We start from the raw sequence: 230,686 nt of genomic DNA on the forward strand, positions 1-230,686 counted from the left end.
TTATCATTTGTAAAAAGTCATTGAATAGTAATGAACTCTCGATAGGTCCTGGATTCGCCTCTGGGTGGTACTGCGTAGTGAAGATTGGCAAGTCTTCATGCATGAGCCCCTCAACCGTGTTATCATTCACATTTCTGAATCTTACTTGCAGTGATGTTCCTTGCAGGCTCGGTTCATCAACCTCATAACTATGATTCTGCGAACTCATATACACCTTTTTCGTTTTCAAATCGACCACGGGCTGATTCGCACCGCGATGTCCAAACAGCATTTTTTTTGTATTTCCGCCTAAGGCAAGGGCCGTTAATTGATGACCGAGGCAGATGCCCATCGTTGGAAAATTCGTAATGATCTTTTTAATGTTTCCTAAGAGGTATTCAAGCTGTTTTGGATCCCCAGGCCCATTTGAAAGCAAAATACCATCTGGCTTCATGTCCTTGATTTGCTCGAATTCCGTATCGAATGGTACGACAGAGACTCGGCAGCCTTGCTCGACCAATGAATCCAATATGGATTTTTTATAGCCGAAATCCATCATCACAACGTGCTTGTCGCCTTCCCCAAAGCTCTCGACAACCTTTGTGGATACCTCAGCTACATGGGCTGATAAACCATTCAGGCCGGGTACGACAGTGTATTTTTCTTCTGCTGTGATGACTGCCTGCATGGAACCTTCCTGTCTTATATTCTTAACGACCGCTCTTGTGTCAACATGGCTTAAAAGAGGGATGTTCCACTTGTCTAAATATTCACCAAGTGAATATTCAGCCTGATAATGGGAATGGCTCATATTACCTTCATATACAATCACACCGGCAACATGCGGCTTCTTACTTTCAAAATCGTGTTCATTGATTCCGTAATTTCCGATCAACGGGTATGTGAAGATGACAATCTGGTCCTTATATGAAGGATCTGTCAACACTTCTTGATATCCGGTCATTCCTGTGAAAAAGACAATCTCTCCAGTGATTGTTTTTTCATTCGATTTAGTCAGCAGTTCCCCTTCAAAGACGGAACCATTCTCTAAATATAGATAGCTTTTCATGATCTTCACCTCTTTAGATGATGTATATTTATATATACAATAGCATAATTATTCATTTTGTTCTATAAAAATTCAATAAATTTAGACAGTTTGTTTTATTGCCAATACTTTTTTAATTTTACTTACCGCCCTATCGATCTCCGATTCGGTAACTGTCAGGGATGGGAGTAAACGAAGTACTTTAGGACCTGCACTCAATACTAGTAAGCCCTCTTCTTGCAGTTCCATTAAAAACATCTGAACATCTTGTTTACACTCAATTCCGACCATCATTCCCAGACCGCGAATCTCTTTCACTTCATCCATGCCCTTCAATGCTTTTGCCAATTCGCTCTCAAGGTATTCAGCCTTTTTAACGGTTTCTTTTAAAAACCCCGAATGGAATATTTCCTTTAACACGGCTTCGGCTGCTGAGACACTGACGGGATTGCCTCCAAAAGTGGATCCATGACTTCCAGGGTTAAAGAACTCAGACAGCGCTTCCTTCCCAATCATCGCCCCGATTGGCAGGCCATTTCCCAGCCCTTTTGCAGAAGTGATGATGTCCGGTTGAATATTGAAATGCTGGAATGCGAATGGTTTCCCTGTACGCCCTATCCCAGTCTGAATTTCATCTATGATAAGGAGAACTCCGTGTTCTTGGCATTTAGTTTGAATTGCGTCCAAATATGATTGCTGTACAACATGGATGCCGCCTTCTCCTTGAACAATTTCAATCATTACAGCTGCAGTATTTTTATCGATGGCTGCTGTCATGGCCTCATTATCATTAAATGGAACGTATTCGAACGAAGCTAGCATCGGTCCGAAACCAGTCTTGATTTTTTCCTGCCCGGTGGCAGCCATCGTTGCAAACGTACGGCCATGAAAAGACTGCTGACATGTAACAATTTTGCTTTTCCCGGTAGCTTTACGTGCTAGTTTGATAGCTGCCTCATTCGCCTCGGCGCCGCTGTTGGCAAAGAACACCTGACTTAAACCAGAGGCATCAGCCAGCATTTTTGCTGTCCGTTCCTGTATGGAACTTTGAAACATATTCGATACATGCCAATATTTATCAAGCTGTTCCGTAACGGCCATTTTTACCTGCTCATGACAATGTCCAAGATTCAGTACCCCGATTCCGGATGTGAAATCCAAATACTCTTTACCTGTTACACTCGTAATCTTCAACCCTGACGCTGTTCTTGGCTCAATGTTCCACCTTGCATACGTTGGAAATAAAGAACTCATTGTAATACCCCTTCCTCCTGAAGAAATTTCGTACCGATGAATTGTCCGCCTTGATAAAAATGATCTTTCCCACTAACGATCATCACTTCTTCAATCCCTTTATTCAGCACTGACAACGCTGTATGGACCTTCGGAATCATTCCCCCATGGATACTTCCATCCATGATCATATTTTTCGTTTCCGTTTCATTCAATTTTTCAATGATCTGCCCATTCTTCAAGACCCCTTTAACATCTGTCACAAATAAACACATATCAGCCGATAGCGCCTTCGCTACAGACCCGGCAGCCATATCGGCATTCACATTTAATTTAGTACCTTCTTCGGTAGTTGAAATGGGCGTCAATACCGGACAATAACCTTTTTCGAATAAAAATCCGAATAATTCCGTATTGACTCGTTGTATTTCACCAACAGCTCCAAGTTTCTGTTCATCGATATAATCACCTGTGAGAATACCGCCGTCTGAGCCATTTAAACCGACTGCCTTGATGCCATGAGCTTCCAATTTATGCACGAGGCTGCGGTTTGATTTGCCTGCCAGCATAAGTTCCACAATTTCCAACACTTCAGTGGTCGTTTTTCTTAACCCATCTTCAAATACAGGTTCAATTTCAAATTTTTCAAGCATTGAATTTATATCAGGGCCGCCTCCATGCACAAAGACGATATGGTAGCCGCGGTTTTGTAACTCTTTTACACTATTGAAAAACGACTCCGATAACTCGTTAATAATGCTGCCGCCGCACTTAATGACTAATATGTTCATACTTTTCACCTCTACGAACGATAGCTTCCGTTTATTTTCACATAATCATAGGTTAAATCGCAGCCCCATGCCGTGCCTGATTCATTGCCATCTTTCAAATAAACATGAATGATGATGCTTTCATTTTCCAAGTATGCTTTGGCATCTTCCTCAGAAAACATGATTGGCTCACCATCTTTAAGTACGACAATGTCACCAAAAACGATCGTTGTTTGATCCGGATTGAATACCACTCCGCTTCTTCCCATCGCAGCAATGATTCGTCCCCAGTTTGCATCCGCTCCAAAAGCTGCCGTTTTCACTAGATTAGACCCAACGATCGTCTTCGCCATCATCTGTGAATCTTGCTTCGTATTCATGCCATGAACATTCACTTCTATCAGTTTTGTGGCACCTTCACCGTCTTTCGCAATTTGTTTGGCGAGATTTTCCGAAGTTTGCTTTAATAATTCCAGGAAGATGGACCATTCCGGATGGTCAGGTGTCAAAGGTTCATTGTTCGCTTCTCCATTCGCGAGCACCAACACCATGTCGTTCGTTGAACAGTCGCCATCAACCGTGATTTGATTGAATGTATCATTTGTAATCGAGGATAGTGCTTGCTGTAAATCAGCCGGTTCAATTACTGCATCCGTCGTAATGAAGCCGAGCATTGTGGCCATGTTTGGATGAATCATTCCCGAGCCCTTTGCAGCACCGCCCATTTTCACGCTTTTACCGTCAATGATTGTTTCATACCCGCAGCTCTTCGTTACGATATCCGTTGTTAAAATGGCTGTACCAAAAGCTTCAGCAGCTTCAGGTGTATTTTCTGGCTGCAATGACGCTATGCCTTTCCTTACCTTTTCCATTTCCATGAATTCCCCTATGACTCCCGTTGAAGCCACCGCAAATGAATGGTCCTCCAAACCGAACTTTTGAGCGGCAAGCTTCCTCATTTCATTTGCATCTTTTAAACCCTGTTCACCTGTACAAGCATTCGCACAAGCACTATTCACTACAATGCCGTGTAGTTTCCCAGTAACGGCAATGCTGTCTTTCGTTACATTGATTGGAGCTGCCTGAACTATATTTTGAGTATAAACGGCCGCAGCTGATGCTGGAACATCGGTGAAAATGATACCAACGTCCTTTTTAGAATAGCGTAATCCTGCATGGACACCTGACGCTTTGAACCCTTGGGGCATTAAAATGTTTCCTTCTTGAATATGTTTGATTTCTTCAACTGGCTGTAGTGTATTCATTATTTCCCTCCAAAGTTTACGGATATAGCGGACTGTTCCATAGTCCTGCCGTTTCTTCTAGTCCCATTAACATATTTGCATTTTGAATGGCCTGCCCTGCAGCACCCTTCACTAAATTATCAATTACCGAAACCACCGTGACCTTACCTGTCCTTACATCATAATCGACGCCAATGTCGCAAAAGTTCGATCCATATACCTGTTTCGTGGATGGAAAGCGATCAAGGGGCTGTACCCGGACAAATGGGTGGTTCTCGTATACGGTTTCGTATAAATCCTGTAATTCAGCATTTGAGATTTCCCGATTTACCTTAATATACATCGTAGCCATAATCCCTCTCGTCATTGGAACAAGATGTGTATTAAAGGTAATAGGCTGTAAACCTGATGACCATCGCCCAAGCTGTTGTTCGATTTCAGGTATGTGTTGATGTTGATTTACCTTATATATCTTAAAGTTCTCATTCATTTCACTATAATGGGTAACTGCCGAAGGTGATTTGCCCGCCCCTGAAACCCCGGATTTTGCATCGATGATCACATCGGCAGCTGCTCCCGCCAATCCTTCAGTGAATAAAGGGGCAAGACCTAATAGTGAAGCGGTTGGGTAGCACCCAGGATTTGCAATTATCCTCGCATTTTTTATTGCTTCAGTATTCCATTCAGCCAATCCGTATACGGCCTCTTCAATAATAGGCTGAGGCGCGGCCGGCTTTTTATACCAGTGCTCGTATTCACCTGGAGTTTGAAGCCTGAGGTCTCCTGATAGGTCGATCACTTTAATGTCAAGGTCAGAAAATTCCGAAATCAATTGCGAGGAAACACCGGAAGGAGTTGCAAGAAATACAATATCGGATTTTTTTGCAATCGCCTCCGGGTCAATTTCTTCTAATTTGTCCTTCATATGCATTAAATGTGCATTTTCTTCAGATAAACTTCGGCCAAATTGCGAAGAAGTATGCAATGATTTTATTTTAAATTGCGGATGATTATTCAAAAATCTTATTAGTTCCATTCCTCCATAACCAGTTGCACCTACTATTGATACGTTCATAAAACCATCTCCTATAATTTCAGGTCCCTGTCATTCTTTGATTCTATTATTATATGACTGAATAAAAATAAAATCAAATGTATTTTTATAAAATTTAAAACATAAATTTCGTATGAAAAATTATCCAACAAATTTCCTAGAATTATCCAAACTTGTTGACTGCTAGGGTTTTTTCCGTTTAAATCAAAGGTAGTTATTGAGTAATGACGCTATCTGAAAGGTGGTCATATGCATGAATGAATTATCGTTATCTAATCGGATGCATGCAATTTTAGATAATAAACAACAAGTTAAACATCTGGAAAAAGGGCGCTACCTTTTTCAAGAGAGCACCCCAGCAAGTGATTTGTATTACATTATTAAAGGGAAAGTGGAAGTAAGCAAGGTTGTTCCCGACGGTCGGGAATTAACTATACGCATTAGTTCGGAGAATGATTTGGTTGGGGAAACAGTCTTGTTTTCTCAAAATCCTAAATATATGATGAATGCAAAAATGATGGAAGATGGAAGTGTTGCGGTTATCTCCAAAGAAGCATTGGAAGAAAAAATCGCCTCGGATAGCCATCTTGCAGTCGAGATGATGACATGGTTATCCGCTCAAAACCGTAAAAATCAGGCTAAATTCCGCGATATGCTCCTGCACGGTAAGAAAGGTGCGTTTTACTCCACACTCATCCGTTTATCAAATAGCTATGGCACTGAAGCAGAAGACGGTAAAGTTATCAATCTTCCCTTTACAAACCAAGAACTCGCCAATTTTTGCGGCACTTCCCGCGAGGTGGTCAATCGAATGCTTGCTCAATTAAGGAGAAACAATGTCATCTCCATTAAAAAGGGACGCATTACCATTCTAAATTTTGATTATTTGAAACAAGAAATCGACTGTGAAAACTGTCCAATAGAAATCTGTACAATCGATTGAATCCCTCCCCAAAAAAAAGCAGCAATACATAAAGCATTATTGATCTTAGAATGATTGGAGTTTATTTTTGGCTACATCCATCCCTAGGACCATTGAAGTATTTTCATTGCCTTGTGTCCTATATAAAAATGCATAAAAATAGTATAAAAATCGATTTCGCCCATGACGAACATCAGTTCCTGACAACTATACAAAAAAAGGGATGGCAGCGCTGCCATCCCTTTTTTACTCATTCGGACGGATTACCCGCCAATGAATGACATTTCGATTTTTTCCTGTTTCTTAACCGTTCCCGCTGCCCGCTCATCCGAATAGCGGTCGTCCCTTCGGTTCCAAAGCGAAATGATGAACCTAGTCAATTCTTCATCTGTCATGTCAGAACGGAGCAATGACTTCAAGTCATGTCCCTTTCCATTAAACAGGCATGTATATAAACTTCCATTAGCAGAAAGACGTGCACGTGTACAACTTGAACAAAAAGACTCGGATACCGAGGTTATGAAGCCCACTTCTGCATTAGTGCCTTTATAACGGTAGCGCTTTGCCACCTCTCCAAAATAATCTTCTTCAACCGGTTCAAGATCGAATTCGGCTTGGAGCATTGCAAGCAGTTCTTTTTTCGTAATGACATTCTTCAACTGCCAGCCATTTGTATGTCCGACATCCATGAATTCTATATAGCGTAATTGAATGCCCTCATCTTTACAAAATCGGGCCATCGGCAGGATTTGAGATTCATTGGTTTCTTTTTTCACAACCATATTCACTTTAACGCCAAGCCCTGCTTCCTTGGCAGCAGCGATGCCTTCAATAACGGGCTTTATGCCGATATCCCTGCCGTTCATCTTCTTGAAAAGTTCGTCATCGAGGCTGTCTAAGCTGATATTCACCCTCTGCAAACCAGCTTCCCTCAAATTCGCGGCATGCTTTTTCAAGAAGACACCATTCGTGGTCAATCCAATATCCTCAATACCTTCAATTTTAACGAGACTTGAAATCAGAGTGGTAAGATCTCTCCGGAGTAATGGTTCCCCGCCAGTCAACCTTAGTTTTTTTACCCCTAAGCCTGCGAATATTTTAGAAAGCCTTACAATTTCCTCATAAGATAATAGCTCACTTTTAGGCAGAAACTGAAAATTCTCATGAAAAATTTCAGCAGGCATGCAATACTGGCAGCGAAAGTTACAGCGATCTATGACTGAAATCCTTAAATCCCTCAGTGGCCTGTCCAATGAATCTTTAATTTGACTGTTCAATTAACCACTCCTAGCCGAAAGTATTAGAAAAAAACCAGACCATAAAAAGTGGCTCCTAGAGTGGATTCACTTTTTTTGACTGGCTTTTCATTTCTATTACAGAGTTATTATTTGATACCTAATGCAATTTTAGCATATCTGGACATTTTGTCTTTCGTCCATGGCGGACTCCAGACAATCTTCACATCCGTTTCCTTGACCTCGGGGATATCTTCCAGAACCAATTTAACTTGATCGACGATCGTCCCAGCCATCGGACAGCCCATTGCTGTCAATGTCATCGTAACGGTAGTCAGACCTTCCTCATCCATATCCACATCATATACCAAGCCTAAATTAACGATATCTATACCAAGCTCAGGGTCAATGACCTGCTCCAAAGCTCCAAGAATAATGTCTTTTGTATCTTGATCCACTTCGATCACTCCTTTTATGGATAATCTCTTCGTTTTAGATTATCGGTTTCATCATTATGTCCGTATAAGCATCATAACAGATTTTGAGTGAGTACTTAAGCATTTTGCACAGCTGACAGTAAATGTTTCGCGAACCAGTCTGCTGTTTTAAGCACTCCTTCTCTGCTGACCTTATGTCCAGCCTTGGGGTCAAGGATAAAATCAATTTTTTCATCTGCCTCATCATACCCTGCTTTGACCCCTTCATAAAAACGGTATGCATGTTGATAAGGCACAACCGGATCTTTGGCACCATGCCAAAAAAGAAGCGGACGGTTGGAAAGTTTATCCTGATTAAGGCTCAAATCAAATGGCTTGAGCTGTTCAATCACCTTGGCAACTTCCTCATCAGTGGCTGGGAAATTAACTTTCCTTTTCTTAATCTCCGCCATTTGGAGCTCTGCATACGCGACATATGATGGGTTACCCATTAAACTGACTCCGGCGGAAATCCATTCATAAGCAGCCAGGGCCCCATTAGTCACTATCCCCCCCATGGAGGTACCTGCTACGCCAATTCTGCCGGGATCAATTAATTTTCGGGATAATAAATCATCCTTCAGCAAAGGTAAATCCTGGATTGTCTGTAAAACCATTTCCCAAAAAAGGGGCATCATTTGAGAATCACTTAAACCGGCTTCCCTTTCCCCATGATGAAGCACATCGGGCAGCAGCACACGAAACCCCTTTTCAGCCAATAAATAAGCATAGTGTAGATTGTGTTCTTTTGCACTTTGAAAACCATGTATAAAAATAATAAGCGGCAATTCCTGTTTGAAGGTGGTTTCTTCACCTAGGTGCAATACAGGAATATGTCCCATTAGTTCTTTTTCAATTATTATCAAGTTAACCCCTCCGAATAATTTGTTCCGGTCTTTCAATACCATTATCAAAATGGCATCCATCATTTCATTCCTTTAAACCTGAGCTTCGCTTTAATTATCATAATCCTGGATATAGTAATATCATACAGGAATGCATAAAGAATGAAAAAGATTTACATTTACTTTAAAATAGGCTTAACAATATTCGCATATAATGAAATCAAAAAGAACAGAAGGTGTGTACATGGCTGAGAAACATTTGATCGTATTGGATCTTGATGGTACCTTACTTACAGATAACAAAACAATTTCTTCAAGGACTAAAAAAACACTCCTGAAACTAAAAGAAGATGGACACGAAATTATGATCGCCACCGGGCGTCCCTTTCGCTCAAGTGAACTTTATTACCGGGAATTGGGGTTGACTACACCAATCGTTAATTTCAATGGTGCTTTCGTCCATCACCCATTACATACAAATTGGGGGGTATACCACTCTCCACTGGATATAAATGTTGCGAAAGATATTGTCGAAGCGTGTGATCAGTTTAAATATCACAACATCATCGCCGAAGTCCGGGATGAAGTTTATGTCCATTATCATGATGAAAAGTTAATGAACATGTTCAATGTAGGAAATCCGATCATGAAGACAGGTGACTTGCGCAATTACCTTCAGGATTCCCCAACATCGATGCTAATTCACACAGATAGTGAATTCGTAGGACAGATTCGCCAGCATCTATCCGATGTTCATGCAGAATTGGTCGATCATCGCCGCTGGGCAGAGCCTTTTCATATCATCGAAATAATAAAAAGCGGGTTAAGTAAAGCCGTAGGGCTAAAACGTGTATCCAACTATCTGGAAATTCCTCAAAACAGGATCATCGCTTTCGGTGATGAAGATAATGATTTGGAAATGCTCGAATACGCGGGAACAGGGGTTGCCATGGGAAATGCGATCTCACCAGTAAAAACGGTAGCAAATACGACTACATTGACAAATGAAGAAGATGGTATAGCCGTCTTCCTCGAAGAAAAATTCAATATAAAAGCCTAATACGTCATTTTTTACCTTCATAATATCGACCTTTCAAGCCAAACTAAAAAGGACAACAGATTGATTCCGTTGTCAACAACGCTCAGAATCGGAGGAGATAAGAATGGGTAAAAGCAGTAAATCTAAACGATTTGTACAGCAGGGCAAAGAAAGTGTTGCCAGGCATGCCGAAAAAATCCCTTATCACACTACGTTTGAAGAAGCTGAAAAAGACAGGTTAAGAATTATGTCTGAACAAAGCTATGGTGGCTTCTAATGGGAAACAAATTATTCCAGAAGGCTAGGGAATTTGTTGAAGAAGCTCTCCACTCTGAGCATGACGGTGACCAGCAAAAGACAGAGGAAATCGCTAAAAACGCTCTTTCATCAGCCTTTGCCAATACGAACGAGGCCGAAAAAGAACAACTGCGGGAACTCCAGGAAGAGCTGGAAAACCACTCTAAATAACGTGAAAGCCTCCAGGTTTCCTGGAGGCTTTCGCTATGTTTTCATCAATTGTTATTGCGTGCCTTACCGCCTTTTTCACCGATTTCTTTATAAAAGTCTTTACCGTGGGAATCAGCAGTGGCTTCTCCGCCCTTTTGTCCAATTTCTTGATAGAATTCCTTATCATGATTATCCGATGTGGCTTCTCCGCCCTTTTGCCCAATTTCCCGATAAAAATCCTTGTCGTGATTTTTAGAAGTGGCTTCCCCGCCTTTACGGCCTGCTTCCTGTCTGCTCATTTTTTCATCGTTAGCCATTTTCATCACTCCTTCATAAGATTTTAAATTGGCGCTACAATATAAGAATTAGCCGTTTTGTACAGGCAATAAACTTAAAACGCCCAAATACTATCTTTTGTAATAGAAGTGTAATGGCCTTGATTTTTTGTTAATATCATTCCCTGCGGAAAGTTCCAACAATGCCTGACGTTTCTATGATGTTTGTGAAAGCGTGCGGATCCACTTCCTTGATGATCCGTTCAAGGTCATATAGTTCATACCTTGTAATGACAATCAACAACATTTCCTTAGTTTCGTTGGTGAACGCCCCTTTTGCGGGAACCCTTGTAATTCCGCGAACTAACTTAGCATGGATTGCCTGTTTAAGTTCTTCGCTTTTCTTTGTAATGATCATGGCCGTAAGCTTTTCATGACGCGTATGTATCGCGTCTACGACACGGGTCGATGTATAAAGGGTAACAAGTGTATACAAAGCTTTTTCCGGTCCATAAACAGCACCTGCCGTTACAATGATCACGCCATTCAGCAGAAATAAATAAGTACCTACAGGTTTATCTTTCTTCCGTGAAAGAAGCATGGCGATAATATCCATTCCTCCAGTCGATGCACCGTATTTCAATGTGATCCCAACACCTACTGCAGCAATGACTCCGCCAAATACCGCATTCAATAATATGTCAGGTGACCAGCGTGTAATCGGAATGATTTCCATAAAGAAGGACATCAAGGCAACACTGAGGAAACTATAAAAAGTGAAAGACTTTCCTACCTTTCGCCAAGCAATGATCGTTACCGGAATGTTCAATAAAAGCAATAGAATACCCGTCGATACATTAAAAGGAGCAAAAGAACCAATCATCCTCGATAGAAGCTGGGCCACTCCCGTAAAGCCGCTTGCATATACGTTTGCCGGTATTAGAAAAAAGTTCATTGCGACGGCATTCAGCAATGCTCCGACCACAACTATGATAATTTTCTTCATTTCACCACTGTACATCCTAAAAACCTCCATTTCACCCTTATTCTATTATCTTTTTACCCTTAATTATTTATTCTATTTACGTAGAGATTGAATTTTCACCGTTACGTGCTACACTAAAAAGGAGAGTGACCACTCATTTTCTAAAAATTGTAAAAAGAAAGCAGGTGTATTATGGCTATCACAATTCTTGCAGATAGTGCATGTGATTTGCCGTTGTCTTTCTATAAAGAAAACAATGTTTCATTAATCCCTTTACAAGTCCATCTTGACGGGGAAAATTATGAAGATTTACTTACTATTAATTCTCACGAAGTCTATCAGGCGATGCTTGAAGGAAAAGCTCCGAAAACATCGCAAGCTTCCCCAGAATGCTTTATAGAACTTTTCACACAATTTGCCAAGGAGAAAAAACAAGGGATATATATAGCCTTTTCCTCTGAGTTATCAGGAACATATCAAACGGCAGTGATGATTCTTAATCAGGTTAAGGAAGAGTACCCTGACCTTGACATTGAAATCGTCAATACGAAATGCGCTTCAATGGGCGTCGGATTAATTGTAAAGAAAGCAGCCGATTTAGCAGCAAACGGTGCCACTAAAGAAGAAATCCTGGCTGCAATCGAATTCCAAACCCGGCATATGGAGCATTTATTCACTGTAGATAACCTTGAATATCTGGCCCGTGGCGGCCGCATCTCCAAGACTTCTGCCCTTGTTGGCGGTTTATTAAACATTAAACCGTTATTGCATGTTGAAGATGGGAAGCTTGTTCCGCTTGAAAAGATACGCGGCAAAAAGAAATTGATTAAACGTGTAATCGAATTAATGCACGAAAGAGGCAAAAACTTAACAACCCAAACGATTGCCATCAGTCATGGCGATGATGAAGCAACGGCCCTGGAATGGAAGGAAGCCATCCAAAATGAATTCGGGACAACCGACTTCATGATCCATACAATTGGCTCTGTCATCGGTGCACATGCTGGTCCTGGCACAATTGCCCTCTTCTTCTTAAACGATACCCCTGAGAAATCATAAACATACATACTCCCTTCCATAATTGTGAACAATATATATTGATCAGATAATGGAAGGGAGTTTTCACTATGTCCAAAACAACCGATGACAATAAAAGGCCAAAAGATAACCAAGCGAGAAATGCTGAAAAAAATATCGCTTATCAGGAAAACCTTACTGCAGGTAAGCATTCCTATTCGAAGAAAACAGACCATAAATGAAGCGCGGGGCTTGTCCCCTCGCTTTTTTAATATCGTTTATATAGTTGTCTTCCTATCACACTTTCTCTATAATAAAGGAAATAAACCCTGCTGGAGGTAAGTGATGGCAAAGGAAAATTCATTTGATATTGTTTCGAAAGTAGACTTTTCAGAGGTAACGAATGCAGTTACCATGGCTATGAAGGAAATACAGACTCGCTATGATTTTAAAGGGAGCATTAGCAGCATCACAATTGAAAAAGAAGACCTGGTTCTAGTATCCGACGATGAATATAAGCTCGAACAACTGAAGGATGTTCTCATCAGTAAGCTTATTAAACGTGACGTACCAGTCAAGAACCTGGATTATGGCAAATTAGAAGGAGCTTCTGGCGGAACCGTTCGCCAACGGGCTAAGTTAATTCAAGGCATCGATAAGGAGCAAGCAAAAAAAATCAATACCATCATTAAAAATAGCGGTCTTAAAGTGAAAAGCCAAATCCAGGATGATCAAATCCGGGTTACCGGTAAGAACCGGGATGATTTACAAGGAATCATTTCGGCTATTCGAGGCGCTGATCTGTCCATTGATGTACAATTCCTAAATTACCGCTAAGTATGAAGGCCTCACCTGCTTTAGGTGGGTCTTTTTTTATTTGTTGCAACTGCCTCCATCAACGGTCATCCCCCCTTTTCCTTCAAATGAATTGCCTTCATGGAACATGGAAAGACTAGTCATGTTCCCTTCAGTTAAAACATTAAACATGAATTAATTTGGGCATTTTTTCCATGTTTTCTTTTTCCTAAAAGAAGGAATAGAAAAAGCGTAGATAATTAATTGGGAGGCGTTTATATCTTGACTACTCAAAACCAAAATCAGAACAAACAAGGATTTCCACCTCAACATCAGCAGCATCAACCTGGATTGGAAACAAAAATGGAACCGAACCCAGATTCAGTTAAAGCTGCCTACAAAGGAAGCGGCAAATTGAAAGGTAAAACGGCAATCATAACAGGAGGAGACAGCGGAATCGGTAAATCGGTTGCCATTTACTACGCTAAAGAAGGAGCGAATGTGACAGTTGCATACTTGGATGAACACGAGGATGCCAAAGCGACAAAAGAATTGATTGAAAAAGAAGGCCAGAAATGTTTACTCATTTCCGGTGATATCGGTGATGAAACCTTCTGCCAGGAAGTCGTCAAAAAAACGGTTGATGAATTTGGCGGTTTGGACATTCTAGTAAACAACGCCGGAGAACAGCATGTGCAGACAAGTATCCTTGACATTTCAGCTGAACAATTGGAAAAAACGTTCCGCACGAATATTTTCTCGATGTTCCACTTAACTAAAGCTGCATTGAAGCACCTCAAAAAAGGAAGCAGCATCATTAATACAACCTCTATCACAGCGTATCAGGGCAACCCAAAACTAATTGATTACTCTTCAACAAAAGGTGCAATACTTGCATTTACAAGAGCCCTGTCGAACTCCATTTCAAAAGATGGCATCAGAGTGAACGGTGTGGCTCCAGGCCCGATCTGGACACCGCTGATTCCTGCCTCATTCGGCGAAGAGGATGTTGCAAAATTTGGACAGGATACTCCAATGGGCCGTGCAGGACAGCCAGAGGAATTGGCACCAGCCTATGTATATTTGGCAAGTGATGATTCATCCTATGTCAGCGGACAAGTCATCCATGTAAACGGCGGGACCGTTGTAAACGGATAAGCCTTACCTTTTCAAAAGCAGTGGATTTCACAAATCCACTGCTTTTACTCTTTCAAGCAGGATATTTCCGGTTAAAGCGGAATATATGAATGGGAAGGAGTGGGGGCATTTTTGAAAAATATTGTAGATCCATGGTTCACCGTTCAGGAATTGGACTCAAAAACGTTTGCAATCAGTGAATATGGTCATTGGGAGAAAGTTCATTCCTTTTTATTACTTGGGGAGACCCGGGCTGCGTTAATCGACACAGGGTTAGGCATCGGTTCGATTAAGAAGATTACAGACCAGCTTACCGATCTTCCTGTTATCGTCCTGACCACACACGTTCATGTGGATCATATTGGCGGTCACGGTGATTATGATACCATTTATGTTCATGGTGATGATGCCAATTGGCTGATCAACGGTATTGAAGGTTTGTCCTTGGAACAAATAAGAAAGAACATGGCCCGGGATATCACTATACCCGTACCGGAATCATTCGATCCTTTTACATACAAGCCATATCAGGGGCACCCTGATAGGCTCTTATCGGATGGAGACACGATCGATCTCGGGAACCGTAGTTTAATCATTTATCACACGCCTGGACATTCACCTGGCCATATCTCAATTTTGGATAAGGAAAAAGGTTATTTATTCACTGGCGACCTGCTTTATTCAGATACTCCCGTTTATGCATTTTATCCCTCGACGAGCCCTGAAGACCTTGTTAATTCGTTAGAAAAAATCGCAAAGATCAAGGCCATCTCCAAAATCTATGGCGGACACAACCAACTCGGCCTCGAACCAAGGATTCTTGAGGAAGTTCTTGCAGCCGTTCAATATCTTAAAGAGAATAAATTAGTCAGACACGGAACGGGTGTACATGCATTCAAAAGTTTCAGCGTACATTTCTAGCAAAAAAAAGGCATTGCTCTGCAATGCCCTTTTCGTCAATAAGTCATGGCCATTGCACCTTGCTTGATCGATCTGCAGGAATGCCTTTCCACGAAATGATGTGGAATGATGGTCCCGGCAGGAGCATCCCCAGTCTGCAGCATGTGAATGATGCCCTTGGCGGCCTGATATCCCAAATCAAAAATATTAATATCTACGGAAGTCAGGGCTGGTAATGACAGCTCAGAGAAAAGAACGTTATTGAAGCTGACGATTGACATTTCTTCAGGAGTGCGCACGCCCATCTCGCGAAGTGAATGCACGATGCCAAGTGCCATGAGATCATCACTGACTACCAAAGCGGTAGGTGGTTCATTGATGGATAATAACCTTTTGGCAGCGGCTTGTCCCCCTTCATGCAAAAAATCTTCATGCAGGGTATATTCCATCCTTCGATCGATTCCTGCCCTCTCCAAGGCCCGTTCATATCCTGATAAGCGATCAAGGGTCATTACAAGGGTTACATCACCTCCGATGAATCCAACCCTTTCATGCCCTAGCTGTATGAGGTAATCCGTTGCCTGTTCGGCTGCCAAGACATTATCATTATCAACATATGTTATCTCCTCGGTGTAATCATAGGGCTTCCCAATGATTACAAATGGAAAAGCCCTTTCTCTCAAATAGGTCAGAATGTGATCATTCATCCTTGAATACATCAGGATTATTCCATCCACCATCCCCCCCTGCACCATATTCACTACTCCTTCGTAGAGTTCATCTTCAGTTTTTCCTGTGCTTAGCAACAGGGAATAGTGGTTTTCCTGGGCTCCCTCACTTAGACCTTGGAGGATCGTCGGAAAAAAGGGATTTTGATAATAATCATTTGACGAACTTGGCATTACCAAACCAATGATCCTGGTTGATTGATTGGCAAGACTACGTGCAATGAAGTTTGGATGGTATCCTAATTTAGTCATCGCCTTCCGTACCCGTACCTTTGTTTTTTCACTTATCCGAGGATTGTTTGCAATCACTCGAGAAACTGTTGAAGGAGCAACATTCGCTAGCTGTGCCACATCTTTTATTGTGATGGCCATGCATTTCCCCTCTCCTCTCTTAGCCTTTATTGACTTCATTTTTAAAAAAGGTGAATACCAATAAACACTTCTTTAATATTTGTTTTATATTTATACATTTTGTATGTATTCATAATACACTCAGTTCAATAGTTATATCCATACTTTTTTTAATGTTTGTTCAATTTTTCAGAAAATACTTACTTTTCCGTTATTTTCATCTGTGTTTTGAAATTCAAAAAGAAGCTGATGTATGATCAGCTCCTTAAAAAACGACAGGTGTATTGGAAAATAAGAAGTCAGACGACTAACTACATAGGTTTTAAGCTAATTTCCAATCAAGTCCATCGCAATCAATAACGATAAATCCTCGTTTCATATGGACGTAAATCAATAAGGGACACCTCAGGGCAATCGTCATAATTAGCTAGTAAAAGTTCCATTTTCCCCCAATAAGAAAGGTCGATTTGATGGTGATTCATACTAAAGTTACATACTACCATGACTGAATTATCATTCATATTCCTTGTATAAATATAAAGTTCAGGGTGATCTTCCCATAACAATTCATATTCCCCATAAACGAGGACCTGATGTTTTTTTCGAAGTTCAATCATCTTTTTATAAAAATGATAAATGGATGACGGGTCATTTTTCTGCAGTTCTACATTAATGGCGCGATAATTTGGATTAACCCTCATCCAAGGTGTTCCATTTGTGAATCCGCCATTTTCAATATCGTTCCATTGCATCGGTGTTCGTGAATTATCACGGCCGCTATGCCATATAATGTTCATGATTTCATCATGAGGACGACCTTTCGAGGTCTCTATCCGGTAAAAGTTTTTCATTCCGACATCATCATAATCATCAATCGAATCAAATTGGACATTCGTCATGCCAATTTCCTGACCTTGATAAATAAAAGGTGTCCCTTGCATGAAAAAGTATAGGGCCCCTATCATTTTTGCGCTTTCCAACCAATATTGATGATCATTTCCCCAGGTGGATACACTTCTCGGCTGGTCATGATTTTCAAAAAACAAAGCATTCCACCCTTTATTTTTCAGCCCCTTTTGCCATTTGGTCATTGTACGCTTTAACCCTTGAACATCAACATCGTGATTCTGTCCCCTATTCCAAAGCCCAAGATGTTCAAATTGAAAGATCATATTGAACTTCCCATTCGATTCTCCGACCCATTCTTCCGCCTGCTCAATCCTGACGCCATTGGCCTCACCGACCGTCATAATATCATACTTAGAGAAAGTCTCTTCTTTCAACTCCTGAAGGTAATCCAGAATCCCGTCCTGATTAGTATGCATTTCAAACGCTGGTACATACTGATGCCAATAAGGATTGGGCATATCCGGAAGGCCTTCACGCTTATGAATATGCGTGATTGCATCAATCCGGAAGCCATCGATTCCCTTATCGAGCCACCAATTGACCATTTCATATAACGCCTTTCGCACATCAGTATTTTTCCAGTTTAAGTCTGGCTGCTTTTCGGCGAATAAATGTAAGAAGTATTGATTGGTCCTTTCATCGAATTTCCAGGCACTTCCTGAAAAGATGCTTTCCCAATTATTAGGCTCACGGCCGTCCTGCCCATCCCTCCATATATACCAATCCCGTTTCGGATTATCGCGGGAAGAACGTGACTCGACAAACCAGGGGTGCTCATCACTTGTATGATTCAAAACAAGATCGAGTATCACCTTCATCCCACGTCCGTGAACATCTTTCAATAACAGATCAATATCTTCGATTGAACCGAATTCATCGGAAACTGCTTGATAATCACTAATATCATAGCCATTATCCGCATTGGGCGATTTATAAAATGGACAAATCCAAATAACATCTATTCCCAAATCCTGCAAGTAGTCAAGCTTAGAAATCAATCCTTTTATATCCCCGATTCCATCACCATTACTATCCATGAAACTGCGCGGGTATATTTGATAGCAAACCGCTTCTTTCCACCAGGTCTTATTCATGCTGTAACCTCCCGATCCTGTTTTCCACAAAGCCTTAGGGACAATGTTTGGCGGCTACCGACAATCGAGAGGCATATGATTATTTTGGCTGGTTCCGTTTTGAACGCTTAATAACCAAAGCAATGAATATACCAAATATAAGAAGAACCAATCCTATAACTAACAGGTAAGGAATATTAATAATCGACTTAGGTGACAGCGTGTAGACTTCTGTCGTCTCCCTGTCGATTACGATAGAGTAACTGTTGTCCTTACTGCGGACCAGATCCCCATTCAGCATACCTCTCAACTCTTTATTGCTTTCAAGTTCCTTATCAGTAAGGTTTATCGTTTGAGTTTCAGTCGTATTGTTCATGGCGACGACAACCGTTTCTTCACCATATACACGCTTGAATACCGAAGCTCCCCCTTTTTCATATAAAAGCTCCATATCCCCTTTTTTCAATGCTGGGTACATGTCTCTGAGGTCAGAAAGCTTTGTTATATATTCCACCAATTCCTGCTCTGTCTTAAAATTCATCAACTTATGATTATCCGGGGCAATATCGCCGTTCAAGGCAATTTCCGATCCATAAAATACGATTGGCACCCCTGGCATCGTATATAGATACGACAGCGCCATTCTCCATCTGGAACCTGGGTTTTCGTTATGGTCGGCTGCATCCTTTGTAAACCGAGGCATTCCCTGCGTATCCATGAACAAAGCCTGATGGGCATTGCCCCCTAATTCATCTTCGCTTTTCGCAAACGCATCAAAAACAGGTTTCAATTCTTTATCGGGTGCAGCAAATGCTTCCCGTAGCTCTGAATTTTGCGGATAAGCCATAAAAGCATCGATACCCGTCTCCTTGTAGCTAGAGATCAATTCGGCATCACCTTGTACATCGCCGATTGTATAGAAATTTGATTTTTCAGATTTAACTACTTCCACAAATTCCTTCCAAAAATCCTTCGCTACGTATTGGACTTTATTTATACGGTATCCATCAATGTCCGTTTCCGTTATCCACCATTTGGCAGCATCCAGTAAATATTTTCTTGTTTCCTCATTTTCTTGATTCAAATCGGGAAGACCGTCGATCCAGCCTGTTTCCAAATCCGGTTGGCTATCGTCCTTGGAAATCTTTTTTTCTTCATGGAACCAATCTTGTTTTTTTGGATCGGTCAGCCAAGTGGAGTCAGGACCCACATTATTTGCTTGAAAATCAATGATCACCTTCATATCGCGTTTATGTGCCTCATTCACGAGTTTTTTAAACTCTTTCATTGTCCCATAGTGTTTATCCGTTTTATAAAAATCGGCCACCCAATCGCCATGATAGCCATTTTCATCATTAGCGAAAATCGGTGAAAGGATGATAGCGGTATAACCCATATCTTTTAAATAATTAAGTTTCTTCGTCACACCTTCGAAATCCCCCCCATTAAACGCGGAAGGGTCATTCACGTTCGCATCTCCATTATTTTGAGTATTCCCATCGAAAAATCTGTCGACCAATAATGAATATACGATTTCATCCTTCCAAGTTCGTTGTTCTTTTTCAGCTGCTCCTACTGGAATGGCGTAAAAAAGAAGCAACGGAATTAAAGCGAGTGATAACACTCTTTTTCTCATAACCGCTCTCCTCCTAGCTATCTCTTTACGCCTTTAAGATTAGCCTTTTGCCCCCTTAACGTCAAATCCAATTTATAAAAAACTTTACACTAAAGGGACAAATTGGGGATACTGGTTATGGTTTCTGAATTGGAAAAAGGCAGAAAATGATTAACGTTCTTTTTTTATCGTCTTGACCGCTTTATCCAAGGCCTTTTTTGGTTTTGCTTTTTGAGTGGTCATTTCATCCATGGCTGAATCCATCGGCCCCCATACCTTATTCATTTCCGGAATATTCGGTACTGGTTCTGCGTATTGTAATTGTATGCTTAAGGCTTGTGCCCTTTCATTTTCATTGATTGCGGCATTATGTTTGATTGATTTATTCGGAGGGATTTCCCCTGTTAAATCATAACGCTGCATTGCATGATCATCATTAGTCAAATATTCAACTAACTTCGTAGACCAATAAGGATGTTTTGTGAATGCTGTTACATGCCAGCCTTTGATTTTCATGAACGTTCTCATTGGCTTGCCATTGGGCAATTCGGGCATGGGGGCGATTCCTGTATCCTTCCGCTCGGTAAATGAGTTCCCGTCACTCATGATAGAAGCCAAATTCCCTTGTATGAACAACTTTTCGATCGCTGCCTTGTCGCCTTTGGGTATCAAACCAGCCCTATACCACTTTTGGATGTATGCAGCCCCTTTTATGGCACCCTTATTATTCAAACCAATGTCGGAAGGGACTAGTTTTCCATTCTTATCTTTAAATATATAACCTCCCATTCCAGCGATCACTCCATACGAATCATGGAAATCATTCCATTTGGCGTAGTAACCATGAACGTTACCCTTTCTTAAGTCCTTCGCCATTTTATAAAGGCCATTCATCGTCTCAGGAGCCTTAGCCATCAATTTTTTATTATAAAATAAAACGGATGTGTTTACGGATTTCGGCAAGCCAAATACCTTATCCTGATACATTTCTCCCCTAATTGAAGGTTCAATGAAGGCATTCAATACTTCATCTTTCACCTTCACTTCCTGAATTAAGCCTTCCTTCACGATTTGCCCGACTCTTTCATGAGAAAAGGTTACGACATCCGGAGCCTTTCCGTTTCCGATTGGCCCATCACGACGTAGCCGCTCATACATCTCGGTAGTTATTTCAAGCTCTTCATGCTCAACGTTGATTCCATATTCTTTTTCAAAAGCTTCAATCACCGGCTTTAGGGCCTTCGCTTTACCTTTTTCCTCCCAAATGATCAATTTTTCCGGCTTCGCTTCATTGCTGGCTTCGTCTTCTTTTTTCTTATTTTCTTTCACTGCTTTATTTTCCAAATCTGAACTGGAACCACAAGCACTTACACTAACGATCAAAAACATGGACATGAACAAATGAAAAATCAGCTTCTTCACTTTGATTCTCCTTTTTAAAATGTTTATTCTATCATGTCCAAAAGTACCAAATAATACTGTTTTTTCAATTAGTGCTTCAAATAAAGCCACTTAATGAAAGCGATGCCAAAGCTATTGTTATCATTATATGAACGGCTTTGATTTTTACAACATTTTCCTTGGCGTATTTATTTCCTTGTAGTGTTGAAAACTTTTTGTTATTTTTTAGTTAATAAGTGCTTCTTTCAATTGAAATAGGGTATATAACCATATTGAAAAAGCACTTAACCTGGCTAGTGCAGCTTCATCGAGATCCCCCTCATAAACAGCTGGTAGTTTCCTTTTTCACATCCTCAAATACTTATAGAATTGGAGTGGTTTTAAATGGAATTTTCATCCATACACCATAGACCTAATGACAATTACGGCTATCCCATCAACACTGAAACCCTACATATCCGCCTACGTACGAAAAAACAAGATATCTCCTCAGTTGGATTGATTTTTGGTGATCCATACATATCAGATAATGGTCAATGGCAGTACGAGGAACTTCCTTTGAATTTATCAGGCAGCGATAACCGTTATGATTACTGGCATATTTATGTGAAACCTCCTTACCGAAGAATTCGATATGGGTTCAAGGTAACCTCGGAAGAAGAAAGTGCATTTTACACTGAAAAAGGCTTCTTTAAAGAAGCCCCCCGAGATCCCGGATGCTATTTCGCGATTCCCTATCTACATCAAAATGAAGTGTTCGGGGCACCGGAATGGGTCAAGGATACAATTTGGTACCAAATTTTCCCTGAACGTTTTGCGAACGGAAACCCCGACAACGATCCGGAAGGTGTGAAGCCCTGGGGAAGTGAAGACCCGGCGGTGGATAATTTTTTTGGCGGGGACTTTGAAGGAATCATTGAACATTTGGATTACCTAGAGAATCTCGGCATCAACGGAATCTATTTCACACCAATCTTCCATGCCCACTCCAATCATAAATACGATACGATTGATTATCGGAGTATCGATCCGCAATTCGGAACGAAGGAAACATTGAAAACGCTCATAACCGAATGCCACAAACGGAATATCCGGGTCATGCTGGATGCCGTTTTTAACCATAGCGGCTACTATTTCCCCCCTTTTCAGGATTTACTCAAAAAAGGAGAGAAATCGAAATATAAGGATTGGTTCCACCCACACAGCTTCCCACTTAAGGGAGGGGAAAGGCCCAATTATGAAACATTCGGTTTTTTTGAATCGATGCCAAAATTGAATACGGCAAATCCGGAGGTGAAAGAATATCTTCTCGAAGTCTCGGCTTATTGGATCAAGGAGTTCGATATAGACGCCTGGCGGCTCGATGTGGCAAATGAAGTCGACCAACCATTCTGGCGGGAATTTCGAACAACGGTGAAAAATATAAAGCCTGACCTTTATGTTCTTGGGGAAATTTGGCATGACTCAATGCCATGGCTTCGCGGCGATCAGTTCGATGCGGTCATGAATTACCCTTTTACCAACCAAGTTTTTCGCTTGGTCGCTTCACAAACCATCAATGCACGCGAGTTCACAGAAGAAATGACAGCCATTTATCACAGTTATCCGACCAATGTTTTTGACGTGACATTCAATCTTCTTGGAAGCCATGATACACCGCGGATTTTCACGGATTGCGGGGAAGATCTAGCTCGAGCCAAGCTCATCCATGCAATCCTGCTGACATTCAATGGCAGCCCTTGTATATACTATGGCGATGAAATCGGCTTAACCGGTGGCATGGATCCAGGGTGCCGAAAATGCATGGTCTGGGAAGAAGAAAAACAAAACACCGAGCTGCTCAATGAAATTAAGGCATTGATCTCCTTGCGAAAAGAAGAACGATTGCTTGCCAATGACGGGAAGTTCAAATTCCTTGATACAGCCGGAAACGAAAATATCGTGGCCTACCAAAAGTATAATGAAAAACGTACTGTCGTGATCCTCATCAATCCGACGGATGACCAGCAAACCTTCACTCTTCCTTTTGATTTGGAAGGACGTACACTAACGGATTTAAGAACAAAAGAAACCACACAAGTTGGCAAATTTGAATTGAGCGGTTATCAATATAAAATTCTCGCAATCAATCATTGAGGCAATGAAAACGGGGCAATGAAAATCATCCGCCCCGTTTTTTTCATTCGATTATTTGGATATCATATTCTTTGAACCATACATGGGTTTGTGCCAAGTGAGCGAGCAGCTGTGGACCTGACATCAATTGCCCGAACCATGGCACTTTAAAAGCGGCACCCTTGGAATCTACTATATCGGTTAGCTTCTGCTTATCGAAAAACTCATGCAGCACCGAATTTTTATCCTTCAGTAAGTCTTTCAACCATGCCTGCACACGGTCTGTATATATAGGGTTATGGGTTTTTGGATATGGACTTTTTTTACGATACAATACTTCATCCGGTAAGAGCCCCTCCAAAGCCTTCCTTAGAATACCCTTTTCACGGTTGCCTTCCATTTTCATTTCCCAAGGAATGTTCCATGCATATTCAACAAGGCGATGATCGGCAAATGGCACGCGCACCTCTAGACTTGCCCCCATACTCATCCGGTCCTTCCGGTCAAGAAGGGTCGTCATGAACCATAATAAATTCACATAGAAAAGCTCTCTCCGCTTTGCTGCTACACCGCTTTCCCCTTCCAATTTAGGCGTTTCGGCAAGGGTGGTCAAATAAGCTTCCTGCGCATATTCCTCAAGCTTCAATTTCTCGCGCCATCCCTTTTTCAATAAAGATACCCGCTCCCCTGTCGATCTCATCCATGGAAAACCAGCACGATTCAAATCATCCTCACGATGAAACCAAGGATAACCGCCAAAAATTTCGTCTGCACATTCACCGGATAGGCCTACGACAAAATCCCGCTTGATTTCCTTACAAAACCAAAGTAAGGAAGAATCGACATCCGCCATGCCTGGGAGGTCCCTTACAAGGACAGCTTCCGTTAAATAATTTGTCAACTGCTCTTGAGTGATGATCGATGAATGGTGAACCGTGTTAAAACTATCCGACATCTTTTTAATCCAATACCCATCAGAGTTAGGCTGGAAATCATTTGCTTTAAAATAGCGCTCATTATCCTCATAATCAATGGAATACGTATGCAGCGACCCTTTCCCTTCTTTCTGATAGGCGTTTGCAGCAATGGCTGTTATCGCGCTTGAGTCAAGCCCTCCTGATAAGAAGGTACAAAGCGGAACATCTGATACAAGTTGCCTTGTCACTGCATCTTCGACAAGATATCGAACCTTCTCGGCCGTCTCATCAAGAGTATCCCGGTGTTCTTCACTTTTCACATTCCAGTATCTCCAAATCCGGAGGCCTTTCCTTGATAAGGTAAGCGCATGGGCAGGCCTTAATTCCTGGATATTATGAAAGACACCTGAACCTGGCTTTCGGGATGGACCAACACCAAAAACCTCAGACAGCCCTTCGCGGTCAATCTCCGTTTTAACATCCGGATGGGCCAGAATCGCCTTCAGCTCCGATCCAAAAATGAACCCGCCGTCCCTTTCCGCATAAAAGAATGGTTTTACCCCCATGCGATCTCTTCCAACGAATAATTTCTGTTCCTTTTCATCCCAAATCGCAAACGCAAAAATCCCATTGAACAAGTCAATGCATTCTTCTTTCCATTCTATATAAGAAGTTAGCAAAACTTCTGTATCAGAATGACCGTTAAATGAATATCCTTTTAATAATAGCTGTTTACGAATATCCTCGGTGTTATATAGCTCACCATTATAACAAAGCGTATATCTGCCGTTTTCGTGATTTTTCGTCATCGGCTGTTTTCCGCCTTCCGCATCGACAACCGTTAACCGTTTATGACCAAAGGCAACATGGGCTTCGCTCCAAACATTTTCTTCGTCTGGCCCCCGCTTTGCCAACGTTTTTGTCATGTTTTCCAGCGTTTTCGTTTCTGTCCGTAAATCTTTTTGAAAATGCACCCAGCCTGTTATCCCACACATTTTACACTTCATCCTTTCTATCCGGACTATCAAAAATATATTGGCTCCCTGTCTTAAAAAGATTTACAGTCCCTAAGTATCGCTCAGCATCATTCCGTAGGACCCCCTGCCAACAACGCCCGGCGTTGTTAATGAATTGTTGAGCAAAGCATCCCGTGTTTAAACATAGCCTATGCAAAGACGGAAAGATGGTTATTTGTCCATAATATTTTAAAATATACAGTTATATTTTCATTGGATTTTGACTAAAAAGTAGGTGAGGATTCCACTATTGGAGGTATATGTATGAGTCAGCAACAACGAACGAAGTTAATGAACAGGCAAACAAGAGCTTTTACCGAAGGAACAGTGGAAAATATCAATCAACAATGGATTTTTTTCGATGATGAAACAGATGAGGCCTGCTCCATTGAAGACCACGTTGACAGCATCATTGAAGTGTACAGGGGTGGGCGCTGGCAGCAAGGAGTAATTGAAGAAGAGGGAAAAATCCTGCTTCACCGGGAAATCACCTTCTTAAGGGAAAATGAGCCCATTCGGATACGCAAAAAACTGCTTTACTCTTTTGAACGTTTATTGGAAGAATTGAACGACGATTCTTTTTTCCAATTTGTAACGACATTGAATTCACTTGATTTTTCTATTTATGATTGTATATATAGCTATAACCAGCTCACCTTTTTAAGGGCCGTCCCAAACCAGTCCGGCGTGAATTTCTTCACCTTTGATAACGAGAGCCAAATTTGTCTCGTTCAGCATCACTTTTCTTACGGGAAAAAGGATCATGATCGTTTTGAATTCACCCTGAACACCGGAAAAAGGATCGTCATTGAGAAAGTGAATTCTCAATAACGGGTAAAAGAAAACGGGTAAATGAGATTCCCTCATTTACCCGTTTTTAATTCTTTATTAAAAAAAGTCCATTCCTTGTGGCAGCGAAAGTCCTAAATAAAGGACGAATACAAGCGCTACGATAAACAATGTCCACATGGCACTTGTGCTTTTTCCTTTTTTCGTACGGACCAGCACCATTTCCATCGCCGCAATCACGATGATTCCGACAATCATTTTCACTGCGTAAGCACCAAAATCAGTGATCAGCATGCCCCCAGTAAGGAAAATCAATAGATAGAACAACCGTGTTATCATATGTAGCATTTTCGCTTTCGGGTTTTCACCTTTAAGCATCGAATATGTGACAAAGAAAAGAATGATTCCGATAACCCAAGCTGTAATATGCATATGTGTCATTTTTTTTGCCCCCTCGTTCAGTTTCCATTTCATCATATCATAGGCTTTTACAAAAAAACAAAACTAAGGATCCACCTGAATAGGTAAAACCAACAATTTAATGAACATCATTTACATTTCTTCTTAACTGGTCCCTACTTGCGCATAACCGGCTTTTTACCATATGTAAAAAAACGCCATATATATTCTACCGGCCCGTAATTAAACAGACCCATCCACAATAAGGAAAGCAGAATTTGCAGGCAAAACAGGGCTATTAGGAAAACAAATCCTGTCGTATAAGAAACTGATCCATATAAACCAAGCCCATATGAATAAAATATGGCCGTACATACCATCGATTGGAACAAGTAATTGCTCATCGACAACCTTCCGATATACGAAAACGGGTGTAATAGGCGGGAAGCACCTGCCCGCTCCGCCAAAAGTGCGATTGCCGTGATATAAAAAATCGTAAGTAACGGTCCTCCCAAATAATCCTGCACGAATATCGTACCAAAATGGTATACCGTCACATATGGCAGAATCTTAATGGACATGCCCAATAACAAACTTACAATCGATATCATTTTCAATTGTCGTTTATATTGGGTTGGATTTTGGAGAAAGCCTTGTTTGGCAACGCCTGCTCCCATTAAAAAAAACGGAAAAATCGATAAAAAAAGGATAATGGCATTAAAGGGGTTGTTCACCATATACCAATCCAGCGCCCTTTGACTCATTATTTCCGTAAATGTACCAGATTGATAAACTTCCAATGACTGTTTCATCATCTCCGAATCAGTCGTGATTGCCACCGCATCCCCTTCAAAAATGCCCATTATAAGAAATAGTGAACCCAATATCGCAAAAGGCAGGACATAACATACCGAGCCTAGCAGAATTAAATTCCTGCCCTTCATCTTATAAAAAAACAAAAAGGCAAACCCAAATACAGCATAATTAATGAGGATGTCCCCATGCCAGATGAAAAAAGCATGAATGCATCCAAGTGCCAGGAGGAAACTTAGCCTTTTCATATATAGCAAAGGAAATGAAGTACCCTTTTCTTCACTCCTTACAGCCAGTATGATTGCCCCGAAACCGAACAGAAAGGCAAATAACGGATAAAAGCTGGCCTGTGCGACAATATCACTGAATATATACAAAATCCTGTCCCATCCTCCAGTCCACCGCTCGGCACCATCTATGTACAAGAGCGGCGAGTGGAAAGAAGGCATATTCACTAAAAAAATCCCTAAAATGGCTAATCCACGTAAAATATCGATGCTTACGATCCTCTTACTTTCCTGCATTGGTGCCATCCTGCCATTCATAGGTACACCCTCTTTCATCCATAGAGATTTTTCTATAACTCCATTGCACCATCTTTAACTTCCGTGACCGCTTTTTGCTTTTTTATCAGTATGACAAACAAGCTGCCCAATAAGCAAAAGATTCCTGCAAGGAAGAATGCCCATGTATAGGAGTTGAATATTTTGAAGATAAGCCCTCCACCGTACGCCGCCACTGCTGCACCGACCTGATGGGCCGCGAATATCCACCCGTATACGATCCCGCTTTTCTCCATGCCAAAGACTTGCCTTGAAATGCTTATGGTCGGAGGAACGGTGGCAATCCAATCCAATCCATAAAAAACGGAAAAGATGATCAATAGGCCGATTGAGCCTTCATTTAGCGCAAAAGGAAGTAATACGAGGGAAGCACCCCTTAGAGCGTAATACCAAAACAACAGCCAACGGTTATCAAAACGATCTGATAACCACCCGGATACAGTCGTACCAATCAAATCAAAGATTCCCATGAAAGATAGCAGTGATGCTGCCGTCACAACCGGTAAACCAAAACTAATGCAGTAAGAAATGAAATGTGTACCGATCAAACCGCTCGTTGAAAGTCCGCATATAAAAAAGCTTCCTGCCAATAACCAGAACTCCTTCACCCTCACTGCTTCAATCAACGACTGAAAGGCCATGGCGATGGGATTTTTCTTTTGGACTGTAACAGCCTCCTGATTTTCCTCTTCTAATCCATATGGAAGAGTGCCCACTTCCTTCGGATGGTTTTTCATGAACAAAAGGATGATTGCCAGCATGAGCAAGCTAAGGACCAAAATTAATCCAATCGCCCATCTCCACGAGTAATTCTCAATGATGATGGCTAAAACCGGAAGTAAAATGAGCTGACCTGTGGCCGTACTTGCCGTGAGTATCCCGACTGCCAGTCCCCGCCTCTTCTCGAACCAACGATTTGCCACATATGGGCTCAATACCGTTAAAAACACTCCAGAACCCAATCCAATGATAATTCCCCAAATTAATATGAGCTGCCATTCATGCTCCATGAAAAAAGTGAGGAAAATCCCTGCCAATAAAGTGGACATGGCCAATACCATCATTTTCTTCAATCCAAGCACTTCAATTAGAGCGGCCATGAATGGACCCGATAATCCATAAAGAAACAAACTTATCGCGAAGGCTAAAGAAATGACGGACCGGTCCCACCCGAACTCATTTTCAAATGGAACGATGAATACTCCCGATGATGACCTAACGATTCCGGCTACAATAATCGAGAAGAATGTTATGATTAAAATAACCCAGCTATAATGTATACGTTTCAATGCTCTCCCCCACAATCCAAGACTCTTGCAATAAACAGGATGAAAAAATGAAAATTATAATAATTTCAAATATTTTATTATAGTAACACTTTGTCATTAAACAGGAAGCTTTTTATCGAAACAAATTCCAATTCTCTTGAATGACATTCTTCAGCAATGGCATGAGTCACTGCGGCTTTTTTACGAATGGAAAAATATCGCCCCGCAATCTTCATTTATCAGGTCCGATATCTTCATAGCTTAATATGAAACCCCTCGAACGGGCAAACAAAAAAAAACGCTGATCATTTCTGAACAGCGTTAGCGAGCTTCAATTGACGAATCTGCCTGCTTTCCCCTTAGATTCCCAGTAATCATTACGGAGATGGATTTTTTGTATTTTCCCCGATGCCGTTTTCGGAAGCACATCGACGAACGACACACTGGTAACTGATTTGAAGTGAGCTAGTTTTTCCCGTGTGAAGATCCTTATATCATCCTCCGTTAATTCCACGCCTCTTTTTGGCACAATGAAGGCATGCGGCGTCTCCCCCCACTTTTCATGGGGAACGGCAATGACTGCCGCTTCAAGAATGTCCGGATGTTCGTAGAGTATTCCTTCCACTTCTATGGAAGAAATATTTTCTCCGCCACTAATGATTATATCCTTTTTGCGGTCAACGATATCCACATTCCCATTTTCATCGATCGTGGCCATATCCCCTGTATGCAGCCACCCATTTATCAATGTTTGACTGGTCGCTTCTTCATTTTTCCAATAACCTAACATCACTCCATGGCTGCGGACGATAAGCTCGCCGATATCCACGCCATCATGGGCAACTTCCTCACCATTGTCATGGATAACCTTTACCTCACTGCCTATGATGGGATATCCGGCTTTCGCCTTCATTCTGTATTTTTCTTTTTCCGGAAGATCATCGAATTCAGAACGAATCAGCGATATCAGACTAACCGGTGTCGATTCAGTCATTCCGTATATTTGAATGAATTCCCAGCCTAACTCTTTTTCCACCCTTGTAACGAATGCAGGAGGCGGGGCGGAGCCCGCAACGACGATTCGGATATCCTGCTCGATATTCGGAACATTCCGTTCATAATATTGAAACAAGGAATTCAGAACCGTTGGTGCCATATGCATGATGGAAACCTTATGTTTTTGCAGTGCATCAAATATCATTTCGGGGCTGGTTTTCCTCAAGCAAACTTGAGTGGCACCATTAGCCGTATAATAAAATGGGGCACCCCACCCATTTACATGGAACATCGGCAGTACATGCAAATATGTATCGCGGTCATTAACCCTGAAATGATGCATCGCACCCAGGGCATGTAAATAGTTGTTGCGGTGAGTCAGCATCACCCCTTTGGGATTTCCTGTGGTCCCGCTAGTATAAAGGAGGCTCGAAACATCATTTTCATCCACGGTTTCCCGGTTAAAGCACTTGTTATCATAGCGTTCCAGCCAATGGTTGTAATCGATTTCATTTATCTCTTCATCTTTATAATGAACGATAATGTGCTCGACCGATTCGAGTTCATCCATGACAGGGGAAATTAGATGATACAATTCCTGATCTACGAAAAGTACCTTGGACTCGCTATGGTTCAAAATGAATACATAATCTGCAGGCTTCAAACGGATATTCAAGGGAACGATTACTGCCCCAAGCTGAAAGACCCCATAAAAGCCTTCAAGCATTTCAATTGAGTTAGGTGCCAAATATGCCACCTTATCACCCTTTTTGACTCCAATGTCCCTTAAACCATTCGAAAGCTGGTTTACACGACCGTCCAGCTCTGAGTATGTTAAAACTTTGTCATCTCCAATGATGGCTTTCTTATCGCCATATAGTAAGGCTGCTCGATCTAAGAAATGCGATAATACTAATGGTACATTCATTTCCTCACCCCTTTTTTTACTTGAAAATTCTGAATTAGTATTATATTACCATATCTGTTTATAACATTTCAATAATATCCGTCAGTGTTATATAACAATATATTGATAGGCAGATGAATCACATCAATCATCAGTCAACATACAATACATTGAAACTCCCTTCAATGATAGGCTCATGGCCTTAGATTCAAGGGAAAAACCAGAATAAAAAAAGGGTGATTTTCTTGCCGGCCATCGTAGGAGTCGTTCAAGTCATCAACGTCGGTAGCAGTGGAATTGTCCATATTGGTGACGTCTTTAAAATAAGTCCATTTTCCACCTCAAAAACTTTTGCAGGTGCTGGCTCTTTTAATACAGGTGAGTCCATATCCCTCTATAATGCCTACAGCACCACAAATACAAATGATACAGATGGTGTCGATCAGCCACTGGTCTTAAATCTCTAATGGTTTTAAGAAAGGAGTCAGCATGAACTTCAATATTCACCAGACCATACAAATCAATATGATAAAAATTGAAAGCATCGCCAATTCCTCGGTTTTTCAAATAGGGAGTGCCGGGGTAATTAAACCATATTCCACATTAGCCAATACCGGTGGATTCACAGAGCCTGCTCCCGAAATTGAAGCTGATGTAATCCCATTAACCAGTTTCGTCCCGTTTACACCTTCCTAGTTCATAGGCATTCACCTACCTCCAACTTTTTCATATACTGTCATATATGATATTAACTAATGTGAGGGTGGGGTGTTGAATCGTGAATCAGGATCTTTATTCATATTCCATACAAATGCAGCGTTTTCTTGAAGCCCAGGATAAACGGATCATGAAACTTGAACACGAACTCAAACGCCTGACAGATGAACTAGCCGAGCTGAAAAATAAACCGCCAATCCATGTTGATAAAATTGAATATAAATTCGATCAGTTAAAGGTCGAATCTCTAGATGGAACATTGAATATCGGTTTAAATCCAACTGATCTTAACAACATTGACGAATTTGCCGTCAACAACCAACCTGTTCAACCTGCTCCTAACCTATTTCCAGGCAGGGAAATCGTCGTCCAGGAAATTCACAACGATATACTTTCAGACTTGGAAAATATGATTAACGATGCGGAAAACCAGCTGAAAATATCATTGGAACCCTCTTATCATGACTTCATTAAGCAGGACGTCGAACGCCAGCTGCATCAACGAATCAATATGTATTTCGATAATCTTTCGTACGCGGAACGTGCTCCGCAGCAAAGGGATAATATCAAGGAAAAGATCAGGGAAAAGGTGAAATCCGATATTCAAACCGCACTATTTCAATTCATTACCCATTCACAAGCCGAGACAGGAGGAAATCCTAATGGAGTTTAATGTAACCAATCACCAGCTTTGCGTAGGAGATATTAAAATTACCGGTGTAGCAAGTTCTGCTTTATTTCTCATAGGGGATGTACAAACGGTCCAGCTATCCTCAGCTTTCGATACCCCACCGGAGTCCCTTATCATCGGGCCACTCGTGCCGCTTACTCCCGAAGGATAAATAACATGTTTTCTAGAATATCAAAAGTAAAATCTTTATTATCCGACACAACGTCATTCAGCTCCACCCTGCAAATCGGGGATACCTCTTATATAGACGGTAATTCCCAGGCTTTAGCGGTCCAAAAGAGAAGTGAAACTTTCCAGTCAGTCGATATTCATTTCGAAGATTATGAAATTTTTAAGAGACCATTGTATATTCCGAGATTGAATGAACCAGTCATATCAAATTTCTCAAATCCGAATCCCTTCATACGGGTTGGCAATATCAATATAATCGGGATATCAGCCTCATCTGTAGTTGGTGTGGGGAACGTAGGCCATGCACGTATGGAATCAAGAGTGAAACATATACGAGAAGTTCCTAAAAACGAAGTGACGCCATGAGGATTCAACCACAACAGTTAAACTTTTAAAGGAGGGGTTCATATGCCCGCCATCGTCGGTCCAGTTCAAGTATTTAATGTCGCGCAAGGAAACCTGTTATTCGGGGATTGCGCCGTCATTTCCCCTAAGTCTTCCTCCAAATCGGTTTCCGGATCCGGTTCAGGAAACACAGCTGCAATCGTGTTTACGGCCAATGGCCTGAACGGTAGCAATGTCCTTGATGTCAATGGGGTCGACCAGCCCATTACAGGGAATAATTAGTCATAGAAAAAGCCTCCCATTTCCAGGGAGGCTTTTAAATTCGGCCTATTTTTCTAACATGTTAAATACTTGCTCGACATCTTTGTCTCCCCTGCCTGATAAATTAACGATCAGTATATCATCTCTTGTTAATTCTTTGGCGATCTTCATGGCGTGACCTAAAGCATGTGAGCTTTCGAGAGCTGGAATGATTCCCTCTGTTTTGGATAATACCTGAAAAGCCTCAAGAGCTTCTTCCCCTTTTACCGTCACATACTCCGCTCGTCCGCTTTCTTTCAAAAAACTATGCTCGGGTCCCACGCTCGGGTAATCCAAACCGGCAGCTATGGAGAATGTCGGTTTTGGTTCTCCTTGTTCGTCCACTAATGTCAAACTTTTGAATCCGTGCAATACTGCCGGGACACCTTGCGAAATACTTGGGGCTTCAATTGGTTCTACACCAATTAAACGGACATCGTCTTCATCAATATAATGAGCAAAAGCACCGATCGCATTACTTCCCCCTCCTGCACAAGCAATGATGGCAGTTGGCAGTTTTCCTTCCTTTTCAAGAATCTGGCGCTTTGATTCTTCACTTATGATTGATTGGAAATGTTTAACGATCGTTGGATATGGGTGTGGTCCCACTGCTGAACCAAGCAAGTAAAAAGTATTTTCATAGTTTTGCACCAAATCATTCAATGCCTCATCAACGGCATCCTTCAATCGGCCCTGTCCCTTTTCGACCGCTACGACTTTTGCCCCCAGCAATTCCATCCGAAAGACATTCAATGCCTGCCTCTCCGTATCCAGCTTACCCATATAAATCACACACTCCATGCCAAACATCGCACATGCAGTCGCAGTCGCCACACCATGCTGTCCAGCGCCAGTTTCTGCGATGATTCGTTTTGCACCCATCCGTTTAGCGAGCAGGATTTGTCCGATCGCATTATTAATTTTGTGAGCACCTGTATGATTCAGGTCTTCACGCTTCAAGTATATTTTTGCCCCGCCAACCTTTTTCGTTAAATTCTTTGCAAGTGTTAACGGGTTTTCGCGTCCGACATATTCTTTCAGATAATATTGAAACTCCTCAATGAATTCTGGATCATCCTTATATTTCAGGAATTCCGTTTCTAAAATATCCATAACTTCCTGAAGTTCACCCGGTACAAAGCTTCCGCCGAACTCACCAAAATATCCCTTGCTCTTGATCTCACTCGCCATACTCTTCTCTACTCCTTTAAAAAGGTATTTTTCTCCACTAGTATATAGTAAGCATTTATACTTTTTCAAACTATTCTGTTTATTCAACCAAAAAGAAGCGTCCCACATCAATGGGACACTCCCTCTCTTTTATACTTCCAATAAATGCGAGCCGTCAAAGAAAAACAAGTAACGGCCGGTTACCTTCTTATTCATGATCCCTTCAACAGCCCGCGTATAAAGCTGAAGCTGCATCCGGTATCGCTCGGCAAGAATCTCTTTAGCCCCTTCATACCCGCTGGCAAAACGGCCGGTGATTGTATCCGTTTTATAATCGAGAAGCACAAGACCTTGTTCATCCTCAAAGATACAATCAATTACACCTTGGATTAAGATCTCTTCATCTCCAGCTGCCCAATCGCTGTAAGCCTCCTTTGCAGGCAGCGACATCGTAAATGGCACTTCACGGCGAAGGGTCACGGCCCCTAGCATTCTTTGCCCGATTTCACTGTCAAAGAAATCGACGATCGTCTCAGGGTCCACAGCTTCTTTCTGTTCCTCCGTCAAGAGCTCACGTTGAATCAAGTCAACCATCAGTTCCTGGATCGACTGAATGGTAATCTCTTTAGATAGATCAATATGCTGCATGACTAAATGTGTAATCGTACCCCTTTCAGCAGGAGTCAGTGACTTTTCTTGCATGAAAGTCGGCCGCTTCGTGATAGGCCGCTTAAATTTACGCAACAGCTCTGTGGAGCTTTGCTCGTCCTTTAGTTCATATTGACGTTTTAGTTCAGAAACGGATTGCTTGGAACGATACACCGTCGCCTCATGCTCGGGGTACTCCCACTCAAGCTGTTCCTTGATATCATCATAAAACTCGGAAGCGATACCGACCTTCTCCGATTTCTGGACATGTTCCAGCATTTGCTCTTGAACGAGTGCCTCTTCCTCATCCAGAACAGCAAGCTCTTCACTTGGTATGACGGAAATGGACCAATTCGATGGGTGCAACTCCATTTCCAAGCCAAGACCTGCAGCCCCAGGAGAATCCCGATGGCGGACAAGGGATGGACCAATCCAATCAAGATAACTTTTTGCACCTGCCCGTACATAGTCCTTCAATAGCCAATCTCCATGTGCCGCATTACTTTCCCAGTTCTGCTGCGTTTTTTCTGCATCATTGATACTGGCAATCAAATAAAGCTTTTCCTTGGCCCTCGTTAGAGCCACGTAAAGGACACGCATCTCCTCGGCAATTAATTCAAGCTGCTTTTTTTTCTTAAAAGCCAATTGAGGGAGGGAGGGATAAGTTATCCGTAATTCGGAATTCACATACTTTGCCGCAAAGCCATAATCCTTATCCAATAAATAGGGCTTGCGTAAATCCATCATATTGAATTGCTTGGAAAGACCGGCAATGAACACGATAGGGAACTCAAGCCCCTTTGACGAGTGAATCGTCATCAGCCGGACTACATCTTCCTGTTCCCCTAAAGCCCGAGCTGCCCCTAAATCATCTCCACGTTCTTGCATCCTTTCTATGAAACGCAAGAAACGGAACAGACCGCGGAAAGAACTTGCTTCATATTGCCTTGCCCTGTCATACAGCGCTCTTAAATTGGCCTGACGCTGTTTACCGCCCGGCATCCCACCCGCAAAATCATAAAACTGCGTTTCGCGGTATAGCAGCCAGATCAAGTCTGATAATGCCTCCTGCCTGGCAAGCCTCCTCCACTTCACTAGTTTTTTATAAAAAGCAGTGGCCTTTTCATAAAGCACCGGATGTTCTTCCGGGTCACTCTTTCTGTAAAAATCAGCAAGCGCTTCGTAGTAGCTCCCTGTATGGAATAAACGCACCTGTGACATCTCTTCTTCATCCAGCCCGACGATGGGTGAACGGAGAACGGATGCCAATGGGATATCCTGTTGCGGATTATCAATCACCTTCAATAAGGAAATCATGATGGCCACTTCGGTCGCTTCAAAATACCCTGTCGATAAATTGGCATAGACTGGAATCCCTTGTTTTTTAAATTCCTCCATGATTTGCGGTGCCCATGGCATCGAACGAAGAAGAATGACCATGTCCCGATAGGTGGCAGATCGGTACTTTTGGGTTTTCGTATCATATATCCGATGCTTTTCGCTTATAGCCTTTTTAATGAGCTTTGCCATCTGCCTTGCTTCGAGCTGCGCTTTTTCAAGCTCCTCGGCCTCAAACCCGCTATCCGATCCTTCCATTTCCGAATGAGCTTCCGGATCGGCTGTTCCGTCAATTAGATGGAGTTCGATCGGGTTTAGATCGTCTTCGGGATATGGGGCGCCTTTTTTCAATTGGGCATCTTCATCATAATCAATCTCACCGACAGTAATGCCCATCAACTGTTGAAACAAGAAATTGGTCCCATCGAGAACTTCCTTTCGGCTCCGGAAATTGCGGTTTAAATCAATTTTCAGTCCGGAATCAACACCATCATGGGTAAAACGTGTGTATTTTCCAAGGAAGAGATTCGGTTCCGCAAGCCTGAACCGGTAAATGGATTGCTTGACATCGCCTACCATGAAAAGATTCCCATCATATTCGCCGTCGGCCGTCACAAGTTTTAAAATGGATTCCTGAACCAGATTAGTATCCTGATACTCATCCACCAGCACCTCTTTGAACTGGTTCCTGTATTCGATGGCTGCCGCCGAAGGTTTTCGTTCACCATCCACCGTTTCCCCTGTCAAAATTTGAAGACAATAATGTTCTAAATCAGCGAAATCCACCAAGTTCTTTTCTGCTTTTGCAGCAAAGAATCTTTCGTCAAACCGTTTAACAAGCATTACAAGTGTATCGACATATCCCTTGAGCTCCCTTATATCCCGCAAGTAGCTTTCCGGTTTACGGGAAAATAACTCTTCCTGTAACGATTTGATGATCTTCTTCGCCTTATCCCGGTACTTGGTAGCCTCATCTGTAATTTCTTTGATAAACTCCGCACCAGAAAGGCGTTTTGCCGTCCCAAATTTCACGTTTTGGATTTCTTCATAAAGAGCATTCCAAGATTGGTTCTTCACCTCTGAAAGTTTAGCAACCATGGCAAGATCGGCTATATAGTTTTCAGCCCTTGGTGCCGGCCCCCCAGGGATTTTTGTTAACGCAAGCGAGCGTTCCAATAAATCCCTGGAGGTGTCCAATTGTAAACCAATATCGAACTTCAATGAATCGATAAACGAGAGATCATCAATCCCATCATCATCTCCCAGCTCATACATGCTGGCGGCACCATCAAGCCAACGGTCCGGGTCTGGATTCGATTGCGAAAAATCATGCAGCGATCGAACGATATTCTGAAGTGCATCATCGTTTCGATCGCTAGTGAAAGCATCAACCAAATTAAAGAACTCTTCATTATCACTTTGCCCATACTGGTCCTCGAAAAGCTCTTCCATCACTTCATCACGAAGCAGCTGAATCTCGGTAGAATCTGCAATCCTGAAGCCCGGGTCGATATCCGTCAGATAATAATACTTCCTGATCACCTCTAAACAAAAGGAATGAAGTGTAGAAATCGAAGCACGATTAATCAAGCTCAACTGCTTACGCAAATGCTGTGAATGCGGATTATCATTGATCGCTTTTTCTAATGCCTCACTTATCCGATGACGCATCTCGGCAGCCGAGGCATTGGTGAATGTAACGACGAGCAGTTCATCAACATCGATTGGATCTTCTTCTGAAATGACTTTTTGAATGATCCTGTTGACCAGCACCGCTGTTTTCCCTGAGCCTGCTGCGGCCGCAACCAGAATATCCTGATCCTTAGCCCATATCGCCTTCCATTGATCTTCCGTCCAAGTCACGTCTCCTGGCAGAGCAGGAATTTTCGTTTTACTCATCGCTCTTCCCCTCCCCCCTTAATAGCTCAAGAACGTCATTTTGTTTTTTCTGTGCCAAATTCCTGAATTGGTTCTCCTCCAGTGACTGGTCGAATTGGCATACAGATTTAAAGGAACAGAAGGTACACGGCGTTTTTTCCTTTAATTTGTATGGCGTTATATCCACATCACCATCGACCATTCGATCACCAGCCTCCTGATAAATACGGCGCACATGATGATTCAGAAGCGAAAACTCTTCCCTGCTGGCAACTTTGGAAGCCGCAAGGAGCGATCCGTCCTTTTTAAATCCAGCTGGAATGATATCCGACTTACCAGGATTTTCAATATCAAGTGAGGTATCCATCATTTGAATGACATTTGAATGATCCAGTACAAGTCCATTCATTTTAAAACTTTTATAAATTTCTTCTTCAATTTTATCCAAGCTGAGCATTCCCTTTGATTTGACAACGGGATTATGCACATGAAAATATAAAACCCCGGCAGGGATCGCTTCTTTTCCAATAAGCGACTTGGAATGCGTGACGACGATATCTAGGTATGTCAACATCTGCAGCGCGAGTCCATAATATACTTCACTCATGTTCAGTTCCTTTTCACTCGACTTATAATCGAGCACACGTAAATAGACACCTTCATCTTCTTCGGCTTTATCCACACGGTCAATCCGCCCGATCAATTCCATCTTCGTACCATTTTTCAATGTGAAAGAAAGTGGCGGCAGCTCGCCATTTTTTCCGAATCCGAGTTCTAGTCCGATTGGAGCAAAACCGCTCACCTTTGCATGTTCACTTAATACGATCGAGGCCCGTCCAATCACATGTTCCAGTTTCCTGCGTAAATAGTGATGGCGGTTCGTACTTAACAAAATTTGATTTTGGAGTTTAGGAGCAAGTCTCTCCACAGCAATCCTGGCCAGCTCCAAGCATTGTTCCGCAGTCAATGTAGACCAAGGAATATCATGTTCCTTTAAGTAATCGGAAATCATTTTCAACGCTCCATGGAACATCTCGCCTATATCCGGTGCATCCAAACGGAAAATTTGCCGTTCCCTCAATTTCAAGCCATGAGCCGCATAGTGGGAAAACGGGCAGCTATTGAACATTTCCATCCTGGATACACTCGTAAGAATGCTCTCACCGTATAATTGCTTACTTGTTTCCTCAGATAATTTCTTTGTCCTATTTTGATAAAAAAGGCTCGATAAAACCTTAGTTGCTGAAGGACCGGCCTTTTCATCATCAATAATGGCATTATATACATCCCACCATAGTGAATGGATTGGATAGTTCCTTTTTTTCAGCTGCAATTGGGCAGCCAGGTACGATAGGGCCACATCATGATTCACAGCATATTTCACCTGTTCCTCAGCAGGCAGATCGGACGGATCGTTCATATAATACACTTCGGAAAGGTTAGGCAATACGTCCCTTACCCGTTTTAAATAGGATGACGGTAAAAGTGCCTTTCCTTCCTCATCGGCAAGCGGATATGATAGATAAAGGGCCTCAGCAGGCGTAGTAAATGCTTTGTAGGCTGTAAACTCCTCATCCAGCAGGCGCACTTTTGAACTTGGGGCAACATCAAGTCCGCCAGCCAGCAGCACATCACGATCACTATCTGAAAATATTCCATCAGATACAGCTTTTCCTGGCAGAACCCCTTCGTTCAGGCCGATAACAAAAGCTGTCTTTACATCATCCAGGCGGGATAAATCTAGATTAGCGACCAATACTTGGTCAATTGCCGGCGGTACCAAAGAAAATTCAAGAGATTCCAGACCAGCTTCAATGATTACCGCAAACTGTTTCATGGAAAGCTCTTCCCCGCTCAGCAGTTCAACGAATTGATCCAATAGGTCGACAACCGCATTCCATGTTTGCTCATGCTCTCTTGCCGATACCAAATCACCCGCTTCTTCTGCCTCTAGTTTCAGCTTTTCCAATTTTTCCGGTACATGCAATTCTTCAAGATATAGATAAAGGGCTTCACACAATTCCCTGCCATTAGCAGCCTTTTTAACACGTTTTGACAGCTTCAAGATGGGCTCGGTAAATAATTGCTTCATCTCATTCAACTCTTGCTCAAGCTTCATTTCCTTATCCGTTTGGTTCCGGTCCTCGAGTTCCAGCCCGCGGAAGCGCCGATATGTCCAACGATCTTTGGACGTCCACCTGCTTCCTTTAATGCCGCGGGCCAGCACATAGTTCTCCAGCTTATCTACCTGTTCGCGCATCCTATCGTGGTTTTTTTGCAGCGGAAATAGAAGCTCCGTCTTGATTGCACGAAATACCGGCTCATATCGCCAATAACCATTGATGATCTCCAAAGTGGAACGAATCAGTTCAATCAGAGGATGATTCAGCATCGTCCGTTTGGAATCGACGAACAAGGGAATTTGATAATCCCGAAAAACGGTTTGTAAAATATCTGCATATGCTTCCCCATTACGAACTAAAATCGCAATATCACGGAAACGGTGCTGTTTCTGTCTGACCAGCGACAAGATATCCCGGGCAACTCCTTCAATCTCAGCTCTGCGGTTAACTGCCTGGGCGATCGTTACATCAGGTGACTGCTCAAACGTTTGTGCAGGGCGAGTGGCAAAATAAGTTTCCAGATGATTCAGCCCCGGACTCTTACCAAACCTTTCCGTCCCTTTTAAGATTCGATCTTCTGAAATCGGTATGCCATTCCTCAATCCAGCTTGATAAAGGTGATGATAAAGATTTCCCGTTTGCCTGAACAGCTGCAAATCATCCGGGGCATATTGCCTGTAGGGCTGATCTAACGTCAGTGAAATCGTTACACTCCTGCACAGCTTCATCATTTCTTCCACAATCAATAATTCCTGTGGAGTCAAACTATAAAAACCATCGATGTATATATCCGCATTCCTTATATAAGAAGACTCTTGCATTTTCTCGATCAGCAAAGTGAAATAGTCTTCGGAATCTAAATATTTGTTAACCATTTCATCCTCAAAAGCCTGATAGACCAATTCAAGATCATGCAGTTTATCCTGAATGCCACTGCAGGCCTGTGAGGTTTCTGACAAATAGTTTTGAATGTCATCAGGTTGGATGCAATACTGCTTGAACTCAGCCAGCATTAGCTCCATCTGTGCAATGAACCCCTGCTTATCAGCAGATCGACGAAACATCTTTAACTCTTCCTTTTTATCATCCATGATCTTCCGTATCAACATATTGACACCTACACTGTCCAAATGCAGCCGGCTCATCCCCCCGGTTTCCTGAAGGACGCGCCATGCAAGCCTGCTAAAACTGAAAACCTGTGTCCGGATCATTCCGGCAAGGCCTGGTGTTTTAATTAATTTATATTCAGATAGAAACGTCATCTGATCAGGAACGAGGTAGATAATTGGATTTCCTTCGGGATCTTCTGCCAATTTGGAGCGAATTTCGTCCAATATATTCGAAGTTTTCCCTGCACCCGATCTTCCCAGTAAAAAACGGAGTGACATCTCTTTTTCCCCCTTACAACATAATATCTAGACCCATCATACCAGAAATACTTTCGACTTTATGACTAGGTTTCTGTTTCCAATTAGATTTACTTTCTATTATTTTACCGTTTCCCTTTAAAAAACACCAATCGTACGTTCGTGTTTTCCCCAAAAAGAAAAAGCCCACATAATTTTGGGGCTTCCACATCATTCACCTGTAAATTTAAAATTGAAATCATTGACCGGCCAATATCGAACATCCACTTTACCGACCACATTTTCAACCGGTATATAACCAAAATGACGGCTGTCAGCACTTTCAAGACGGTTATCACCCATAACAAAAAGCTTACCCTCCGGAACTTCGGTCATGTCCGTCAATTCTTTTAATGTAAAATCACCCGTAAAATCCTGTTCCGGGAAGCCTTCCTTGAATTTCTCAAGATAAGGCTCATCCACTTTCTCACCATTTACGTAAAGCCAATCATCTTTATAACGAATTCGGTCACCTGCAATCCCTATAACTCGCTTAACATAATCTTCTTGTGAATTCGCATGAAAAACAATAATGTCAAAACGATTGATATCATGAATCCGGTAATTGATTTTATTCACGACAAGTTTATTTCCATCTTCAAGGGTCGGCTGCATCGACTTCCCTTCAACATCATAGCTTGAAAAGAGAAATGTACGGATTAAGATGTAAATAACAAAAGCTATCATCGCTGGTTTTATCCAATCGGATAAAGAATTCTTGTTTGTTTTTTCCATCTAGTTCAACCCCTACTGCATTTATATATTAATTTATTGTCCTTCTTCTCTCTTCATGCTTTTATTTAACCTGACTTCCAATCTTTTCCCCACATACCATAGGATAAAGATGACGATTCCGATAATGATCGTTCGCACAGGTTTATGAATTAAGGATACTAAATCGTAACCTACGAAGCTGATCGTAAAAATCATCACCGCTTTCCCACCCACTACTGCAAGTCCATATTGCAGGGTACTGACTTTTGAAAGTCCTGCCACAATATTAACGATAGCCGAAGGTGTAAAAGGGAAGCAGAGTAATATGAACAAAGGACCGAATCCATGGTTCTCAACCCAAACCATCAACCTCTGCACCTGTTTATGCCTTTGCAAAAATCGAAAAAACCTCATTTGACCATATCTTCTAATAATCCAAAAGATCAAAAAAGACCCCGCTACCGCACCAATCCAAGAAAATAAAAATCCCCACCAGAGACCAAAAGCCGTTGCATTAGCAAGCACGAACACCACTAAGGGCAAAAAAGGCAAAAAAGCTTCCAGCATCGGCAGCAAGATCCCAGGAATTGGACCGAATGAGCGATATTGCTGAATAAGTGCCGATATATGATCAAGTGTAAACCACTCACGTATAGTATCCAAATCCATAATTATCTCCCTCGACATGCTGCCATCATTGCAGCATAAACTTATTAAAAACTGTTTATTTTAGATATATCACTTTCCCCTGAAATTGCAAGAATTATTATCCATATATCTTCATACTTTCCCTATCTCCGGAAAACATAATCTTGTTAACGAATATTTCTTGATTTATCAAAACTGCTTGCATATACACGGAAAATACATTAGGATAAAAATAGGAACACACGTTCTTGTTTTGCGGAATATACATACTATTATTAAAAACGCGCTATTTTAGAAAGGGGCGGTCATGATGACCCGCATTCCAGAAGATGACCGAAATATGATTGAAAAAGCCATCTACCTACCTATGGTTATTACAGTCTTAAACCGGGATCTCAAGGTCATCGAAATTAGTCCGTTTAAATTAAAAAGGCCCTATTCGGAGCTAGTCGAACATATTTTAAAAGTGGTTCAAGACGAACTTGCCGAGGTACGGCGCTATTTGCGCAAGGAGAATATTAAGGTTAGTGAAATCAAACGCGATGAATCCTTCACGATGTATTGTTTTTTATATAAAGGATACGAGGAACATCATAATTATTTCAATCCCCGCCTTCGCAACAAAACCGAAGACTTATTATGTTATTACTTTTTCGAAAAAAATCACCGTTCAAGGAATTAGCGGGTACAGGCAGCCTCCGTAAATGCTTAGTCCGTGTATGTGGATGTTTGGAATATCCCTAAAAGAGAAGGTTAAGCTTAATCAGTCAATATAGGCATTATCGTAACGGAATGTTTCGGTTAATAATAAGCTGATAATGTTTTTTATTTAAAACTTCATCAGCTTATTATATTCCATCGAATCAATTTCATTTTCTGTTTGAACTATACTCTGTAAATGCTTCTTGATTAGCTAAACGTATTTAATTATATCCAATCCTAGCAACATTTTACTAATATATAGTGTGCAATCTATTAGATCTAATTGAATAGCAGATAGTATTTTGTATTAACACAGTATATTGCACCAATTTTCAGTTTGAAAACTTTTGTTAAAGAGATTTATCCAGAAGAAACACATAACAAAGAAGACGGAAAGTACAGACCTCCCGAAGAATTAGCGGAAAGAGATACTAAGGGTCATAGAGTCAGAAATTATACATATAAATCTTTATACCCTTATATTGATTTACGGCATGCCGCTTTAAATAATGCTAACGGGTGCTCATGAAGTGCAATCCAAATAAAGACGAGGAAATTATGAAAAAGAGTAGCCTTATAATGAATTCTCTACTTGGATATATTGCAATAGGAGTATTCGTTATTGGTTATATTAGAAGTATACCGGTATATAACTATACAATTCTAGGTACATAAAAAAAGAAATTTAAAGATTTAATGGATGAGTTATTTGAAGATTAATGCTGATGCCCTTCTCATTGAGAAGGGCTTTTGGTTGTGACATTTGCTAAAGTAAACATTGATATGATTGATCGTATGAAAGAATCATTCCACTATCCGCCTGTAGAATATCATCTCTCCATATTAATAACTCAGGTACATTCCCCTACTTCACCAGCGACAATCCCTCATAAATACCCAGGATCATTTTACCTAACCACGATTCTGGCGCCAGCTCCCTTTTAATCACAAAGAAAATTATGTCCAAATCCCCATTTTTCGAATTTCACATGGTAAATTATTATTAGGAGGGGAAAAATGAAGAAAATAAATATTCTACTGGTTGCTGTTCTTGTTTTGTCTTTATTCACTGGACTTAAAACAACTGAGGCAGCCTCAAATGTGAAGGTACATTTCATCAATGTTGGACAAGGAGATGCCATCCTTATTCAAACCGGTAACGAAAACGTTTTAATTGATGGCGGCGGTAAAGGAAAGGGCGACGAAGTTGTAGCCTACTTAAAAAAACAAAAGGTGAAAACACTTAATGCAGTAGTATCCACTCACCCAGATGCGGATCATGTGGGCGGTCTGGCTTATGTGATTAAATCGCTTAATGTAAAATCTGTGTATGCCCCTAAAGTTTCACATACTACCCAGGCATACAAAGACTTTTTAACGGCTGTTAAGCAGAAGAAGCTTACAATAAAAAAAGCGCAGACTGGCGTGGAAATCAACACGAAAGCTAAGGATAATTCCCTTAAATTCATTGCACCTGTTAAAGAATATGCCAAGTCTGACTTAAATAATTGGAGTGCAGTCCTTTTACTTAAACACGGCAAAAAAGCATTCTTGTTTACAGGTGATGCTGAAGAAAAATCAGAGACAGATATGCTGGCTAAAAAACTGGTACCAAGTGTGGATGTGCTTAAAGTCGGCCATCATGGTGCAAAAACATCAACTAGTTCAGCATTCATTAACAAAACAAAACCGAAATACGCTGTAATCAGTGTAGGAAAAAATGGCTATGGGCATCCTACTTCCACTGTTGTAAAACGATTGAATTCAGTGAAGGCCAAAACTTATCGCACAGATAAATCAGGTAACATTATTTTTACTTCTACAGGTCAGAAAATTACTGTAAAGACGGTGAAATAAATGGTACAAGGAATTATTGACCGCTTCGAAGGAAGGATCGCTGTCGTTGAAATCGATGGTGGTGACATGAAGGATTTTCCTAAAAGCGCTCTCCCCAAGGGAGCAAAAGTAGGAGATATGCTGATTATCGATGGTGATACCATCACCATTTCCAAAGAGGGCACTGAGAAGTTAAAAAAAGAAATTGACGATCTAATGGATGAATTATTTGAAGATTAATTCCTGGGCCCTTCTTTAATAAGAAGGGCTTGTCTTAATTTTGAATGTTTAACGCCGTATATACTTTGACATTACCTCTGAAGCTTTGACCCCATTTGCTTCGGTGAACATATAGAATGATTTCCTCTTTGTTTCCTCAATCCTCTGAATCAATTTCGTTTTTAAAAAAGAAGTCCGGTGCAGCTGGTTTTCGAAAGAACTGCATGATACGGCTATATCGATGGTTTGTCTATTCCTGAATGTGATGGTAGTATGTTTGGAATCCAGGCGATCATAGGATACCACATGCTCATGTGATAACCAGATGCATTGAGGACGCAACGGAGATGTAGTGGGAAAGAAGAAAATCGAACTGGTCGGATCGATGGCAATAGGCGCTTTATGTGTGATGTTTATAAGCTGTTTTGTGCCTTGCTTGCGTCCTTCATAACTTGATCCGAAAAACTCACAGCTTTTCTTTATTATTTCCAAAGGTTTAAACGGGGATATGAACTCGTCCTCCATTTCAACGATACGGGCATATATTTTACTGCCGTAATTGATTGGCGAAACCATTATTGTATGTGGCGTGATTTCATATTCCTCTATGATTCCCTGATTGTTTTCCTTCATCTTTAATCCACCTCTTCCTCATTGCTAAACACCGCTTTTACTTTACCAAAGCTTATGCCCTTAATTGCTTGTACCCTTCCATTCCCCATTGCCGAAGAAAAGTGAATGGAGATAGTAAATGTTTGTTAAATTACTCACTATAATAGCACAACCCTTGAACATAAAATGTAAGTTCACAAAAAATTAAAAATTCTTTTATATAGTGGCTTTTTCTTCATCTAAACGACACATTCTCTATTAATATTTAAATTTTTTAAATTTTCAGTTGATTTTATCCGCTCAAATCCATATAATAATAAAAAGGGTCAGGGGTGGTAACTTTGAAAAATGAAAAATCTTATTCAGAGTCAGTGAAGTCCTTATCAATGAGCGAAATGAAAAACGATGCCGTGGTTCAGGAAATGTTAATTGATATGATTATTCAGGAAGCCGTCCTTACTACCAAAAAGAATATCCTTGCAAAACAGATCGATGAAGCCTTGGATAAGAAAAACAAACCTTTATTCTTAAAACTAAGTTCTGAAATGAACGTTTTACTAAAACAGTTTGGAAATTAAAATGCATGATTTAAAAACAGCCTAATGATCAAAAAAGCCTCCCATAATGCTGGGAGGCTTTTCTGATTATCATCACTCTTTATGAAACATCCCCATGACCTCGGATGTTTCGGTTATATTGACAAAAGCATTCGGATCAACTTCTTTTATCATCGTTTTTACATCAGTTAACTGATAACGTGTAATGACTGTCATCATTACTTTACTCTTTTCGCCTGAATATGCACCTTCACCATCCATGACGGTAATACCACGATATAGGTTGGTCAGGAGCTTCGTTTTCATTTCGTCACTCTTTTTGGTCACGATCATCAATGTTAATTTAATGTGATTGGAATGGATCGTATCGATCACCTTTCCTGCTGCATAAATGGAAATCAGCGTATATAATGCGGCGTCCCAACCGAAGATGAAGCCTGAGATTACCACCACAACTGCATTCATCACCGAAAGCAATGTACCAAGTGGGAAGTCGCTCTTCTTAGCCAATAGCATGGCAATGATATCAAAGCCACCCGAAGACCCCGAAGCACGAAAGATGATGCCTATACCGAATCCCGATATGATTCCGCCAAATAAAGAGGACAAAATCGGTTCAGTGGATATTCCGTGAACTGGAATGAGATATAAACTGACGGAAATCACGACAACTGATAATATCGTATAGGTGATAAAACGTCTCCCTAACTTCAGGTATCCAAGAATCAGCAATGGCAGGTTCATCAGAAAATTCAATATCCCTGTGTTGACTGGGGTGATGATTCCGAACATAATCGCAAGTCCACTAAGTCCGCTGCTTAAAATTAAATGTGGTATCAAAAATAAGTTGTAGGCTACTGCCACAAGCACTGAGCCTAAAGTAATGAAAAGTACATTATACATATTCGATCTCCTTAAAACGAACTGGGAATTTAACTTATTATAGTAGAGAACCTAAGAATTTTAAAAATAATAGTTTTTTCTGAAAACAACTGCAAACTTCCACTTTCCGAAGAAAAAAAGCCAGCTGGTTTTCAGCTGGCTTTCAATCACCCTTTGTATCTGCATTTTCAACCGTTGAAATCCGTTCGAGCATGGTCGGATGGGAATACCTCAGCCATTTAACCAGGAATGGCGGGTTGACCTGGCTCAAACCCGACCTCGTGAGTTCCTGGAAAGTCGTGATTGCCGATTCTTTATCCCCGGTCATTTCAATGGCATAACGGTCAGCCCTTGTTTCTTGATATCTGGAAACATAATTGGACAGCGGACTCGAAGCAAATAGCAGCACTGATGTTATTAAGAGAAATAATGGAAGCGATGAAATGCTGTCAACCGAACGAACCTTTAACAGCTGGCCCCAGCGCCCAATGATAAAATTCATGATTTTTGATGTCAGCCACAAACCGATTAAAGTCAGTCCTAAATAACCCGCAATCCCTATATAAATGTGCTTTTCCACATAATGAGCCATTTCATGTGCCATGATAAAAAGGATTTCATCTTCCTTCAGTTTGTTCAGGGTCGTATCCCAAAGAACTATTCTTGAGTTGGAACCTATGCCGGTCACGTATGCATTCAAGGCATTTGTCTTTTCCGCCATATTGACTTCATACACGTGTTCAGCCGGAATTTCAGCCTGTGAGGCAAGTGCCAATATTTCCGTTTCCAGCTCTTTATTTTTGAGCGGATAGAATTCATTGTACAGCGGATCAATCACTACAGGCTGAACAAACATCAGGAACAAGGTAAATGGAATGGACAACATCCAGGCATAGAGCCACCACTTCTTCACACTTTTCTTCATTAACCAATATAAAACGGAAACGATGATGAACATCATCCCAAAATTCACCCAGAATTCGATGACTCCATCCTTCATCCACGAGGTGAAACTTTGTGTACTTATATGGTAACTTTTGCTCATCCGATATCCAATGAAACTGATTGGAAACAGCGCCAGGTAAGAAATAATGGAAAGCCAAAATAAGTAAATGCCCGTTCTGATCGCTTTCCGCCTCGAGACTGCCTTTGACGACTTTTCAAATGCTTTTGATAAACCAAATAGTAAAATGAAGAAATACAACAGCCATTCATATGGCGTGGATACGAAAAAAATGAAATTCCGCAGTCCTGAATATTCTTCGCTAAGCTTTAGCTCCCTTGCATTCAGGAATGTTGCAGGATCTGCTGCAGTTCCACGCAAAGCTTCGGGAATTGAGGTATCAGCTCCATAAAAAATATACCAATACATCGCTGCTGCATAAAGGATATATAATAGAATCGCTCTGCCAGCCCATTTTCTGACCATGATGCCCCTCCTTAAACGAATCTCCCTCTTAATAGTTTAATCCAAAATGGACAGGTTAGAACCGCATTTCACTTCTATATATTTATTCCTTTCAATCTCCAACATTTTTTTATTTGGCTGTTTTCGTATACTTTGTTGCTATTTACCAAGTAAAGCGGTGTGGTTGATTGCCCCTCCAGATGCTCGCTTTCCGCGGGGCGGGCGGTGAGCCTCCTCGGCGTAAACGCCTGTGGGGTCTCACCTGTCCCGCTGCTCCCGCAGGAGTCTCGCACTTCCGCTCCAATCAACCTTAAATCGTTTCGTTTTAAAAACAACAATCTTTACGAAAAGAGCATTTTATTTTTACGCAGAGATATAAAAAAAACGGAGGACTGGGAGGTTTAAGGCAACGACGAATTTATCCCTTTGCCGCCACCTAATTGCTTTAATGTAATTCGTTCATCAATTTTTATGGATTGTGAACTCGATACAAAAGCCGGCTAACGGAACGGCGGGCAAGAGTATTCATCCCTTCATCCCTCTATTTTGAAAGCTATACAAAAGTGCCATAAGCTCTGGTCGATTATTAACATTCAGTTTTCTGTAAATCCGGCTTATATAGTTTTTTACCGTGCCAATGGATAGAAAAAGTTTTTTTGAAATTTGCTGATTCGTTTCCCCTTGGGTTAGCAGGATAAGCAGTTCATACTCGCGTTTGGAAAACGCCCCCAATTTTTCGATTGCCTTATCCAAAGTTACTGGTGATTTTTCACCATCCTGCTGCAGCTTCTTCATTAATAATGATTTTATTGAGGCAGGGTAGACTATTTGACCATTGGCACATTGACGGATTGCCGACAGCACTTGTTTCATTCCGCCGCCCTGTAACACATAACCAGCTGCACCATGGCATATCGCTTCGATAAGATAATGATCTTCTGAATAGGCAGTAAAAATGACAAAAGGAGTAAATGGGTGTTTTTCCTTTAGAATTGGCATGACTTCCTGTCCATACTTCCCTGATGACCGTGCATCAATAAGAATGGCATCTGGCATGACTGATGGTCTATGATCGGAATCAAGAAGGTCCATTTCATTTCCAGTGATCCCTATGACCTTAATGTCAGCTTCTTTTTCAAGGATTCCATCAAGTCCTCCTTGACCACCATATATCATTAGCTTAATCGACTTCATAACTTCACCTGTTCTTTTTCATTATTTGTTATTAATCCGATAGTTTTTATAATTCCCCGTCACGATATAGTTCTAATGGTCTATATTTTACATCATTATTTCACCTGATAACAAATTTAAACTGTAAAAATACTTTAATAAATGTGCTTACCCTGACAGTAAAAAGGCTATCATCCCGTTTGCCTTCAGGATGATAGCCTTTTTCTTTGTTCTTCATCTATGAGCGTATCAAGTTTCATGATGCTCTCCTTTGCCCGTGGAAAATCAATTTTGCGATAATGGTGTTTTCCACCTTCTTCTTCATCTTTTTCGTCGGCCCATTTGACGACTTGCTGAAGCGGTGTACGAATAATATCATTTGAAGGTAAGAACGAATCGGTATGAAATAAAATGGCGAGGGAAATGGTTTTTGCCTTTATCGGGTTTTCTCCCAAGCGGATTAACAGTTTATGTGCTCGTTCTGCACCTTTGATGGGGTGAATATCATTTTGTTTATATAGATCATAATCCCATTTACCATTGCGATACCAGGTGAAATGACCCATATCATGCAAAAGTCCAGCTTTGGCAGCAATATCAGGGTCGACATTATATTCGTTTGCTAAGTGAAACGCATGGTATGCTACCGCAATCGCATGTGCCAGACCTGAACGGTTCAAGTATTTTTGAGCAATGGGATGTGTAAATATATCCAAAAGTTTTACATCTCTCATCTAACCCCTCCTTACAATTATGTGGAAATTTTTAATGACTATCATAACTCTTTTCGAAACAAGAATCAAGGTTTTAAGATTCTCCCATATATTTTATGCAGTATGATACACTTTGGTTGTACAAAAAAAGGACCATTGCCGGTTATAGGCAATGATCTCCTTATGATCAATGAAATTCAGTTTTGCAGTACATGGTTTTTCAAGGAGCGGCGTAAAATCTTACCTGTCGCGTTTTTTGGAAGTTCATCCAAAAACTCAATTTTTGCCGGTACCTTATATTTGGCCAAGTGTTCCATGCAATAGGAAAGCAGCTCTTCCTCGGTCAATGCATTGTTTTTCTTTACCACAAAGCATTTAACCACTTCCCCCTGATTGGGATCGGGAACGCCTATGGCTGCCGCCTCAACTACTTCAGGATGAGCATACAGAACCTCCTCCACTTCACGAGGATAGACATTATAGCCACCGACGATAATAAGCTCCTTTTTACGATCTACAATGAAAAAATATCCTTCATCATCCATCCTGGCTAAATCGCCTGTATATAACCAGCCATCTTTCAAGACAGCGGCTGATTCTTCAGGCATTTTATAATACCCCTTCATTACATTCGGACCTCTGACAATCAATTCCCCTACCCCATTGATCGGCACTTCTTCTCCAAGCTCATTGACCACTTTATTTTCCACCCTAAGGATCGAGGTTCCGATGGATCCCGCCTTCCTTGGACGATCCAAAGGATTGAAGCAGGTAACAGGAGAAGCTTCGGATAAGCCATATCCTTCTGAAACCCGGACATTAAATTTCCGCTCGAATGATTCAAGCAAGGACACTGGCATGGCGGAACCGCCCGATATGCATATGCGTAACGAATTTAAATCATCTTCTTCCGCTTCCTGATATTGAAAAAGAAAGTTATACATCGTAGGCACTCCAGCAAAAACGGTGGCATCATATTTTTTGATTTGCCTGAATATTTCCTTTGGACTGAATTGCGGGACAATTAAAAGCGTACCTCCGCTTATCAATGGGGCATTCACAACTACCGTTAAACTGAAAACATGGAACATTGGCAATGTCGTAATGACACGGTCACTTTCCGTGATTCTTAAATATTCCCCAATATCATGTGCATTGGAGTAGATATTGGTATGTGTGAGCATGGCTCCCTTTGGTTTTCCCGTTGTTCCCGAAGTATAGAGTATGATTGCCGTATCTTCAGGATCCAGTTCTGGACCTTTAAAGCCTTCATTCCCCGATTCGATCATTTTTGTAAACGATTTCATTTTTGGGTAGATGTTAAATTTGCTAATATCCCCACTATCACGCTGCGTTTCACAAATCACATATTGTTCTACGCTTGAGAGGATCGGGTTCATTTTCTCTAGTAAGGGTAAAAGCTTATCTAATGCCACAACAACCTTTACATCGCCATTATTCAGGATATAACCAATCTCGTCAGGTGTGTAAATTGGATTGACGGGAATTACGGTCGCCCCTGCTCGCATAGCTCCATACAATGAAATGATGAAATGTGGAGAGTTGCCTAATAACAGCGCAATGTTATCACCTTTTGAAACACCAAGCCTATGTAATTCGTCTGCGAATTTCGTAACGGCTTTATCCAATTCCCCATATGAAGTGGATTGATCCATAAAGTAATATGCTGGCTTATCCGCCTTTTTTAAAGCCATTTGATGAAGCTGTTCAGATAAATTCATCTTTCTCCCTCCCCTGCAAATAACATGAATGAATAGTCATTCATTTTTATGGTGAACTAAATACATTTTTATTATATTAAAAGAATGCGATCACAGCAACAATTTTATCCATATTCAAGCAATTACTGTCATTATTAGACACAAAAGCCGTCCTATTAAATCGGGACGGCTTTTCAGGCTTAATATATTAAAGCCAATATTTCTTCTTTCGTTACATTGCCAAAATAATGACGAACATCAATCTCATCTAGTACCCTGCTGATTGCTTCCTTTTCATAACGTATTCCAGTAAGCTTTTGTTCAATATCCGCAACCTCTCCGACCCCGAAGAAATCGCCGTAGATTTTACAATTTTCAATGATTCCCCTGTTCACTTCAAGGCGGATATCAACAGATCCCACAGGGAATCTATGTGAGTTTTTCAAGTTGAATTTAGGTGATTTTCCGTAATTCCACTCCCAGTTTTGATATCTTTCTTCCGAAATTTCGTGAATTTTCTCCCAATCCGTATCGGTTAAAACATACTCTGTTACCTTTCCGCTATCTTTGAAAATATTTTGCAGAAGGAATGAACGGAATTCTTCAACAGACATCGGTTCTTTTAGGAAATCGGCAATATTACCGACACGGCTTCTTATCGATTTAATCCCTTTGGACTCGATCTTATCTTTTTTCACTTTTAAAGCGGATACAATGTGATCCATTTCTGATTGAAACAGCAATGTCCCATGACTGAACATCCTGCCCTTCGTTGAGAACATCGCGTTTCCTGAAATCTTCTTTCCTTCAGCCAGAATATCGTTACGACCGCTCAATTCAGCATGTATTCCTAGCTTCTCGAGCGTTTCCACAACAGGCTGGGTGAATTTCTTGAAGTTATGAAAGCTATCGCCATCATCTCTCGTGATGAAACTGAAATTGAGATTCCCTAGGTCATGATAAACCGCTCCACCCCCGGAAAGGCGGCGAACAACTGTAATGCCATTTCCATCTACATAATCGGAATTGATTTCTTCAATCGTATTTTGATTCCTTCCTATGATGATTGAAGGACGATTAATGTAAAATAGAAGATAGGTTTCATCTATATTTAAATGTTTAAGCGCATATTCTTCGATGGCCAGGTTAATTCTTGGATCTGTAATTCCCTTATTATCAATAAAAAGCACAGTTGTTCCTCCTTGTAGACTTCATATCCCCTATGTTTCATTTATAGTTGGAATTCAAGATTGGATTTGGCTACAGCTATTTCTCTTTTGAATACCTCGGATGCTTCTTTTTTCAGTTGATCAAGATTCCCATAATGCGGGAGGTGAGTTAACAGCAAAAGCTGGACGTCAGCCTTATCTGCCAGCATGCCCGCTTCCCTTGCAGTCATATGCCCTGCCTTTGAACCATCCATATCACTGTAAAAGTTACTTTCACATAATAAAACATTTGCGTCTTTAGCGAAATCTGCAAGCTCATCCATATATGAACTGTCACCTGTGTAAACGATCGAATGATTTTCAGCTTCAATCCTCATTGCAAAACAAGGGACTGGATGTTTTGTTTTCATGAACGTAAATTTACACGGTCCAATGGTTAAGGGTTGATCAACAGAGAAGGCTATCCCCTTTGTCACGTCTTTATAAGTTAATTTACCAAATTCGACTTCGTCTAAATCATGACCATAAATAGGAATGGTCCTTTTTTCGCTGCCCAATATCTGCTGTATGAACGCAGCGTGCTGCAGGACACCAATATCCGCTACATGATCCGGATGATAGTGAGATAATACAACAGCACCAAGATCCTCCGGCTTCATATGGTTTTGCAGCTGTGATAGAACACCGCTGCCACAATCAAGCAGAATGCGAAAATCTTCATATTCAAGCAAATAGCCGGAACTTGCCTCATTTTTAGCTGGATAACCGCCCCAGCAGCCAATTACGGTGATTTTCATGCTTAGGCACTCCTTTTTTTCTCTCAATGACTTCCCCATTAATATAAACTATTCTTGCCCTTATTTCACCTTTTTTACTTATGTTATAAAACATTCATTGACATTCTAAAACTGTTATAATACAATAAAACTATAGAAAAGCGAATAATAAAAAAATTCAGGAGATGATGTTCATGATTCAAAGTAGCATTGAGTTCTTTAAAAACCTGCCACCGAAACAATGCACGGAATGCGGAAAAAAAATTGAAGAACAGCACGAATGTTATGGAAACCACTGTGATCATTGCCTTTCTGGAGAGTAGTTGTCTTGTGTTTCACCATCCGCTTCCCAAATAGCGGGATGAATCCATATATGGTTCGGTTTCGCAGCTGAAAACCCCAAATAAAAAGAAGAGGTACCGAACGGTATCTCTTCTTTTTATTTGGGATTCATTGCATTTGAGCAAAAAAATAGAATTATCACGTAACGGATAATCCTTTGAATAAATATATTTTAAATAGTTCAGCAATTTCCTCTTTCTCTAATGGGGCATGGTTCCTTTCCCAATCAAAAATGAGGGCAAGGTACATTTTTAGCATCAGGAAAGCAGTTATCTCTGGATCGCAAGGCTGTATATAGCCCTTATCAATCGCTATTTTTAGTTTTTCCTTAATGTAGGAGACAATGGCTTCTTCCATTTCATTAACCATTTCCTGAACGGCCGGAGTACCAATTTCGCGCTCTTCCTGAAGAAGTTTCAAAGATAATTGATGTTCCTGCCTGAACTCCAGAATTCGATAAACGGCCCGATGCAGGTTTTCAAAAAAGGAGAGTTGGTCATCCAAAGATTGTTCCGCCTCATATTTCATTTCCTCTATCAACCGCTGAACGATTTCTTTAAACAGCTCTTCCTTATTTTTATAAAAGGTATAAATGGTCCCTTTTCCCACATTGGCAATTTTAGCGACTTGATCCATCGTCGTTGCCTTATATCCAAAAAGTGAAAACGACTTGGTCGCAGCTTCTAAAATTAATTTTTTACGATCAACAGACATTTCCCACCTCAATCCTGACCAAACGGACAAAACAGTCATTATGTTCAACGATATCATACCAAAAATTTTCAGTCTTTTCAATTATATTTTCAATTTCTTATAGAAACAATGGCCATCCTCATTACTGGACAGCCACTTTTTCGAGTATTCATTTAAATCACAAAGGTCAAGTAAAAAGAAAGCGTCGCTTTTCCGGTTTACAACATCTTTCAACTTCACATGAAAATATGTAGAGCATATTGCAAGCATGGTTAAACTACTTTCTCCTATTGACTGATCACTTTTCCTGTAATCTGTTTAAAATGATTGTGGCCAAAGCATCGATGAATTCAGGTTTAACATTGGGCATATCCGGCCTATAGTAGCCTGCACCAATCTCTTCCGTAACAACCTTACATTCATAATCGTTATCATATAGGACTTCAAGGTGCTCGGCAACAAAGCCGACAGGAATATAAATGAAAGCTTTATAACCTTTTGCTTGATGAAGATCTCTGGTTAAATCCTGTACATCAGGTCCCAACCATGGTTCAGGTGTTTGTCCAGCGCTTTGCCAGCCTACTGCATAATTGCTAACCCCTGCGCCTTTTGCAATCATGTCTGCCGTTTCTTTCAATTGATTTGGATACGGATCTCCCGATTGCAGGATTTTTTCCGGGAGGCTATGCGCCGACACAATCAAAGCGAAATTATCGCGTTCTTCCGAGGTCATTTTCCCGATTGCTTCTTTTACCTGGTCTACCCAATATTGGATGAATTTTGGCTCATCATACCAGCTTTCAACGGAAGTGATGGTCAGGTCACCCAATTTAGCGGCTTCATCCTGGGCACGTCCATTATAAGACTTCACGCTGAATGTTGAAAAATGCGGTGCCAATACTATACTGACCGCTTCTTTGATTCCATCTTCATGCATTTGTTTCACTGCGTCTTCAACAAAAGGTTCAATATGTTTCAGTCCAAGATATGCCTTGAACTCAACTTCCTCCTGAACGGAATTCAATTTCTTTTCAAGCGCTTCAGCTTGTCCTGCCGTTATTTTTGCAAGCGGGGATAATCCACCGATCGCTTCATATCTGCCTTTTAGATCGGCAATTAGTTCGTCACTTGGCCGTCTCCCATGACGAATATGCGTATAATATCTTTCAATATCCTCTTCAGTGTATGGAGTACCATAAGCCATGACTAAAAGGCCCATTTTTTTTCTTGACATGAAGTTACACCTCTTTTAAAGATTTCGTTCTATTATTGTGCATCCATTTAAGTATTTTTAGCAAATGGTTCGCTCAACTTATTTCATTTTTGATGAATATTCATGAATGAAAGCGGTCAGCCTCTTCAGTGTTTCCGGGTTTACGGAAGGGAAAACCCCATGTCCAAGATTAAAGATGTAGCCGTCCTGTTCCATGCCCTGATCCAGGATCCTTTTCGTCCGTTCTTCTATAACATCCCATGATGACAATAGCAGGGCAGGATCAAGATTACCTTGTACCGTTTTCTGGATTCCCATTTGTCTCGCTTCTGTAATTGGCAGTCTCCAATCGAGCCCGACTACATCAATCGGAAGATCATTCCACTCAAGTGCCAAGTGACTTGCGCCGACCCCGAACATGATTAGCGGTACATTTTCTTCCCGCAATGAAGAAAAGATACGAGTCATGATCGGCTTGATGAATATGCGGTAATCTTCAACGTTCAAAGCACCCACCCATGAATCAAAGATTTGGACGGCTTTAACGCCAGCTTTGATTTGTGACTTGACATAGATGATGATCATATCCGCTAGCTTATCCATTAATGCAAACCAGGCCTTTGGCTCTGTATACATGAAAGCTTTCGTCTTATTGTAGTTTTTGGAGGGGCCGCCTTCAATCATGTATGAAGCAATGGTGAACGGTGCCCCGGAGAAACCGATCAAAGGCACGGATAATTGCTCCGTAGTCAATAATTTAATCGTGTCCAACACATATGGGATGTCTTTCTCTGGGTTCAATTCACCTAATTTTTCAACATCTGTCACCGATTGGATCGGATTGGATATGACCGGGCCGATTCCGGACTTAATCTCAACATCGACACCAATGGCTGGTAGCGGTGTCATTATATCTTTATATAAAATCGCAGCGTCTACGTCATATTGCTCGACTGGCAATCTAGTTACATAAGCGCATAATTCCGGCTGATGAGTAATTTCAAAAAGCGAGTACTTCTCTTTCAATTTACGGTATTCCGGCTGTGAACGGCCGGCCTGACGCATATACCAAACAGGCACATGATCCGTTTTCTCTCCTCTCGCAGCTTTTAAGAATGTATCATTCGTAATTTCCTTAGACATTAATATCCACCTTTCAAGCAATCACGTTTCTATTTTTATTCATTACCTACATAGAATATCAGAAGGATGTTGAATTTCAAATCGAATCTCCTTCAACTATAGCTTTTTCTATAATAGAAGTATAGCCAACCTATATATTTGTCAGAAAATCGACGTTTTTATAAGTATTTTACCGGTCTACAAGCCTAATGGTTAGTTTGGAAATGGTAAAAGCATTATTCATTGGGTAAAATGGGTATACAGGTACTATATAGAAATTGGAGGGGAATTTATGAATGTATTCATCACATCAGGCACTTACGATTTTTTAAAAATCAAAAAAGATAAGCACCCCAATGAAAAAATATTACTTATGCAAAATCCTGACACTGCAGTACTTTTACATGAAACAACAGGTAAAACGATCTTCAGCTCTCCACGTAAGTATGAAGTAGTTGATGGGAAAGGAAACCTTCAGGATCATGGGTATGTAGTCATGAATAATATCCCTGTAAGTGAAGAAGGAAGGCCGGTATTCGAACATCGTTTTAAAAACAGGGCAGGATTCATTGAAAATGAACCAGGTTTCGTCGCACTACGTGTACTGCGGCCAATCAACTCTGAAACTTATGTAATTTTAACGATTTGGGAGAAACAAGCTGATTTCCTGAACTGGAAGAATTCCGGTTCCTTTAAGATGGCGCATAACAGCGACTCCAAAGCTCCCGTTACGAATTCCAGCCAGAAGATGTTTTCAGGTGAAGCCTATGTAACTCAATATACATTGGTGAAAGATTCCGAAGAATGATCCATACTTGCTCAGTAAAAGGCCCATCGCCTCAAGGATGGGCCTCTTCAAAGTAATGCAGATCATTATTTGGACGTTAAAAAATCATAAAAACCTATAACAATCCGACAAATTCCTTCTTTATTTCCGGGGAAATGCAACGGATATTTACATATATTTTATCTGAATCCTTTTTTCAAAGTACTCTAGGCCCGAGGAATTTATACAATTTAAACAAGGTTAAACTATATGCGGCTCCTAATGCAAAACCTGCAATAATATCAGTTGGAAAATGAACTTTCATAGCAATCCTGCTGACACCAATTAGCAGAATGAGGCAAACGAAACCGATTCCCATTGCCCATTTCAATGAGTTTCCTTTAGTTTCTTTCATGATTAAATAAGCAACCATACTGAAGAAAATAAGGCCCACCATTGCGTGGCCACTTGGAAAGCTGAAGCCTGCGGTCTCCATCAAATGATTTTCAGGGCGCACTCTTTTAACATGATTTTTTATCCACCCGTTTAACACATCTCCCCCAGCAATTCCGATAGAGAATACGGCCATGGTCCAATAATCCTTCTTTATCATCTACAAATATAGAATACATAATAAGCTTCCAAAACCAATGAACTTGGATTTCCCAAGATAGGTAATGGACTTGAAGAAAGTGAACGAAAAAGTATTTTCACCTACGGAAAAAAGTTCCGTAATATATGTATCTAACGCTAAAGGCTCCTCACTTTGGACTTCTTGCATCAAAAAAAAGAATAGCAACATACAAAGCAAAACCAAAGCAATCCAGGAATATTTAATCATGATATCTCTCTCCTTGAGGTATTTAATACACTTTGGATTATTCAAAATATGATATACTATTTACAATTAATCCAATCATTGGGAGGTGCAAAATGATACAGCATTTACACGATCTTCTAGATGACTCATATGAAGAAATGGTTTCCATCAGGCGCTATCTTCATCAACACCCCGAGCTTTCTTTTCAAGAAACCCAAACAGCGGCCTTCATCGCTGGATATTATGAAAAACTTGGAATTGAACACCGGACGAATGTAGGCGGTAATGGTGTTATTGCCAAGGTCACAGGCAGTAAGCCTGGTAAAACCATAGCATTGCGCGCTGATTTCGACGCCTTACCCATTCAAGATGAAAAAGAAGTTCCCTATAAATCTTCCGTGCCGGGGGTAATGCATGCGTGTGGACACGATGGCCATACAGCGACACTCCTTGTCCTTGCAAAAAATCTGAATGAACTGAAGGATGAGCTTGAAGGTGAATATATATTTATCCACCAGCATGCTGAAGAATATGCTCCAGGGGGTGCAAAACCGATGATTGAGGCTGGCTGCCTTGATGGAGTGGATGTAATTTTCGGCACCCATTTATGGGCAACGGCCCCAACCGGAACAGTCCAATACGCTTATGGACCCCTCATGGCCGCTGCTGACCGTTTTGAAATCACCATTCAAGGGCAGGGCGGACATGGAGCCCAGCCGCATAAAACCCGTGATGCAATCGTAGTCGGCTCTCAGCTCGTCATGGCCCTGCAGCAAATCGTAAGCCGCCGCCTAAACCCAATAGATTCTGCAGTCATTACCGTCGGTTCCTTTGTAGCAGATAATGCCTTTAACGTCATTGCAGATAAGGCTAAAATAATCGGGACCGTCCGTACATTCAAGGAAGATGTCCGTTCATTCATTAGCGAAGAAATGGAGCGGATTGTTAAAGGGACCTGCCTAGCTGCGGACTGCACCTATGAATATCAATACTTTCAAGGTTATCCAGCTGTTATTCCACATGTCGAGGAAACTAAATTCCTCATCGAAAGCACTGAGTCCGTCAAGGAAGTTTTGATTACAGAGGAAATTGACCCGGATATGACAGGTGAAGATTTTTCTTATTATTTACAAAATGTAAAAGGTACATTCTTCTTTACAGGGGCCAGGCCAAAAAATGAACATACATTTCCGCATCATCATCCTTTGTTTGACTTTGATGAAAAAGCGATGCTCATTGCTGCCAAAATATTAGGCACTGCAGCGGTAACCTATCACAATAAGAAACAGTCATCCCAAATGGTGGATGAATCTTTATTGCGGTAAAGGTAAAGGGACGGGTTATCCCCGTCCCTTACTCTTTAAGAAGTCTAATTCGGTAACAATTGATAGCCGTTTCCCCAAGATGTTCCAACAAATGATGGTTGGCATATCCACCGACAGCTGCCCCAATGCCTGGAACGAGCTGGAACATTTTGATGACATCGATGTGATCGCGATATTCCTGCTGAAATTCTTGCCAGTCTATTTCCGGCCATTTCCCTGAATCCCATTCCTCTATTACCTGTAATGTTTCCAATTTCTTCTCCTCGCTTGAAAATGCCATCTGGAAGATATGGAGAATGAATAATCGTTCCTCATATTTATTTGGATCGAAACCGTATATACGGGATAGTTCGAATAATAATTTCATCTTGATGCTAAGCAGTAATGGGAAATCAGCCAATCCAATTAAAAGCCCTGCCGCTCCGGTTCCCACACCTTCTATAACGGCCGTTTTCCGATATGCCGTGACAGTTTCCGCAACCCACTCTTCTTTTTGCTGCAAAGATAGTAGCACCACATTTTTTTCTTTAGACATATATTTAGAACCTGATAATACGGCCTCTATCATCCCTTTAATACTATCAGTAATCATTTTGTGCACTCGGTCTGGAATATAACTATTCAATTTGATTTGCGCCTTTTTAGACATCCGCTCAAGCCTGCCGGATTTCTTGGCTACTTTCTTTTTCCATGATACTAGTTCCGATAATGCCTTTTGTTCATATTCATCCATCATTAAACACCTCCATTAAATATGTATATACCCCCTACGAGACTTTTATTTTCTATTTTCATTTCTTAAAAGAAAAAGCTGATTTTATAAAAAATCAGCTTTTTCTTTATTAATTGTTACAGTTGATTTCAGAAATCCGCTCCCTTTCCGCCGACTGTCTGCCAAGCCTCCTCGGCGCAAGCACCTGTGGGGTCTCGGCTAGCCAGTTTTTCGGCAGGAGTCTCGCAAATTTCTTCAATCTAAAAGCTGATTTTATGAAAAATCAGCTTCAGCTTAAAAGTTTTTTATTTTCTTTGCAGCATAAATTTTAAATCCGAATATGAAAACAAGCCCCATTGCCAAGGCGGCTAAAGCGGAGATCCATTCCCCTTTCACTAGCAGGACCAAACTGAAGACAAGGTCCTCAAATAATAGGAAATAGGAAATTAGTTTTATGACCGCAGATTCTCTCATTTTCGCTGGCAATGGATACAATGAGACCCATACCTTCCATTCATGTGCCTTCCAAACCGGCAGCAGTTGCAGGGCTGTCATGAATAGGAACATGAACGTTACAATCAAATGTGCCCATATGTTAGTGAATACACTTAAAATCACGGATCCAATGATCGTTAAACGAAAACAAAGTCCCACATAATCATTGGATCGCAGCAGGGTACGGGCGTAAAGATAGGTATAAGTTGATTTATCACCATACGGAATGAGTGATAATAGCCAGTCCATCCATTTCCTTCTCGCTACCTTCCCTTTCAAATGAGGAACATCAGTAAACATGTTCGCTATTCGATAGAAGGAATTCATCCGTTTGTTTTCCAGTTCCACCAGCCGTTGCCACTTTAGCACAAAACCTTTAGTTGCGCTTCGGTAATACATGTAAAGTCCTAACAATAATAAGAAGGTTATAAGTGCAAACAGTATATTTGCCCTTGAACAGATGAAATAAAGAATCACTCCATTAAGTAAAAAGCGGATGAGAGAGTCCCAATGGCTCACTGATGTATCCTGATATTTCAATACCAGCCAGCGCATGGTTAAATTCAAAAATTTTAATATAAGCAAAACGACCAGGATGATCCCAAGGTCCTTACCTCCTGCACCCGTAACCTTCGAATACATCGGTATCGATGCAATCAGGACAACCAGAAGAATAAAGCCTTGCATGACCCAGCTTAATATCAGTGAATTCTTGAAATAGCTTCTCAACTTCGTTTCAAGGGGAAGCAGGAATACCGTATCGGGTTCTTTCAAGAAAGTGTTTATCGGACTTCTGGTTACAATGATCGATAAAACTAAGGCCATGATCAATTCAGCAGGGAAATCACTGTTTAACGTCTTCACCCAATCACTGTAATAATAAGCCAAACCACCAAGAGCCAATACCATGACGAAAACAAGATGGCCATTAAAAATATAGCGAAGATATTTTTGCGTTTCATTTATATAGCCTAAATATCTTTCCTTCCAGAGATTTTGACTATTCATGACCGATTTCTTCTTTCGTCAATTGGATATATAAATCGTCCAGAGTTGCCCCTGGCATGGAAAATTGTTCACGAAGCTGCTCAAGATTGCCTTTTGCCCGAATCTCTCCATTATGCAATATGATGAAAGAATCACAATACCTCTCAGCTGTCGCCAATATATGTGTAGACATTAAAATTCCCGCACCGCTCTCTTTCATCTTCCTCATCAAGTCAAGCAGGGACTGAATGCCTAATGGATCAAGACCCACGAATGGTTCGTCGACGATATATAAGGACGGCTGCACTAAAAAGGCGCACATGATCATGACCTTTTGCTTCATTCCCTTTGAAAAATGTGCCGGGAACCATTTAAGCCTTTTCTCCATATGGAATTCCTTTAACAGAACGTCCATCCTTTCTTTATAAGTGGCTTCCGCCAAACCATGTGCCATGGCCGTTAGCTTTAAATGCTCCTCAAGTGTAAGCTCATCATACAAGATTGGCGTTTCTGGAACATAAGTGAATTGTTTACGATATGTATCCGGGTCCTGGGCAAGTGTTTTACCATGAATCGAGACACTTCCGCCTTTCGGCTCCATGAGTCCGATGATATGTTTAATTGTCGTACTTTTCCCAGCACCGTTGAGTCCAATTAACCCTACTAACTCGTTTGGCTGAATGTCAAAACTTATTCCTTTTAAAACGGGCGTTTTCGTGTATCCGCCCACTAATTGCTTTATTTCCAATAAGGACATATAAACAATCCTTTCTATATAGAGGTTCTTATTTCCATTTTATCAAATTCTCCTGCTTTTATATAGTCGAGTGTTCCTCGAACTAAATTTCCATAAATAACTAATTATATTTTCCCTCCTTGGTGGTCATCATAATTAAGGAAGAAGGGGTTAGTCATTACGTGTGATTCACATCATATTGTAAATGAGGTGTCAGTTAAAGACGTATTACACTGAAATACCCATAAGATTTATTACAAATGATTCACATCATATTGTAAATGAGGTGTCAGTTAAAGACGTATAACTGAATTAAACCAGAAGCTTCATAAAAAAATCGTTTCGAGCAAGGAGATGGTTCTCTTGCACGTAAAAGCAGAAAAATCATTCAATAATTATCAATTATGCTTTGAAAGTTGATGAAACTTTAAAGATATAGGAGATGGTTGCTTTGAATGGAAAATCTCTAATCAGATAATAACCGTATTTTACTAAAATGTAGATGAGGTGTTTGTCGCAGAGAATTTATGCTAATGCGAATTTTGAAGCCAAACCCCCTTTTTCGACAGGCAGGGTGCAACTTGATGTTGCATCCTGTTTTTATGATTTTTCCTTTTCTCAAGGATTCAAGCTATGGTACGATTAACCAAATACATTAACTTTTAAAGGAGCGTTTTTTAATGAGTGATTGCATTTTTTGCAAAATAATCGACGGGGAAATACCAAGCAGTAAAGTTTTCGAAAATGAACATGTATTGGCCTTTCTCGATATCAGTCAAGTAACAAAAGGCCATACACTGGTAATACCTAAAGTACATAAGGAAAACCTTTATGAGTTGACACCTGAGATTGCCAAGAATCTTTTTGAAGTGGTACCCGAAATTGCCCGCGCCATGAAACAAGAGTTCCAACCTGTAGGCCTGAACCTATTAAATAATAACGGAGAAGCTGCAGGACAATCCGTTTTCCATTTTCACATGCATTTAATTCCACGGCATGGTGAAGGTGACGGCTTTGGGGCAGTTTGGAAAACGAATACCAGCGACTATACACCAGATGACCTAAAACAAATCGCTGACTCCATTGCACAGCATTTAAAATGAACGGCTGACACATGAAGATTTCTTCTTAATATCTTTTTAAAAGAATTAACTTAAGCACGCTGATTTCTTGAAAAAACAATGATCCCGATTTGGTCCTCACTCAAAGTGGAGGACCTTTTTGCATTGGCTCATCATTAAAACGAAATGTCACCTAAAATTCTAAATTTTCCTCCTATTGAATTTAGTTTTCTGGTAGGATATATGAATAGTCTCAAATACTTTATCACATAGTCGCATAGGAGGAAAAAAATTGAAACGTGCACGCAATTTTAACGCTGGGCCAGCCGCCCTTCCCTTAGAAGTTTTACAAAGAGCCCAAAACGAATGGTTGAATATTGAGGATTCCGGTATGTCCGTCATGGAATTAAGCCATAGAAGTTCGGAATTCGAAAAAATTCATAACCATGCCATCCAATCATTAAAAGATCTTATGGAAATTCCTGAAAATTATGAAGTACTCCTGCTGCAAGGAGGAGCAAGTCTCCAATTCTCCATGATTCCCATGAACATTTTGAATGATGGAAAAAGGGCAGATTATGTCCTTACTGGTTCTTGGTCGGAAAAAGCATTAAAAGAAGCCAAAAAGGTTGGTGAAACGGCCGTAGTCGCTTCATCCAAAGATGAAAAATATACATTCATCCCTAAAGTCGAAGATATCAAATTGAATGATGATGCTGCATATCTTCATATCACAAGCAATAATACGATTTACGGAACACAATGGAAGGATTTCCCGGAAACAGGCAACATTCCTTTAGTAGCCGATATGTCAAGTGATATTCTCAGCAAAAAGATTGATATTAGTAAATTCGGCATCATCTATGCAGGTGCACAAAAGAATCTAGGTCCATCTGGAATCACAGTCGTTATCATTCGCAAAGATTTAATAACGGATAATGACAAAATCCCATCCATGATGAACTATTCTATCCATTCAAAAAATAATTCTTTATACAACACTCCTCCGACATTGGCCATTTACTTATTGTCACTTGTGTTGGATTGGGCAAAAGAACAGGGCGGCGTGGAAAAGATTGCTGAGATCAATGAAGAAAAAGCAAAAGTCATTTACGATGCCATCGACGGCAGTGATGGTTTTTATAAAGGACATGCCCTACCGGACAGCCGTTCATTAATGAATGTAACGTTCACGCTTCCGTCTGAAGAAGCTGAAGTACAATTCCTTAAAGAAGTGAAGCAAGCTGGATTCGTAGGACTGAACGGTCACCGTTCCATCGGCGGCTGCAGAGCATCCATCTATAATGCGGTCCCTCTAGCCCATTGCCAGGACCTTGCTGATTTCATGAAGAAATTCCAGGAATCGTATAAAGCGAAGGAAGCTCAAACCCTTTAATTCAAACAAATATAACTTCTAAAAAAATAGGTCTTATGATATACTATTTTAAACTTCTTGCAACAGGCAATAGTGCATTGTTGAAGAAAAGATGTTAGTTGAGATGAGAATAGGAGAGATGAGTAAATGAAAACGAAAACCCTTGTGTCACTGTCCCTATTAATCGGGATTGGGGCTGCCCTGCATTTTATCGTACCTGGATTCTTCCTTGGAATGAAACCGGATATGATGCTGTTGATGATGTTTTTGGCGATTACCCTGTTTCCCGCGAAGAAGAATGTATTCATTGTCGCCCTGGCAGCTGGAGCCATCTCTGCCATGACAACTACATTTCCTGGAGGACAGATTCCAAATATCATAGACAAATTGGCAACAGCCTTTCTGTTTTACCTTTTATTCATCAGTCTTAAGAAGTTTTCAACATCCGTTGTCACCGTTAGTATCTTGACTGCCGTAGGAACAATGATTTCCGGCGCTGTCTTCCTTGGTTCGGCTTATTATATCGTTTCCCTTCCAGGACCTTTCGTGGCACTTTTCGGCGCAGTTGTACTTCCTGCCGTACTGTTAAATACAGTTGCGATGGTCATCATTTATCCAATTGTGAACGGCATCGTAAGAAAATCAAATATACCCATTAATGCTTAAGCAGCAGGATCATCATACCTAAAAAAGCACCGGAATGTCCGGTGCTTTTTTTCCAATCTTATGAATCTGGAATTCTAGTCCCAATCATCCTCCAATGATCAATGAATCAATATCCACATAAACCAAATGAAAAGCAGTAAAACCCCAGGGAGACCCATAGCGAAGGCTCTGGCCTGGAGTACCCTCTTGGGCGGATAGATGCCAGGAGTTTTTGCTTGCCTTAGAAAATACCCCATTCCGCACAGGCATACCAGGCCTAATAAAAAGATGATTTTCATTATTAACCCACCAGTGCCATCCATGTTCCGACAGCTTGTTTTTATTATCTATATGCTGCTCTTCCCTTTATATGTAGCATTATTAATAAAGCTTCAAGTTATTTTTAAATATTATATATTTACTCTATAAGTTTAAAAAAATATTTTTGTGATATAAAGATAAAATGGTCGATTCTCTTCCATAAGGATGAAAATTATGGTATTTTGATATCAATAGTATTTCTCTCCCTATTTATCATAATTTCCAATTGATCCAGCAGGGATTCAGACCATGGAAAGCGAAAACATATTATAAAATGAGGTGATCCTAATGAAAGCAAAATCATTACTAATTGGCTTTTTGACCGGAACAGTAGTAGCTGGTGCGGCAACCTTACTTTCAACACCAAGTTCAGGTAAAGACCTACGGACCCGCATCAAAACGAATACCGACGAAATTAAGAATACAATTGATGAGTTAAAGGTAAAAATGCTAAATATTAAAGATGACACGATGGAAGCTTCACAAATCAGCAAAGAAACGGTAAAAACGTTCATTTCGGATGTTCAGGTCGTCATCGAGAACTGGAAGCGGGAAATCGAACCCAATAAGGATGAATTATTGAAGAACGTTCAGGAAATTGAAAATTCATTGAAGGAATTGGAAGCGGCAGCACCTACTTCTAAAAATTAATAGCTGGCATCGTCACACAAGCTTGATTCTCCATTTTTCCCAATAAATTACATGGTTTGTTGGTGAAGAATGGAGAATTCATTAAAAAAACTAAAATTTTCTAAAAATTTTGCAAATATTTATCTTTATTAATTTTTATTTTATTGTCATAATAAATATATAGAATCTTATAAGTAGGTGAGCCCATAATATGCAGAATAAAAATTATTCTATGAAAGAAGCAATGATTTTTAGTCAACGAATTGCACAATTAAGCAAAGCATTATGGAAATCAATTGAAAAAGATTGGCAGCAATGGATCAAGCCCTATGATTTAAATATCAATGAGCACCATATCCTTTGGATTGCCTACCATCTTAATGGCTCTTCCATTTCAGATGTTGCAAAATTTGGGGTCATGCATGTTTCTACGGCATTTAATTTTTCAAAAAAATTAGAGGAACGCGGGTACTTAACATTTTCAAAAAAAGAAAATGACAAAAGGAATACCTATATAGAGATCACAGCGGAAGGTGAAAAAATCCTACTTGATTTAATGGAGACATATGACCCAAGTAAGAACTCTGCTTTCTCGGGTGCACTTCCACTGCGTGAGCTTTATGGCAAGTTTCCGGATATGATTGAAATGATGGCCATCATCCGAAATATATACGGTGAAGACTTCATGCAAATCTTTGAACGATCCTTCGATAATATCGATCAGGAGTTTACTGATGTGGAGGGTAAAATCACAAAAAAAAAGATAGAGAAAGAAACTGAGCCAGTTTAATCTCATACTCTATCCATTTCCTTCATGAATGATACATATAACCCCTGTGCGAGGCATGCATCAATGCATTCCTTTGTGGTTATTTTTGGATTAACCTTTCTTTCAAATTGAATAAAAAGCGGTCGAAAGTTCATATACCCTTCCGCTTTTTCTATTTCATAGCGTTTGCTCAAGATATCACATGCTTCCAATAATTCTTCCGCTTCCTTCTTCGTGAAATTTTTTTCCACAAATAGATAGTCCAACTTGGCCTCCGGATTGCGTATAAGGTTTAATAAAAGCCGTTGATGAAAACGGAGAACTTCTATTTCTTCATTTATATTTTTCATACATCACTAATCCCCAATCGATCCTTCAATTTAACATAAAAGGTTTGTAACCAATTTTTGATTTTTCACACTCAGTAATCCTTCTTATCCCTGGTTCAAAACCTGGCCTTAATTGGCCCTTAGCCATGCTTACACACTAAAGAGATTTTATCTTAATTTTAATCCAAGAATTTCATTGCTTTTTCCACCCATTCATCGTAATGTATGTAAGTAAATTCAACAGCTTTGGAGGGCTGATTTCGAAATGAATTCGTGGAAAACAATTGACGTGGCAAAACAATATGGGAATTGCCGTCTGCTCTTTTTTTCAGTTTTTACTATATTGATGTCTTTTGTTCTGATCTATACATTATTAAGTGTCTTTTCAACCCATGTTATTTTGTATGGCGATCAAACAATGGTATTTTTTAGCCTATTGCTCTTATTATATCCTGTTCACAAACTATTACACTATTTACCTTTACGATTATTATGTAAAAAAGTAAAAACTTCTTGGTCCTTGAAGTGGAACCTTGTGCTTACATGCAGAGTCAATGTGCATGATCCGATTCGAAAGCATCTTTATCTCATTACCCTTGTGTTGCCTTTCTTCATTATGTCTGTCATATTGATTGGTTGTGCCCTTAGTTTTCCGCATTACATCCATTATTTCACTATTTTATTATCCCTGCACACCGGATTATGCGTATCGGATTTTATTTATATAAAAAACCTGGTTGGTTCCCCAAGGAATTCCTTCATCGAAGAACATCTCGAAGGATACGATATACTTATTCAAAAGTGATTTCTTATTTATTCATAAAGATGCCTAATAAGATTTTTAGGTATCTTTTTTCATTATAATTTGGTATCGTATTTATACATGATGTTTTGCAAGGAGGGATTTTAGGTTTTGATCTCGTTCTGGTTTATTATTTTTGCTATTTTGATCCTTTATAATATTAATAGAATGACAAACTCTTTATGCATTCAAAAGGAAATTGCTGAAGACCGGCAGCCTAAAGTATTCAGGACCATTAATGTATTAATTACTATTATGTTATTATCCTCCTATATTGAAATTTTGTATACGTAGAGATGAGCAACAAATGATGGCCATCATTTGTTACATACATTGGTGATACCCGGAGCATTATCCACATAAAGAAAAAGGGCGAAGCACGCAGCTTCGCCTTTTGTTTATGAGTTTATAACCAAGATGCTCCAATAATGATTAACAGGATGAAAAGAACGACAATTAGAGCAAAGCCTCCACCTATTCCTCCAGACATTGATCTTCCTCCTTTCCATTCTTAAGTAATTGTAATTTCATGCACACCCTTAAATCCGCCAAAAGGAATCCATTCCTTTCTGAGCTTGATAATCACTTCGTCTTTTTGTTGAGCGGCTACCCTATCCTATTCAACTCCATGGCAAAAGGAGTGGGCTCTTTTCATTATTAATTTTGCAGCCGATTAGCAACAGGCTGATCCTACAATTATTAATAATATGAATAACACCACTAACAAAGCGAAGCCTCCGTTAAATCCATTACCCATTATGCTACCTCCTTTTGTTGTCCTCGATTTATCATATGTAATGGATTAATATCTGGGTAGGCGTACACCCATTTTTCAAAAAAATCTTATTCATACACCAATATATTATTTTTTGTAAAGTAACCAGAATATGTTATAGTTAATTTTGTGGAAATACGAAAAAATAGCAAACAAGAAACTTATAACTAGGAGTTGTTTTTATGAAGAAGTGGGCATTATCGATTGCTGTTACTGCAGGGCTGATCGGACTTACAGCATGCAACAGCGACAAGGAAGCAGTCGTGGAAACTAAAGCGGGGGATATAACTAAAGAAGAATTTTACAATGTAATGAAAGACCGTTATGGTGAAACCGTTCTTCAAGAACTTGTTTATGAAAAAGTTCTTTCTGAAAAATATACAGTAACGGATAAAGAAGTTAAAGCTAAAACGGACGAGCTTAAAGAGCAAATGGGTGAAAATTTCGAAACGGCCCTTGCCTCTTCCGGATATAAGAGCGAAGATGATCTTAAACGTGCACTTAAAATCGGCATGCTTCAAGAAAAGGCAGCCGTTGCCGATATAAAAGTTAAAGAAGCTGATGTGAAAAAAGCTTATGAAGACTATAAACCACAAATCAAAGCGAGACATATTCTAGTGGAAGATCAAAAAACAGCCAACGAAGTTAAAGCTAAATTGGACAAAGGCGAAGACTTCGCTAAACTTGCAAAAGAATATTCAACAGACACAGGCACAGCTGAAAAAGGCGGGGAGCTAGGCTGGTTCGGACAAGGTGAAATGGTTCCTGCATTTGAAGAGCAAGCTTATAAAATGAAGAAAGATGAAGTCAGCAAGCCGATTAAATCCGATTATGGCTACCACATCATTCAACTTCTTGATACTAAAGAAAAAGAATCATACGAAGATATGAAAAAAGATCTTGAATATGATTTGAAAGTCGCTCAAATTGACCAAACTAAAGTTCAGGACATTTTGAATTCAGAAGTCAAAAAAGCGGACGTGAAGATTAAAGACGAAGATCTAAAAGATGCCATCACTTCCGGTGACGCAGCCAATGCTGAAAAATAATTGAATAGTAAAAAGCGACAGGACTTTGCCTGTCGCTTTTTTTTCGTGGTTCGAGCTATGCTCCCTGATTTATATCCTTTTTACGCCTCTCGCGCTCTTCTTCCATGCGTTCAATGTACTTCTGACCTTCCTTCTCTATCCAAGCATCATCTATGAGGCGTTCCTGCCTAGCTGTCCAAATTGACATGACTGCACTGACTATTATTCCAATAAACACGAACCAGATCCAAATTGGCATGTCCATTCCCTCCCAAAAAATCTACTATTCATTTACTAGAGAATATGCGCGAACAAAAAAAATATGCTTCTTTCTCCATCGAGAAAGAAGCATATTTCATTAAAATGTTGGTTTATAGAATGAACGATTATCGAGCGCGAAAACTCTTTCCGTAAATTCACCCGGTTTCACTTTTTCCAAGGCCCGGTCCATCATATTTATCTTAGCATCCATATTATCTATATAATGCAGCACTTCCGCTTCCCTAACCATTGGCGGCTTGGGACTGCCCCACTCAGCTTTACCATGGTGACTTAGTATCAGGTGCTTGAGAATCATGACTTCCTCCGCTTCAATGCCCAATTCCTCTGCAGCTTTACCGACTTCATTCACCATGATGGTGATATGCCCCAATAAGTTCCCTTCCACTGTATAAACAGTCGAAACAGGTCCAGATAGCTCATGTACCTTTCCAAGGTCATGCAGAATGACTCCTGCATACAAAAGATCCTTATTGAGCGAAGGATATAGTGTTGAAATGGCCTTAGCCAGCCCTAGCATCGATACAACGTGATAGGCCAGTCCCGACATATACTCATGATGGTTCTTGGTGGCAGCAGGAAACGTCAGGAATTCACTCTGATATTTTTTAATGAGGTGCCTAGTCACCCTTTGGATATTCGGATTCCTCATTTCAAAAATGAATTGAGTGATGGTTTCCATCATTTCTTCCTGACTTAAAGGCGCCGTTTGTATTAAATCGGCTTTCGTGACCCCATCAGTATCTGAAGTAATTCTAATGTTACGGATTTTCAATTGGCTGCGTCCTCGATAATTCTGGACTTCCCCTTGAACTTTCACCGTAGCTTCCGCACTGTATGTTTTCTCATCAGCCTCGGAAACATCCCATAGCTTTGCCTCGATCTCCCCGGTTTTATCGCACAAAATCAATGTTAAAAACGGCTTTCCATTACTTGCCACCGCTTTTGTACTCGTTTTAATGTACATATATATATCTACTACTTCACCAATTCCGTAGTGTATGATCCCATTTCCCATGCGACTGCCTCCGTTCAATTAAATATCAACATTATAACATACCAACCTCGTTAATGCGTTTAGTTTTCGTTATTAAGTGATGGACAATGGACAGGAAAAGCCTAGGCTGACCGTCTCTCATATCAATCCACAAGAAAACCAGGCTTGACCCCAAGCCTGGCTCTCCAATCAAATCTATTTCAACAGTTTTTGTTTGGACAATACGCGCACTTTTCCTGGCCCTCAATTCGGTAATATAAACAGCATGTCACCCGTTTATAAGGATTCATGGACGCCGGAACACTTTTTTCCCCAATGAATCGTTTAAAGGGGGATCGTGTTTCAATATTCAGCCATACTTCATCTTCAAGCAGCATTTCAATGTCCTTTTCAACTCGCGTCTTTATATCAGTCTGCTTCAATAACTCACTATACATCCATACCGTATAGCTCCAAATATTTTCCCAGAGTACTAGTTTCGATATTTTAGCAGTTCCGGAAAAGAAGCGAATGGCATCAGCACCAAAGCTGCTCAATATGGAATGGAGGGCAGATGGGCTTTCCTTTTCCGAGACATTGCTCCAACTGTTAGTTTTCAGCAAAAAATTCGGAAGCCACTGTTCATCTTCCGGATCATCCAAAACACCAATGTCCTGAAGTGTGCCTTTCCAGATAAGCCGATGTTTGCTTAACATGTAAAATTGTGCCGTGACAAAAAAAGCATAGCGTCTGAACCACATTGAAATGGCTATCCCTGACGATTCCGCCCCAGTCCGGGCTTGTGCATACTGAATAAGTTCATCAGCATGATTGAAGGTTTTGGAAACTTTGGCTTCATCTCCGAAGGATATGCGATATCCTTGCAGCTCTTTTTCCATGGATGGTGTGAGGTTATGCATTGGCCAGCGCTTTTACCTGACTTTGGGCGTAGCGGCCTTTACCAAACGGGACGCACATGGGACTGCCGAAAATTGGATCAAAGGATATTTGGCAGTCCATGCTGAATACATGCTGTACCAATTCAGGCGTGATGATATCCTCTGGCCGGCCTTGAGCATGTATCGACCCATCTTTAAGTGCCACCAGATTATCCGCATAACGGCAAGCTAAATTCAAATCATGAAGCACCATCACGATCGTTCTGTTCTCAAACTCATTCAAGTCGAACAATAAGTCCAAAATCTCGATTTGATGGGTCATATCAAGATATGTAGTCGGTTCATCCAATAAAATGATGTCAGTATCCTGAGCCAGCGTCATTGCTATCCATGCCCGTTGCTTCTGGCCTCCCGATAATTCATCGACTGCCTGATCCTTTAAATCGGTCAGGTTCGTTGCTTCAATCGCCTTTTGAACTTTTTCTTCATCCACGGAACTCCATTGTTTCAACCAACTTTGATAAGGATATCTTCCTTGTTTAACAAGCTGATATACTGTAAGCCCTTCAGGAGCAACCGGGGATTGCGGAAGAATCGCCATCTTTCTTGCTACATCCTTCGATGACATGGTCGAGATTGCTTTGCCTTCGAGCAAAACTGAGCCGGATTGAGGTTTTAACAATCGGGCAACAGACCTTAGAAGTGTTGATTTTCCACATCCATTAGCACCGATGAATACGGTGATCTCCCCTTTGGGTATTTCTATATTCATATCATTTATAATTAATTTATCACCATAACCGAGCGATAAAGACTGAGTGTTAATAGCTGGTCGCATTAAAATACTCCCCTTTTAGTCTAATAATACCAGTTTAATGAAAATGATTCTCACTGTCAATCTTAAAAAAGAATATAAACCAAAAACTCCATGTCCCAATCCTGCTATGATTCATTAAATTGAATGCTCCTTTAAAGATATGAAGCTTCCTTTGGAAACATTAATGCCATTTTCCCATACGGAGCATGTAGCTTCCCGATTCATAAGTGCGTGCCTCCCCGCCCGGCTAGCCTCGTCTCCATTTATGGAAAAAAGCCCTCCATATGGAGAGCTTTTTAACCGACCAGCAGCCGATTTGTACAATGAGCCAAGGATTCATCCCTAATGAAGGTAAATAAATCCTGATCGATAAAAGGAATTAATCCTTCTGCAATATTCCATGCATTGACCTCTATTTGATAAAGGATTTCTGATTTTCCTGTACTGTGCAGCTCCTCACTAAGCACAGCAAGATCGGGGTCTGATGCGTGCCCCATCTCATGCGTGAGGATCACCCATGTATATTCCTCAAGCCTTGCAAGCGAGCCTAGGGAGCGTTCACACTGAATTTCGATGTCTCTCTCATATAACGTGATGCTATGTCCTTTGGCAGAATATTTTCCCCCAACACATCGTTTACCAGGAAACTCCTTTTCGATGATTAGCTTCAAAGAAGAATCATGGTGGCCTACAAACTCATTCATATTCAATGACTTCACTCTCTTTATCTATAGTTTAAAACCCATTATATTTCAGGGATGATCAAATCATTCATATCCTGCCGCAATACAGGACCGGATAGACGAATCACTTGATTTTCGCTAAAGTACTCCATTATATATCGGTGACAGGTAAAAAATAAAATTTGCCGCTTTTCCGAAACTTTTTTCAATAATTCGAGCATCCGTTTTGTCCTTTCCGCATCAAAATTGACGAAACTATCATCAATGATGAGAGGGAATGAATCATTTTCAAAAGTATGATCAGCAAGTGCGAGCCTTAGGGAAACATAAATTTGTTCTGCTGTCCCGCGGCTGACCTCTTCAACCCTGAAACTCAAACCATCATTGCGCTGTACCCAAATTCCTTCTCCCGACTGATCAAGTATGATTTTACGATAGCTCCCATTCGTTAAAAAGGAAAAGTGCCGCTCGGCATCAGCGATGACCTTCGGTAGGCGTTCCCTTTTATATCGGTCCAATGTTTTATTCAATAAGCTTTTGGCTATTGCCAATTTCGCCCATTCCTTCGCCTCTTCGTTAAAAGCAGCTTTTTCTTCATAAAAACGATAAAGTAAGTCATCATATACCCCTGAAACTTCGAGCTGTTTTATCTTATGCTTCGCATCCGCCTGCTTCTCTAATAAAAGGGATTTCACCTTTACAAAATCCGTCCGTTTCCTTTCTATATTTTCAACTGTATAAGTACTGATCCCCTGTTTTAAGTAAGTTTGGATTTGATCAGGCAGCATTCTGGATTGGCCAATTTGAATGGTAATCAAATCAAGCTGTTTTTGTAAAGTGATTTTCTTTTCGGACAATGCAGCGTCATGCCTGAATTCTTCCTCGTCCTTGACCTTCGCTAACTTAAAAAGCATTTCCATTTCTGCATCAAGATAGCCATTTTCCATCGTCAGCTGCTCGATTTCGTTCGTCAAACGACTTCTTTCCTGCATCCATTGCGTTAGTTGAACGGAGAATTCAACCGCTTTATTCAATTCCCGTTTCAAGAGGCCAATCGCTTCCCGCCATGTGGATGGTTCAAAATCAAGGCTGTGTGCAAAATGAAATAAAGCATTTGATTTACCCTCAAATTCTGCCTGCAGAAAATTATGCCTCTTGATTGTTTCATACTTCCTATCAACGGCTTCCTTCCATTTCACAAGAAGTTCAAATACGGATTCAAGATTGATTTCCATTCCGGAATAAGACAGACCCCAACCGCTGAAGATGCTCCTCAGATCTTTATCCAACCGGTCCCTTCTAGCTTCCCAATCGGCATATTCCTGAATGGTCGATTCAAACGCTTCCTCCCTTTCTTCATATTTGAAACTTTCACTTTCAATACGCCTTTGGAGACGTTGGTCCAGTTCAAGCAGCCGACCCATCGACTCACCTTCACTCTCCCTATTGACCTCACTCCCAATTGCTGCCCTTTTCCTTTTCAACTCATCCAATTGCCTCGTATACCCGGACAATATATCTTCACCTTTAAAAAGATACCTGGAAACCGTAAACAGAACAGCCACGGCTAGAAGTATCATCCCCAACAAAATCTGTTCACTGAAATAGCTTCCGATCGCACCTAAACAAAGAAGTACTATTAAACTGCCATTCATGATATGTGAACGTTTGCGATTATCCGCTTCCTTCTTCCTTTGTAATGCCAATTGCTTTTCAAGTTCAAGTATTTGTTCATCAAGAATAAGCGATTGTGCTGCTTCAAATTCGATGTTATTCTGCTTGTTGTATAAGGACTCCAGCTCGATTCTTTTTTCATCTGGCATTAACTGGGCCTTTAACTCCTTCAAGCGGGCTTCTGTCGTTTCCAGACTTCCCTTTTGCAGTTCATATTTCTCATCAAGCTGCTTTTTATCATTTTGGAGTTGATGCTTTTCCCTCTCGGCCCTTTTCACCTTTTCCTTCATGAATGTACTGATATCCAGTTTTCTTATTTCATCATCAGAGACATCCAAGAATAATTCCTGCTTCACCTTTTCGATATTTTTTTCTTCCAACAGCCTTTCGTGTTCCGCTTTTCTCATATCCAGCTCGAGCTTCTCCAGCAATGTTCCTTGATCGATTGCATGTTCAATTTGCTCTTTATGCTCCTTGATGAACGGATTGATTTCGATTTCCGTAAGTTTTCCCTCAAGTTTGTCCTTTTTCTCAGTCAATGCCGCAAGTTGGGCTTTCATGGGCATTCCAACTGCCTGTAGCTGTTCAAGTCTTTTTAAGCCATCAACAGGAAAACTCACTGCCGGAATTTTACTTATTTCTGCCTCAAGTTCCCCCTGTTCTTCAACCAAGGGTTTAATTCGCAAAAATGTACTCACGTTAACAAGGTTTTCTTCAATCTCTTGAATATCTTCCGTGACTTTAGAGAGCTCCTCCTTAAGTTTTGCTTCTTCCTGAAGTAATGCCGTATACGACTGCTGTTCTTCTTCTGATGCTTTCACCTTTTTCTGCAATTCCTTAAGTTCTTTCAATCTCACATTCAGTAAAGGTTTTTGGCCTGATGGCTTGAACTTTGAATCGAGCTCTTTTTGCAATTTCGTTTCGGCTTCAAGAAGTTTATCATTTCCGATCAGCCCAGCAGAAAGCAGATATTTACTCATGGTCCCTTCACTAAGTGTATGTAACCCTTGCAGCCCTTGAAGGTCGAAAGAAAAAATGGCTTGGTAATAGCTTTTATCAACGCCATGGAGAATCTCATTCAATTCTTCCTCGCCGCCGACCCTTCCATCCTCGAAGGTCAATTTTACATCGCCAGTAGCTTTTCCCTTCACACGCTCAATAACGATTTCCCCATCTTTTTTTGTGACGAGACTGAGCCTTCCCCCATATTTGGCATGCATTTTGGGCTCGTAACGCGGTTCGTTTTGAACCTTTGTCGGAAAACCAAACAGCATACTATGAATGAAGGACATGATGGTTGACTTGCCCGATTCATTTTCCCCAAAGAAAATCTGCAACTGTCCCAATTCAGGAAAACGCTGATTTTCCAGTTTGCCGTAACCATAAACATGGAGGTCTTTAATAATCAAATCCGTTCCTCCTCCCTACACTCATTTTTTCGCATCAAAAACTTGCAAAAGCCATCTTTCCGCTTCATCCACAAGTTCCCTCTGCTCTTTTGGCTCTATTGTATCAAGAAACCTTCTTGCACCCGGATGAATATAAAGCGGGGCCAAAGCAGCTTCCGTATCATCAAATTCAGATGCAAGCATTGATACCTCAGCCATAAATGGCAATAATGTTTCATTTGACCTAATCATCTGCATCGACTGGATGACTTTGATTTTATACACCCAGACAAACGATTCCCCTTGGTCCTCTTCCTGCAAGATCCGGGTCAATTCTTCAAGATATTCCCCGGAAGCCCCTGCTGCATTACCTGCATCCAGCTTCAATTCCAAAAGAAAGCTTCTCCCATCGAAGCCCTTCCGTTCCATTACTTCCCTGCATTGCTTGAACAGGGCATCAAATCCGCCATCAGCTGTTATTTCAATTGTTTCGCTTTCCCAAATCACTTCAGAAGTTTCAATAAAGGAATGACGCTTAATGTCCCCGTCGAATTCGACGAGCAGGCACCCTTTAACGCCAGACTCCTTTCTGTTCCTCCCTTGAATATTTCCTGGGTATATCACTAGCGGATCTTCTGAAACTACCTGATGCTTATGAATATGGCCTAATGCCCAGTAATCGAAATCTTTGGCAGCTAGTTCCTTCAATGAAAAAGGGGCGTATGGGCTATGTTCGGAATTGCCTTCCAAATTCCCATGAAGCAGACCTATATGATAATCGGCCCCTTCGGCTTTTATGTAGGTTTCGATCATTCTCTCCCTTACGTGACGCCGCGGGTAACTGAACCCATAAAGGTGGACAGTCGTCCCATCGATTTTTTCAAACCGTTTCACTTCGGTTTGCCCTGAAAATACGTGGACATTTTTCGGTAGCTCCACAGTAATCCATGAGCCGCTGAGATGATCATGGTTACCATGAATGATATAGGCAGGGATCTGATGCTGCTGGAGTTTTTCCATTTCGGTCCGAAAGCGGACCTGTGTCCGGAGACTCCGATTTTCCCCGTCAAATAGATCCCCCGATAACACGATAAAGTCAACCTGTCGGGAAATTGCTTCATTAATGATTGTTTGAAAAGCTTTAAACGGGCTTTCCCTTAATTCCTTTAATATAGATGACGGCATATCCTTCAACCCTGAAAAGGGACTATCCAGATGGAGATCCGCCGCATGAATGAACCTCACACCGCTCAATAGTGTCACCTCGATTTCTATCAACATTTCACATTTAATTTTAACATAAACAGAACATACTTTCCCATACAATAGCATTTTAATACGTCATCATGCAGTATGGGCAAATTCAACAGGAAAAAGACCGAATGCCGTGAACATTGTTTCATGCACGGCATTCGGTCTTTTTCATCATTCAAAAATATCCATACTTAAATAGCGTTCACCATTATCCGGTGCAATGCATAATACTCGTTTTCCACTTCCAAGACGACGGGCTTCCTGCAGGGCAGTCCAGACAGATGCACCTCCTGAAGGTCCAATCAATATACCTTCCTTCGAAGCCAGATCCTTCATGGTGGATATCGCATCTTCATCAGCCGCTTGAACGATTTCATCAAATACCTCTGTATTTAAGATGGTGGGGATAAATCCAGGGCTCGTACCCACTAACTTATGAGGACCAGGCTTTCCGCCGGAAAGAACTGGGGAACCCTTAGGCTCGACAACGACAACCCTTAAATCCGGCAGATGTTCTTTTAAGGCTTCACCTGTACCGGTAATCGTTCCTCCCGTTCCAGCAGTAGCGACAAACACATCAAGGTTTCCATCCATCTGATCTAGAATCTCGACTGCTGTCGTCACTCTGTGAATATCAGGATTGGCTTGGTTTTCGAATTGCTGCGGAATAAAGCTATTAGGAATTTCTGCGGCTAGTTCCTCAGCTTTACGAATGGCTCCCGGCATCCGCTCTGATGCAGGGGTAAGGACAACTTCCGCTCCGTATGCCTTTAAGATATTGATTCTTTCTTTCGACATATTATCCGGCATGACCATAATCGCCCGATACCCCTTTGCCGCGGCATTCATAGCAAGCCCAATACCAGTATTCCCTGATGTTGGTTCTATGATCGTAGCCCCTGATTGAATGATGCCGTCCAGTTCAGCCTGCCTAATTAAATTGAAGGCAGCCCGATCTTTTACACTGCGGCTCGGATTGAAATATTCAAGTTTTACAAATACTTCAGCGTCACCCTCCGCTGTTAAATGATTAATCCTTACAACAGGTGTATCTCCTATCAATTCAGTGATATTATTAACGATTTTTACCGTCATTCAAAAAATCCCCCTTCGATCCATACACTTCCTAGATGCACTTTTACTCATTCATTATATCATTTATGATTTTTCATTTAAAAGAGAGAATTCCTCTAGTATAAATAGGCTTTGTTTTGAATCTAGTCGGTATAGTTATTATCCATCGCTTTTCACGAGATTCAGCTACTTATCAATATTCCCTGTCTTAATATATTTCCCTCACATAACAATAGTCAAAATTGACAGATAATGATAAAATTTTTATAACAGTTCCTAAGAAAATAACATTTTTGATAAGGGAGTTTTTGAAAATGAGCAGAATATATAAACTAACCGTTTTTGAACCGTCAGGGGAAAAACTATTGGATGAATCATTTACAGCCGAAAATGATGAACAAGCTAAAGAATTGGGAGAAAATCTATTGAAGGAAAAAAACTATCAAGGTCAAACACATCGCTGTACATCACCTTCAGGCGCTTTATTGCTTTTTCATCGCTGATTGAAACTGGAAGCGCAATCACTAAAAACATGATCTAGTTTCAGACACATTCCTTATATAAAAAGGCCGTCACAATAACGTGACGGCCTTTTTCATTCATTTTCCGATGAAGTTCGGTTTCCTTTTTTCCACGAATGCTTTTATTCCCTCTTGGTGGTCCGCTGTTTGGCGCATTTTCATCTGGGCAGCTTTTTCAATCTCAAGGATCTTAATCAATAGCGGGCGATTTTTTTCACTAAGGATTTTTTTCGTTTTAATCATGGCCTGAACCGGGCTTTGCAGCCATGATTGCACTTTCTTATCTACCGCATGTTCCAAAGTTCCATCAGCCACTTCATGAATGAGGCCCTTTTCTTTTGCTTCAAGCGCTGTAAGCACTTTACCTTCCCAGATTAGTTCTTTAGCACCCACTTCACCAAGACGGCGTTCAAGGAAGAAGTGTCCGCCGCCATCGGGGATTAATCCAATCCCGATAAAGTTCATCGCAACCTTACTTTCCGAATCGGCAATAAGATGATCGGTTGCAAGAGCTATACTTAACCCAAGCCCGGCAGCTGCACCATGAATGGCACTGATGGTCAATTTAGGCATGAAGTAAAGAGTGGTCACCAATTCACTGATTCCATCCATCAGTTCATCGAAAGCGTTTTCTTTTCCAGGCGAAAGCATCATCTTAATGTCACCACCTGCGGAAAATGCTTTTCCATTTCCTTTTAAAATGACGACATCCACATCATCATTCTCACTAACTTCCTTCAGGGCATGAATAAAATCATGCAGCATTTCCGGATTTAAAGCATTCATGGCCTCTGGACGGTTCATTGCAACAGTGGCCGTCCTGTCCGAATATGTGACTAAAACAGTGCCTGCAGGTGATGTTGATTCAATACTCAATTTATTTCCTCCTCTTTCGTTCTATGACTCTATTATATATTCCTCCCCATTATCAGAATAGGGGGAAAAGTTGCAATTATGAAAATCTAGCATTATTTATTGATATATTTATCCTGAAGCTGATCACGCAATGCCCTTTTCAAGAACTTCCCAACACCCGTTTTCGGGATTTCATCCAAAAAGACCACTTCATCTGGCAGCCACCATTTAGCAAACTGCGGCATTAAAAATTCGATGATGTCTTCCTGGGACACTTTCCCCTTGTATGCCTCCTTCAAGACAACACAGGCGATCGGCCGTTCCTGCCATTTTTCGTGAGGCACTGCAATTACCGCAGCCTCAAAGATTCCTTCATGGGCCATTAATGCATTCTCTAAATCTACGGAAGAAATCCACTCACCGCCGCTTTTTATCAAATCTTTCGTCCGGTCAACGATTTTGACGAATCCCTCTTCATCAATCGTGACAACATCCCCCGTATACAGCCAGCCATCTTTAAACGTATCCTCTGACCGCTCATCCTTAAAATACTCATTCGCTATCCAAGGACCCCTGATCAGCAATTCGCCCATTTCTTTTCCATCTGGTTTCACTTCGCCGTCCTGACCGATCACTTTAATTTCTATCATTGGCGAAACAAGGCCCTGCTTGGCCTTCAACTCATAAAGTTCTTCTTCAGGAAGGTCTTCCTGATAGCTTTTTGGTTTCGATACAAATACGAGCGGGCTTGTTTCAGTCATTCCATAGGCATGCAGGAATGGTATCCCATACTTTTGTTCAAAGGTTTTAATCATGCTTTTCGGAGCAGCCGACCCTCCGCATAGAACAGTGCGAATGCTGCTCGTATCATGGCCGCCTTCTTCCAGCTCCTTCAATAAGCCCAGCCATATCGTCGGTACCCCTGCTGCGATTGTAACCTTCTCCGTTTCTATAAGCTCAGCCAAAATCTTTGGGGTGAAATAGGGTCCCGGCAAAACCATTTTCGTTCCAAACCAAACACTGGCAAAAGGCATGCCCCAAGCATTCACATGAAACATCGGCACGACAGGAAGGGCCACATCACGTTCGCTTAATGCTGTGGAATCGGCAAGCCCCAGTGCAATCGCATGCAGCAAAATTCCGCGATGTGAATAAACCACACCTTTCGGATTCCCGGTCGTGGCGGAAGTATAACATATGCCGGCAGGCGCATTTTCATCCAAGGTTTGAATGAATGGCTGTTTCGGATTCCCTTCGGCTAATAATCTTTCATAATGATAAATGGGTGAAAGGGTCGTATCAGGCAGCTCCTCTTTATCCGTCATAATGATATACCCTTCCACTGTCGTCAACTCATCTTTAATTGCTTCCAAGAGGGGAATGACATCCGGGTCTATCAATAATAATCGATCCTCCGCACTATTGACGATATAAGAAACATGCTGAGGAGACAGACGCATATTGATTGTATGAAGGACAGCACCATGACAAGGAATCGCGAAATATGCTTCTAAATGCCGATGATGGTTCCAGGCAAGTGTTCCAATACGGTCACCTGTTTGAATGCCGAATTTTTCGAGATTACTGGTCAGCCTTCTTGTACGCTCAGCAATCTCTGCATATGTAAATGTGTGAATTCCACCATCCGTACGCGAAACGACCTCTTTCTTCGGAAAATATTTTTCAGCTCTCTCAATGATTTGAGTCATGATCAATGGAGTATCCATCATTACAATCTCCCCCTTATATTAAAAGCATCCTCATTATATATTCGACCAGAAAAAAAATAATCCTTTATCCCTAGGAGCCTTTTATGATTATTTTGAATTTAGGTTTATCCTGATGATATTTCAAAAAAGTCTGAACCAGATCCTATCCGTTTGACGACAATAACGGGATTCGGAATTTCTGAAACCAACTGGAACGTTTTTAAATAAAAAACGGCAGGCAAACTCGCTCTTTATCGTTTTTTATTGTTTTATGAAACCCTCATTGGATTGAAGAATTTTGCGGCACTCCTGCCGAAAAACTGGCTAGACGAGACCCCGGAGACGTTTACGGCGAGGAGGCTTGGCAGGCAGCCGGCGGAAAGGGAGCGAATTTCTGAAACCAACTGGAACGTTTTTAAAATAAAAAACGGCAGGCAAACTCGCTCTTTATCGTTTTTTATTGCTTTATGAAACCTTCATTGGATTGAAGAAATTTGCGGCACTCCTGCCGAAAAACTGGCTAGACGAGACCCCGGAGACGTTTACGGCGAGGAGGCTTGGCAGGCAGCCGGCGGAAAGGGAGCGGATTTCTGAAATCAATTGGAACGGTTTTTAAATAAAAAACGGCAGGCAAACTCGTTTTCTTCGAGTTGATAAATGATTCCGGTATATACCGGAATCATTTATTAGGAGCTTAATCTGAAATGTTATTTTAAACCATCCAAATTTAGCAGTGCAGTGCCATGACATATTTTTTATGTTTCTTTCTAGAAAAAAGAGGAAATAGTAAAGATACAATTATATTTAGAGGGAGCTCATTTATGATAAACAAAATAAACGAAGAACTAGAAGCCTATTGCTCGAGTGAATATTCGAAGCTATCACGGGTGATCGTCTGTGAACCTCGTTATATGGAAATCCGGGAGATCATTAACGAAACACAAAAAGAGTTTCAAGAGGAAAATATCGATCAAGCACTAGCCTTGGAGCAGCACGTCCAATTTACAAAGGCTCTTGAACATGAAGGAATTGAAGTCATAAAACTTACGCCTCAATTTACATATCCAGAACAAGTTTTCACGAGGGATATCGGTTTCACTCTTGGCAATACCGTTTATGTAGCTGAGTTGGCAACAGGGATCAGGCAGGGTGAAGAACAAATATTGAAATCCTGGCTCGAAACGAATGGCATCTCATATTTCAACCTCCTCAAAGATCATATTGAGGGTGGGGATGTCCTTATTGACGGAAAGACCATCTATATTGGAATCAGTGAAAGAACGGATGAAACATCCGTCAAGCATCTTCAAACCCTATTACCGGAATACGATGTCATCGCGATTCCTTTCATTGAAACATTCCTTCATTTAGATTGTGTTTTCAATATCATATCACCGACAGAGGCGCTTATTTTTCCGGAGTCCTTTACAAAAAAAGAGATGGATATATTAGCTTCACGTTATGACATGATTGAAGTGACTAAAGAAGAACAATTCACATTAGGAACCAACGTGCTTTCAATTGGGAATAAAAAATTATTCAGTCTTCCGTGTAATAAACAGGTAAATAGTCAGCTTCGTAAACGAGGATACGAAGTCATTGAAGTCGATATTAGCGAAATCATCAAATCCGGTGGCTCTTTCCGCTGTTGCACCATGCCACTATTGAGGACAACGAATAAGAAGACTGATTCAGCCTGAGCAGATGAAAGAAACTGGACTTGTATGGAGGTCCGGTTTCTTTCTCTTTTTATAAACATGGTGTTATCAAAGAGATTAAGGGTTCAGTTCTTTTTTTAATGCCTCGATTCCTTCCATTACAGTTTTTAAATTTTCAACTTCATTCAAGCTGTCTCTTGCATGCAGCAAAACCGGTCTAACTGATTCCACCGAACGACCAAACTCGTACATCCATTCATATCTAGGAACCATCCAAGTATGAAAATGGTGGGAAGTATCCTCATTGTAAAAATAATAAACATTTTCTATCCCTAATACTTTTCTTTGAGCTTTTCTAATCTTGGTTAATAAGTTTATGTAATCGACCTTTTCTCGTTCATTTAATTCATCAAAGCACTTAATATGGCGTTTAGATGCTAATATCACTAAACCTTTAATGGGGTATGCAACGTCTTGGTGAGCATGAAAATATTCAGATTCGACTATTACACCACCCTCAGCTTCTACTTCCCCACTTGTCAAAGCACAGCTCAAACATTCAACTTCCACCATTTTTCCATTAGATAAAGTAATTTTCCTCATAAGCCCCTCCAAAAGATTACCCCATAAAAAGCTAGCTACTCGGTCACATGTGAATTCTAAATTCAATAAAAAAATGCTTGTCTGGAGGTTTTGAAAATACAGGTCTTGCCTTTCTCCTCCTTTTCATTAATGCAGAAGTTTTAATATAGTTTCAGAATCCTTTCTATTTAACTGTGCATACTGGCTATGTTCATCCTTCGTCAATTCTACAATATTTTCATCAGTATTAACCCATACATAATATACAGCTATTTTACCTTCGCTTTTTTCATCATTAAAATAAAAGATGAAGTCCGCCTTAGGAGTATCCTTCTCCAACGCGAATTCTTCCCAATCTGCATTTCTTACTATTTCTTTTGTTTTTTCTGTTTTCCCCATTTCTATCTTTTCTTTATATGCTTCGAATTTGTAGTTTTTACCTTCATATTTTTGAACGGAAATATGTTCTTGCTTTGTTGTACAGCCTGAAGCTAACGTGATTGATAATAGGCTAAGTGCAACAAGCAGCGGTTTCCTTTTCATTACTGTCATCTCCTCTTACCTAACTGGATTAATTATCCAATATATTTCATTATACTTCTCCACGCAAAAGAGTAATAGGAATATTTATCAATTTATTAACCAAAAAAACTTAAGGATTTTGACCCCCTCGATAGTTGATGCAGCCTTCCATTTCATCAAAAGCACATACTCGCCTATATTGCATTTAATCCGATTACTAGCCGACAATATAAACCCTTTTAAATTGATAATCCTTCCCTTTGTGAATTGCCTTAGCTAAAATTTGATAATATTGAATTATCCTTGCTATAATTTCATGGGATAGCGTTTAGAAAAAAACAAGATTGAAAGGGGAATGTAAAATGAATTATGTAAAAAACCAGCTAACGGTTATGCGCGGCAATCTTTTAAAAGAAATCGATGGAATCAAACCAGAGTTTATGGATGTACAGCCTGAAGGTTTTAATAATACAATCCATTGGCACCTTGGCCATGTCCTTACTGCAGCCGAAAAATTTTTATTGAACTCCAATAGTGAATTACCAGCGAATTACGGCCAACTATTCGGATATGGTTCAAAACCAGCGGACTGGACTGGGGACGTACCTACCGTTGAAGTATTAAAGCAACAACTGCATGAACAACTTGATCGCCTTCTTGAAATTCCGGAAGAACGATTGACTGAAAAAACGGCACAGCCTTTCAACGGAATGGAAACAGTGGGGGAATTCATTAATTTTGTAGTGCTTCATGAAGCCAATCATATTGGACAAATTCACGCAATGAAACTCTTAATCCAATCCAAGAATTGAGATTAAACCATAACTGTCACTCTGTATTTCTTGAAATAGGAGTGGCATTTTTTTATATTTCACAGTTAAATATGCTGTTTTAATCACTAATGGCTTCTGACATGTGAATATGGGTGCGTCTACTCGTAAGTTCGGGGCGTTACTCGTGAATTCCGAGCGTTTACTCGTGAGTTTAGCGCTTTTACTCGTGAATTCCGAGCATTTACTCGTGAGTTTGGAGCAAATACTCGTGAGTTTGGAGCATTTATCGTGAATTCGAGCACCCACTCGTGAGTTCGGAGCAAATACTCGTGAATTTTGTGATTTACTCGTAAATATAATCAAAAAGAGCCCCCGCTCTATAAGCGAGGGCTTCGTCTGTTCACACGAGGTGAACGCCTCTTTAAGTCATTTGGTTATCCATATAATCACTGTATGCTTTTTCCGCTGCGGCTTCCGAAGTGAACAAAGCATCATCGTCCTCAATCGTATGAAATGTATCGTTCAGGAACAAGGCAACTGCATTGGGATCTTTGGGATGCGGAACGATTTCGGCAGCCCTTATATTCGAAACGGTAGGAACGTGGGGATTATTATAAATCACAAACACCTCGTCACCGACTTGCACTTCTTTTGCATTGATTACACCCATTGAATTCTTCCTTTCCATTACTGATTTTCCTTTAGCTTATGGAAAGAAGCTTATAATTATTTATGAAATATAACAGGCCTAAAAAGCGGCCTGATCTGAATGGGGCCCCTTCTATATGAAGGAGCCCCGCCATTCATTTAAGCATATTCATCTTTTGTAAAAAATCGATTGGATGCTGTTTCCGGAAGAATTCCCTCAGCATATAGGCAACACCATCTTGGTCATTGGAGCGCGTGACCCATTTTGCCACTTTCCTTACTTCTTCATCCGCATTGCCCATGGCAACTCCCAGACCAGAACCGGCAATCATCTCTATATCATCAAATCCATCTCCAATCGAGACGATTTCCGTTCTTTTCACCTCTAAATGGTCAGCTAAATACAATACACCGCTCCATTTAGAAACACCCTTCGGAACGATGGTCAGCTTATGTCCTGGATGTAAGATTGCATCCACCTCAGGGAACATTTCCCTTATCAATTTCAACATATCATTTCGAGCACTTTTTTCTGGAAATATAATGTCCATCTTCGTCGGGGCCATCGGCTGGTCAATAAGCTCTTCACTGATATCATCCACATAATTTTGGGCATAAATATTTTGGTCATTCAAATACATTACAGATTTACCAAGCAAATTCTCCGGGAGGTTCACCCGATTGCCCAGCGAGTATTTCTCATGAATGAGCAATATTTGGCACGTGGTCTTTTCAAGCATTTGCACGAGCTCTGCAGTCAGTTCTTCTGATATTCTTTTTACCATTATCGGCTTTTCTATGGAAGCTCCGACAAAGGCTCCTTGCTGAGCAACGATCATCGGATTTATTTTTAGGGCTTTGGCCACTTTTTTTGCTGAGTGATAGTTTCTTGACGTCACAAGTGCAACATGGACACCTTTTTGGTGAACATAATCTATTGCTTCTTTAGTCGATTTATTTAAACGGCCATTCGACTGGAGCAATGTCCCGTCGATATTGACCGCAAGTAGTCGATATACCATGCTGATCTCCCCCATCTGTAGTATCCTCTTTCCAAATTTATGACTAAAATTTCGGGAATAGAACAAATAGTGGTTCACGACCCTTGCAACGGTGCCTTTCAGGAAACAAAAAAACCCCCAACCATTATGGAAGGGAGTCTTTAACTGCTTATTGCTGTTGGTCAGGCAAGCCATATAAATCTTCAAGCGGCTTCATGATAATTTTATTGAGGTCTGCGATTACCATGCTCATCCGTTGTTCAGCTTCCATCAATTGTGAAATGGTTGGGTTTTGTTGGACAAGCTGTACCGTCTTTTGTGCTTGCTCAACCTCTTCAGGTGCAATCTCCTGTCCCATCATTTGCTTTTGCTGCAATGTCATCTGCAGATTACGGAAGTTTTCAAACATTCCTTTTGTTGCTTCATCAGAATTGACTAGATCATATAAGCGTTGCAAATCGGCATATTCATTACTTGCCCTAATTGCCTTTTCCATTTCATACGCTGCATCATATACGTTACTCATTTATTTCCCCTCCCGGTAATCATTGTATTCCTACACCTTTTCCACTATAACAAATCCGATTGCGAATTACACGTCATCCTATTAAAACAGTTACAAATCCTTTAAATAAACCGATGATTCCTCCAAGCAAAGCTCCAAGGCAGGTGATCTTCGATAATTCCTTCTTAGTGATGGAAACGACCATTTCCTCAAGCCGGGAAATGGAGTCCGAGAAATTGGCAGTCTTATTCTCGAACCGGCTTATTCATGATTGAAGCGACAGGCAGCATTTCAGCTGTTTTTTCGTTAATCAATTGTTATATCGTTTCTCTTCCGACCATGTTTCAAATTAACCAAGAAAGTATGTTTGTAAATTTGTAATCTTGTTCTAACGTAAAAATGAAGAATTCTGCATTTACGTTAGAACAAGCATTTGAGCAGTACTTTTTTCCGTGGACAATACTTTCTTTACTTCTGCCTTCACGAAAATTTTCATATTCTGTATAGAGGCATCATGATGACTTTACTTTAAATGCTCGCTGGCGTGTTTAAATGATCAATACCAATTTGGCTAACTCATCCTGCCGCTTCGGATCCACCTTGGTGTCAACGGCAGCTGTTTCCCGAAAATATTGGTTTATAAAGTCTGAACAGCATTGTGATAGCCAATAGTTTAGTGAAGCCACCAATTACGGCACCTACGACGACCATACAGGATCCTTAACCAAAACTCCATGAAATTTCTCCTTTTATTGCTTTAAATAGAGGCTTGATGACACCTTCTAATTAAAAGAACATAGAATGTGTTATCCACATTTGCCCATCATTTAATTATTAAAGGATATTAAACTTAGTGCAAACGGGGAATTATTATGAACCTTAACCATCAGAAAGTTTTCATTACGGTAAATCCCGCAGAGACGCGAAAGAAGGCGCTACTGTTTATCGAAGAAAAACTATTTGAGGAATGGGGCCTTCAATTTGGAGAACCCGTAACGATCATGGCTGGATGCCGTTCGGTCCCGGTACTTGTCCAGCCATTCCCATCACCCCAGCCTACATTGAAACTTTCATATGATATGAACCAAACTTTATCCTTACCCAGTTTTTCCGATCCAATCTCCGTCTCATACAATGTAGAAGGAAGGTCAATTAAAATAGGCCCGTTCTTCGCTTCACTCATGAACCAGACTCCCTTGCAAGACGGGACATTCGGCGAGATGGAAAAATTTTATCAGGAAATGAAAACATATTGTAATCAGCAGGGCATCCCCTTCTATTTAGTAAAATTGCAGTCTCTTCAAGAAGGGGTTGTGGAGGGCTACCTGCCTGGGCAAGATGGCTGGCAAACCTTGCCCCTCCCCATTCCTGATGTATTTTATAACCGGATACATTCGCGTAAACTTGAGGAATCGCATTCTTTCAAGCTGTTTAAAACTGAACTGGAGGAACGGTCGATACCGATGTTCAATGGAAGGTTCCTCTCCAAACATGATGTACATGAGCTGCTAATCTTAAAAGATGAGCTGTTGCCAAATTTGCCGGAGACGATACTTTTTAACGAAAAGGAATCTTCCTTGAGGTTTATAGAAAAGCATTCGGTAATCTACTTTAAACCCGCATCAGGCAGCCAAGGCAGGAATATTTGCAGATTAACGCAAGAAGCTGGAAAGTGGAAAATCGAGCAATCAGGAAATCTCCAGGATGTGCATTTTGCTGATACGGATGAAAAATTGTACGAAACCTTAAAAAGGTTTTCCAGTAAACAATCCTTCATTCTTCAAAAAGGGATTTCCCTATTCGAAACCGATCAGAGAAAAGTTGATTTCCGCATACTTCTTCACCGGAATGATCTGCTTGAGTGGAAAGTTTCATCAATGGTTGCCCGGATTGGGGACCCTGGCACTATCGTTTCCAATCTTGCACAAGGCGGCTTGATGAAAAACGGGCCGGATTTTCTAAAGGAAGCATTTGACCTTCAGGACGCCAGCCGCATATATCAAAAGCTCGTACGGCTGGCTAAAAACACTGCCCAGGCCTTGGTGGAAAACCACAACGATTCATTCGGTGAGCTAGGGATTGATTTAGCACTGGATACCGATACCCATCCATGGATCATCGAAGTGAATTCAAAACCTTCAAAAAAATTTCAAGGCAACTATGAAACCTTTCGTCCATCAGTAAAATCCATCATAGATTTCATGCTTGCCCTTCACCGCGAAAACCATCCATAAAAGGAGTTGCTAGCACGTGTTAATAGGATTAATGGCCGCGTCGGATACACATGAAACCAACTACTTCACCGAAATAGCCAAAACCGCAAAATCATTTAATATGAATGTTTGTAAATTCTCACCGGAAAATATTGATATGGATCTGAAAAAAGTCCGCGGCGAGCGTTTTGATGCCGAGAACGAAACTTGGATTTCCGCATCTTTTGATATACCTGATTTTGTTTATGATCGCTGTTTTCACGGATTAGTCCGTGAGTCAACGGAAACGCGGCACAAAATCGATTGGTTAAAAGATAACTCGAGTTTCTTAGGGCTGGGCCTTCCTGGTAAGTGGGAAGTGTATCAAATCCTAAAAAACCATCCACACCTACAGGCATTTTTTCCAGAGACCGTACAAGTGACGACACCTGAAGATATTACCGGTCATTTGGAACGCCTGGATAAAATCATCATCAAGCCTGAATTCGGTGCAGGCGGTACAGGAATCTACCTTCTTTCAAAAAACGAAGACGGTACCTTGGTATCCATGACGAAAAAGGGCACCAAATATGACCGCCAATTTTCCTCCAAATCTCAGCTTAACAAATGGCTGCAGCATTTATTAAATCGATACCGTTACCTCTGCCAGCCATATTTGGAACTTTGCAACCAATATAACGAGCCATTCGATTTACGGATTTTACTTCAAAAAAACGAGAAGAATCAATGGATGGAACGTGGCCGCGGAATTCGTATGGGACAAAAGGACGGAATTACCTCAAATCTTGCCACAGGCGGGGAAGCCATTTCATTGGAAACTTTCATCAAAAGAAACCCGGAAACGATTTCGATTGCCGTCGAACAAAAGATTCAGCATATCCTTCGCACCCTGCCCGCAGAAACCGAAGCTGTCTTTGAAAGATTATTCGAGTTGGGGATCGATATAGGCATCGATAAAAAAGGCCAAATATGGATAATGGACATTAACTCGAAGCCCGGAAGGAAAATCATTCAGGCACTGCAGCCGGAGACCATGAATGATATTCATCGCGCACCGTTTCAATATAGCCAGTATTTAGCCGAACATCTTCAGAAAGCAGGTGAATAGAAAGTGAGAAAGACTTATCCTGCCGAAATTGCCGCCATCCCCGGCAATGTTCTCTACTACCCTTCCGATCTTGGAGATTTGGCAGAGATTGAATTAATTTACTTCGGACGACATTCATGTCCTGCCATCGTCAAACAAAACCCGGCCGTCAATCAATCAATCGTCCTTTCGGAAAGTCTTGCGGAATCTCTACTATTCGATCATACCGATATTCCCCTTCATTTATTCATATACGGCAAGAGCATTCATATCGGACCGCTGGTCGGAATCTTTTCATCAGGCTTCACCGGCATTTCAAACAAACCATTAGGCGAGAGATCGGAATTTTTCGCAAAGCTCCTTTCGCTTAGCAGGACCACAGGCTGTATCCCCTTTGTTTTTGGGGAGAATGTAATCAATTGGGATGAGGAGACAATCAAAGGTTATGTGTTTGATAACAATGACTGGCAGATTAATGAATTTCCTTTTCCTAATGTGATCTATGACCGTCTCCCAAATCGGTTGACGGAAAACCGCGATGGACCTAAAGAAGTGAAGCAGAAATTTCAAAAAGAATATACCATTCCATGGTATAATCCTGGTTTTTTCAATAAATGGGATGTAAATGAAAGGTTATGCGCAGATGAGCGGGCACTGCCATATTTGCCGGAAACGTATCCATTTCAATCCATGTCCGTGGTGGAAACCCTTCTTTCCCATTACCGGCAAGTTTATATAAAGCCCATTCACGGCAGCCTCGGCCTAGGGATTCACCAAATTCTTTATGATAAGCATGAGAATGTATACTACTGCCGTTATACAAATGAAGCAAAAGAAAATAAACTGCAAAAGTTTTCCACACTGGAATCCATCGTTAAACATATTTTTCACGACCGGCCGCTAGAGAATCTTATCGTGCAGCAGGGCATCCCATTAATTCGATCTGAAAAACGTCCAGTGGATTTCCGGGTCCATACGAACAAGGACAGTAATGGAAAATGGCAGGTAACCGCGATCGCCGCAAAAATCGCCGGTGCCGGCAGCGTCACGACCCATATTAAAAGCGGGGGTGTGATCAAAACGGTTGCCGAACTGTTTGGAGATGACGATGAGGCGAAAGAAGTCGAACGAAAGCTATCGGAAGCCGCACTGATTTTAAGTGACAGTATAGAAAAGAACTTGGACGGAATCGTTGCAGAAATAGGATTTGATTTTGGATTGGATAAAAAAGGTCAGGTTTGGATGTTTGAAGCCAATTCCAAACCGGGACGTTCCATCTTCTCCCATCCAAAACTTAAGGATTTCGAATTGCTGACCAGAAAGCTCAGCCTTGATTACGCCATTTATCTTACGGAACAGACGATTACAAAATCAATCAGTGTGCCGCGATGAACATTTTTTACGATATCCCCACTGAAAATTGGTACCACAATCAAGAGAATGCGGAACTTTTCGCTGGCTCAGCCGAGGAGGTAATCAGGTATAATAAGGAACATACGAATCAACCCCTAATTCCAATCACCATATTTCCAGGTAACCGGATGCTTGCCGTCGGCATACTGACTGTTTCCAATCCCAAAAAGGAATCAGGTTTGGGTGGAAACCTGACCCTTTTTCGGGACCTATCACTATATTTATTCAAACATGGAATATTGGCGTATGTATTCACAGAAAAGGTCCTTCATTCCGAATCGATGAGAGGGTATGTTTTTTCCTCCATTTCAAACAAATGGATCGAATGTAAAGTGCCCTTCCCTGACATCGTCTATAACCGAATCCCCTTGAGGAGCTATGAGGCGTCAGGGGAATTCCAACAGCTCCTCAAATTTTTTAAAAAATACCGAATGAATCTTTTCAACCCCTGTTTCATAGATAAATATGTAATGTTCGAAGCATTGAAGGAAGAAGGATCCCTGACCAATCACCTTCCGCACACCATGGTCTTGCGAAACAGCGGCTGCCTTGATGCTTTCTTGGAGACCTATAGGCATATATACCTTAAACCTTGCAAAGGAAGCCAAGGTAAAGGCATTTATACGATAATCAAAAATGATGATGATACACTATTGTTCAATAGCTTAAAGCATAGTGAGTCTTTCCCGGATTTCGCGTCATTCTGGGAAACAAGGAAAAGGGATTTATTAAAAAGGAGCTACCTTGCTCAACAGGCGATCATACCAAAAAAACTTTTTGGACATCGTTATGATTACCGGATTCTGGTCCATTATGAAAAAGGTTTTTATAAAGTGACTGGCAAAGCGGTAAGGATGTCACAAACTCAGGAAATCACCACCCACACTCCCCGAGGGGGGAAGATCTTTCCTTTTCAAGACCTGCAATCAAGAAGCCTGAATAGAAAATTAGCAAAAATCGCCCAAAAAAGCGGAGAGATACTTTCTAAAAAAATCGGATTTCTCGGAGAGTTTTCCATGGATATAGGGGAAGACGAATCCGGTTCGCTCTTCATATACGAAGTGAACTCAAAGCCTATGCAATTCGATGAGGAAGAAATAGAAACAAACAGGCTTTTGCATTTAAAAAATCTTTTTATTGAATTAACTTTTCCCAGCCTGACAATTAAATAACATCCTCCAGCTGCCGTTTTCCATTATAATTAAATGAGAAACTGTATAAATGGAGGTAATACATATGATTACTCATTTTCAATGGGCACCACTGCATAAGAATCTGCCAGGATGGAAAATTTCCTTTTATTTCAACAAGCAGGCAACCCAAGCCTTGTATCATAAAGATGGATCGATTGAGTGGACAGCCAATCCGCCTTCCGAAACAGATGAAGCCAAACTCAAAAGCATGATACATGATTTAATGATTTTCCATGTATATGAATGAACCGCCTTTACATTCATGAAATACCTGACCAGAATAAAAAAAACTCCTTTGCCTAAACTAAAGAAAAGGCTAGGAGGGATTTATTTTGGATAAAGAAAAAATGACATTTTTGAAGGATACCGAATATGATGGCAAGGACTCCGTTTACCTTGATATCGACCGTATCATCAATGAAGGAATGGCGGGCGGAAATGTGTATGAAGTCGCTGACCTTCAGAACATCGAAGAAGCACATGATTTTTATGATGAAACAGATCCTAATATCAATAAATGAATGGTGTGGGCTCTCTTATGGAGAGCTCTCTTTTATATCAGTCAGACCGTTAACATTCAAATAGTTCCATTCTCCCTGGCACTCAACATATTTTCGTTTAATATCGATGTAATGATATGCTCTGAATCCCATTCATGCCCAGATATCTCGATAAGGGGATAGCGATTCGGTAAAACGACCTGCTGGATTTCTTGAACGGTCAGCCCTTGAGAATTCAGGCGTAAAATTTCACCTTGGAGGTTTTCCAGATAATCCAGTTTTTTTCGAAACATTTCCTTCCCATCAGGGACATGCCCAGCATGGCAGCAAAACACTTCCCCGAAGTCATATTGAAGTAATCTTTTTATTGAATCGATGATGACCGGAACAGACTCTTCCCGTAAGACAAGCTTTGTCTTTGGTGTTACGAAAAGGTCTCCTGAAAAGAGCATGCCATTACTGTGATTCAAATACACCATATGGTCCTTTGCATGGCCAGGGGTAAAAATCGGCTCCCACGTTTGGGTGCGTGAATGAATGGCCTCCCCTAGCGGCTCAGCTTTAAAGGCGTCTCTCTTTCCCCAGAAAATTTTGCGATATTCAGGATATACAGCATCCCTTGCACAAACCTCAACCGACATCGGGTGAATGAAAAGCGGTACCTTTTTATGTTCCTGTATCCAGGCAGCGCCCCCCGTATGGTCTTCATGATAGTGAGTCAGGGCCACTGAGTCGAAGTCTGCGGACTCATAGAACGGAATAAGCTCTTCCAATAAAATCTCTGCTCCGGTATCTATCAATAGGCCATCCGTTAAAAAAACATTAACACTCATCCCCGCCTTGTTCCCGCCAGGAGTCCCGTGCACACAAACCACATCATTTATCGTCTTAATCTCTATCATTCAATCTCCTCCCCATCATTGTACAAAAATAGTTTCATCTTCCTTTTTTTAACTTTACTATAATAAATGTAGTACCACTTTATCTTTTTGACAAGGAAATACTGGAATAATTAACCTGGATGAAAATGCTGGATCATTGTATAATGTCCCGGCCTACATCCAACTCAAACCATTGGAATACGCCAAATTGCCACCTGTCAACAGACAGTGTTGACCTATCGGCGGTCCTTGGTATCTTCGAAAATGGACCTCGAGGAAACCCTTATTTCATTAAAAATGCAAGATATGTATCTAAACGTTGATATAGTGAATACAAAAGATGTAGACGCTCAATTTGCCAAGGATATTAAATCAGTAGTAGAATCCGACCAGTTTGAAAAAATGATTGATGGCAAATTTGCCGGATTCCGAATACCAGACTCGATGAATTGATCAAATAATCGAGGCTTGCTTCCCCTTTACCGGGTACAGGCCTTACATTAAGGAGAATGAATATGAATACCTTACTGGAGGTCCGCAGCGGCCCCGCTTATTATGCCTGTAAAGCTAATGTCCTTGAAACACTGGAAGCAAAACTGAGTAAAGGAAACATTCGTAAAGTGCTCGTTATTCATGGGAGAAAATCATGGGAAGTTGCTGAACCCTTTTTTCCTTCCTTAGAAAATATTGAGACGATCTTGTTCACATACGGCGGTGAATGCAGTGATGCGGAAATTGAACGCGTAAAGAATTCCGCTCTTGAGCATGGTGTGGATGCATTAATCGGCATTGGCGGCGGTAAGCTGCTCGACCTGGCCAAATCGGCCGGAAACTTGCTTCAAAAGGAAATCATCCTTATTCCGACCTTGGCTTCCACCTGCGCTGCCTGGACACCGTTGAGTGTCATTTATGATGATAATGGTTCATATGTCCGCTATGATATTCATGAAAAAAGCGCTTGGATGTTATTTATTGAACCAGGAATTCTTCTTAATTCGCCAATTAACTATTTACGTGCCGGAATCGGCGATACATTGGCGAAATGGTACGAGGGCAATGCACTCGCCGAAAAGCTTGCCACGAAGTCCGTTTGTATTGAATTGGCCCATATAGCCGCAAGGCAATGTCAGGAGGTTTTATTGACATATGGCGAAGAAGCCCTAGCTGATTTGGAAAAGGGTAAATGGACAGATGCGCTGCAGCGTGTCATTGAAACGAACATCATCACCAGCGGTCTTGTTGGCTGCTTTGGCGGTCAGTACCTGCGCGTTGCCGGTGCCCACTCCATTCATAATGGCATGACTTCCATCACACAAGCGAATCATTTACTTCACGGGGAAAAAGTGGCATATGGCATTTTAGTCCAGCTTGTGCTAGAAGGGAAATTCTCAGAAATCAAACAATTGCTGCCAATCTACCAGGTGCTTAAATTGCCGATGACATTGGTTGATATTGGTCTGACCGTTGAACATAAGGCGGAACTTCAACAGATTGCAGCCCACTCTGTCAAAGAGGGTGAAGACATCCATCTTCTTTTCCCTGATATCAACAAGGAAAAAGTGGCAGCCGCCATGGAAAACCTTGAAATCCTCACAAACCATGCAAGCCAATCCATGGACTAAAAAACGATGGGGTTTTTACCCCATCGTTTTTTTACTTTTCTTCATAAAATAATAAACGAAGGTTTCAACCTAATGTCTGTTTCCATAGTCCAAGGAGATCATTTTCATGTTGTCTGTGAATGCCTGCTTTTCTATCGGCAGATTCCGTACGGCACTTTTCCCAATTCCATATATCTTCGAGAGTTTCTAATAAGGGACGGAATGTTAGTCCATTATTGATGGCTTTACCGTTATCGACAGCCAAAAACCCATTCAAAGGTTCCTTTCCTCCAGGTAAAGGGAATTCTTCCGGTATCCATAAAGGCATTTCTCCCCACGGCTCTACTTTATTGTCATTTAAAAATTTTTCAGATACCCATGTAAAATCAGCATTACTTCTTGTTACCTTTTTGCAGCCTTCAAGTAATTGCCCCATAGTCAGTGTGTAATCTGGGCCAGCGGCATTATACGTACCTGTCATGCTTTTTTCTATCATGTGGATGATCCATTGGGCCAAGTCCCTTGCATCGATAACTTGGATTGGACGTCCAGAGCGACCAGGAGATAAAATTTCTCCCCCTTCCGCTATCCTTTTAAGCCAGTACGGCAATCGGTCAGTGTAATCATATGGACCCACTATTTGCCCGGCGCGAATTGAAAGGACTTTCCCCGGCAGTTCTTTTTCAGCTGCTTTTTCGCATAATGATTTTAACGGTCCATAATATTCACCGTATATCGGTCCAGCAGTTCCGTGGGAGATCGCTTCTGCCTTATCTTCATTTAGTGTATGAACTTCTCCATTTTCATCAATTCCTGGCTCGGTCGGATCACTGTAAACTGAGATGCTTGAAATATATGTATAATGTTTAACTTGATTAAGCAATCTGCAAGATTTCGATACAGTTCGAGGAATAAATCCTGATGTGTCAATGACTGCATCCCACTGTCTTCCTTTCAACATTTCCAGATCCCCGTCGCGGTCCCCTTTTAACTGTTCTATTTCGGGAAAGACATAAGGGTCGCTTCCACGATTAAAAAGTGTGACATCATGCCCTTTCCCTATCGCAGCTTTTGCTAAATACCGGCCTAAAAACCGTGTACCGCCCAATATTAAAATGTTCATAAAATCTCCTCCTCTTTAACGATATTCCATAAAGCATACGCAATACCTTTTACTAACATTAATATTACTTGCAACTTTTCTTTGATTTTCCCTTTCGGAAAAACTAGCAATATCCTAATCTTTTGAACTTTATTCTTTTTCGCTATAATGATATGGAAAGGGAGAAAGAAGGTGGAACCGATGCTTGAAAATCTTAAACAAAAATTCCCGAATGCTCTTACCAATAAAAAGGATACTGAAGATATTTCTGAATATGTTTGGTTTGAAGACTCCAGAAGTATACTTGGCATTCCCCGTTCAGAAATCACAGCCGAGGAAATCCGTTTATTGGAACTGCTTTTTGCTCCTTCCATAAACCCAAATAACCTCAATGCACATCCAGACTCATCATGGAAAAATTTTTTATCCGAACCGAATGCACCATTGCCTTTAACGAGCTGGGAGAATGTTCGATTCCTTCATTTCAAGCTGACTCATGCTGATTTTTCCAACTCCGATTTTGAAGAGGCCTTCCTCGCTTTCGTTCCATCTGACGCAGCTATTATCTGGGAAAATGAAACGGCAGGAGTCTTAATTGAAACGGACAAGGATGAACCATTATCAAATAAAGAACTAATCGCCATTTCTTCCACGCTTGAAAGTGATTTTTATGTAAAGACCCGTATGTTCACGGGGCGCTTTCACCCTGTAAATCAAGACCTTCACCATCACTGGGCCCTGGAGAAAAGATGTTTTGATTTGGCACAGGTGCATCTGCCGGATCTAAAGGTGACTGATTTGGCAGACATCATCCCCCATTCATTAATAAATGATCCATCCTTTACGAATTCAAAGTGGTATATCAATGAAATTCTTGGCAAGACCAAGCAGGATACTGAGCTTATCAAAACAGTTAAAACGTATATCGAATGTAATTCCAATGCCACCTATGCCGCAAAACAGCTTTATATACACCGGAACAGCTTACAATACCGAATCGATAAATTCTCAGAAAGAACTGGTCTCGATATTAGAAACTTCCGTCATGCCCTTACTGCGTACTTGATATTTCTGCTGAATGATTAATTTCCATCACAAAGAGGTAATTTCAACCTTTTTTGTGCAATGTGCCCATACTTTTTTCTAAACCGATAGCTTAGACTATAGCTAATTGGTACAAGTAATCAGTAGTTTAAAAGGGGGATTTTTCATGGCAGAGTTAGTGTTAGATCATATATTCAAGATTTATGATAAAAAGGTGACGGCTGTTAAAGACTTCAACCTTCGTGTTGCCGATAAGGAATTCATCGTTTTTGTGGGACCTTCCGGTTGCGGCAAATCAACGACATTAAGGATGATTGCCGGACTGGAGGACATTTCCCAAGGGGATTTATACATAGACGGCAAGCGAGTAAATGATGTCCCTCCTAAAGATCGTGATATTGCGATGGTTTTCCAAAACTATGCCTTATATCCTCATATGACCGTATTTGACAATATGGCATTCGGATTAAAGCTCAGGAAAACGCCAAAAGCGGAAATCAAGCAAAGGGTCAATGAAGCGGCAAGGATTCTCGGACTTGAAGAGTTGCTAAACAGGAAACCTAAAGCGCTTTCAGGTGGTCAGCGCCAGCGTGTGGCTCTCGGCCGTGCAATTGTAAGGGACGCAAAAGTGTTCTTGATGGATGAGCCATTATCCAATCTCGACGCAAAGCTGCGGGTTCAAATGCGTGCAGAAATCGCTAAACTGCATAAACGGCTCGACACCACAACCATATATGTCACGCATGACCAAACAGAGGCAATGACCATGGCGACACGTCTTGTTGTAATGAAAGATGGTATCATCCAACAGGTCGGTGCCCCAAAGGATGTTTATGAGAAACCAATAAATGTTTTCGTCGGCGGCTTTATCGGATCGCCTGCCATGAACTTCTTTACCGGAACATTAAAAGAAGGCACAATTAAAATAGGCGAACAAACGCTTGAAATACCTGAATTGAAAATGAAAATGCTGCGTGATCAAGGATATGTCGGAAAAGATGTAATCCTTGGCATCCGTCCGGAGGATTTCCATAATGAAGGAGCTTACTTCACGAAGTCCCCTAACACTACATTCACGACACAAATTGATGTAGCCGAACTCATGGGCGCGGAGATTATGCTCTACTCCACATTAGAGGGGCAGGACTTCGTTGCACGGGTCGATGCCAAGAATATTATTCAGGCAGGGGAAAAGATCGATCTTGCCCTCGACATGAATAAAGCACACTTTTTTGATAAAGGGACTGAACATCGCATTTTAGTTGAAGAAGATGAACAGATGCAGGAAAGCATGAAGTTATCTGCCAATTAAACGTAAAAAGACCCATTCATATTGGGTCTTTTACTTTATTCAAATTCATTCTTGGACCAATACCACTTCATCATGTCCGCATTCCGGGCATTTCATGAGATGCGGGCATTGGCCTTTTTGAAGGGATTGAGGGTATCCGTCGTTTTCTTTAAGTATGTCGATATCCATATAAGCACTGTAATCATCAGCGTAGTCCATGAATTTCCCTTTATCCTCAAGATCACTGCCGCATTCCGGGCATTTAACATGAATTTTTCTCAGACCGTTGCAAAGCGGGCATATAGACATTGTATTTCCTCCTGTTCCCGATACTTATGATTTCAGTATTTGTCGATTCCATTATTTTAACACATGGAAACACCCTCCCTAATACGAGAGGGAGGGCACTTGTATGCAATTATTTATTAACCATGTTAGCAGGATCGACCCATGCTTTGAATTCATCTTCGGTCAGGAACTCCAATTTCAACGCCGCTTCTTTTAACGTAGAGTTGTCCTTGAATGCCGTTTTGGCAATCTTGGCTGCTTTTTCATAACCGATATGCGGGTTCAATGCTGTTACCAACATAAGGGAACGCTCTACATTTTCTTTGATTTTATCTTCATTTGCAGTGATGCCCACCGCACAATTGTCGTTGAATGAATGAATGCCTTCAGTCAATAATTTGACCGTTTGCAGGAAGTTATAGATGATGACTGGTTTGAATACATTCAATTCAAAGTTACCTTGGCTTGCTGCAAAGCCAATTGTAGCATCGTTACCCACGATTTGTGTTGCAATCATGGTAAGCGCTTCACTTTGTGTTGGATTGACTTTACCTGGCATGATGGAGCTGCCCGGCTCGTTTTCCGGAATGGCTATTTCGCCGATTCCACTTCTTGGACCACTTGCAAGCCATCTGACATCGTTCGCAATTTTCATTAAATCCGCCGCCAATGCTTTCAAAGCACCGTGTGCGTAGACGATTTCGTTATGGCTAGTCAAGGCATGGAACTTATTATCAGATGTGACAAAAGGATATCCTGTATCCGCTGCAATTTGTTTGGCAGAAAGTCCCGGGAATTCTTTTTTTGTATTGATTCCGGTTCCTACAGCCGTTCCGCCTAGAGCAAGGTTCAATAATTTTTGGCTGCTTTCCTCAATCATCGCTAGATCTTTATCGAGCATCGCTTTCCAACCGGAAATTTCTTGTCCTAATGTTAATGGTGTAGCATCTTGAAGATGTGTTCGGCCAATTTTCACGACATCCCAAAATTCTTTTTCTTTTGTATCGAATGTATCACGAAGTGCTTTGATGGCAGGAACCAATTTTTCAGCGACTTCCATAAAGGCTGCAATATGCATGGCGGTCGGGAAAGTATCATTTGAGCTTTGTGCCTTGTTAACATCATCATTCGGGTGAAGGGTTTCGGATTCACCATTTTCTTTTAACCATTCATTCCCTTTGTTGGCGACCACTTCATTCACGTTCATATTACTTTGCGTGCCGCTTCCCGTTTGCCAAACTACAAGCGGGAAATGTTCATCAAGCGTACCCTCAAGGATTTCCCCGCAAATCTTGACGATGGCGTTCTTTTTAACTTCGGAAAGATCACCTAGATCATAGTTCACCTTTGCCGCAGCTTGTTTAACGTATGCAAATGCACGAACTAATTCAATCGGCATTTTTTCGTTACCGATTTTGAAATTGTTACGGCTTCTCTCAGTTTGTGCTCCCCAATATTTATCAGCAGGAACTTTCACTTCACCCATCGTATCTCGTTCGATTCTGTATTCCATGTGTTCTCCTCCTATGTTTGCACTATTCATTGAAGACCCTTTGCATATGAAATGAATAATGTCGGATTATTCTTTCTCTCCATACATTGTACAAACTTTATTATTTTAAAGCAAAAATATCCCGCTGACCCTTTCCAATTTTTCTGAAAAATCCATGTTCCCTTCATGTTTATATGAAAATTCGATTATTCTTTTTAGAGACATAAAGTGTAGACACCGCTAGGCTCCAATTGACCTGGTCATGAACATCCAAGTATCATCACTCCTAAAATGTCCTTGACAGTATTTTGTATATATAGTAAATTCAAAAGAAATTGAATAATCTAAACTCTTATCGAGAGAGGTAGAGGGAATGGCCCGATGACACCTCAGCAACCTTCATTTGTTTCAAACCAATGAAAAGGTGCTAATTCCACAAGTTTGTGAACTTGGAAGATAAGAAGAATGACTCGTCCCTACTTAATCAAAGTCTTCTTCTTAAAGAAGACTTTTTTTTATTTTATATAACTCAAAGGAGCAGTGAAAACCATGTACAAACCTGAAACTTATCTTGCTCAATTAGGAAATCGCAGCGAAACGGCGACAGGAACAGTCAATCCGCCGGTATACTTTTCAACAGCTTTTCGTCACGAAGGAATTGGCCAATCGACGGGATTCGACTACACAAGGACAGGAAACCCTACACGCCAGCTATTGGAGCGATCCATCGCCGATTTGGAAAAAGGGGACCAAGGCTATGCCTGCAGTTCAGGAATGGCCGCCATCTCCACTATTCTCGCCCTTTTTAAATCCGGGGATGCCTGGATTGTCAGCGAAGATCTTTATGGCGGTACATATCGTCTGTTAGAACAAGGTTTTAAAAAATGGGGGTTGCAGTGTGACTATGTAAACACTTGTTGTTTGGAGGATATCGAAAAAGCCATCACTCCTCACACGAAAGCCATCTTCATCGAAACTCCCACTAACCCCCTTATGCAGCAAACGGACATTAGTGCCGTTGCCGCATTGGCCAAACGATATAATTTATTGTTAATCGTTGATAACACTTTTTACACGCCTCTTATTCAACAACCCATCCTGCTTGGAGCGGATATTGTGATTCACAGTGCAACCAAGTATCTCGGTGGTCATAATGATGTGCTCGCAGGACTGATCGTTGCCAGCGGCGCTGAATTATGTGATGCCCTTGCCTTCCACCATAATGGCACTGGAGCTGTCTTGAGCCCATTTGATTCTTGGCTGTTGATGCGCGGAATGAAAACCCTGGCATTGCGGATGGAGCGTCATGAAAAGAATGCCAAGATACTTGTAGATTACTTATCGGAACATGATTGTGTCACGGATGTATTGTATCCCGGCAGAGGCGGCATGATTTCTTTCCGCATCATTGATGAATCGGCGGTCAACCCATTTTTACAATCGCTCTCATTAATTTCCTTTGCAGAAAGCCTTGGAGGGGTTGAAAGCTTCATCACTTATCCTGCCACACAAACACATGCCGATATACCGCTTGAAGTCAGAACGGCAAATGGGGTTTGTAATCGCCTGCTCCGCTTCTCCGTTGGCATCGAGGATAGCGATGATTTGATCGGTGACTTGCAGCAAGCATTCGCACATGTAAAAAGGGAGGCAATACGATGACAGGTCATGATTTTAGCTTTGAAACGAAATTACTTCATAATCAGCATAAATTCGATCCGGCAACGGGCGGTGTGAGCGTTCCCATTCAGCATGCATCGACTTTCCATCAATCCAATATCGATCAATTCGGCAAGTATGATTACAGCAGAAGCGGGAACCCAACTCGCGAAGCACTTGAAGATATCATTGCCGAACTTGAGGAAGGCACTCACGGCTTTGCCTTTTCATCAGGTATGGCGGCCATTTCAACAGCCTTCCTGCTATTGTCGGCCGGAGACCATATCGTCATTTCCGAAGATGTGTATGGCGGAACGTTCAGGATGGTCACAAGCGTATTGACCCGTTTCAATATTGAGCATACCTTCGTTGACATGACGGACCTTGAAAGCGTCAAAGCGGCCGTTCAGCCAAATACCAGGGCCATATACATCGAAACACCTTCAAATCCTTTACTTAAAGTGACCGATATTCAAGCCGTATGTGATATCGCAAAAAAAGCCGGTGCCTTAAGTTTTGTTGATAATACATTCTTGACGCCGGCATTGCAAAAACCGCTGAATCTGGGCGCGGATGTTGTCCTTCATAGCGCCACGAAGTTTTTATCCGGACATAGTGATGTGGTAGCTGGGCTTGCAGTCGTGAAAGATCCGGAATTGGCGGCAAGACTCGGTTCGCTCCAAAACTCATTTGGAGCGGTCCTTGGTGTTCAGGATGCCTGGCTTGTAATGAGAGGTTTGAAAACCTTATCAGTTAGAATGGAGCATTCACAAAAAGGGGCAGAAAAGATAGCAGCCTACTTAAAGGAGCAGCCCTTAGTGAAAAAAGTGTATTATCCCGGACTGGCCGATCATCCACAGCACGCCATCCAAAAAGGCCAGTCACTTGGTGCAGGGGCGGTCCTATCATTTGAATTGGAAAGTGAGGAAATCTTCCGTTCCTTCGTGAACACTGTCGAGCTCCCTGTTTTTGCCGTAAGCCTGGGAGCGGTCGAATCCATATTATCCTACCCGGCCAAAATGTCCCATGCTGCCATGCCTGCTGATGAAAGGGAAAAGCGCGGCATCACGAACAGTTTGCTACGCCTCTCTGTCGGACTTGAAAATCCGGACGATATCATCAAGGACTTCGATGCGGCCCTCGTCAATATTGCCAAAGGAGAAGCAATTGCTGCAAAATGAATAAAGGATGGGTGCCTTATAAATTATGGGGCACCCTTTTTCCTTGCATCATTATTAACTCTTTTCTACCCAGTCATAAAAAATGGCCATCGATTTTCGATGGCCTGACTCTCATTTCTTCATATTATATTTATCCAGGAAGCGATCCACCCGTCCGCCTTTTTCAGCAAACTTCTGCTTTCCGGTATAAAAAGGGTGCGTATCCGAGCTGATTTCCACTTTTAACAATGGATATGTTTGGCCGTCTTTCCAAACGATCGTTTCATTGGACGTCTTCGTGGAACCTGTCAAAAATTGATACCCACTGTTGGTATCCATGAATACCACTTGTTGATAATCGGGATGAATTTCTTGTTTCACTATTATCACCTCATCGTCAATATAGATATATCTTAAACGTAATGATTACTATTATCAATCATTATGCTTGAGGGTACCAATAGGCACCCTCTTTATAGTTTAATCTTGATGAACCACCGTTATTCAATTGTGTCAGCCAGCCATGCCTTTATGCGGTCCAGCCTGCAGTTCATACATTTGATAGTACTTTCCTTTTAGTTCCATTAATTCCTCATGTGTACCTTGCTCAGCAATCCGCCCTTTATCTAGTACAAGAATTTGGTCTGCATTTTTTATCGTGGAAAGTCTATGTGCAATGATGAAGGTCGTTCTCCCTTTTTTCAGCACTTCCATTCCCTCCTGGATAATTGCCTCGGTTTCGGTATCGATGCTCGCTGTCGCTTCATCCAAAATCAATATGGCCGGATTGAATGCAAGAGCACGGGCAAAAGAGATTAGCTGCCGTTGTCCGGAAGACAGCGTTCCGCCTTTTTCAATCACCGGTTCGTCCAGCCCTAAAGGAAGATGCTTCAGCACTTTGTCCCCCCCGACATCTCTTAATGATTTTTCAACCATTTCCCTTGTGATGCCTTTATGGTTCAGACTGATATTGGAGGCGATGGTGCCAGTAAATAAATAGGGATCCTGAAGGACGATTCCCATATGCTCCCTAAGCGTCTGATGAGGAATATCCAATATATTCTTTCCGTCGATTTTAATTTGCCCTTCACTGCTGTCATAAAAGCGGAACAATAAATTCATTATAGAACTTTTTCCTGAACCAGTATGGCCGACTAAAGCGACCGTTTCTCCTTGTTTGGCGGAGAAGGAAATGTCCTTTAACACGTATTCATTATCCTTATAGCCAAAAGAAACATGTTCGAATTGCACGTTTCCTTTGTATCTGGACATGTTTTCATCACTGACTGCCAATCCCTGCTCATCCAATAAATTGAATGCCCGCTCCCCTGCAACAAGCGCCTGTTCAAGATTAGCGAACTGATTGACGATTCCATGAAGCGGATGAAGCAGGCGGCTGATCAAATCAACAATTGCATACATCATCCCTAATGAAAAGGCCGAACTCGCTGTAAGGGAAATCCCGCCGAAATACCAGACGAATGCCATTAGCGCCAAAACCTTAATGACGCCAATCAAGTTTCCACCCGTCAACGAATTCAAATGGAGCATTTTATTTTGGTAGGAATAATGCTCCCGGTTGAGGTTTTCAAAAGATTGCTTCGTCTCCTTCTCACGCCCAAATGCCTGGATGATGCTCATTCCAGAAATGGATTCATTGATCATCCCATTAATATCGCTGACCCGTTCCCGAATGATGTGATTATATTTCGAGGCGAATTTACGGTATACTATCGTCCAGATGACGATGATCGGAATAAGTAAAGTGCCAATGGTACCGACTCGTGGATCCAGAATATACAAAGCAATTAGAACGCCGAAGATATTAATTGTACTCGAGAAGAAGTTGGCGAGCACGGTTACATATAATTCCCGGATCGCTTCCGTATCATTCGTAACCCTTGCCACAACTTTACCCGCCGGCATATTATCGAAATAACGTATCGGCAGACGGGAAATGTGCTTAAAAATATCATTTCGCATCTTCTGTATGATTCGGTTCGCCGCTTTCTGTAAATAAAAGCTCTGTCCATATTGAAAAATGGAGGAAAGGATGACAAGGCTAAAATAAAAAGCCACAAGCTTAATGATCCGAGGGATTTCCGGTTGGTAAAATCCCATCACTTCCTGACTTGTCAATTTCACTGCTTGTGAACGTTGCTCTTTCCCGTCTTTCCTGATGATCAATGATTGGTCCTCCAAGGTTCTGCGCCCATCGATAGGGACAGCTTCATTTACGAAGACAAATTGATTGCCAACCTGCAGAACATGGACTTCCCTGCCTTTCTTCTCACCTTTTGCAAAGTAATCAGCCCGTTTATACCAATTTCCATCGTACTTGACAGCATCCTTTCCTTTATCCGTCTCATACCAGGAAGATTCAATGCCAAGTATATGTGAATCGATGATTTTCTTGGCAACGAAAGGACCCGTTAAATCGGCCGCTACTGAAAGTGCCAGCATGATCAGGGCGCCAATGATCAATTTTTTATAAAGGGCAGCATAATTAAAAAGTTTCTTTACGACCTTCATGCCTTCACCTCCTTCCCTTCGTCAACCTGCTGTCGCTCATATTGCTCCTTATACCAGCCATCTTTAAGCAGCAAATCCGCATGAGACCCCTCTTCGATGATCTCTCCGCTGTCCAACACGATAATCCTGTCCGCGTGCTGAACGGCTGATAAGCGATGGGTTGTGATGATGGTCGTTTTCCCTGCTCGTTCATTTTGGATATTTTCGATGATCGTCGTTTCCGTTTTTGCATCTACAGCAGATAAGGAATCATCCAATATAAGGATTTCTGGATTTTTGATCAGTGCCCTGGCAATCGAAATCCTCTGTTTTTGCCCTCCGGATAGTGCGACACCCTTCTCACCCACTAGTGTCTCAAGACGGTTTGGCAGCATCATTAAGTCCTTCTCAAAATCCGCAAGCCGGATAGCTTTAGCCAGTTCATCTTCCGTTGCATCCATTTTACCGAATAAGATGTTATCCCTAACAGACTTCGAGAATAAAAAATGGTCCTGTGGAACGTAGCCGATCCATTTACGAATATCTTCAAGGTTCAGTTGCTCCAGCGGCATGCCTGCAAAAGCGATTTCACCTTTTCCTAATGGGTATTCCCGCAGCAATTGCTTCACGAATGTCGTTTTTCCACTACCTGTTTTCCCCACTATCCCCAATGTTTGACCGCGATCAAGCTGAACGGAAATATTGGATAGATTCACAACCGTTGAGGAAGGGTATGTAAAATACACTGAATCGAATTGGATATTTCCCGGATTCGCAATACTCCCCAGCCCAACTGAATTCTTCACATCCGCTTCATGTGAAAGGGTATCCTGAACACGATCTAATGAAGCATTTCCCCTTTGCATGACATTGATCAGTTCACCCACCGCGATCATCGGCCAGATTAACATGCCTAGGTACACATTGAACGAAACAAGTCCGCCAAGCGTTATGGCCTGTTGAAACACAAGATAAGCGCCATAGCCCAGCCCGATTAAATAACTGATGCCGATGATAATGCTGATCGTCGGATCAAAGAGGGCATCGATTCTTGCCACGGCTAGATTTTTGCGATATACATCCTCGGTCATTTCATCAAACCGCTTTTCATCTTCCCGTTCCTGGACATAGGCCCGGATAACACGGACACCAGAAATGGATTCCAGGACCTTGTCATTTAAAGTACCAAAGGCTGCTTGTGCATCCGTAAAACGTTTGTAAATTTTCTTCACGTAAATTTGCATCATCACTGCCATGATCGGAAGCGGCAGCACCGCCGCAATCGTCAACTGCCAGCTGATCGTGGCCCCCATCATGACCACTACCGTAATGGTGAACAGCACTGCGTCAACGAGGGTCAATATCCCGAAACCAGCCGTGAGGGATATTGCCTTTAAATCATTGGTTGCCCTTGCCATTAAATCCCCTGTACGGTTTTTTTCATAAAAGCTCGGCGTCATTTTCAGCAAATGGCCCATAAATCCGGACCTTAGTTTTCGTTCGACCAGGTTACCTCCGCCGAATAACAGATAACTCCATAAGTAACCAAATAGGTAACTGCCGATCAATACCATGAGCAAATAAATAACGTATTTCATGACCGCTTCCTGCGTCATGGTGCCATTGTTCATATCATCGATGGCATTCCCGACAAGTTTTGGCGGGATAACCTCCAAGATATTCACTAGACATAGAAATAAAATCGCCAAGGTGTAACGCTGCCACTGTTCTTTAAAGAACCAGGACAGCTTTTTAAAAATCGCAAACATGAATTCCCCTCCCTTTTGGTCAAACCTTTCACTCGCTAACCGCTTTCTGGATCTCCCGGCTTCAATAAAATTTCCAATGTCTTTTGTCTCATTTTAAACTCCTCCTATCTTTTATATGGAAAGGATGCAAATGCACCTGTAACCCAAATGCCAAAAAGCCCCCGCCAATTAGCGGAAGCTTTTTTAGATGCGTAATAACACATATAAAAGCGCAGGCCGCGAAAATTCCACAACCTGCGCTTTAAAATGATCAATGAACACGTCGGATCCCTTGTCTAGAAAGACAAGGTCTCTGGGCAGGCGGACGTATGATATTCGATTATGACATCACTGTGCTTAACTGATTTAGTCATGACGTTCGCCTCCTTTTTTAAAATTAATGGTAATTTTTAACTTATATTCAAAGATTACTACGTTTGCTTATTTTTGTCAATTGCGACTTTTCTAGATTATTGATGGATATTCCTTTATTCTTATAGGATGACGTAACCTAAGGAGGTTCAGCATATGCAATGGAGAAAATATATACTCCTGGCGGTTCCCTTTTTATTATCATCCATTTTCATCTTATTTGCCGTACCGGTCCAATATAGATTTTTATCCTTCATTCCTGTGTTTCTTTTCTGGATAGTCTATTATATTTTATTGTACCGGGAAAAGAAAAAATGACATCACCTGGGGGCGTTGCAAATGCAACGCCCCTTTCTCGACGGCTCTGCATATAATGATTGAAAAACATTCGTGGTGATTGCATGCTCTCCCAATATTTTCAAAAGCTGTTGGGTAAACACCCTGCCAAAACAAAACCCATCATCGATGCTGAAAGATATGGCACGCTAAAATCCCTTTTAAAAAAAGAGCTCTTTCAGCCTTTTGATGAGTCAAAAGCTTTTTTCCCTGAGGAAACGGCTCTTATAAAAAGGATTCGAACCGAGACGGCTGCCTTGAACCGGAACAATATCACAAGAACACAAGCATATCTTGCCTTTTACCATCGTAATCCAGAGGTCCATTGGGCCTTTTTAGCACATATGGTTTCGAGGAATGGAGGATACCATATGACTGACTTGAAAAGTTCAGCCATGACCCACCTCCTTGACCGAGCGGAACGGCAGAAATTCTTCCTGTTCCTTGAGCGCGCCAATTCAGCCATATTTGCTGATGCTTTCCCCCAGCTTCTTTTATATGAACATTCCAAACAAAAAGAACTTCAGCTAAGAAGGTATTTACCGGTATTCCGCATTTCAAGATTCATGGCCCCGATTTGGGAATCTTTCATTGTAGAACCCCATTCACCCCTTTTGACAACGGCCCTTATCATCAATGAACAAAGAATGCTTCAGGAAAGGATATTAAAACGCACCCGTCATGGCGAAATCCTCCGCAGGCTTGATTTTCAGCTGCAGGAATACTTAGGCTTCATGAAAGTGATTTTTCCTTATGCAAACAAGCAAAAAGGATTTCATTCCTTGACAGGCCTTACCGTTGAACGCTTTGCCGACCCGAAACAGCGTATTGAAACGGGCAAATCATTATATGAGCTTCTTTTTCAGCATCCGGTGGTTTTTCGCGGTGTTGGCCAATTTACAAAAGAGATTCCCCACACGGGTTCCAGAAAGGATTACTGGGCAAGCATATATACCTCTGATGCATCCACGTCAAAAGATGATAAAGTTTTCAGCCCCACTCTTCATGATGCATGGAAAGATCATCTATTCTTTCCTCCCCATTCCTTTGATTGGTTCACGAATGAAAGCTTCATAGAAGATTTAAGAAGTTTACCGATCATTAAAAGGGCGGACTTGACCAACGAGGTGCTCGAAAATGTCAAGCATCTCAAAACCCTTAACGGAATGAAAGCCATTTTCTAGCATTAAGCCTCTTACTTTGAATATCCCTTCCCCCATTTGGCAAGAATGGTTAGCAAAAAGGATGGGTGAAGCAAATGAGAGGCATTGTACTATTGAACCCAAATTACAAAATCGGGGATTTACATACGGATGAAAGCTTTGCAATCCAAAAGATCGTAACGGACAAGTATATGGAAGAGAAGAATATTTCCCCGGTCATACTCAATCCGTATCAAATCCACCCTTATTACACAATCCCGCATGAGCTTCTATTCAATATACAAAGTAAAAAAACGGGACAAATCGATTGCCTTGTGCTTCACTCCCTAGAAACGATAGAACGCTTCAACTATATTTACCCTGAAAAATGGCTTGAGCTTTCCGGATATTTCAAAGAGATTATCAGTGTCACGACTCAAGCTCCCGTTAGCAAATATGAAGCAAATTAATGCTTATCATGGTACTTAAGTCATTGTGAATGGATTATTAAGTTTTAAGACATTTTTCATTCATTTACAAATTCCACGCACTTTGATCACAAGAGCGACTCATATATGCATCTCTCCTCATGATTGTCGCTTTGCCGCTTCGTCCTCTCTTTATCTATTAAAACCCCCATTGACCTTTATATTTGTATCAATTTTCCCAATTATAAGATTACTAGGGATAATATAACTTCAGAACAATCTTTTGGAAATATAGATAAATTTACGGATAAAGCATAGAAAAATAAGTTAATTTTATATATCATTGGAGATAGGAATTTTCTTATTTTTTACTTTTACTAGAAAGGAATGTTAATGATGGCCAAAGAAAAAAAGAAAAAAACCCCAATTCCTTTCCGACTGAACTTTATGTTCTTTTTAATATTCATTTTATTTTCAAGCTTAATAATCCGGCTTGGCATCGTCCAAATCGTGTATGGGGATGATTACCTTCGGGAAGTCGACCGAACGGAAAACGATGTGGCCAATACCCCCGTTCCCCGTGGCAAGATGTATGACCGCAACTTGAATCCGGTCGTTGATAATGAGCCGCGTAATGCCATCACCTATACGAAATACCCGAATACAAAAACGGCCGATATGGTGAAGACGGCAGAGGTCCTTGCCACCTTGATAGAAAAAGATACCAAAAAGGTAACCCTGCCGGATAAAAAGGATTTTTGGATTTTAAAGCATCCGAAAGAAGCCGAAGCCTTGATCACTAAGGCCGAGAAGAAGAAAGTAATCGAAAAGAAACTGGAGCAAAAAGATTTATACAAACTTCAAATGGAACGGGTAACCGATGAGGATATCAACGAATTCACCAAGGATGAATTGGAAGTGATCGCCATTTTCCGGGAATTCAATAGCGGCTATGCCCTCGCACCGTCAATCGTGAAGAATAAAGATGTCACCACTGAGGAATTCGCCAGGGTCAGCGAACATTTGGATGAAATGCCAGGCGTGGATGTAACGACGGATTGGGAAAGGACCTATAAGTATGATGAGACCCTCCGCTCGGTTCTTGGCAAGGTCTCTTCTTCCGAAGAAGGCATTCCCAGTGAAAATATCGACTATTATCTGGCACGCGACTATACCAGGAATGACCGGGTCGGAAAAAGTTATATCGAAAAGCAATATGAAGATGTCCTGCGCGGTCAAAAGACTCGGGTTGAAAATGTGCTGAGTAAAGGGGAAGTCATCAAAACGAATACCCTCACTGAAGGGCAAAGCGGAAAAGACTTGGTCCTTACAATTGATATGGAGCTGCAGCAGCAGGTTGAAAAAATCATCGAGAGAGAATTGCGGAAAACGAAAGCCAAAGGAAATACCTACTTATTGGATCGTGCCTTCGTCGTTTTAATGGACCCGAATACAGGCGAGGTGATCACGATGGCCGGCAGGCAATACGGCCGCAACAGTAAAACCGGCTTGACCGAAATGAATGATTTTGCCCTTGGAAACATTACGACATCCTATACGATGGGGTCATCTGTTAAAGGAGCCACTGTCTACACAGGCTTTCAGACAGGAGCCATCGCACCAGGGACAGCTTTTTTTGACAGAAAACTCCTTTTAGCAAGTGCTAAGCCCAAAGGATCTTATAGTGATTTGGGTTATGTAACCGATGTCTCTGCGTTAAAGAAATCGTCGAATGTCTATATGTTCATGACGGCAATCAAAATTGCCGGCGGTCATTATATCCCTAACCGGCCGTTAGGAATCAACCGGGAAGCTTATTCAATCATGCGGAATCATTATGCCCAATTTGGATTGGGTGTCCGCACAGGCATCGACCTGCCAAATGAATCCGTAGGGTTTAAAGGAGTCGATATGTCAACAGACGGATTGCTGCTGGATTTATCGATTGGGCAGTATGATACATATACTCCTATGCAATTGGCACAGTACGTATCGACGATTGCAAATGGCGGAAAAAGGCTTGAGCCCCATATGGTCAGGGAAATCAGGAATCCATCCAACGAACACAATGAATTGGGGAGCGTCTTTAAAACAATGAGTCCCAAAGTGTTAAACGACTTAGGCGGAAAAGACGTTTGGCTGCAACGTGTCCAGGAAGGATTCAGACAGGTCGCACAGGAGCCAGGCGGGACGGCATATAAATATTTCGGCGGTAAGTCCTACCGTGCGGCAGCAAAAACGGGTACTGCCGAGGCCTTTTACGACGGACCGCGGAGAAATCAATATAGCGCGCCAGTCCCGACTATCAATTTGACGCTTGTAGGTTATGCACCCCACAATAATCCGGAAGTGGCATTTTCTGTCGTCGTGCCATGGGTGTATCAAGGCAAGCCCTCTGATGATATAAACAAACGGATCGGGCGGGACGTAATGGACGCCTACTTTAAATTGAAGGAAAAAAGAGCAAAAGGTGAATCTGATGCAGACAAAGCAGTAGAAAGCACTCAATGATGATTACAAAAAGGCCTGCTCGTAATCGAGCAGGCCTTTTTATGATCCCCATTTATTCCAGCTTTTGAACGAATTCCTTATAAAGGGCCCTAAGGGCATCTCCCCTGCTTATGATGCCGACGACTTTATCATTTTTGTCCACGACGGGGATTTTCTTGAAATGATGCTTGGAAAGGACCTTTATCAATTCATCTAGCGGATCTTCGGGAGATAGCTTTGTAATCCTTTTATTTTTAATGATTTGTGAGACTTTATCATTCATTTTGGATGTAACCTTTTCATCCAATTCTTCACCGGGAAGAACCGTAATGTAGGTGAAATACCCCATGATGGCTTCCTCAGCAGGTGTCAAATAACGGAGGATATCCCCGTCCGTCACCATTCCCAATAGCTTATCTTGTTCATCCACAACGGGGACCCCGCCCACTTTATTTTCGATTAAGATCCGCAGAATTTCCTTTAATGTAAAATCAGGACGGGCTACGTAGACTTCCCTTATCATGAAATCCTTAACTAACATATTACCACCCCTTTTTTAAGTTTGTACGTTCTGTATTCCTCTCTCTAATAATACCCTTACTTACTCTATTTAAAAACCATTGCCGCCTGAACTGCCTTTTTCCAGCCATTATATAAATCCTTCCGTTCCTGTTCTTCCATCCCGGGTTCGAATTTCTTATCGACTGCCCATAGCTTTGAAATCTCTTCCTGATCTTCCCAATATCCAACAGCGAGCCCAGCCAAATACGCCGCTCCTAACGCTGTCGTTTCACTAATAACGGGTCTTTCGACTGGTACATTCAGGAGGCCGCTTTGAAATTCCATCAAGAAGTTGTTTTTGACAACGCCGCCATCGACCCTCAATGCCTTTAGGTTAATCCCTGAATCGACTTCCATGGCCTTAAGGACATCTTTTGTCTGGTAGGCCAATGCTTCCAATGTTGCCCGGACGAAATGCTCCTTTGATGTCCCCCTTGTCAGTCCGAAAACAGCTCCCCTGACATCACTATCCCAATAAGGGGTACCTAATCCAACAAATGCGGGAACTACATAGACACCATCGGCTGAAGTGACCCGCAAAGCATACTTTTCACTGTCTTTCGGATCTTGCAAGAGTTTCAGCCCATCCCTTAACCATTGTATGGCTGAACCTGCGACAAAAATACTGCCTTCCAAGGCATATTCGACTTTTCCATTTAGACCCCATGCAATCGTCGTCAACAGGCCATGCTCTGATTTCACTGCCTTTTCTCCTGTATTCATCAGCATGAAGCATCCAGTGCCATACGTATTCTTAGCCATTCCTTTTTCAAAGCATTCTTGGCCGAACAATGCGGCCTGTTGATCTCCCGCTGCTCCGGCAATCGGGATTTCGTGCCCAAAGAAATGGTGTGGCGCTGTTTTCCCGTATATCTCCGATGAAGAACGAACATCCGGGAGCATCGATCGCGGCACTTGCAGGATTTCCAGCAGCTCTTCGTCCCACTTCAGGTCATGAATGTTGTACATCAGCGTCCTTGAAGCATTCGAATAATCGGTTACATGTGCTTTACCACCCGATAGTTTCCATATCAGCCACGTATCGATCGTACCAAACAATAAGTCTCCGTTTTCAGCCTTTTCCCGAGCCCCATCTACATGGTCAAGAATCCATTTCACCTTTGTACCGGAAAAATAAGCATCAATCAACAAACCGGTTTTTTGCAAAAATAAGTCATCGAGACCTCCATCCTTCAATTGCGTGCAAATTTCGCTTGTCTGCCGAGATTGCCAGACGATGGCGTGATGGATCGGCTGACCTGTTTCCTTATCCCATACCACGGTCGTCTCCCGTTGATTCGTTATGCCAATTCCAGCGATCTGTTCAGGCTTTACATTCATTTCCGATAGACAGGAAGCGATTACCGATAGGATGGAACCCCAAATTTCATTGGCGTTATGCTCCACCCATCCAGGATTCGGGAAATATTGGGTGAATTCCTTTTGCGCAATATGCAAAACTTCCCCGCTTTTATTAAATAAAATGGCCCGGGAACTTGTCGTTCCCTGGTCCAATGATAATATGTAAGTCTCCATGGCTGTCTCCTCCTGCACTTAAGAAAAGGGTCATTCCCGCTTAAGTGACATGCTGTTTTTCTTCCTACATTTTACTAGATATACCCGTGAAAACAAAAAATATATAAATTACGGCGAAAAATTGAAAAATATTGGCAGGTTAAGAGTTTATCTTTTACAATGAAAATAAGATTGATAGGAGGAATGGAAAATGAATAACCATGAAATAGATTTTAAATTATATGGAGATGATATGCAGTTTGTTGAAGTGGAATTGGATCCTCAGGAAACGGTAATTGCCGAAGCTGGAAGTTTAATGATGATGGAAGATCAAATCAAGATGGAAACCATCTTTGGCGATGGATCTTCGAATGGTGACAGCGGAATGATGGGTAAGCTATTCGGTGCCGGGAAACGGCTCCTTACTGGTGAGAGTCTTTTCATGACGGCTTTTACGAATGAAGGACGAGATAAAAAACATGTTTCATTCGCCTCGCCATATCCAGGTAAAATCATCCCGATGGATTTAAGCGAACTGGGCGGGAAAATCATTTGTCAAAAAGACGCCTTCCTTGCGGCAGCGAAAGGCGTTTCAGTAGGAATTGAGTTTCAAAGAAAGATAGGGGCAGGCTTCTTTGGCGGTGAAGGCTTCATCATGCAAAAACTTGAAGGAGATGGAATGACCTTCGTTCATGCCGGCGGCACGATCCATAAAAAAGAATTGGCTGCCGGAGAGATATTACGCGTCGATACAGGATGTTTAGTAGCAATGACTAGCGGGGTAGATTATAATATTGAAACGGTAAAAGGCGTGAAAACCGCTTTATTCGGAGGCGAAGGTTTATTCTTTGCAACATTAAAAGGACCCGGAACCGTCTGGGTGCAATCTTTGCCATTCAGCCGGCTTGCAAGCCGTGTATTTGCTGCAGCGCCGCAAAATGGAGGTTCCTCCGAAGAAGGCAGCGTAGCTAGAGGCTTATTCAATTTATTCAACGATAAATAAGAACTGGACCAATGGCTGCCACTATGGCAGTCATTGATCTCTTTTGAAAAGGATGGGTAGCTACATGCAGCTTGTTAAGTGGTCCTACATGAGACGCTATAATATCAAGGCAATTTTTGATCAATTCCCGAATTCGCCTGTTATTTTCCGAAAAATAAGAGATTACTATTTTGTTTATACCATTCACTGGACAGCTGCCGATGGCCCAATCGGCATAAAAGAGCTTGAAGAAATGGAGCATCTGCTCAACCGTGAACTCGGGACTGAACTGCAATATCTTTATCGGAAAAAATGAGATTACTCCTCGTACATCATTTTTCTTGTCATGCCTCCATCGACGATAAGATCCGCACCCGTAACGAAATTATTTTCCGATGCCGTTAAATAAAGACAGGCCCTTGCGATATCTTCAGGCTTGCCAACCCGATTCGAAAAATGCTGCTGGTGATCTTTATCCCTCAGCGATTCATAATCTCGCGTTTCAATCCATCCCGGAGAAATCGAATTGACCGTAATGTTCTCTTTGCCTAAAGAAGCGGCAAGTGCATGTGTCAGTGCTTTGATCCCCCCTTTTGTCGCTGCATAGGATTCCGAATCAGGCTCAGACATCATCGCTCTGGTTGATGCCAAATTGATGATTGCACCCCCCTTTTCATTTTTCCGCATCGATTCTGCCGCAGCCCGGGAACAAAGGAAAACACTGCGCAAATTCGTATTCATCATATCGTCCCATTCCTCAATCGTCAGGTCATAAAGCGATTTGAATAATGCCTTTCCTGCATTATTGATTAATATATCAATGGTCTTATATGTTTTTAGAGTTACATCCATCAAATGTTGGATGTCAGTTTCCTTGCGTACATCCGTTTTGACGAACATGGCTTCATGACCGTTACTTTTAAGCTCTTCCACATACAGAAGACCCTCCCGCTCGTCCAAATCTGCGAGAACGACTGAAGCGCCGTTTTCTGCATATCCCTTTGCCACGCCTCTCCCTATACCATTCGAAGCGCCTGTTACAATCACCGTTTTATTTTTGAAACCCATTATTCCATCCTCACTTTCACAGGTTTGTCCCTATCATAATATCCAATTCGCTTCACTTCAAACAATTTCCTATCATCATTACCTGCAGGACCCTTATATTTTTCTAGCTGCCCTAAAGTGATGTATGATAGATAATAACAGCAAGAATGAACCAGAGTGAACAGCATCCACTATTATCTTTCTTACGGTGTAAAAACTTATATTGGAGGAATGTAAAAATGGACTTATTAAAAAATGTGTTTTCTTTAGGATTAGGTGCTGCCGCTGCTACAAAAGAGCAAATTGAAAAAGCAGTGGACTCTCTTGTCAAAAAAGGCGATATCAGCAAAGAAGACTCCAGGGTCCTTTTGAAACAATGGGTCGAAAAAGGGGAACAAGCCCAAAAGCAGCTGGATGATTCCGTCAAGGCCAAAGTCAATCAAGCGCTCAATGGCCTAAACTTGGCAACTAAAGAAGAAGTTCAGGAATTGGAGCGCCGTATCGTAATTTTGGAGAAGCAGAACCAAAACTTACAATCGTGACAGGAGGTACTTGAATGTTTCGCAAGCGACTGAAACACGCACATCGTTACCAGGAAATCATTAATGCCTTCTTGAAAAATGGTTTCGGTTACTTCATCTATCGCCTCGGATTATCCGAGAGCAAAGCGGGATCGAAACTCCAACCCGATGAAAACCTGAACCTCCGCTCAATCGGAGAGCGGCTGCATAAGATATTACAAAGCTTGGGACCAACATTCATTAAACTTGGTCAGATTGCAAGTACGAGGCGTGATTTCGTTCCCGACGAGATCGTCCGCGAACTTGAAAAGCTACAGGACCAGGTGGCCCCCTTTCCATTTGATAAGGTTCGCAAAATTGTCGAAAGTGAATTGGGCGATTCTTTGGAAAACATTTTTCTTGAATTCAATGAAACCCCTCTGGCAACCGCTTCAATTGGACAGGTCCATACGGCACGGCTTCCTTCACAGGAAGTCGTAGCAATCAAAGTGCAGAGGCCCGATATTCTGCCGACAGTGGAAACGGATTTGGAAATTCTAGATGATTTGGCAAGACTTATGGAAGCTCGCATATCTTGGGCAAGACGCTACCAAATCAGAAAAATGATTGATGAATTCGCTAAATCCCTCCGTGCAGAACTCGATTATAACTCCGAGGGTCGAAACGGGGAAAGAATCGCCAAGCAGTTCATCGATGATCAAGGGTTTAAGGTACCAAGGGTTCATTGGGAGTTTTCCACAAAAAGGGTCCTGACGATGGATTTCATTCAAGGAATTAAGATCAATCATTATAAACAGCTTGATGATGAAGGTTATGATCGCCGGCAAATCGCGGAAAGATTAGCGAACTCCATGCTTCACCAAATATTGATCGATGGCTTTTACCACGGCGATCCCCATCCTGGCAATATCATCATTTTGCCAGGAAATGTCGTTGCACTCATGGATTTCGGAATGGTAGGACGTCTTGAGGAGGAAACGAAGTATCAGTTCGCCTCGCTAGTCATCAACCTGAAACGCGGAAGCACCAATGGATTGATCAAGACGCTTTCTGATATGGGCCTCCTGACGGACGAAATAGATATGGCCCCATTAAGGGGGGATATTGATGAGCTGCGAAATAAATATTATGATATCCCATTGAGCCAAATCAGTTTAGGCGGAGCAGTCAATGACCTGTTCACTGTTGCCAATCGGCATCAAGTCCAAATCCCTCCCGAATTCACGATGCTCGGCAAGGCTCTGCTTACCATGGAGGCCATTGTCGAAGGGTTAGATCCGAATTTCAGCATCATGAAGGCAGCTGAACCTTTCGGGGAGAGGCTTTTTAAGGAACGCTACAATCCAAAAAACATTGCGAAAAACGCCTGGAATCAATTCATCGAGTCTGCTGAAGCCATGGCCGAACTGCCCAAGGATATCAAGGAAGTGACAGGCATCATTAAAAAAGGGAAATTTCGCCTCGATATCAACATTCCCGAACTTCAAGTATTTCTACATAAGCTTGATCAAATCTCGAATCGGCTGTCGTTCAGTATTATCCTGCTTGCATTCAGCATAATCATGGTCGGTCTCATTATCGGCTCTGCAATAGGCGGGGAAACCTTGATCCTATGGAAGATACCGGTTATCGAGATTGGATTTGTCGTTGCAACCCTGATGTTCTTACTTATGCTCTACACCATTTTCAGATCCGGAAAAATGTAACCTACTATAAAAAGGGTTCAGATTGGTCTCATCCCGAACCATGATTTTAAAACAAGTCCTTATCCTTTAAGTTTTTTACTGCAATTCTCACCAGATTGAAGAAATTTGCGACACTCCACTCCTGCGAATAGCTTGCTAGCCAAAACCCCACAGACGCTTGATTTGATTAGAGGCCTGTCTGACAGTTGGAAAGGGAGTGGATTTCTGAAAACAGGTTTTCCTACAGTCTGAAGGGAACCCCTTTAATACGGGGTTCCCTTTTCGTGATTTCATTCATTGGTTATTTATCCGTCGTTCATATGAAACGGCATACGCACTATGGCGAAAATGCAAGATCCGGTCTTCCGAGCACTCGATTCCTTCAGAAATATTGGTTGGATCAAACAATAAAGTATCTTTACTCACTTCCGATTTTTTGGAGATCATTAAATGCCCAATCGTGATTACCTGTTTATCTTCCGACCAAGCTGTGGTTGGATCGTCAGTCGGGTCATTCTCCCCTCCTATTTGTATGTTCAATTTAAAGCCCACCGGACCTTCTTTAAGCCTCTCTTCCATTTCTTCATTCAGATACTCTGGAGAATGCTTGGCCAAATCCTTTTTTTCTAGCATACTTAGGCCGGCATCTGGCACCCACTCGTACTTGATGGCCTGCCGCCGTCCTTCCGCGTTAATGAAATAAAATGCATGAATGGAGTAATATTGACACGTTGAGAAACTGGCTGGAGAACGCATTTCTTTAAGCATTTGCAGGCTTGCCTTGCTTTCAGGGTACTTCCACAGGATTTTTGCAAGCTCTTTCAGATTTGGGAAACCTTCTTTGGCAGATTTGAAAAAACCAGCAATATCAACAAACGCTTCCGGTGTTTTCGCAAAGAATAACGGAATGGTCACCGCAATAAGATCTGACACCTCTCCATTCGGCAATTGAAACTTGACTGCCATGCCCTTTACAGGGGAAATGGCATCATGATGGCTTGGAATCGGCGAGCTATTTGAAAACCGAATGATCGCCGGCACTGCTTTATCCTGAAAATGCGAAGCCATCGTTAATGGGGACGCTTTTCCGTTTGGAGTAAAAACCCCCTCATAAACATATCCCCTTGCATGTGCACGCCGATAACCAGGATGTTTTCCAGCTACATCTTCAATCACATTAACTGCTTCCCTGGCTAGTTCAGGTTTCAAGTCGTCAGTTCCCTCCATGATACCTCACCCCACCTTTTCAGATTATAATCCATTATTACATGTACCCTTTATTCCATTTGCTTATTCTTTCTTGAATCACCGAAAGCATTGATTGCAAAAAAAAAATACCTGGAAATATCCAGGTGCTGCAAACTTATGTATACCTTTATGGACACGTGATTTTATCCATTAATTCAAGAACGGCATATACAGATCTCTTTTTATACCATTATAAAAATACTCATTCCTATTCCCGCTCCACCTGTGAAAGGATCACATGGGTAACGGTTGCCGCAAAAGGAATGGTCCGATTGATGAATTCCTCCACTTCTTCAAGACTCTGAGTGTGGATTTTCAGCATAAAGCAAGCCTGCCCGGCAATACGGTAACAAAAGTCAACATTCGGCTCCTTGGAAATATACTTTTTGAATTTCTCATATTCGCCATTTTTTATCGTTGCTTCCACGATACACTCAATCGGAAAGCCTATCTTTTTATGATCAATCTCGGCAACATACCCTTTAATGATCCCGAACGACTCCATTTGCCGTACCCGTTCGGCAACGGTGGGGGCGGAGAGGTTTACTTTCTTTGCCAATTCCCTCATGGAAATTCGGCTATTCAACGTTAATTCGGCAAGGATGCTCTGGTCTTTTTCATCTATTTTCATTTTGAAATTATCCCCCTTCTTTTCTTTACATTCATTCATTATTTAACCGTAATACTTTACAAACGAAATTAAAATTCCTGGATTTTTATATTAAGATTATCTCAAAGGAGAGATGTTCATGACAAGAATTAAAAAATCATCGCAGGGATCCAGTCCATTTCAAAGATTATTTCATTCTGAAGAGATTTCGCATAAATGGTCGGAGCTTTCAGATTGTTTATCTGCAGATGGGAAACTTTCGAAGAAGTTAAAGGAAAACGTCAGAAGGGTGCTGGCCTATGGTAATGGCTGCTTATACTGCCAGGCAAAAGGAACTCCACTAAAGCCGGAAGATATGAAAGAAAGCTATGCAATCGCCTTTGCGGAGGTATTCCTCTTGCAACGTGAAAAAACGGAGGAAAAGTTTCTCCAAGTGTTGAAGGAGGCATTCAGTGATGAAGAAATTTCTGAACTATTGGCATTCATTTGTTTTACAACCGCCCAGCAATATTTCGGGGCATTGGTGGATTTAAAGTAACGACAAAAAGGAACAGGCTCCGTGCCTCGTTCCTTTCTGTAATAAACCTATTTTGTAGTTTGAACGGTCACTGAATCCATTTACGTTGAATTACCACCTAAGATTTCGCCCCATTATCCTCCATTTCATTGATCCTTGGAAGAATGGAGCGGGAAGGAACCGGGGATGTCAAAACCACGGATGTATTCAGATGTCCATAGGGTATCAATCGATCGATCAGTAATCTCATGCTGTCCATATCAGCTAAAGCAGCTTTCAAAAAATATCCAACTGTCCCTGTTACACGATGGCACTCGATAATGTCTAAATCATTTTTCACCAATGTCTCAAAATCGGAAACAGGAACCTTAAGTTCACTCACCTGAATGAACACAAGTACACCCCTTCCTATTGCCAGAGGTGAAACTCTTGCGCTGAAACCCTCAATGATCCCCTTTTCTTGCAGGCGATACATACGTTCAGAGATGCTAGGTCGACTGAGAGCCAATTTCTTCGATAGTTCACTAATGGTAATGCGTCCATCTCTTTGTAAAAGTTCCAGTAACCTGACATCTATTTCATCCATGAAGCAACCGCCTTTCATAATGAAGGAATATAAGCATATATTTCTTTAAAATGTTGTATGGATAGCAATAAATACATTCTTTTTTGCATGTAATTTTTCCAGTTAATATTCTATCATTAAAATAATCAAATAGAAAAAGAAAATTCAGAATTTACCAAAGGGAGGAACCTGCATTGACCTTTACGAAAATTCCGGTTCGACAAAACATCGAAAGCATTAGCCCATATGTTTCCGGCAAGCCAATTGAAGAAGTGCAACGTGAACTTGGTCTTGAAACGATCGTTAAATTGGCATCCAATGAAAATCCATACGGTTGCTCAACTCTAGCAAAAGAAGCCATGCTTACCGAAATGGAGCAAACCTCCTTTTATCCTGAAGGTATGGCACCGGCATTAGCTGAAAAGCTGGCAAGGAAATTGAATATCAATAAAGATCATATCATTTTGGGAAATGGATCTGATGAAGTGATACGTTTGTTAACAAGAACCTATATCCAACAAAATGATGAAGTCATCATGGCTGATGTGACATTTCCACGTTATGAAACGAATGTATTGATTGACGGCGGCACACCTGTAAAGATACCTCTTATTAATGGTGTACATGACCTGCAGGGTATGTATGAGGCCATAACAGAAAAAACAAGAATGATATTTGTCTGTAATCCCAATAATCCAACAGGAACGATCGTTCAAAAAGAAAAGTTGCGCTCTTTTATTGAGAAGGTGCCAAAACATATTTTGCTGATCGTTGATGAAGCATACTATGAATACGTCGAAGATGAGGAATATTTAGAAACTTTACCACTTTTAAATATGCATTCAAATCTGGTTATCTTACGCACCTTTTCTAAGATTTATGGCCTGGCTGCATTAAGGATTGGATACGGTATAATGGATGCATCCATCATACAAGAGCTAGTTAAAGTGAAGGAACCCTTCAATACCAACCGTTTAGCACAGGCTGCGGCATTCGCTTCCCTCGAAGATCAACCATTCGTTGAGAAATGTGTTCGTAAGAATGAGGAGGGAAGAATATATTTAGAAAACGAACTAAGCAAGATGGGATTAACATTCTTCCCTTCACATGCTAACTTCTTGATGGTCAAATTGAACCAGCCTGGCAGGGACATTTTTGAAAAGTTATTACTTCAGGGTGTCATCATCCGTTCAGGTCATTTACTAGGCTATGAAAATACTATCCGCGTGACCATCGGCACTCCGCCTGAAAACGAGAGATTCATAGCATCCTTACAACATATAATCAATAAAACGCCCGGTGCATGACCGATCGAAATGAAGTTGGTGTATATCAATGATCATTAATGAAAAGATACGACATGGACGCCTTTGCCCATGCCGTATCTTTTACGTGGATTTATTTAGCAATATCCTTTTCTATTATAGGAGTTTCCTGTGCATCCACACTTTTAAATTTAAAAATCGAAATCGAGATTAAGGCAGCCAACACAATTAGGCAAGCAATGATGCTGATCCGATTCTGTTCACTGAACACGAACGTGACACAAATGATGCTTAAAGTGATTACAGTAAACAAGGTTACATATGGAAAGCCCCACAATTTAAAACTCGGAGCTTTGGGATATGAATTGCGAAGTTTTAGCTGCGCTAAACAGATGCTGATCCATACTAGTGACACTACAAAACCCGGAAAAGCCATTAATAGAGTAAATGCCTGGTCCTGTGCGACGAAAGTAATCATGGAGCCGACGACCAATACAACTGCACTTAATATCAAACTATACAAGGGAACGCCATTTTTTGATACATATGAGAACGACTTGGGAGCTTCCCCTTCTGCAGCTAAAGAATGCAACATTCGGGTACACCCATATATTCCAGAGTTAGCGGCTGATAAGACGGCCGTGATCAAAATGAAATTCATGATATGTGCAGATCCCTGAAAACCTGACATTGACAATACTTGTACAAACGGACTTGCCTGGTCGCTAATTTCGTTCCACGGAATCAAACCGCAGATTACAAGTATCGGTAAGGTGAAAAATAATACGACTCTCCAAATATAGTTTTTAATGACCTTCGGTAAAATGCGTTCCGCATCCTTTGCTTCCGTTACCGTCACCCCTATTAACTCGGAACCGCCATATGAGAACATGACAATCAGTAATGCCGAGAAGATGGACATCCACCCATTTGGGAAAAACCCTCCATGCCCTGTGAAGTTTTGCAGATAATTAGATCCGCCGCTTGGGATGACTCCAAATAAAATACAGGCTCCCAATATGATGAATAAGATGATCATTGTAATTTTGATGCCAGCAAACCAAAATTCGAATTCACCATAATTTTTAACATTCATCATGTTAATCCCTATGATGAAAGCCGCACACCCTAAACTTAATACCCATAGCGGGATTGCCGGGAGCCAATACTGCAAGAAGCTTCCTGCCACCACTACCTCAATGACACATACGGACAGCCACATGAAACAATACATCCAGCCTACGATGAAGGAAAAGCGCTTACCGAATGCTTTCTGAACGAAACCCTTCATATTCGTATTTGGATAGACAATTGCCATTTCGGCTATAGCACCCATGACTACAAGCAGTAATAATCCTGCAAAAATATAAGTGAAAATGACTCCTGGCCCTGCTAACGATATGGTTTCGGCACTTCCTTTAAAAATCCCAGTACCTATTGCCCCTCCCATTGCCATCATGCTAATATGCCGCGGCAATAATTTCTTTTGCAGTGACCCACCATTTGACTCCATTACATTTGCCTCCTTCATTCCATAATTTTCTCATATAAAAAATCAAACCCATTTCAATCGTTGAATGGCGAATAGATAAGTTATCTCATCAACCGTTATGGTTTAGGAGTGGAAGGATGCAAAGCCTTCTTGAAAACTCTTCTCATACTTCCCCAAAGTAAAAATGATATCAATAAGCCGTTAGTTTTACAAGAGGAATCGCTGCAGGCTAATACGGCTCCCGTTTGGTCAAACGCCGGGTCAGATTGTCGAAATGGAGTGACTTGCAGATAGCCCTGCCTTACGGGGACCAATGACCGGGTTTCTGACTCTATTAAAATGAAACATTCTAATCGGGGACTACATTGGTAATCCCCATGATACATATTCCAATTATGTTAATTATTTTTGATGTGAATCGCATGTCCCAAAACTGCCTCAGCCGCTTCCATCCACCCCTCGGTCAAAGTTGGATGAGGATGCATGCTGAGGGCTATATCCTCGACCCGAGCCGCCAGCTCAAGGGCTAGGACCCCTTCACCTATAAGGTTGGAAGCATCAGCACCTACCATATGCATACCGAGCAATATGTGGCTATTAGCATCCACGATCACTTCAGCAAATCCCTCCGTTTCATTCGTTGCAAGCGCCCTTCCGTTGGCACTGAACGGAAATTTGCCGACCTTGACGCTGTATCCCTGTTGTTCAGCTTCTTCACGGCTTAAACCAACACCAGCTATTTGTGGTTCCGAGAAGATAACATAGGGAACATAAGGTGAGTCAACGGCACTTGGGAGCCCCCCTATCACTTCAGCTGCCACGATTCCCTGTTTGGACGCTCGATGGGCAAGAGCCGGACCAGGGGTAGTGTCACCGATGGCAAAGATGTGCGGCACATTTGTACGGCATTCCATATCCACTGCTATATGGCCTTTCTCGCCAACCGTAACTCCAGCCCGATTCAGGCCAATTTCTTCAGTGTTAGGCATCCTGCCAATTGTAACCAGGGTCTTTTCGCTCACGACCACTTCCGTCCCCTGTTCTTCGGAGGACACATGAAGATGTACTTGACCATCCACCACAGTGGCCTTTTCTACCCTCGAGGAGGTTTTGATATTCATCCCAAGCTTCTTGGCATTCCTTGTGACTTCCTTTACCAGGTTTTCAGCAACTTGAGGGAGTATGCGATTGGCCATTTCAATGATGGTCACTTTAGTGCCTAGCTTTGCAAATGCCATACCCAATTCGATTCCGATATATCCTCCGCCAATGATTGACAAGCTTGAAGGAACTTCCTTCAGCTGCAAAGTTGATGTCGAATCCAATATATATTCTCCATCGACTTTAATGAAGGATGGAATGAAAGGCCTGGACCCCGTCGCTATAATTGCCTGCTCAAACTTATAGGTTTCAAAATCGCCATCGGTCTCGACTCCAATGCGGTCATCAGATAAAAAGGTTGCTTGACCTTTAACCACCGTCACTTCATTTTCCTTACACAAATGGGCAATACCTTGCCCCAATTGAGATGTGATGCCCGCTTTCCAATCCTGCCAAACTCCCAAGTCCATAGTGGTTTTTTCCTGAGGCAGCCGGATTCCCATTTTACCTAAATCGTTAAGCCTTTGGTATTGATCTGCTGAGTGAATTAATGCCTTTGATGGTATACAGCCCCGATTAAGACAAACCCCGCCCAGCTTATCCTTTTCAATAAGCACGACCGATTTTCCTAACTGGCCGAGACGGATAGCCGCAGCATATCCTCCCGGACCTCCCCCAATGATGACAACATCCGTCTCAACAGCAACTTCCCCAACTACCATTTATCTCATCTCCACAATTAAACGAATTGGATTTTCCAGCAATTCCTTGATTCTATTGGTAAAATGCACCGCTGTTACCCCATCAATCAAACGATGGTCGAAAGAAAGTGACATATTCATCATTAAACGGATAACACCTTCCAAATCGCGAACGACCATGCGATGTTCCATTTTATGCAAAGCTAATATGGCCGCTTCCGGATAGTTAATGATCGGGGTCGCGTGCAACCCTCCGATCGGACCTACATTGCTGATGGTAAATGTACTGCCTGTGATTTGATCTATGTTCAACTTCCCTTCACGGGCTTGGGCTGCCAATCGCTTAATTTCATCAGCCAATTGGAAAATGGTTTTTTGATCGGCATGTTTTATGACTGGAACAATGAGACCCTCTTTTGTATTCGTCGCAATCCCAATGTGATAATAATTTTTCAGGATGATTTCATTGGTTCTTTCATCAATTGAAGCATTTAATGTTTTGAACTCCTTTAAGGCGATGGCAATGGCTTTAACGAAAAATGGCAAAAAAGTCAATTTAATATCCTTATCATCGGAGTACTCCTTTAATTGACTTTTAAATTCCTTCAATCGGTCCATTTCCAATTCATCTACATGGGTTACATGGGGAATGGTCGAAACCGACTTTACCATATGTTCAGCGATTTTCTTACGAATGCCTTTAAGCGGAATCCGCTCTTCCCGCTCATATTCCAAACCTTTTACCTGGATGGCATCCTTCATCGGGGCCATATCTTGAACAATCCTACCATCAAGCTGTTTAGCATTTTCCCGTGAAAACGAATTATTTTCTTTAAACTGCTTCAAGTCACTTTCCGTAATTCGCCCAGCTGGACCGGAGCCTTTAACCTTTTCGATATCAATCTTCATTTCCCTCGCCAATTGACGCACAAATGGTGTTGCCAGCGCACGCACTGCCTCATGATGCTGTTTAGTCGTAATATGCTCTGCATTCACTTTTACATCGCCAGATTGCACGACTTGGTTTTCTTCTTTAATCATGCCTGTATCCGGAACTGACATATCGTTCTCTTCCTGAATTGTGAATATTGTGGTTCCCACTTCCACGATATCCCCTTCGGAAAAAAATATCTTCTTGACCACCCCCGCTGCGGGAGCAGTCAATTCCGCATTGACTTTATCCGTTTGCACCTCAACAATGGGTTGATCCTGTTTTACCGCATCCCCTTCTTTGATGAGCCATTGGATAATTTCCCCTTCATGCATCCCTTCCCCTACATCAGGAAGTTTAAATTCCATCATGCGTCATCCTCCTTCTCCCATAATCACAATTAAAATGATATCGTTTCGACTATTCCCTGTTTTACACGGTCAACAGTCGGTAAATAATGATCTTCTATTGTAAAAGGCGGAACCGGAACATCAAATCCTGTTACACGCTTAATCGGCGCTTTCAGGTAAATAAGAGCTTCATCGTTAATGATGGAGATGATCTCCGCACCTAATCCGGCAGTCTTATGGGCTTCATGGACGATTAATGCACGACCTGTCTTTTTAATGGATTGCACGATCGTATCCCTATCCAGAGGGTATAATGTTCGTAGATCGACCACTTCACACTTCCATCCTTTTTCCGCTTCAATCTTTTTCGCGGCAGTCAATGCCTCCCTTAGCATGGCCCCCCAGGCAAAAATGGTCAGGTCGCTTCCATCCTGGACCACTTTTGCTTGACCGATGGGTATTCGGTACATTTCGTCGGGAACTTCTTCCTTAAAGGCCCGATACAATTTAGTCGGTTCCAAAAAAATCACCGGATCTGGATCTTCGAGCGCTGAAATGAGCAGCCCTTTTGCGTCATATGGATTACTGGGTGCAACCACCTTTAAACCCGGGGTATGGGCAAAGAAGGTTTCGACACTTTCGGAATGAAGTTCAGGACCCCTGATTCCGGCACCATATGGCGTACGGATTACGAGCGGCACCCCAAACTGCCCACGAGTACGATACCTCATTCGGGCAGCATGGGAAACGAGTTGCTCGAATCCCGGATAAATAAAGGCGAGAAACTGGATTTCCACTATGGGCAGCATTCCGTTAAGGGCTAAACCTATCGCAGAGCCGATGATTCCGGATTCAGCCAATGGCGTATCGACAACTCGATCTTTTCCATACTTCTCATAAAGCCCTTCCGTCGATCGAAAAACCCCGCCATTCACTCCAATATCCTCACCCAAGATCATCACACGATCATCATGACCCAGCATTTGGTCCAGCGCTTCTGTAATGGCCTGGAGCATCGTTAAATTTTTGCCCATTATTTCTTCCCGCCTTTCTTTAAGATTTGGTTCAATTCCTGCTTCTGCTCCTTTAAATGCCATGACTCCTTTGCATATACATGGTTAAACATTTCGAGCGGGTCGGATTTTGGATACCCTTCAGCTCTTTGAAGGTGAGCATCGATCAGTTCGTTGAATTGTTTTATCACCAATTCCTCCTGCTCTTCATTCCAGTGACCCTCTTTATTCAAATACTTTCTAAGACGTGTTATGGGATCGCGGTTTTCCCTCCAGAAGGTTGAAATTTCGTCCTGATCGCGATAGATGTTCGGATTGTCTGCAGTAGTATGGGCGCCATAGCGAAAGGTAATGGCTTCGATCAATGTAGGCCCTTCCCCGTTAAGCGCCCTTTCGACAGCCTCCTTAACAGTCAGCCATACTGCAAAAATATCATTTCCATCCACCCTTACCCCATGGATGTCATAAGCAGCAGCCCGCTGTGATATCGTTTTGGATGCCGATTGCTTTTCAAAAGGCACACTGATCGCGTAGCCATTATTTTGGCAGAAAAAGATTGTCGGGGTTTTATAAACACCAGCAAAATTCAGTGCCTCATGAAAGTCCCCTTCAGAAGTGGCTCCATCTCCAAAATAAGCAATGCTAACATTCTGTTCGCCTTTAAGCTTACTTGCCCAAGCCGTACCAACCGCATGAACCATTTGAGTGGCAATGGGAACACTTGGAGGCATGATCCTTTTTCCTTCTGGACAAATTGAGCCGTCAAAATGTGCCATCCAATATAGGAAAACACGGTATAGTTCCTGTCCATGAATGATTGCAGCTCCATGATCACGATATGTGGGAAACATCCAATCCTCTGCCGACAACGCTAAAGCGCTTCCTACCTGTGATGCTTCCTGCCCTTCGAAAGGTGCATATGTTCCAATCCTGCCTTGGCGCTGGAGATTAATTGATTTTCGGTCAAATGTTCTGAGCAGGAGCATGCTCTCATACATCTTTAACATAAGTGATTTATCGATTTTTCCATCAATCGTTTCAATGATTTCCCCTTCAGGAGTCAATACACGAAACATTTCCGGCTCAGTTCCATCTGAATGCGCTTTCATTATTGGGTTTCCCGTCTTTTCCATTTCATTTCTCCCCTTAAGATAGATTTGATTCGCAAACTTACCAAGGTTTTGAACAGTCATGAAATAACAGCCCAAAATGTTTTATTGGTCTCTATGTCTGTGATTAAATGCTGTTTCATAAAATACATTTCCTTATATAAAAGGATAATACATCCAAGTTTTTAATAATATGTTAAATAGAATGAATTTTTCGTATATTACCTTTATTTAGAATATGTTTTCTGATACTTCACCTTCATTTTGAAAATGAGAATCTTTAATGGGGAAATTTCCATTTATTCTTATAAATTGTTGATATGCTCGTTCGATTCACAACCTCAACCTAAAAGTATCCAGCACAAAAAAAGACCCATTATATAATTATGGGTCTTTTTGCCTTTCTGATTGATGGGGGTATTACACGCATCGGATATATCTCATACGATAAAAGCAATCCATTCGCGGATACCCTACCAAACAAAAATGGAGAGCTCTATTTTTCAAATGTTCCTTTCACGACTGCTTCACCATCCTTGACCATGATCTGCCCCATCGCGATAACACTATTTATTTCTAAAGTTTGTTTCTTCATCATGATGATATCGGCGTCCTTACCTGCCGCAAGCTGTCCCTTTGCAGAAAGTTTTAAAATGTTTGCCGGGTTTGCCGTCGCAACTCGTATGGCATCGGCAATTGTCACTCCATCCTCAAGGACCGCATCGACAACACAATCATATAAGGACATGCATGTACCTATGTTCAAACCCCGCAGATTGCCGCTTCCATCGAAGTCAGGCAGGCTGGCTTGTCCATCTGAAGTTATGGTGATTTGCCCGATTTCAACGCCTTCTTCCAGTGCCCTTTTTATTGCTGTACTTGCTTTGACCTCTCCTTCTTCAAGGAACTTCTCGATCGTACTTGTCGTAAAATCGATATAACCCCCTTTTTTTGCATATTCCACCCCAGCATTGAATAAATGCGGATTTCGGTTTATATGTGTAGGATAGAACTGAGTGATCGGTATTTCCGTTGTCTCGACAACTTCCTCAATAACATGCAAATGATCAAGACTGTCCCCGACATGAATGTTGACGATACCGCTTTTCCCGGACAGCAGACCTCCATTACGCGCTTGAGAAGCCAGTTTAGCCAGCTCAGCTGCAGTCGGCTGCGAGGAACGATGATCGGCAATGGCTATCTCGCCAACACCGATAATTTTATCGACAAGAATCAAATCATCTTCGATCTTACCGGTTAACGTTTTGACTGGAACTTGATAGGAACCAGTCTGAACGAAGCAGCTAATTCCTTCTTCTTCAAGCGCTCTCGCTTTAGCAAGCAGTGCGGGCATCGTCCTTGTCGTTCCATCAGTTCCGATGACCCCTACCAATGTCGTTATACCCGCTAAAGTGGCATCTGTTAATTGGATTTCAGGAGTCCTCGTTTTAAAGCCCCCTTCCCCGCCTCCGCCGATAATATGTACATGACCATCTATAAAACCCGGAGCCACGATTTGGCCACTCGCATCAATCACCTCCAATTCAACGAAATTGTCAGGTACCTCAATCTTGTCCTCGATGAAGCCAATTTGCTTTCCAACCAAGAGGATATCTTTTTGGCCCATATATTCCGGACCATATAGCTCCCCATTTTTAATAAGTGTGAGCATTCTCCTTCTCCCTTCAAAAATAGAAATTTTCAAATAGGTTTCAAAATCTTTCACTCGGGTAAATATACAACATGACCCGCTAACAATTACATAAAAAAGACCAAACATACTTGTTCATTTTTTTAAAGTTGTAGCCGAATTGACATCTTGATTATGCTTTTCCAAAAGTATAAAAACAAAAGGAGCAAACGACATGAATAAAGTGATTTCTTCTGACATTAAAACAAATAAAAGATTATCCATGCGACAAATCATGAACCTATATCAAGTTACAAAAGAATTTAAAGGGAATATATATTTTATCTGCAACCATAAATTGGTCGATGCCAAGAAACTTTCGACTTTCGTATCCTTTGTGCTCATTCTCCAAGAGTGTGCAACAATGAAGGTCATCCTTGAAGGCGAGAATGTACATGCCATGCTAGAAAAAGTACAGGCTATTTGTAAAGAAAATGATGAAAGTGCATTCGCTTTCCAATCGAACCAAACCGTTAATATTTAAATGATTCCGACTACGTGATAAAGAGGGTGTATAGAAATGAGAACCATTTTAATGGTGATAGGCGCAATCGTCGTGATCGGCATAATAGCAAATCTAATTTTTTAAAATATATGAAAAACTGTAGCCAAACGCGAGTTTGCCTGCAGTTTTTTTCTTTTAATAACGTTCCAGTTGATTTCAACCTGAGCTTTTTTGGACGGTTTACAAATTTTTTCGACCTTCACCGTCCTTTATCCGGTCGTTCACGGATTTTTTCTACCCTAACCCGCTCTTTATTCGACCGTTCACGAATTTATTCGACCTTACCCGCTCTTTATTCGACCGTTCACGGATTTATTCGACCTTACCCGCTCTTTATTCGACCGTTCACGGATTTATTCGACCTTACCCACTCTTTATTCGACCTTCACCGTCCTTTATCCGGCCGTTCACGAATTTTTTCTACCCTTACCTCATTCAGACTTCGGAGCCACGTATTAAATCCGCTCCTATTCGCCGACAAACTGAGACTGTCAAATGATTGACAGTCTCAGTTTGTTACTATTATTTACATTCCTTTACCTGAGAATCACCACGGAACCTCCCAGTCCCTCCATTTATTCAAACCTTCCCTTATCTCATTTCCTTTATCAATCCAATATTGTCTCCTTTTATCCTCTTCTTCCTTTGCCTGTTGCTCAGCTATAAGTGCCTGCTGTTCAGCTATAAGCTGTCCGATATCCTGGGCTTTAAATGATTGGGCCGCTTGATTCTGTAAGGCTTGTGCCATTATTTTTTGGAAGATGAGTGCACTTCCCTGACTGCTGTGTGTCGTTAGATAATGATTTTCGTCCGTCTTATCATATCCAGCCCATACAGCCCCGACCAGCGAAGGTGAATAACCGATGAACCATTGATCTTTAACCCCTGATATTCCTTCGATGGGAACTTGTGTGGAGCCTGTTTTACCTGCTATTTCATGACCGGAAACTGCCGCGTTTTTCGCTGTGCCATATTCCACAGTTCCAAGCAGCATGGCATTCATTTTATCCACAGCGCCTACAGAGGTCACTTTGGTGCTTTTCTCTTTCCAGGCGGCAACTTCTTTTCCATCAGCATTTTCTATTCTTACAATGGCATGGGTTTCCATTCGTTCACCTTCGTTAGCGAAAGCTGAAAAGGCTCCTGCCATCTGCAGCGGGGACACACCTTTTTTCATCCCTCCTAAAGCGATGGACAGGTTTCGATCATCCTTATCATATGGAATCCCAAACCGCTTAAGTGAATCAAGCCCCTTATCGATGCCAATCTCATTCAATAGCCAAACCGTTGGTACATTCAAGGAATTCATCACCGCTTCATACATGGGGACTTCTCCTTTATATTCACCACTCAGGTTTGTTGGCTCATATTCACCGAAGCTCATTTTTTCATCCTTTAAAGGGTCAGTGATATCATATCCCTCTTCAACAGCTGGCGTGTACACGACAAGCGGTTTTATGGATGAACCAGGAGATCTTGTCAGCTGGGTTGCCCGATTATATCCCATGAATTGATGTTCACCTCTCCCACCGACAAGTGCTTTTATGCCGCCCGTTTCAGGATCAAGGAGGACAGACCCGCTTTGAACCAGTTCATCTGTACTCGTTCCAACTGGAAAATTGGCTGCATTCTCATACACGGATTCTGTAGCCTGCTGCATGGATTGGTCCAGGGTCGTGTAAATTTTATAGCCCTTTGAAAGCAGCTCCTCAAGCTTAATTCCATATTTACTCGATGCTTCCGATAAAACATGATCGACATAATAAGGATACTTACCTCTTAATGGATCGGTTTCCTTCTCCCCCATAAGAAGTGTGACCGCATCTTTTTTTGCAGCTGCTTCTTCATCTTTCGTCAAATAACCATGTTCCGCCATTCTCGAAAGAACCAAATCACGTCGTTTCACTGCCCCGTCTAAATTCTTGTATGGATCAAGTTTGGATGGCAAGTTAATGACTCCCGCCAGCAAAGCTCCCTCAGCAACGGTCAATTCAGAGACCTCTTTGGAAAAATAAATATTTGCAGCCTTTTTGATCCCCCATGCTCCATGGCCAAAATAAACTTGATTCAAATACATTTCCAGAATTTCATCTTTTGTATATTGATTTTCAACTTCCTGGGCGAGAAAAAACTCTCCTATCTTTCTCTTCAGTGTTCGATCCGATTCCAGCATCGTGATTTTCACAAGCTGCTGGGTAAGCGTGCTCCCGCCTTCAACAACACTTCCAGCCTTCGCATTTTTAACCAAAGCCCGCATAATCCCTTGATAATCTATGCCGTGATGTTCATAAAAACGGTGATCCTCAATGGAAACCACCGCTTGTTTCATATGTTCCGGTATTTCATCTATCGCAACACCTTCGGATTTATTTGCCGTGATCGTACTGGCAAGATTCCCATCCAGATCAAAGATTCCTGTCGGTTGCTGAAGATTATTTTCAAGATGACTTATATCAGCACCTTGCCTGAAATACAATAGTAAACCGGCGCCTAAGACCACAATCGCCAATATTATAATTAGACCTAATTTCACTAACCCTCTCATTTGTACCCCCATTTTCCCATCTGCGACATGTTTCATTAAAAATATTTTACCCTTTTTATTAAAGAAAACTCGTCGATTGAATAAAAGGCCAAAGCTAGGCGCCCTTTTCTTGTAGCACTATACTCGGATATCGGCACCATTGATGATATTTCTTCATCGTCTGAGCATGACACAGATTTCATCCTAACATTTTAACTATGCTCGTATCTATCCTTTACCCGTAAATAGCAGTCTATATACAGATTAATGGCGTGAAGCCATTTAAAAGTGGGTATAACACCTTTAAGGTCTTAAAAAGGGGAGAGATGATAAAATGAAGGACTTAAAACATATTGTCGTCGCTTTTGATGGAAATGAAGAGAGTAAACGGGCCGTCGAATATGGAGCAACATTGAAAAAGGCCTTTCCAAAAGCCGTGTTGACCGTAGTTCATGTCCTAAATGATAAGGTTGAACAGCGTATCATGGGTGACGCATCTGCTCCAGGGTTCGTACCTGCAGCCGGATTTTATGTAGATCCTGTCCAGACACATCCTGTTGTTGAAGTTGATCAGCCACGAAATCAAAAGGTAAATGACACCCCTTCCGCCGTCGAGAATAGTATTCAGAACGCAGAAAATAATACGTTGAGATTGTTAAGTGAATGTCAAGTCAAGGGAAAATTCGAACTATTGGAAGGATTTGCGCCAGATAGCATATGTGACTTTGCAGCAAGAACTTCAGCTGATCTTATCGTTGTCGGCAATAGCGCTAAAAGCGGTTTGGAAAAGTTCTTCCTTGGCAGTACAAGTAGCTCCATTGCGAAAAACGCACCCTGTTCGGTATTCATTGCAAAATGAAAATTGAGCCGGTTCACACTAGTTGATCCTACTTCGAAAAAGGCCGGATTCTTATAGAATCCGGCCTTTTTATTGGATTTTTCAGTAATACATTGCTGCCCAGTATTGCTTGTATCCAAAACCCCATTCCTGCACCAGTTCGAACTGTTCACTCTCAGCCTTTTTGGCTCCCCTTTGGAAGTATTTAATTTTCGATCATCGGTTAGAATATTACAATTAAAGTAAATGTACATGTCATCAAAACCTGACATCCCCATTTTATGGAGATAACTTTCTTTTAACCAACTTCTTTACAAACCTTCAATACACCTGCTATTAACCAAGTTAGATGGTTAAATACGACAATTTTTCTATAGACTCACTAAGGCTTGATTTGGAATCTTTATTAAGCCTAATTTACATTGGGGAGGGAATGTGGACATGGATAAACATTCGATTTCAGCTGAAAAAGGCGCCTACATAAGCATCGCCGCTTACATATTCTTGTCTGCTCTTAAATTGTCATTTGGTTATTTGGGAGATTCTAAAGGGCTTTGGGCTGATGGTTTAAATAATACGACCGACATCATCGCTTCCATAGCCGTATTGATCGGTTTAAAAATTTCAAAGAGACCTCCGGATGATAATCATTCATATGGTCATTTACGGGCGGAAACCGTAGCCTCGTTGGTAGCTGCCTTCATCATGATCACCGTAGGCCTCCAGGTTGTATTCAGTGCCATTGAATCCTTCTTTCACCAAGATTCAACAACCGTTCCCAGTATGCTGACCGGTTATGTCGCCCTATTCTCTGCAATCTTCATGTACGGAATCTACCGTTATAACTTATCTTTAAGTAAAAAGATCAATAGCTCTTCCATCTATGCAGTAGCACAGGATAATCGATCCGATGCCCTTGTCAGTGTCGGTGCTTTCATTGGAATCATCGGCACCAAAATGGGAATTCCTTGGCTGGATGCAATAGCTGCTGCAGTCGTGGGGGTCATTATCTGCAAAACAGCCTGGGATATCTTTCGTGATGCCTCCATCTCTTTAACCGATGGTTTCGACGATCAGCTCCTGCAAAAGATCGGAAAAACCATTATATTGACAGACGGTGTTAAAGAAATGAGTGAAATTAAAGCCCGGATGCACGGAAGTGAGATCCTGCTCGAAACGACCGTTCACGTTAACCCCCTTTTGACCGTCATTCAAGGTCATGATATCACTGTTAAAATCGAAGAGAATCTTTTGAAGGAATATAATATCCAGCATGTGATCGTTCATATCGAACCATATGCATTTCATAAAAAAGGTAACCGTCACTAACTTTACAGTTACCTTTTTTTGTTATTAATTCCTGTAATTTCTGTAATAAAACTGTGTCAAAAAAAGGTATTTATTGATTGATTGCCGAATATTTATCCAATTGACACATGTTAAAAGAACAGTAATCTGTTATCATGAAAACAACATGTAATTATTTTGATATTTTGTAATTTTATTCTAATAAAGCACTTTCTGGGTCAAAAGTAAATTCATTTTCCTACAGTATGGAGGGCAAAATGGTATCTAATCGAGAAATGACCATTCACTTTTTATCTTCTCAAAAAACCAGCATCATTTCCAAATGGAAAGATGAGTTACTGCATTTACCTGATGGGTATCTGGGGTATTTTAAAGGAGAAGTGGAAAATATTTTTAATCTGCTAATGGATCAGCTTGGAAAATCGGATACTGAAATAGGCGATGTACTGAAGGTCGTAGGGGAAAAAATTGCGTCTGATCGAGTTAATAAGCAATTGGATATGGAAAATTTCTTTTCCACTGCAACCATCGGGAGATCCATCATCATTGAGCACGTATTGAATTCCGAAACACCCAAAGAAGAAATATCGGATCTAATTAAGCAAATAAACGTTTACTTCGATAAACTCATTCATTTTGCATTATCCCATTATACCGAATTGAAAACGATGGAACTTGAAGAACGCTATCAATTCATAAGCCCAAACCATAAAGACCGTTTGACGCTACTTGGCCAAATGACCTCAAGCTTTGTCCATGAATTCAGAAATCCACTGACTTCCATCATGGGATTCATACAATTGTTACAGGCAGAACAGCCTGAGATAAAATATCTTGATATCATTTCAAAGGAATTGGATCAGCTCAATTACCGGATTACACAATTCCTTAATATTTCCAAAAAGGAAACGTTAGCATCACCACCTGATCTATTTTCCATTGCTCAGCTTGTGAATGAGGTAATCGAATTTCTATATCCCAGCATCTTGGAAGTAAATGCTTCCATTACATGTAATATTGCCGAGGATGCCGTAATTTCCGGCTCTAAAGAAGAATTCCGTCAGGTTTTACTTAATATTATTTTAAATGCTCTTGATGTGGTTGCAGGGATGCCTTCCCCATCCATTTACATTTCAGGCTCTGAATCACCACCCGGCATTCTTACTTTAAATATTTCGAACAATGGGCCGAAGATACCTGACGACGTTTTGCCGAATATTTTTGAACCATTCATCACCACTAAAAAAAGGGGAACGGGATTGGGATTATTCGTCTGTAAAGAAATCGTCTTAAAGCATCAAGGAACCTTAACCTGCCACTCTACTGATTTCCTAACAACCTTTTCCATCCAATTGAAAACTAAATAATGGATAAATAACCTTTTTTACTTAGGTTTTTAGTGTGAAATTTTTGACTGATTGACGTCCAGTTACTTATACTAATAGGTAGGTTCCACTACTAATCGAGGTGAATGATCCTATAGATTGAAAATATAAACCAGCGCAATTTTCATACAAGATAGACAAGACTTATTTTTCATCTAACATTTTATACACTAAATATCATTTCATTCATTATTGGTTTTGGGAGGTGACTGGGATAATTAAATCGTTTTGGCGATTCAATTAAGTCCCACACTAATTGGACATATTAAGTTTTTTATTCGTCATTATTTTAATCGCTTTAACGGCCTTTTTTGTAGCTTCTGAATTTTCGATCATAAGGGTTCGCAGCTCCAGGATTGATCAATTGATTGAAGAGGGAAATAAAAAAGCCATTGCGGCCAAGAAGGTTACATCCGATCTGGATGAGTACCTATCCGCGACACAGCTTGGTATTACCGTTACTGCCCTTGGATTGGGGTGGCTAGGGCAACCGACCGTCCTCAAATTGGTTGGACCATTATTCAATGCCTTGAATTTCCCTCAAGAAGTCACAAGCATTCTGACATTCGTCATTTCATTTTCCCTGATTACGTTCCTGAATGTGGTTGTAGGTGAATTGGCTCCAAAGACGGTTGCCATCCAAAAGGCTGAGCAAGTGGCCTTGGCAATTGCCAGCCCGCTGATATTTTTCCATAAGATAGCCTTTCCCTTCATCTGGGCCTTAAATCATTCTTCTCGTTTAGTTGTCGGATTATTTGGCTTCAAGCCAGCATCCGAAAGCGAAATAGCCCATACGGAAGAAGAATTGCGTTTCATCCTATCAGATAGCTATAAAAGCGGAGAGATTAACCAGTCGGAATTTAAATATGTAAACAACATCTTTGAATTCGATGATCGTGTTGCAAAAGAAATCATGGTTCCAAGGACGGAAATCATGACCATATCCAAAGATGATACGGTACAGGAATTCGTCGATGTCGCCAAATTGGAAAAATACACTCGATATCCTGTTGTCGAAGGTGATAAAGACCATGTCATCGGCTTAGTGAACTTAAAGGAAGTTTTCTCGGATCTTATAAAGAATCGGGAAATCCATATCAAAGCGATAGAAAATTACGCCCGTCCGATCATTCGGGTAATGGAAAATATACCGATTCACGATTTGCTGTTAAAAATGCAAAAAGAACGCATTCATATGGCTATTTTAATGGATGAATACGGCGGAACTTCCGGACTTGTCACAGTCGAGGATATCCTCGAGGAAATCGTTGGCGAAATTCGTGATGAATTCGATATCGATGAAGTTGCCTCGATCAGGAAAATTAAAGATGGACATTATATTTTAGATTCTAAACTTCTTGTAAAGGAAGTGAATGATTTACTCGGCATTCACTTAGAAGAAGATGATGTCGATACGATAGGCGGATGGGTCCTTACTGAAAATTATGATGTGCAGGTAGGGGACATCATGGAAAAAGACGGCTTCTGCTTTAAAGTGATTGAAATGGAAGATCACGCCATTCGTTCTATCGAGGTGACAAAAAAGGTCGTACAGCTTCCTTTGGAAGAAGACCTTACCCAAGGATCATGATAAAAAACAGCCACGTAAAAGGTGATTTTACGTGGCTGTTTTTTCGATTGTTCATTTATCGGGAAACCGTCCCATTTTTTTGACCGTTACGATTGGAGGTGTACTCTTTTTTTTCCATAAAATATACAGCATGATAAAGATAAAGGAAAAACCAGCAGCCGGAATGAGATAAGGTTCCGTTATTTCGCGGATTTGCTGCCAATTCTCGCCGAGGATCCGCCCTAAGGTCAGGAACAAGATGGTCCAAGGTATGACAGCCGCAACCGTATAAAATATAAACTTCCATACGGACATCCTCGCAATTCCGGCAGGGATGGAAATGGCATGGCGAACCACTGGGATGAATCGAGCCGTAAAAATCACGCCTACGCCATACCTTTGAAACCACTCTTCAGCACTTACAATATGACTTTCTTTAATTAATATATATTTTCCATACTTCAAGAGAAAGGGACGTCCTCCATAATAACCAGCCCAATAGAGAAATAGCTGTGCCATCGTGCCTCCTGCCACTCCTGCAAGAACAGCTCCCCAAAAATTCATTTTCCCCAGGCCGACCACATAACCCCCGTATCCGAGAACAAGCTCACTCGGGATGATTTCAACCATCAGCCCCAATAAAATCCCCATATACCCCATTTCCGCAAACCAATTCAATATCGTCATAATAAGCTGTGATATCATGCTATCGGACTCCCCTTACCGCTAATTTCAAATTGTTTGTCCTTCTATCCTATTTCAGCTCATGAGGTTCTATTCGATTTTTCATACCCAGCTTCACAATGCATCACATTTAGAATGCACAAAAAAAGACCAGCTGATATGTACTCCGGTCTCATTGCATCAATATTCTTTTAGCTCCCGTTTTTGGGAAAATGGAGAAAAAACAGCTGTGGTGAGTAAGGATGAATCATTTTGCGAAACATTAGCGAAAATCTCCTGGCGTGATTTCGTTTTTTCGATATGAATACCGAGATTTTTATACTTGTTGATTTTTTGATTGTTCATGCTTACCCTCCCTTTCTGCTGTACCGTTATCCTTTAACTTCCCATTTAACGAAGAGATGAAACCTGTTTAAACGATTGGATCAAAATAACAATCAATTGACTTGAATCGTTTGCAGTTGGTGTTCGTGCACTTCGTCTTTTTCAACATGTACCTGCACCTTATAGGTTCCCGATTCTTCGAAAGATACCCTATTTAGATATGTTCCATTTCCATCTTCTTCAGCTTTGGTGAAATGACTCTCTTCGCTGCCTTCCTTCCAGACCTCGAAATTCACATCTGCATTTTCCAGTGGTTTCCCATTCAATTCAACGGTCGCTTCAAAGTTCGAGCTGTTTCCTGCCTTTACAGGATTACTTTGAAACTCGATGGATACATCCGTACTAGGATGAACCGATGCACCTTCACTTTCATGTTCAGGAACGACAACTTCTTTTTCAGGCATTACATGAAGGCCCTTGGCCGTTACATGGGAGACTACAATATATTTGCCTTTTTCTTCAAAAGTATGCATCACTTGATACATGCCACTTCCAGTATTCTTCGCTTCAAGCATTTCCCGTTTATCCTGTCCGGACTTTCTCACTTCAAACAGTACCTCATCAGCTTCATTCACCAATTGGCTTCCCTGTTTCACTGTCGTTTCAAGAATGACTTCTTTTCCAGGCTCCACTTTCCCTTTAATGACAATTGATGCATCCATCGATTCTGGAACAGCACTGTTCACTTCTTTATCCTCTGGCATTTCAGCCTCTTGACACCCAGCCAGCATAACTAACAATGCAGTACACATATAGAGTTTTTTCATATGAACTTCCCTTTACTATTTATTAGACTAAAAATCTGTCCTTTTCATATTGCCCATCCTTTCCATTTTTCAGATTTTTATACATAACTCAAGATTAAATCGTTCGCATCACGGTGACTGAAGTCAGCATGGCTACCGCGATGATCGTTAAAAATGAATATAAAAAGATTGAAGTCCCCACAACGCTCAATCCGCAAAGCAATACGCATCCATCAATGAAAAAAATCAGCAGCCCTACATTGAGTCCACTTTTCCTGGAAAGGATCTGTGCCAGCATATCCGTTCCGCCTGTAGAGGTCCCATACCGAAGCATCAAGCCGATTCCAAGCCCAATCAACCCTCCCCCGATTATGGCACTTACATAAATGGGAAGTTTCCATCCTGTGACAGCGTCGGAAAAAATGTCGATGCATAAAGAGGAAAAAAGCAAGCCATGCAAGCTGTTCAGAAATAATTTTTTTTCAAAATACCAAGCATATATATATAATGGAATGCTGCTCAAAATCACACCCAGTCCAGTCGGGAGTCCTATATAGTAATGAAAAATCAGCCCAATCCCTATCATGCCACCATCCAATAAATGATAAGGTATCAGAAAAAAATTGATTCCCACACCTACTAGCATGCTGCCGGCAATGATCGCTGCCATCCTTTCCATGATTTTCATGGCTGCCACCCCCTTTAATCTGCAATTTAAAACTTGTCTTGGTTTCTATAGAATATGTTTGTACCATCCAAAAAATAATGAAACGAACCAATTTTTTATGAAACGGTCCTTAGTTTTCTGAATATTCTATAATATGTTACAATAAAGTAGAGAAAACAGTCAAAAACAGCTAATTATTAGCTTAAACTGATCCTTTACAAGCAATTTACCGGATTTAAGGTGCCGTAAGCTGTTTGACTGAATGATTAACTCTTTCTATAATAAAAGTATTTAAATTAATTAGATTGAGGTGATTTGATGGGGCATTAAAGAATGTTCGTTTTGACGGACGAACGCTGCTTTGCGTAACGGATATGTGCATCCTTTTGGAAAATGGCTGCACTCCTTCAGACAGAAATTCTTCTATTTCCCGTCTACGCATCGCTAATCGGCATATACTATTATTCTCTTCATCACAAAAAGAAATGGGAGTTCAAACGGCAGCACATCTATTACCACAGCCATTTTGAAGTAATCCCGGAAATATTCAGCACGGCAAAAAAAATATACTTGTATATTTTAAAAATGTAGGAGGTGTACTCCTTATTCGTCTCGAAGGCGAGTTAAGGGAGACTATTTGGACATAATAAACTTGGTTCTTATTGCCATTTTAATTGCTTTAACAGCATTTTTTGTAGCTACGGAGTTTGCGATTGTTAAAGTGAGAAGCACGAGGGTCGATCAATTAATTGAAGAAGGAACGAGGAATGCTATATCAGCAAAGAAGGTCATCTCCAACCTGGATGAATACCTCTCAACATGTCAGCTCGGAATCACCGTTACAGCTCTAGGGCTTGGATTCCTTGGGGAACCGACAGTTGAAAACATTTTGCGACCACTTTTAAATCAATTAAATCTTCCGGAGTCGGCTTCACATGTACTCTCAGTTGCAATTGCCTTTTCTTTCATTACGTTCATACATGTCGTTGTTGGGGAATTGGCACCGAAAACATTGGCGATTCAAAAAGCGGAGCAAGTAACATTATTGGTTTCGAAACCTTTAATTGCCTTTAACAAAGTCATGTATCCTTTCATTTGGGTACTGAATGGCTCTGCAAGGTCGCTTACAAGAATGCTAGGATTAAAAGCAGTTTCCGAACATGATTTGGCTCATACAGAAGAAGAGCTACGTATCATTGTTTCGGAAAGCTACAAAAGTGGCGAAATTAACCAATCAGAGTTTAAATATGTGAATAAAATTTTTGAATTCGATGATCGGATCGCAAAAGAAATCATGGTTCCACGTACAGAAATTGCAACGGTATCCAAAGATGATACGATCCAGCAATTTTTCACCGTCATGGCGGAAGAGAACTTTACACGATATCCTGTCATTGACGGTGATAAGGATCATGTTATCGGAATGGTCAATATCAAAGAGCTATTCACTGAAATGATAGACAAGAACAATCAGGCAGCGTCAACGATCGACCGATATGTTCGTCCGATCATCCGTGTCATTGACAGTATCCCCATTCACGATTTACTTTTAAAAATGCAAAAGGAACGTATCCACATGGCTATCCTCATGGACGAATACGGCGGTACGTCAGGGTTGGTGACCGTTGAAGATATCCTTGAAGAAATCGTTGGCGATATCCGCGATGAGTTCGACCTGGATGAAGTGCCGGATGTCCGTAAATTAAAAGAAGATCACTACATCATCGATGCCAAGGTATTAGTCAGTGAAGTGAATGACTTACTTGGATTGGATATCAATGATGAAGATATTGATACGATGGGCGGATGGATCCTTACCGAGAATTACGAGGCCAAACAAGGTGATATCCTGACTTATGGTCCTTATAACTTTAGGATAAAGGAAATGGAAGAACACCATATTCGTTATATTGAAATATATAAACAAGTAAAAGTCGTAAGCGAAGTAAAAGAATTCCCGATCATATCACAAACCGAAATCGTTTCATGATAATAACCCCCGTTCCTAAAAGACATTAGGAGCGGGGGTTATTTTTTTCAACGGGTACATGAAATAAAATAAATACATATTATATAAAACCTGCTGCTTTTAACATTGAATGATTACATGAAGTATAGTTCTACCTTAATTGTTTCATACTGTTAAAAAAGCGATACTTTTTGAAGGAGTGAGGAATCATGAAACTCATAACCATTTGCCAGCACTGCAAAGGGAAAGGGAAAACCCGTTATCTGCAATTCTTTTCACGGGACTGCAATCATTGCAACGGCCAAGGTAAAGCGGTAAAAGATATGTCAAATTTAAGGAATCAGGCAAAAAACATCTAATAATCTTTCATATTTTGAAATTGGTTTTGATGACACCTGCCCTCTTTAACGTATCATAAACAATCAGTATCGAAGGTCCAAGGAAAAGCCCAATGAAGCCAAGCATCTTAAACCCTAAGTAAAGACTGATCAACGATGCCAATGGGCTCAACCCCATATTTGCTGAATAGATTTTTGGTTCGATTGTCCTTCTTATGATGGTAATGACCAGGAATAGGATGATGAGGCCAATACCTAGTTGATGGTTTCCTTGAGCCCAAACGATTACTGCCCAAGGAACCAGCACAGATCCCGTCCCCAAGATAGGAAGAATATCCACAACTACTATTAAGAGTGCCAATGGAATCGTATACTTCACATTTAACAACCATAGTCCTCCATAAGCCATGATGAACGTTATTAAACTCAACGTAATTTGTGCCTTGATGAACCCTACGGCTGCCATACTTAAATCTTGATAAACTAGCGAAATCTTTTGATAGGTGGATGTCTTCAAATAAAGGACTGCCTTTTTTCTTAACTTTGGCAATTCAAGACTAAATAAGAATAAAGCGATTAAGTAAATTAAAAAGTCAATGAAAAATCCCGGAATGAGTGTAACGAATTGAACCATATCCTGAACAAAGCCCTCTGTGAACCCCTCCAGAGCCATGACTCCCTTTTCCATCGTTTGTTCTATTGATTGAATGAGATTTGACGGCAGCGTTTGGGAATACCTTTCCCATTGCCTAATGACTGGCAATATAGCCGTCAAATACACTTCACGTATGAAGCCGGGAAATTCTTCAGAATAGACAATGACCTTCTTGATTAATACCGAAAAGGAAAAATAAGTGATGCTCATAAGCCCGCCTACATATAGAGCAAACGAAATCAAGACTGCCCAAAACCGATGCAGCTTTGCCGTTTCACCAATCATGCGGACCAATCCATCCAAAAGAATGGCGGTAAGCAATGCTAAAATCAAAGCCCATGAATAGGGAATGACGATTACTATGACTAAAAGGAGAATCCCCCTCCAAAACCAGCGAAAAAAGACGGCGAAATTCACTGAACAAACCCTCCTTGCACTTTCCTGTTCTCCTTATATTTATGAAATGGGATCATATATATTTCGCTTAAACGTTTTATTTTCTCAATAAGGGGAAAAAGAGATACAAAGAGATGGAGGGATTGACATTGGATAATAAAGATAAAGAAAAGTATCTTGAGGAGCGTAATGATAAATCCAAGGCCTTCAAGAAAAATCAGGAAAAACAGCTGGAACGTGATCAAGTGGTCATGCCCATTGACGATTTACCCATTGATGAAATTAAATATGAACAACAAGAAGAACGAAATAAAAAAGAAACAAAACACCGCTCTACCAGCGAGAAGTTTTAAACAAAAACCAGCCACTTTAGAGGCTGGTTTTTGCTTGCAGGATATACTGCATTCCGCTTTCAAGGTAACGTGACGTTTTGACTTTTACCAATTCTCGGTGGTACTTATCGACAATTTGAAGGTAAAAATATATGTTTACCATCATATAGAAGCGAGCGCCTGGAGCGGAAATAAACGCCCAAATGGACAACCCATAAAAAACTGGGCAAACTCGAATGCTCGGATTTTCTATAGACTGAAATATCCCCCATCATATATTAGAGTTCTCCTTATGATTGTGCTTATGCTTCCCCGTTGTTTTTGATGATTTGGGAAGACTGAGCTTTCCCTCCATTCATTCATATTGCCAGTATTTTTCCCTTTCCCGCTTCGCTTCCAAAAATAAACATTGACTGAAATAAATGATTCTTTACAATAGACTTTTAAGAATTAAAGAATATAATGGATTGGTCGACCATTATAAAGGAGAATCATATGACGAACCCTACTCAATTATTTCATCAATATTTACAAGTTTCGAGATCATTAGTGAGCAAAATGAATGAACAAATTACAGCACTTGAAATTTACCATAATCAGTGGACAATCCTGAATTACTTAAAAAACTGTGGATATTCCACAATCCCCGATATTTGCAGTTACTTGGATGTAGATAGTGTTATCATCACACGTTCGGTCAACAGTATGGAACAGAATAATATGATTAAACAAGTTCCTGGAAAAGATGAACAGGAAAAACGAATCGAACTGACGCCCCGGGGCAAAGAGGTACATACAAAATGTCTTAAGATTGCCGAAAAAATCGAAGGGAAAGCCCTGGAAGGCATTACGGATGAAGAACAGGAAGTATTTTTCCAGACGGTCCTTAAAATCCTCAATAATATAAGAAACTAAAATGGGTATTTTATATCTTTGTTGAATAAGTGTGAAGCATGGCCTTTCCTTACTTTCGCACCAAGCTATAGCCATGCCTTTTTTAAAAGCCGGATTCCTGCTTTGATTTCCCTTTCGGTTAAACCACCGTACCCAATCAAAATAGTCGGATCTTTCACATTCTTTGAATGATAAACCGATGTTGGGTGGACTTTAACCCCCACACTGGCAGCCTTTTGAATGAGCTCTGCCTCACTGCTGCCGTTTTTTACTTTTAAAAGAACATGCAAGCCTGACTTTTCACCGATTACGGCTACACGATCATGGAAGCTCTCTTCAATGGCATCCAGCAGTACCTTATTCTTTTTACGATAAATCGTTCGCATTTTATTCAGATGGCGTTCCCAATGTCCATTTTTCATAAAAAGACAGAGCGTTTCCTGAATCAGTCTGGAAACGGTCTGTTTGTATCCTATTAACTCCTGCTGATAGCGGCAAGCCAACTCCATGGGTAACACCATAAATCCCACCCTGATTGATGGGATGAGCGACTTTGAAAACGTACCTAAGTAGATGACCCTTCCATTGTTGTCCAACCCCTGCAAGGACGGAATCGGTTTACCAGCATGTCGGAATTCCCCGTCATAATCATCTTCAATAATATAACCCTTTTTTTCCACTGCCCAATTGAGCAATTCCACCCGCCTAGTTATCGGCATGATCATACCGAAAGGAAATTGATGGGAAGGAGTGACATAGGCAACATTCGCTGCACTCTCTTTCAAGGAGTCCACACTCATTCCACTTTCATCCAAGGGTATGTATGCCATATCCGCTCCCTCCAGCCTCAGTACCTCCCTTACCCGATGAAAGCCAGGGTCTTCCAACCCAAATACCCGTTCATTTCCAAGAAGTAACCGCAGCAGATGGATGAAATACTGGGTACCAGCCCCAATGATGATTTGATCAGCCCCGCAGCGAACTCCTCTCGATTGAAAAAGGTAGGATGAAATCTCAGCCCTGAGCCCCCATTCCCCTTGAGGATCACCGCTCATGAACATTTCCCTTTCCTGAAGATACAGAGTATTGTTCAAGCATTTTTTCCATACGGCATGCGGGAAAGAATCGACGTCCACCCGGCCATGATTGTAATCTATCTCATTTCTTTCATTCGGAGGACACATCATCCCTTCTGTTACAGGCAACGGCTCATTCAAAGCTGAGATCGGTTCTAAATCAGCTACGTAATAACCTTTCCTTAATTGACTCTCCACATATCCTTCTGCCATCAACTGCTGATAAGCCGTATCCACTGTATTCAGGCCTATCCCTAAATGTAAGGCCAGTTTTCGTTTAGAAGGCAGTTTCATTCCGGACTTAATTTGCCCATTCTGGATTTCCTTCATAAAGTATTTATACAATTGGACATATAAAGCTTCTTTATTCGTTTTATCTAAGGTTAGAGTGATTTCAAACATTTGGTCCTCCTTCAAACTGGTTCCATAAATTATATCAGTATTGGTCCTTATTGCAGAACCAGAATATTTTTATAATGAAGATATCAATCAAGAGGAGGACACTATGGAGCATATCGAATTATACGGAAAACACGTGATACTCACCCCGATGATGGAACATCATATCGAACCGCTTTACGCCGCTTCCCTGCCATCTGAAATATGGGAATGGAGTGCAACAAAAATTTTGTCATATGAAGAGGCGATCTCCTATGTAAAGGAAGGCATTCGAGCAAGGGAACAGGAAATTCAACATCCATTTGTCGTTATCGATCGGACTGATGATTCGATAGTCGGCAGCACGAGCTTAAGAAATATTCAATTTCATAATCAATCCCTGGAAATCGGCGCGACTTGGTATCACCCCGACAAATGGCGAACAGCCATTAACACAGAATGTAAGTACCTGCTAATGCAGCATGCTTTTGAAAAGTGGCAAATGAAACGGGTTGAATTCAGGACTGACGAATGCAACAAAAGATCGCGTGCAGCCATAACCAGGCTCGGCGCCCTTGAAGAAGGCATTTTGAGAATGGAGAAAAAACTGCAAGATGGAAGGATCAGGAACACGGTGGTCTATAGTATTCTCGAGCAAGAATGGCCCAGTGTGAAAAGGAATTTGGAAGTCTTTTTGGAAAGGTGAAAATGAGAAAAAGAGTGCCGGTGTTTTGCACTCTTTTTTTCTTGCTGCTATTTTTCATGTGAGTCTTTACGAATTTTTGATAAAGAATCCTTTTGCCTTTTCGTTGATCGAATGAATATGAAAACGCCAATCGCAAATAAAAACGGCATTAGTAAAGCAAAAAGAAGATAAATCATATCACCAAAGAACAAGTTCATTCCCCCTAGCAATGCGACGTCTGTAAAGCCTTTCCGTCAAACTTGGATGATCATCGCTTAGTCTAAGCCTTGTGACAAGCGAATCATATCCTGACACTGAATCCCATTTTCATAAATGGCCTCGGAATAGTTTCTATTAAAAAAATCCCGATCGACCCCAGTTATTCTAAAACCGCATTTTTGGTAAAGGGCAAGCTGCCCTATCCCCGAATTCCCCGTTCCGATTTCAATCATTTTATATCCCTGTTCCCTTGCATGGCCTTTGGCGTGTTCAATCAATTGCCTGCCGATTCCCCTTCCATGGTGCCGTTCATCCACTGCGATGTTCATTATCTCTATCAGTTCCGGGCCTTTTTGCAGTAAAACATAAACACCGATCATTCGCTTATCACTCTCGGCAACGAAGCACGTTCCGCTCTCCAAATATCCCTCGACCAGTTCCCTTGAAGGATCTGCCAAAAGCAATAAATGCATCGGGGGTGGCTCATCCTTGAATAATTCCCTTATCTCCATCGGTATCCAAACCCTTCTCAGTTTAATTCTTCTACAAGCAGTTCAACCAATTCAGATGCAGGAAGTTCCCTGCTCAACCTATATCCCTGTCCTGCCCACAAAGCCATCAATTCAGGATTGTTTTTTTGTCCTGCCGCTTTTCGCATTTGTTTTGTCATGTGATGGACATAGGGATAGGCGACTGGTGCAACGCTATCATACTCCGTTAAAAAGTGATTCACCAACCCGCGTGCCCTCCGGCCGCTGAAGGCTCTGGTAATGGAGGTCTGAGTAAATCGGGGATTTCCCAGCGCCGCCTTATGGACCGGACTTGCCCCGCTTTCGGGACAGCGAAGGAAAGCGGTTCCCAATTGCGCCGCTGTTGCTCCCGCTTCGAGCACTGCCGCGATATCCTTTCCATGCATCAGTCCGCCCGCGGCAATGATCGGTAAGTCCAGTTCATCTTTTATCATCCGCATCAATACTAAAAGACCGTAATCATCTTCTGTGCGGTTATCAAAGCTGGCCCGGTGCCCCCCTGCTTCAAACCCCTGTACACATAGAACATCGGCACCTGCTCCCGCCGCTTTTTTTGCTTCCTGAAGGTTGGTTACTGTCACGGCTATAAGGGAACCGACATCTTGGAGCTCCCTTATTACCTCTTCCGTTGGACATCCAAACGTAAAACTGACGACAGCGACCCCAGCCTCCTTCAATACATGTAGTTTATTTCCCCAATCATCGTCATCACTATCGGCTTTTCCGATCTCAGCCCCAACGCTCTCGGCCTCTTTTTCAATCTTTTCACGATAGCCAGATAATATATTTTCATCCACCTCATCGTTGCCTGGCACAAATACATTCATGCCAAAAGGGCGCTCAGTCAACTGACGGGTCTGCACAATCTCGTCCTTCATCTCTTCCGCAGTCTTATAGCCAGCTGCGAGAAAGCCCAATCCTCCTGCATTGGATACTGAAGCCGCAAGCTTCGGCGTGGAGGCTCCTCCTGCCATCGGTGCCTGAATGATTGGATATTTCATTAACTCTTTCAACATTCCAAACAGCTCCTCTTGATTTTTCTTCATGCCCTTATCATTTTTACGTTTTCTTGGTATAATGATTATCTGTAAGAGAAAAGTGTCTTAATGATCACCCTTTATATCTTGCAAATATAAAACATAGGTGGTAAATAAAAAATGGAAACAAAACCATATAGAGTATTACTTTATTATTTGTATGTACCCATCGAGAATCACGAAGAATTCGCAGCCGAGCATCTTGCGGCATGTAAAGCCCTTGAATTGAAAGGCCGTATCTTGGTGGCTTCAGAAGGTATCAACGGAACAGTTTCAGGTACAATCGAACAAACCGACAAATATATGGACATGATGAAAAGCGATCCCCGCTTTGCCGACATCGTGTTTAAAATAGATGAAGCTGAAGGCCATGCTTTCAAAAAAATGCATGTTCGTCCACGAAATGAACTTGTAACGCTTCGCTTGGAAGACGACATCAACCCGAACCAGACGACAGGCAAATACTTGAGCCCGAAGGAGTTCTTCGAGCAAATGCAAGATGAAAACACCATCGTGCTTGATGCCAGAAATGACTATGAATTTGATTTAGGACATTTCAGGGGTGCAATCAAGCCAGAAATCACGAATTTCCGTGAACTTCCCGAATGGGTCCGGGAAAATAAAGAAATGTTCGAAGGCAAAAAAATCCTAACGTATTGCACCGGCGGTATCCGCTGTGAGAAATTCTCCGGCTGGCTAGTCGAAGAAGGCTTTGAAGATGTAAGCCAGCTGCATGGCGGCATTGCAACATACGGGAAGGATCCCGAAGTCCAAGGTGAGCTATGGGATGGCCAAATGTATGTTTTCGATGAAAGGATTGCCGTACCTATCAATCAAAAGGAACATGTCATTGTCGGACGCGATATTTATTCCGGCGAACCTTGTGAACGCTATGTCAATTGCGCTAATCCTGAATGCAACAAGAAAATCCTTTGCAGTGAAGAGAACGAACACAAACATATGCGCAGCTGTACCCATGAATGCCGAGTGCATCCGCGTAATCGCTATGTAGTCGAGCATAACCTTTCTGAAGAAGAAGTGGCTGAGAGATTACAGCTAATCGAAGATTCCATTACGGCAAAATGATTTTAGCAAACCCGAATCAGTGGACATGATCCCTATTCGGGTTTTTTGATCAATTCAAACCTAATCTTATTTTCCTATATTAAACCTTTGACTTGGAACTTCATTCCACTGCAAGAATTAACTATGATCTTTTTAATACCACTGCTTCTACTACAATTTTACTTACATTCTTACTTCTATATTACAATAGAAAAAACCTTCTTAAATTGTAAAAAGAATGATTCCAGCTTTAAGATTTTACCTGTCAGCAGTCCTATCTTCAATGAAAAGAGCGATTCCGCTTTAGAGGAATCGCTCTTACTTCTTGTTATTTTGCCTCTGCACTTACAACAATCCCGCAAGCTTGCCTATCGCCTGCATCACCAGTTTTCAAAGTATCTGTATCCGGTCCTTTTTCTCCATTGGCTTCATAGCGGTCAGGAATATTGGCAAAGTTGTCTGGATTCGCATGAACGATTACAGCCAGCTCTTCTTTCTTCAGTTGGTCTATTGTCATGTTATCCAATGTTGCCGTATATTTTGCTGTCCCATCTTCTTTTACATATAAAGGAGGCATATCACCTGCGTGTTTAGAATGCGCTTCATCAGTTGGATTGAAGTGTCCTCCCGCTGTAGTGAAAGGGCCATCCTTGGCATCTGCCTCACATGCTGCGTTTTCGTGAACATGGAATCCATGATAGCCTGGTTCAAGGCCCTCCAAAGCTGTCTCGATCACTACAGAATTCTCTTCAGCGGTAAAGTTCACCGTCCCAAGTGCATTACCTTCTACATCTTTAACTTCCGCTTTCACCTGCGGATCAACCTCTGTATCTGTTCCTTGTCCCACTGTAGTCATGTCCTCGGCATTATTGTCGGCCTGATTTGAATCATCCGCTGAATTACATCCATACAGTAAAAAGGCAGTACACATAGGCAGTATAAGTTTTTGTTTATAGTTCATGATACATTCCCTCACTCTCTTATATGTATTTCCTCTTATTACTTTCCACTATTATGGAAGAATAAACAGAAAGCGGGATAAATAGGAAAATAGAATATACCAGTGAGAGTGAACACCTTACTAAATTCACAGAAAAGGATTTTACAATATAGCTTAATGGGCTCACGTTTTACAAAGTGATGACCCCGAAAGTAATGGCTGCAATCGTCATGATGATAGTTGTCCCAAACGCCCATTTAAACAAGAATTTTTGGTGATCACCAAAGTCCACGCCTACAAGGCCAATCAATATGAATGTTGCAGGCACCAATGGCGATAAGGGGAATCCTGCGGTCGAATGGCCTAATAAAGCCGCCCTTCCGATTTCTACAGGAGCAATACCGAAGTTCGATGCCGTTTCACTTATTATTGGCAGAATGCCAAAGTAATAGGCATCAGGTGAAAAAATGAACCCCATCGGAATGCTTGTCAACGCTACCACCAGTGGCAAATGTGCCCCGAGCCACTCCGGGATGACGGTTACGATTGAAGCAGCCATCGAGTCCATCATCTTTGTTTCTGTGAATACACCCGTAAAAATCCCAGCAGCGAAAATGAGTGTACAGATCATCACAAAACTATTGGCATGACTTAAAATCCTTTCCTGCTGTTCTTTCGGGTTCGGAAAGTTAACGAATAGTGCAATCGCAAAAGCGGAAGCAAATAAGATTTGTATCGGCAGCACTTCCATCACCAGCAATACCATCAGTAAAATCGTCAAGAACCAATTAAACCAAAAAAGCTTGGATGTTGCTTGAGGTGCCGTTTCAACGGCTGCAGCCTGTTCACTCATACCAGGTTGCATGTTCGTCTCCAGTGAGCTGACTCCCAATCTCTCCCTTTCCTTTTTGCCAAGTACATATGCCGAAAAAAGCGTCCATAAAAGACCGCAGATCATGACAGGTATGAGAGGAATGAATAACTCCGGTACTTCAACCTGAAGGCTTGCGGCCGCCCTGACCAAAGGACCTCCCCAAGGAATCATATTCATGACTCCAGCTGCTAAACCAACGACACAGGCCAACACTAGCCTGTTCATCCCTAATTTGATATAAAGCGGCAGCATGGCTGAAACGGTGATCATGAATGTGGAAGAACCGTCTCCGTCCAAACCTACCAACATGGTTATAATGGCGGTTGCCATGACAACCTTTAGCGGGTCTCCTTTTACAAAGCTCAGAATTTTAGCGATCATGGGCTCGAATAAACCAACGTCAATCATTAAACCAAAGTATAGAATAGCAAAAACGATCATGACTGCTGTTGGTGTCACTTTTAAAATACCCGCAACCATCATATCTCCCATTTCCGTAGCAAACCCACCAATAACACCAAAAGCTATCGCAGTGAAGATAAAAGCGACAACCACTGATAAGCGCTTTGTGATGACTAAGACAAGAAACGTTAAAATCATGCAAAATCCTAAAATCGTTAACATGTTAAAAACTCCTTTAATTGAAATGGATACCTTTAGATTTTTTAATTTTTCTGAAAAATCAATATTTTCACATTATATCATTTGCTCATTCATTAAAAAACCAGTAAAACATATTCGTTTAATAAATTAGTTAAATTCTGTATACTATTATTTAGGAACCCGAAGTTTTTTCGGAGGAAAGAAGTGTTGTATGTAAATGAACGCTCATAAAATAGCTAAACGGAATCTCCTCATCATGTGGTTCGCCAATTTCTTCATAGGCGGGAGCATGACGATGGTTCTTCCATTCATATCCTTATACATTGGTACATTCGGAGATTATTCTACTCAATATATCCAGCATTGGTCCGGATGGACTTTTGGAATCACTTTCGTGACAGCCTTTTTATTTTCCCCCATTTGGGGACGGATTGGTGACCGGTACGGCAGAAAGAAAATCTTGATTGCCTGTGCCTTTGGGATGGGTCTGTCCATCTTCCTGATGGGATTCGTCGAAAATGTTTGGCAGCTTTTCGTCTTAAGGATGTTCACAGGAATATTCACTGGCTTCATTTCCATGTCACAGGCCTTCATATCAACGCAGACACCAAAAGAAATTGCCGGACGTGTACTGGGAACATTACAAACGGGAAATATAACCGGTTCCCTTTTCGGACCATTGCTTGGCGGCCTGCTTGCAGACACACTCGGCTATTCAACCGCCTTTAAATTCACCTCCATCACCATTTTCATCTCTGGACTTCTTGTTTTTGCAACCAAGGAGTACCGAATGGAACAGCAGAAGGGAACGAAGTCGAGCTATACAAGCAGGGAAGTTCTCTCGCATATCTTAAGGAACCCCATTTTAGTGAATGTCATGCTCATTTCGACACTTGTCCAAGTTGCCCACTTCAGCATCCAGCCCATTCTTTCTTTATACGTTGGTGAGCTGCATGGAACTTCCAATCTTGGATTTTTTTCAGGAATCGCCTTTTCTGCAGCAGGCCTGGGGAATTTATTGATGGCGCGTCACTGGGGCAAGATAGGTGATCGGCATGGTCATGTGAAGATTCTTGTGCTGCTCCTTTTTCTGACAGCTCTTGTCTACTTGCCCGGTGCCTTCATCAATCATTTTTGGCAGCTGGTTTTTGTACGCTTCATATTAGGCATGGCAATAGGCGGCATCATCCCTGTAAGGATTGCCTACATTCGCCAAGAAGCGCCTGTCGCAATGCAGGGGGAAGTGCTTGGGTATAATACGAGCCTGCGCTTTTTAGGCAATATCATCGGACCCGCAATGGGCGGAATGGTTGCTGGTTTCTATGGATTCTCTGCCGTTTTCATCACGACCAGCACGTTACTCCTCATAGCCGGACTTGTCCTCTATTTCGCGATGCACCGCAATCCGGAGTTAGCCAGATCGCATTAATCACATTTCGGCAAGAAAGCCTGCTTCCAGATGGAAGCAGGCTTTCTCATGTTTAATGCTCATACAGCTGTAGTGCTGGATACTTCTTGAATTGAATTTCGTTTCGGTCGTATTCCGAAACAGGCAGTGAGACCAAAAACTAACAAGAGTCCTGCACACATGAAAAAGGAATATTGGAAACCAGCTGCTGCCGACAACCTTAGGCCCCAACCATAAACTGATAAGTATTTTTACTGTACTTCATAACACATTAGATTTTATGTTAAGATTATTATAGGCAAATTTTATGAAAGTAAAAGACGCAAAGCCACGGGCCTAAACCAACAACTAGTTGTCATGGCAGCCGGGCTGCCAAGATTTTTCTTGAATGATCATTTTATAATCAATTTCTTGCCCCTTTTTAATTTGCCTAAAACAAAACAAGGAGGGTTATATATGTTCTTTCCAACCATTTATTCAGCTACTACGGATGAGAGACACATAGTCAAAGATAAAAATACTTGTGCATGCGGCACAAGATATAATGTATTCGCAATGTTGTCCAGAAGCGACCTTCGAAAGATCAGGTTCAAGCATTATAAAGAAGTGACATGTCCTAAATGTAAATCAAGTATCATTGATAAGGATTAGCCCCTTAACACTGGTATGGGGTACCCTACTTTTTCACCTCACCACTTCCTTGTATGAAAAAAAGGACGGTAAAAAAACTCTTACCTCATGCCCAATTATAACTGACACAGTTAAAGCACTATCTTAAATGTACGGCCGGCCCCATAACTGGCTTGATTGATATAAATCATCATGTGGTTTATAAGTAATCATTAGATTCTATCGCGTTTCACTACCTTCTAAAACCCCTGTCTAGAATGCAAAAGCGAGTAGTTATGAAATAGATCCCTGCCGTTTTACTCCATTCCTTGGCGGGAATTTTACAAAAGCGTGTAGAAGCCCATTACATCAAAAATGGCCAAGCCATTTTTCGGCAATCCATTTCGACTGAAATTATTACATGCATGGCCTGTATGGGCAGACCTAATAAATAATCCAGCTTTATAGTGGTACCGCCTACCTCCATTTGATAATCGGCTTTCTACTAAGATAATGATATATCTCCTCCCAATACGAAGGTACGAGTTTATTTTCCCTTTCAACCTGCAATCTTTCATACCATCCCTTTTAGTCATTGATTTTTTTCAGTTTTTGATACCCTACCGAAGGTCAATAAACAGTCTTCCGATTCTTCGTATAGATGAATCGAGGCTTCTTCAGCCTTGGTTCCCTCATATAATGGCTCAAGTACCTTTTGTATCAATTCTTCCCTCTATAGGCATTTTACCTTCATACAATTAGAAATGAATAGCCCTCGATTTGTCGTTTATATTATCCATATAGATAGAAAGAACGACTCATGCTATAATTTAGTGCGTTAAAAAAGAAATGAACACATATATAAAAGAAAGAAGGAGTGTTTCTTTGAATACATCTGCATACAGACAGGAATGGTTCGGCAACGTTAGAGGAGATGTTCTATCGGGAATTGTCGTTGCCTTGGCATTGATTCCCGAGGCGATTGCCTTTTCGATCATTGCCGGCGTTGACCCAATGGTTGGTCTATATGCCTCATTCTGCATTGCCATTGTCATCTCTTTCGTCGGCGGGAGGCCGGGAATGATATCGGCTGCCACTGGCGCAATGGCACTCGTCATGGTTGACCTTGTTAAAGATCATGGCTTGAACTATTTACTTGCTGCAACAATATTGACTGGTTTGCTGCAAATTTTACTAGGGGTTTTAAAAATCGGGAAATTAATGAAGTTCATTCCGAAGCCGGTCATGACTGGTTTTGTGAATTCTTTAGCCATCTTGATTTTCACGGCACAGCTCACCCATTTTGTGGCGAAACATGGATCATGTATGTCATGACAGCCGTTTCATTAGCAATCATTTATCTTTTTCCGAAGATCACGAAAGTCATACCTTCACCACTTGTCGCTATCATATTCATGACGATCGTTGCAGTTACCACAGGGGCTACGGTACGGACGGTGGGGGATATGGGACAATTGACCGAAGCGCTTCCGATGTTCATGCTTCCAGACATCCCTTTGACCTTCGAAACTTTAGCGATCATTTTCCCTTATTCCATTGCCCTTGCGTTTGTTGGGTTGCTTGAATCGTTATTGACAGCTCAAATTGTCGATGAGATGACTGACACGGATAGTAATAAAAATAAGGAAGCCAAAGGCCAGGGGATTTCGAATATCATCGCCGGATGTTTTGGAGGCATGGCAGGATGTGCGATGATCGGCCAATCCGGTATCAACATTAAATCGGGTGGTAGGGGCCGGCTCTCGACATTTGTAGCGGGCGCATTCCTTATGGTATTAATCGTGGTATTGAATGATGTCCTTATTAAAATACCGATGGCTGCACTTGTCGCAGTCATGATCATGGTTTCAATCGGGACCTTTGACTGGTCTTCCCTAAAGAGGCTCACTAAAGCTCCTAAGTCGGATGCAGCCGTGATGATCGTGACGGTCCTCATCGTTCTTTATACTCATGACTTATCAAAAGGGGTATTTGCCGGAGTGCTTTTGAGCATGATTTTCTTCTCGGCTAAAATTTCTAAAGTGGCGGTAGAGAAAACGGAAGACATCCAGGCTAAGAAAATCACTTATCGTATCAGCGGACAAATATTTTTCGCTTCTGTCCAGGACTTTGTTTCGAAGTTCGACTTCAAGGAAAAGGCCGATTCGATCGTGATCGACTTCACCAATTCTAAAATTTGGGATGATTCAGCGGTAGGTGCTGTTGATACGGTTATCCATAAATATCAGCTTCTCGGAATACCTGTCCAAGTGCAAGGACTCGATCAAGAAAGTTCGTCATTGCTTGAAAAACTCGCCACGTCAGAAAGTAAAATATCTTGAAGAAGTAACATTCTGCTGAATAGAAACTTTTCAAACCGACAAAATAGATAACATGAATCATTTCCTTTTGAAAGGAGCGAAAAGCATGACACCCGAGCAGGATTATACAGCAGCAAATCTGTCACCGGATTTATTGAATGAACTGAAAAGCTTTGAAAGCAAACTAGGCGAGGAAGCCAATAAAGAATTGATTGTCATCGCCTATGAAAAAGAAAAGGATGCCTTGAATTAAGAAAAAAGACTCAAACACCCTTAATGGATGGTTGAGTCTTTTTTTGCATGTACAAAAAAAAGGATGCCCAAAATTTTTTATAATGAGCATCCCTTTTCATTTATTACTTGCTGAATACGTCCGTTAAGACCGGCACAATTTGTTTTTTACGCGATACAACGCCTTCTAAGACGGCGATGTTGTTGTTTAATGAAACGTCGTATGCTTTTTCCACTGCATAAGCTGCTTTACCAAGAGCCAAGGCAACAGAATCATTAGTCAGGATATCCGTTACGACGAATAGGAATAAGTCCAATTCCTTCACAGCGATTACCGCTTCAATCGCCGCTTCCAATTCAGCTTGCTTGGCAAGGACTTCGTTCGGATCAACAGCATTGACCTGTGCTATCTCCACTTTAGCCATTCCCATGGAGAATTCCTTTGCATCAAGAGTGATAAGCTGAGCAATCGTTTTGTCGCTCAAGTCAGCTCCTGCCTTCAACATTTCCAAGCCATATGTTTCGGCGTCGACACCCGCAATGGCAGCCAATTCCATAGCTGCTGCAACGTCTTGTTCCGTGCATGTAGGTGATTTGAACAATAAAGAATCGGAAATGATGGCAGACAGCATAAGACCTGCGATTGCTTTAGGAACTTCAATGCCGTTTTCTTTATAAATTTTATTTAAAATGGTTGCCGTACAGCCAACTGGTTCCGCACGGTAATATAAAGGATCGCTCGTTTCGAAGTTAGCGATACGGTGATGGTCGATAACTTCCAACACACGTACTTGGTCAATATCTTCAGCACTTTGCTGGCGTTCGTTATGATCGACCAAGATTACGCCATCAGCTTCCCCTGCAACTTTTTCCACAAGACGGGGAGCATCGAATTTGAATTGGTCCAATGCATATTGAGTTTCACCATTCACTTCACCCAGACGAACTGGTTCAGCGTTGATACCTAACTGCTTTTTCAGGTCTGCATAAGCGATTGCTGAACAGATTGTGTCTGTATCCGGGTTTTTATGTCCAAAAACTAATACTTTTTCCAAGATTTTATCCCCTTTTTCATAAATATTTTTCCGCGAATCCCCTCACCGCAATAAGGGAGAGCCATCTTTACTAGACACTTTATTTTAACACAAAATCGCGTAAAATCAGCGCTTGAATTATCCATTCCTCAATAAAATCTTTCATTACTTCACCCTCTGCCATCACTTTGTCAATAGATAAGGGTTGGTTTTTTTCAAATATATTAGTTGAATTATCATCGTATATGGCTTACGATAATATAAGCAGAAATACTAGATATTGATTACATAAACAACACCAATAACTATATATAGAATTTATTATAATCCAAGGTGCCAGTGATGGCTGAAAAGGGAATCCGGTGTAAACCCGGAACTGTCCCCGCAACTGTAAATGTGACGAAATGAGAAACCCACTGTATAGATCTTTATACGGGAAGGACTCAAAGTAGGATGATCATGAGTCAGGAGACCTGCCTTGAATTTTTCACGTTTCTTATTCTTCGGGGATTGAGATGATGAAACGATAGTATAACGGCTATTTTTTCATGGCTCCTTTATTCTATCGTTTGATCCGCTCAATTCTTTGGGCGGTTTTTTTATTTTAGCGGAAGTTAACAAGGAGGATTATTAATGACTCAAACATATAACTCTACCATAAGTGAAAATGACACAGAATCGAAATCCATCCAGCTTGAGATGTTATCGAAGGAATTCGAAGGCCGTCTCGATATGGAAAAGTTCAAAAAGCGTTTTACAAAATGGCTTGATCGCAAAAGTGACTCAACCGAAGAACAGGCATCAAAAAAACTGATTCAGCTCGCTCTTGAAGGTGTGGATATCGATGCTCCGGATTGGACATTCGTTGCTGCAGCAGAACTGTTGAATACAATGTATAGGGATGCACAAGCCAATCGAGGTTATGAAGGCGAGAGCTATGGCCCATTCTATGAGCTGATCACAGAACTCTCCCAGCTTTCGGAAGGTCAGCGTTATCCAATTTATAAACCAGAACTGCTATCTTCCTATACAAAAGCGGAAATTGAGGAATTGGGTTCGGTGATCGACCCGGAAAAAGATAAATTATTCTCTTACATAGGCATCTACTTATTGAACGACCGCTATCTGGCCCGCCCAAAAAAGGACAAGGTCTACGAACTGCCGCAAGAACGTTTCATGATCATCGCGATGGAAATCATGCGAATGGAAAAAACGGAGCACCGCCTGCAACTTATAAAAGAAGCATACTGGGCCATGTCCAACCTTTATATGACCGTTGCGACTCCCACACTCTCCAATGCAGGTAAAACACATGGACAGTTAAGCTCTTGCTTTATCGACGCAATTGAAGATTCCATTGACGGCATCTATCTATCAAACTATGATGCAGCAAAAGTATCTAAATTCGGCGGCGGTGTCGGCCTTTACGTTGGTAAGGTTCGCTCGCTTGGTTCTGATATCCGGGGCTTCTCTGGAAACAGTTCCGGCACGACGCCCTGGATTCGACTATTCAACCAGACAGCTGTAAGCGTCGATCAATTGGGTCAACGTAAAGGTGCCATCGCGATTTACTTGGATGCCTGGCATAAAGATATCATGAGCTTCCTCGATTTAAAGACACAAAACGGGGATGACAGATTAAAAGCCCATGATATTTTTACAGGCGTATGCATACCGGATTTATTCATGGAGGCTGTACGCGACAGAAAAGAATGGTATCTTTTCGATCCGCATACCGTTAAGCAAACCCTTGGATTTTCACTTGAAGATCTTTATGACGAGAAGAAAGGCGAAGGAAGCTTCAGGAATCATTATGCACTTGCTGTCGAGGCCGCAGAAAATGGCACGCTTCCAAACTATAGCTTTGAAAAAATCAATGCGATGGACATCATGAAAAGCATCATGATTTCTCAATTAGAAGAAGGCGTACCGTATATGTTCTACCGCGATGAAGTGAATCGGAAAAATCCCAATAAACATAAAGGTATGATTTATTGTTCTAACCTTTGTACGGAGATTGCCCAAAACCTAAGCCCTTCGACGATCACGGATGAATATGAAACAGAAGATGGAGATGTTGTTGTAGTTCGTAAAAGCGGCGATTTCGTTGTCTGCAACCTTTCATCCATTAACTTGCCACGAGCGGTGGGCAGCGATGTTTTGGAAAGATTGATTCCCATTCAGATCCGAATGCTGGACAATGTCATTGATGTGAATAATCTTCCTGTCAAACAAGCATCCATCTCGAATAAACGTTACAGGGCAATTGGTTTAGGAACGTTTGGATGGCACCATTTACTTGCCACACAGAATATTTATTGGGAATCCGATGAGGCTGTTCAATATGCCGATGCTTTATACGAAAAAATCGCTTACTTAACAATCAAGGCATCCAACGAATTGGCCAAGGAAAAAGGATCGTACCCATATTTTGAAGGATCTGATTGGCATACAGGGGACTATTTCGACCTGCGTGACTATACAGATCAAAAATGGATGGATTTAAAAGCAGACGTGCAGGAACACGGGACCCGTAATGGATATTTAATGGCGATTGCCCCCAATTCATCGACAGCCAAAATCGGTAATTCCACGGATGGCATCGACCCTTTGTATGAAATTGAATTTTACGAAGAAAAGAAAAACTTCAAATTCAAGGTGACCGCACCAGGCTTGACGCCAAATACGTATGAATATTATAAAAAAACGCGTTTCAATTTGGACCAACTGGAAAGCATCAGGCAAAATGCAGCCCGACAACGCCATATTGACCAAGCAATCAGCTTTAATCTGTATGTACACAATACAATCAAAGCGAAGGTCCTGTTGGATATCCATTTAACGGCATGGGAAAGCGGGTTGAAATCAACGTATTATGTTCGTTCGACTTCTTCCGAATATGACAATGCCTGCGAAAGCTGTTCAAGTTAACGACATTCATGACCCAGTAATCTATTCTTAAAGGAGTTTTCACGAATGACCAATCATATCAAAAAAATTCGGATGCTCGAACCGACGCATCCAACCAAGGCAACCGGCGTTTTCAAAGGAGAAGCTTCAGGCTTCCTCCTTTGGAATGATATTCAGTATGAAAAATTCTATGATACCTATACACAGCTCATCAATAACTTTTGGAAGCCTTCGAGCGTGAACATGATTCAGGATAAAAAACAGTGGGGCGAATTGGACGAAGATATCCAGGATGCTTTTCTCGATATCCTTACGATGATTGCTGGAATGGACAGTCTTCAAACGCCAACATTAGTAGAAATCCTTCGGTACATCAAAGATCCGGCGGCAAAAGCTATCCTGGCCAACATGGCCCAGCAGGAATCAATCCATAATGAGTCTTATTCCTATATCCTTGCTTCCTTGATTCCGGTAGGCAAGCAAAAACAGCTTTTCGACCGCATCAAAGAGCATCCTGAAGTGATTAAGCGTAACCAACCGATCGTTGATGCTTATCAAACGTTCGTGGACGATCCCAGCCCACAGCATTTATTCGAGGCACTGATCCATTCAACGAACCTTGAGGGGATTTATTTCTATCTGGCTTTCGCCTTTTATTATAATTTAGGACGCCAAAATCTAATGACCGGTTCCGCTACGATGATATCCTATATTCATCGCGATGAAATGGTCCATTTCGATTTCATTGGCATGCTCATTCAAATCTTGATGTATGAATATCCTGAGTTAAATAATGAAGAAAACACGAAGTTCATCTATACAACGATTGAAAAAGCAGTCGAACTCGAAAAGGAATGGTCTGAATATATGCTCGAAGATATCCAAACCAAAGCCGATCTTGATTTGGAAGAATTCAATGAGTACATTGAATATATCGCCAACAAACGATTACGTATGCTAGGCCTTGAAAATTTGTATAAAGAATATGGCGAGAACCCGATGCCATGGATCAAAACGTTCGATGATGAATCAATCGGACTTACCAAAACCGATTTCTTCGAACAGAAGTCAAGGACATACAGTCAAGTAAATGCCAGCAATGGGTTCGATGAGCTGTAAAGTTGCCATTGTCTATCATTCTGCCGGCGGCAATACAAAAGCGCTTGCTGAAGCCCTCGCTTCCCTTTTACCTGAAGCTTTCCTATTTCGAATGAATGATTTCGATTTACGTACATTGCCGGATTACGATGCATTGATCGTCGGCACCTATACATGGGGCAATGGAGAGCTTCCCGCTAAATCAGCAGCCCTTTATAAAGAACTGGAACAGTTGCCTATTGCTCATCTGAAAACGGGAGTCTTCGGCACTGGTGAAACCAACTATCATCATTTTTGTGGGGCGGTCGATCATTTCCGGGACATGTTATTTGCCAAGAGCCAGTTATTGGTGACATTGAAGATAGAACAGATGTATCAAGAATCAGACTTGCCCAGACTTCAAAAGTTCGTCTCTCTATTCCAGGACTGAATGAAAGGGGATATGCATGTTCGCATATCCCCTTTTTTAAAAAAACTTGACTCCCTCTATCATAGCAGCCGTAAGCATGAAGTATAATGGAAGAAAAAAGGAGATAATATCCAATGACAGAAAACATTACCCAGTTCCTTCCTATCCTTTTTATGCTAGTGCTTGCAGTATTCATTATATTCATCGTGTTTTTCCTGTCAGGGCATTTTAATCGTTCTAAACGGATCGAAGAAAAATTGGACAAAGCATTAAAGGAAATCGCCGAAATAAAAGAAAAATAAAAAGACTCCAGAATCGGAGTCTTTTTTTTATATGCGTTCAATTATTTTTGAACGTTAGCTGCTTGTGGTCCACGAGCGCCTTGCTCGATTTCGAAAGAAACTTCTTGGCCTTCTTCAAGCGTTTTGAAGCCTTCTCCTTGGATAGCTGAGAAATGTACGAATACATCGTCTTGGCCTTCAACTTCGATGAAACCGAAACCTTTTTCTGCGTTAAACCATTTTACTTTACCTTGTACCATGATAGTTCCTCCTGTGTTTGGAAAAATCCATTTTATTACTATTTTTGGTTCTGGATAATGTTTCAAGAGGAATCCTATTACAGTAAATCCTTCTATCAAACTTTTCCGAACAAAAATAATTACTCATATTATATCATGGGAAATCCTAAAAAAACAAGATTATCGCAGTAAATCAACCGACAAATTATCCTAAAATTCTACATATTCCTCTTCTTGCTTTGTCGGAAGCCTTCGTCCAATAAGTAGCGCTCCGCCTCTACTGGACTCTCGAAACATTCTTCAAGATTCGACCCTGAATAAACATTCCAAAGCAGGTCTTCCCTTTCAAGTGTAAGCTCTTGCTTTTCAGGGCCAATCCATGCCCCTTCCAACCTAGCGAACTCGTTTTCCTCTTCTTCGAATTCAACCGGAGGTTCAGATAGGTAATCCACGCTTTTTTGGATAATTTCTTTCAATTCGGCTTCATTATAGTCACGTATATTGATAAACCCTTTACGGTCAGTGTCTTTTTTTCTCATATGCCCTGCGTAAACGAATCCATTTCCATTGGGATGCAAGTGCTGAACGACGATTTTTTTCTCTTGGACGCTATCTGGATAATGGAAGTTCACACGTCCCAATGAAACGTCTTTTCGCTGTAATTCCGGAAAAGTTTCAATGATGCTCAATTTTTCTTCAAATGTTAACAAATTTCTTCCTCATTTCATTAGTTCATATTGTTTGTCGATTATAACATAGACTGATTGGAAACAATAATCTCCCACTTCCATTATAATGTAATGAAAGGGGGTGATTTGATTGATCATCACAATTCGGGACCTGGACTCCGATTATGGCCGGCAGCTTTTTAAACTTCAGAAAGAATCCTATAAGGTGGAAGCGGATATGATCGGCTTTGCCGATATCCCTCCATTATTGGAAACATATGAACAATTCATTCATTGTCATGAAACGTTTCTATGCTTTTTAAGGGGTGGTGCCTTAGCGGGTGCAATATCTTATACAAAAGAGAATGGTCAAATACTGATTTGCCGGATGGTCGTCCATCCTGATTATTTTCGGCAGGGTATCGCGGATGCACTGCTGCATGCTCTTCAATTACACGGCGACTGGGAAAAGATATCCGTTTCGACCGGTAAAATGAACCTGCCTGCACGGAACCTTTATGAAAAAAACGGATTCATCCATAAAGAGGACGTAGAAGCCGCACCTCTCTTTTTCATAAGCATATTCGAGAAACAGCATTCATTTTATGTATGTCACGATAAAAAGCATAATGAATGAAATGACAATGATTACGGCAACCCATAGCCAGGCTAATGTCATATTCCCGGAGTCCATGGCGATATAAATCGCGGTCGGTATGGTTTGTGTCTGTCCGGGAATGTTTCCGGCAAACATGAGTGTGGCCCCGAATTCCCCCAATGCACGCGCAGAACTCAAGATGGCACCAGTGACGATGGATTTGACCGCCAATGGAAGGGATACATTCAGGAATAATCTCCACTCGCCGGCCCCGTCAACCCTTGCTGCATTTTCAATTTCTTCATCTATACCTTCAAAGCCTGTTTTAGCGGATTGGTACATAAGCGGAAACGCTACTACGGTAGATGCAATGACCGCCGCCCACCACGTGAACATCACGGGCTGTTCAAAAACCCTTTCAATGAATTGTCCCGGGATTCCACTCTTGCCAAAAATCACAATCAATAAAAACCCCACGACGGAAGGCGGCAAAACGAGCGGCAATAAAAATGCTGTTTCCAACAGGACTCTTCCCCTGAATTTCTTTTTAGCCATCATTCGAGCTAGGATAATTCCTAAAATGAAAACAAGGATACCCGATAGTCCCGCTACTTGTATCGATAGCCTGACTGGTGACCAAAAATCCCCTGTCATGATACCATCCGCACATCACTGTTAAATAACGGCCTATGCAGGTACTTTTTCGGCATGATTACCATAACCGTTTCTTTTTCATTAAAGGCAGATTCCATTTCATCTTCTCCCTTTCTTTTTAAAATAACATTTAAGTTTATTTTTCTTGACATCTTGCTGACACAAAGGAACGTTAAAGTAAGAGTATCACAAATATAAAAATAATTTCATTCCAATAAACTTGAAAACTTTGAAGGAGTCGATTTTAATGGTAACAATTTATACTACCCCAAGCAGTTTAGCCTGTCGTAAAGCAAAAGCTTGGCTTAAGAAGAACGAAATTTCCTTTAATGAACGTAACCTATATTCCCAACCTCTTTCTATAGAAGAAATAAAAGAGATTTTACGTAAAACGGAAGGCGGGACAGATGAAATCATCTCAACCCGTTCCAAAAAATTCAAAAGCCTGAATATCGATATAAATAATACACCACTTAATGATCTTTGCAAGCTTATTCAAGATAACCCGGATTTACTTCGCCGGCCAATCATTTTCGACCATAAAAACTTGCATGCAGGATACAATGAAGAAGAAATGGGACGCTTCCTTCCAAGGAAGGTCCGTCATGTACAATTATGGCGTGCAATCAGCCAATTGGCTTAATCAGTTAACATTCTGCATAATAAGAGGGTTGTCCATTACATCGGACAACCCTTTTTTATATCTTATCCGCTTTCTCTATGACAATCGTGAAGGTGGTGCCTTGTTCATCGCTATCCTTAAGCACAAGATCTCCCTTTTGCGCTTTTGCGAGCATCTTACTGAATGGCAGTCCCAAACCTAACCCACGTACCTTCAGCTTTTTGTTTTCACCTCGATAAAATGGTTCGAACACATATTGCTGCTCATGTTTGGGGATCCCCCGCCCGCTGTCCAGTACATCAATGCAGATTCGTTCATCATCCTTTTCATAAAGGTGAATCTCTATTTTCCCTTTGCCATCAAGTGCATGTCTGGCATTATTCAAAAGATTAATGACGATTTGCTGCATCCGCAATGAATCAATTTGACCAAAGACCGGTTCATCAGGAACTTTTATCTCAAAAGCGAAAGCTTGATCATCATCCTGGGTCACCTGCCAGCGATAGGCAATTTCCTTGATGAATATATTGATATTCTCTTTTTGCACCCGGATTTTAAAAGCGCCTGCCGATATGGCATTATAATTGAGTAAATCCTCTATCATACCTTGTAAACGCTGAGTTTCCTTTAAGGAAATATCGAGGAATTCCTTACTTTGCTCTCCCTTAACGACATCATCCTTAACCGCTTGTATCAGTCCGCTAATGGAAGTGACTGGCGTTTTCAAATCATGGGTTACGCCTGCAAGCAATTCCGCCCGTAACTTCTCCATGACCTTCAATCGATTGGTCATTTCCTTAAATGATTCTATCAGTTCATAAATTTCTTCTTCCTTGATTTCCTCTTCCTCTTTGAAATGGATATCATAGTTGCCTTCACGAACCTGGACAGCGGCGTTAGCTACGTCTTGGATGGGTCGCGAAATCTGCCTGGAAAGAAAATAAATGACTCCCGTTCCGAGAATCAGAAGTCCTCCAATCATGATCGCCAACAAGCCATGATCTTGGTTGATTTCCTTCAATGCCCCCTCTTCCTGGGCAATGACCACCCAGCCTCTCGTCTCATCGTTAAACGTAATGGGGGATTTGACGACATATACTTTGTTGTCGGAAATCTTGACCTTCTGGACTAACTCCGTATTTTTCATGATGACGTCCGGGAGTTTATTTTCATCCGGATCGATATACAATTGTGGCATCGTATATATGATGGTGGCATCGGGATCGACGATATAGATGATTGGCTGTTGGTTGAGATGGAGTATTTTCTCCCTTTCCTCAACAATTTCCGAAAGGATCGGGCCAACGACAATCTGGCCATTTTCCTTAATCGCGCGATCGGATGTTTCATCAGCTAAGTATTTTAGAAGGCTGAGCCTATATTCCAAAGCCGTTTTTTCCATCCACCATAAGGAAAAAACAGACAATAATATCAAACCTGAAATCAAGGTCAATACGTACCTCTTTGTCCAATAGCGTTGTAAAGTGGTTCTTTTTTTAGTTTTCATAGACACTCAATTGATACCCCAATCCACGCAATGTTTTTATTTCCCCCTCAGTTACAGGCCATGCATCTATCGCCTTCCTGATTCGTTTGATCGCCAGGTCCACCGCACGGTCACTGCCGTCATAATCTATGCCCCACACTTGGTCAAGCAGCTGCTCTCTTGTAAAAATTTGATTAGGGTGCTTAGCGAAAAAAACAAGCAGCGACAAATCACGCGGCGTCAAGTTTATCTCTTCCCCATTCAAATGCACCATGTAAGACAGATCATCGATGGTTAAACTCCCAAATTGATGTACATGACCATCTTCCGTAACAACCGATGATGATCTTCTTAAAACGGCATGCACCCGGGCCACCACTTCTTCGGCAACAAAGGGTTTGGAGATGTAATCATCCGCACCTGACTTAAATCCCGATAATCTGTAATCGACATCTGTCAGTGCAGTCAACATGATAACCGGACATGTATCGTCCTCCCGGATTTCCTTCAGTATATCCCAACCTTCCTTACCAGGCAGCATGACATCAAGCAGGACAAGGTCTGGCTTCATTTCTTCAAACACCGGAATGGCCTTTAGCCCATCGTAAACTTGGACTACATCAAAACCTTCCCGCTCCAAATATGCTTTCAATACCATCGATATGGCGATTTCATCTTCTACTACAAGAATTTTCTTCATTGATGGATTCCTCCTTCCTGAATTATAGTGAAATCATTTTATATATGCTAACTATTAAAAAGCCCAAGCATTTTCCTTCAATCTTACCATTTTTATGTGTCAGGATTATGTTCGCAGTAAAATTAACCGATGTTTTCACATCGTAACCTTGTGTAAGTGACCTCGATTCATTTTAACAGGAATGATTCTGCATGGTCATAATAATCATCCAGAAAAAAACTATGATGTCCTTATACATTCTTAAGAGGCTGGCTCTAAACTGAGCCAGCCCTTTTCAATTACATGTCTCGTGTGGATTCGGACAGCCCGCTTCCTGTCTTTCCACTTGGATCGTGCTATGTTCAATTCCAAACTGATCATGAAGTATTTTTTGCGCTTCTGCTAAAACTGAATCGTGATTACCGCTCTCATCTATGACAACATGGCAGCTCATTGTCAAAAAGCCAGAGGTGATCGTCCAGATATGGAGATCATGGACATCGGATACACCATCCAATTCCATCAAGGATGCTTTCACTTCATCCATATCGACTTGGTCTGGTGTGCCCTCCATCAAGATATGGAAAGAATCCCTCACTACCCTAAAACCGCTGATAATGATTAAAATCGCGACTATGACGCTCGCAATCGGATCTGCAATTCCCCAATCGAAAAAATAAATCAAAAGTGCGGCCGCAATGGCACCCACTGATCCAAGCATATCACCAATAACATGCAAAAAAGCACTCCGTACATTCAGATTATCTTCCTTATCCCCGCTCATTAAAATCCAGGCCGCAATGATATTAACAAGTAAGCCGATGATTGAAATCATTAGCATTCCCAAGCTTTGCACCTCAGGGGGATTCAGGAACCTCTTAATTGCCTCTACGAAAATGAATACGGATATGACGATCAAGGTCAATCCATTCAAACAAGCAGCAATGATTTCAAACCGTTTATATCCAAACGATTTGGACGGTGTCGCTTTCCTTTCCCCCAACCTTATCGCTGTATAACTAAGTCCTAAAGCTGCAGCATCGCTAAGCATGTGACCTGCATCCGACAGTAAAGCCAGACTATTTGTCAAGAATCCGCCAATGACCTCGACGATCATGAATGTGGAAATTAATAAGAAAGATGCCAGCAAGGCTTTTTTATTATTAGAATGGTGGTGGTGTCCGTGCCCATGATCATGGGAGTGACCATGATGATGTCCCATGCCATCCCTCCTCTCGGATTTGAAACTTATATATAGTATGGGATAAATCCAGAATGGTTTCAAATGATTCACTTCCGGGATTTACTGGCTATAAAAAGAGTGTTGGAATCAGGAGGACGTGATCTTTTACGAAAATCCAAAATTCAGGCCTCAGCCATTTCAAAGTAAAAATAAACGCTACAGACATTACCTGCAGCGTTTTTCCCGTTTATCCTTCCTCTTGCATCGTATCATCTACAATGGCGTACAGATCCTTATTAAACAATTCATCATTACAGACAAAACTGTGCCGCTCCATCTCTTCCTGCTCTTGATTTACTACCTGTTCCTTTTCCTTCATGACCTACCTCCAGATTTGTTGAGTTTGCCTATTATCGTATCCACAGGCATGTACCTTTATGCTCAACATTTCCCCATACTTCATCTTTTTCAAACGTCCTAGAACTGCTGGCCGCCATGGAAGGCACGTATAATGAATTCATGCTCTGGGACTTGTAAGCTTTGATACGATGACAGGAAAGATGTATTATCATAGGCGACTTTTTCAAGCTTTACCTGAATGCCGGTATTTTCAATCGCAACAATCGCATAAGGAGCAACTGGTTCACCATTACAGCCAAGAGAACCAGGGTTCAGGAATATCGTTCGGTCATTTTTAAAAAGGTGGATAGGATGATGATGTCCAAATCCGATTAAATCGTGATGCTGATCTTTGAAAAGCGTTTCTAAGTTACTTAAATTCGGTTCAACGATTTTACTAAATGGATTTTGGCTTATGTGCTCATCCAATTTCTTCGATTCCATGTGATAATGGGTGAAGTAAATGGAGTGATCATTAATGATATGATGTATGGTTCGAGGCAATTTTCCCAATTGATTTATGAATTTCCAATGCATCCTTTCAGCTATCCATTCATGATGCTCCTTAACATGAATATGACCGTCCGGATGTGGCTCCCCGTTAACGATGGCCAGGACAGCTTCATCATGATTTCCAGTTATCATCGATACATCATTTCTTGAAAATAAAATTTCAAGGACTTCATTAGTATCCGGGCCAATCCCGACCATATCCCCCAAACAATAGAGACGATCTATATCTTCTCTTTGATCAATATCCCTAAGAACGGCTTTTAACGCTGAAGCATTACCATGCACATCCGTTATAATGGCAACTTTCATGACTTAGTTCAGCTCCCTTCCCCCACATTCCACATGGTATATTATAACATTTATAATGAAATCAAAAAAATATTCGGGCTTATTCCCCTGATTTGCCCACGCCCATTTTTTATGAATAAGCAAACACTTCGGCCTAGAATACATAGTATGAAGTATTCCCAGTAAAGATGTTTTGCTAGGTATGTAATTCATAATATGTATGAGGAGGAAATCAAATGGGTGGAAATGGTAACGAATGTTGTGGCGGCGGTTTCGATAACGGATTTGCATTGCTGATCGTATTATTCATCTTGTTGATCATCATCGGATGCAGTTGGGGATTCGGTGGCGGCGGCTTTGGTGGATGCTGCTAATAACGACTAAATCAAAAAGGCGCCTGATCATGGCGCCTTCTTTGTTATGGATTGACTTTTATTTTTTCTCTTTGCTTTTGTTTTCGAGTCTTCATTATGAACCAAATAACTATAAGTGCAATGGGAATAAGCAAGAAATTCGCATATTGTGAAAAGATGGCTCCCGCTTGCTCCCATCTAGGTCCTAACTTAAACCCTAAATAAACATAAACGCTTGTAACAGGAAGCATCGCCATATAGGTATATAATATGAATCTCCAAATGTTCATTTTCAATATTCCGCATGGCAGCGACACGGCGGTACGAATACCTGGTACAAACCGTCCAAAGAAGGCAATTCCCCCACCATACCGTTCAAAGAAGCGGTCAGCTTTGTTCAACTGCTCATCTTTGATCAAAAAGTATTTTCCGAACTTTAATACAAGCGGTCTCCCGCCATACTTGCCTAAGGCATAAAGCGTCAATGGTCCCGTTACCCCACCTAGCGAACCCGCAAGGATAGTCAAGTATAAATTCATATCACCTTGATAAACCCAGTATCCAGCCAGTGGCAAAACTATTTCAGCAGGAATGAATTCAAAAGTCAAAGCTAGCAAAACACCGAAATAAGATAAAGATTTAAACGTTTCAATCATATCCATTATTAAAGTTTCCATTGAGGTTTCCCCTTTTCTAACTTTTATTACATATAAAAAGGGGTGCTCAAAGATGAATCCGGGCACCCATGATGTCAAAAAAGACATTCTCCATTGTATCACAAGTTAACCTGCATTTTTCCATAATGTTCTCCTAAAACAATGTTCTTATGGAGTCCATTTATGTTATCGGGCTGTTTACTACAGAATTATGCTTGTAAGAAGTACGATAATAGAATATCAGATGGTCCCGAAACGAAAAAAACTTGAGGACAAATTGACCTCAAGCATTCATATAGTTAACCAAGTGAATAGCTCCCTAAATGGGTAGAGATGTACACATGACCTGATCGGTACCCATAGTTCTCAAATCATAAAAGGGGCAGAGAGCCTCCTCAATCCATCTTCCATTTGTTTTTTTGCGTCTTTCATCATGTCATCAAGCAATTCTTTTACCGTGGGTATATCGTCAATCAATCCGGCAACCTGGCCGCTGTTCATAAAACCATTGTTAACATCCCCGTTCATCGCGCCATTAATATGATGGACCTCAGATGTCATTTCACGATAATTCACAGGAGACAGCCCCTGTTTTTCCAAGTCCAGGACCTTCTCGGTATATGGATCCTTCAATACCCTCCTGACTTGGCCAAACGATCTGCCCAAAATTACCGTATCATTGCCCATTGCTTCGATCAGTTTCTGTTTATATGCAGGGTGGAACGGTGCCTCTTGTGTAGCGATCAGCCTAGTTCCCAATTGGACTCCTGAAGCCCCCAGCATCATTGCCGCTGCCAAACCCTGTCCATTGCCTATTCCGCCAGCAGCCAAAACTGGAAGCGTCACATGCTTGCTGATTTGCGGAATGAGTGTAAACGTTGTCATTTCCAGGTTCGAATTGATGCCGGCAGCTTCAAACCCTTCTGCAACCAACACATCTGCCCCTGCATCTTGCGCCTTTTGTGCGTGCTTGACCGACGCAACGATGGCAATCACTTTTATATTCTTTTTTTGCAATAGCGGAATGAAAGGGGCAGGATTTCCTGCCGATAAGGAAACAACAGGTATATCATGCTTCAGGACAAGATTCACTAACTCATCTGTATATGGACTAACGTTTATTGGAATGTTCAACGCAAAATTGTTATTGGTATGATCTTTGGTTTCGAGAATGATGGCTTCTACCTGTGCAGGAGTCATGGTACCGCACCCTATTGTTCCCAGGCCCCCTGCATTGGATACTGCAGCCGCAAGACTTGCATTGCTTATATTCCCCATGCCGCCTTGAATAATTGGATATTTTATCGCAAAAAGTTCACAAATATATTTCACTTTCATCCCTCCCTGTCAATTTAATGTTATACTATATTCATTAGAAAAACAATTCTGACTTTTTAAAAAAGGAGCGATACTATGATTATTCCGTACAATAATAAAAAACCATCCATTGATGATACCGTTTTCGTGGCACCAGGTGCTCATTTAATCGGTGATATTTCGATTGGGAAAGACTCGACCATTTGGTTTAATTCGGTACTGCGCGGTGATGAAGATTCCATTACAATAGGAGAAAAATGCAGTATTCAAGATAACTCCACCATTCATTTATTTGAAGGATGCCCAGTTGTCATTGAAGATGAAGTGACGGTTGGTCACAATGTCATCCTGCATGGTTGTAAAATAGGCAAAAGATCCATTATTGGTATGGGTTCCACGATTTTGGATAATGTTGAGATCGGCGAAGAATGCATCGTCGGAGCGAACACATTGATTTCCTCTGGCAAAATCATACCTCCACGTTCTCTGGTTATTGGTTCCCCGGGGAAAGTGGTTCGCAGATTGAATGATAAAGATCTTGAATTGATCCAACTTTCTATTGATACATATGTTCAAAAAGGGAAAGACTTCAAAGGGATACTTGATTGAAGATTGCAAGGAATTTGAAAAGAGCTTCGGCTAGTCGTCAGACTGGCTGAAGCTCTTTTTCACTTAATGATAAGTGGATGATCCTTGGCATCATAGGCTTCATCTTTCCGGCATAAATCATTGTTTTCCTGAAATACGCTTTCAAAGAAACGGCTTGCTGGTTCAGCCAAGACTTGATAATACTGGCTAAATAAAAGAGCAGCATGATTCCCATTCCACTTTGAGGGCAGAAGTTCCTTTGGCAGGCCCGGATCGATAAATAAAAATTTACGGTATTCATGCACCAAGTTCGTTCGTTCCACAAAACAATCAGCATCGGACATTTCGCCCCTGCTAATAATGCTTTGATGAACGATGAATTGTTTGCTGTATTTCTCGATGAATTCTTCATATTTATTTTCAATCTCTTCTAAATGCCAGCTCTTCTCGACAAGCGATTGGTTTTCCTTTGGACCTTTGTACTCCGAAATGAAAAAATCAACATATTCATCTATGTGATATTTCTCGATTAAGCGATTGATTTGTTTCTCCAAATCATTAGGGGAAATCCAGCAACCACTTGAAAAACTGCCAAACCCGCTCCATAATAATTCTTTACGGAGATCATCCCGTAATTGCCGCTTATCTTCAGGGATCGTGTACATTAAGATACGCCATTTACCGTCCCATTCGTTCGGTTTCATCTTATATATGCGATTGGCCGCTTCATCCATTCTCTGTACACCGCGATCAGTCAAAAAATAATAGCTTTTATTTCCCTGCTTCTCTGACTGAATCCACCCTTGCTTGACCATTCGTGAAACGGCTACACGAACGCCCTGCTCATTATGGCCGAATTCCTTTAACAAACGGATTAAACTGCCTATCCAGATTTTACTTCCATAGTTACGGATATAATCGCCGTATATCGTAAAAATCATGGATTGTGTATTAGTACCTATCTTTCTCACCTCGTCCTAACATTGTTACTATTTTCATACGGAAGACATAATAATTATTATATCTTTTTAAAATGAAAGCGCAATATTATTTACCAGTAAATCGCGCTTTTCTCCGTTCACTAAATGCTAGGAGCGCTTCCGATCTATCTTGAGTCGGGATGGTCAACTCATAGGCTTTTCCTTCTATGGCCATTCCGGTTTGCAAGTCCGTATTCATTCCTTGGTCAATCGCATATTTGGCTTGTTTGACTGCAATCGGCCCGTTTTTCATGATATTGGCTGCCAATTCCTCACAAGCTGACATTAGTTGATCCCTTGACACGACCCTCAAAAGAATCCCTAATTGACATGCCTCTTCTGCAGTCAATTTTTTAGCGGTGAATATCAATTCCTTCGCTTTCATTTCCCCAATCAATCTCGGCAGCCGCTGTGTCCCGCCTGCCCCAGGAATAATGGCCCAGCTAGTTTCAGTGAGACCCAAGGAAACACCCTCGGCAGCAATGGCAAAGTCACATGAAAGCAGCCATTCAAATCCTCCCCCCAATGCATATCCATTGACGGCAGCTATGGTCGGCTGCGGAAGCCCTGCGATACTATTAAAAACATCACGAATCGCTTTAACGTTCCTTCTTACTTCCGCATCATTCAAAGACTTTCTTTCTTTCAAATCCGCTCCCGCGCTAAATGCTTTTTCCCCTGCACCGGTGAAAATGACGACACGGATATCGCCGTCAAAATAAACTCCATCGATGACTTCCTGCAGTTCACAAAGTGTCTCATAGTCGAAGCAATTCAATACGTCGGGCCGATTCACTGTTATATAGCCGATTTGATTTATCACTTCATAAATAACCTTGGACATGAGTCTCCTCCCCTTCTTTAAAAAATGGCCCTTTTGCAGATAAAACTCATTAGGGCCGGGCCCATCATCAATTTGTTTCCATATTTTCTACAATGGCTGATATGCCTTGGCCGACGCCTACACACATCGTCGCAAGACCATAGCGTACTTTCCGCTTTTTCATTTCGTGGACGAGTGTTGTTAAAATACGCGCCCCGCTTGCACCGAGGGGATGGCCAAACGCTATTGCCCCGCCGTTGACATTCACTTTCCCCTGATCCAATTTCAACTGTCGGATGCACTCCAAGGATTGGGAAGCGAATGCTTCATTCAATTCCACTAGCCCGATTTCATCAATCGTCAAACTTGCCCTCTTCAATGCCTTTTTAGTGGCATGAATCGGACCAAGGCCCATGATGGATGGCTCCAAGCCCGCTACCGCCCCTACAACATATTTGGCCAGAGGCTTCAATCCAAGCTCCCGTGCTTTTTCTGCACTCATCAAAAGTAATGCCGAGGCTCCATCATTTACACCTGAAGCATTACCGGCCGTTATGGTGCCGCCTTTAAAGATCGGTTTGAGTTTTTCCAGCTTTTCGATGGTCGTGTCAGGACGAGGGTGTTCATCCTTCACGATAATGACCTCATTCCCTTTACGATCCGTATATCGAACAGGTACGATTTCATTTATGAAACGCTCATTTTCCACTGCTTTTTTCGCTCTTTGCTGGCTTTGATACGCGAATTGATCTTGGTCCTCCCTTGAAACAGAAAAACGCAGGGCGACGTTTTCAGCCGTTTGAGGCATGGAATCCGCACCATACATTTCTTTAAGTTTCTCATTCGTGAAACGCCATCCGATCGTTGTATCCTGAAGCTCCATTGACCCCCGCGGAAATTCACTGTCAGGTTTGGCCATGACGTACGGCGCCCTTGTCATGCTTTCAGTACCGCCTGCGATATATATATCGCCTTCACCAACAGCAATGGAGCGTGCAGAATACATGACGGCATCCAGTCCGGATCCACATAAACGATTTATTGTCGTTCCAGCTACGTTTACAGGAAGTCCAGCTAAAAGGGCGGACATCCGGGCCACATCGCGATTATCTTCCCCAGCTTGATTTGCATTCCCGAAGATGACGTCCTCAATTTGATTTGGGGGGAGCTCTGGATTGCGATCGATCAGCGCCTTGATTACAATTGCACCGAGGTCATCCGGTCTAACGCTTTTCAATGCGCCTTTATATCTTCCGATTGGTGTTCTTACAGCATCGATGATCACAACATCCTTCATTTCCTCACCAGCTCTCCGTCTTTTGTATAATCGTACACACCTTTACCTGATTTACGGCCGAGCCTGCCAGCTTTAACATACTGTTCAAGGAGGGGAGCCGGTCGGTATTTCTCACCAAGCTTACTATGTAAGTATTTTAAATTATTCAAACGGGCATCCAGCCCCACCAAATCACCTAACTCAAATGGTCCCATTGGGTAATTCAGCCCTAACTTTATTGCCTTATCGATTTCCTCTGGTGTGCCTAAACCTTCTTGAAGCATAAAGAACGCTTCATTACCAACCAAACAGCTGATCCTGCTGGTAACAAACCCAGGGAATTCATTTATGACCACTGTTTCTTTTCCCATTTTTCCAGCTACCTCTTTTATTACGGCTGCCGTTTCATCGCTGGTTTCAAGCCCACGTACAATTTCTACGAGCGGCATCTTTTGTACAGGATTGAAAAAATGCATGGCAATCGTTTTTTCGGGACGCTTTCCATAAGAACCAATTTCCGTCGGGCTCATCGTGGACGTATTGGTTGCAAAATAACAGTCTTCTTTTGCATGGACTTCAATCGTTTCAAAAACTGCCCTCTTAATTTCCGCCTTTTCCGGAACTGCCTCTATGATTAAGTCAGCATATGCTGCTGATTCTTTCAAATTGGAAGAATAGGAAAATCTACTTTTTGCAGCTGCCGCTTCCTCCTGGGTGATTTTTTGGTAGCGCACACCCTTCTCAAATATGGAATCTATCTCGTTTTTTGCACTTTCCAAAGCATCCTGATTCACATCCACCAGTACTACATTAAAGCCTCCTGTTGCTCCTACATATGCTATTCCCCTGCCCATGACACCTGATCCGACAATCACTAGATTTCTAATCATTCGTTCATTCCTCCTTCAAAATAAATAGGGCTGGCTGCGGATGAATCAGATCAGCATTCATCCATACCTGAATTACTTTTCCGACATACCGTTCAGCCAGCCGCCTATTTTTTTGTTTTATTGAATTCCAAAGGGATTTAAGGGACGGCTTCCATGATAGGAAATGATGCTTTTCGTTTCTGTATAAAGATCAAGTGTTTCAATGCAAAGTTCCCGGCCGAATCCTGACTGTTTATACCCTCCGAAAGGTGTTCCTGGAAATGCGGAGAATGGGCAATTCACCATGACGATTCCCGCTTCTATTTGATTGGCCACCCTAGTCGCACGCCCGCCATCTTTTGTCCAGAGGGCTGAACCCAAACCGAACTCCGTATCATTCGCGAGCCTCACAGCTTCTTTTTCATCTTTGAATTTCATTATGACAACGACCGGCCCGAATATTTCCTCTTTCACTACATCCATTTCATGATTGACATTCGCTATGACCGTCGGCTCATACCAATAACCGTTTTCGAAACCTTCGATGACCGCTGGCTTTCCTCCTGTCAGGATCTTCGCTCCATCAGTAATGGCAGATTGTACATAATTGTCGATGACATCCAATTGCCCTTGATCTATGACTGCACCGACGTGTGTTTCTTTGTCGAGCGGATTGCCCAATTTTAATTTTTTCGTTTTTTCTACGAATCTGGCAACGAACTCATCATAGATGTCTTCGTGAACGTATAAACGGGATCTAGCTTCGCAAGACTGCCCAGTATTGTAGAAAATGCCATATAATGATCCATCGATAGCTGCTTCAAGGTCTGCATCTTCAAAAACAATATTAGGGGATTTACCGCCAAGCTCCAATGTAACCCTTTTTAATGTCTGTGAAGCCTTGCCCATAAGATCCCTGCCGATTGGCGTAGAACCCGTGAAGGCCACCTTATTCACTTTCGGATGCTCTACAAGGTAATTCCCTACGTCAGATCCTGGTCCTGGAATGATATTGACCACACCCGAGGGAACACCAGCTTCTAAACAGATTTCCCCTAATACAATGGCTGTCAGCGGCGTTAACGAAGCTGGCTTAACAATAACTGAACAGCCAACTGCGATTGCAGGTGCAATTTTCCACGCTGCCATCATCATAGGATAATTCCAAGGGATGATTTGAGCACAAACACCTACTGGCTCTTTTTCCGTATAGTTATGGAATTGACCAGGAACATTATTGACCGATCCGCGGTGTGCAACTAAAGCGCCTGCATAAAACTCGAAATCTTCAATTGCCTGCATGACTTGACCTTGTGCTGCAGAAATGGATTTGCCGCTGTTCAGAACCTCCAATTCTACCAATTCATTAAAGCGTGAACGCATGATCGCTGCAATTTTGTTCAAAACACGAGAACGTTTATTGATCGGGGTCCGCTTCCATTTCCCGTTATCAAATGCTTCACGTGCAGCTTGAACAGCTTTTTCTGCATCTTCCTTGGTCGCCTTTGCAACCTTGGCAATGATTTCACCAGTTGCAGGATTATACGCATCAATCGTGGAACCATCCGAGCTTTCCACTCTTTCTCCATTAATGATCAGATGATAATAATCACGCTTCATTTCCGCTTTTTCAAATGCCGCCTCTTGTACTCTAACCATGTGATCCCACTCCCTCTTCTATATTACTTGCCTATGAATTGAGCTTTCCTTTTTTCAGTGAATGCTGCCACACCTTCTGCATAATCCTTCGTTAAGCCAGCAATTCGCTGACCCTCCGCTTCTTCTTTTAAGTATTCTTCTAATGTAAGGTGATAAGACGCCTCTAAGTAACGTTTGATTAACCCGATTGCTTTCGTTGGTTTGTTTGCGATATTCTCTGCAAAGGCTTTCAATTGTTCGTTCCATTCATCCACACCGATCACTTTTGTAGCGAGCCCGATATTTTTCGCCTCGCTAGCCGTAACCTTTTCCCCCAATAAAGATAATTCCAAGGCTTTCGCATGACCAACGATCCGCGAAAGGTAATACAGATTACCTGAATCAGGTATCAACCCGATATTGACAAAGGCGTTTAAAAAACTGGCTTTTTCTGAAACAAGCCGAAAATCGCATGCCAGCGCCAGGCTGAAGCCAGCACCTGCAGCCACTCCATTGACTGCTGCAATGATCGTTTTTTCACAGTTTGCTATTTGCTGCACCATCGGACCGTAGTCATCAAGCAGCTTCTGGCCTAAATTCATACCCTCATCTACATCCGATAAATCCTGCCCCGAACAAAAGGCCCTGCCTTCCCCAGTAATGATAATGGCCCGCACTTCATCTGCCCCCGCGGATATTTTTATCGCTTTCTGTATTTCCTTATTCATTTGGGACGTAAAGGCATTTAGTTTTTCAGGACGGTTCAAAGTAAGCCATGCCACTCCATTTTCAACCCTATATTTGATGGTTTCGTACATAGAGCACCCCTTATCCGCCTGTAAAATCCGGCTCTCTTTTTTCTACAAATGCTTTCATTCCTTCTTTTTGGTCCTCGGACGCAAAAAGAATATAGAAGTTCTTCCGTTCAAATTGCATGCCCTCATATAAGGGGTAATCAACGGCTTTATTGACGGATTCTTTAATCAGCCTTACAGCTAATGGGGGCTGTTTTGCTATCTTTCTGGCAAAATCAACCGTTTCTTCCATTAACAATTCAGGTGCCACGATCTTATTAATGAAACCATATTGCAGAGCTGTCCTTGCCTTTATCCTTTCAGCCGTCAACATCCATTCAAGTGCCTTCGTCTTGCCTACCAATTTCGTCAACCTTTGGGTTCCTCCTGCACCAGGCATGACCCCTAGTGTCACTTCCGGAAAGGAAAACTGGGTATCACTGGCGGCAATCAGGAAATCGCAGGATAATGCAAGTTCAAAACCACCGCCGAATACAAAACTTTTCACCGCACCGATCACAGGCTTCTTGACTAGGCTTATTCGGTCCCAATCGGCAAATTGGTTCCTTAACTCCAAACTGATTGGAGTGTCGTTGACCATCTCGTCAATATCAGCTCCAGCGGAAAATGCTTTTCCATTGCCCGATAGCAAAATCACCTTCACCTGTGGGTCCCGGTCGAATTCTTCCATGGATGAAACAATCTCCCTGACCATTTTCCTGTTAAGGGCATTCAGTTGCTTCGGCCGATTTAAGGAGATATAACCAATGCCCTCCGCGATTGATGTTTCAATGAATTGAAGCGCATTCATTTTATTTCTTCGCCGATCATCATCGTTACAAGTTTCCCGGCAAAGCCCATTAAGTCCTTCCCTGATGCTTTTCCTTCCGGCGAACGCATTCCTTGCTGCAGTGCATCGTGGTCTTCATAATACATTTCACAAAGAATGTAATACTCGGAGTCTTTGCCCATTGGGGTCCCTACAATTTTAGTGACCTCCATTTTTTGAAGACCTGGAATTTTTTCCGTTATCGGACCATGTACATTGAAATAGTGCTCGTCGAACTCTTCCTTGTTTTCAGGTTGTTTGTATAGGGCGATTAACTTTACCATTTTATAGAACCTCCATTGTATTAAATTATTTTTATCATCGGTTTCATCGCTTCGAACGGATTTTTGCATGATTTACAATATAAAATGCTGCGGCAGGCAGTTGGACCGAAGATATTTTCCATCGTGACATATGTCGATTCACAATATGGGCAATCCACATGCCATGATCCATCACTTTTCATTTGACGAGGAGGAGGGGAGATTCCGAAAACCTTCAATCCAGCTTTCCCTTTTTCAGTAATTCGATCGGATGTCCACGAAGGGGAACGTAAAAATTCCACATTTACATTTCTTACGGCAGCAAGCTGTCGAAGGGCTGTTTCCACATTTTTTTGGATGATCGACAATGCCGGGCACCCAAGAAAAGTTGGCAGCATTTTTACCGAGACATCCTGGCCCGAAACCGTCACGTCTTCAACCATCCCTAAATCCAGAATACTTACCGTATCGATTTCGGGATCTTTAACGTCTTCCAGGAGCTTATATATTTCTTCTGTGTTTAACTGTACGGTCGCCATGGTACCCCTCCCCTTTCTATTGATTCACCATGAAGCTGCTTTATCGCTTGCGTATACTTCGCTTAGCGTTTCTAGCGCTTTTTCCAAATCTTCCGTATGCTGGCCATTACGGCCATCACCTCTTGCCATCCCTATTTGCATCGTTGTTTCCAAGCCGACACTTTCATAAATTGGTGTGATGGCCTCGATCCATTTTTTCTGTAAGACAGCTTCGCCCTCTATCAAGCCGAGCTCAACCATTTCCTCTCCATATTGTCCAAGAGAAAATACGCCAGCAAAATCGGGCATTGTTTTCCCAATCGCCGCTTTCATTCTCGAAACCGCTTCCAAGTGACCAGATCCCAGCAATTGGACGAACCATGTTTTCCAGTGCATCAAATGATAGTAAAGTTCCATCTGTACTTTTTGGGCCACTTCAGCAAGCGGTTCATATGAACATGAATGAAGGGATTGAACCTTAATCGCTTTGGCTTGGGTATAAAAATAATTCCGCACTACCGCAAACGCCCAATCATAATCCGGGTCTTTCATATAGTAACCAGGTCCATTGACCAATTCGAGAATGATCGCATTGCGCCGTTCCTTGGCGGGACGGTCGTGAGCCAGCTTATCAGCATCCCCTTCACCGAGTTCTTCAAGTAATTTATAATATATGGCTGCATGCCCCATCGTGTCTTGAGATATCGAGGCGGATGCAACATCTTCTTCGATATGCGGTGCGAGCCCCAACCATTCTGCACCACGGTATGAATGGATGAAGTCATCGTCAGCCAGTTGAAGAAGCAATTCCTTGATTGCGATGTTCTTCAATGATTCATTCTTCATTTTTCACACCTCCAGCCCAAGACATTATCTCTTTTTCATCGAGCATTCCCTGCTCATACTTCCGCCATTTTTTCTTTAAATAACCGTACCCTTTTGTGGTCCTATAGTCTTTATTATCAATACGCTGAAGCGTTTTCTTTTCCTCATTCGTCATTTTCCGTATATTCTGTCTTTTGACGACCCAGATATCATCAACCACTTCACGTCTCATGAAGTTTTCTTGCGCCATCATGATGGCAATATCCTCATTTGGGGCCAGCAGGCTGAAGTGGTATTGAACGGGTGATGATTGCGTTTTACGGCTGAATACTTCAAATTCTTCAAAGTAATTTCCTTGTCTAGCTTCCATATCGTCCTTTCCCCCTCCCTTAGATGACCTTTGGCGCCAATGCCTCACGCACCCATTTATTATTTTCATAAGAAATTCTTCGAAGACTTAAGCGATCCTGCGAACGGGGACCTTCATTCCTTGCGAATACCTTCAATTTCCCCCAATCCGGTTGTTGGTAAATCCAGGTTTCAGATGCTTTGTCAAACCTAAGCGTTTCATCGGGAACACTGAAGCCAAGTGAAAGGATCCGCTTCACATATTTAGAAAAAAAGGCTTGTCGAAGTTCTTCATTCGTACTGGTTCTGATTCTGTACTTAATCGTTATATCCTGTTTGGATGTGCCCACTTCATTCTTACTGGGAGGTCCAAAGAAAAGTAATAAAGATTCCCACCAATAATTGATGGAGTCTTGAACCAATTTCCTTTGTTCAACCGTCCCTTCAGCCAAAGCCATGATTATCGCTTCACCATGCTGGGCGTGAAAAACTTCTTCCGCGCAAATCCTTTGTAATGCCCGGGCATAAGGTCCGTACGAGGCGCCAAGCATGTTCGTCTGGGAAATGATGGCTGCACCATCAACCAGCCAGCCAATCAATCCAGCATCGCCCCAGGATTTGGCTTCCATATGGAAAACATTATGAAACTTTAAATCTCCTTTAAATAAATCTTGCATTAGGTCATCCCGTTTTTTACTGTACGGCTTTAGCAAATCCTCGGCGACTCGAAGCAATAATTGTCCATGTCCCATTTCATCCTGCACCTTTGCCATGATTCCAAGTTTTCTGTTTAAGGTCGGAGCTTTAGGTACCCATTCCTTTTCTGGAAGCGCCCCCATGATTTCACTGATTCCATGCATCGATATTAACTTGATTAACGTTCCCCGGTATTCTTCCGGCATCCAATCATCCGCTTCTATCTTTTCTCCTGCTTCGATTCTGGCAATGAATTGATTTAGCTTTTCTTCTCCTGCCATATCATTTAAAAGAACGTTCATTGAAATCACCTCTTTTTATAATATAACGTTTATATAACGTTATTATATTTTATCGTTATACCTAATGCAAGACTATTCTGTCTTTTTTCTGAATTAAAGGAAATTATAGGGGAATTCACGAATCTTTTAATCCACTAAAACTTTAAAGGGCGAAGTTTCCACTTTAATTGAATCTGTCGGACAGCCCTCCGCTGCATCGTCCAGATCATCAAATAAATCTTCCGCGACCCCTGCTGTTCCTTCATTTTCATCCAGGATGACGTAGGCCACTCCCTCATCATTGTAATTAAAGATTTCCGGTGCAGCAGCTCCGCATGCACCGCATGCGATGCAAGTTTCTTGATCCACCACTGTATACTTAACCAAGATTCCCTCCTCCTTCTTTATTTCTTGATTGGCTCCATCTTCTCTTCCTTTAACGGATTACCCCGCTTTATGTATCGCGTTTTCTTGTTTGGTTCCTCCAGCTTCACGTATCGCAATCGGCACAAAAGCAGGCAAATACTGAAGATTAGAATCGTACTGTTTCAACGCTATGTTCCATGGGACGGATTTATAAACGAATGACTTCATCCTTCCGCTTATCAACGACACGAATGGCTTTTCCTTCTGAACGGGGAATGCTTTTTGGAATGTTGACAACGACATCCATCGTTACAAGACAGGCAGATTTCAAATGATGCTGGATCGTTTTTCTTAATATATCTACATTGCCATGCGTTAAGTCTTCTTCAATCTCCCTGTAGAAACCGCTTTCAATTTCAATATGCAGTTCAACACCGTCCATTTTTCCCTTCTTAACGAGATGAATCTGATAATGAGGCACAATTCCCTCCATTTGGAATAATACACGCTCAATTTCAGAAGGAAATACATTCACTCCCCTGACTATGATCATATCATCCGTTCTGCCCTTGACACGGGACATTCTAGTTGTCGTACGCCCGCATTTACACGGTTCATGGGTAATTGAGGCGATATCGCCTGTACGGTAACGAATGATTGGCAGCGCTTCCTTTGTAAGGCTGGTAAAGACAAGTTCCCCATCTTTGCCGTCCTCAACTGGTTCGAGCGTGTCCGGGTTAATCACCTCGACTAGAAAATGGTCTTCTGCGATATGCAGTCCATCCTGTGCTTCATGGCATTCTATCGCAACTCCGGGCCCCATTATTTCGCTTAGTCCGTAAATATCAATGGCTTTCAAATTCAGTTTCCTCTCAAGAGTTGCCCTCATTGCCTCTGACCATGGCTCAGCCCCGAATATCCCATACTCAAGACCATTATCAGCAGGATCAATTCCCATCTCTTCCATCTTTTCAGCAATATTCAAAATATAAGTAGGGGTTCCACAAATGCCGCGCGGTTTAAAATCATTGATGATCGTAATCTGCCGGTCGGTATTCCCCCCTGAAATGGGTACTGTCGCAACTCCTAGCTTTTCTGCCCCGCAATGCAAGCCCAGGCCCCCTGTAAACAGCCCATATCCATATGCGTTATGGAATATATCTGACTTGCGTCCTCCTGCAGCTACAATTCCACGTGCGACGATTGTTGCCCAGTTTTCCAAATCATTTTTCGTATACCCTACAATTGTAGGCTTTCCGCTCGTTCCCGACGAACCATGAATGCGTGTTACATCCTCCATCGGAACGGCGAATAAACCGAATGGATACTGATCACGAAGAGTCTGTTTTTTTGTAAACGGAAGCCTCATCACATCGTTTAGAGTTTGAATATCTTCCGGTTCCAGGCCCATCTCTTTAAATTTTTCTCTGTAATAAGGTACATTCTCATATACATGGCTAATCGTTTTTTTAAGGCGTGCCATTTGCAAACTTTCCATTTCAGCACGCGAAGCCGTTTCCACTTCCGGATTGTACATTGTTTCAGTCCCCCTCAATTTTACTATTGTCCCATCTAACATACATAACGGTAATAAAACGGAGATTAAATTATTGTTATGATTCAATTTAAGATTAATACGTCATTTCTAGGTTGTCAATAAAGTTTTTTATAATTCTACAAAAAATGACAGAATAAACAAAAAAATAACTTTTTTTTAATTTACTAAATATTCTGACTATGTTAACTTAGTATTAATGTATCACTTTTCCAACGGACGTTCCAAAAATGTACTATAACAAAAAAGGGGGATTATTATGGAATCACCAGTTAAAACAGGACATAAACCAGGAGGTCATGACAGCGGAAACAAGTATCGTCAATTAATTGAAACGGAGGAATTCAAGGAACTAATCCAAAAGAAAAAAGCTTTCATCGTACCTGTCACTCTCTTCTTTCTTGCTTTTTATTTTGTCCTGCCAATTTTAGCTGCTTATAGCGAAGTATTGAAAGGCGAAGCCTTCTTCCATATTACTTGGGCTTGGGTGTACGCACTCCTCCAATTTGCCGTCGTATGGGTAGGGGGAATCGTCTATATAAAAAAATCATCCAAGTACGACAAGTTGGCTAAAAATATCTTGAATAAATATGAGAAGGAGCTGGGCTAATGAGCATTTTTTCCCTCATGCTTTTTTTGGGCATCATTCTGTTAACGCTTACAATAACCTATTACTCTTCCAAGAAAACGAAAAATGCCAGTGATTTTTATACTGCCGGCGGCGGATTGACAGCATGGCAAAACGGACTGGCAGTAGCAGGTGACTTTATGTCGGCCGCTTCTTTCCTGGGAATTACAGGTGCAATCGCACTGATTGGTTTCGATGGCTTTTACATGAGCATCGGGAACCTTGTTGCCTTTCTTGTCTTATTGTATCTTGTGTCGGAACCACTTCGCAATCTAGGTAAGTTTACGCTGGCAGACATGATTTCAGCACGATTCAAATCAAAAAAAGTCCGAGGGATTGCTGCGGCTAACACACTTGTCATTTCAATTTTTTACATGATTGCACAACTTGTCGGTGCAGGAGGTTTGATTAAACTGCTGCTCGGCATCGATTATTGGCTATCCGTTTTGCTTGTCGGTGTACTGATGACGATTTATGTAATTTTCGGCGGGATGACAGCGACCAGCTGGGTGCAGATCACCAAAGCGGTTCTCTTACTAGGCGGTTCTGCTGTGTTGACGTTCATCGTATTTTCGCGTTTTAATTTCAACATTTCAGAGATGTTCCACCATGTCCAAACTGCAACACCGCTTGGAAAAGAATTTTTGAATCCAGGAAATAAATACACCGATGGACTCGACATGATTTCATTTAATATGTCGCTTGTCCTTGGGGCAGCCGGCCTTCCGCATTTACTCGTCCGCTTCTTTACAGTAAAGGACGCAGCTACTGCAAGGAAGTCCGTCGTATATTCCACATGGTTTATAGGGATATTTTTCATCATGACGATTTTCCTTGGTTTCGGCGCTGCATCTTTCGTCGGGTTTGATCGGATCGTCGAAGCAAACCCAGCTGGAAACATGGCCGCACCCCTTCTTGCATTAACCATGGGCGGTGAATTTTTATTCGCATTCGTTTCTGCTGTAGCATTTGCCACGATTTTAGCGGTTGTATCCGGTCTTGTTTTAACGTCGGCATCCGCTTTTGCACATGATATATACGGTGAAATCATCAAGGATGGAAATATTACGGAAAAACAGCAAGTACTCGTTGCCCGATTGGCTTCTGTCGGCGTAGCGGTCATTTCGATTCTACTTGCTTTATTTGCACAATCAATGAATGTCGCTTTTCTTTCAGTCCTCGCGCTTGGGATTGCTGCCAGTGCCAATTTACCGATCATCCTTTGCACAATATATTGGAAACGCTTCAACGCAACCGGAGCGATTACAGGAATGTCATTCGGGTTACTCAGCTCCATCATACTGGTCATGCTCAGTCCTAATGTATGGAATCCGGAACCTGGAATGGGCATTTTCACAGGCGATCCCCTCTTCACGATGAGCAACCCGACCATTTTCACCGTGCCACTTGGCTTTATTGGAGCCTATTTAGGTACAATACTGTCAAAAGCAAAAGATGACGAAAACAATTTTGCTGAAGTTCTGTTCAAATCCAACACCGGATATGGGATAAGTACAGCAAAAGACCATTAAAGAAGGGGGATCTCCATGACTACACATTTAGATCAGGATATTCACGAATTGCATTATGATCAAATCAAACAAGTACTGGTCGACGAACCATACGCTTCTTTTCTAGGGATGAGATTGACGAAACTCGGTCCCGGCACAGCGGAAGCAGAATTGATTCCAAGTGACCACATGCTAAATAGCCACGGAACGGTTCACGGTGCCATTATCTTTTCACTTGCTGATTACGTGTTCGCCGCAGCCAGCAATTCATATGGCAAAATAGCGGTGGGCGTTTCAAACAACATCAACTTCTTATCAGCTGGCAAACGGGGCGAGACTTTAACTGCCAGAGCGAAAGAGATCAAGAAAAACCATAAACTGGCATGGTATAAAATAGACGTATTAAATGAAAGGGAATTGATTGCAACCATGGAAGCGATGGTATACAGAAAAAATCAATATTTCGTCGACCAAGTTGAATAAGTAACCTTTGAAACCGGACAAGCAATCCATTTGTCCGGTTTCTTTTCCCCTTGATATGCCCATAATGCATACGCAGAGCTTATAAAAAAGGGGATTCCCGATTTGGAATCCCCCTCATTCTTAAGCCTTCTACCTAGTTATTGACCGCCATGCTGGAGTCTATCGCTTTTAGCCACTCCCCACGCTTCCTTTCACTTATTACATCATTCTCATAAACTATTTTCCCTCTATTAATGGTAGCCGAGATTCGGCAAGGGAAGGTATGGCCCATATAAACGCTTTGCTTATGTTTCGCGAAGAAATTCGTTTCCGAAACTTCATGCGTACCATTAAGGGAAACGATGGCAAGGTCTGCATCCTTCCCTACCTTAATTTGTCCTTTTCTAGAGGAGAGACCGAACCTTTTTGCCGGGCCTGAAGCTGTCCACTCAGCAACTTTATGAAGCGGGATACCATGTAAAACAGCCAACTCTATCATCGACATCAACGAAAATTGCCCCCCGCTTATTCCGCCCCACGCTTCAAAAATATTATGTTTGGCAGGATCTTTCAGTTCAAAAGGGCATGGTGAGTGGTCGGAAGAAATCATATCGAATTTCCCTTCCATTAAACGGGTAATCAATCTTTCTTGTTCTTCTCTTTCCCTTAGTGGGGGTGCACATTTTGCAACCGCGCCTTTTTCTATTAAGTCATCCTGATTGAATAATAAATAATGCGGACACGTCTCTACCGTCACATCCAGCCCCTTTTGTTTGGCCGATTCAATTTTCTCGATGGCCAAACTACTGCTAATATGGACAAAGTGCAGCGGACAGCCCGTTAAATCTGCATATGTAATGGCACGTTCCACAGCCTCCGCTTCCGCTTGCACAGGTCTTGTAGCTGCATAATCATTCGCACTGAATAGTCCATCCTTCTCTTTTTCCCGCTTAAACCACTGAGTGATCGGATCACTTTCCGCATGAAGGGCCAAGACCTTTCCCAATTCCGCTATTTTCTTCATTCCATGTAAAAGGGTGAAATCATCTGCCCGCTCAAACTCCTCATTTCCCGTCGCTGAAAGAAAGGCTTTAAATCCGATGACTCCGGATTTAGCAAGATCCTCTAAATCATCGATATTTCCCGGGACCAGTCCTCCCCATAATCCAAAGTCTACAACCGACTTCATCTCACCGAGCTTGCCCTTTTCAAGGAGAGCCTTTCGATCAATCGTTGAAGGGATTCCATTCAATGGCATATCGAAATAGGTGGTACAGCCTCCCGCCGCCATCATTTGCGATCCTGTTTCAAAGCCTTCCCAATGAGCGCGGCCAGGTTCGCTAAAATGCACATGGACATCAATCATACCAGGAAAGATATGCTGGCCATCCGCTTCATACTCTTCATCACCTTTACCATCGAGGATATCCCCAATCTTAACAATCACCCCATCCTGGATGGCGAGATCAGCTTTCTTCACTTCATCAGGAAAAACTACATATCCATTGCGGATAATAAGATCATATATAGACACACGGACCACTCCCCCAAAATATTTTTATAATCAAAGAGATTCCCTTGATGCAAGTACTTCCTCCGTCTTTCCCACATACACATCCAGTGCAGCCTGCAAAGCCTCTCCCCGATTAACTTGGAACCCCTGGCGCAAAAGGACAGCTTCCAAGGAGGCCAAGACAAAGAGGATGTTTTCTTTCCTGCAACTGAATCCCATGGTCCCGATCCTCCAGATTTTCCCGTGAAGCGGACCAAATGAGGAAGCGATTTCGATACTAAATTCATTCAACAGCATGGATCTTACAGCTTCACCGTCAATTCCTTTGGGAATTTCGATGCAAGTTACACACGGAAGTTTGTTTTTCCCATCCCCGAATAACGTTAGCCCCATTGCCTTGATCCCTTCAACGAGAGCAGCTTCGTGGAGTTCATGACGGGCAAAACGCGTTTCCAGACCTTCTTCAAGTACAAGGCGCAACCCTTCACGTAACGCATAAATCATGGAAGTCGCTTCTGTATGGTGATTCAAGCGGCGCGGACCCCAATAATCCTGCAGCATGCTTAAATCAAAATAATTACTGGTAATCGGACGGCGAAGCGAAATCTTTTGGTTATCTTCATCCGTTGCAATACCACGTTCCACCTTTTTACGGGACTGGATGATTTCTTCTATTCTCTCATTATACGTAATTGGTGCCATACCTGAAGGAACGGACAAGCATTTTTGTGTCCCTCCTATCAACCCATCAATACACCATTCATCCACCTTAACATCGGTGCCCCCGATCGAGGCAACCGCATCCACCACAAGCAGGACACCCAATTCACGGCAGGCCAAACCTATTTCCTTCAAAGGCTGCATACAACCAGTGGAAGTTTCCCCATGAACGATTGCTGTTATTTTAGGGGAGACTTTCTTGATTTCCGCGATGACAGCTTGCGGATCGAACACTTCTCCCCAAGGACATTCCATTGTATGGACTTCAGCTCCGTATCGCTCACAGATTTCGACCAATAAATGACCGAATCTACCGAATATGGGAACCAGGACCTTATCTCCCGGCTCAATGATGCTGCATAGAATCGCTTCATTACCCGATCTTGAGGTGCCATCGATCGGGAATGCCCATTTATTTTTCGTTTGAAAAACCAAACGCAGCATTTCCATCACTTCATTCATGATTGTAGTGAATGCAGGATCGAATTGCCCTAATATCGGTGTACTCATCGCCCTTAAAACACGCGGATCCACTTCGACCGGTCCTGGTGTCATGATCGTTCTCATCGGTGCATTCAATTCTGAATATGCCATTTTCCCCAACTCCTTTAATAGGCTAATTTATATAGTATTTCACTTAAAACGTCGATTCCCTTTTCCATATCCGCAACACTCGTAAACTCCTTAGGCGAATGGCTGATCCCCCCCTTACTTGGAACGAACAGCAAGCAAGTCGGACAAAAAGAACCAAATACCTGTGCATCATGGCCGGCTCCGCTGACCATATCTTGGTATGGTATATTTTTATCTTCAGCTACCTTTCGGACCAGGCGATTCATTTCCCGATCCATCGCAACAGGTTTGACATCCATCCATTGCGAAACCTCCAGCTTCATTTCAGCTTTCCTTGCCAAGGAATCGAAAGTCGAAAAGATTTCCTTACAAAACCTTTCAAGAACCTCTTCCTTGTGATGCCTGATATCGAGACTGAGCTCCACTTCACCAGCAATGACATTCGGAACATTAGGTTTAACATCCATTCTGCCAACCGTCGCAACTAAACACGGGTCCATGCCCTTCGCTTTTTTCGTTAAAAAAGAAATGAATTCCGAAGCAAAACCGAGAGCATCCTTCCTGTATGACATGGGAGTGGTGCCCGCATGATCACTCTCACCCATGATTTTAACCGTATAACGGCGCTGCCCGACAATATGGCTGACGACCCCAATTGCATTCTCATTCTTTTCAAGCACCAGTCCCTGTTCTATATGAATTTCGACGAACCGTTCAATATCATCGCGGACCGGTGTTTTATAGGCATCAGGTTCAAACCCTGACTTTTTCATGGCTTCCAAAAAAGGAATTCCTTCTGTATCTTTTAAATCCCTGACATGCTCAAGACCATAGCTTCCTTTAATATTCCTTGACCCCCAAAACGTTAAGGGAAATCTGCTTCCTTCCTCCTCACAAAAGGAAACGACTTCAATCGTCTTTCGCGGCGCCCCATAGGCTTTATACAACCTCTTAACTGCCAGGAAACTAGCGACGACCCCATATGCGCCGTCATATTTCCCACCATCCTTGACCGTGTCTATATGAGAACCGGTCAGGATGGTTCCACTGGAGGGATCCGTTCCCTCAAGCCTGCCAAACAAGTTGCCTACACTATCAAAATATGTAATAAGGTTTTCTTTTTCCATCTCTGCTTTCATTGCCTGCTGAGCGCTCATCCATTCCTTGGAATATAATAACCGGGTCACCCCATTACTCTCCGTTGCCCCGAAAGATGCCAACCATTCTATCATCGACGCAACATCATCCTTTTCATCTATGAACTTTTCGATTTGAATGCCCATCACATCGCTTCCCTTCTCAATATCCATTCATGTTATGAATATTCACAAATTTATGTTATCTATTATTTTACTTGCTTTCGCATTTAACTTCATTGACAATTCTGTTAGTATTTTGGTGTTTTTTTGTGCAAAATAACCAACTGAAGGTAAACCAATAAAAGAAGAGAGTGCCCCTTAAACCGGACACCCTCTTTTTATCAACTTGTATAATTTGAGCCTAAGCCCAATTCCCTCAATAACTGACGATAAGCGATCGACGTCTTATCTGCCGCGATATGCGCTTCCGCTTGCAAATCGAGAGGCAGCTCCTCCGGCTTTTGATTTTCCACCATTTCCTTATCTTCATTGAAAATCTGCAAATTGAATTCATAAGTATCTTCAACCGGGGCATCTAAATCAAAGTTACGGGCCATCGGCGAAAACATTCTTGTCTTTCGTGCCGAAACCGGACTGGCACAGTTCAGGATGTGAAGTTTTCCATCCTCCGGGAAATGGACAGTAAGCCTGGCCGCCAGAGGTGGATAGATATCAAAAACACGCAGCCACTCAAAGTTGGCAGGTTCTAAATGCCGCATGCCTTTTCCGTAATTACTGACGGAACTTACGTATTCCACATGCAGGCCATACTCCGTTTTTTCCACCTTATAACTAGGAACGATAGGATTGTTACGATCAGCGAAGCTTTCCGAATGAACCCAAGCAAAGTGGGACACATCCAAAAAACCTTCCATCTGCCGACCGGCTGAACCGGCAATGTCTATGGACGGCGGCAGGATGTTCAAATATTCCTCATCATCCCAGGCCGGTAACTTCGGAATACCCTCTTTATCGCTCGCAATCGAAGTCCAAACCAAGCCGTAGCGCTCTATCGCGGGATAAATATTAATACAAAGACGCGGGGATATTTTAGCGTTGGGATGCGCAGGAATCCCCGTACAATTCCCTTCCGGACCATATCTAAAACCGTGGTATGGGCATACGATATCATCACCATCCACCCACCCCATGCTTAATGGCACACCACGATGCAGACAAAGGTCCCTCGCAACGATAATCTTCCCATTAACACGATAAAGGACAAGGTGCACATCCAGAAGTTTAATGCCTATCGGTTTTTCCGATACTTCCTCAACTGCAGCCACAGGAAACCAATATTGCGATAACACATCCCAGTCCCCTTTGCTGAATGTGCATTCTTTCGGAAACGGCGTTACTCTTTTTTTCTTACTGGAAGCAACTGTGCCTTCACTCATTTTATCGTCTCCCTATCCTCACGTTAATTTTTTATAAATATTAACAAAATTAAGATAATAAGTCACTAACGATGTTATAAAACCTAACATACAAATATTTTTTTATTTATCCACCAATCCAAACAATGTAATTTGTAGGATATGCCAAAGCGTTTGTATGATATGATAATGAAAATCCGAAAAGCACGTTAGCAACCGGAGGGATTCAGACTAATATCCGAAAATTGCACTAATTTAAAACCGATTCATTTCCCTGTATTTATACACTTACACTAAATACTCTAATTTTCCAAAATGAGGTGTTTCAGATGAAGGTAGCTGAACTTTTAACATTGCCAGCATTAACCGGCATGCATGTAATTGCCGGAGGAACAGGGATGGAACGGGAAGTCCAAACAGTCAATATGATGGACGCTCCCGATATCATCAACTTTTTAAAACCAAATGAATTCCTTGTAACGACGGCTTATCACATAAAGGACAAGCCGCATCTCTTGTCTTCACTCGTCGAAGCGATGGCAAGCCAAGGCTGCGCAGCCCTGGGAATAAAGACAAAGAGGTACCTAAAGGAAATACCTGAGGAGGCACTGGTTCTTGCCAGTGATTTATCCTTTCCAATCATTGAACTTCCGGCTGAATTGTCACTCGGGGAAATCATCAACCATACGTTACGGGGGATTTTGGATCAACGTGCAGCGGAATTGACTTTCGCCATGGAAACACATAAGCAATATACAAACTTAATCATGCGCGGCAAAGGGATTCAAAAGCTGCTTGATCATTTATCGGATTTGATTGGATACCCCATCTTATTAGTTGACCAGTACCTAAAACCGATATTCCAACCAATCTCAACTGCCGGAATTATTCCAATAATCAAAAAAATGAACGAAGAGGGATTCTCATTCCACAAAACCAAAACGTCTTTCTTTTCATTTTCGTCCCTTTCCAATAAACAGCCCTATACCATCTTCCCCATCTTTATGAATGAAGAAAAATTTGGTTATTTGACGATATCAGGTGAAATCAAGACTAGCGATAACCTCATAACATTGACGATCGAACAGGCAACTAATGTCATTTCTTTTGCCTTGATGAAAGAACACGCCCTTAAACAGCATGATCGGAATATCCGAAATGATTTCTTCCTTCATTTTCTCGATGGCAGTTTCTCCTCCCAAGAGGAAATTATAAATCGGGCAAAGGAGTTTTCCTTACACAATGAACAAACCTATATATGCGCAGTCGGAAAGATCGATGAATCCGATTCGGACATAAGTTACACCCAGCTGCAACGAAGGGCTGATTCGATATACGAGTTTTTGGAAGATGAACTTTTCCTATCACCCAATCCCATTCATCTCTTTACCAAAGGCAAGAAATGCATTCTTTTATATGAAGTGAATGAAGTCTCTGCCGACGTTCTCCAAACTGTCGAAAACTCGCTAAAATCATTGCAAAGGATAACAGCCAGCCAGTTCGGCTGCACGATTTCTTTCGGAGTGAGCCATTTGAGCCAGAGTTTTTTACGGACCAAGAACGCTTACAAAGAAGCGAACGACTCTCTTCTCGAAGGCGGTCTTTCGAAAAGGACCGAATACATCCAAATATTCCGAACGAAGGATATTATGGAATTATTGAGGATCATCCCCGAAGAAGACCTCATGAATTTTCACCATTATGCACTACAGGGATTTTCAAAGGTTATCACCGAGGAGGAGCAATCCTTATTACAGACATTATCCGTCTATCTCGAAACTCATTGTCAAATATCCGAAACTGCCAAAAGGTTATTCGTACACCGAAACACAGTTGTATACAGACTCGAGAAATGCGAGGAGCTGCTTGGCAAGAGCCTGAAAGATTCGGAGACCACACTCCAGATACGGCTTGCCCTTCGCATTAAATCCTTACTTAAAATATAAAACAAAAGCCTCCCATCACTTTATGCAAGTTGTCTATATCCACAACCAAAAATTGTCTAATCTAACTAATGACAATTTTCTGATTTTTTATTATGATGATATTAATCATAACAAAATCACGTGATATAAAATGACATGCTATTGTAGAAGGGAGTTTTTTTTTGAATGACAGAATTAACAAGTCCAAGGCCTTCTCGTTAGGTCTTCAGCACGTTCTTGCCATGTATGCCGGTGCCATATTGGTGCCGATCATCGTCGGCGGGGCATTGGGATTCACTTCTCAACAGTTAGCCTACCTTATTGCCATTGATCTATTGACCTGCGGGATCGCTACATTATTGCAATCTTGGAAAAATAAATACTTTGGCATTGGCCTCCCGATAGTTTTGGGAACTTCTTTCGTCGCAGTCACCCCCATGATATCCATCGGCAGCAATTATGGCATTTCCGCAATCTATGGATCAATCATCGCCGCTGGATTATTCATCATTTTTTTCTCCAACATATTTGGTAAACTGCTTAAATTATTCCCGCCTGTCGTGACCGGTACCGTTGTCATCATCATTGGATTATCCTTAGTGCCCACCGGCATAAAGAATATGGCTGGCGGTTCCGGCAGCAAAGACTTTGGCTCAGCCGAGAACTTGATGCTTTCTTTAGGAGTCCTCGCCGTTATTCTGTTAATCAATCGCTGCTTCACTGGATTCATTCGCTCCATTTCCGTTCTGATTGGCATCATAGCAGGAACGATCGCTTCAACGTTTTTTGGGAAGATGGACTTTTCCACCGTTGCCGAGGCTTCTTGGTTCCATATCCCCGCTCCTTTGTACTTCGGTACACCCAGCTTTGAAATAGCACCCATACTTACGATGATGTTGGTTGGCACAGTCATCCTTGTCGAATCCACTGGCGCATTCCTTGCTCTTGGAAAAATAACCGGCAGGGAATTGAGTGAAAAAGATATTGTCAAGGGCTACCGGGCAGAAGGCCTTGCCTTCACTTTAGGCGGGATTTTCAATGCCTTTCCTTATAGTACATTCGCCCAGAATGTAGGCCTCGTTCAATTATCCGGTGTAAAAAAAAGAACAATCACCATTGTAGCCGGCTTCATTTTAATCGGGCTTGGACTTGTACCGAAAATCGCAGCACTCGCTACCCTGATTCCTACTGCCGTTCTCGGGGGTGCTACCGTCGTCATGTTCGGAATGGTCGTTTCATCAGGAATTAAAATGTTGAATGACGTCGATTTCTCGGATAATGCTAATTTATTGGTCATTGCTTGTTCAGTCTCACTCGGACTGGGCGCCACCGTCGTTCCCGAGTTATTCTCAAGCCTTCCGGAAGCAATCCGTATCGTTGTCGGGGATGGAATCATCACAGGAAGCCTGACAGCCATCATCCTGAATGTAATCTTGACACCGCGAAGGAAAAAGGCGGCAGATAGTACCATCGCTGATGCAGATCAGTTCATGGCAAAAAGTATTTAAAAAGGAGGCCTTTAGAATGATTACTCTTAAGTCACTAAATGCACTAAGCGAAAAGGAGTTCACGAAGTTCCTTGGTGATACTTTCGAACATTCACCTTGGATTGCAGAAAAATCAGCAGCCAGTAGACCATTTTCATCCATAATCAACCTGCATCGATGCATGGTGGACATTGTAAGCAATTCGTCCAAGGAAGAAAAGTTAACATTAATCAGGAAGCACCCGAACCTAGGCGACAAAGTTGAAATGAGTGATGATTCGACTCTGGAACAGCATGGCGCCGGTTTAAAGGACCTTACTGCCGAAGAATATGAAAGTTTCATATCATTGAACCGGCAATATATGAATAAATTCCGCTTTCCATTTATCCTGGCTGTACGCGGCAAAGATAAAAATGACATATATCAATCGATGAAAACAAGGATTCACCATTCAGAAACAATAGAGTTCGATAAGGCACTATCTGAAATTCATAAAATTGCCCTATTTCGTTTACAGGATAAAATCAAAATCGAAGGAGAGAATTCAATGAAAAATAAATCAGCCGCACAAACACTAAGTTATGGAAAAGGAAATGTTTTTGCCTATAGGACCTATTCAAAGCCTTTAACCGGAATCCAACAAATACCAGAATCCACTTTTTCAGGCAGAGATCATATCATTTTTGGCACCAATGTAAAAGTTTCCGTTGGCGGCTCCTCTTTTCTTCCCTCCTTCACAGAAGGGGACAATTCCATGGTCGTAGCGACAGATTCGATGAAAAACTTCATCCAACGGCATTTAGCCACATTCAAAGGAGCAACATTAGAAGGTTTTGCTTCATATGTGTCAGAAGCCTTCCTTAACAAATATCCTCAAATCGATACGGTTAAATTGATTGCCGAGGATATCCCTTTCGAAGCTGTGACTGAAGCGACGGATCTTCAATTGAAACCGAGTGACCTTGTATTCAAAAAGTCCCGCAACGAACGGGCCCAGGCAGCCGTCGAAATCATCCGCGGGGAAAACGGCAGCGAAATCGTTCAGCAAAGCAGTTCCATCCTTGACCTCCAATTAATCAAAGTAAGCGGGAACTCTTTTGTCGGTTTTATCCGTGATGAATATACGACGCTTCCCGAAGATGGAAATCGTCCGCTTTTCATCTATTTGAATCTCCATTGGGTCTATGAGGATCAAAAAGATGCATTCGGCGTAGATCCTTCTAAATACGTGGCTGCTGAACAGGTGATCGATATTGCTACATCCGTTTTCCATGAAATGGAGACCCCTTCGATCCAAAATCTGATTTATGAAATCGGCTGCCGTATTTTAACCAGATTCCCTCAGCTTCTTGAAGTTACATTCGAATCCCAAAACCACACATGGGATACAGCCGTTTCCGAAATCCCTGAATCCAAAGGAAAAGTATATACAGAGCCGCGCCCGCCATATGGCTTTCAGGTCTTCACCGTTAAAAAAGAAAATCTCGAAAATAACAAAATCCTGGCTGCCGCTGAAGAAAATATCGGTTAAGGAGTATTTATGCCGGGTATAACAACACATATATTGGATTTAATGCATGGCCAGCCTGCCGAAAACGTGACGATTGAATTATACTTTTCCGAATCATCCACCGCTGACTGGCAGCTGCTCAAGTCAGCAGTCACAAATACAGACGGGAGGCTCGACGCCCCGCTGCTGAACGCAGAAAACACTAAAAGGGGAAACTACGAAATCATTTTTCATATCGGGGATTACTTCCGGAATAAGTCCATCGATCTTCCTGATCCGCCCTTTTTGGAACAGGTACCCGTCCGTTTCGGACTATCTTCCCCATCCTCTCATTACCATGTGCCACTGCTCGTTTCCCCATGGGGCTATCAAGTGTATAGGGGAAGTTAAAAGAAACTGCCGGAGAAGACCTTCTCCGGCAGTTTCTTTTTTGAATGATTACCACAACTGAAAAAGTAACAAACTATCATTGTTTACCAACACTATTTATAGCAGCAGTCATTTGACGTACTACATAACAAAGATTTTGATTTTCAGGATATATGTGTCAATCTGGTTCAAGAGTTGCCGTGGCAACCCCAAAAGCATTACACATGGTCGATGAAATGGCTAACAGCCTCATTTCAATAATTCCTGAGCAATTGGGTTCGTCTTTTGCTCTCATTACAGCAATTACAAGTCTTCCTCTAACATACGTAATGGCAAATGATCCTTATAATTTTGGAGTAGTGCCTATTATCGCTAAAACTGCCGCGGCATACGGAGTGGATCCGGTTGAAATTGCACGGGCTTCTGTGCTTGGGCAGCCGATACATGCGATGAGTCCGTTAATTGCTTCGACTCATTTATGGGTTGGGATGGCAAAGGTGGATTTTGGTACGCATCAAAAATTCATTTTAAAATGGGCAGTGGGGACATCTGTAGTCATGATTATTATTGCTTTACTTACCGGAGCTATTTCTTTATAGAAGACTTTGAAATACAAAGAGTTCTTTATACTAAACGTAAGAAAATACTTTGGTTTGTAAAAATAATTGCTTGATATAAATTATTGTTTAGTTGGGTCGAGGGAAGAGCATGAAAAAATTCAAATAAAGGGGAAGGGCAATGTAGGAATTTCAGAAAACCTTTCAATAATATACAATACAAACACACCTCTCTATCAACTTATATGACGTAATTTCATTATATTAATAAAAAAGGCTAAATTAATAATTCCAATTTTTCATATCAATCTATATAAAATTTGAATGGTTATTACAATTCTGTACCAGCATAAGACGTGTATCTATATAAAATGACCGCTTAAAACACATGAAAAAACCCCACCTGTTCCCATAGCGACTGGTGGGGTTTCTAACTGGCTTCTACATCTACATCAACCGGGAGGTCCATCTTGTGCAATCACGTCCTTTCGTTTAAACGGCTAATTTACTGTATTCATCCAACTGATCTTTAGTTAAATTTTTGATGAAATGGTCGATGTTTATCGACTCGATTTCATATCTTTCACAAATCTTCAAATAACTTTCATAAGCTTTATCATAAATGTTCATCATCTAGAATCCTCCTTCTGTTATATAACAATAAATTTAACTTAATAATAATATATAACACACTTATTTCCCCGTCAATGTATTTTTCTGAAAATTCAATAAGGTTTTCATTCTTTTAGTATTTCCCATATTGTTCTTCGCTAACCGTTTCACTTAGAAAAAAGCAGTACGTAGGTGTTAAATACCTCTTCTTACTACTAATTAAGGGAATAGCCTAAGCTTTTATCACTTCTTCTTTAAATAACCTGCTTTTTTTGCTCCAAAAAAAAGAAGCTGCTGATCAGCTTCTGGTAATGAATTTCAATCATGGATTCACCTAAACATTAAACACTATAAATGTTTCCACTTTTCGCCAAATAATGTTAGCTAATTATATGCTTAACTATTATATCTTGAGCAAATAAAAATATAAGCCAACCTATTATTCCTAGACCAATTGAAACAAATAAGTGAAAGGAATGTCTTAGTGCTATCCCTATAATCAATAACATCACAACTGTTGCCGGTATACCCCAAGCCACACCTAAAGCAAATTTACTTAATGTTTCCTTATGCTCACCCTGTATATATAGCCAAAAGATACTTAAAACGCTAACTATTGGTAAAGCTGCAATTATTCCGCCTTGTTGAGGATACCTTCGTGATATTTCTGTAATAATGCCAATTATTATGGCTGAAACAATAATTTTAACGGTTGTGAACATCTTCCGCCCTCTCCTTTAATAAGGTAAATGCTTCTAAGATCAGATTCCTTTCCTCATTACTCATTTTTTCAAATAGAAGTTGTTTAAGCTTTTCTTCATCCAGACTGGAATGACGGTGCAATACGTCGCCTCCCAAGTCAGTAAGCTTTAGAATTACCTTTCGCTCATCCTTGATGCTGCGGGTTTTAAATACATACTTTTTTTCTAATAACCGTTTAATATGCTCTGAGGCTGTGTTGTGAGACACATGAATTGTTTTAGCAATTTCTTTTATGCCTACTTCATTTTCTTTTTGAATAACTTGCAAAATCCTTATGCTTTGGTGAGTAATTTTTTCTTGGTGTTTATAACGTAATTGATAGTAAATATCCGTCCATAATTGATTTAACTGTCCGATTTCTTTTAACATATTATCCCTCACTATATCGTATTTTACGAATATATCTTATAATACGATATAAATGAATGATAAGCAACTTCTTCAACTACCTGCCCCGGTCTTTAGCTAAAGCACCTGTTAATACAAAAAGCTTTTTTAAATGAGCAAATATTAAGAGTGTGTAAATTAATTGTTGGTATTAGAAACTAAATATTTCTAACTAGTATACTTCAATATAGATAATCGATTTTAGTTCTTGGATGTTCGAGAATATGGATAAAAAGATACTTTATATCCCTTTTTTCACACAATGGAACCTGACGGACTTTTAATAAATGGGGAACGAAACGTCGTTGGGAAAATGAAATTATATATTCGACCACTGAAAAAGGAAATATTTATGGAAGGCAGAAAGAAAGCTTAAGAACTTAAATAATAGGAGGAATACTTTAGTGGATCAAGATCAAAACAAAACAAATAGAAGTTTCAAGTCACTAATTGAAATACTATTCGTTTCAACAAGGCTTGGTTTAACATCGTTTGGTGGCCCAATTGCACATTTAGGTTACTTTCATGATGAGTATGTTAGACGAAGAAAATGGATGGATGAAAAAAGCTATGCTGATTTAGTTGCTTTGTGTCAATTCTTGCCTGGTCCAGCTAGCAGTCAGGTTGGAATTGGAGTCGGAGTTATGCGGGGAGGTTTCATCGGTGGAATTTTAGCTTTTCTTGGCTTTACACTACCTTCGGTGATAGCGTTAGTACTATTAGCATTATTTCTCAAAGGAATGGACGTTTCAAATGCAGGCTGGATCCACGGATTAAAAATAGTGGCCGTAGCCGTAGTTGCACACGCCATTTTGGGGATGTCAAAAAATTTAACTCCAGATATAAAAAGAAAGGCGATTGCATTAATAGCCTTGGTCGGGACCTTGATTTGGCAGACTGCCTATGTGCAAGTTGGTATTATTATACTGGCCGCATTGATTGGTTTCCTAATTTATAAACAACACGACGAAAGTTATGAATCTACTATTCATTTTCCAATTTCTCGTGGTTTCGGATTTGTTAGTTTAGCTTTATTTTTCGGATTACTGTTTCTACTTCCAATTTTACGGGAAGTTACTTCATCAAATTGGATTGCTCTGTTTGATAGCTTTTATCGGTCCGGTTCTTTAGTGTTTGGTGGTGGACATGTAGTCTTGCCATTGCTTGAACGTGAATTTGTCCCTACTGGCTGGCTAGACCAAGAGGCATTTCTTGCTGGATATGGTGCAACACAAGCTGTACCAGGTCCATTATTTACGTTTGCAGCATACATAGGTGCCGTGATAAATGGATGGCAAGGTGGCTTATTAGCAACGATTGCTATTTTCTTACCTGCATTTCTTCTTATTTTAGGGACATTGCCATTTTGGAACACATTACGCCGCAATTCTAAAGTAAAAGGGGCGTTAATGGGAGTAAATGCAGCAGTTGTAGGCATCTTGATTGCGGCTTTTTATAATCCCATTTGGACCAGCTCCATCTTAACTCCTATAGACTTTGCTTTTGCTGCCATCTTATTCAGCATGCTTGTGTATTGGAAATTGCCGCCTTGGTTTATAGTGATAATCGGTGCTATTGGTGGCTCCCTTATGACGTTAAATGGATAAAATTGCTCGTATAAAAAAACCTTTAAGGCTTAGTTTCCGTTAACAAAATAGGAATAGCAGGTAGTCGCACCTGCTATTCCTTTTAATGTTTAACTGAACAGCGCTTTGCTTGTTCCCTTTTTTGAAGGGGATGGGGTTGGCAGTATTTCTTTTTGTAATATAGGGCCGTATGTATCGACACGGCGGTCTCTGAAGAATTGCAGAATTCTTCTAGTCTCTTCTATTTCTTTTAAATCAATTTCTTGTACAATAATTCCTTCTTCATCATCAAGTGAAGCTAGAATATTCCCGAATGTATCGCTAATGAATGAACCGCCATAAAAATTCATGTCCTTTTCCTGGCCCACTCGATTTGTCGCAGCAACGAATACACCATTAGAAATACCATGAGCGGAAATTGCCTTTTCCCAGGATGATCTTGTTGATATTTCGGGATGATCAGGCTCTGAACCAATAGCAGAAGGATAGAATAATATTTCTGCACCTTGCAAGCTCAAAATTCGGGCCACTTCTGGATACCACTCGTCCCAACAAATCCCAACACCTATTTTTCCATAAGCCGTTTCATAGACAGGATACCCAGTATTGCCTGGAACGAAGTAATATTTTTCATGATACTGGGGACCATCCGGAATATGATTTTTTCTTGTAATTCCTAAACATTCTCCATCAGCATCAAATACAGCTGCACTATTAAAATAAATTCCAGCACCTGCTCTTTCGTAAAAAGGGACAATCAAGACAATGGCTAATTCCTTTGCTAATTCACCCATTTCGACTAATGTACCGCTATCTACATCTTCAGCTAAATCATAATTTTTCACACTAACCGTTTGCGGAAAATATTGCGAAGAAAATAACTCCTGTAAGCAAACGATTTGTGCACCTTTCTTTACTGTTTCTTTTATTTTCTCAATCGTTTTTTGGATATTTTGCTCAATGAATTCTCCGCAATGAATTTGAATAAGACCGACTTTTACTTTTGACATTTTCTCACTACCTGCCTTTTGATATTTTTTATCTTATACCTTTTGGACCACCTGGTTTTCATATACGATCTTTCCATCCATAATCGTCAACTTCACTTCTGTTTCAAGAATTTCCTCTGTTGATATGCTGAATAAATTTTTATTTAATACTGCGATATCCGCTATCTTCCCTGCTTCCAATGTGCCTAAGTCTTTATCTCTGAAAGACCCGAATGCCGGTGTAGCCGTATAATATTTTAACGCTTGAGCTAATGTTATTCCTTCCGACTCTTGCCACGCCTTCCCGGTTAAATCTTTTCTGGTGATTGCCTGATAAATACCCATCATGGGATTTAGGGGCACTACAGGAAAATCTGTACCAAAGGCAATTTTAGCACCAGTATCCACTAGTGTTTTGATAGGATAATAGAGAGGGTGTTGTTTTTCACTGATTCTAGCTGTATATGCCTCACTTTCCATTAATTCGATATGTTTAGGTTGAAATGAAGCGATTACATCTAATTCCTTAAAGCGGCGAACATCGTCTGGATGCAATACCTCCACATGTTCTATGACATGTCTAGCATCTCTTTGCCCATTTACGTTTCTCGCTTCTTCAAATGCATCCAATGCTAAGCGGACAGCACCGTTACCAATGGCATGGAAACGAATTTGAAATTTTTCCTTATCTGCCTTTTTTACTAATTGTTTAATTGTTTCAGCTGGATAAGTGGTTCCGCCTTTTGTTTCAGGGCGGTCTTTGTAATGATCCAATAAAAAAGCAGTATGACTTGTCACAACACCATCTATAAATTGTTTTAATCCAGAAAAGGTGAGCTTGTCTGACTGATAATTTTTTTGTAATTCCTTTGCGGCAGCTAAATCCATTTTTAACTCCGGCGAAAAGTGAATTCTAGTAGTTAGTAGCCCTTCTCTCTCAAATTCTTTAAAAATTTCAAGATCGTCTAATGGATTTGGCGCAATTTTAGCTCCGTATAAATCATTAACGGATGTGATTCCCAATCTTTTTGTTTCATTAAGAAAACCTTGGAATAGGCTTACACGTTTTTCTTTCGGTAATTTGTATGCATGTTCCGATGCATACCCAATTGCCTGTTCAAATAGAAGGCCTGTCAGTTCCCCATTTTCATCTTTTCCAATTTCTCCATATTCCGGATCTGGTGTATTCTTCGTTAATTGAATCATTTCCATTGCTTTACTATTGATCCATGCGTAATGCACTTCTGCATTGAATAATAAAACAGGGCGATCACTAATGTATTTATCTAGTGTTGTTTTATGCGGCAGCACTTTGTTCTTCCAATTGGTATGATCCCAGCCAACACCAAATATCCACTCATCATTTGGTCTCGTTTCTGCAAATTCGCCTACTATTTTGGCTGCATCTTCTTCTGAAGCAGCTTCAAATAATTTGGCACTATCCTTCTGTAAAATGCTTCCCATCATAATATGCATATGAAAATCGTGAAACCCCGGAATAATTAGTCCGTCTTCCATGTCATACACTTTTGTTTGATTTCCAAGGAATGACATTACATCTTCTTTAGAACCGATTTTAATCATTTTATTATCTTTAATGGCGATAGCTGCTTTAATTGGCTCATCTTGTAACCCAGTGAAAACATGTTGACCAGAAAGAATGATGTCTGCAATTACCATTTTTACCCTCCTTGATGAATATAACTTTTATACCTGAATTTCTTTTTCAATCGCACTATCGATAGAAAGCTCCGGCGGCCGCTTACTAAACATTTTCGTATTTGAAAGCAGCATGATGAAACCAATTCCAAACCATCCCAATCCGAGTAAAAGTGCCTTTGAATCAAGACTGGTCCATAACCAAATTGTGAAACCAGTACCAATCAGCGGCAATATTAGGTATTTTAGTGTGTTCATTCCCTTTCGCTGTTTTTCTCTAATAAAATAATGGGAAATAACTGAAAGATTAACAAAGGTAAAGGCAACAAGTGCCCCAAAGTTAATAAAGGATGATGCTGTCACTAAATCAACAAATAAAGCAGATAAAGCAAAAATACCCACTAAGATGATGTTGTGTGTTGGAGTTTGAAATTTTGGATGAATGTGACCAAATATTTTCTTTGGTAGAACTCCATCTCTCCCCATCGCATACAAAAGTCGCGAAACACTTGCATGAGCTGATAAACCAGATGCCAGCCCCCCGGTAATATATCCTGCTAGAAAAATAGATTGAAATAAATTACCCCCTATGTACATGGCAATTTCCAAGGAAGCGGAATCTGGATCTTTAAAAGCTTGGAAATTTGGGTAAACAAGGTGACTGATGTATGAGATGGTGACAAACAGACCTCCCCCTATTAACGCGACGAGGAAAATGGCTTTTGGTATTATTTTTTTCGGATTAATGGTCTCCTCTGAAAATGTGGTAACAGCATCAAATCCTAAAAAAGATAAACATAAAACAGAAGATCCTGCTAAAACTAAAGATAGTGGTATATCTCCATTCACAAATGGAGAACTCATGAGTAATGTTCCTGAACCCATTCCGTTAAGTAACCCTTTAATAGAAAGGAATGTAAATATAACGATTATTAAAAATTGACAGGCAACTAATAAAACATTTATTTTTGTTGCTATTTTCACTCCAATAATATTTACAGTGGTGATTAAAATGACAAAGGCAATTAACCAGAAGGAAAAAGGAACGGATGGAAAATATGCGTTTAAGTAAATAGCGATCAGTAATCCATTGATCATTGGCAAGAATAAATAGTCCAATAGGATAACCCAGCCCACTAAGAACCCAAGGTGAGGATTAAGAGCCTTTTGAGTAAATGTATATGCAGAACCGGCAACAGGGTAGGCCTTAACCATTTGACCATAGCTATAGGCTGTAAACAACATACCAGCCAAAGCTATGATATAGGCAGCAGGTACCATCCCTTTCGTTATTTCCGCAACAACCCCATAAGTTGAAAAAACTGTTGTAGGTGCCATATAAGCCAATCCAAATAGCACTAAAGGAAATACTGTTAACGAACGTCTTAATTTTGCATTCTCCATGTATCACTCCACCCTTATTCGTGATTAATTAACATTAATTAACTAATATGCAAATACCATACCAAGTGGGGATTAATAGCATTTTGCCAACAATTGCAATATACAGATTATTTAATGAATTAATGGGCTTATGCAATTCTACATCAATTATTTAATATTGCATAATTAGTCGTCAGTGACAGAAGTTAATACCAGCTCGACCACTTCTTGAATTCCCCTTTTATTCCATAAGAAAAAGAGCTGCCAAAGCAACTCCTTTGAAAGAGTAAATTAACAATAGTCGAAAATATTTATAGGTTTATAATAAGTTTCTTTAAGAACAGTTTCGCTCTTAAGCTAACGCACCCCTTATTTACGTGCATTTATCTGTACATATAAAGATTTAAGTGTTTGTGCTATCTTGTTTCAATCGCCATACGCAAGTTTGAGATGACTCCAAGAAGCAATATTAACGAACAAATCATTTTTTCAAAAGCTGTTCCAAATAATTGCAGTATAAAACCAAATGACCAAAGCACAACAAAAAACCAACATATCACAGTTATTCCTTTATATAATATATTTCTGCCGACAAACAGGGTGAAAAAAACTCCAAATATAGAAATAATGGTATTCATAATAGAAATTGGTAGCTGAGTAGCCAGAGATTCAGACCGTCCGCCATTAACCCATGTCAATGGAATAACGCCTTTAATAATAAGAACATGGATTAAGATAGTCAAAGAGTAAAAGCTAATCCCCATAAATATAGCTGTTTTCATATCAATTTTTCTAAATCTTTCTAACATACAATCACCTCATTTCTCCCAGTTATCCTATTATTTAATTTAATGATGTTTATTCATTTATCTACTGTCGTATGACACATTACCCCTTTGCTCAAAAACCCTCCGAATATTTATTCTTCCTTTAATGATAGGAAGATTTCGGGTGATGTATCAAATATCATCTTTACTACAATCATTAACGAATCAAGGTAAAATTAAAAAAGCATGAGCCCGGTAGATTACCGGGTTCATGCCCTCAAGGCTGCCTAAGTAAATAAAGTGTCTAACTTTTTGGGTTCACTTACTTATGCAAGTCCTTGTATTTTCCCCTTCAGTCTTTCAATGAAGTGTGAAAAATATTGTGGGGATACTTCTGTTGGATATAGCGTATTAGTGCAGTGACAACCTGCGGACCGGATTCTACGAGTCTACCTTGTTCAAATGCAGTGAAGTTATCACCGCCTGAAGCTAAATAATTACTAACCGCTACTTCATACTCGTTGCTTGCCTGAATCTCTTGACCCTTCATGTCTTTCAGCCCATCAATGCGATTGCCAATTGGAGCATCGGGGTCCCAATTATACGTTAAACCAACCGTTTGCAACCTATTTTCATAATTTTTCGCCCACTGCTGTTCTAAAGCAAGTTTTATTTGGTCTCCTGTTAAGATTAACTTACTGATACTATGACCCATAGGCAAGCCTGTATAAAGGTCTTCTACAGTGATCTCCCCTTTTTTTAAACTTTTCCGCATTTCGCCTTGATGGACAAAAGCTATATCTACCCCCATGGCTTCCCGCTCAGAATCTGCAATCATTTTCGCTAATGGAGATTCACCGTTTGCATCTTGATTTCGCTTGATTTCTTCAGGCATTTGTCCTATTACCTGATTAAAGCGGCTCCCCAATCTTTTTCTGTATTTATTTAGAAGAGCAACCGTTTCTTTATCTGGTTTTATTTGATGATGTGCCGTGACAATAATCTTTGCTTGTTTCTTAACGACATTTTTAGTATGTGGGTCAATTTCAAGTTTTACTTGAGAAAAAGCTTTCCCATTGGAATACGCTTGAACGATCAGTTTACCGGCTGCAACGGTATTGGCATATTCATGGCTGTGACCGGCAAAAATGACATCGACCTCATCATCGATTTTTGGAGCCATCTCCACTAAAGCTCCACTGGAATTTGCTCCTGCCTTATCTGATTTAGCTGAATCATGTGCCAGTACAACCATTACTTTAATCCCTTTTTCCTTTAAAATCTTAACGGTTCGGTTAATAGCTGAAACCTCATCCGTAATTTCTACTTCTTTTCGATTTTCAGGTGCCACATACAGGTTGGTCTCTTTGGTTAACACCCCGATGAATCCAATATTAATTCCGTCAATTTGTTTAATAACATACGGTGGTAACAAGGGAGTACCCGACTTTCTATCGATTATATTTGCAGAACTGTAAGAAGTATTGGCACCTTGAAAATAACCTGTTTTTTTATTGAATCCTCCATAAATAAGACGTTTCATTTCATTTACGCCTTGGTCCAATTCATGATTTCCAGGTGTCCCGACATCAAAGTGCAGGAGGTTTAAAAATTCAATCGTGGGTTCGTCTTTAAATTGAGAAGAGATTGGAGGACTTCCTCCAACCATATCACCTGCATGAACAAGTAATGTATTTGGGTTTTCTTGTTTATATTTTTTTAAATGGGCAGACAGGTATTCAGCCCCACCTGCCATGGTTCCTGAAACCATTTGATATTTATTTAGTTGGCCGTGAAAATCATTAACGCCTAACAAATGTACTTCAATATAGCGGTTGGATGTGGAATGATTAGATGAGAATGCCGGGATTTTATAAGCTACGAAAATGATGATAAATACCAAGATGAACAAAAAAGATATGGCCTGAAATTTTGACAATTTTCGATCCCTCCCTCTAGATGTAAATTAAGAATAACTCTTGAATTTTATATCCGTATAAAGGGACCGTGATTTTTTGTTATATTTCATATAATAATTGTTAAGTTAACACAGTACATGCATATCTTTTTAAAATACTCATTCGGCTTAACATTTAGAAATCGGATAGCAATAAATACAGTTTTATTTAAACAGGCTCCAATTTTTCTACCCATTAATCCGATAATACTTGAATTTACCCTCACCCATAAAAATTTCACTTATTTTAGTTCAACTAACGCACTCCTTTAGTTAGATTCCCCGGCCTTATTTGGTACTAATGGACGGCTCTAATCATATTCTTATAAAAAGAAAACAATAAGAAGGGGTGCATAGTCAGTTGATAAAAGTTAAGGTTGGTTTACGGCCCATTGTAAGTAAAATAAATTTACCTACTGTTTTGAAAACAACCATACTTCCAGGTGACTCAATTGAAAGATTATTTATTGCAACCCAGGTAGGAGAGATCTTTTACATAGGAAACGGAGATATAAGGACTTTTTTAGATATTCGCACGCGAATCCTGAAACTAGGTGCTTCTGGTGGCGGATATGATGAACGGGGATTGCTAGGGCTAGCGTTTCACCCCGAATTTTATTATAACGGTCTGTTTTATCTTCATTATTCAGTAGCTGGAACACAAGGACCAGGTGCTCTTCCTGAATCTTTTAAGCCTGATCCGTGTGATCCAAAGACTTTAAACCTAAGGTGGATAAATAGAGAAACACAATATGATCATATTGATACAATTGAAGAATGGATTTTACAATCGAATGGTCAACCCCAAAAACGACGGACATTACTTAACTTAAGAAGACCATTTTCCAATCATAATGGGGTCAATAGTTTAAACTTTTCACCTGAAACAGGAAAACTTGTTTTAACAACCGGAGATGGTGGATCAGGCTTTGATCCATTTAACTTAAGCCAGGATGATCTAGAAATCGCCGGTAAAATAATTGAAATGGATGTAGGTAAGAATATGTACGCCAATGATCCACCCATTGTCACACGTTTCAATGAACTTCCCACAACCATTCAGGAATCGCTCATGGTAATGGCCAAAGGGGTCCGCAATATATCAGGCATTTCATTTCAAAGGTTTTATAATCAGTATATTAAATATGCGGGAAATGTCGGCCAGAATTTGGTCGAGTCGATTTTTTCATTCGTTCATTATAAACCAATGCCGGTTACTCAGCTCATTCAAGCTTCTTTCATGAATTCTGAACCTGACAAAGAAGGATTTATTAACTTTGGCTGGCGAGGTTGGGAAGGTGCTTTTCCTGCTTCGGTTATAAAAGGCTGCACTGAAAATCAGAATTCGGATGAAAAAACAATTGCTTATTACAATGAAGCAGTATCACTTTCAGGGAGTCGTCTTCAGCCTTTAACTAGTTATTTTCATAAAGATAACAGACCCGATAAGTTTGGAGGAACTGCACTTACAGGAGTGCAAGCATATATGGGGAAAAGCATCCCTGGTTTAACAGGAAGCGTTGTATTTACCGATCTTGCCCTGAAAGAATCTCAACCACAGGTTAGAGGGGCTCTGGCTTATACCACCGTTAGACCAAATGGTGAACAAAATGATTTTAGTGTGATACAAACCGATTATGATTTTGGGTCTCAATCCGCTTATTATGTTAATTTGGGAACGAATCTGGATCAAAGCAGATTATATTTAGGGGTTTATGGCTCCATGAAAGTGACTGATTTCAACCAGGGTACTGTTTTTGAAATTGTTCCATGAATCATAACTATAAAATTCTTGATCATTCGAAATTAAAAGCAAGTGATGGAGAATCACTGAATTATAATCCTTTTTAATCTTTTAAAAAGGATTAAAGCAATTTCAACCCATAACCAGCTATAAATGAAAGCAAATATAAAGCCCGTCATAAGAAATGAAATGGAAATAGAGACGCCTGGACCTAAAACCGGAAAGTGAAAAATAAGTATTAGACTCATAATCCCTAACATTAAAAGAATGGCACCAGCAGCGATAATACTTAATCTCTTCCTAAAGAAGTAAAAAGATGCCCCTATGCCAACTCCTAACAATCCTGTTGTAAAAGGAAATACAATCAGTTCAGCTGGCTGCAGGATGAATAACAACATAATTGTCAGAAGGTAGGTCATCACTCCATATGGAATGGAAAACATGGAACATAACAAAATAGGTGCAGTGGCTAGCGGACTTATAAAATATCCTATACCTGGTAAAAAGCCCGCAGCAGCCTGTAGAATAGCAGCAATACAGGCTAAAATAGACCCTAAAATGAGCTTCATCGTTTTTTTACGTTTATTGAATACTATTTGAGATAAACGAACCTCATCAGAAATGGGTTTAAAAAAATACACCTTTCCACCTCCTTTTAAATGGTTTTTACGTTACGATACATTATATTACCATTTATTAGAGGTGGAACCATTATTAATGATCCAAGCATCAAGATCCTGTGTAATGAATAATAGCTTAATAAAAAATCTCTCTAAAACTTAATCACCTATTAAAAAAACAAGGCCTTATTGGCCCTGCTTCTTATTTGACCATTACTTTTCCAACCATTCCTTCCTGGAAATGGTACCGACATATCAGTTCATATGTACCGGGCTGTTTCGGTTGCACGGTAATGGTTTTTTCTTCACCTGGCTGGACCTCAGCGTCAATTCCGAGCTTTTCCACTGTGAAGGTGTGTTCTTTTGTACCTTTGTTTTTCAATATCACCATTGTGGCTGTTCCATTCGGAATAGTGATGACATCCGGATTAAAGGAATCGTCGTTCAACTCGACCTCAATCGATTTCATCGTAGGCTGAGCTACAACACCGGATTCGGCATATACGCCGAATGAGCCTAGAGTTGTCACAACTACAAACATAGCAAGCACAACGACTAATCCTATTACCTGCTTTTTCACAGACATTCGCAATCCCTCCTTCCCTATCACTATTTTTTCTAATTCATGAAATATTATTACTATTAATTTGGTTGCAAAGGAGCTGCTAGCTCAATAACCATCATTTATACAAGATATCATCTCTCAGTGTAGCAACTTTAGTTAAAGCTGTATCTATGTCAGCTTCATTCACTCCAAAGTGAGCTAGTGCATCATTAAGGTGCTTTACAATGGCATTGAAATGGTCTGGCTGCAAATTCAATCCTTGGTGAGCTTTTGCCATGGATTGTCCAGAATATTGTTTTGGACCGCCTAATGCAAAACTAATGAACTTTGTTTGATGACGGCGTTGCTTTTCCATATCCGTCTTTTCAAAAAAATGATTAACTGTCTCATCCTTAAGAACCAATTCGGAGTAAAAATAGTCCACAACTTTTGCTATCGCTTCTTCTCCGCCGACTTTTTCATAAAGTGTTTGTTCCATATATGCACTCCTAACTTGTAATTAATAGAAGTATTCTCTGTAGAAAATTTGTTTTTATTCCTTGTCTTTCAATTTAATTCCCTTTTGCTGAGATCCACTTTTTCTCAAAAATCATCTAAAATGTGATCCAAACCCCATAACCTACACAACTTCATATCTCCACATTGTTAGCGTATCAGCCACTATTTCCCTAATTTTTTCATCATCTTCAACTATCATAATTTTAAACATAACAATCTCCTATTCATGAACTGCATCGATAAAGGTTTAAATGTTCTTTAATATCATTATGCTAATTATTCCTAACTCCTGTCATTTGTACAATACATCACTCCAGAATATGGCCCAATTAAAGAACCTTAGAGAGGAGATGCGATACATCCACCTTGGGGTATCCTGCCGTTTGAGAACAAACTCGAAAAATAAGGAGAAGTCATCATCCATTAGAGATTATTCATTTCTACAAAAAACTAATTGTGGACTAACCCAATAGTCGCTTCTCTCTCCTTTTCTACGCAAGAAAAATAACTTGAACAGTAGATATTAATTTTAAGATAAAAAAGTTACCAGCTTGGCCAAAAAATAAGTATAAGAATGTAATAGATTGGATAAACTAATAAAAAAGGAGTGGGAGATTATGGAGACTAAAATTAAAGAAGGAACAAAAGAAATGTGGCGCGAAATTAATGCATGTATAACTCAGAAAATTAATGAAAAACATGATTTATCTTTTCAAAAGAAGAGTAATGATAATTATATGAATCTATATATTCAAACAGCGGTATTACACACCCTATTTGAGCTTTCTGATGAGTTCAGGAAAATCGAACGAAAATATAACGGATTGTGATGCTTCTGGAAAGGTCATGCACTAAGAAATTCAACTTACTAGTGGATTAGGAATACACTCTTCAAGGGAGCCTTTTAATCCTAATCCACGTTTTTTCTTTCTTACATCATTACCGCTCCCTACATTTTTACTAACACCATTACTGCACCATTTGCTTCCCTTCCCTATAAATCCCTCTTTTCATTCCAACTAGAATCCATTTTTTAATCTTACCTTAAAATAAAAGCAAAGATCATTCAAACAAGACAGTATAACCCCCCCACCTTTTCCTATTAACAATTGGTGGGGTTTCTATTTGGCTTGTACATCTACGTCAACCGGTCCCTTTCTTGCAATCACGCCGGATACATTGGCTTCATTCTGTAAAGTAGTTTTTAATAGAAGATTTTCAAGGGAGTTGTTTTTCTAATGGTACGCTGTGTCTAAAACTATTTTTTGTTCTTTTATAAATAACTAAAATCTTGTATATTTGATATAACTTACTGATTTTTGAATCGAATGAAGCTCAGTGAAGCTTTAAATTAACTAAAATTATTGAAAGAATATTTTTGAAAGAGAGCTGAAAGCTGATGTTGTGGTCACCGCTATTCGAAAATGATGTACCTGCAGTTATTCTTCCTTAACGGCAGAAAAATTGCATCTCCGTTAAGGACTGGGAATGTTTAGTTAAAACGGAGGGTACAAAATGAAAAACACTATAATAGGTTCTTTATATTTATCACTCGCTGCTAGCATTTGGGGCGGGATGTATGTTGTGGTAAAAGTTGTGGTAGACGTTGTTCCGCCACTTGAATTAGTATTATTACGATATGTAATTGCGATTTTAGCATTGCTGACAATAGGTTTTATAACAAAACAATCTTGGCGGATTGAAAAACGAGACTGGATTTTGGTTTTCATTATAGGACTTGTTGGAAACACAATTTCCATCGTAACCCAGGAAGTCGGTACACTGCTATCCACTGCACAAATGGGAGCTATCATTACTTCCACAACACCTGCATTTATGGTGATATTTGCACGTATCGTTTTAAAAGAAAAGATCACATTAAAAAAATCGATTTCTGTTATTTTAGCGACACTCGGTGTCGGTATCATTGTCGGAAATGCCCATATCGGTTCATCTTACCAACTTGGGGGCCTATCACTGCTTATTGCTGCGTTAACTTGGGCACTTATGTCTGTTCTAATCAAACGTGTCCCGGGGCAATATTCACAAATTGTTATAACGACCTATGCAGTGCTTGTGGCAATTGTCTTTTTAACACCTGTTACGATCAGTCGATTGGATGAGCTTGATTTTCAAGCAATCATGCATCCATCCATATGGGGCGGCCTATTATATTTGGGCGTTATTTCCACAGCATGTGCCTTTTTACTGTGGAATCGCGGACTGCAAATGCTTACCGCTTCAAGTGGTGGATTATTTTTCTTTTTACAGCCTATAGTCGGTACTTTTTTAGGTTGGTTAATACTAGGTGAACAAATCGGCTTGTCTTTTTGGATCGGCACAATATTAATTTTTATCGGTGTGTTATTAGTCATTCGGGAAGAATAACCCACATTAAAAAGTTTATTAGAGTTATATATTAAATTGTCCCTATAGAATGGCCTCTTTAAAAAAGGCTGCCTATAGGGTTCTTTTTTGTTTTAAAAAGGGGATTGCAGAAAAAGTTGTTTTTTATTTGTAATTCCTCCTTACTCATACCCCTTTATGTGAATAATAAGGTGGAATCCCACTCATCGCCGTACCGTCCCATGTTTTCTTGGTTCTTACGACAAAAAGATGTATTATTATATTTTTTTCAGCCGATTATGTTGAAAAATCCCAAATATACAATCATTACGTAATTATTATTATTATTTTATGTACATTTCGAAAATTTTTTTGTTATCATTAATTCATAATCTTTTGGAAATGAATGCTAAATTTTATAACAAAGGAGGAATCGTTCTTGAAAAATCCATATACGGAATTGACGATTGGGATGATGAGAACGGGGATATTAGGTTTCGGCGGCGGACCATCAGTCATCCCGCTCATCCGCCACGAAGCAGTTTCCCGTTATCACTGGCTCGACGATGATGAATTCGGGGACACTTTGGCGATTGCCAATACACTCCCAGGACCGATTGCCACGAAGATGGCAGCATATCTTGGTTATAAATTAAAAGGCTGGCCGGGAGCCATCGTCAGTGTGGCCGCTCACGTTTTACCTTCATGCATTGCGATGGTTTTCTTGATTGCTTTCATTAATGTTCTAAGTAATTCCAAAATGATCAGTAATATGATTGCTGCTGTAATGCCGGTGGTTGCCGTCATGCTTGGTCAAATGGCTTATGAGTTTGGCGAAAAGGCGGTAAAAGGGTTAGGAAAGGTGCTCGGAACCACCTTTTTTGCGATTTCCTTTTTGCTTCTGCAGGTCATTTCCCTGCATCCAGGTATCGTCATCATGATTTTTCTTATATATGGAGCGTTTCATTTTAAATTAAAGGATAGATTGAAAAACAAAAAGAAGGATAGGAAGGAGGAATCCGCTTAATGGGTCTTATTATCCCAATAGGAGTTGCTGTTTTTCTGGCTTTTTTCATAGCCAATATGCTTGGTTACGGCGGAGGTCCAGCCTCGATTCCGCTAATGTATGATCAAATCGTCACCCGTTATGGCTGGCTTGATAATACCGAATTCTCACAAATGCTTGCGTTAGGAAATTCACTTCCAGGACCGATTGCCACGAAAATAGCCGCATATGTCGGATATGATGTATATGGCTGGCCAGGATTTCTAGCTGCATTGGCAGGCACGATCATCCCTTCAGCCGTGGCTTTGATATATTTATTAAAAATCCTGCGAAAATATAAGCAATCTCCTGTTGTAAAGGGCATGTCACTGCTTGTACAGCCCGTGATTGCGATCATGATGTTATTACTCACCTGGAATATGGCCGCGGATGCGGTCGGATCCATCGGCTACATCCATTCAATCGTCATCGCTGGATTGGCTTTCTTGGCTTTAGGTAAATTCAAGATCCACCCTGCATTCGTAATCATTCTTGCCTTTATGTACGGCGGCTTTATCATCCCCCACACATAATAATAATAAAAAATCCGCCTATTTAGGGGGATTTTTTATTAAAGCTTCATGCCCATCCGGCTTTTATAGCGTTTAATGAGAATTTGGCAATCAACGCTGACAACACCGACGACCGCATACAGCTTCTCATTGAGAAAACGTTCCATCTCTGGATTATCAGTAAAGATTCCGTGCATATGGAGTTTACTCGGACCGGTCATATGATATAAACTCGTTACAGCCGGTTCACTTTCTAATTGCTGCGCGACTGATTCCAGATATTTTGGCTCAACCTCAACGTTAAAAAATGCAGAGACATGGATGCCGACCTTAGCTGGATTTATGACCGCAGTGAACCTCTCAATCACCCCGTTTTCAACAAGATGATTAATTCTCATCTGAACCGCAACTCTGGAAAGCTCCACTTTCTTCGCTAAGTCGGTATACGAAATTCGTGCATCTTCATGTAAAACCGATATGATTTTCTTATCGATTTCATCAACTTTCAAGCTGGGAATCTTAAAGTCCTCTGCCATCCTACGTAACTCCTTTTCGATTTCTTTATTCCATTATCTCAGAGAACACTATCGGATCACAACAATCTTCCTTTTCACTTCTAATATAGGCCGGAAATTTGGGCAGCCCTCATGTTCCCCCTTCTATTTGCATATGAATGTCCATCATATATGTAGCTTTTCAAACTTAAGAAGCAGCATTTCATCCAGCTGAGTGCAGCTGCCAAAAGTGGAATTCGATAGACTCAGCGCCGGACAAATTGACCGCACCGCCGACACCCCCTTGAGTTCCAGACTGCAAGTCCCCCCTCCTATTTCGAAATCAGGAAGGCGGGGGTTTTACAGCCGGTTTAATGCAGGATAAAAGTTTATGAATTTCCAATGAACTCTTCCTCAATCCTTTGTTTGAAAGGTCTTTGCGATATTTTTATATTCCTCATCATTGAGAATGCCCATTTTTTTGAATAATGCGGAATAAGCCATTATTTTTTTCTGCGTACGGTTTGTACAATTCATATGAATCAGCTCCTTTTTTACATAGTATTCATTTACGACAAAATGTTTCCTTAACACAAAATATTTTGAATAGACTAAATAAAAAAACCTAACCATTTTCAATTCAAGTATGAATAATCATCATCCATTTTTTAAATACCCACTTTCAAAAGTGTTATTGAACGGAAAAACCGGTTCCCCCATTACCATATCCAAGACTGAAAAAATGCAGTTTGGGTCCATTAATATATTGTACTTCTTGCAACAAGTCATCATTCGGATTATCGTTGTTTAAGAGATGCGAAGAAATTGAAAATACTGCATACTTTCTTCATACTTTTTCGCTAAACTGACTTTATTCCATAAGAGGGTGAATGCTCATGAAAATCTCCTTTAAGCTCGGACTATCTATATTTGTTTGCATTTTTTTGATGGAAACCGTTTCGATGATTTACTTACATAATAAAGTGATCCATTCCCGTATCAATCAAGAATTGGAATCACTGAAGGCCCGTGGCAATAGTCATCGTGATGTGTTGGAAATCACGTTTTCCGACTCTACCCTTCAGCATATCGGCCTGATGGAATACCATACCGATACAGATGTCGTGATTACGAACACAAGGGGAGATATTCTGATATCTTCCGAGAAGGTAAATGGGGGAATGAAAAAAATCTTGGCAAAAAACATCCCGCAACTATCCCGAAAAGGCCTGGTCATCCAATCAAGATGGAAGGATGAAAGATATATTGCCACAGTTACGCCATTTATCAGTGATAAAGAAAAAAAAGGCTATGTTTATATGTTCAAAGATACTAGGGATGTGGAGGATTTAATTGCACAATTGAATAGGCATTTCCTTTTTGCGACTGCATTGCTCCTTTTCTTCATGCTTATCACCATTTATTTTCTATCAAAAGCTTTGACTAGACCTCTTATTTCGATGAAGGAAGCGACAACCAAGCTCAGCAAAGGGAATTTTTCAGTGGCTGTGCCAGTACGATCTCATGATGAACTCGGGGAGCTTGCCCAATCCATTCAAAGCTTGGCTAATGAATTGAACTATTTAAAGAAGGAACGCAATGAATTTTTGGCAAGTATCTCTCATGAACTGCGCACGCCGCTAACTTATATCAAAGGGTACGCTGATATTGCCCGCCGGAAAGACTTGAATGCTGCCGAACGAACCCGATACTTAGAGATCATCCATGATGAATCCGAACGATTAAACAGATTATTGGACGAACTATTCAATATGGCTAGAATGGATGTAAATACATTCACCATATCTAAAGAAACCGTCCAGCTCTCTTCATTCCTGCAAAACATTCATGAAAAAGTGCTGCCGGCATTTGCAAATGAAAGAATTCAATTGAATCTGGAATGTAAGGATGATTTATTTATAGATTTAGATCCCTCACGGTTTGAGCAAGTCATTCTTAACCTGCTTGATAATGCGCTGAAGTACTCGAACGAATATACAGTCACCACCATCAAAGCCACTGAATGCCTTGGCAGGATTTCCATCTCCATAATCGATCAAGGGGTTGGCATTCCCCCTGAAGATATCCCCCATATCTTTGATCGTTTATATCGTGTCGAGAAATCACGCGCCAGAGATACTGGTGGATTCGGTTTGGGGCTCTCCATCGTCAAGCAATTAGTGGAGATACAAGGAGGAACCATTTCGGTTAAAAGCAACTTGGAGCAAGGAACGTGCTTCACTATCACATTTAAGGAGAAAACAAATGAAGACAATCGTTCTGGTTGATGATGAAAAGAGAATGCTTGATCTATTAGAGCTATACATTATGCCTCACGGATATACTTGCTTGAAGATGAAATCTGGACATGAAGCTTTACAATTCTTAGCGCATAAACATGCGGACCTAGTCCTTCTTGATGTAATGATGCCTGAGATGGATGGGTGGGAAACGTGTGAAAGGATCCGTGCGTTTTCCAACATTCCCATAATCATGCTCACCGCCCGGGATGCTGCACAAGAAATGGTGAAAGGGTTGAAAAAGGGCGCAGACGATTATATTACGAAACCATTTAATGAAGATGTTTTACTTGCCAGAATCGAAGCAGTGACGCGGCGAGTGCATAATCAGGACGATACTATGATATTTAGGGGGCTAAAATTAAATGAATCTGCTTACGAAGCACATTATGATACCAAAACAATCCCATTGACACCAAAAGAGTTCTCACTGTTGTGCTTGTTTTTAAAATCACCAGATCAAGTGTATTCGAGAGACCACCTGCTCTCGACCATATGGGGATTTAAAACGGATACGGAAGACCGGACTATCGATTCCCATATTCGAAATATTAGAGAGAAATTGCGTCATGCCGGTTTTCCAGCAGATCAACACTTGAAAACGGTCTGGGGCATCGGGTATAAATGGAGTTCTGTGGATTGATATGAATTTCATTTCTGAGGCATTACTATCCAGCGGCCCTTTTTCCATTGCGGTAAGTTTAATATTCAATATATTGATTAGCGTGCTTGGTTTTATTCCGAGCGTATTCATCACGGCCGCCAATATTACCGTATTTGGATTTGAAAAGGGATTGATCCTTTCTTACATGGGAGAAATTGTTGGTGCAGTGGTAAGCTTTTGGTTATATCGAAAGGGCTTTCAAACATTCCAACCCAAGTTCATGAAGAACCGGTGGGTCATGAAGCTGCAAAAGTCACAAGGGTTTCATGCATTTTGGATGATCCTGATGCTTAGGCTCCTTCCTTTTATACCATCCGGCGTGATCAACCTTACAGCAGCATTAAGCAAGACGGGAATGATGATTTTCTTCCTCGCCACATCCATCGGAAAACTGCCTGCCCTCCTTGTCGAGGCGTATTCGGTGACACAAGTATTGAAGGCATCGGACGATGTAAGGATTGTTTTGGTACTGTTGATTCTGGCAATCGCAGTCGTTTATTACTTTACTAGAAATAAGAAAAAAGGAATATAGTAAAAATCCTCTCTTTCAAGAATCAGTAACCCTTGGTCTCCAAGGGTTACTGCCAGATCCAGAAGGCGGATGAGGCATGACCCCATTATATCGGGAAAATATATTCGACGAGTTCTTTGATTTATATCACTGTGCCGGGAACGGCTCCGAAGCCTCTTCATTAAAATAGCAAAAGAAGGACACAACGATGGATGGATCGAAATGCTTTCCTTTTTGTTCGTTTATGAAAGATAATGCCCGCTCCACTGACCAGGAATCTTTATACGCCCTTCTGCTGGTCAATGCATCGAATACATCCACAATGGCAACGATTCTAGCTTCCAATGGGATGTCCTCACCTTTCAATCGATGTGGATATCCAGTTCCATCCCACTTTTCATGATGATGGAGGATGATGTTTTCAGCCACTTCCAGGCTGCTGATCACATCATTGTTTATTTCCCTTGAAATCTTATTCAAAATATCGGATCCCATTAACGGATGCATCTCGATGATTTTTCGTTCATAAGGAGATAACGGGCCAGGTTTGTATAATATCCCCTCAGGAATCTCCGCTTTCCCGATATCATGCAGAATACTTGAATGGACGATATGATTCATATAGCTTTCAGATAGTGCCAGCTGGCATCTTCGATTATGAACGGTAACTAGCTCCTCGGTTAGATTTTGAACTCTCAATAAATGCGCTTCAATGCCTGGATCACGGATTTCGCATGAAATGGCGAGTACCTTTAACAATTCCCTTTGAGTCTCTGCCCTTTTCTTTTCCGAAAGGTAGATCCCTTCTTTCAATTGTTCCAGTTCACGGAAAATCCCTACAAAATACCACTGATCCCCAAGATGAATAGGGGTAATCGTAATCGAGGAATGCCAGATCTCACCCGATTTTTTTCGATTGGTGAAAACCCCTGACCAAGGATTCCCCTTCCTTAATTCAATTTTCAGGGTTGTGTATGTACATAAAGGTGTTAACCCTGACTTCAAGAATCCAGCTTTGAACCCAATGATACTCTTCCTTGAATACCCTGTCGTCCTTTCATAATATGGATTAATATCAAGTATGCGATGATCTTGATCCGTAATGATGACGGCATCCCCCAACTTTAAATACCCTGCCAATTCGCATGGCAGCCTCGATTTCCCTTTCAAAATCTATTCCTCCTATAATTTGCTGGATTTCCAATTCCGTTAGGCTAAATGAACTATATTCGAATGATAAGGTATATAATATCATACAAGTTTTATATAAAATAGTTAATATGCATCATTTTGTGAATGAGAGTTAGAATACAAGTTTCTGACTGCAACAGATATCAGTTTTCGCCTTCCCATTAAAAATTTTGCATGTCGAAGGGTAAATGGGTTCATTTCCGCTAATGTTACACTTATATAATGAGAGGATGCCTATACTATCTTCCTGTTTTCTGGAAAAAAGAATGAATTTATTGTGTTTTAATGGGAAATTCCTTTATAATGCGCATTAGATGATTTTTTAGCATTGAATACGAGAGGAGACGGAAATATGAAGAAACTATTGTACCCAATCATCATTGGATTATTGGCAGTTGTTCTGACGGCTTGTGGTTCGAACGATGAAGCTGATAAGAAAAATGACGAGAAAGAGACTAAAACAACTGAGAAAGAAACAGCTAAAGCAACTGAGGAACAGCAAAAACAGATGGAAGAAATGCAGAAGAAACTAGACAAGCAAAAGGTGGACGAAAAGAAAACGGTGGCCATCGTCAATGACGAAAAAATTTCAGGTGCGGAATATAATACCGTGTTGTCTACCACACAAATGCAGATGCAGCAATTCGGCCAAGACCCGACAACCAAGGAGGGTGCCAAACAAACTAAAGAGCAAACCCTTAACTCTTTAGTGGGGCAAACATTGCTTCTTCAAGCAGCTGATAAAAAGGGCTACACAGCTTCCAAGGCCGAAATTGAAAAGCAATATGCCGAAATCAAAAAGCAATATGAGAGTGAAGAGAAGTTCAAGGAAGCATTGAAGCAAGCAGGTATGAACTTGGAAATGCTGAATGCTCAGATCGCAGAGAATATCCCATATACGAAGTACGTTGAAAAAGAGATTAAAGTGGAAGAAGCAACTGATGAAGAAATCCAAAAGTATTATGACCAGGTTGCAGAGCAAGCTAAAACAAGCGGACAGAAGGTACAGAAACTCGAGGAAATGAAGCCGCAAATCAAGGAACAACTAGAGCAGCAAAAGAAACAAGAAAAGCTTGTGAAGCATGTGGAAGAACTTCAGAAAAATGCTAAGGTCGATATTAAGATTTAATGATGAAAAGAGCTGCCAATTTTGGCAGCTCTTTCTTTATGATCTTTTGTCCGCCTGCTACCACCCACGGCGTATCAATTTTATCTATTCACCCGTTTTAGAGAAACGTTCAATTCTTTCTCCTATTTCATCACGAACACGTTGGAAGGTCGCCCATTTTTCTTCATCTGTTCCTTCCGCTTTTGCCGGGTCATCAAAGCCCCAATGTTCACGTATAACATGCGGTGGCATCATGGGACATTTGTCTGCCGCATCGCCACATAATGTAACGACAAAATCGGCATTATTTAAAATGCCAGGGTCAATGATATCGGAAGTTTGATTGGTAATATCCATTCCAACCTCGTTCATCGCTTTAACAGCATTCGGATTCAAGCCATGTGCTTCAATTCCTGCACTTAGCACTTGCCATTCGTCTCCTAGATATTTCTTCCCCCATGCCTCTGCCATTTGGCTTCTGCAAGAGTTCCCTGTACATAAGAAGTAAAGTGTTTTTTTAGCCAAGCTGTTCCTCTCCTTTCTTTGTAAGTAAGTGTTTAATGAATGATTTGCAACCATACATATAAGCCAACTAATGTGATGAACAGTGTTGGGATGGTTAAGATGATTCCCGTTTTAAAATAAGTTCCCCATGAGATTTTCACGCCTTTTAATGAGAGGACATGCAGCCACAATAACGTAGCCAAAGATCCGATCGGAGTGATTTTCGGGCCCAGGTCCGAACCGATGACATTTGCAAAAATAAGGGCCTCCCTGATTGCCCCCGTTGTATGGGTGTCGGATATGGCAAGGGCGTCAATCATGACGGTTGGCAGGTTATTCATAAGTGATGACAGAATGGCAGCGATGAAGCCCATCCCAATCGTTGCGGCAAATAATCCTTGATCGGCGATAACTTGGATCAAATCCGTTAATACGTTCGTCAAGCCAACATTTCTTAGACTGTACACCACTACATACATCCCAATTGAGAAAAAGACGATTGCCCATGGTGCGCCTTTGATAACGGTTTTCGTGTTGACCGCTGGACTTCTTCTAGCCATCAAGAGGAAGAAAATAGCGACAATGACTGCAATGATGGATACAGGAATGTTGAAAAATTCACTGATAAAATAGCCAACCAGCAGAACACCTAAAACAATCCCAGACAGGCGAAACATTTTCACATCACGAATGGCATCGACTGGCTTCTTCAATTGAGCCATATCATAATTCTTCGGAATGCTCTTTCTGAAGTACAAATATAATACCAGGATGCTTGCTGCTAATGAAATCAGGTTGGGAACGATCATTCTAGAGGCAAACTCAATAAACCCGATATCAAAAAAGTCAGCAGAAACAATGTTGACCAGATTACTTACCACAAGCGGTAAGGATGTAGTGTCGGCAATAAACCCACTCGCGATGATAAATGGGAAGATCATTCTCTCTTCCAACTTCAAGTTTCGAACCATCGCCAATACAATCGGAGTTAAGATGAGAGCTGCTCCGTCATTTGCGAAGAAAGCCGCGACTATGGCTCCGAGAATGCTCACATACACAAACATCCTTACTCCATTTCCCTTGGCCGCTCTAGCCATATGTAAAGCTGCCCATTCAAAGAAACCAATTTCATCTAAAATCAAAGAAATAATGATAATAGCAATGAACGCCAACGTCGCATTCCATACAATACCCGTAACGGCAATTACATCGTTAAAGTCAACCACCCCAACGAGTAAGGCAAGTACGGCACCCCCGCATGCTGACCATCCGATTGACAATCCCTTCGGCTGCCAGATGACGAGAATGAGTGTTAATAAAAAGATGATAACTGCCAAAATAACCGATCCCACTGAAGTTGTACCTCCTAGTTAGTCACAACAAATCCGTTTTCCTTGTGCTGTTAATTCTTCTAATTTAAAGTTTTGACTTGGCAAGTCCTTAATGACCGTTTGAATAAATGAGTAATGGGAAGAAGACGGATTTAATGAGTAAAATATCCATTGTCCCCTTCTCACTTCATTCACAATTCCGCTATCTTTCAACTTTCGTAAATGCTGGCTGATAGCAGGTTGGCTCATATCAAACAGGTCTACAAATTCACAGACACAGCATTCATGCTCAGACATGATTTTAATCATAGTCAAACGGGTTTTATCACCTAGTAATTTAAGAATGTTTGCAATTGTTTCCAAATCCAACGCTTCATTCATAACTTTTCATCCCTTCTGGCATATAGGAAATAAGTATATGCTTATTTGATTATGCATCATCATTGTATAAGCATATTCTTATTTAATCAATCATTAACTATTCAACAATAAAATTTTTAATTTTAGTCTGCTTAAATTCGGGTGTTGTTGATTTTCTTGATGAACTAACGGGGCAGGAACATTGAATTCAAAGTTCGGGAAATTCTTTTATAAATTGTCTGCACAATTTTTCGTGTCAAAAAATTAAAAAAGAAAAGATATCGCGCTTACTATATATAAATAAGTAAGTATTTTTATGAAATGACCCAATAAGGTTTGTTATTTCAACTCATTTGCCCAATCTTAAATAATCCACTCTCATACAATAAAACCAGATTATTAAAGGGTACAAATGGCTTTATATTATAAGGAGTGAGTATTATGGGTAAGGACTCAAAAAGGGATTTATGTAGTGAATTTGCAAGGATTCTTGACGGTGATGCAAGTTTTATGAACGGAGTATGTCTAGTTCAAAGATTTAGAGACATACCATTTAAAATACTTGGAAGGAGAACTAATTCACCGTTAGTAAACCCTCAATTTTTCACCTTTGAGAATTTAGATAGTAAAGGAAATGCACTAAATCTAGGTGAAACGGTTCTACTTCAAGTCGAGGTAAATCCATTGTTAACGGAATTACGAGAAAGGGATATTATTGTAACAGCGGTTCATAATCACTGGTTATTTGAAAATCCTAGAGCCATGTATATGCATTTTGAATCAATCGAACCTCCACTGGAATTTGCTCGAAAAGTTAGAGAAGCATTCAAAGTTTTAAAAGGCTAATTTAAAAAATAATTTAATCAGGAGCTGGAATCAGCTCCTTTTGTTATGGAACTAACGGGTGCTAGTTCCATATGGCAAAAGAAAACACAATAAGTGGTCCGACTATCCGAAAGTAATTTAATGGTGCATCTCGAAATAAAAAGTATCAAATAAAAAGACCAGCCTGGTTTCA

The 230,686-nt window shown here is 41.2% G+C and carries 233 protein-coding genes, 3 pseudogenes and 3 riboswitches (1 of these 239 running past the window's edge); of the genes and pseudogenes, 98 read left to right on the forward strand and 138 right to left on the reverse strand.

Annotated features, from left to right (window positions below; all coding sequences use genetic code 11):
• From MPH60_RS16245 to argC, 5 genes are all read right to left on the reverse strand, one after another.
• Nucleotides 1–1,048, reverse strand: the 5' portion of a protein-coding gene (locus MPH60_RS16245) for a carbamoyl phosphate synthase small subunit (RefSeq protein WP_241590627.1). It extends 35 nt beyond the left edge of the window; only the first 1,048 of its 1,083 coding nucleotides appear in the window; its start codon is at nucleotides 1,046–1,048; the stop codon falls past the left edge of the window.
• Between the two features lie 81 nt (nucleotides 1,049–1,129).
• Nucleotides 1,130–2,281, reverse strand: coding sequence for an acetylornithine transaminase (locus tag MPH60_RS16250; RefSeq protein WP_241590628.1), 1,152 nt, complete (start codon nucleotides 2,279–2,281; stop codon nucleotides 1,130–1,132).
• Nucleotides 2,278–3,051, reverse strand: coding sequence for an acetylglutamate kinase (gene argB / locus MPH60_RS16255; RefSeq protein WP_241590629.1), 774 nt, complete (start codon nucleotides 3,049–3,051; stop codon nucleotides 2,278–2,280). The genes MPH60_RS16250 and argB overlap by 4 nt, the downstream gene beginning before the upstream one ends.
• Nucleotides 3,052–3,062: 11 nt before the next feature.
• Complete coding sequence (gene argJ / locus MPH60_RS16260) at nucleotides 3,063–4,295, reverse strand: bifunctional ornithine acetyltransferase/N-acetylglutamate synthase (protein WP_241590630.1); 1,233 nt, start codon at nucleotides 4,293–4,295, stop codon at nucleotides 3,063–3,065.
• A 16-nt stretch (nucleotides 4,296–4,311) separates the two neighbouring features.
• Nucleotides 4,312–5,349, reverse strand: coding sequence for an N-acetyl-gamma-glutamyl-phosphate reductase (gene argC / locus MPH60_RS16265; RefSeq protein ID WP_241590631.1), 1,038 nt, complete (start codon nucleotides 5,347–5,349; stop codon nucleotides 4,312–4,314).
• 232 nt (nucleotides 5,350–5,581) lie between these two features.
• On the opposite strand from argC, the gene MPH60_RS16270 reads away from it, so the two are divergent.
• Nucleotides 5,582–6,271 carry a Crp/Fnr family transcriptional regulator gene (locus MPH60_RS16270; RefSeq protein WP_241590632.1) on the forward strand — a complete coding sequence of 230 codons (690 nt, stop codon included), beginning with the start codon at nucleotides 5,582–5,584 and terminating at the stop codon, nucleotides 6,269–6,271.
• A gap of 242 nt (nucleotides 6,272–6,513) precedes the next feature.
• Here MPH60_RS16270 and moaA read toward each other — a convergent pair whose 3' ends face one another.
• The 3 genes from moaA to MPH60_RS16285 all read right to left on the reverse strand — a co-directional run bounded on the left by moaA (nucleotide 6,514) and on the right by MPH60_RS16285 (nucleotide 8,827).
• On the reverse strand, nucleotides 6,514–7,527 hold the full coding sequence (moaA, locus tag MPH60_RS16275; RefSeq protein ID WP_241590633.1) for a GTP 3',8-cyclase MoaA: 1,014 nt from the start codon (nucleotides 7,525–7,527) through the stop codon (nucleotides 6,514–6,516).
• Between the two features lie 107 nt (nucleotides 7,528–7,634).
• Entirely contained in the window at nucleotides 7,635–7,943 is a 309-nt protein-coding gene (locus MPH60_RS16280) for a metal-sulfur cluster assembly factor (protein WP_034314562.1), read from the reverse strand.
• Nucleotides 7,944–8,038: 95 nt separating this feature from the next.
• The gene (locus MPH60_RS16285) at nucleotides 8,039–8,827 is read right to left on the reverse strand and encodes an alpha/beta fold hydrolase (protein WP_241590634.1); all 789 of its coding nucleotides are present in this window, start codon (nucleotides 8,825–8,827) and stop codon (nucleotides 8,039–8,041) included.
• A gap of 223 nt (nucleotides 8,828–9,050) precedes the next feature.
• On the opposite strand from MPH60_RS16285, the gene MPH60_RS16290 reads away from it, so the two are divergent.
• From MPH60_RS16290 to MPH60_RS16300, 3 genes are all read left to right on the forward strand, one after another.
• Nucleotides 9,051–9,866 carry a Cof-type HAD-IIB family hydrolase gene (locus MPH60_RS16290; protein ID WP_241590635.1) on the forward strand — a complete coding sequence of 272 codons (816 nt, stop codon included), beginning with the start codon at nucleotides 9,051–9,053 and terminating at the stop codon, nucleotides 9,864–9,866.
• 103 nt (nucleotides 9,867–9,969) lie between these two features.
• Complete coding sequence (locus MPH60_RS16295; protein ID WP_164468789.1) at nucleotides 9,970–10,122, forward strand: hypothetical protein; 153 nt, start codon at nucleotides 9,970–9,972, stop codon at nucleotides 10,120–10,122.
• Nucleotides 10,122–10,313, forward strand: coding sequence for a DUF3813 domain-containing protein (locus MPH60_RS16300; RefSeq protein WP_101224136.1), 192 nt, complete (start codon nucleotides 10,122–10,124; stop codon nucleotides 10,311–10,313). Before MPH60_RS16295 ends, MPH60_RS16300 begins: the two co-directional genes overlap by 1 nt.
• A 47-nt stretch (nucleotides 10,314–10,360) precedes the next feature.
• On the opposite strand, the pseudogene MPH60_RS16305 reads toward MPH60_RS16300, so the two are convergent.
• Nucleotides 10,361–10,609: pseudogene (locus tag MPH60_RS16305) on the reverse strand (KGG domain-containing protein); the annotation flags it as partial.
• 136 nt (nucleotides 10,610–10,745) lie between these two features.
• Complete coding sequence (locus tag MPH60_RS16310) at nucleotides 10,746–11,588, reverse strand: YitT family protein (protein WP_133348755.1); 843 nt, start codon at nucleotides 11,586–11,588, stop codon at nucleotides 10,746–10,748.
• A gap of 156 nt (nucleotides 11,589–11,744) precedes the next feature.
• Here MPH60_RS16310 and MPH60_RS16315 point away from each other — a divergent pair, with 156 nt between their 5' ends.
• From MPH60_RS16315 to MPH60_RS16335, 5 genes are all read left to right on the forward strand, one after another.
• On the forward strand, nucleotides 11,745–12,611 hold the full coding sequence (locus MPH60_RS16315) for a DegV family protein (protein ID WP_241590636.1): 867 nt from the start codon (nucleotides 11,745–11,747) through the stop codon (nucleotides 12,609–12,611).
• Nucleotides 12,612–12,679: 68 nt separating this feature from the next.
• Nucleotides 12,680–12,811 carry a DUF3941 domain-containing protein gene (locus tag MPH60_RS16320; protein WP_082196697.1) on the forward strand — a complete coding sequence of 44 codons (132 nt, stop codon included), beginning with the start codon at nucleotides 12,680–12,682 and terminating at the stop codon, nucleotides 12,809–12,811.
• Between the two features lie 103 nt (nucleotides 12,812–12,914).
• Entirely contained in the window at nucleotides 12,915–13,406 is a 492-nt protein-coding gene (locus tag MPH60_RS16325) for a YajQ family cyclic di-GMP-binding protein (RefSeq protein WP_063232211.1), read from the forward strand.
• Nucleotides 13,407–13,646: 240 nt separating this feature from the next.
• Nucleotides 13,647–14,522, forward strand: a complete 876-nt coding sequence (locus MPH60_RS16330) for an SDR family oxidoreductase (RefSeq protein WP_241590637.1) — start codon at nucleotides 13,647–13,649, stop codon at nucleotides 14,520–14,522.
• Between the two features lie 120 nt (nucleotides 14,523–14,642).
• Nucleotides 14,643–15,422 carry an MBL fold metallo-hydrolase gene (locus MPH60_RS16335; protein WP_241590737.1) on the forward strand — a complete coding sequence of 260 codons (780 nt, stop codon included), beginning with the start codon at nucleotides 14,643–14,645 and terminating at the stop codon, nucleotides 15,420–15,422.
• A 35-nt stretch (nucleotides 15,423–15,457) separates the two neighbouring features.
• On the opposite strand, the gene MPH60_RS16340 is transcribed toward MPH60_RS16335, so the two are convergent.
• From MPH60_RS16340 to MPH60_RS16355, 4 genes are all read right to left on the reverse strand, one after another.
• On the reverse strand, nucleotides 15,458–16,501 hold the full coding sequence (locus MPH60_RS16340) for a LacI family DNA-binding transcriptional regulator (RefSeq protein WP_241590638.1): 1,044 nt from the start codon (nucleotides 16,499–16,501) through the stop codon (nucleotides 15,458–15,460).
• A gap of 332 nt (nucleotides 16,502–16,833) precedes the next feature.
• Entirely contained in the window at nucleotides 16,834–18,483 is a 1,650-nt protein-coding gene (locus MPH60_RS16345; RefSeq protein WP_241590639.1) for a glycoside hydrolase family 13 protein, read from the reverse strand.
• Nucleotides 18,484–18,562: 79 nt separating this feature from the next.
• Complete coding sequence (locus tag MPH60_RS16350; RefSeq protein WP_241590640.1) at nucleotides 18,563–20,098, reverse strand: alpha-amylase family glycosyl hydrolase; 1,536 nt, start codon at nucleotides 20,096–20,098, stop codon at nucleotides 18,563–18,565.
• A 150-nt stretch (nucleotides 20,099–20,248) separates the two neighbouring features.
• The gene (locus MPH60_RS16355; RefSeq protein ID WP_241590641.1) at nucleotides 20,249–21,499 is read right to left on the reverse strand and encodes a sugar ABC transporter substrate-binding protein; all 1,251 of its coding nucleotides are present in this window, start codon (nucleotides 21,497–21,499) and stop codon (nucleotides 20,249–20,251) included.
• 363 nt (nucleotides 21,500–21,862) lie between these two features.
• Here MPH60_RS16355 and MPH60_RS16360 point away from each other — a divergent pair, with 363 nt between their 5' ends.
• Nucleotides 21,863–23,614 (forward strand): glycoside hydrolase family 13 protein, encoded by a 1,752-nt coding sequence (locus MPH60_RS16360; protein WP_241590642.1) that lies wholly within the window; start codon nucleotides 21,863–21,865, stop codon nucleotides 23,612–23,614.
• Between the two features lie 43 nt (nucleotides 23,615–23,657).
• Here the strand turns inward: MPH60_RS16360 and asnB are convergent, their stop codons facing one another.
• Nucleotides 23,658–25,505, reverse strand: a complete 1,848-nt coding sequence (gene asnB / locus MPH60_RS16365) for an asparagine synthase (glutamine-hydrolyzing) (protein ID WP_241590643.1) — start codon at nucleotides 25,503–25,505, stop codon at nucleotides 23,658–23,660.
• Nucleotides 25,506–25,790: 285 nt separating this feature from the next.
• Here asnB and MPH60_RS16370 point away from each other — a divergent pair, with 285 nt between their 5' ends.
• A complete protein-coding gene (locus MPH60_RS16370; protein ID WP_020018810.1) occupies nucleotides 25,791–26,357 on the forward strand; it encodes a DUF2777 domain-containing protein in 567 nt (188 codons plus the stop codon).
• 57 nt (nucleotides 26,358–26,414) lie between these two features.
• On the opposite strand, the gene MPH60_RS16375 is transcribed toward MPH60_RS16370, so the two are convergent.
• From MPH60_RS16375 to MPH60_RS16390, 4 genes are all read right to left on the reverse strand, one after another.
• Nucleotides 26,415–26,756, reverse strand: coding sequence for a YisL family protein (locus tag MPH60_RS16375; RefSeq protein ID WP_101224146.1), 342 nt, complete (start codon nucleotides 26,754–26,756; stop codon nucleotides 26,415–26,417).
• A gap of 134 nt (nucleotides 26,757–26,890) precedes the next feature.
• Entirely contained in the window at nucleotides 26,891–28,072 is a 1,182-nt protein-coding gene (locus MPH60_RS16380; protein ID WP_241590644.1) for a DUF418 domain-containing protein, read from the reverse strand.
• A 32-nt stretch (nucleotides 28,073–28,104) separates the two neighbouring features.
• Entirely contained in the window at nucleotides 28,105–29,379 is a 1,275-nt protein-coding gene (locus tag MPH60_RS16385; protein WP_241590645.1) for an MFS transporter, read from the reverse strand.
• Between the two features lie 310 nt (nucleotides 29,380–29,689).
• Entirely contained in the window at nucleotides 29,690–31,282 is a 1,593-nt protein-coding gene (locus MPH60_RS16390; protein WP_241590646.1) for a long-chain-fatty-acid--CoA ligase, read from the reverse strand.
• A 224-nt stretch (nucleotides 31,283–31,506) separates the two neighbouring features.
• Here MPH60_RS16390 and MPH60_RS16395 point away from each other — a divergent pair, with 224 nt between their 5' ends.
• The 6 genes from MPH60_RS16395 (at nucleotide 31,507) to MPH60_RS16420 (ending at nucleotide 33,467) form a co-directional block, all read left to right on the forward strand.
• A complete protein-coding gene (locus MPH60_RS16395) occupies nucleotides 31,507–31,728 on the forward strand; it encodes a spore germination protein (protein ID WP_241590647.1) in 222 nt (73 codons plus the stop codon).
• A 22-nt stretch (nucleotides 31,729–31,750) separates the two neighbouring features.
• Nucleotides 31,751–31,957 (forward strand): spore germination protein GerPB, encoded by a 207-nt coding sequence (locus tag MPH60_RS16400; RefSeq protein WP_241590648.1) that lies wholly within the window; start codon nucleotides 31,751–31,753, stop codon nucleotides 31,955–31,957.
• Between the two features lie 82 nt (nucleotides 31,958–32,039).
• Complete coding sequence (gene gerPC / locus MPH60_RS16405; RefSeq protein WP_241590649.1) at nucleotides 32,040–32,651, forward strand: spore germination protein GerPC; 612 nt, start codon at nucleotides 32,040–32,042, stop codon at nucleotides 32,649–32,651.
• Nucleotides 32,641–32,820, forward strand: a complete 180-nt coding sequence (locus MPH60_RS16410; protein ID WP_076367219.1) for a spore gernimation protein GerPD — start codon at nucleotides 32,641–32,643, stop codon at nucleotides 32,818–32,820. Before gerPC ends, MPH60_RS16410 begins: the two co-directional genes overlap by 11 nt.
• 5 nt (nucleotides 32,821–32,825) lie before the next feature.
• Complete coding sequence (locus MPH60_RS16415) at nucleotides 32,826–33,206, forward strand: spore germination protein GerPE (protein WP_241590650.1); 381 nt, start codon at nucleotides 32,826–32,828, stop codon at nucleotides 33,204–33,206.
• Nucleotides 33,207–33,248: 42 nt separating this feature from the next.
• On the forward strand, nucleotides 33,249–33,467 hold the full coding sequence (locus MPH60_RS16420; RefSeq protein ID WP_241590651.1) for a spore germination protein: 219 nt from the start codon (nucleotides 33,249–33,251) through the stop codon (nucleotides 33,465–33,467).
• A 45-nt stretch (nucleotides 33,468–33,512) separates the two neighbouring features.
• Here the strand turns inward: MPH60_RS16420 and trpB are convergent, their stop codons facing one another.
• From trpB to MPH60_RS16445, 5 genes are all read right to left on the reverse strand, one after another.
• Entirely contained in the window at nucleotides 33,513–34,676 is a 1,164-nt protein-coding gene (gene trpB / locus MPH60_RS16425; RefSeq protein WP_241590652.1) for a tryptophan synthase subunit beta, read from the reverse strand.
• Nucleotides 34,677–34,805: 129 nt separating this feature from the next.
• Nucleotides 34,806–38,540 carry a helicase-exonuclease AddAB subunit AddA gene (gene addA / locus MPH60_RS16430; RefSeq protein WP_241590653.1) on the reverse strand — a complete coding sequence of 1,245 codons (3,735 nt, stop codon included), beginning with the start codon at nucleotides 38,538–38,540 and terminating at the stop codon, nucleotides 34,806–34,808.
• Entirely contained in the window at nucleotides 38,533–42,030 is a 3,498-nt protein-coding gene (addB, locus tag MPH60_RS16435; protein ID WP_241590654.1) for a helicase-exonuclease AddAB subunit AddB, read from the reverse strand. The genes addA and addB overlap by 8 nt, the downstream gene beginning before the upstream one ends.
• Before the next feature lie 189 nt (nucleotides 42,031–42,219).
• The gene (gene lepB, locus MPH60_RS16440) at nucleotides 42,220–42,783 is read right to left on the reverse strand and encodes a signal peptidase I (RefSeq protein WP_241590655.1); all 564 of its coding nucleotides are present in this window, start codon (nucleotides 42,781–42,783) and stop codon (nucleotides 42,220–42,222) included.
• 33 nt (nucleotides 42,784–42,816) lie between these two features.
• Nucleotides 42,817–43,431 carry a TVP38/TMEM64 family protein gene (locus tag MPH60_RS16445; protein WP_241590656.1) on the reverse strand — a complete coding sequence of 205 codons (615 nt, stop codon included), beginning with the start codon at nucleotides 43,429–43,431 and terminating at the stop codon, nucleotides 42,817–42,819.
• A 289-nt stretch (nucleotides 43,432–43,720) separates the two neighbouring features.
• On the opposite strand from MPH60_RS16445, the gene MPH60_RS16450 reads away from it, so the two are divergent.
• The 3 genes from MPH60_RS16450 (at nucleotide 43,721) to MPH60_RS16460 (ending at nucleotide 46,188) form a co-directional block, all read left to right on the forward strand.
• On the forward strand, nucleotides 43,721–44,092 hold the full coding sequence (locus tag MPH60_RS16450; protein ID WP_101224156.1) for a hypothetical protein: 372 nt from the start codon (nucleotides 43,721–43,723) through the stop codon (nucleotides 44,090–44,092).
• Nucleotides 44,093–45,129: 1,037 nt separating this feature from the next.
• Nucleotides 45,130–45,969: a ComEC/Rec2 family competence protein gene (locus MPH60_RS16455; RefSeq protein WP_241590657.1), complete on the forward strand. Its 840-nt coding sequence runs from the start codon at nucleotides 45,130–45,132 to the stop codon at nucleotides 45,967–45,969.
• Nucleotides 45,970–46,188, forward strand: a complete 219-nt coding sequence (locus MPH60_RS16460; protein ID WP_241590658.1) for a DUF3006 domain-containing protein — start codon at nucleotides 45,970–45,972, stop codon at nucleotides 46,186–46,188.
• Nucleotides 46,189–46,236: 48 nt separating this feature from the next.
• Here the strand turns inward: MPH60_RS16460 and MPH60_RS16465 are convergent, their stop codons facing one another.
• Complete coding sequence (locus MPH60_RS16465) at nucleotides 46,237–46,800, reverse strand: competence protein ComK (protein ID WP_241590659.1); 564 nt, start codon at nucleotides 46,798–46,800, stop codon at nucleotides 46,237–46,239.
• A 320-nt stretch (nucleotides 46,801–47,120) separates the two neighbouring features.
• Here MPH60_RS16465 and MPH60_RS16470 point away from each other — a divergent pair, with 320 nt between their 5' ends.
• Complete coding sequence (locus tag MPH60_RS16470) at nucleotides 47,121–47,357, forward strand: IDEAL domain-containing protein (RefSeq protein WP_137017118.1); 237 nt, start codon at nucleotides 47,121–47,123, stop codon at nucleotides 47,355–47,357.
• Nucleotides 47,358–47,429: 72 nt separating this feature from the next.
• Here MPH60_RS16470 and MPH60_RS16475 read toward each other — a convergent pair whose 3' ends face one another.
• The 7 genes from MPH60_RS16475 to MPH60_RS16505 form a co-directional block, all read right to left on the reverse strand.
• The gene (locus MPH60_RS16475) at nucleotides 47,430–48,239 is read right to left on the reverse strand and encodes a YitT family protein (protein ID WP_241590660.1); all 810 of its coding nucleotides are present in this window, start codon (nucleotides 48,237–48,239) and stop codon (nucleotides 47,430–47,432) included.
• 142 nt (nucleotides 48,240–48,381) lie between these two features.
• Nucleotides 48,382–49,647, reverse strand: a complete 1,266-nt coding sequence (locus MPH60_RS16480) for a M48 family metallopeptidase (protein WP_241590661.1) — start codon at nucleotides 49,645–49,647, stop codon at nucleotides 48,382–48,384.
• 504 nt (nucleotides 49,648–50,151) lie between these two features.
• Nucleotides 50,152–50,820: a LuxR C-terminal-related transcriptional regulator gene (locus MPH60_RS16485; protein ID WP_241590662.1), complete on the reverse strand. Its 669-nt coding sequence runs from the start codon at nucleotides 50,818–50,820 to the stop codon at nucleotides 50,152–50,154.
• A 185-nt stretch (nucleotides 50,821–51,005) separates the two neighbouring features.
• Nucleotides 51,006–51,533: an HD domain-containing protein gene (locus MPH60_RS16490; RefSeq protein WP_034314654.1), complete on the reverse strand. Its 528-nt coding sequence runs from the start codon at nucleotides 51,531–51,533 to the stop codon at nucleotides 51,006–51,008.
• Between the two features lie 176 nt (nucleotides 51,534–51,709).
• Entirely contained in the window at nucleotides 51,710–53,254 is a 1,545-nt protein-coding gene (locus MPH60_RS16495) for a fatty acid--CoA ligase family protein (protein ID WP_241590663.1), read from the reverse strand.
• 179 nt (nucleotides 53,255–53,433) lie between these two features.
• On the reverse strand, nucleotides 53,434–54,423 hold the full coding sequence (locus MPH60_RS16500) for a lipoate--protein ligase (RefSeq protein WP_241590664.1): 990 nt from the start codon (nucleotides 54,421–54,423) through the stop codon (nucleotides 53,434–53,436).
• A 41-nt stretch (nucleotides 54,424–54,464) separates the two neighbouring features.
• Entirely contained in the window at nucleotides 54,465–55,199 is a 735-nt protein-coding gene (locus MPH60_RS16505; RefSeq protein WP_241590665.1) for an MBL fold metallo-hydrolase, read from the reverse strand.
• 173 nt (nucleotides 55,200–55,372) lie between these two features.
• Between MPH60_RS16505 and yhfH the strand changes: the two genes are divergently transcribed.
• On the forward strand, nucleotides 55,373–55,501 hold the full coding sequence (gene yhfH, locus MPH60_RS16510; protein ID WP_133348820.1) for a protein YhfH: 129 nt from the start codon (nucleotides 55,373–55,375) through the stop codon (nucleotides 55,499–55,501).
• A gap of 157 nt (nucleotides 55,502–55,658) precedes the next feature.
• Here yhfH and MPH60_RS16515 read toward each other — a convergent pair whose 3' ends face one another.
• The 3 genes from MPH60_RS16515 to hemE form a co-directional block, all read right to left on the reverse strand.
• Nucleotides 55,659–56,234, reverse strand: coding sequence for a TetR/AcrR family transcriptional regulator (locus tag MPH60_RS16515; protein WP_101224170.1), 576 nt, complete (start codon nucleotides 56,232–56,234; stop codon nucleotides 55,659–55,661).
• A gap of 277 nt (nucleotides 56,235–56,511) precedes the next feature.
• A complete protein-coding gene (gene hemH / locus MPH60_RS16520) occupies nucleotides 56,512–57,447 on the reverse strand; it encodes a ferrochelatase (protein ID WP_241590666.1) in 936 nt (311 codons plus the stop codon).
• Nucleotides 57,448–57,525: 78 nt separating this feature from the next.
• Nucleotides 57,526–58,569 (reverse strand): uroporphyrinogen decarboxylase, encoded by a 1,044-nt coding sequence (gene hemE / locus MPH60_RS16525; protein WP_241590667.1) that lies wholly within the window; start codon nucleotides 58,567–58,569, stop codon nucleotides 57,526–57,528.
• Nucleotides 58,570–58,840: 271 nt separating this feature from the next.
• Between hemE and MPH60_RS16530 the strand changes: the two genes are divergently transcribed.
• Nucleotides 58,841–59,356 carry an antibiotic biosynthesis monooxygenase family protein gene (locus tag MPH60_RS16530; protein ID WP_101224173.1) on the forward strand — a complete coding sequence of 172 codons (516 nt, stop codon included), beginning with the start codon at nucleotides 58,841–58,843 and terminating at the stop codon, nucleotides 59,354–59,356.
• Nucleotides 59,357–59,531: 175 nt separating this feature from the next.
• Here the strand turns inward: MPH60_RS16530 and MPH60_RS16535 are convergent, their stop codons facing one another.
• Entirely contained in the window at nucleotides 59,532–59,903 is a 372-nt protein-coding gene (locus MPH60_RS16535; RefSeq protein WP_241590668.1) for a phosphatase PAP2 family protein, read from the reverse strand.
• A gap of 24 nt (nucleotides 59,904–59,927) precedes the next feature.
• Nucleotides 59,928–60,155: a hypothetical protein gene (locus MPH60_RS16540; RefSeq protein ID WP_241590669.1), complete on the reverse strand. Its 228-nt coding sequence runs from the start codon at nucleotides 60,153–60,155 to the stop codon at nucleotides 59,928–59,930.
• Nucleotides 60,156–60,247: 92 nt separating this feature from the next.
• On the opposite strand from MPH60_RS16540, the gene MPH60_RS16545 reads away from it, so the two are divergent.
• Nucleotides 60,248–61,459: a M20 family metallopeptidase gene (locus MPH60_RS16545; protein ID WP_241590670.1), complete on the forward strand. Its 1,212-nt coding sequence runs from the start codon at nucleotides 60,248–60,250 to the stop codon at nucleotides 61,457–61,459.
• 28 nt (nucleotides 61,460–61,487) lie between these two features.
• On the opposite strand, the gene MPH60_RS16550 is transcribed toward MPH60_RS16545, so the two are convergent.
• From MPH60_RS16550 to MPH60_RS16560, 3 genes are all read right to left on the reverse strand, one after another.
• Nucleotides 61,488–62,195, reverse strand: a complete 708-nt coding sequence (locus tag MPH60_RS16550) for an EcsC family protein (protein WP_336275400.1) — start codon at nucleotides 62,193–62,195, stop codon at nucleotides 61,488–61,490.
• 270 nt (nucleotides 62,196–62,465) lie between these two features.
• The gene (locus tag MPH60_RS16555; RefSeq protein WP_241590671.1) at nucleotides 62,466–63,674 is read right to left on the reverse strand and encodes an ABC transporter permease; all 1,209 of its coding nucleotides are present in this window, start codon (nucleotides 63,672–63,674) and stop codon (nucleotides 62,466–62,468) included.
• Nucleotides 63,667–64,410 carry an ABC transporter ATP-binding protein gene (locus MPH60_RS16560; RefSeq protein WP_137017091.1) on the reverse strand — a complete coding sequence of 248 codons (744 nt, stop codon included), beginning with the start codon at nucleotides 64,408–64,410 and terminating at the stop codon, nucleotides 63,667–63,669. The genes MPH60_RS16555 and MPH60_RS16560 overlap by 8 nt, the downstream gene beginning before the upstream one ends.
• 659 nt (nucleotides 64,411–65,069) lie before the next feature.
• On the opposite strand from MPH60_RS16560, the gene MPH60_RS16565 reads away from it, so the two are divergent.
• The 5 genes from MPH60_RS16565 to MPH60_RS16585 all read left to right on the forward strand — a co-directional run bounded on the left by MPH60_RS16565 (nucleotide 65,070) and on the right by MPH60_RS16585 (nucleotide 69,211).
• Nucleotides 65,070–65,492 (forward strand): HIT family protein, encoded by a 423-nt coding sequence (locus tag MPH60_RS16565; protein WP_053534082.1) that lies wholly within the window; start codon nucleotides 65,070–65,072, stop codon nucleotides 65,490–65,492.
• A gap of 250 nt (nucleotides 65,493–65,742) precedes the next feature.
• On the forward strand, nucleotides 65,743–66,846 hold the full coding sequence (gene serC / locus MPH60_RS16570) for a 3-phosphoserine/phosphohydroxythreonine transaminase (RefSeq protein WP_241590672.1): 1,104 nt from the start codon (nucleotides 65,743–65,745) through the stop codon (nucleotides 66,844–66,846).
• A 126-nt stretch (nucleotides 66,847–66,972) separates the two neighbouring features.
• On the forward strand, nucleotides 66,973–67,491 hold the full coding sequence (locus tag MPH60_RS16575) for a tryptophan transporter (RefSeq protein ID WP_076367276.1): 519 nt from the start codon (nucleotides 66,973–66,975) through the stop codon (nucleotides 67,489–67,491).
• Nucleotides 67,492–68,079: 588 nt separating this feature from the next.
• Complete coding sequence (locus MPH60_RS16580; protein ID WP_241590673.1) at nucleotides 68,080–68,442, forward strand: YtxH domain-containing protein; 363 nt, start codon at nucleotides 68,080–68,082, stop codon at nucleotides 68,440–68,442.
• A gap of 190 nt (nucleotides 68,443–68,632) precedes the next feature.
• Nucleotides 68,633–69,211, forward strand: coding sequence for an HTH-type transcriptional regulator Hpr (locus MPH60_RS16585; RefSeq protein WP_034314691.1), 579 nt, complete (start codon nucleotides 68,633–68,635; stop codon nucleotides 69,209–69,211).
• 2 nt (nucleotides 69,212–69,213) lie between these two features.
• Here the strand turns inward: MPH60_RS16585 and MPH60_RS16590 are convergent, their stop codons facing one another.
• The gene (locus tag MPH60_RS16590; RefSeq protein ID WP_241590674.1) at nucleotides 69,214–69,540 is read right to left on the reverse strand and encodes a DUF1878 family protein; all 327 of its coding nucleotides are present in this window, start codon (nucleotides 69,538–69,540) and stop codon (nucleotides 69,214–69,216) included.
• A 397-nt stretch (nucleotides 69,541–69,937) separates the two neighbouring features.
• Here MPH60_RS16590 and MPH60_RS27985 point away from each other — a divergent pair, with 397 nt between their 5' ends.
• Nucleotides 69,938–70,324 (forward strand): DUF3267 domain-containing protein, encoded by a 387-nt coding sequence (locus tag MPH60_RS27985; RefSeq protein ID WP_405390622.1) that lies wholly within the window; start codon nucleotides 69,938–69,940, stop codon nucleotides 70,322–70,324.
• Nucleotides 70,325–70,432: 108 nt separating this feature from the next.
• Nucleotides 70,433–70,615, forward strand: coding sequence for a hypothetical protein (locus tag MPH60_RS16595; RefSeq protein ID WP_034314696.1), 183 nt, complete (start codon nucleotides 70,433–70,435; stop codon nucleotides 70,613–70,615).
• A 112-nt stretch (nucleotides 70,616–70,727) separates the two neighbouring features.
• Here the strand turns inward: MPH60_RS16595 and MPH60_RS16600 are convergent, their stop codons facing one another.
• Nucleotides 70,728–70,811: a YjcZ family sporulation protein gene (locus MPH60_RS16600; protein ID WP_061462016.1), complete on the reverse strand. Its 84-nt coding sequence runs from the start codon at nucleotides 70,809–70,811 to the stop codon at nucleotides 70,728–70,730.
• Nucleotides 70,812–70,994: 183 nt separating this feature from the next.
• Complete coding sequence (locus MPH60_RS16605; RefSeq protein WP_241590740.1) at nucleotides 70,995–71,078, reverse strand: YjcZ family sporulation protein; 84 nt, start codon at nucleotides 71,076–71,078, stop codon at nucleotides 70,995–70,997.
• Between the two features lie 200 nt (nucleotides 71,079–71,278).
• Between MPH60_RS16605 and MPH60_RS16610 the strand changes: the two genes are divergently transcribed.
• Entirely contained in the window at nucleotides 71,279–72,145 is an 867-nt protein-coding gene (locus MPH60_RS16610; protein WP_241590675.1) for a peptidylprolyl isomerase, read from the forward strand.
• Between the two features lie 55 nt (nucleotides 72,146–72,200).
• Here the strand turns inward: MPH60_RS16610 and MPH60_RS16615 are convergent, their stop codons facing one another.
• The 8 genes from MPH60_RS16615 to cysK form a co-directional block, all read right to left on the reverse strand.
• Nucleotides 72,201–72,383, reverse strand: coding sequence for a sporulation YhaL family protein (locus tag MPH60_RS16615; protein ID WP_053344914.1), 183 nt, complete (start codon nucleotides 72,381–72,383; stop codon nucleotides 72,201–72,203).
• A gap of 99 nt (nucleotides 72,384–72,482) precedes the next feature.
• The gene (gene yhaM, locus MPH60_RS16620; RefSeq protein WP_241590676.1) at nucleotides 72,483–73,421 is read right to left on the reverse strand and encodes a 3'-5' exoribonuclease YhaM; all 939 of its coding nucleotides are present in this window, start codon (nucleotides 73,419–73,421) and stop codon (nucleotides 72,483–72,485) included.
• A gap of 179 nt (nucleotides 73,422–73,600) precedes the next feature.
• Nucleotides 73,601–74,299, reverse strand: a complete 699-nt coding sequence (locus tag MPH60_RS16625; protein WP_241590677.1) for a (2Fe-2S)-binding protein — start codon at nucleotides 74,297–74,299, stop codon at nucleotides 73,601–73,603.
• Complete coding sequence (locus MPH60_RS16630) at nucleotides 74,292–75,116, reverse strand: ABC transporter ATP-binding protein (RefSeq protein ID WP_137017077.1); 825 nt, start codon at nucleotides 75,114–75,116, stop codon at nucleotides 74,292–74,294. The genes MPH60_RS16625 and MPH60_RS16630 overlap by 8 nt, the downstream gene beginning before the upstream one ends.
• Before the next feature lie 275 nt (nucleotides 75,117–75,391).
• The gene (locus MPH60_RS16635; RefSeq protein WP_241590742.1) at nucleotides 75,392–75,799 is read right to left on the reverse strand and encodes a hypothetical protein; all 408 of its coding nucleotides are present in this window, start codon (nucleotides 75,797–75,799) and stop codon (nucleotides 75,392–75,394) included.
• A 41-nt stretch (nucleotides 75,800–75,840) separates the two neighbouring features.
• Entirely contained in the window at nucleotides 75,841–78,861 is a 3,021-nt protein-coding gene (locus tag MPH60_RS16640) for an ATP-binding protein (RefSeq protein ID WP_241590678.1), read from the reverse strand.
• A 21-nt stretch (nucleotides 78,862–78,882) separates the two neighbouring features.
• Nucleotides 78,883–80,085 (reverse strand): metallophosphoesterase family protein, encoded by a 1,203-nt coding sequence (locus MPH60_RS16645; RefSeq protein WP_241590744.1) that lies wholly within the window; start codon nucleotides 80,083–80,085, stop codon nucleotides 78,883–78,885.
• A 180-nt stretch (nucleotides 80,086–80,265) separates the two neighbouring features.
• Entirely contained in the window at nucleotides 80,266–81,189 is a 924-nt protein-coding gene (cysK, locus tag MPH60_RS16650) for a cysteine synthase A (protein ID WP_137017070.1), read from the reverse strand.
• 293 nt (nucleotides 81,190–81,482) lie between these two features.
• On the opposite strand from cysK, the gene MPH60_RS16655 reads away from it, so the two are divergent.
• Nucleotides 81,483–81,671, forward strand: coding sequence for a YhzD family protein (locus MPH60_RS16655; protein ID WP_241590679.1), 189 nt, complete (start codon nucleotides 81,483–81,485; stop codon nucleotides 81,669–81,671).
• A gap of 96 nt (nucleotides 81,672–81,767) precedes the next feature.
• On the opposite strand, the gene MPH60_RS16660 is transcribed toward MPH60_RS16655, so the two are convergent.
• A complete protein-coding gene (locus MPH60_RS16660) occupies nucleotides 81,768–82,565 on the reverse strand; it encodes an enoyl-CoA hydratase (RefSeq protein WP_241590680.1) in 798 nt (265 codons plus the stop codon).
• 92 nt (nucleotides 82,566–82,657) lie between these two features.
• Nucleotides 82,658–84,274: a long-chain fatty acid--CoA ligase gene (locus MPH60_RS16665; protein WP_241590681.1), complete on the reverse strand. Its 1,617-nt coding sequence runs from the start codon at nucleotides 84,272–84,274 to the stop codon at nucleotides 82,658–82,660.
• Nucleotides 84,275–85,074: 800 nt separating this feature from the next.
• Here MPH60_RS16665 and MPH60_RS16670 point away from each other — a divergent pair.
• Entirely contained in the window at nucleotides 85,075–85,953 is an 879-nt protein-coding gene (locus tag MPH60_RS16670) for a dimethylarginine dimethylaminohydrolase family protein (RefSeq protein WP_241590682.1), read from the forward strand.
• A gap of 75 nt (nucleotides 85,954–86,028) precedes the next feature.
• Here MPH60_RS16670 and MPH60_RS16675 read toward each other — a convergent pair whose 3' ends face one another.
• The gene (locus tag MPH60_RS16675) at nucleotides 86,029–86,514 is read right to left on the reverse strand and encodes an HIT family protein (RefSeq protein WP_241590683.1); all 486 of its coding nucleotides are present in this window, start codon (nucleotides 86,512–86,514) and stop codon (nucleotides 86,029–86,031) included.
• 126 nt (nucleotides 86,515–86,640) lie between these two features.
• Nucleotides 86,641–87,036, reverse strand: a complete 396-nt coding sequence (locus MPH60_RS16680; protein WP_241590684.1) for a hypothetical protein — start codon at nucleotides 87,034–87,036, stop codon at nucleotides 86,641–86,643.
• Nucleotides 87,037–87,377: 341 nt separating this feature from the next.
• On the opposite strand from MPH60_RS16680, the gene MPH60_RS16685 reads away from it, so the two are divergent.
• Entirely contained in the window at nucleotides 87,378–87,827 is a 450-nt protein-coding gene (locus MPH60_RS16685) for a DinB family protein (RefSeq protein ID WP_241590685.1), read from the forward strand.
• Between the two features lie 382 nt (nucleotides 87,828–88,209).
• Here MPH60_RS16685 and MPH60_RS16690 read toward each other — a convergent pair whose 3' ends face one another.
• The 5 genes from MPH60_RS16690 to MPH60_RS16715 all read right to left on the reverse strand — a co-directional run bounded on the left by MPH60_RS16690 (nucleotide 88,210) and on the right by MPH60_RS16715 (nucleotide 91,125).
• On the reverse strand, nucleotides 88,210–88,476 hold the full coding sequence (locus tag MPH60_RS16690; protein ID WP_241590686.1) for a transcriptional regulator SplA domain-containing protein: 267 nt from the start codon (nucleotides 88,474–88,476) through the stop codon (nucleotides 88,210–88,212).
• A 115-nt stretch (nucleotides 88,477–88,591) separates the two neighbouring features.
• Nucleotides 88,592–89,458, reverse strand: coding sequence for a Cof-type HAD-IIB family hydrolase (locus tag MPH60_RS16695; RefSeq protein WP_241590687.1), 867 nt, complete (start codon nucleotides 89,456–89,458; stop codon nucleotides 88,592–88,594).
• A gap of 148 nt (nucleotides 89,459–89,606) precedes the next feature.
• Complete coding sequence (locus tag MPH60_RS16700; RefSeq protein WP_241590688.1) at nucleotides 89,607–89,963, reverse strand: YlbF family regulator; 357 nt, start codon at nucleotides 89,961–89,963, stop codon at nucleotides 89,607–89,609.
• Between the two features lie 527 nt (nucleotides 89,964–90,490).
• Nucleotides 90,491–90,628 (reverse strand): hypothetical protein, encoded by a 138-nt coding sequence (locus tag MPH60_RS16710; protein ID WP_241590690.1) that lies wholly within the window; start codon nucleotides 90,626–90,628, stop codon nucleotides 90,491–90,493.
• Nucleotides 90,629–90,918: 290 nt separating this feature from the next.
• Nucleotides 90,919–91,125, reverse strand: a complete 207-nt coding sequence (locus MPH60_RS16715) for a hypothetical protein (protein ID WP_241615851.1) — start codon at nucleotides 91,123–91,125, stop codon at nucleotides 90,919–90,921.
• 37 nt (nucleotides 91,126–91,162) lie between these two features.
• On the opposite strand from MPH60_RS16715, the gene MPH60_RS16720 reads away from it, so the two are divergent.
• The 6 genes from MPH60_RS16720 (at nucleotide 91,163) to MPH60_RS16745 (ending at nucleotide 96,369) form a co-directional block, all read left to right on the forward strand.
• Nucleotides 91,163–92,176, forward strand: coding sequence for a YheC/YheD family endospore coat-associated protein (locus MPH60_RS16720; RefSeq protein WP_241615852.1), 1,014 nt, complete (start codon nucleotides 91,163–91,165; stop codon nucleotides 92,174–92,176).
• Between the two features lie 16 nt (nucleotides 92,177–92,192).
• On the forward strand, nucleotides 92,193–93,263 hold the full coding sequence (locus MPH60_RS16725) for a YheC/YheD family endospore coat-associated protein (RefSeq protein WP_241590692.1): 1,071 nt from the start codon (nucleotides 92,193–92,195) through the stop codon (nucleotides 93,261–93,263).
• A 3-nt stretch (nucleotides 93,264–93,266) separates the two neighbouring features.
• Nucleotides 93,267–94,634: a YheC/YheD family endospore coat-associated protein gene (locus MPH60_RS27915; protein WP_241590693.1), complete on the forward strand. Its 1,368-nt coding sequence runs from the start codon at nucleotides 93,267–93,269 to the stop codon at nucleotides 94,632–94,634.
• The gene (locus MPH60_RS16735) at nucleotides 94,631–95,827 is read left to right on the forward strand and encodes a YheC/YheD family endospore coat-associated protein (protein ID WP_241590694.1); all 1,197 of its coding nucleotides are present in this window, start codon (nucleotides 94,631–94,633) and stop codon (nucleotides 95,825–95,827) included. Before MPH60_RS27915 ends, MPH60_RS16735 begins: the two co-directional genes overlap by 4 nt.
• Nucleotides 95,828–95,891: 64 nt before the next feature.
• Nucleotides 95,892–96,095: a YheE family protein gene (locus MPH60_RS16740; protein ID WP_241590695.1), complete on the forward strand. Its 204-nt coding sequence runs from the start codon at nucleotides 95,892–95,894 to the stop codon at nucleotides 96,093–96,095.
• 85 nt (nucleotides 96,096–96,180) lie between these two features.
• Entirely contained in the window at nucleotides 96,181–96,369 is a 189-nt protein-coding gene (locus MPH60_RS16745; RefSeq protein ID WP_137017041.1) for a hypothetical protein, read from the forward strand.
• 56 nt (nucleotides 96,370–96,425) lie between these two features.
• On the opposite strand, the gene MPH60_RS16750 is transcribed toward MPH60_RS16745, so the two are convergent.
• Nucleotides 96,426–97,250 carry an MBL fold metallo-hydrolase gene (locus tag MPH60_RS16750; RefSeq protein ID WP_241590696.1) on the reverse strand — a complete coding sequence of 275 codons (825 nt, stop codon included), beginning with the start codon at nucleotides 97,248–97,250 and terminating at the stop codon, nucleotides 96,426–96,428.
• A gap of 243 nt (nucleotides 97,251–97,493) precedes the next feature.
• Here MPH60_RS16750 and MPH60_RS16755 point away from each other — a divergent pair, with 243 nt between their 5' ends.
• Entirely contained in the window at nucleotides 97,494–97,682 is a 189-nt protein-coding gene (locus MPH60_RS16755; protein WP_241590697.1) for a hypothetical protein, read from the forward strand.
• 62 nt (nucleotides 97,683–97,744) lie between these two features.
• Nucleotides 97,745–98,851 (forward strand): iron-containing alcohol dehydrogenase family protein, encoded by a 1,107-nt coding sequence (locus tag MPH60_RS16760; protein WP_241590698.1) that lies wholly within the window; start codon nucleotides 97,745–97,747, stop codon nucleotides 98,849–98,851.
• 64 nt (nucleotides 98,852–98,915) lie between these two features.
• Here MPH60_RS16760 and MPH60_RS16765 read toward each other — a convergent pair whose 3' ends face one another.
• Nucleotides 98,916–99,953, reverse strand: a complete 1,038-nt coding sequence (locus MPH60_RS16765; RefSeq protein WP_241590699.1) for an NAD-dependent epimerase/dehydratase family protein — start codon at nucleotides 99,951–99,953, stop codon at nucleotides 98,916–98,918.
• Between the two features lie 180 nt (nucleotides 99,954–100,133).
• On the opposite strand from MPH60_RS16765, the gene MPH60_RS16770 reads away from it, so the two are divergent.
• Both MPH60_RS16770 and MPH60_RS16775 read left to right on the forward strand, forming a co-directional pair.
• Nucleotides 100,134–101,018, forward strand: a complete 885-nt coding sequence (locus MPH60_RS16770; protein WP_241590700.1) for a PucR family transcriptional regulator — start codon at nucleotides 100,134–100,136, stop codon at nucleotides 101,016–101,018.
• Between the two features lie 124 nt (nucleotides 101,019–101,142).
• Nucleotides 101,143–102,288, forward strand: a complete 1,146-nt coding sequence (locus MPH60_RS16775; protein ID WP_241590701.1) for an ABC transporter ATP-binding protein — start codon at nucleotides 101,143–101,145, stop codon at nucleotides 102,286–102,288.
• A 45-nt stretch (nucleotides 102,289–102,333) separates the two neighbouring features.
• Here the strand turns inward: MPH60_RS16775 and MPH60_RS16780 are convergent, their stop codons facing one another.
• Both MPH60_RS16780 and fumC read right to left on the reverse strand, forming a co-directional pair.
• Complete coding sequence (locus MPH60_RS16780; protein ID WP_076367341.1) at nucleotides 102,334–102,576, reverse strand: hypothetical protein; 243 nt, start codon at nucleotides 102,574–102,576, stop codon at nucleotides 102,334–102,336.
• A gap of 109 nt (nucleotides 102,577–102,685) precedes the next feature.
• Nucleotides 102,686–104,068, reverse strand: a complete 1,383-nt coding sequence (fumC, locus tag MPH60_RS16785; protein WP_101224213.1) for a class II fumarate hydratase — start codon at nucleotides 104,066–104,068, stop codon at nucleotides 102,686–102,688.
• A gap of 328 nt (nucleotides 104,069–104,396) precedes the next feature.
• Nucleotides 104,397–104,510, forward strand: a riboswitch (SAM riboswitch).
• Between the two features lie 86 nt (nucleotides 104,511–104,596).
• Between fumC and MPH60_RS16790 the strand changes: the two genes are divergently transcribed.
• On the forward strand, nucleotides 104,597–105,709 hold the full coding sequence (locus tag MPH60_RS16790) for a methionine biosynthesis PLP-dependent protein (RefSeq protein WP_241590702.1): 1,113 nt from the start codon (nucleotides 104,597–104,599) through the stop codon (nucleotides 105,707–105,709).
• Nucleotides 105,706–106,887, forward strand: a complete 1,182-nt coding sequence (metC, locus tag MPH60_RS16795) for a cystathionine beta-lyase (protein WP_241590703.1) — start codon at nucleotides 105,706–105,708, stop codon at nucleotides 106,885–106,887. The genes MPH60_RS16790 and metC overlap by 4 nt, the downstream gene beginning before the upstream one ends.
• Nucleotides 106,888–106,998: 111 nt before the next feature.
• Here metC and MPH60_RS16800 read toward each other — a convergent pair whose 3' ends face one another.
• The 3 genes from MPH60_RS16800 to MPH60_RS16810 form a co-directional block, all read right to left on the reverse strand.
• Nucleotides 106,999–107,247: a type B 50S ribosomal protein L31 gene (locus MPH60_RS16800; protein ID WP_241590704.1), complete on the reverse strand. Its 249-nt coding sequence runs from the start codon at nucleotides 107,245–107,247 to the stop codon at nucleotides 106,999–107,001.
• Nucleotides 107,248–107,379: 132 nt separating this feature from the next.
• Nucleotides 107,380–109,398 (reverse strand): ABC transporter ATP-binding protein, encoded by a 2,019-nt coding sequence (locus MPH60_RS16805; protein ID WP_241590705.1) that lies wholly within the window; start codon nucleotides 109,396–109,398, stop codon nucleotides 107,380–107,382.
• Entirely contained in the window at nucleotides 109,395–111,146 is a 1,752-nt protein-coding gene (locus MPH60_RS16810) for an ABC transporter ATP-binding protein (RefSeq protein ID WP_241590706.1), read from the reverse strand. Before MPH60_RS16810 ends, MPH60_RS16805 begins: the two co-directional genes overlap by 4 nt.
• A 507-nt stretch (nucleotides 111,147–111,653) precedes the next feature.
• Here MPH60_RS16810 and MPH60_RS16815 point away from each other — a divergent pair.
• The 4 genes from MPH60_RS16815 (at nucleotide 111,654) to MPH60_RS16830 (ending at nucleotide 115,914) form a co-directional block, all read left to right on the forward strand.
• On the forward strand, nucleotides 111,654–111,815 hold the full coding sequence (locus tag MPH60_RS16815) for a hypothetical protein (protein ID WP_241590707.1): 162 nt from the start codon (nucleotides 111,654–111,656) through the stop codon (nucleotides 111,813–111,815).
• Between the two features lie 59 nt (nucleotides 111,816–111,874).
• Nucleotides 111,875–113,017 (forward strand): DUF2515 family protein, encoded by a 1,143-nt coding sequence (locus MPH60_RS16820; RefSeq protein WP_241590708.1) that lies wholly within the window; start codon nucleotides 111,875–111,877, stop codon nucleotides 113,015–113,017.
• 74 nt (nucleotides 113,018–113,091) lie between these two features.
• Nucleotides 113,092–113,445, forward strand: coding sequence for a hypothetical protein (locus MPH60_RS16825; RefSeq protein WP_241590709.1), 354 nt, complete (start codon nucleotides 113,092–113,094; stop codon nucleotides 113,443–113,445).
• Nucleotides 113,446–113,799: 354 nt separating this feature from the next.
• The gene (locus MPH60_RS16830) at nucleotides 113,800–115,914 is read left to right on the forward strand and encodes a peptidoglycan D,D-transpeptidase FtsI family protein (RefSeq protein WP_241590710.1); all 2,115 of its coding nucleotides are present in this window, start codon (nucleotides 113,800–113,802) and stop codon (nucleotides 115,912–115,914) included.
• A gap of 52 nt (nucleotides 115,915–115,966) precedes the next feature.
• On the opposite strand, the gene MPH60_RS16835 is transcribed toward MPH60_RS16830, so the two are convergent.
• Complete coding sequence (locus MPH60_RS16835; protein ID WP_207439698.1) at nucleotides 115,967–116,434, reverse strand: CBS domain-containing protein; 468 nt, start codon at nucleotides 116,432–116,434, stop codon at nucleotides 115,967–115,969.
• Nucleotides 116,435–116,499: 65 nt separating this feature from the next.
• Nucleotides 116,500–117,990 carry a glycerol kinase GlpK gene (gene glpK / locus MPH60_RS16840; protein WP_241590711.1) on the reverse strand — a complete coding sequence of 497 codons (1,491 nt, stop codon included), beginning with the start codon at nucleotides 117,988–117,990 and terminating at the stop codon, nucleotides 116,500–116,502.
• Between the two features lie 190 nt (nucleotides 117,991–118,180).
• Between glpK and MPH60_RS16845 the strand changes: the two genes are divergently transcribed.
• Together MPH60_RS16845 and MPH60_RS16850 are read left to right on the forward strand one after the other, a co-directional pair.
• Complete coding sequence (locus MPH60_RS16845) at nucleotides 118,181–118,972, forward strand: TIGR00266 family protein (protein WP_048687434.1); 792 nt, start codon at nucleotides 118,181–118,183, stop codon at nucleotides 118,970–118,972.
• A gap of 88 nt (nucleotides 118,973–119,060) precedes the next feature.
• On the forward strand, nucleotides 119,061–119,267 hold the full coding sequence (locus tag MPH60_RS16850; RefSeq protein ID WP_241590712.1) for a hypothetical protein: 207 nt from the start codon (nucleotides 119,061–119,063) through the stop codon (nucleotides 119,265–119,267).
• A gap of 2 nt (nucleotides 119,268–119,269) precedes the next feature.
• On the opposite strand, the gene MPH60_RS16855 is transcribed toward MPH60_RS16850, so the two are convergent.
• The gene (locus MPH60_RS16855) at nucleotides 119,270–120,019 is read right to left on the reverse strand and encodes a glucose 1-dehydrogenase (protein WP_241590713.1); all 750 of its coding nucleotides are present in this window, start codon (nucleotides 120,017–120,019) and stop codon (nucleotides 119,270–119,272) included.
• Nucleotides 120,020–120,237: 218 nt separating this feature from the next.
• Between MPH60_RS16855 and MPH60_RS16860 the strand changes: the two genes are divergently transcribed.
• Both MPH60_RS16860 and MPH60_RS16865 read left to right on the forward strand, forming a co-directional pair.
• Complete coding sequence (locus tag MPH60_RS16860) at nucleotides 120,238–120,540, forward strand: phasin family protein (RefSeq protein ID WP_241590714.1); 303 nt, start codon at nucleotides 120,238–120,240, stop codon at nucleotides 120,538–120,540.
• A gap of 14 nt (nucleotides 120,541–120,554) precedes the next feature.
• Nucleotides 120,555–122,225: an ABC1 kinase family protein gene (locus MPH60_RS16865; protein WP_241590715.1), complete on the forward strand. Its 1,671-nt coding sequence runs from the start codon at nucleotides 120,555–120,557 to the stop codon at nucleotides 122,223–122,225.
• Nucleotides 122,226–122,498: 273 nt separating this feature from the next.
• Here MPH60_RS16865 and MPH60_RS16870 read toward each other — a convergent pair whose 3' ends face one another.
• Nucleotides 122,499–123,431 (reverse strand): catalase family peroxidase, encoded by a 933-nt coding sequence (locus MPH60_RS16870; RefSeq protein WP_241590716.1) that lies wholly within the window; start codon nucleotides 123,429–123,431, stop codon nucleotides 122,499–122,501.
• A gap of 229 nt (nucleotides 123,432–123,660) precedes the next feature.
• Nucleotides 123,661–124,083 (reverse strand): Lrp/AsnC family transcriptional regulator, encoded by a 423-nt coding sequence (locus MPH60_RS16875; protein ID WP_241590717.1) that lies wholly within the window; start codon nucleotides 124,081–124,083, stop codon nucleotides 123,661–123,663.
• 118 nt (nucleotides 124,084–124,201) lie between these two features.
• On the opposite strand from MPH60_RS16875, the gene MPH60_RS16880 reads away from it, so the two are divergent.
• Nucleotides 124,202–124,600: a carboxymuconolactone decarboxylase family protein gene (locus tag MPH60_RS16880; RefSeq protein WP_241590718.1), complete on the forward strand. Its 399-nt coding sequence runs from the start codon at nucleotides 124,202–124,204 to the stop codon at nucleotides 124,598–124,600.
• A 97-nt stretch (nucleotides 124,601–124,697) separates the two neighbouring features.
• Here MPH60_RS16880 and MPH60_RS16885 read toward each other — a convergent pair whose 3' ends face one another.
• Nucleotides 124,698–125,165, reverse strand: coding sequence for an Lrp/AsnC family transcriptional regulator (locus MPH60_RS16885; RefSeq protein ID WP_241590719.1), 468 nt, complete (start codon nucleotides 125,163–125,165; stop codon nucleotides 124,698–124,700).
• Between the two features lie 173 nt (nucleotides 125,166–125,338).
• On the opposite strand from MPH60_RS16885, the gene hisC reads away from it, so the two are divergent.
• Nucleotides 125,339–126,451, forward strand: coding sequence for a histidinol-phosphate transaminase (hisC, locus tag MPH60_RS16890; protein ID WP_241590720.1), 1,113 nt, complete (start codon nucleotides 125,339–125,341; stop codon nucleotides 126,449–126,451).
• 91 nt (nucleotides 126,452–126,542) lie between these two features.
• Here hisC and MPH60_RS16895 read toward each other — a convergent pair whose 3' ends face one another.
• The 6 genes from MPH60_RS16895 to iadA all read right to left on the reverse strand — a co-directional run bounded on the left by MPH60_RS16895 (nucleotide 126,543) and on the right by iadA (nucleotide 134,778).
• A complete protein-coding gene (locus tag MPH60_RS16895; RefSeq protein ID WP_101224231.1) occupies nucleotides 126,543–127,922 on the reverse strand; it encodes an amino acid permease in 1,380 nt (459 codons plus the stop codon).
• 377 nt (nucleotides 127,923–128,299) lie between these two features.
• The gene (gene lpdA, locus MPH60_RS16900; RefSeq protein WP_241590721.1) at nucleotides 128,300–129,724 is read right to left on the reverse strand and encodes a dihydrolipoyl dehydrogenase; all 1,425 of its coding nucleotides are present in this window, start codon (nucleotides 129,722–129,724) and stop codon (nucleotides 128,300–128,302) included.
• Complete coding sequence (locus MPH60_RS16905) at nucleotides 129,725–131,005, reverse strand: dihydrolipoamide acetyltransferase family protein (protein ID WP_241590722.1); 1,281 nt, start codon at nucleotides 131,003–131,005, stop codon at nucleotides 129,725–129,727.
• Nucleotides 131,006–131,034: 29 nt separating this feature from the next.
• On the reverse strand, nucleotides 131,035–132,018 hold the full coding sequence (locus tag MPH60_RS16910) for an alpha-ketoacid dehydrogenase subunit beta (protein WP_241590723.1): 984 nt from the start codon (nucleotides 132,016–132,018) through the stop codon (nucleotides 131,035–131,037).
• Nucleotides 132,018–133,130 carry a pyruvate dehydrogenase (acetyl-transferring) E1 component subunit alpha gene (gene pdhA / locus MPH60_RS16915; protein WP_241590724.1) on the reverse strand — a complete coding sequence of 371 codons (1,113 nt, stop codon included), beginning with the start codon at nucleotides 133,128–133,130 and terminating at the stop codon, nucleotides 132,018–132,020. Before pdhA ends, MPH60_RS16910 begins: the two co-directional genes overlap by 1 nt.
• Nucleotides 133,131–133,602: 472 nt before the next feature.
• Nucleotides 133,603–134,778 (reverse strand): beta-aspartyl-peptidase, encoded by a 1,176-nt coding sequence (gene iadA / locus MPH60_RS16920; protein WP_241590725.1) that lies wholly within the window; start codon nucleotides 134,776–134,778, stop codon nucleotides 133,603–133,605.
• 193 nt (nucleotides 134,779–134,971) lie between these two features.
• Here iadA and MPH60_RS16925 point away from each other — a divergent pair, with 193 nt between their 5' ends.
• Complete coding sequence (locus MPH60_RS16925) at nucleotides 134,972–135,280, forward strand: hypothetical protein (protein ID WP_241590726.1); 309 nt, start codon at nucleotides 134,972–134,974, stop codon at nucleotides 135,278–135,280.
• 568 nt (nucleotides 135,281–135,848) lie between these two features.
• Here MPH60_RS16925 and MPH60_RS16930 read toward each other — a convergent pair.
• On the reverse strand, nucleotides 135,849–137,882 hold the full coding sequence (locus tag MPH60_RS16930) for a transglycosylase domain-containing protein (protein WP_241590727.1): 2,034 nt from the start codon (nucleotides 137,880–137,882) through the stop codon (nucleotides 135,849–135,851).
• 277 nt (nucleotides 137,883–138,159) lie between these two features.
• Between MPH60_RS16930 and MPH60_RS16935 the strand changes: the two genes are divergently transcribed.
• The 4 genes from MPH60_RS16935 to MPH60_RS16950 all read left to right on the forward strand — a co-directional run bounded on the left by MPH60_RS16935 (nucleotide 138,160) and on the right by MPH60_RS16950 (nucleotide 142,947).
• A complete protein-coding gene (locus MPH60_RS16935; protein ID WP_241590728.1) occupies nucleotides 138,160–138,684 on the forward strand; it encodes a universal stress protein in 525 nt (174 codons plus the stop codon).
• Between the two features lie 420 nt (nucleotides 138,685–139,104).
• Entirely contained in the window at nucleotides 139,105–139,992 is an 888-nt protein-coding gene (locus MPH60_RS16940) for a cation diffusion facilitator family transporter (protein ID WP_241590729.1), read from the forward strand.
• 236 nt (nucleotides 139,993–140,228) lie between these two features.
• Nucleotides 140,229–141,338, forward strand: coding sequence for a histidine kinase N-terminal domain-containing protein (locus MPH60_RS16945; protein ID WP_241590730.1), 1,110 nt, complete (start codon nucleotides 140,229–140,231; stop codon nucleotides 141,336–141,338).
• Between the two features lie 274 nt (nucleotides 141,339–141,612).
• Entirely contained in the window at nucleotides 141,613–142,947 is a 1,335-nt protein-coding gene (locus tag MPH60_RS16950; protein ID WP_241590731.1) for a hemolysin family protein, read from the forward strand.
• Between the two features lie 51 nt (nucleotides 142,948–142,998).
• Here the strand turns inward: MPH60_RS16950 and MPH60_RS16955 are convergent, their stop codons facing one another.
• The 4 genes from MPH60_RS16955 to MPH60_RS16970 all read right to left on the reverse strand — a co-directional run bounded on the left by MPH60_RS16955 (nucleotide 142,999) and on the right by MPH60_RS16970 (nucleotide 145,428).
• A complete protein-coding gene (locus tag MPH60_RS16955) occupies nucleotides 142,999–143,628 on the reverse strand; it encodes a DedA family protein (protein WP_241590748.1) in 630 nt (209 codons plus the stop codon).
• Between the two features lie 162 nt (nucleotides 143,629–143,790).
• Complete coding sequence (locus MPH60_RS16960) at nucleotides 143,791–143,955, reverse strand: hypothetical protein (RefSeq protein ID WP_241590732.1); 165 nt, start codon at nucleotides 143,953–143,955, stop codon at nucleotides 143,791–143,793.
• Between the two features lie 92 nt (nucleotides 143,956–144,047).
• Nucleotides 144,048–144,761, reverse strand: a complete 714-nt coding sequence (locus MPH60_RS16965; protein WP_241590733.1) for a FixH family protein — start codon at nucleotides 144,759–144,761, stop codon at nucleotides 144,048–144,050.
• A gap of 94 nt (nucleotides 144,762–144,855) precedes the next feature.
• Nucleotides 144,856–145,428, reverse strand: a complete 573-nt coding sequence (locus MPH60_RS16970; RefSeq protein WP_245406308.1) for a YitT family protein — start codon at nucleotides 145,426–145,428, stop codon at nucleotides 144,856–144,858.
• Between the two features lie 616 nt (nucleotides 145,429–146,044).
• Between MPH60_RS16970 and MPH60_RS16975 the strand changes: the two genes are divergently transcribed.
• Nucleotides 146,045–147,397 (forward strand): hemolysin family protein, encoded by a 1,353-nt coding sequence (locus MPH60_RS16975; RefSeq protein WP_241593664.1) that lies wholly within the window; start codon nucleotides 146,045–146,047, stop codon nucleotides 147,395–147,397.
• Between the two features lie 188 nt (nucleotides 147,398–147,585).
• A complete protein-coding gene (locus MPH60_RS16980) occupies nucleotides 147,586–147,735 on the forward strand; it encodes a hypothetical protein (RefSeq protein WP_170956573.1) in 150 nt (49 codons plus the stop codon).
• A 7-nt stretch (nucleotides 147,736–147,742) separates the two neighbouring features.
• Here MPH60_RS16980 and ytvI read toward each other — a convergent pair whose 3' ends face one another.
• A complete protein-coding gene (gene ytvI, locus MPH60_RS16985; protein ID WP_241593663.1) occupies nucleotides 147,743–148,786 on the reverse strand; it encodes a sporulation integral membrane protein YtvI in 1,044 nt (347 codons plus the stop codon).
• Between the two features lie 128 nt (nucleotides 148,787–148,914).
• On the opposite strand from ytvI, the gene MPH60_RS16990 reads away from it, so the two are divergent.
• Nucleotides 148,915–149,118, forward strand: coding sequence for a hypothetical protein (locus MPH60_RS16990; RefSeq protein WP_137019412.1), 204 nt, complete (start codon nucleotides 148,915–148,917; stop codon nucleotides 149,116–149,118).
• 474 nt (nucleotides 149,119–149,592) lie between these two features.
• Nucleotides 149,593–150,012 (forward strand): MarR family winged helix-turn-helix transcriptional regulator, encoded by a 420-nt coding sequence (locus MPH60_RS16995; protein WP_241593662.1) that lies wholly within the window; start codon nucleotides 149,593–149,595, stop codon nucleotides 150,010–150,012.
• Nucleotides 150,013–150,077: 65 nt separating this feature from the next.
• Here the strand turns inward: MPH60_RS16995 and pdxR are convergent, their stop codons facing one another.
• Entirely contained in the window at nucleotides 150,078–151,469 is a 1,392-nt protein-coding gene (gene pdxR, locus MPH60_RS17000; RefSeq protein ID WP_241593661.1) for a MocR-like pyridoxine biosynthesis transcription factor PdxR, read from the reverse strand.
• 103 nt (nucleotides 151,470–151,572) lie between these two features.
• Between pdxR and MPH60_RS17005 the strand changes: the two genes are divergently transcribed.
• Nucleotides 151,573–152,151, forward strand: a complete 579-nt coding sequence (locus MPH60_RS17005; protein ID WP_241593660.1) for a GNAT family N-acetyltransferase — start codon at nucleotides 151,573–151,575, stop codon at nucleotides 152,149–152,151.
• A gap of 47 nt (nucleotides 152,152–152,198) precedes the next feature.
• Here the strand turns inward: MPH60_RS17005 and MPH60_RS17010 are convergent, their stop codons facing one another.
• The 3 genes from MPH60_RS17010 to MPH60_RS17020 all read right to left on the reverse strand — a co-directional run bounded on the left by MPH60_RS17010 (nucleotide 152,199) and on the right by MPH60_RS17020 (nucleotide 153,892).
• The gene (locus MPH60_RS17010; RefSeq protein WP_161922753.1) at nucleotides 152,199–152,342 is read right to left on the reverse strand and encodes a hypothetical protein; all 144 of its coding nucleotides are present in this window, start codon (nucleotides 152,340–152,342) and stop codon (nucleotides 152,199–152,201) included.
• 63 nt (nucleotides 152,343–152,405) lie between these two features.
• A complete protein-coding gene (locus tag MPH60_RS17015; RefSeq protein ID WP_241593659.1) occupies nucleotides 152,406–152,861 on the reverse strand; it encodes a GNAT family N-acetyltransferase in 456 nt (151 codons plus the stop codon).
• Nucleotides 152,862–152,878: 17 nt separating this feature from the next.
• On the reverse strand, nucleotides 152,879–153,892 hold the full coding sequence (locus MPH60_RS17020) for a nitronate monooxygenase (protein WP_405390626.1): 1,014 nt from the start codon (nucleotides 153,890–153,892) through the stop codon (nucleotides 152,879–152,881).
• 144 nt (nucleotides 153,893–154,036) lie between these two features.
• On the opposite strand from MPH60_RS17020, the gene trhO reads away from it, so the two are divergent.
• The gene (gene trhO / locus MPH60_RS17025) at nucleotides 154,037–155,002 is read left to right on the forward strand and encodes an oxygen-dependent tRNA uridine(34) hydroxylase TrhO (RefSeq protein ID WP_048678052.1); all 966 of its coding nucleotides are present in this window, start codon (nucleotides 154,037–154,039) and stop codon (nucleotides 155,000–155,002) included.
• A 307-nt stretch (nucleotides 155,003–155,309) separates the two neighbouring features.
• On the opposite strand, the gene MPH60_RS17030 is transcribed toward trhO, so the two are convergent.
• Together MPH60_RS17030 and MPH60_RS17035 are read right to left on the reverse strand one after the other, a co-directional pair.
• Entirely contained in the window at nucleotides 155,310–155,942 is a 633-nt protein-coding gene (locus MPH60_RS17030; RefSeq protein ID WP_241593657.1) for a superoxide dismutase family protein, read from the reverse strand.
• 169 nt (nucleotides 155,943–156,111) lie between these two features.
• Nucleotides 156,112–157,419, reverse strand: coding sequence for a CitMHS family transporter (locus tag MPH60_RS17035; protein ID WP_241593656.1), 1,308 nt, complete (start codon nucleotides 157,417–157,419; stop codon nucleotides 156,112–156,114).
• Between the two features lie 196 nt (nucleotides 157,420–157,615).
• Between MPH60_RS17035 and MPH60_RS17040 the strand changes: the two genes are divergently transcribed.
• Nucleotides 157,616–158,827: an MFS transporter gene (locus tag MPH60_RS17040; protein ID WP_241593655.1), complete on the forward strand. Its 1,212-nt coding sequence runs from the start codon at nucleotides 157,616–157,618 to the stop codon at nucleotides 158,825–158,827.
• A gap of 266 nt (nucleotides 158,828–159,093) precedes the next feature.
• Nucleotides 159,094–159,183, forward strand: a riboswitch (cyclic di-GMP riboswitch).
• An 824-nt stretch (nucleotides 159,184–160,007) separates the two neighbouring features.
• Here MPH60_RS17040 and MPH60_RS27820 read toward each other — a convergent pair.
• The gene (locus MPH60_RS27820) at nucleotides 160,008–160,139 is read right to left on the reverse strand and encodes a hypothetical protein (protein ID WP_272492839.1); all 132 of its coding nucleotides are present in this window, start codon (nucleotides 160,137–160,139) and stop codon (nucleotides 160,008–160,010) included.
• Between the two features lie 125 nt (nucleotides 160,140–160,264).
• Between MPH60_RS27820 and MPH60_RS17045 the strand changes: the two are divergent.
• Together MPH60_RS17045 and MPH60_RS17050 are read left to right on the forward strand one after the other, a co-directional pair.
• Nucleotides 160,265–161,757, forward strand: a pseudogene (locus MPH60_RS17045) (SulP family inorganic anion transporter).
• An 85-nt stretch (nucleotides 161,758–161,842) separates the two neighbouring features.
• Nucleotides 161,843–161,989, forward strand: a complete 147-nt coding sequence (locus tag MPH60_RS17050) for a hypothetical protein (RefSeq protein WP_241593654.1) — start codon at nucleotides 161,843–161,845, stop codon at nucleotides 161,987–161,989.
• A 103-nt stretch (nucleotides 161,990–162,092) separates the two neighbouring features.
• Here MPH60_RS17050 and MPH60_RS17055 read toward each other — a convergent pair whose 3' ends face one another.
• Nucleotides 162,093–163,022, reverse strand: a complete 930-nt coding sequence (locus MPH60_RS17055) for a manganese-dependent inorganic pyrophosphatase (RefSeq protein WP_133348980.1) — start codon at nucleotides 163,020–163,022, stop codon at nucleotides 162,093–162,095.
• Nucleotides 163,023–163,315: 293 nt separating this feature from the next.
• Nucleotides 163,316–163,496, forward strand: a riboswitch (cobalamin riboswitch).
• A 138-nt stretch (nucleotides 163,497–163,634) separates the two neighbouring features.
• Between MPH60_RS17055 and MPH60_RS17060 the strand changes: the two genes are divergently transcribed.
• The 4 genes from MPH60_RS17060 (at nucleotide 163,635) to MPH60_RS17075 (ending at nucleotide 167,720) form a co-directional block, all read left to right on the forward strand.
• Nucleotides 163,635–165,932: a ribonucleoside-diphosphate reductase subunit alpha gene (locus MPH60_RS17060; RefSeq protein WP_272492838.1), complete on the forward strand. Its 2,298-nt coding sequence runs from the start codon at nucleotides 163,635–163,637 to the stop codon at nucleotides 165,930–165,932.
• Between the two features lie 45 nt (nucleotides 165,933–165,977).
• Nucleotides 165,978–167,030 carry a ribonucleotide-diphosphate reductase subunit beta gene (locus MPH60_RS17065; protein ID WP_137023613.1) on the forward strand — a complete coding sequence of 351 codons (1,053 nt, stop codon included), beginning with the start codon at nucleotides 165,978–165,980 and terminating at the stop codon, nucleotides 167,028–167,030.
• Nucleotides 167,002–167,439, forward strand: coding sequence for a flavodoxin domain-containing protein (locus MPH60_RS17070; RefSeq protein WP_241593653.1), 438 nt, complete (start codon nucleotides 167,002–167,004; stop codon nucleotides 167,437–167,439). The genes MPH60_RS17065 and MPH60_RS17070 overlap by 29 nt, the downstream gene beginning before the upstream one ends.
• Before the next feature lie 113 nt (nucleotides 167,440–167,552).
• The gene (locus tag MPH60_RS17075; RefSeq protein ID WP_241593652.1) at nucleotides 167,553–167,720 is read left to right on the forward strand and encodes a hypothetical protein; all 168 of its coding nucleotides are present in this window, start codon (nucleotides 167,553–167,555) and stop codon (nucleotides 167,718–167,720) included.
• Between the two features lie 41 nt (nucleotides 167,721–167,761).
• On the opposite strand, the gene MPH60_RS17080 is transcribed toward MPH60_RS17075, so the two are convergent.
• Together MPH60_RS17080 and MPH60_RS17085 are read right to left on the reverse strand one after the other, a co-directional pair.
• Nucleotides 167,762–167,959, reverse strand: a complete 198-nt coding sequence (locus MPH60_RS17080; protein WP_028393295.1) for a cold-shock protein — start codon at nucleotides 167,957–167,959, stop codon at nucleotides 167,762–167,764.
• A 197-nt stretch (nucleotides 167,960–168,156) separates the two neighbouring features.
• The gene (locus tag MPH60_RS17085) at nucleotides 168,157–168,648 is read right to left on the reverse strand and encodes a hypothetical protein (protein WP_241593651.1); all 492 of its coding nucleotides are present in this window, start codon (nucleotides 168,646–168,648) and stop codon (nucleotides 168,157–168,159) included.
• A gap of 109 nt (nucleotides 168,649–168,757) precedes the next feature.
• On the opposite strand from MPH60_RS17085, the gene MPH60_RS17090 reads away from it, so the two are divergent.
• Entirely contained in the window at nucleotides 168,758–169,243 is a 486-nt protein-coding gene (locus MPH60_RS17090; RefSeq protein WP_241593650.1) for a GNAT family N-acetyltransferase, read from the forward strand.
• On the opposite strand, the gene modB is transcribed toward MPH60_RS17090, so the two are convergent.
• Nucleotides 169,205–169,858, reverse strand: coding sequence for a molybdate ABC transporter permease subunit (gene modB / locus MPH60_RS17095; RefSeq protein WP_241593649.1), 654 nt, complete (start codon nucleotides 169,856–169,858; stop codon nucleotides 169,205–169,207). The genes MPH60_RS17090 and modB overlap by 39 nt on opposite strands.
• Nucleotides 169,859–170,105: 247 nt before the next feature.
• Here modB and spx point away from each other — a divergent pair, with 247 nt between their 5' ends.
• On the forward strand, nucleotides 170,106–170,501 hold the full coding sequence (gene spx / locus MPH60_RS17100) for a transcriptional regulator Spx (RefSeq protein WP_034314875.1): 396 nt from the start codon (nucleotides 170,106–170,108) through the stop codon (nucleotides 170,499–170,501).
• 55 nt (nucleotides 170,502–170,556) lie between these two features.
• On the opposite strand, the gene MPH60_RS17105 is transcribed toward spx, so the two are convergent.
• The 5 genes from MPH60_RS17105 to MPH60_RS17120 form a co-directional block, all read right to left on the reverse strand.
• Nucleotides 170,557–171,987 (reverse strand): HAMP domain-containing sensor histidine kinase, encoded by a 1,431-nt coding sequence (locus MPH60_RS17105; RefSeq protein WP_241593668.1) that lies wholly within the window; start codon nucleotides 171,985–171,987, stop codon nucleotides 170,557–170,559.
• Nucleotides 171,977–172,666 (reverse strand): response regulator transcription factor, encoded by a 690-nt coding sequence (locus tag MPH60_RS17110; protein ID WP_241593648.1) that lies wholly within the window; start codon nucleotides 172,664–172,666, stop codon nucleotides 171,977–171,979. Before MPH60_RS17110 ends, MPH60_RS17105 begins: the two co-directional genes overlap by 11 nt.
• Before the next feature lie 274 nt (nucleotides 172,667–172,940).
• The gene (locus tag MPH60_RS17115; RefSeq protein WP_241593647.1) at nucleotides 172,941–173,867 is read right to left on the reverse strand and encodes a cation diffusion facilitator family transporter; all 927 of its coding nucleotides are present in this window, start codon (nucleotides 173,865–173,867) and stop codon (nucleotides 172,941–172,943) included.
• 208 nt (nucleotides 173,868–174,075) lie between these two features.
• On the reverse strand, nucleotides 174,076–174,207 hold the full coding sequence (locus MPH60_RS27825; RefSeq protein ID WP_272492837.1) for a hypothetical protein: 132 nt from the start codon (nucleotides 174,205–174,207) through the stop codon (nucleotides 174,076–174,078).
• Between the two features lie 98 nt (nucleotides 174,208–174,305).
• Nucleotides 174,306–175,049 carry a metallophosphoesterase family protein gene (locus MPH60_RS17120; protein ID WP_241593646.1) on the reverse strand — a complete coding sequence of 248 codons (744 nt, stop codon included), beginning with the start codon at nucleotides 175,047–175,049 and terminating at the stop codon, nucleotides 174,306–174,308.
• Between the two features lie 215 nt (nucleotides 175,050–175,264).
• On the opposite strand from MPH60_RS17120, the gene MPH60_RS17125 reads away from it, so the two are divergent.
• Nucleotides 175,265–175,402 (forward strand): YjcZ family sporulation protein, encoded by a 138-nt coding sequence (locus tag MPH60_RS17125; protein WP_241593645.1) that lies wholly within the window; start codon nucleotides 175,265–175,267, stop codon nucleotides 175,400–175,402.
• A 44-nt stretch (nucleotides 175,403–175,446) separates the two neighbouring features.
• Here the strand turns inward: MPH60_RS17125 and MPH60_RS17130 are convergent, their stop codons facing one another.
• Together MPH60_RS17130 and MPH60_RS17135 are read right to left on the reverse strand one after the other, a co-directional pair.
• Nucleotides 175,447–176,058 (reverse strand): DedA family protein, encoded by a 612-nt coding sequence (locus MPH60_RS17130; RefSeq protein ID WP_241593644.1) that lies wholly within the window; start codon nucleotides 176,056–176,058, stop codon nucleotides 175,447–175,449.
• 345 nt (nucleotides 176,059–176,403) lie between these two features.
• On the reverse strand, nucleotides 176,404–177,369 hold the full coding sequence (locus tag MPH60_RS17135) for an NAD(P)H-dependent flavin oxidoreductase (protein ID WP_241593643.1): 966 nt from the start codon (nucleotides 177,367–177,369) through the stop codon (nucleotides 176,404–176,406).
• A gap of 81 nt (nucleotides 177,370–177,450) precedes the next feature.
• Between MPH60_RS17135 and MPH60_RS17140 the strand changes: the two genes are divergently transcribed.
• Nucleotides 177,451–177,963 carry a gamma carbonic anhydrase family protein gene (locus MPH60_RS17140; RefSeq protein WP_241593642.1) on the forward strand — a complete coding sequence of 171 codons (513 nt, stop codon included), beginning with the start codon at nucleotides 177,451–177,453 and terminating at the stop codon, nucleotides 177,961–177,963.
• A gap of 59 nt (nucleotides 177,964–178,022) precedes the next feature.
• Here the strand turns inward: MPH60_RS17140 and paaX are convergent, their stop codons facing one another.
• The 15 genes from paaX to MPH60_RS17215 form a co-directional block, all read right to left on the reverse strand.
• Nucleotides 178,023–178,904, reverse strand: a complete 882-nt coding sequence (paaX, locus tag MPH60_RS17145) for a phenylacetic acid degradation operon negative regulatory protein PaaX (RefSeq protein ID WP_241593667.1) — start codon at nucleotides 178,902–178,904, stop codon at nucleotides 178,023–178,025.
• 85 nt (nucleotides 178,905–178,989) lie between these two features.
• Entirely contained in the window at nucleotides 178,990–179,766 is a 777-nt protein-coding gene (locus tag MPH60_RS17150) for an enoyl-CoA hydratase-related protein (protein WP_241593641.1), read from the reverse strand.
• A 67-nt stretch (nucleotides 179,767–179,833) separates the two neighbouring features.
• Complete coding sequence (locus tag MPH60_RS17155; RefSeq protein ID WP_241593640.1) at nucleotides 179,834–181,042, reverse strand: acetyl-CoA C-acyltransferase; 1,209 nt, start codon at nucleotides 181,040–181,042, stop codon at nucleotides 179,834–179,836.
• Entirely contained in the window at nucleotides 181,039–181,911 is an 873-nt protein-coding gene (locus tag MPH60_RS17160) for a 3-hydroxyacyl-CoA dehydrogenase (protein WP_241593639.1), read from the reverse strand. Before MPH60_RS17160 ends, MPH60_RS17155 begins: the two co-directional genes overlap by 4 nt.
• A 117-nt stretch (nucleotides 181,912–182,028) precedes the next feature.
• Nucleotides 182,029–183,549, reverse strand: a complete 1,521-nt coding sequence (locus MPH60_RS17165) for an aldehyde dehydrogenase family protein (protein ID WP_241593638.1) — start codon at nucleotides 183,547–183,549, stop codon at nucleotides 182,029–182,031.
• A 23-nt stretch (nucleotides 183,550–183,572) separates the two neighbouring features.
• Nucleotides 183,573–184,346, reverse strand: coding sequence for an enoyl-CoA hydratase-related protein (locus MPH60_RS17170; RefSeq protein ID WP_241593637.1), 774 nt, complete (start codon nucleotides 184,344–184,346; stop codon nucleotides 183,573–183,575).
• A gap of 10 nt (nucleotides 184,347–184,356) precedes the next feature.
• The gene (locus tag MPH60_RS17175) at nucleotides 184,357–185,133 is read right to left on the reverse strand and encodes an enoyl-CoA hydratase/isomerase family protein (protein WP_241593636.1); all 777 of its coding nucleotides are present in this window, start codon (nucleotides 185,131–185,133) and stop codon (nucleotides 184,357–184,359) included.
• Entirely contained in the window at nucleotides 185,130–185,435 is a 306-nt protein-coding gene (locus MPH60_RS17180; protein ID WP_034314904.1) for an EthD family reductase, read from the reverse strand. Before MPH60_RS17180 ends, MPH60_RS17175 begins: the two co-directional genes overlap by 4 nt.
• Nucleotides 185,436–185,455: 20 nt before the next feature.
• Nucleotides 185,456–185,953 (reverse strand): 1,2-phenylacetyl-CoA epoxidase subunit PaaD, encoded by a 498-nt coding sequence (gene paaD / locus MPH60_RS17185; RefSeq protein ID WP_241593635.1) that lies wholly within the window; start codon nucleotides 185,951–185,953, stop codon nucleotides 185,456–185,458.
• 24 nt (nucleotides 185,954–185,977) lie between these two features.
• Nucleotides 185,978–186,778, reverse strand: coding sequence for a 1,2-phenylacetyl-CoA epoxidase subunit PaaC (gene paaC / locus MPH60_RS17190; protein ID WP_241593634.1), 801 nt, complete (start codon nucleotides 186,776–186,778; stop codon nucleotides 185,978–185,980).
• On the reverse strand, nucleotides 186,768–187,127 hold the full coding sequence (gene paaB / locus MPH60_RS17195; protein WP_241593633.1) for a 1,2-phenylacetyl-CoA epoxidase subunit PaaB: 360 nt from the start codon (nucleotides 187,125–187,127) through the stop codon (nucleotides 186,768–186,770). The genes paaC and paaB overlap by 11 nt, the downstream gene beginning before the upstream one ends.
• Before the next feature lie 19 nt (nucleotides 187,128–187,146).
• Complete coding sequence (gene paaA / locus MPH60_RS17200; RefSeq protein WP_241593632.1) at nucleotides 187,147–188,103, reverse strand: 1,2-phenylacetyl-CoA epoxidase subunit PaaA; 957 nt, start codon at nucleotides 188,101–188,103, stop codon at nucleotides 187,147–187,149.
• Between the two features lie 126 nt (nucleotides 188,104–188,229).
• Complete coding sequence (locus MPH60_RS17205; protein ID WP_241593631.1) at nucleotides 188,230–188,469, reverse strand: ferredoxin; 240 nt, start codon at nucleotides 188,467–188,469, stop codon at nucleotides 188,230–188,232.
• 57 nt (nucleotides 188,470–188,526) lie between these two features.
• A complete protein-coding gene (locus MPH60_RS17210) occupies nucleotides 188,527–188,676 on the reverse strand; it encodes a hypothetical protein (RefSeq protein ID WP_241593630.1) in 150 nt (49 codons plus the stop codon).
• Nucleotides 188,657–189,985: a phenylacetate--CoA ligase family protein gene (locus tag MPH60_RS17215; protein WP_241593629.1), complete on the reverse strand. Its 1,329-nt coding sequence runs from the start codon at nucleotides 189,983–189,985 to the stop codon at nucleotides 188,657–188,659. Before MPH60_RS17215 ends, MPH60_RS17210 begins: the two co-directional genes overlap by 20 nt.
• A gap of 277 nt (nucleotides 189,986–190,262) precedes the next feature.
• On the opposite strand from MPH60_RS17215, the gene MPH60_RS17220 reads away from it, so the two are divergent.
• The 3 genes from MPH60_RS17220 to MPH60_RS17230 are packed head-to-tail and all read left to right on the forward strand — an operon-like array spanning nucleotide 190,263 to nucleotide 192,625.
• The gene (locus tag MPH60_RS17220) at nucleotides 190,263–190,613 is read left to right on the forward strand and encodes a DUF485 domain-containing protein (protein WP_241593628.1); all 351 of its coding nucleotides are present in this window, start codon (nucleotides 190,263–190,265) and stop codon (nucleotides 190,611–190,613) included.
• Nucleotides 190,613–192,163, forward strand: a complete 1,551-nt coding sequence (locus tag MPH60_RS17225) for a solute symporter family protein (protein WP_241593627.1) — start codon at nucleotides 190,613–190,615, stop codon at nucleotides 192,161–192,163. Before MPH60_RS17220 ends, MPH60_RS17225 begins: the two co-directional genes overlap by 1 nt.
• A gap of 15 nt (nucleotides 192,164–192,178) precedes the next feature.
• Entirely contained in the window at nucleotides 192,179–192,625 is a 447-nt protein-coding gene (locus MPH60_RS17230) for a PaaI family thioesterase (protein WP_241593626.1), read from the forward strand.
• 133 nt (nucleotides 192,626–192,758) lie between these two features.
• Here MPH60_RS17230 and MPH60_RS17235 read toward each other — a convergent pair whose 3' ends face one another.
• From MPH60_RS17235 to MPH60_RS17250, 4 genes are all read right to left on the reverse strand, one after another.
• Nucleotides 192,759–194,138 carry an allantoinase gene (locus MPH60_RS17235; protein WP_241593625.1) on the reverse strand — a complete coding sequence of 460 codons (1,380 nt, stop codon included), beginning with the start codon at nucleotides 194,136–194,138 and terminating at the stop codon, nucleotides 192,759–192,761.
• A gap of 30 nt (nucleotides 194,139–194,168) precedes the next feature.
• Nucleotides 194,169–195,431 carry a pyridoxal-phosphate-dependent aminotransferase family protein gene (locus MPH60_RS17240; RefSeq protein ID WP_241593624.1) on the reverse strand — a complete coding sequence of 421 codons (1,263 nt, stop codon included), beginning with the start codon at nucleotides 195,429–195,431 and terminating at the stop codon, nucleotides 194,169–194,171.
• A gap of 14 nt (nucleotides 195,432–195,445) precedes the next feature.
• Complete coding sequence (gene allC / locus MPH60_RS17245; protein ID WP_241593623.1) at nucleotides 195,446–196,693, reverse strand: allantoate deiminase; 1,248 nt, start codon at nucleotides 196,691–196,693, stop codon at nucleotides 195,446–195,448.
• 197 nt (nucleotides 196,694–196,890) lie between these two features.
• Nucleotides 196,891–197,946 carry a Rieske 2Fe-2S domain-containing protein gene (locus MPH60_RS17250; RefSeq protein WP_241593622.1) on the reverse strand — a complete coding sequence of 352 codons (1,056 nt, stop codon included), beginning with the start codon at nucleotides 197,944–197,946 and terminating at the stop codon, nucleotides 196,891–196,893.
• Between the two features lie 308 nt (nucleotides 197,947–198,254).
• Between MPH60_RS17250 and MPH60_RS17255 the strand changes: the two genes are divergently transcribed.
• The 5 genes and pseudogenes from MPH60_RS17255 to MPH60_RS17275 all read left to right on the forward strand — a co-directional run.
• Entirely contained in the window at nucleotides 198,255–199,871 is a 1,617-nt protein-coding gene (locus MPH60_RS17255) for a PucR family transcriptional regulator (RefSeq protein WP_241593621.1), read from the forward strand.
• Nucleotides 199,872–200,032: 161 nt separating this feature from the next.
• Nucleotides 200,033–201,358, forward strand: a complete 1,326-nt coding sequence (locus MPH60_RS17260) for a nucleobase:cation symporter-2 family protein (RefSeq protein ID WP_272492836.1) — start codon at nucleotides 200,033–200,035, stop codon at nucleotides 201,356–201,358.
• A gap of 16 nt (nucleotides 201,359–201,374) precedes the next feature.
• Nucleotides 201,375–202,868, forward strand: coding sequence for a factor-independent urate hydroxylase (gene pucL / locus MPH60_RS17265; RefSeq protein WP_241593620.1), 1,494 nt, complete (start codon nucleotides 201,375–201,377; stop codon nucleotides 202,866–202,868).
• A gap of 9 nt (nucleotides 202,869–202,877) precedes the next feature.
• Nucleotides 202,878–203,237 (forward strand): hydroxyisourate hydrolase, encoded by a 360-nt coding sequence (uraH, locus tag MPH60_RS17270; protein ID WP_241593619.1) that lies wholly within the window; start codon nucleotides 202,878–202,880, stop codon nucleotides 203,235–203,237.
• Nucleotides 203,238–203,440: 203 nt separating this feature from the next.
• Nucleotides 203,441–203,815: pseudogene (locus MPH60_RS17275) on the forward strand (citrate transporter); the annotation flags it as partial.
• A 450-nt stretch (nucleotides 203,816–204,265) separates the two neighbouring features.
• Here the strand turns inward: MPH60_RS17275 and MPH60_RS17280 are convergent.
• The 3 genes from MPH60_RS17280 to MPH60_RS17290 form a co-directional block, all read right to left on the reverse strand.
• On the reverse strand, nucleotides 204,266–204,406 hold the full coding sequence (locus tag MPH60_RS17280; protein WP_153246179.1) for a hypothetical protein: 141 nt from the start codon (nucleotides 204,404–204,406) through the stop codon (nucleotides 204,266–204,268).
• A 359-nt stretch (nucleotides 204,407–204,765) separates the two neighbouring features.
• The gene (locus tag MPH60_RS17285) at nucleotides 204,766–205,107 is read right to left on the reverse strand and encodes a DUF3147 family protein (protein ID WP_241593618.1); all 342 of its coding nucleotides are present in this window, start codon (nucleotides 205,105–205,107) and stop codon (nucleotides 204,766–204,768) included.
• Entirely contained in the window at nucleotides 205,091–205,516 is a 426-nt protein-coding gene (locus tag MPH60_RS17290; protein ID WP_241593617.1) for a MarR family winged helix-turn-helix transcriptional regulator, read from the reverse strand. Before MPH60_RS17290 ends, MPH60_RS17285 begins: the two co-directional genes overlap by 17 nt.
• Before the next feature lie 422 nt (nucleotides 205,517–205,938).
• Here MPH60_RS17290 and MPH60_RS17295 point away from each other — a divergent pair, with 422 nt between their 5' ends.
• Nucleotides 205,939–207,141, forward strand: coding sequence for a chromate transporter (locus MPH60_RS17295; protein ID WP_241593616.1), 1,203 nt, complete (start codon nucleotides 205,939–205,941; stop codon nucleotides 207,139–207,141).
• An 89-nt stretch (nucleotides 207,142–207,230) separates the two neighbouring features.
• On the opposite strand, the gene MPH60_RS17300 is transcribed toward MPH60_RS17295, so the two are convergent.
• From MPH60_RS17300 to MPH60_RS17320, 5 genes are all read right to left on the reverse strand, one after another.
• Nucleotides 207,231–208,130, reverse strand: coding sequence for a carbon-nitrogen hydrolase (locus MPH60_RS17300; protein WP_241593615.1), 900 nt, complete (start codon nucleotides 208,128–208,130; stop codon nucleotides 207,231–207,233).
• A 33-nt stretch (nucleotides 208,131–208,163) separates the two neighbouring features.
• Entirely contained in the window at nucleotides 208,164–209,789 is a 1,626-nt protein-coding gene (locus MPH60_RS17305) for an amidohydrolase (protein WP_241593614.1), read from the reverse strand.
• A 27-nt stretch (nucleotides 209,790–209,816) separates the two neighbouring features.
• Nucleotides 209,817–211,172 (reverse strand): APC family permease, encoded by a 1,356-nt coding sequence (locus tag MPH60_RS17310; protein ID WP_241593613.1) that lies wholly within the window; start codon nucleotides 211,170–211,172, stop codon nucleotides 209,817–209,819.
• 395 nt (nucleotides 211,173–211,567) lie between these two features.
• Nucleotides 211,568–211,960 (reverse strand): hypothetical protein, encoded by a 393-nt coding sequence (locus MPH60_RS17315; RefSeq protein WP_241593612.1) that lies wholly within the window; start codon nucleotides 211,958–211,960, stop codon nucleotides 211,568–211,570.
• A 310-nt stretch (nucleotides 211,961–212,270) separates the two neighbouring features.
• On the reverse strand, nucleotides 212,271–213,857 hold the full coding sequence (locus MPH60_RS17320; RefSeq protein ID WP_241593611.1) for a bifunctional metallophosphatase/5'-nucleotidase: 1,587 nt from the start codon (nucleotides 213,855–213,857) through the stop codon (nucleotides 212,271–212,273).
• A 379-nt stretch (nucleotides 213,858–214,236) separates the two neighbouring features.
• On the opposite strand from MPH60_RS17320, the gene MPH60_RS17325 reads away from it, so the two are divergent.
• Nucleotides 214,237–215,649: a PQQ-dependent sugar dehydrogenase gene (locus MPH60_RS17325; RefSeq protein ID WP_241593610.1), complete on the forward strand. Its 1,413-nt coding sequence runs from the start codon at nucleotides 214,237–214,239 to the stop codon at nucleotides 215,647–215,649.
• Nucleotides 215,650–215,702: 53 nt separating this feature from the next.
• Here the strand turns inward: MPH60_RS17325 and MPH60_RS17330 are convergent, their stop codons facing one another.
• The 3 genes from MPH60_RS17330 to MPH60_RS17340 form a co-directional block, all read right to left on the reverse strand.
• On the reverse strand, nucleotides 215,703–216,260 hold the full coding sequence (locus tag MPH60_RS17330) for a hypothetical protein (RefSeq protein WP_241593609.1): 558 nt from the start codon (nucleotides 216,258–216,260) through the stop codon (nucleotides 215,703–215,705).
• 181 nt (nucleotides 216,261–216,441) lie between these two features.
• The gene (locus MPH60_RS17335) at nucleotides 216,442–216,825 is read right to left on the reverse strand and encodes a cupredoxin domain-containing protein (RefSeq protein ID WP_241593608.1); all 384 of its coding nucleotides are present in this window, start codon (nucleotides 216,823–216,825) and stop codon (nucleotides 216,442–216,444) included.
• A 94-nt stretch (nucleotides 216,826–216,919) separates the two neighbouring features.
• Nucleotides 216,920–217,282 carry a group I truncated hemoglobin gene (locus tag MPH60_RS17340; protein WP_241593607.1) on the reverse strand — a complete coding sequence of 121 codons (363 nt, stop codon included), beginning with the start codon at nucleotides 217,280–217,282 and terminating at the stop codon, nucleotides 216,920–216,922.
• A gap of 637 nt (nucleotides 217,283–217,919) precedes the next feature.
• Here MPH60_RS17340 and MPH60_RS17345 point away from each other — a divergent pair.
• From MPH60_RS17345 to MPH60_RS17360, 4 genes are all read left to right on the forward strand, one after another.
• Nucleotides 217,920–218,132: a hypothetical protein gene (locus tag MPH60_RS17345; RefSeq protein WP_241593606.1), complete on the forward strand. Its 213-nt coding sequence runs from the start codon at nucleotides 217,920–217,922 to the stop codon at nucleotides 218,130–218,132.
• A 685-nt stretch (nucleotides 218,133–218,817) separates the two neighbouring features.
• Nucleotides 218,818–219,690, forward strand: coding sequence for a DMT family transporter (locus tag MPH60_RS17350; protein WP_241593605.1), 873 nt, complete (start codon nucleotides 218,818–218,820; stop codon nucleotides 219,688–219,690).
• Between the two features lie 397 nt (nucleotides 219,691–220,087).
• Entirely contained in the window at nucleotides 220,088–220,675 is a 588-nt protein-coding gene (locus MPH60_RS17355; RefSeq protein WP_241593604.1) for a chromate transporter, read from the forward strand.
• Nucleotides 220,675–221,226, forward strand: coding sequence for a chromate transporter (locus tag MPH60_RS17360; protein WP_241593603.1), 552 nt, complete (start codon nucleotides 220,675–220,677; stop codon nucleotides 221,224–221,226). Before MPH60_RS17355 ends, MPH60_RS17360 begins: the two co-directional genes overlap by 1 nt.
• 38 nt (nucleotides 221,227–221,264) lie before the next feature.
• On the opposite strand, the gene MPH60_RS17365 is transcribed toward MPH60_RS17360, so the two are convergent.
• A complete protein-coding gene (locus MPH60_RS17365; protein WP_241593602.1) occupies nucleotides 221,265–221,741 on the reverse strand; it encodes an Lrp/AsnC family transcriptional regulator in 477 nt (158 codons plus the stop codon).
• Between the two features lie 854 nt (nucleotides 221,742–222,595).
• Between MPH60_RS17365 and MPH60_RS17370 the strand changes: the two genes are divergently transcribed.
• From MPH60_RS17370 to MPH60_RS17380, 3 genes are read left to right on the forward strand one after another with little or no spacing between them, the layout of a single operon-like run.
• Nucleotides 222,596–223,987 carry a HAMP domain-containing sensor histidine kinase gene (locus MPH60_RS17370; protein WP_241593601.1) on the forward strand — a complete coding sequence of 464 codons (1,392 nt, stop codon included), beginning with the start codon at nucleotides 222,596–222,598 and terminating at the stop codon, nucleotides 223,985–223,987.
• A complete protein-coding gene (locus tag MPH60_RS17375; protein WP_241593600.1) occupies nucleotides 223,965–224,642 on the forward strand; it encodes a response regulator transcription factor in 678 nt (225 codons plus the stop codon). The genes MPH60_RS17370 and MPH60_RS17375 overlap by 23 nt, the downstream gene beginning before the upstream one ends.
• Before the next feature lies 1 nt (nucleotide 224,643).
• Nucleotides 224,644–225,195 carry a TVP38/TMEM64 family protein gene (locus MPH60_RS17380; protein WP_241593599.1) on the forward strand — a complete coding sequence of 184 codons (552 nt, stop codon included), beginning with the start codon at nucleotides 224,644–224,646 and terminating at the stop codon, nucleotides 225,193–225,195.
• A 126-nt stretch (nucleotides 225,196–225,321) separates the two neighbouring features.
• Here MPH60_RS17380 and MPH60_RS17385 read toward each other — a convergent pair whose 3' ends face one another.
• Nucleotides 225,322–226,344, reverse strand: a complete 1,023-nt coding sequence (locus MPH60_RS17385; RefSeq protein WP_241593598.1) for an HD domain-containing phosphohydrolase — start codon at nucleotides 226,342–226,344, stop codon at nucleotides 225,322–225,324.
• Nucleotides 226,345–226,717: 373 nt separating this feature from the next.
• Here MPH60_RS17385 and MPH60_RS17390 point away from each other — a divergent pair, with 373 nt between their 5' ends.
• Nucleotides 226,718–227,494, forward strand: a complete 777-nt coding sequence (locus MPH60_RS17390) for a SurA N-terminal domain-containing protein (protein ID WP_241593597.1) — start codon at nucleotides 226,718–226,720, stop codon at nucleotides 227,492–227,494.
• Nucleotides 227,495–227,578: 84 nt separating this feature from the next.
• Here MPH60_RS17390 and arsC read toward each other — a convergent pair whose 3' ends face one another.
• From arsC to MPH60_RS17405, 3 genes are read right to left on the reverse strand one after another with little or no spacing between them, the layout of a single operon-like run.
• Nucleotides 227,579–227,998, reverse strand: a complete 420-nt coding sequence (gene arsC, locus MPH60_RS17395) for an arsenate reductase (thioredoxin) (protein WP_241593596.1) — start codon at nucleotides 227,996–227,998, stop codon at nucleotides 227,579–227,581.
• Between the two features lie 32 nt (nucleotides 227,999–228,030).
• The gene (locus MPH60_RS17400; protein ID WP_241593595.1) at nucleotides 228,031–229,329 is read right to left on the reverse strand and encodes an arsenic transporter; all 1,299 of its coding nucleotides are present in this window, start codon (nucleotides 229,327–229,329) and stop codon (nucleotides 228,031–228,033) included.
• An 18-nt stretch (nucleotides 229,330–229,347) separates the two neighbouring features.
• Nucleotides 229,348–229,689: an ArsR/SmtB family transcription factor gene (locus tag MPH60_RS17405; protein ID WP_241593594.1), complete on the reverse strand. Its 342-nt coding sequence runs from the start codon at nucleotides 229,687–229,689 to the stop codon at nucleotides 229,348–229,350.
• Nucleotides 229,690–230,109: 420 nt separating this feature from the next.
• Between MPH60_RS17405 and MPH60_RS17410 the strand changes: the two genes are divergently transcribed.
• Nucleotides 230,110–230,514 (forward strand): DUF1259 domain-containing protein, encoded by a 405-nt coding sequence (locus MPH60_RS17410; RefSeq protein ID WP_241593592.1) that lies wholly within the window; start codon nucleotides 230,110–230,112, stop codon nucleotides 230,512–230,514.
• Nucleotides 230,515–230,686: the final 172 nt, after the last annotated feature.

This window comes from Peribacillus sp. Aquil_B1 (assembly GCF_022603275.1).
GTDB lineage: Bacteria > Bacillota > Bacilli > Bacillales > DSM-1321 > Peribacillus.

Coding starts and splice junctions, on each gene's coding strand:
- MPH60_RS16250 (WP_241590628.1), bottom strand. CDS start 2,281: ATGAGTTCTTTATTTCCAACGTATGCAAGGTGGAACATTGAGCCAAGA.
- argB (WP_241590629.1), bottom strand. CDS start 3,051: ATGAACATATTAGTCATTAAGTGCGGCGGCAGCATTATTAACGAGTTA.
- argJ (WP_241590630.1), bottom strand. CDS start 4,295: ATGAATACACTACAGCCAGTTGAAGAAATCAAACATATTCAAGAAGGA.
- argC (WP_241590631.1), bottom strand. CDS start 5,349: ATGAACGTATCAATAGTAGGTGCAACTGGTTATGGAGGAATGGAACTA.
- MPH60_RS16270 (WP_241590632.1), top strand. CDS start 5,582: ATGAATGAATTATCGTTATCTAATCGGATGCATGCAATTTTAGATAAT.
- MPH60_RS16290 (WP_241590635.1), top strand. CDS start 9,051: ATGGCTGAGAAACATTTGATCGTATTGGATCTTGATGGTACCTTACTT.
- MPH60_RS16295 (WP_164468789.1), top strand. CDS start 9,970: ATGGGTAAAAGCAGTAAATCTAAACGATTTGTACAGCAGGGCAAAGAA.
- MPH60_RS16300 (WP_101224136.1), top strand. CDS start 10,122: ATGGGAAACAAATTATTCCAGAAGGCTAGGGAATTTGTTGAAGAAGCT.
- MPH60_RS16310 (WP_133348755.1), bottom strand. CDS start 11,588: ATGTACAGTGGTGAAATGAAGAAAATTATCATAGTTGTGGTCGGAGCA.
- MPH60_RS16315 (WP_241590636.1), top strand. CDS start 11,745: ATGGCTATCACAATTCTTGCAGATAGTGCATGTGATTTGCCGTTGTCT.
- MPH60_RS16320 (WP_082196697.1), top strand. CDS start 12,680: ATGTCCAAAACAACCGATGACAATAAAAGGCCAAAAGATAACCAAGCG.
- MPH60_RS16325 (WP_063232211.1), top strand. CDS start 12,915: ATGGCAAAGGAAAATTCATTTGATATTGTTTCGAAAGTAGACTTTTCA.
- MPH60_RS16340 (WP_241590638.1), bottom strand. CDS start 16,501: ATGGCCATCACAATAAAAGATGTGGCACAGCTAGCGAATGTTGCTCCT.
- MPH60_RS16345 (WP_241590639.1), bottom strand. CDS start 18,483: ATGAATAAGACCTGGTGGAAAGAAGCGGTTTGCTATCAAATATACCCG.
- MPH60_RS16350 (WP_241590640.1), bottom strand. CDS start 20,098: ATGAGAAAAAGAGTGTTATCACTCGCTTTAATTCCGTTGCTTCTTTTT.
- MPH60_RS16360 (WP_241590642.1), top strand. CDS start 21,863: ATGGAATTTTCATCCATACACCATAGACCTAATGACAATTACGGCTAT.
- asnB (WP_241590643.1), bottom strand. CDS start 25,505: ATGTGTGGGATAACAGGCTGGGTGCATTTTCAAAAAGATTTACGGACA.
- MPH60_RS16370 (WP_020018810.1), top strand. CDS start 25,791: ATGAGTCAGCAACAACGAACGAAGTTAATGAACAGGCAAACAAGAGCT.
- MPH60_RS16375 (WP_101224146.1), bottom strand. CDS start 26,756: ATGACACATATGCATATTACAGCTTGGGTTATCGGAATCATTCTTTTC.
- MPH60_RS16380 (WP_241590644.1), bottom strand. CDS start 28,072: ATGAATGGCAGGATGGCACCAATGCAGGAAAGTAAGAGGATCGTAAGC.
- MPH60_RS16390 (WP_241590646.1), bottom strand. CDS start 31,282: ATGAATGTACCATTAGTATTATCGCATTTCTTAGATCGAGCAGCCTTA.
- MPH60_RS16400 (WP_241590648.1), top strand. CDS start 31,751: ATGAACTTCAATATTCACCAGACCATACAAATCAATATGATAAAAATT.
- MPH60_RS16410 (WP_076367219.1), top strand. CDS start 32,641: ATGGAGTTTAATGTAACCAATCACCAGCTTTGCGTAGGAGATATTAAA.
- MPH60_RS16415 (WP_241590650.1), top strand. CDS start 32,826: ATGTTTTCTAGAATATCAAAAGTAAAATCTTTATTATCCGACACAACG.
- MPH60_RS16420 (WP_241590651.1), top strand. CDS start 33,249: ATGCCCGCCATCGTCGGTCCAGTTCAAGTATTTAATGTCGCGCAAGGA.
- trpB (WP_241590652.1), bottom strand. CDS start 34,676: ATGGCGAGTGAGATCAAGAGCAAGGGATATTTTGGTGAGTTCGGCGGA.
- addA (WP_241590653.1), bottom strand. CDS start 38,540: ATGAGTAAAACGAAAATTCCTGCTCTGCCAGGAGACGTGACTTGGACG.
- addB (WP_241590654.1), bottom strand. CDS start 42,030: ATGTCACTCCGTTTTTTACTGGGAAGATCGGGTGCAGGGAAAACTTCG.
- lepB (WP_241590655.1), bottom strand. CDS start 42,783: ATGGAAAAAACAAACAAGAATTCTTTATCCGATTGGATAAAACCAGCG.
- MPH60_RS16445 (WP_241590656.1), bottom strand. CDS start 43,431: ATGGATTTGGATACTATACGTGAGTGGTTTACACTTGATCATATATCG.
- MPH60_RS16450 (WP_101224156.1), top strand. CDS start 43,721: ATGACCCGCATTCCAGAAGATGACCGAAATATGATTGAAAAAGCCATC.
- MPH60_RS16455 (WP_241590657.1), top strand. CDS start 45,130: ATGAAGAAAATAAATATTCTACTGGTTGCTGTTCTTGTTTTGTCTTTA.
- MPH60_RS16460 (WP_241590658.1), top strand. CDS start 45,970: ATGGTACAAGGAATTATTGACCGCTTCGAAGGAAGGATCGCTGTCGTT.
- MPH60_RS16465 (WP_241590659.1), bottom strand. CDS start 46,800: ATGAAGGAAAACAATCAGGGAATCATAGAGGAATATGAAATCACGCCA.
- MPH60_RS16475 (WP_241590660.1), bottom strand. CDS start 48,239: ATGTATAATGTACTTTTCATTACTTTAGGCTCAGTGCTTGTGGCAGTA.
- MPH60_RS16480 (WP_241590661.1), bottom strand. CDS start 49,647: ATGGTCAGAAAATGGGCTGGCAGAGCGATTCTATTATATATCCTTTAT.
- MPH60_RS16485 (WP_241590662.1), bottom strand. CDS start 50,820: ATGAAGTCGATTAAGCTAATGATATATGGTGGTCAAGGAGGACTTGAT.
- MPH60_RS16490 (WP_034314654.1), bottom strand. CDS start 51,533: ATGAGAGATGTAAAACTTTTGGATATATTTACACATCCCATTGCTCAA.
- MPH60_RS16495 (WP_241590663.1), bottom strand. CDS start 53,254: ATGAATTTATCTGAACAGCTTCATCAAATGGCTTTAAAAAAGGCGGAT.
- MPH60_RS16505 (WP_241590665.1), bottom strand. CDS start 55,199: ATGAAAATCACCGTAATTGGCTGCTGGGGCGGTTATCCAGCTAAAAAT.
- yhfH (WP_133348820.1), top strand. CDS start 55,373: ATGATTCAAAGTAGCATTGAGTTCTTTAAAAACCTGCCACCGAAACAA.
- MPH60_RS16515 (WP_101224170.1), bottom strand. CDS start 56,234: ATGTCTGTTGATCGTAAAAAATTAATTTTAGAAGCTGCGACCAAGTCG.
- hemH (WP_241590666.1), bottom strand. CDS start 57,447: ATGTCAAGAAAAAAAATGGGCCTTTTAGTCATGGCTTATGGTACTCCA.
- hemE (WP_241590667.1), bottom strand. CDS start 58,569: ATGTCTAAGGAAATTACGAATGATACATTCTTAAAAGCTGCGAGAGGA.
- MPH60_RS16530 (WP_101224173.1), top strand. CDS start 58,841: ATGAATGTATTCATCACATCAGGCACTTACGATTTTTTAAAAATCAAA.
- MPH60_RS16535 (WP_241590668.1), bottom strand. CDS start 59,903: ATGGCCGTATTCTCTATCGGAATTGCTGGGGGAGATGTGTTAAACGGG.
- MPH60_RS16540 (WP_241590669.1), bottom strand. CDS start 60,155: ATGATTAAATATTCCTGGATTGCTTTGGTTTTGCTTTGTATGTTGCTA.
- MPH60_RS16545 (WP_241590670.1), top strand. CDS start 60,248: ATGATACAGCATTTACACGATCTTCTAGATGACTCATATGAAGAAATG.
- MPH60_RS16550 (WP_336275400.1), bottom strand. CDS start 62,195: ATGATGGATGAATATGAACAAAAGGCATTATCGGAACTAGTATCATGG.
- MPH60_RS16555 (WP_241590671.1), bottom strand. CDS start 63,674: ATGAATAGTCAAAATCTCTGGAAGGAAAGATATTTAGGCTATATAAAT.
- MPH60_RS16560 (WP_137017091.1), bottom strand. CDS start 64,410: ATGTCCTTATTGGAAATAAAGCAATTAGTGGGCGGATACACGAAAACG.
- MPH60_RS16565 (WP_053534082.1), top strand. CDS start 65,070: ATGAGTGATTGCATTTTTTGCAAAATAATCGACGGGGAAATACCAAGC.
- MPH60_RS16575 (WP_076367276.1), top strand. CDS start 66,973: ATGAAAACGAAAACCCTTGTGTCACTGTCCCTATTAATCGGGATTGGG.
- MPH60_RS16580 (WP_241590673.1), top strand. CDS start 68,080: ATGAAAGCAAAATCATTACTAATTGGCTTTTTGACCGGAACAGTAGTA.
- MPH60_RS16585 (WP_034314691.1), top strand. CDS start 68,633: ATGCAGAATAAAAATTATTCTATGAAAGAAGCAATGATTTTTAGTCAA.
- MPH60_RS16590 (WP_241590674.1), bottom strand. CDS start 69,540: ATGAAAAATATAAATGAAGAAATAGAAGTTCTCCGTTTTCATCAACGG.
- MPH60_RS27985 (WP_405390622.1), top strand. CDS start 69,938: ATGGTATTTTTTAGCCTATTGCTCTTATTATATCCTGTTCACAAACTA.
- MPH60_RS16600 (WP_061462016.1), bottom strand. CDS start 70,811: ATGTCTGGAGGAATAGGTGGAGGCTTTGCTCTAATTGTCGTTCTTTTC.
- MPH60_RS16605 (WP_241590740.1), bottom strand. CDS start 71,078: ATGGGTAATGGATTTAACGGAGGCTTCGCTTTGTTAGTGGTGTTATTC.
- MPH60_RS16610 (WP_241590675.1), top strand. CDS start 71,279: ATGAAGAAGTGGGCATTATCGATTGCTGTTACTGCAGGGCTGATCGGA.
- MPH60_RS16615 (WP_053344914.1), bottom strand. CDS start 72,383: ATGCCAATTTGGATCTGGTTCGTGTTTATTGGAATAATAGTCAGTGCA.
- yhaM (WP_241590676.1), bottom strand. CDS start 73,421: ATGGGAAATGGGATCATACACTACGGAATTGGTGAAGTAGTAGATATA.
- MPH60_RS16625 (WP_241590677.1), bottom strand. CDS start 74,299: ATGCATAACCTCACACCATCCATGGAAAAAGAGCTGCAAGGATATCGC.
- MPH60_RS16630 (WP_137017077.1), bottom strand. CDS start 75,116: ATGCGACCAGCTATTAACACTCAGTCTTTATCGCTCGGTTATGGTGAT.
- MPH60_RS16635 (WP_241590742.1), bottom strand. CDS start 75,799: ATGAATGAGTTTGTAGGCCACCATGATTCTTCTTTGAAGCTAATCATC.
- cysK (WP_137017070.1), bottom strand. CDS start 81,189: ATGACGGTAAAAATCGTTAATAATATCACTGAATTGATAGGAGATACA.
- MPH60_RS16655 (WP_241590679.1), top strand. CDS start 81,483: ATGAGCAGAATATATAAACTAACCGTTTTTGAACCGTCAGGGGAAAAA.
- MPH60_RS16665 (WP_241590681.1), bottom strand. CDS start 84,274: ATGATGGATACTCCATTGATCATGACTCAAATCATTGAGAGAGCTGAA.
- MPH60_RS16670 (WP_241590682.1), top strand. CDS start 85,075: ATGATAAACAAAATAAACGAAGAACTAGAAGCCTATTGCTCGAGTGAA.
- MPH60_RS16675 (WP_241590683.1), bottom strand. CDS start 86,514: ATGAGGAAAATTACTTTATCTAATGGAAAAATGGTGGAAGTTGAATGT.
- MPH60_RS16680 (WP_241590684.1), bottom strand. CDS start 87,036: ATGAAAAGGAAACCGCTGCTTGTTGCACTTAGCCTATTATCAATCACG.
- MPH60_RS16685 (WP_241590685.1), top strand. CDS start 87,378: ATGAATTATGTAAAAAACCAGCTAACGGTTATGCGCGGCAATCTTTTA.
- MPH60_RS16690 (WP_241590686.1), bottom strand. CDS start 88,476: ATGGAAAGGAAGAATTCAATGGGTGTAATCAATGCAAAAGAAGTGCAA.
- MPH60_RS16695 (WP_241590687.1), bottom strand. CDS start 89,458: ATGGTATATCGACTACTTGCGGTCAATATCGACGGGACATTGCTCCAG.
- MPH60_RS16700 (WP_241590688.1), bottom strand. CDS start 89,963: ATGAGTAACGTATATGATGCAGCGTATGAAATGGAAAAGGCAATTAGG.
- MPH60_RS16715 (WP_241615851.1), bottom strand. CDS start 91,125: ATGAGTGAAGCGAAGAACGGGCCTATTTTAATTGACCTTCCTTCTACA.
- MPH60_RS16720 (WP_241615852.1), top strand. CDS start 91,163: ATGGAAAAATTTTATCAGGAAATGAAAACATATTGTAATCAGCAGGGC.
- MPH60_RS16735 (WP_241590694.1), top strand. CDS start 94,631: ATGAACATTTTTTACGATATCCCCACTGAAAATTGGTACCACAATCAA.
- MPH60_RS16740 (WP_241590695.1), top strand. CDS start 95,892: ATGATTACTCATTTTCAATGGGCACCACTGCATAAGAATCTGCCAGGA.
- MPH60_RS16750 (WP_241590696.1), bottom strand. CDS start 97,250: ATGATAGAGATTAAGACGATAAATGATGTGGTTTGTGTGCACGGGACT.
- MPH60_RS16755 (WP_241590697.1), top strand. CDS start 97,494: ATGGACCTCGAGGAAACCCTTATTTCATTAAAAATGCAAGATATGTAT.
- MPH60_RS16760 (WP_241590698.1), top strand. CDS start 97,745: ATGAATACCTTACTGGAGGTCCGCAGCGGCCCCGCTTATTATGCCTGT.
- MPH60_RS16765 (WP_241590699.1), bottom strand. CDS start 99,953: ATGAACATTTTAATATTGGGCGGTACACGGTTTTTAGGCCGGTATTTA.
- MPH60_RS16770 (WP_241590700.1), top strand. CDS start 100,134: ATGCTTGAAAATCTTAAACAAAAATTCCCGAATGCTCTTACCAATAAA.
- MPH60_RS16775 (WP_241590701.1), top strand. CDS start 101,143: ATGGCAGAGTTAGTGTTAGATCATATATTCAAGATTTATGATAAAAAG.
- MPH60_RS16780 (WP_076367341.1), bottom strand. CDS start 102,576: ATGTCTATATGCCCGCTTTGCAACGGTCTGAGAAAAATTCATGTTAAA.
- fumC (WP_101224213.1), bottom strand. CDS start 104,068: ATGGAATACAGAATCGAACGAGATACGATGGGTGAAGTGAAAGTTCCT.
- MPH60_RS16790 (WP_241590702.1), top strand. CDS start 104,597: ATGTACAAACCTGAAACTTATCTTGCTCAATTAGGAAATCGCAGCGAA.
- metC (WP_241590703.1), top strand. CDS start 105,706: ATGACAGGTCATGATTTTAGCTTTGAAACGAAATTACTTCATAATCAG.
- MPH60_RS16805 (WP_241590705.1), bottom strand. CDS start 109,398: ATGAAGGTCGTAAAGAAACTTTTTAATTATGCTGCCCTTTATAAAAAA.
- MPH60_RS16810 (WP_241590706.1), bottom strand. CDS start 111,146: ATGTTTGCGATTTTTAAAAAGCTGTCCTGGTTCTTTAAAGAACAGTGG.
- MPH60_RS16815 (WP_241590707.1), top strand. CDS start 111,654: ATGCAATGGAGAAAATATATACTCCTGGCGGTTCCCTTTTTATTATCA.
- MPH60_RS16825 (WP_241590709.1), top strand. CDS start 113,092: ATGAGAGGCATTGTACTATTGAACCCAAATTACAAAATCGGGGATTTA.
- MPH60_RS16830 (WP_241590710.1), top strand. CDS start 113,800: ATGGCCAAAGAAAAAAAGAAAAAAACCCCAATTCCTTTCCGACTGAAC.
- MPH60_RS16835 (WP_207439698.1), bottom strand. CDS start 116,434: ATGTTAGTTAAGGATTTCATGATAAGGGAAGTCTACGTAGCCCGTCCT.
- glpK (WP_241590711.1), bottom strand. CDS start 117,990: ATGGAGACTTACATATTATCATTGGACCAGGGAACGACAAGTTCCCGG.
- MPH60_RS16845 (WP_048687434.1), top strand. CDS start 118,181: ATGAATAACCATGAAATAGATTTTAAATTATATGGAGATGATATGCAG.
- MPH60_RS16850 (WP_241590712.1), top strand. CDS start 119,061: ATGAGACGCTATAATATCAAGGCAATTTTTGATCAATTCCCGAATTCG.
- MPH60_RS16855 (WP_241590713.1), bottom strand. CDS start 120,019: ATGGGTTTCAAAAATAAAACGGTGATTGTAACAGGCGCTTCGAATGGT.
- MPH60_RS16860 (WP_241590714.1), top strand. CDS start 120,238: ATGGACTTATTAAAAAATGTGTTTTCTTTAGGATTAGGTGCTGCCGCT.
- MPH60_RS16865 (WP_241590715.1), top strand. CDS start 120,555: ATGTTTCGCAAGCGACTGAAACACGCACATCGTTACCAGGAAATCATT.
- MPH60_RS16870 (WP_241590716.1), bottom strand. CDS start 123,431: ATGGAGGGAACTGACGACTTGAAACCTGAACTAGCCAGGGAAGCAGTT.
- MPH60_RS16875 (WP_241590717.1), bottom strand. CDS start 124,083: ATGAAAATAGATGAAAAAGACCAGAGCATCCTTGCCGAATTAACGTTG.
- MPH60_RS16880 (WP_241590718.1), top strand. CDS start 124,202: ATGACAAGAATTAAAAAATCATCGCAGGGATCCAGTCCATTTCAAAGA.
- MPH60_RS16885 (WP_241590719.1), bottom strand. CDS start 125,165: ATGGATGAAATAGATGTCAGGTTACTGGAACTTTTACAAAGAGATGGA.
- MPH60_RS16895 (WP_101224231.1), bottom strand. CDS start 127,922: ATGGAGTCAAATGGTGGGTCACTGCAAAAGAAATTATTGCCGCGGCAT.
- lpdA (WP_241590721.1), bottom strand. CDS start 129,724: ATGGTAGTTGGGGAAGTTGCTGTTGAGACGGATGTTGTCATCATTGGG.
- MPH60_RS16905 (WP_241590722.1), bottom strand. CDS start 131,005: ATGATGGAATTTAAACTTCCTGATGTAGGGGAAGGGATGCATGAAGGG.
- MPH60_RS16910 (WP_241590723.1), bottom strand. CDS start 132,018: ATGGGCAAAAATTTAACGATGCTCCAGGCCATTACAGAAGCGCTGGAC.
- pdhA (WP_241590724.1), bottom strand. CDS start 133,130: ATGGAAAAGACGGGAAACCCAATAATGAAAGCGCATTCAGATGGAACT.
- iadA (WP_241590725.1), bottom strand. CDS start 134,778: ATGCTCACACTTATTAAAAATGGGGAGCTATATGGTCCGGAATATATG.
- MPH60_RS16925 (WP_241590726.1), top strand. CDS start 134,972: ATGAATAAAGTGATTTCTTCTGACATTAAAACAAATAAAAGATTATCC.
- MPH60_RS16930 (WP_241590727.1), bottom strand. CDS start 137,882: ATGAAACATGTCGCAGATGGGAAAATGGGGGTACAAATGAGAGGGTTA.
- MPH60_RS16935 (WP_241590728.1), top strand. CDS start 138,160: ATGAAGGACTTAAAACATATTGTCGTCGCTTTTGATGGAAATGAAGAG.
- MPH60_RS16940 (WP_241590729.1), top strand. CDS start 139,105: ATGGATAAACATTCGATTTCAGCTGAAAAAGGCGCCTACATAAGCATC.
- MPH60_RS16945 (WP_241590730.1), top strand. CDS start 140,229: ATGGTATCTAATCGAGAAATGACCATTCACTTTTTATCTTCTCAAAAA.
- MPH60_RS16960 (WP_241590732.1), bottom strand. CDS start 143,955: ATGAACAATCAAAAAATCAACAAGTATAAAAATCTCGGTATTCATATC.
- MPH60_RS16965 (WP_241590733.1), bottom strand. CDS start 144,761: ATGAAAAAACTCTATATGTGTACTGCATTGTTAGTTATGCTGGCTGGG.
- MPH60_RS16970 (WP_245406308.1), bottom strand. CDS start 145,428: ATGAAAATCATGGAAAGGATGGCAGCGATCATTGCCGGCAGCATGCTA.
- MPH60_RS16980 (WP_170956573.1), top strand. CDS start 147,586: ATGAAACTCATAACCATTTGCCAGCACTGCAAAGGGAAAGGGAAAACC.
- MPH60_RS16995 (WP_241593662.1), top strand. CDS start 149,593: ATGACGAACCCTACTCAATTATTTCATCAATATTTACAAGTTTCGAGA.
- pdxR (WP_241593661.1), bottom strand. CDS start 151,469: ATGTTTGAAATCACTCTAACCTTAGATAAAACGAATAAAGAAGCTTTA.
- MPH60_RS17005 (WP_241593660.1), top strand. CDS start 151,573: ATGGAGCATATCGAATTATACGGAAAACACGTGATACTCACCCCGATG.
- MPH60_RS17015 (WP_241593659.1), bottom strand. CDS start 152,861: ATGGAGATAAGGGAATTATTCAAGGATGAGCCACCCCCGATGCATTTA.
- trhO (WP_048678052.1), top strand. CDS start 154,037: ATGGAAACAAAACCATATAGAGTATTACTTTATTATTTGTATGTACCC.
- MPH60_RS17030 (WP_241593657.1), bottom strand. CDS start 155,942: ATGAACTATAAACAAAAACTTATACTGCCTATGTGTACTGCCTTTTTA.
- MPH60_RS17035 (WP_241593656.1), bottom strand. CDS start 157,419: ATGTTAACGATTTTAGGATTTTGCATGATTTTAACGTTTCTTGTCTTA.
- MPH60_RS17040 (WP_241593655.1), top strand. CDS start 157,616: ATGAACGCTCATAAAATAGCTAAACGGAATCTCCTCATCATGTGGTTC.
- MPH60_RS17050 (WP_241593654.1), top strand. CDS start 161,843: ATGACACCCGAGCAGGATTATACAGCAGCAAATCTGTCACCGGATTTA.
- MPH60_RS17060 (WP_272492838.1), top strand. CDS start 163,635: ATGACTCAAACATATAACTCTACCATAAGTGAAAATGACACAGAATCG.
- MPH60_RS17065 (WP_137023613.1), top strand. CDS start 165,978: ATGACCAATCATATCAAAAAAATTCGGATGCTCGAACCGACGCATCCA.
- MPH60_RS17070 (WP_241593653.1), top strand. CDS start 167,002: ATGCCAGCAATGGGTTCGATGAGCTGTAAAGTTGCCATTGTCTATCAT.
- MPH60_RS17075 (WP_241593652.1), top strand. CDS start 167,553: ATGACAGAAAACATTACCCAGTTCCTTCCTATCCTTTTTATGCTAGTG.
- MPH60_RS17080 (WP_028393295.1), bottom strand. CDS start 167,959: ATGGTACAAGGTAAAGTAAAATGGTTTAACGCAGAAAAAGGTTTCGGT.
- modB (WP_241593649.1), bottom strand. CDS start 169,858: ATGACAGGGGATTTTTGGTCACCAGTCAGGCTATCGATACAAGTAGCG.
- spx (WP_034314875.1), top strand. CDS start 170,106: ATGGTAACAATTTATACTACCCCAAGCAGTTTAGCCTGTCGTAAAGCA.
- MPH60_RS17105 (WP_241593668.1), bottom strand. CDS start 171,987: ATGAAAACTAAAAAAAGAACCACTTTACAACGCTATTGGACAAAGAGG.
- MPH60_RS17110 (WP_241593648.1), bottom strand. CDS start 172,666: ATGAAGAAAATTCTTGTAGTAGAAGATGAAATCGCCATATCGATGGTA.
- MPH60_RS17115 (WP_241593647.1), bottom strand. CDS start 173,867: ATGGGACATCATCATGGTCACTCCCATGATCATGGGCACGGACACCAC.
- MPH60_RS27825 (WP_272492837.1), bottom strand. CDS start 174,207: ATGAAGGAAAAGGAACAGGTAGTAAATCAAGAGCAGGAAGAGATGGAG.
- MPH60_RS17120 (WP_241593646.1), bottom strand. CDS start 175,049: ATGAAAGTTGCCATTATAACGGATGTGCATGGTAATGCTTCAGCGTTA.
- MPH60_RS17125 (WP_241593645.1), top strand. CDS start 175,265: ATGGGTGGAAATGGTAACGAATGTTGTGGCGGCGGTTTCGATAACGGA.
- MPH60_RS17130 (WP_241593644.1), bottom strand. CDS start 176,058: ATGGAAACTTTAATAATGGATATGATTGAAACGTTTAAATCTTTATCT.
- MPH60_RS17140 (WP_241593642.1), top strand. CDS start 177,451: ATGATTATTCCGTACAATAATAAAAAACCATCCATTGATGATACCGTT.
- MPH60_RS17150 (WP_241593641.1), bottom strand. CDS start 179,766: ATGTCCAAGGTTATTTATGAAGTGATAAATCAAATCGGCTATATAACA.
- MPH60_RS17155 (WP_241593640.1), bottom strand. CDS start 181,042: ATGAAGGATGTTGTGATCATCGATGCTGTAAGAACACCAATCGGAAGA.
- MPH60_RS17160 (WP_241593639.1), bottom strand. CDS start 181,911: ATGATTAGAAATCTAGTGATTGTCGGATCAGGTGTCATGGGCAGGGGA.
- MPH60_RS17165 (WP_241593638.1), bottom strand. CDS start 183,549: ATGGTTAGAGTACAAGAGGCGGCATTTGAAAAAGCGGAAATGAAGCGT.
- MPH60_RS17170 (WP_241593637.1), bottom strand. CDS start 184,346: ATGTACGAAACCATCAAATATAGGGTTGAAAATGGAGTGGCATGGCTT.
- MPH60_RS17175 (WP_241593636.1), bottom strand. CDS start 185,133: ATGAATGCGCTTCAATTCATTGAAACATCAATCGCGGAGGGCATTGGT.
- MPH60_RS17180 (WP_034314904.1), bottom strand. CDS start 185,435: ATGGTAAAGTTAATCGCCCTATACAAACAACCTGAAAACAAGGAAGAG.
- paaD (WP_241593635.1), bottom strand. CDS start 185,953: ATGGCGACCGTACAGTTAAACACAGAAGAAATATATAAGCTCCTGGAA.
- paaC (WP_241593634.1), bottom strand. CDS start 186,778: ATGAAGAATGAATCATTGAAGAACATCGCAATCAAGGAATTGCTTCTT.
- paaB (WP_241593633.1), bottom strand. CDS start 187,127: ATGGAAGCTAGACAAGGAAATTACTTTGAAGAATTTGAAGTATTCAGC.
- paaA (WP_241593632.1), bottom strand. CDS start 188,103: ATGAACGTTCTTTTAAATGATATGGCAGGAGAAGAAAAGCTAAATCAA.
- MPH60_RS17210 (WP_241593630.1), bottom strand. CDS start 188,676: ATGAAGTCATTCGTTTATAAATCCGTCCCATGGAACATAGCGTTGAAA.
- MPH60_RS17215 (WP_241593629.1), bottom strand. CDS start 189,985: ATGTACAATCCGGAAGTGGAAACGGCTTCGCGTGCTGAAATGGAAAGT.
- MPH60_RS17220 (WP_241593628.1), top strand. CDS start 190,263: ATGGAATCACCAGTTAAAACAGGACATAAACCAGGAGGTCATGACAGC.
- MPH60_RS17225 (WP_241593627.1), top strand. CDS start 190,613: ATGAGCATTTTTTCCCTCATGCTTTTTTTGGGCATCATTCTGTTAACG.
- MPH60_RS17230 (WP_241593626.1), top strand. CDS start 192,179: ATGACTACACATTTAGATCAGGATATTCACGAATTGCATTATGATCAA.
- MPH60_RS17240 (WP_241593624.1), bottom strand. CDS start 195,431: ATGGCATATTCAGAATTGAATGCACCGATGAGAACGATCATGACACCA.
- allC (WP_241593623.1), bottom strand. CDS start 196,693: ATGGGCATTCAAATCGAAAAGTTCATAGATGAAAAGGATGATGTTGCG.
- MPH60_RS17250 (WP_241593622.1), bottom strand. CDS start 197,946: ATGAGTGAAGGCACAGTTGCTTCCAGTAAGAAAAAAAGAGTAACGCCG.
- MPH60_RS17255 (WP_241593621.1), top strand. CDS start 198,255: ATGAAGGTAGCTGAACTTTTAACATTGCCAGCATTAACCGGCATGCAT.
- pucL (WP_241593620.1), top strand. CDS start 201,375: ATGATTACTCTTAAGTCACTAAATGCACTAAGCGAAAAGGAGTTCACG.
- uraH (WP_241593619.1), top strand. CDS start 202,878: ATGCCGGGTATAACAACACATATATTGGATTTAATGCATGGCCAGCCT.
- MPH60_RS17280 (WP_153246179.1), bottom strand. CDS start 204,406: ATGATGAACATTTATGATAAAGCTTATGAAAGTTATTTGAAGATTTGT.
- MPH60_RS17285 (WP_241593618.1), bottom strand. CDS start 205,107: ATGTTCACAACCGTTAAAATTATTGTTTCAGCCATAATAATTGGCATT.
- MPH60_RS17290 (WP_241593617.1), bottom strand. CDS start 205,516: ATGTTAAAAGAAATCGGACAGTTAAATCAATTATGGACGGATATTTAC.
- MPH60_RS17300 (WP_241593615.1), bottom strand. CDS start 208,130: ATGTCAAAAGTAAAAGTCGGTCTTATTCAAATTCATTGCGGAGAATTC.
- MPH60_RS17305 (WP_241593614.1), bottom strand. CDS start 209,789: ATGGTAATTGCAGACATCATTCTTTCTGGTCAACATGTTTTCACTGGG.
- MPH60_RS17310 (WP_241593613.1), bottom strand. CDS start 211,172: ATGGAGAATGCAAAATTAAGACGTTCGTTAACAGTATTTCCTTTAGTG.
- MPH60_RS17315 (WP_241593612.1), bottom strand. CDS start 211,960: ATGTTAGAAAGATTTAGAAAAATTGATATGAAAACAGCTATATTTATG.
- MPH60_RS17335 (WP_241593608.1), bottom strand. CDS start 216,825: ATGTCTGTGAAAAAGCAGGTAATAGGATTAGTCGTTGTGCTTGCTATG.
- MPH60_RS17340 (WP_241593607.1), bottom strand. CDS start 217,282: ATGGAACAAACACTTTATGAAAAAGTCGGCGGAGAAGAAGCGATAGCA.
- MPH60_RS17345 (WP_241593606.1), top strand. CDS start 217,920: ATGGAGACTAAAATTAAAGAAGGAACAAAAGAAATGTGGCGCGAAATT.
- MPH60_RS17350 (WP_241593605.1), top strand. CDS start 218,818: ATGAAAAACACTATAATAGGTTCTTTATATTTATCACTCGCTGCTAGC.
- MPH60_RS17360 (WP_241593603.1), top strand. CDS start 220,675: ATGGGTCTTATTATCCCAATAGGAGTTGCTGTTTTTCTGGCTTTTTTC.
- MPH60_RS17365 (WP_241593602.1), bottom strand. CDS start 221,741: ATGGCAGAGGACTTTAAGATTCCCAGCTTGAAAGTTGATGAAATCGAT.
- MPH60_RS17370 (WP_241593601.1), top strand. CDS start 222,596: ATGAAAATCTCCTTTAAGCTCGGACTATCTATATTTGTTTGCATTTTT.
- MPH60_RS17375 (WP_241593600.1), top strand. CDS start 223,965: ATGAAGACAATCGTTCTGGTTGATGATGAAAAGAGAATGCTTGATCTA.
- MPH60_RS17380 (WP_241593599.1), top strand. CDS start 224,644: ATGAATTTCATTTCTGAGGCATTACTATCCAGCGGCCCTTTTTCCATT.
- MPH60_RS17390 (WP_241593597.1), top strand. CDS start 226,718: ATGAAGAAACTATTGTACCCAATCATCATTGGATTATTGGCAGTTGTT.
- MPH60_RS17405 (WP_241593594.1), bottom strand. CDS start 229,689: ATGAATGAAGCGTTGGATTTGGAAACAATTGCAAACATTCTTAAATTA.
- MPH60_RS17410 (WP_241593592.1), top strand. CDS start 230,110: ATGGGTAAGGACTCAAAAAGGGATTTATGTAGTGAATTTGCAAGGATT.